The organism is Acinetobacter larvae (assembly GCF_001704115.1).
Taxonomy (GTDB): Bacteria; Pseudomonadota; Gammaproteobacteria; order Pseudomonadales; family Moraxellaceae; genus Acinetobacter; species Acinetobacter larvae.
In genome coordinates this window covers 2,595,220-2,825,905 of record NZ_CP016895.1, presented here as the reverse complement: position 1 = coordinate 2,825,905, position 230,686 = coordinate 2,595,220, and the positions used below count along the sequence as shown (strand labels likewise).

At 41.6% G+C, this 230,686-nt stretch carries 186 protein-coding genes, 6 tRNA genes and 2 pseudogenes (2 of these 194 running past the window's edge); 105 read left to right on the top strand and 89 right to left on the bottom strand.

Translation table 11 applies throughout. The features are described 5' to 3' along the window. A protein-coding gene (locus BFG52_RS12610) for a ribonucleoside-diphosphate reductase subunit alpha (protein ID WP_067556833.1) crosses the window boundary here: on the bottom strand, positions 1-365 show its beginning. Its footprint begins 2,443 nt before the window's first position; 365 of the gene's 2,808 nt are visible here — the first part of the coding sequence; its start codon is at positions 363-365; its stop codon lies beyond the left edge, outside the window. Between the two features lie 564 nt (positions 366-929). Here BFG52_RS12610 and bfmR point away from each other — a divergent pair. Further along, positions 930-1,646 (top strand): response regulator transcription factor BfmR, encoded by a 717-nt coding sequence (bfmR, locus tag BFG52_RS12605; RefSeq protein WP_067556830.1) that lies wholly within the window; start codon positions 930-932, stop codon positions 1,644-1,646. 62 nt (positions 1,647-1,708) lie between these two features. After that, entirely contained in the window at positions 1,709-3,352 is a 1,644-nt protein-coding gene (gene bfmS / locus BFG52_RS12600; RefSeq protein ID WP_067556827.1) for a sensor histidine kinase BfmS, read from the top strand. A 116-nt stretch (positions 3,353-3,468) separates the two neighbouring features. Here bfmS and dut read toward each other — a convergent pair whose 3' ends face one another. The 3 genes from dut to trxB form a co-directional block, all read right to left on the bottom strand. Next, positions 3,469-3,921: a dUTP diphosphatase gene (dut, locus tag BFG52_RS12595; protein ID WP_067556824.1), complete on the bottom strand. Its 453-nt coding sequence runs from the start codon at positions 3,919-3,921 to the stop codon at positions 3,469-3,471. Positions 3,922-3,968: 47 nt separating this feature from the next. Beyond that, on the bottom strand, positions 3,969-6,008 hold the full coding sequence (locus BFG52_RS12590) for a UvrD-helicase domain-containing protein (RefSeq protein ID WP_067556821.1): 2,040 nt from the start codon (positions 6,006-6,008) through the stop codon (positions 3,969-3,971). Positions 6,009-6,474: 466 nt separating this feature from the next. Continuing rightward, complete coding sequence (gene trxB / locus BFG52_RS12585) at positions 6,475-7,437, bottom strand: thioredoxin-disulfide reductase (RefSeq protein WP_067556818.1); 963 nt, start codon at positions 7,435-7,437, stop codon at positions 6,475-6,477. Positions 7,438-7,714: 277 nt separating this feature from the next. On the opposite strand from trxB, the gene BFG52_RS12580 reads away from it, so the two are divergent. After that, positions 7,715-10,777, top strand: a complete 3,063-nt coding sequence (locus BFG52_RS12580) for a DNA translocase FtsK (protein ID WP_067559540.1) — start codon at positions 7,715-7,717, stop codon at positions 10,775-10,777. Between the two features lie 650 nt (positions 10,778-11,427). Beyond that, positions 11,428-11,811 (top strand): VOC family protein, encoded by a 384-nt coding sequence (locus BFG52_RS12575; protein WP_067556815.1) that lies wholly within the window; start codon positions 11,428-11,430, stop codon positions 11,809-11,811. A 70-nt stretch (positions 11,812-11,881) separates the two neighbouring features. Here the strand turns inward: BFG52_RS12575 and BFG52_RS12570 are convergent, their stop codons facing one another. The 6 genes from BFG52_RS12570 to BFG52_RS12545 all read right to left on the bottom strand — a co-directional run bounded on the left by BFG52_RS12570 (position 11,882) and on the right by BFG52_RS12545 (position 16,352). Continuing rightward, the gene (locus tag BFG52_RS12570; RefSeq protein WP_067556813.1) at positions 11,882-12,169 is read right to left on the bottom strand and encodes a PA4642 family protein; all 288 of its coding nucleotides are present in this window, start codon (positions 12,167-12,169) and stop codon (positions 11,882-11,884) included. 108 nt (positions 12,170-12,277) lie between these two features. Continuing rightward, entirely contained in the window at positions 12,278-12,550 is a 273-nt protein-coding gene (gene minE, locus BFG52_RS12565) for a cell division topological specificity factor MinE (RefSeq protein ID WP_067556809.1), read from the bottom strand. Positions 12,551-12,552: 2 nt separating this feature from the next. Continuing rightward, positions 12,553-13,365, bottom strand: a complete 813-nt coding sequence (gene minD, locus BFG52_RS12560) for a septum site-determining protein MinD (RefSeq protein ID WP_067556806.1) — start codon at positions 13,363-13,365, stop codon at positions 12,553-12,555. Positions 13,366-13,429: 64 nt separating this feature from the next. Beyond that, complete coding sequence (minC, locus tag BFG52_RS12555) at positions 13,430-14,128, bottom strand: septum site-determining protein MinC (RefSeq protein ID WP_407639253.1); 699 nt, start codon at positions 14,126-14,128, stop codon at positions 13,430-13,432. Positions 14,129-14,278: 150 nt separating this feature from the next. Continuing rightward, positions 14,279-15,319 carry a hypothetical protein gene (locus BFG52_RS12550; protein WP_067556800.1) on the bottom strand — a complete coding sequence of 347 codons (1,041 nt, stop codon included), beginning with the start codon at positions 15,317-15,319 and terminating at the stop codon, positions 14,279-14,281. A 103-nt stretch (positions 15,320-15,422) separates the two neighbouring features. After that, positions 15,423-16,352: an acyltransferase gene (locus BFG52_RS12545; protein WP_067556797.1), complete on the bottom strand. Its 930-nt coding sequence runs from the start codon at positions 16,350-16,352 to the stop codon at positions 15,423-15,425. 244 nt (positions 16,353-16,596) lie between these two features. On the opposite strand from BFG52_RS12545, the gene BFG52_RS12540 reads away from it, so the two are divergent. The 3 genes from BFG52_RS12540 (at position 16,597) to BFG52_RS12530 (ending at position 19,017) form a co-directional block, all read left to right on the top strand. Next, positions 16,597-17,250, top strand: coding sequence for an OmpA family protein (locus BFG52_RS12540; protein ID WP_067556794.1), 654 nt, complete (start codon positions 16,597-16,599; stop codon positions 17,248-17,250). Between the two features lie 201 nt (positions 17,251-17,451). Then, positions 17,452-18,180 carry a leucyl/phenylalanyl-tRNA--protein transferase gene (gene aat / locus BFG52_RS12535; protein WP_067556791.1) on the top strand — a complete coding sequence of 243 codons (729 nt, stop codon included), beginning with the start codon at positions 17,452-17,454 and terminating at the stop codon, positions 18,178-18,180. A 21-nt stretch (positions 18,181-18,201) separates the two neighbouring features. Next, complete coding sequence (locus BFG52_RS12530) at positions 18,202-19,017, top strand: arginyltransferase (protein ID WP_067556788.1); 816 nt, start codon at positions 18,202-18,204, stop codon at positions 19,015-19,017. Between the two features lie 106 nt (positions 19,018-19,123). Here BFG52_RS12530 and rimI read toward each other — a convergent pair whose 3' ends face one another. Further along, the gene (gene rimI / locus BFG52_RS12525) at positions 19,124-19,585 is read right to left on the bottom strand and encodes a ribosomal protein S18-alanine N-acetyltransferase (RefSeq protein ID WP_067556785.1); all 462 of its coding nucleotides are present in this window, start codon (positions 19,583-19,585) and stop codon (positions 19,124-19,126) included. 155 nt (positions 19,586-19,740) lie between these two features. Further along, positions 19,741-20,364: a riboflavin synthase gene (locus tag BFG52_RS12520; RefSeq protein WP_067556782.1), complete on the bottom strand. Its 624-nt coding sequence runs from the start codon at positions 20,362-20,364 to the stop codon at positions 19,741-19,743. Positions 20,365-20,794: 430 nt separating this feature from the next. Between BFG52_RS12520 and BFG52_RS12515 the strand changes: the two genes are divergently transcribed. The 6 genes from BFG52_RS12515 to BFG52_RS12490 all read left to right on the top strand — a co-directional run bounded on the left by BFG52_RS12515 (position 20,795) and on the right by BFG52_RS12490 (position 26,658). Further along, positions 20,795-22,231, top strand: coding sequence for a phosphomannomutase/phosphoglucomutase (locus BFG52_RS12515; RefSeq protein ID WP_067556779.1), 1,437 nt, complete (start codon positions 20,795-20,797; stop codon positions 22,229-22,231). Positions 22,232-22,240: 9 nt separating this feature from the next. Then, positions 22,241-23,146: an acetylglutamate kinase gene (gene argB, locus BFG52_RS12510; protein ID WP_067556777.1), complete on the top strand. Its 906-nt coding sequence runs from the start codon at positions 22,241-22,243 to the stop codon at positions 23,144-23,146. Between the two features lie 222 nt (positions 23,147-23,368). Beyond that, on the top strand, positions 23,369-24,145 hold the full coding sequence (locus BFG52_RS12505; RefSeq protein WP_067556775.1) for a GNAT family N-acetyltransferase: 777 nt from the start codon (positions 23,369-23,371) through the stop codon (positions 24,143-24,145). 97 nt (positions 24,146-24,242) lie between these two features. Further along, positions 24,243-25,091, top strand: a complete 849-nt coding sequence (locus BFG52_RS12500) for a class II glutamine amidotransferase (protein WP_067556773.1) — start codon at positions 24,243-24,245, stop codon at positions 25,089-25,091. A 152-nt stretch (positions 25,092-25,243) separates the two neighbouring features. Next, positions 25,244-26,317, top strand: a complete 1,074-nt coding sequence (locus BFG52_RS12495; RefSeq protein ID WP_067556770.1) for a hypothetical protein — start codon at positions 25,244-25,246, stop codon at positions 26,315-26,317. Further along, positions 26,314-26,658: an RnfH family protein gene (locus BFG52_RS12490; RefSeq protein ID WP_067556767.1), complete on the top strand. Its 345-nt coding sequence runs from the start codon at positions 26,314-26,316 to the stop codon at positions 26,656-26,658. Before BFG52_RS12495 ends, BFG52_RS12490 begins: the two co-directional genes overlap by 4 nt. 46 nt (positions 26,659-26,704) lie before the next feature. Here the strand turns inward: BFG52_RS12490 and BFG52_RS12485 are convergent, their stop codons facing one another. Next, the gene (locus tag BFG52_RS12485; protein WP_067556765.1) at positions 26,705-27,103 is read right to left on the bottom strand and encodes an outer membrane protein assembly factor BamE; all 399 of its coding nucleotides are present in this window, start codon (positions 27,101-27,103) and stop codon (positions 26,705-26,707) included. Between the two features lie 112 nt (positions 27,104-27,215). Here BFG52_RS12485 and fur point away from each other — a divergent pair, with 112 nt between their 5' ends. Continuing rightward, positions 27,216-27,653, top strand: coding sequence for a ferric iron uptake transcriptional regulator (gene fur, locus BFG52_RS12480; protein ID WP_067556763.1), 438 nt, complete (start codon positions 27,216-27,218; stop codon positions 27,651-27,653). A gap of 105 nt (positions 27,654-27,758) precedes the next feature. Here fur and BFG52_RS12475 read toward each other — a convergent pair whose 3' ends face one another. Beyond that, positions 27,759-28,760, bottom strand: a complete 1,002-nt coding sequence (locus BFG52_RS12475) for a type IV pilus twitching motility protein PilT (protein ID WP_067556760.1) — start codon at positions 28,758-28,760, stop codon at positions 27,759-27,761. Positions 28,761-28,875: 115 nt separating this feature from the next. Between BFG52_RS12475 and BFG52_RS12470 the strand changes: the two genes are divergently transcribed. Beyond that, entirely contained in the window at positions 28,876-29,562 is a 687-nt protein-coding gene (locus tag BFG52_RS12470; protein WP_067556757.1) for a YggS family pyridoxal phosphate-dependent enzyme, read from the top strand. Positions 29,563-29,730: 168 nt separating this feature from the next. Here the strand turns inward: BFG52_RS12470 and BFG52_RS12465 are convergent, their stop codons facing one another. The 3 genes from BFG52_RS12465 to BFG52_RS12455 all read right to left on the bottom strand — a co-directional run bounded on the left by BFG52_RS12465 (position 29,731) and on the right by BFG52_RS12455 (position 37,000). Then, positions 29,731-31,869, bottom strand: coding sequence for a TonB-dependent siderophore receptor (locus BFG52_RS12465; protein ID WP_067556754.1), 2,139 nt, complete (start codon positions 31,867-31,869; stop codon positions 29,731-29,733). Positions 31,870-32,137: 268 nt separating this feature from the next. Then, positions 32,138-35,728, bottom strand: a complete 3,591-nt coding sequence (locus BFG52_RS12460) for an AAA family ATPase (protein ID WP_067556752.1) — start codon at positions 35,726-35,728, stop codon at positions 32,138-32,140. 27 nt (positions 35,729-35,755) lie between these two features. After that, positions 35,756-37,000 carry an exonuclease SbcCD subunit D gene (locus BFG52_RS12455; protein WP_067556749.1) on the bottom strand — a complete coding sequence of 415 codons (1,245 nt, stop codon included), beginning with the start codon at positions 36,998-37,000 and terminating at the stop codon, positions 35,756-35,758. A 450-nt stretch (positions 37,001-37,450) separates the two neighbouring features. Here BFG52_RS12455 and BFG52_RS12450 point away from each other — a divergent pair, with 450 nt between their 5' ends. Beyond that, the gene (locus tag BFG52_RS12450; RefSeq protein WP_067556746.1) at positions 37,451-37,900 is read left to right on the top strand and encodes an ABZJ_00895 family protein; all 450 of its coding nucleotides are present in this window, start codon (positions 37,451-37,453) and stop codon (positions 37,898-37,900) included. Positions 37,901-38,009: 109 nt separating this feature from the next. Here BFG52_RS12450 and BFG52_RS12445 read toward each other — a convergent pair whose 3' ends face one another. Then, the gene (locus BFG52_RS12445) at positions 38,010-39,044 is read right to left on the bottom strand and encodes a hypothetical protein (protein WP_067556745.1); all 1,035 of its coding nucleotides are present in this window, start codon (positions 39,042-39,044) and stop codon (positions 38,010-38,012) included. A 42-nt stretch (positions 39,045-39,086) separates the two neighbouring features. Next, a complete protein-coding gene (locus BFG52_RS12440; protein WP_099092638.1) occupies positions 39,087-40,094 on the bottom strand; it encodes an alpha/beta fold hydrolase in 1,008 nt (335 codons plus the stop codon). A gap of 309 nt (positions 40,095-40,403) precedes the next feature. On the opposite strand from BFG52_RS12440, the gene BFG52_RS12435 reads away from it, so the two are divergent. Next, positions 40,404-41,018, top strand: coding sequence for a carbonic anhydrase (locus tag BFG52_RS12435; protein WP_067556740.1), 615 nt, complete (start codon positions 40,404-40,406; stop codon positions 41,016-41,018). Between the two features lie 126 nt (positions 41,019-41,144). On the opposite strand, the gene BFG52_RS12430 is transcribed toward BFG52_RS12435, so the two are convergent. Next, positions 41,145-41,951 (bottom strand): rhomboid family intramembrane serine protease, encoded by an 807-nt coding sequence (locus BFG52_RS12430; protein WP_067556738.1) that lies wholly within the window; start codon positions 41,949-41,951, stop codon positions 41,145-41,147. A gap of 84 nt (positions 41,952-42,035) precedes the next feature. On the opposite strand from BFG52_RS12430, the gene mtgA reads away from it, so the two are divergent. Next, on the top strand, positions 42,036-42,710 hold the full coding sequence (gene mtgA / locus BFG52_RS12425; RefSeq protein ID WP_067556736.1) for a monofunctional biosynthetic peptidoglycan transglycosylase: 675 nt from the start codon (positions 42,036-42,038) through the stop codon (positions 42,708-42,710). Between the two features lie 106 nt (positions 42,711-42,816). After that, complete coding sequence (ppk1, locus tag BFG52_RS12420) at positions 42,817-44,892, top strand: polyphosphate kinase 1 (RefSeq protein ID WP_067556734.1); 2,076 nt, start codon at positions 42,817-42,819, stop codon at positions 44,890-44,892. Between the two features lie 121 nt (positions 44,893-45,013). On the opposite strand, the gene BFG52_RS12415 is transcribed toward ppk1, so the two are convergent. The 4 genes from BFG52_RS12415 to BFG52_RS12400 form a co-directional block, all read right to left on the bottom strand. Then, positions 45,014-45,865 carry an SPFH domain-containing protein gene (locus tag BFG52_RS12415; protein ID WP_067556732.1) on the bottom strand — a complete coding sequence of 284 codons (852 nt, stop codon included), beginning with the start codon at positions 45,863-45,865 and terminating at the stop codon, positions 45,014-45,016. Between the two features lie 86 nt (positions 45,866-45,951). Further along, complete coding sequence (locus BFG52_RS12410) at positions 45,952-46,422, bottom strand: NfeD family protein (protein ID WP_067559537.1); 471 nt, start codon at positions 46,420-46,422, stop codon at positions 45,952-45,954. Positions 46,423-46,658: 236 nt separating this feature from the next. Then, positions 46,659-47,582: a patatin-like phospholipase family protein gene (locus tag BFG52_RS12405; protein ID WP_067556730.1), complete on the bottom strand. Its 924-nt coding sequence runs from the start codon at positions 47,580-47,582 to the stop codon at positions 46,659-46,661. Positions 47,583-47,645: 63 nt separating this feature from the next. Then, entirely contained in the window at positions 47,646-48,329 is a 684-nt protein-coding gene (locus tag BFG52_RS12400) for a lysophospholipid acyltransferase family protein (RefSeq protein WP_081408706.1), read from the bottom strand. 109 nt (positions 48,330-48,438) lie between these two features. Here BFG52_RS12400 and BFG52_RS12395 point away from each other — a divergent pair, with 109 nt between their 5' ends. From BFG52_RS12395 to BFG52_RS12380, 4 genes are all read left to right on the top strand, one after another. Next, the gene (locus BFG52_RS12395) at positions 48,439-49,764 is read left to right on the top strand and encodes an MFS transporter (RefSeq protein ID WP_228703749.1); all 1,326 of its coding nucleotides are present in this window, start codon (positions 48,439-48,441) and stop codon (positions 49,762-49,764) included. 249 nt (positions 49,765-50,013) lie between these two features. Next, positions 50,014-51,684, top strand: a complete 1,671-nt coding sequence (locus BFG52_RS12390; RefSeq protein ID WP_067556727.1) for a phosphoethanolamine transferase — start codon at positions 50,014-50,016, stop codon at positions 51,682-51,684. Positions 51,685-51,691: 7 nt separating this feature from the next. Then, a complete protein-coding gene (locus BFG52_RS12385) occupies positions 51,692-52,372 on the top strand; it encodes a response regulator transcription factor (RefSeq protein WP_067556724.1) in 681 nt (226 codons plus the stop codon). A gap of 14 nt (positions 52,373-52,386) precedes the next feature. Then, positions 52,387-53,751 (top strand): ATP-binding protein, encoded by a 1,365-nt coding sequence (locus tag BFG52_RS12380; protein WP_067556721.1) that lies wholly within the window; start codon positions 52,387-52,389, stop codon positions 53,749-53,751. 101 nt (positions 53,752-53,852) lie between these two features. On the opposite strand, the gene BFG52_RS12375 is transcribed toward BFG52_RS12380, so the two are convergent. From BFG52_RS12375 to hemB, 5 genes are all read right to left on the bottom strand, one after another. Further along, positions 53,853-54,665 (bottom strand): BUD32 family EKC/KEOPS complex subunit, encoded by an 813-nt coding sequence (locus tag BFG52_RS12375; protein ID WP_067556718.1) that lies wholly within the window; start codon positions 54,663-54,665, stop codon positions 53,853-53,855. Positions 54,666-54,860: 195 nt separating this feature from the next. Next, on the bottom strand, positions 54,861-55,613 hold the full coding sequence (locus BFG52_RS12370; protein WP_067556715.1) for a phosphatase PAP2 family protein: 753 nt from the start codon (positions 55,611-55,613) through the stop codon (positions 54,861-54,863). A gap of 262 nt (positions 55,614-55,875) precedes the next feature. Continuing rightward, positions 55,876-56,628, bottom strand: a complete 753-nt coding sequence (locus tag BFG52_RS12365; RefSeq protein WP_067556712.1) for an SDR family NAD(P)-dependent oxidoreductase — start codon at positions 56,626-56,628, stop codon at positions 55,876-55,878. An 81-nt stretch (positions 56,629-56,709) separates the two neighbouring features. Next, a complete protein-coding gene (locus BFG52_RS12360) occupies positions 56,710-57,834 on the bottom strand; it encodes an NAD(P)/FAD-dependent oxidoreductase (RefSeq protein ID WP_067556709.1) in 1,125 nt (374 codons plus the stop codon). Between the two features lie 166 nt (positions 57,835-58,000). Beyond that, on the bottom strand, positions 58,001-59,011 hold the full coding sequence (hemB, locus tag BFG52_RS12355) for a porphobilinogen synthase (protein ID WP_067556705.1): 1,011 nt from the start codon (positions 59,009-59,011) through the stop codon (positions 58,001-58,003). A 108-nt stretch (positions 59,012-59,119) separates the two neighbouring features. Between hemB and BFG52_RS12350 the strand changes: the two genes are divergently transcribed. From BFG52_RS12350 to BFG52_RS12340, 3 genes are all read left to right on the top strand, one after another. Beyond that, positions 59,120-59,617: a thioesterase family protein gene (locus BFG52_RS12350; protein ID WP_067556702.1), complete on the top strand. Its 498-nt coding sequence runs from the start codon at positions 59,120-59,122 to the stop codon at positions 59,615-59,617. Between the two features lie 467 nt (positions 59,618-60,084). Then, on the top strand, positions 60,085-61,290 hold the full coding sequence (locus BFG52_RS12345; RefSeq protein WP_067556700.1) for an HlyD family efflux transporter periplasmic adaptor subunit: 1,206 nt from the start codon (positions 60,085-60,087) through the stop codon (positions 61,288-61,290). Positions 61,291-61,296: 6 nt separating this feature from the next. Then, a complete protein-coding gene (locus tag BFG52_RS12340) occupies positions 61,297-62,832 on the top strand; it encodes a DHA2 family efflux MFS transporter permease subunit (protein WP_067556697.1) in 1,536 nt (511 codons plus the stop codon). A 165-nt stretch (positions 62,833-62,997) separates the two neighbouring features. Here the strand turns inward: BFG52_RS12340 and glpK are convergent, their stop codons facing one another. Next, positions 62,998-64,503, bottom strand: a complete 1,506-nt coding sequence (gene glpK, locus BFG52_RS12335; protein ID WP_067556695.1) for a glycerol kinase GlpK — start codon at positions 64,501-64,503, stop codon at positions 62,998-63,000. A 694-nt stretch (positions 64,504-65,197) separates the two neighbouring features. Here glpK and BFG52_RS12330 point away from each other — a divergent pair. After that, the gene (locus BFG52_RS12330; RefSeq protein WP_067556692.1) at positions 65,198-66,355 is read left to right on the top strand and encodes a porin; all 1,158 of its coding nucleotides are present in this window, start codon (positions 65,198-65,200) and stop codon (positions 66,353-66,355) included. A 171-nt stretch (positions 66,356-66,526) separates the two neighbouring features. On the opposite strand, the gene BFG52_RS12325 is transcribed toward BFG52_RS12330, so the two are convergent. After that, entirely contained in the window at positions 66,527-67,096 is a 570-nt protein-coding gene (locus BFG52_RS12325; RefSeq protein ID WP_067556690.1) for a helix-turn-helix domain-containing protein, read from the bottom strand. A gap of 265 nt (positions 67,097-67,361) precedes the next feature. On the opposite strand from BFG52_RS12325, the gene BFG52_RS12320 reads away from it, so the two are divergent. Continuing rightward, positions 67,362-67,841, top strand: a complete 480-nt coding sequence (locus BFG52_RS12320) for a YbaK/EbsC family protein (protein WP_067556687.1) — start codon at positions 67,362-67,364, stop codon at positions 67,839-67,841. A gap of 103 nt (positions 67,842-67,944) precedes the next feature. Here the strand turns inward: BFG52_RS12320 and BFG52_RS12315 are convergent, their stop codons facing one another. Together BFG52_RS12315 and BFG52_RS12310 are read right to left on the bottom strand one after the other, a co-directional pair. Continuing rightward, positions 67,945-69,201 (bottom strand): sensor histidine kinase, encoded by a 1,257-nt coding sequence (locus BFG52_RS12315; RefSeq protein WP_067556684.1) that lies wholly within the window; start codon positions 69,199-69,201, stop codon positions 67,945-67,947. A gap of 6 nt (positions 69,202-69,207) precedes the next feature. After that, a complete protein-coding gene (locus BFG52_RS12310; RefSeq protein ID WP_067556681.1) occupies positions 69,208-69,879 on the bottom strand; it encodes a response regulator transcription factor in 672 nt (223 codons plus the stop codon). A gap of 246 nt (positions 69,880-70,125) precedes the next feature. Here BFG52_RS12310 and BFG52_RS12305 point away from each other — a divergent pair, with 246 nt between their 5' ends. The 3 genes from BFG52_RS12305 to BFG52_RS12295 are packed head-to-tail and all read left to right on the top strand — an operon-like array spanning position 70,126 to position 73,559. Continuing rightward, positions 70,126-72,348: a TonB-dependent receptor gene (locus BFG52_RS12305; protein WP_067556678.1), complete on the top strand. Its 2,223-nt coding sequence runs from the start codon at positions 70,126-70,128 to the stop codon at positions 72,346-72,348. A 58-nt stretch (positions 72,349-72,406) separates the two neighbouring features. After that, positions 72,407-73,090: a Fe2+-dependent dioxygenase gene (locus BFG52_RS12300; protein ID WP_067556676.1), complete on the top strand. Its 684-nt coding sequence runs from the start codon at positions 72,407-72,409 to the stop codon at positions 73,088-73,090. A gap of 43 nt (positions 73,091-73,133) precedes the next feature. Continuing rightward, entirely contained in the window at positions 73,134-73,559 is a 426-nt protein-coding gene (locus BFG52_RS12295; RefSeq protein WP_067556673.1) for a Fur family transcriptional regulator, read from the top strand. Between the two features lie 24 nt (positions 73,560-73,583). Here BFG52_RS12295 and pdxR read toward each other — a convergent pair whose 3' ends face one another. Next, positions 73,584-75,062, bottom strand: a complete 1,479-nt coding sequence (gene pdxR, locus BFG52_RS12290; protein ID WP_067556669.1) for a MocR-like pyridoxine biosynthesis transcription factor PdxR — start codon at positions 75,060-75,062, stop codon at positions 73,584-73,586. A gap of 135 nt (positions 75,063-75,197) precedes the next feature. Here pdxR and BFG52_RS12285 point away from each other — a divergent pair, with 135 nt between their 5' ends. Continuing rightward, a complete protein-coding gene (locus tag BFG52_RS12285; protein ID WP_067556666.1) occupies positions 75,198-75,653 on the top strand; it encodes a GNAT family N-acetyltransferase in 456 nt (151 codons plus the stop codon). Between the two features lie 208 nt (positions 75,654-75,861). On the opposite strand, the gene argG is transcribed toward BFG52_RS12285, so the two are convergent. Further along, entirely contained in the window at positions 75,862-77,220 is a 1,359-nt protein-coding gene (gene argG / locus BFG52_RS12280; RefSeq protein WP_171257347.1) for an argininosuccinate synthase, read from the bottom strand. A gap of 269 nt (positions 77,221-77,489) precedes the next feature. Between argG and BFG52_RS12275 the strand changes: the two genes are divergently transcribed. Together BFG52_RS12275 and epmA are read left to right on the top strand one after the other, a co-directional pair. Then, a complete protein-coding gene (locus tag BFG52_RS12275) occupies positions 77,490-78,563 on the top strand; it encodes a 4-phosphoerythronate dehydrogenase (RefSeq protein ID WP_067559529.1) in 1,074 nt (357 codons plus the stop codon). 5 nt (positions 78,564-78,568) lie between these two features. Continuing rightward, positions 78,569-79,543: an EF-P lysine aminoacylase EpmA gene (gene epmA, locus BFG52_RS12270; RefSeq protein ID WP_067556660.1), complete on the top strand. Its 975-nt coding sequence runs from the start codon at positions 78,569-78,571 to the stop codon at positions 79,541-79,543. Positions 79,544-79,907: 364 nt separating this feature from the next. Here epmA and BFG52_RS12265 read toward each other — a convergent pair whose 3' ends face one another. The 6 genes from BFG52_RS12265 to ahcY form a co-directional block, all read right to left on the bottom strand. After that, on the bottom strand, positions 79,908-81,149 hold the full coding sequence (locus BFG52_RS12265) for a multifunctional CCA addition/repair protein (RefSeq protein ID WP_067556657.1): 1,242 nt from the start codon (positions 81,147-81,149) through the stop codon (positions 79,908-79,910). Positions 81,150-81,234: 85 nt separating this feature from the next. After that, on the bottom strand, positions 81,235-83,505 hold the full coding sequence (locus tag BFG52_RS12260; RefSeq protein ID WP_067556654.1) for an NADP-dependent malic enzyme: 2,271 nt from the start codon (positions 83,503-83,505) through the stop codon (positions 81,235-81,237). A gap of 240 nt (positions 83,506-83,745) precedes the next feature. Next, positions 83,746-86,634, bottom strand: a complete 2,889-nt coding sequence (locus tag BFG52_RS12255; RefSeq protein WP_067556651.1) for a putative bifunctional diguanylate cyclase/phosphodiesterase — start codon at positions 86,632-86,634, stop codon at positions 83,746-83,748. 115 nt (positions 86,635-86,749) lie between these two features. Further along, positions 86,750-87,472: a 16S rRNA (uracil(1498)-N(3))-methyltransferase gene (locus BFG52_RS12250; RefSeq protein WP_067556649.1), complete on the bottom strand. Its 723-nt coding sequence runs from the start codon at positions 87,470-87,472 to the stop codon at positions 86,750-86,752. Between the two features lie 508 nt (positions 87,473-87,980). Next, positions 87,981-88,826 carry a methylenetetrahydrofolate reductase [NAD(P)H] gene (metF, locus tag BFG52_RS12245; protein WP_067556646.1) on the bottom strand — a complete coding sequence of 282 codons (846 nt, stop codon included), beginning with the start codon at positions 88,824-88,826 and terminating at the stop codon, positions 87,981-87,983. A 101-nt stretch (positions 88,827-88,927) separates the two neighbouring features. Further along, on the bottom strand, positions 88,928-90,310 hold the full coding sequence (gene ahcY / locus BFG52_RS12240; RefSeq protein WP_067556643.1) for an adenosylhomocysteinase: 1,383 nt from the start codon (positions 90,308-90,310) through the stop codon (positions 88,928-88,930). A gap of 361 nt (positions 90,311-90,671) precedes the next feature. Here ahcY and BFG52_RS12230 point away from each other — a divergent pair, with 361 nt between their 5' ends. Both BFG52_RS12230 and BFG52_RS12225 read left to right on the top strand, forming a co-directional pair. Continuing rightward, on the top strand, positions 90,672-91,133 hold the full coding sequence (locus BFG52_RS12230; protein WP_067556637.1) for an acyl-CoA thioesterase: 462 nt from the start codon (positions 90,672-90,674) through the stop codon (positions 91,131-91,133). 587 nt (positions 91,134-91,720) lie between these two features. Next, positions 91,721-94,696, top strand: coding sequence for an FAD-binding and (Fe-S)-binding domain-containing protein (locus BFG52_RS12225; protein WP_067556634.1), 2,976 nt, complete (start codon positions 91,721-91,723; stop codon positions 94,694-94,696). 178 nt (positions 94,697-94,874) lie between these two features. On the opposite strand, the gene BFG52_RS12220 is transcribed toward BFG52_RS12225, so the two are convergent. From BFG52_RS12220 to BFG52_RS12205, 4 genes are all read right to left on the bottom strand, one after another. Further along, complete coding sequence (locus BFG52_RS12220; protein WP_067556631.1) at positions 94,875-95,783, bottom strand: LysR substrate-binding domain-containing protein; 909 nt, start codon at positions 95,781-95,783, stop codon at positions 94,875-94,877. A 407-nt stretch (positions 95,784-96,190) separates the two neighbouring features. Continuing rightward, a complete protein-coding gene (locus BFG52_RS12215; protein ID WP_218921009.1) occupies positions 96,191-97,492 on the bottom strand; it encodes a dicarboxylate/amino acid:cation symporter in 1,302 nt (433 codons plus the stop codon). 398 nt (positions 97,493-97,890) lie between these two features. Then, positions 97,891-99,285, bottom strand: a complete 1,395-nt coding sequence (gene hglS / locus BFG52_RS12210) for a 2-oxoadipate dioxygenase/decarboxylase HglS (protein ID WP_067556625.1) — start codon at positions 99,283-99,285, stop codon at positions 97,891-97,893. 75 nt (positions 99,286-99,360) lie between these two features. Next, complete coding sequence (locus BFG52_RS12205; protein WP_067556622.1) at positions 99,361-100,623, bottom strand: 2-aminoadipate transaminase; 1,263 nt, start codon at positions 100,621-100,623, stop codon at positions 99,361-99,363. Between the two features lie 299 nt (positions 100,624-100,922). On the opposite strand from BFG52_RS12205, the gene lepA reads away from it, so the two are divergent. The 8 genes from lepA to miaE all read left to right on the top strand — a co-directional run bounded on the left by lepA (position 100,923) and on the right by miaE (position 108,193). Further along, positions 100,923-102,743: a translation elongation factor 4 gene (gene lepA, locus BFG52_RS12200; RefSeq protein WP_067556620.1), complete on the top strand. Its 1,821-nt coding sequence runs from the start codon at positions 100,923-100,925 to the stop codon at positions 102,741-102,743. Between the two features lie 18 nt (positions 102,744-102,761). After that, positions 102,762-103,619, top strand: a complete 858-nt coding sequence (gene lepB, locus BFG52_RS12195; protein ID WP_067556617.1) for a signal peptidase I — start codon at positions 102,762-102,764, stop codon at positions 103,617-103,619. Positions 103,620-103,898: 279 nt separating this feature from the next. Next, positions 103,899-104,588 carry a ribonuclease III gene (gene rnc / locus BFG52_RS12190; protein WP_067556614.1) on the top strand — a complete coding sequence of 230 codons (690 nt, stop codon included), beginning with the start codon at positions 103,899-103,901 and terminating at the stop codon, positions 104,586-104,588. A 5-nt stretch (positions 104,589-104,593) separates the two neighbouring features. Continuing rightward, positions 104,594-105,622 (top strand): GTPase Era, encoded by a 1,029-nt coding sequence (gene era / locus BFG52_RS12185; protein WP_067556611.1) that lies wholly within the window; start codon positions 104,594-104,596, stop codon positions 105,620-105,622. A gap of 122 nt (positions 105,623-105,744) precedes the next feature. Continuing rightward, complete coding sequence (locus tag BFG52_RS12180; RefSeq protein WP_067559526.1) at positions 105,745-105,945, top strand: NF038104 family lipoprotein; 201 nt, start codon at positions 105,745-105,747, stop codon at positions 105,943-105,945. A gap of 93 nt (positions 105,946-106,038) precedes the next feature. Then, positions 106,039-106,752 carry a DNA repair protein RecO gene (recO, locus tag BFG52_RS12175; RefSeq protein ID WP_067556609.1) on the top strand — a complete coding sequence of 238 codons (714 nt, stop codon included), beginning with the start codon at positions 106,039-106,041 and terminating at the stop codon, positions 106,750-106,752. Between the two features lie 9 nt (positions 106,753-106,761). Further along, on the top strand, positions 106,762-107,502 hold the full coding sequence (gene pdxJ / locus BFG52_RS12170) for a pyridoxine 5'-phosphate synthase (protein WP_067556606.1): 741 nt from the start codon (positions 106,762-106,764) through the stop codon (positions 107,500-107,502). A gap of 7 nt (positions 107,503-107,509) precedes the next feature. Further along, positions 107,510-108,193 carry a tRNA-(ms[2]io[6]A)-hydroxylase gene (gene miaE, locus BFG52_RS12165; protein ID WP_067556603.1) on the top strand — a complete coding sequence of 228 codons (684 nt, stop codon included), beginning with the start codon at positions 107,510-107,512 and terminating at the stop codon, positions 108,191-108,193. Between the two features lie 224 nt (positions 108,194-108,417). On the opposite strand, the gene BFG52_RS12160 is transcribed toward miaE, so the two are convergent. From BFG52_RS12160 to BFG52_RS12140, 5 genes are all read right to left on the bottom strand, one after another. After that, positions 108,418-108,493 (bottom strand) — tRNA-Asn (locus tag BFG52_RS12160). Positions 108,494-108,835: 342 nt separating this feature from the next. Then, a tRNA-Asn gene (locus BFG52_RS12155) sits at positions 108,836-108,911 on the bottom strand. Positions 108,912-109,170: 259 nt separating this feature from the next. Continuing rightward, positions 109,171-109,246 (bottom strand) — tRNA-Asn (locus BFG52_RS12150). Positions 109,247-109,436: 190 nt separating this feature from the next. Further along, positions 109,437-110,063 (bottom strand): superoxide dismutase, encoded by a 627-nt coding sequence (locus BFG52_RS12145; protein ID WP_067556600.1) that lies wholly within the window; start codon positions 110,061-110,063, stop codon positions 109,437-109,439. Positions 110,064-110,203: 140 nt separating this feature from the next. Further along, positions 110,204-110,965 carry a Nif3-like dinuclear metal center hexameric protein gene (locus BFG52_RS12140; RefSeq protein ID WP_067556597.1) on the bottom strand — a complete coding sequence of 254 codons (762 nt, stop codon included), beginning with the start codon at positions 110,963-110,965 and terminating at the stop codon, positions 110,204-110,206. Between the two features lie 304 nt (positions 110,966-111,269). On the opposite strand from BFG52_RS12140, the gene BFG52_RS12135 reads away from it, so the two are divergent. Further along, complete coding sequence (locus tag BFG52_RS12135) at positions 111,270-112,451, top strand: trypsin-like peptidase domain-containing protein (RefSeq protein ID WP_067559523.1); 1,182 nt, start codon at positions 111,270-111,272, stop codon at positions 112,449-112,451. A gap of 381 nt (positions 112,452-112,832) precedes the next feature. Here BFG52_RS12135 and BFG52_RS12130 read toward each other — a convergent pair whose 3' ends face one another. Both BFG52_RS12130 and radA read right to left on the bottom strand, forming a co-directional pair. Next, positions 112,833-113,852 carry a Tim44 domain-containing protein gene (locus BFG52_RS12130; RefSeq protein ID WP_067556594.1) on the bottom strand — a complete coding sequence of 340 codons (1,020 nt, stop codon included), beginning with the start codon at positions 113,850-113,852 and terminating at the stop codon, positions 112,833-112,835. A 171-nt stretch (positions 113,853-114,023) separates the two neighbouring features. Further along, the gene (gene radA / locus BFG52_RS12125; RefSeq protein ID WP_067556591.1) at positions 114,024-115,412 is read right to left on the bottom strand and encodes a DNA repair protein RadA; all 1,389 of its coding nucleotides are present in this window, start codon (positions 115,410-115,412) and stop codon (positions 114,024-114,026) included. A gap of 329 nt (positions 115,413-115,741) precedes the next feature. Between radA and BFG52_RS12120 the strand changes: the two genes are divergently transcribed. From BFG52_RS12120 to xerA, 5 genes are all read left to right on the top strand, one after another. After that, positions 115,742-117,160: an amino acid permease gene (locus BFG52_RS12120; protein WP_067556588.1), complete on the top strand. Its 1,419-nt coding sequence runs from the start codon at positions 115,742-115,744 to the stop codon at positions 117,158-117,160. A gap of 176 nt (positions 117,161-117,336) precedes the next feature. Continuing rightward, complete coding sequence (gene lptM, locus BFG52_RS12115) at positions 117,337-117,564, top strand: LPS translocon maturation chaperone LptM (protein WP_067556585.1); 228 nt, start codon at positions 117,337-117,339, stop codon at positions 117,562-117,564. A 48-nt stretch (positions 117,565-117,612) separates the two neighbouring features. Further along, the gene (gene lysA, locus BFG52_RS12110; RefSeq protein WP_067556582.1) at positions 117,613-118,866 is read left to right on the top strand and encodes a diaminopimelate decarboxylase; all 1,254 of its coding nucleotides are present in this window, start codon (positions 117,613-117,615) and stop codon (positions 118,864-118,866) included. Between the two features lie 6 nt (positions 118,867-118,872). Beyond that, complete coding sequence (gene dapF, locus BFG52_RS12105) at positions 118,873-119,721, top strand: diaminopimelate epimerase (protein WP_067556579.1); 849 nt, start codon at positions 118,873-118,875, stop codon at positions 119,719-119,721. 402 nt (positions 119,722-120,123) lie between these two features. Further along, positions 120,124-121,044 carry a site-specific tyrosine recombinase/integron integrase gene (xerA, locus tag BFG52_RS12100; RefSeq protein WP_067556576.1) on the top strand — a complete coding sequence of 307 codons (921 nt, stop codon included), beginning with the start codon at positions 120,124-120,126 and terminating at the stop codon, positions 121,042-121,044. Between the two features lie 46 nt (positions 121,045-121,090). Here xerA and BFG52_RS12095 read toward each other — a convergent pair whose 3' ends face one another. Continuing rightward, complete coding sequence (locus tag BFG52_RS12095) at positions 121,091-121,651, bottom strand: GNAT family N-acetyltransferase (protein WP_067556573.1); 561 nt, start codon at positions 121,649-121,651, stop codon at positions 121,091-121,093. Between the two features lie 476 nt (positions 121,652-122,127). On the opposite strand from BFG52_RS12095, the gene BFG52_RS12085 reads away from it, so the two are divergent. The 3 genes from BFG52_RS12085 to gyrA all read left to right on the top strand — a co-directional run bounded on the left by BFG52_RS12085 (position 122,128) and on the right by gyrA (position 127,319). Beyond that, on the top strand, positions 122,128-122,877 hold the full coding sequence (locus tag BFG52_RS12085; protein ID WP_067556568.1) for an electron transfer flavoprotein subunit beta/FixA family protein: 750 nt from the start codon (positions 122,128-122,130) through the stop codon (positions 122,875-122,877). 17 nt (positions 122,878-122,894) lie between these two features. Then, positions 122,895-123,827: an electron transfer flavoprotein subunit alpha/FixB family protein gene (locus BFG52_RS12080; RefSeq protein ID WP_067556565.1), complete on the top strand. Its 933-nt coding sequence runs from the start codon at positions 122,895-122,897 to the stop codon at positions 123,825-123,827. A gap of 519 nt (positions 123,828-124,346) precedes the next feature. Then, positions 124,347-127,319 carry a DNA gyrase subunit A gene (gene gyrA, locus BFG52_RS12075; protein WP_067556562.1) on the top strand — a complete coding sequence of 991 codons (2,973 nt, stop codon included), beginning with the start codon at positions 124,347-124,349 and terminating at the stop codon, positions 127,317-127,319. 143 nt (positions 127,320-127,462) lie between these two features. Here the strand turns inward: gyrA and BFG52_RS12070 are convergent, their stop codons facing one another. The 4 genes from BFG52_RS12070 to BFG52_RS12055 all read right to left on the bottom strand — a co-directional run bounded on the left by BFG52_RS12070 (position 127,463) and on the right by BFG52_RS12055 (position 132,480). Then, positions 127,463-128,584 carry an ABC transporter permease gene (locus BFG52_RS12070; RefSeq protein WP_067556559.1) on the bottom strand — a complete coding sequence of 374 codons (1,122 nt, stop codon included), beginning with the start codon at positions 128,582-128,584 and terminating at the stop codon, positions 127,463-127,465. Continuing rightward, positions 128,581-129,711: an ABC transporter permease gene (locus BFG52_RS12065; RefSeq protein ID WP_067556556.1), complete on the bottom strand. Its 1,131-nt coding sequence runs from the start codon at positions 129,709-129,711 to the stop codon at positions 128,581-128,583. Before BFG52_RS12065 ends, BFG52_RS12070 begins: the two co-directional genes overlap by 4 nt. Continuing rightward, complete coding sequence (locus tag BFG52_RS12060) at positions 129,712-130,821, bottom strand: HlyD family secretion protein (protein ID WP_407639252.1); 1,110 nt, start codon at positions 130,819-130,821, stop codon at positions 129,712-129,714. A 150-nt stretch (positions 130,822-130,971) separates the two neighbouring features. Next, complete coding sequence (locus BFG52_RS12055) at positions 130,972-132,480, bottom strand: TolC family protein (RefSeq protein WP_067559520.1); 1,509 nt, start codon at positions 132,478-132,480, stop codon at positions 130,972-130,974. Between the two features lie 384 nt (positions 132,481-132,864). Between BFG52_RS12055 and serC the strand changes: the two genes are divergently transcribed. The 3 genes from serC to BFG52_RS12040 all read left to right on the top strand — a co-directional run bounded on the left by serC (position 132,865) and on the right by BFG52_RS12040 (position 137,781). Beyond that, complete coding sequence (gene serC / locus BFG52_RS12050) at positions 132,865-133,953, top strand: 3-phosphoserine/phosphohydroxythreonine transaminase (RefSeq protein WP_067556549.1); 1,089 nt, start codon at positions 132,865-132,867, stop codon at positions 133,951-133,953. Between the two features lie 1,271 nt (positions 133,954-135,224). Beyond that, a complete protein-coding gene (locus BFG52_RS12045; RefSeq protein ID WP_067556546.1) occupies positions 135,225-136,391 on the top strand; it encodes an ATP phosphoribosyltransferase regulatory subunit in 1,167 nt (388 codons plus the stop codon). Between the two features lie 70 nt (positions 136,392-136,461). Further along, the gene (locus tag BFG52_RS12040; protein ID WP_067556543.1) at positions 136,462-137,781 is read left to right on the top strand and encodes an adenylosuccinate synthase; all 1,320 of its coding nucleotides are present in this window, start codon (positions 136,462-136,464) and stop codon (positions 137,779-137,781) included. A 222-nt stretch (positions 137,782-138,003) separates the two neighbouring features. Here BFG52_RS12040 and BFG52_RS12035 read toward each other — a convergent pair whose 3' ends face one another. Then, positions 138,004-139,464 (bottom strand): CYTH domain-containing protein, encoded by a 1,461-nt coding sequence (locus BFG52_RS12035; RefSeq protein WP_067556540.1) that lies wholly within the window; start codon positions 139,462-139,464, stop codon positions 138,004-138,006. Between the two features lie 294 nt (positions 139,465-139,758). Between BFG52_RS12035 and thiE the strand changes: the two genes are divergently transcribed. Beyond that, positions 139,759-140,379 carry a thiamine phosphate synthase gene (gene thiE, locus BFG52_RS12030; protein ID WP_067556537.1) on the top strand — a complete coding sequence of 207 codons (621 nt, stop codon included), beginning with the start codon at positions 139,759-139,761 and terminating at the stop codon, positions 140,377-140,379. A 25-nt stretch (positions 140,380-140,404) separates the two neighbouring features. After that, positions 140,405-141,703: a glutamate-1-semialdehyde 2,1-aminomutase gene (gene hemL, locus BFG52_RS12025; protein ID WP_067556534.1), complete on the top strand. Its 1,299-nt coding sequence runs from the start codon at positions 140,405-140,407 to the stop codon at positions 141,701-141,703. A gap of 144 nt (positions 141,704-141,847) precedes the next feature. Here the strand turns inward: hemL and lptA are convergent, their stop codons facing one another. Both lptA and BFG52_RS12015 read right to left on the bottom strand, forming a co-directional pair. Next, the gene (lptA, locus tag BFG52_RS12020) at positions 141,848-142,393 is read right to left on the bottom strand and encodes a lipopolysaccharide transport periplasmic protein LptA (protein ID WP_157758112.1); all 546 of its coding nucleotides are present in this window, start codon (positions 142,391-142,393) and stop codon (positions 141,848-141,850) included. A gap of 450 nt (positions 142,394-142,843) precedes the next feature. Further along, complete coding sequence (locus BFG52_RS12015; RefSeq protein ID WP_067556531.1) at positions 142,844-143,551, bottom strand: YidX family protein; 708 nt, start codon at positions 143,549-143,551, stop codon at positions 142,844-142,846. A 396-nt stretch (positions 143,552-143,947) separates the two neighbouring features. Between BFG52_RS12015 and BFG52_RS12010 the strand changes: the two genes are divergently transcribed. Both BFG52_RS12010 and rapA read left to right on the top strand, forming a co-directional pair. After that, positions 143,948-144,544, top strand: a complete 597-nt coding sequence (locus BFG52_RS12010; protein WP_081408704.1) for an RluA family pseudouridine synthase — start codon at positions 143,948-143,950, stop codon at positions 144,542-144,544. A 138-nt stretch (positions 144,545-144,682) separates the two neighbouring features. Further along, complete coding sequence (gene rapA / locus BFG52_RS12005) at positions 144,683-147,520, top strand: RNA polymerase-associated protein RapA (RefSeq protein WP_067556521.1); 2,838 nt, start codon at positions 144,683-144,685, stop codon at positions 147,518-147,520. A gap of 33 nt (positions 147,521-147,553) precedes the next feature. Here rapA and BFG52_RS12000 read toward each other — a convergent pair whose 3' ends face one another. After that, positions 147,554-148,741: an MFS transporter gene (locus BFG52_RS12000; protein ID WP_067556519.1), complete on the bottom strand. Its 1,188-nt coding sequence runs from the start codon at positions 148,739-148,741 to the stop codon at positions 147,554-147,556. A 371-nt stretch (positions 148,742-149,112) separates the two neighbouring features. Here BFG52_RS12000 and BFG52_RS11995 point away from each other — a divergent pair, with 371 nt between their 5' ends. Further along, on the top strand, positions 149,113-149,586 hold the full coding sequence (locus BFG52_RS11995) for an HIT family protein (RefSeq protein WP_067556516.1): 474 nt from the start codon (positions 149,113-149,115) through the stop codon (positions 149,584-149,586). 120 nt (positions 149,587-149,706) lie between these two features. Here BFG52_RS11995 and BFG52_RS11990 read toward each other — a convergent pair whose 3' ends face one another. From BFG52_RS11990 to fabR, 4 genes are all read right to left on the bottom strand, one after another. Continuing rightward, the gene (locus tag BFG52_RS11990) at positions 149,707-150,723 is read right to left on the bottom strand and encodes an AI-2E family transporter (RefSeq protein WP_067556513.1); all 1,017 of its coding nucleotides are present in this window, start codon (positions 150,721-150,723) and stop codon (positions 149,707-149,709) included. Between the two features lie 271 nt (positions 150,724-150,994). Next, on the bottom strand, positions 150,995-151,507 hold the full coding sequence (locus BFG52_RS11985; protein ID WP_067552569.1) for a transposase family protein: 513 nt from the start codon (positions 151,505-151,507) through the stop codon (positions 150,995-150,997). After that, positions 151,440-151,844 carry a transposase family protein gene (locus BFG52_RS11980; RefSeq protein WP_067552566.1) on the bottom strand — a complete coding sequence of 135 codons (405 nt, stop codon included), beginning with the start codon at positions 151,842-151,844 and terminating at the stop codon, positions 151,440-151,442. Before BFG52_RS11980 ends, BFG52_RS11985 begins: the two co-directional genes overlap by 68 nt. Positions 151,845-152,028: 184 nt before the next feature. Beyond that, positions 152,029-152,697: an HTH-type transcriptional repressor FabR gene (fabR, locus tag BFG52_RS11975; RefSeq protein ID WP_067556510.1), complete on the bottom strand. Its 669-nt coding sequence runs from the start codon at positions 152,695-152,697 to the stop codon at positions 152,029-152,031. A 157-nt stretch (positions 152,698-152,854) separates the two neighbouring features. On the opposite strand from fabR, the gene BFG52_RS11970 reads away from it, so the two are divergent. Together BFG52_RS11970 and BFG52_RS11965 are read left to right on the top strand one after the other, a co-directional pair. Beyond that, a complete protein-coding gene (locus BFG52_RS11970; protein ID WP_067556507.1) occupies positions 152,855-153,919 on the top strand; it encodes a ferredoxin reductase in 1,065 nt (354 codons plus the stop codon). Positions 153,920-153,931: 12 nt separating this feature from the next. After that, the gene (locus BFG52_RS11965; RefSeq protein ID WP_067556504.1) at positions 153,932-155,026 is read left to right on the top strand and encodes a fatty acid desaturase family protein; all 1,095 of its coding nucleotides are present in this window, start codon (positions 153,932-153,934) and stop codon (positions 155,024-155,026) included. A 115-nt stretch (positions 155,027-155,141) separates the two neighbouring features. On the opposite strand, the gene BFG52_RS11960 is transcribed toward BFG52_RS11965, so the two are convergent. Beyond that, positions 155,142-155,867, bottom strand: coding sequence for an SIMPL domain-containing protein (locus BFG52_RS11960; protein ID WP_067556501.1), 726 nt, complete (start codon positions 155,865-155,867; stop codon positions 155,142-155,144). A 519-nt stretch (positions 155,868-156,386) separates the two neighbouring features. Between BFG52_RS11960 and BFG52_RS11955 the strand changes: the two genes are divergently transcribed. The 12 genes from BFG52_RS11955 (at position 156,387) to BFG52_RS11900 (ending at position 172,394) form a co-directional block, all read left to right on the top strand. Next, positions 156,387-157,760: a diaminobutyrate--2-oxoglutarate transaminase gene (locus tag BFG52_RS11955; protein WP_067556499.1), complete on the top strand. Its 1,374-nt coding sequence runs from the start codon at positions 156,387-156,389 to the stop codon at positions 157,758-157,760. Beyond that, the gene (locus BFG52_RS11950) at positions 157,761-159,293 is read left to right on the top strand and encodes a pyridoxal phosphate-dependent decarboxylase family protein (protein WP_067556496.1); all 1,533 of its coding nucleotides are present in this window, start codon (positions 157,761-157,763) and stop codon (positions 159,291-159,293) included. A gap of 261 nt (positions 159,294-159,554) precedes the next feature. Then, a complete protein-coding gene (locus BFG52_RS11945) occupies positions 159,555-160,580 on the top strand; it encodes a substrate-binding domain-containing protein (RefSeq protein ID WP_067556493.1) in 1,026 nt (341 codons plus the stop codon). Between the two features lie 98 nt (positions 160,581-160,678). Then, the gene (pstC, locus tag BFG52_RS11940) at positions 160,679-162,058 is read left to right on the top strand and encodes a phosphate ABC transporter permease subunit PstC (protein WP_067556490.1); all 1,380 of its coding nucleotides are present in this window, start codon (positions 160,679-160,681) and stop codon (positions 162,056-162,058) included. After that, positions 162,055-163,449 carry a phosphate ABC transporter permease PstA gene (gene pstA / locus BFG52_RS11935; RefSeq protein ID WP_067556487.1) on the top strand — a complete coding sequence of 465 codons (1,395 nt, stop codon included), beginning with the start codon at positions 162,055-162,057 and terminating at the stop codon, positions 163,447-163,449. Before pstC ends, pstA begins: the two co-directional genes overlap by 4 nt. Positions 163,450-163,463: 14 nt before the next feature. Then, the gene (pstB, locus tag BFG52_RS11930; protein WP_067556484.1) at positions 163,464-164,381 is read left to right on the top strand and encodes a phosphate ABC transporter ATP-binding protein PstB; all 918 of its coding nucleotides are present in this window, start codon (positions 163,464-163,466) and stop codon (positions 164,379-164,381) included. Positions 164,382-164,624: 243 nt separating this feature from the next. Next, positions 164,625-165,587, top strand: a complete 963-nt coding sequence (gene sohB / locus BFG52_RS11925) for a protease SohB (protein ID WP_067556481.1) — start codon at positions 164,625-164,627, stop codon at positions 165,585-165,587. 1,099 nt (positions 165,588-166,686) lie between these two features. Beyond that, complete coding sequence (gene fimA / locus BFG52_RS11920) at positions 166,687-167,232, top strand: type 1 fimbrial major subunit FimA (protein ID WP_067556478.1); 546 nt, start codon at positions 166,687-166,689, stop codon at positions 167,230-167,232. Positions 167,233-167,302: 70 nt separating this feature from the next. Continuing rightward, complete coding sequence (locus BFG52_RS11915) at positions 167,303-167,992, top strand: fimbria/pilus periplasmic chaperone (RefSeq protein WP_067556475.1); 690 nt, start codon at positions 167,303-167,305, stop codon at positions 167,990-167,992. A 35-nt stretch (positions 167,993-168,027) separates the two neighbouring features. Beyond that, positions 168,028-170,610: a fimbria/pilus outer membrane usher protein gene (locus BFG52_RS11910; RefSeq protein WP_081408702.1), complete on the top strand. Its 2,583-nt coding sequence runs from the start codon at positions 168,028-168,030 to the stop codon at positions 170,608-170,610. Positions 170,611-170,663: 53 nt separating this feature from the next. Next, complete coding sequence (locus tag BFG52_RS11905; RefSeq protein WP_081408701.1) at positions 170,664-171,179, top strand: fimbrial protein; 516 nt, start codon at positions 170,664-170,666, stop codon at positions 171,177-171,179. A 195-nt stretch (positions 171,180-171,374) separates the two neighbouring features. Next, positions 171,375-172,394 (top strand): fimbrial protein, encoded by a 1,020-nt coding sequence (locus BFG52_RS11900; protein ID WP_067556472.1) that lies wholly within the window; start codon positions 171,375-171,377, stop codon positions 172,392-172,394. A gap of 20 nt (positions 172,395-172,414) precedes the next feature. On the opposite strand, the gene BFG52_RS11895 is transcribed toward BFG52_RS11900, so the two are convergent. The 7 genes from BFG52_RS11895 to BFG52_RS11865 all read right to left on the bottom strand — a co-directional run bounded on the left by BFG52_RS11895 (position 172,415) and on the right by BFG52_RS11865 (position 179,064). Then, complete coding sequence (locus BFG52_RS11895) at positions 172,415-173,062, bottom strand: DUF2238 domain-containing protein (protein WP_067556469.1); 648 nt, start codon at positions 173,060-173,062, stop codon at positions 172,415-172,417. Positions 173,063-173,282: 220 nt separating this feature from the next. Next, positions 173,283-174,671 (bottom strand): adenylosuccinate lyase, encoded by a 1,389-nt coding sequence (gene purB, locus BFG52_RS11890; RefSeq protein ID WP_067556467.1) that lies wholly within the window; start codon positions 174,669-174,671, stop codon positions 173,283-173,285. 47 nt (positions 174,672-174,718) lie between these two features. Beyond that, a complete protein-coding gene (gene hflD / locus BFG52_RS11885) occupies positions 174,719-175,465 on the bottom strand; it encodes a high frequency lysogenization protein HflD (RefSeq protein ID WP_067556464.1) in 747 nt (248 codons plus the stop codon). 12 nt (positions 175,466-175,477) lie between these two features. Beyond that, the gene (gene mnmA / locus BFG52_RS11880) at positions 175,478-176,605 is read right to left on the bottom strand and encodes a tRNA 2-thiouridine(34) synthase MnmA (protein ID WP_067556460.1); all 1,128 of its coding nucleotides are present in this window, start codon (positions 176,603-176,605) and stop codon (positions 175,478-175,480) included. 4 nt (positions 176,606-176,609) lie between these two features. Beyond that, positions 176,610-177,095: an NUDIX hydrolase gene (locus BFG52_RS11875; RefSeq protein ID WP_067556458.1), complete on the bottom strand. Its 486-nt coding sequence runs from the start codon at positions 177,093-177,095 to the stop codon at positions 176,610-176,612. Positions 177,096-177,188: 93 nt separating this feature from the next. Beyond that, on the bottom strand, positions 177,189-178,337 hold the full coding sequence (dacC, locus tag BFG52_RS11870; protein ID WP_067556455.1) for a D-alanyl-D-alanine carboxypeptidase PBP5/6: 1,149 nt from the start codon (positions 178,335-178,337) through the stop codon (positions 177,189-177,191). Positions 178,338-178,662: 325 nt separating this feature from the next. Further along, on the bottom strand, positions 178,663-179,064 hold the full coding sequence (locus tag BFG52_RS11865; RefSeq protein WP_067556452.1) for an MCR_0457 family protein: 402 nt from the start codon (positions 179,062-179,064) through the stop codon (positions 178,663-178,665). A 615-nt stretch (positions 179,065-179,679) separates the two neighbouring features. Here BFG52_RS11865 and BFG52_RS11860 point away from each other — a divergent pair. Then, complete coding sequence (locus BFG52_RS11860; RefSeq protein WP_067556449.1) at positions 179,680-180,516, top strand: peptidoglycan DD-metalloendopeptidase family protein; 837 nt, start codon at positions 179,680-179,682, stop codon at positions 180,514-180,516. Between the two features lie 96 nt (positions 180,517-180,612). After that, positions 180,613-181,545, top strand: a complete 933-nt coding sequence (locus BFG52_RS11855; RefSeq protein WP_067556447.1) for a LysR family transcriptional regulator — start codon at positions 180,613-180,615, stop codon at positions 181,543-181,545. 90 nt (positions 181,546-181,635) lie between these two features. Here the strand turns inward: BFG52_RS11855 and BFG52_RS11850 are convergent, their stop codons facing one another. Next, a complete protein-coding gene (locus BFG52_RS11850) occupies positions 181,636-182,859 on the bottom strand; it encodes an aspartate aminotransferase family protein (RefSeq protein ID WP_067556444.1) in 1,224 nt (407 codons plus the stop codon). Between the two features lie 277 nt (positions 182,860-183,136). Here BFG52_RS11850 and grxD point away from each other — a divergent pair, with 277 nt between their 5' ends. Both grxD and BFG52_RS11840 read left to right on the top strand, forming a co-directional pair. Continuing rightward, positions 183,137-183,478: a Grx4 family monothiol glutaredoxin gene (grxD, locus tag BFG52_RS11845; RefSeq protein WP_067556441.1), complete on the top strand. Its 342-nt coding sequence runs from the start codon at positions 183,137-183,139 to the stop codon at positions 183,476-183,478. Between the two features lie 168 nt (positions 183,479-183,646). After that, positions 183,647-184,897, top strand: a complete 1,251-nt coding sequence (locus BFG52_RS11840) for a threonine ammonia-lyase (RefSeq protein WP_067556438.1) — start codon at positions 183,647-183,649, stop codon at positions 184,895-184,897. 92 nt (positions 184,898-184,989) lie between these two features. On the opposite strand, the gene BFG52_RS11835 is transcribed toward BFG52_RS11840, so the two are convergent. After that, on the bottom strand, positions 184,990-187,635 hold the full coding sequence (locus BFG52_RS11835; RefSeq protein ID WP_067556426.1) for a Lon protease family protein: 2,646 nt from the start codon (positions 187,633-187,635) through the stop codon (positions 184,990-184,992). A gap of 180 nt (positions 187,636-187,815) precedes the next feature. Between BFG52_RS11835 and BFG52_RS11830 the strand changes: the two genes are divergently transcribed. Further along, positions 187,816-190,047, top strand: a complete 2,232-nt coding sequence (locus tag BFG52_RS11830; protein WP_067556423.1) for an AmpG family muropeptide MFS transporter — start codon at positions 187,816-187,818, stop codon at positions 190,045-190,047. Between the two features lie 57 nt (positions 190,048-190,104). Here BFG52_RS11830 and BFG52_RS17210 read toward each other — a convergent pair whose 3' ends face one another. Continuing rightward, a complete protein-coding gene (locus tag BFG52_RS17210) occupies positions 190,105-190,332 on the bottom strand; it encodes a hypothetical protein (RefSeq protein ID WP_157758111.1) in 228 nt (75 codons plus the stop codon). Positions 190,333-190,555: 223 nt separating this feature from the next. Between BFG52_RS17210 and aqpZ the strand changes: the two genes are divergently transcribed. Then, entirely contained in the window at positions 190,556-191,245 is a 690-nt protein-coding gene (gene aqpZ / locus BFG52_RS11825) for an aquaporin Z (RefSeq protein WP_067556420.1), read from the top strand. A gap of 144 nt (positions 191,246-191,389) precedes the next feature. On the opposite strand, the pseudogene BFG52_RS17325 reads toward aqpZ, so the two are convergent. After that, positions 191,390-191,623, bottom strand: a pseudogene (locus BFG52_RS17325) (YadA-like family protein); the annotation flags it as partial. 160 nt (positions 191,624-191,783) lie between these two features. On the opposite strand from BFG52_RS17325, the gene BFG52_RS17320 reads away from it, so the two are divergent. The 4 genes and pseudogenes from BFG52_RS17320 (at position 191,784) to BFG52_RS11800 (ending at position 198,329) form a co-directional block, all read left to right on the top strand. Further along, positions 191,784-194,897, top strand: coding sequence for a hypothetical protein (locus tag BFG52_RS17320; protein WP_157758110.1), 3,114 nt, complete (start codon positions 191,784-191,786; stop codon positions 194,895-194,897). Positions 194,898-195,645: 748 nt separating this feature from the next. After that, the gene (locus BFG52_RS11810; protein ID WP_169817571.1) at positions 195,646-196,641 is read left to right on the top strand and encodes a bile acid:sodium symporter family protein; all 996 of its coding nucleotides are present in this window, start codon (positions 195,646-195,648) and stop codon (positions 196,639-196,641) included. A 248-nt stretch (positions 196,642-196,889) separates the two neighbouring features. Continuing rightward, complete coding sequence (gene rpmE / locus BFG52_RS11805) at positions 196,890-197,117, top strand: 50S ribosomal protein L31 (RefSeq protein WP_067556409.1); 228 nt, start codon at positions 196,890-196,892, stop codon at positions 197,115-197,117. Between the two features lie 348 nt (positions 197,118-197,465). Beyond that, positions 197,466-198,329: pseudogene (locus BFG52_RS11800) on the top strand (IS982 family transposase). An 89-nt stretch (positions 198,330-198,418) separates the two neighbouring features. On the opposite strand, the gene BFG52_RS11795 reads toward BFG52_RS11800, so the two are convergent. The 4 genes from BFG52_RS11795 to epmB form a co-directional block, all read right to left on the bottom strand. Continuing rightward, entirely contained in the window at positions 198,419-198,601 is a 183-nt protein-coding gene (locus BFG52_RS11795) for a hypothetical protein (RefSeq protein ID WP_067556406.1), read from the bottom strand. 50 nt (positions 198,602-198,651) lie between these two features. Next, a complete protein-coding gene (locus BFG52_RS11790; RefSeq protein WP_067556401.1) occupies positions 198,652-198,846 on the bottom strand; it encodes a hypothetical protein in 195 nt (64 codons plus the stop codon). A gap of 229 nt (positions 198,847-199,075) precedes the next feature. After that, entirely contained in the window at positions 199,076-200,773 is a 1,698-nt protein-coding gene (locus BFG52_RS11785) for a hypothetical protein (protein WP_081408699.1), read from the bottom strand. A gap of 28 nt (positions 200,774-200,801) precedes the next feature. After that, entirely contained in the window at positions 200,802-201,815 is a 1,014-nt protein-coding gene (gene epmB, locus BFG52_RS11780; RefSeq protein WP_067556398.1) for an EF-P beta-lysylation protein EpmB, read from the bottom strand. A gap of 366 nt (positions 201,816-202,181) precedes the next feature. On the opposite strand from epmB, the gene efp reads away from it, so the two are divergent. The 5 genes from efp (at position 202,182) to BFG52_RS11755 (ending at position 207,025) form a co-directional block, all read left to right on the top strand. Next, positions 202,182-202,751, top strand: a complete 570-nt coding sequence (efp, locus tag BFG52_RS11775; protein WP_067556395.1) for an elongation factor P — start codon at positions 202,182-202,184, stop codon at positions 202,749-202,751. Between the two features lie 170 nt (positions 202,752-202,921). Beyond that, positions 202,922-205,027, top strand: a complete 2,106-nt coding sequence (locus tag BFG52_RS11770) for a carbon starvation CstA family protein (RefSeq protein ID WP_067556391.1) — start codon at positions 202,922-202,924, stop codon at positions 205,025-205,027. Positions 205,028-205,038: 11 nt separating this feature from the next. Continuing rightward, on the top strand, positions 205,039-205,341 hold the full coding sequence (locus tag BFG52_RS11765; protein WP_067556388.1) for a YbdD/YjiX family protein: 303 nt from the start codon (positions 205,039-205,041) through the stop codon (positions 205,339-205,341). Between the two features lie 269 nt (positions 205,342-205,610). After that, positions 205,611-206,219 carry a hypothetical protein gene (locus BFG52_RS11760; RefSeq protein WP_157758109.1) on the top strand — a complete coding sequence of 203 codons (609 nt, stop codon included), beginning with the start codon at positions 205,611-205,613 and terminating at the stop codon, positions 206,217-206,219. 176 nt (positions 206,220-206,395) lie between these two features. Beyond that, the gene (locus tag BFG52_RS11755; RefSeq protein ID WP_067556383.1) at positions 206,396-207,025 is read left to right on the top strand and encodes a hypothetical protein; all 630 of its coding nucleotides are present in this window, start codon (positions 206,396-206,398) and stop codon (positions 207,023-207,025) included. A gap of 110 nt (positions 207,026-207,135) precedes the next feature. Here BFG52_RS11755 and BFG52_RS11750 read toward each other — a convergent pair whose 3' ends face one another. Both BFG52_RS11750 and BFG52_RS11745 read right to left on the bottom strand, forming a co-directional pair. Then, positions 207,136-208,443 carry a Y-family DNA polymerase gene (locus BFG52_RS11750; protein WP_067556380.1) on the bottom strand — a complete coding sequence of 436 codons (1,308 nt, stop codon included), beginning with the start codon at positions 208,441-208,443 and terminating at the stop codon, positions 207,136-207,138. Further along, positions 208,440-209,009 carry a LexA family protein gene (locus tag BFG52_RS11745; protein ID WP_067556377.1) on the bottom strand — a complete coding sequence of 190 codons (570 nt, stop codon included), beginning with the start codon at positions 209,007-209,009 and terminating at the stop codon, positions 208,440-208,442. Before BFG52_RS11745 ends, BFG52_RS11750 begins: the two co-directional genes overlap by 4 nt. Before the next feature lie 280 nt (positions 209,010-209,289). Here BFG52_RS11745 and BFG52_RS11740 point away from each other — a divergent pair, with 280 nt between their 5' ends. Beyond that, positions 209,290-210,687, top strand: coding sequence for an L-cystine transporter (locus BFG52_RS11740; protein WP_067556373.1), 1,398 nt, complete (start codon positions 209,290-209,292; stop codon positions 210,685-210,687). 148 nt (positions 210,688-210,835) lie between these two features. On the opposite strand, the gene BFG52_RS11735 is transcribed toward BFG52_RS11740, so the two are convergent. Continuing rightward, a complete protein-coding gene (locus BFG52_RS11735) occupies positions 210,836-211,597 on the bottom strand; it encodes an AraC family transcriptional regulator (protein WP_067556370.1) in 762 nt (253 codons plus the stop codon). A 107-nt stretch (positions 211,598-211,704) separates the two neighbouring features. On the opposite strand from BFG52_RS11735, the gene BFG52_RS11730 reads away from it, so the two are divergent. The 3 genes from BFG52_RS11730 (at position 211,705) to BFG52_RS11720 (ending at position 216,657) form a co-directional block, all read left to right on the top strand. Beyond that, positions 211,705-212,589 carry a sulfite exporter TauE/SafE family protein gene (locus BFG52_RS11730; RefSeq protein WP_067556368.1) on the top strand — a complete coding sequence of 295 codons (885 nt, stop codon included), beginning with the start codon at positions 211,705-211,707 and terminating at the stop codon, positions 212,587-212,589. A 149-nt stretch (positions 212,590-212,738) separates the two neighbouring features. Then, a complete protein-coding gene (locus BFG52_RS11725) occupies positions 212,739-213,590 on the top strand; it encodes a PhzF family phenazine biosynthesis protein (RefSeq protein ID WP_067556365.1) in 852 nt (283 codons plus the stop codon). A 286-nt stretch (positions 213,591-213,876) separates the two neighbouring features. Next, positions 213,877-216,657 carry a M16 family metallopeptidase gene (locus tag BFG52_RS11720; protein ID WP_067556362.1) on the top strand — a complete coding sequence of 927 codons (2,781 nt, stop codon included), beginning with the start codon at positions 213,877-213,879 and terminating at the stop codon, positions 216,655-216,657. 147 nt (positions 216,658-216,804) lie between these two features. Here BFG52_RS11720 and BFG52_RS11715 read toward each other — a convergent pair whose 3' ends face one another. Beyond that, positions 216,805-217,212, bottom strand: coding sequence for a DUF3144 domain-containing protein (locus BFG52_RS11715; RefSeq protein ID WP_067556359.1), 408 nt, complete (start codon positions 217,210-217,212; stop codon positions 216,805-216,807). Between the two features lie 107 nt (positions 217,213-217,319). Between BFG52_RS11715 and BFG52_RS11710 the strand changes: the two genes are divergently transcribed. From BFG52_RS11710 to BFG52_RS11700, 3 genes are all read left to right on the top strand, one after another. Beyond that, positions 217,320-217,952 (top strand): hypothetical protein, encoded by a 633-nt coding sequence (locus BFG52_RS11710; protein WP_067556358.1) that lies wholly within the window; start codon positions 217,320-217,322, stop codon positions 217,950-217,952. Between the two features lie 106 nt (positions 217,953-218,058). Continuing rightward, on the top strand, positions 218,059-218,376 hold the full coding sequence (locus tag BFG52_RS11705; RefSeq protein ID WP_067559508.1) for a hypothetical protein: 318 nt from the start codon (positions 218,059-218,061) through the stop codon (positions 218,374-218,376). A gap of 97 nt (positions 218,377-218,473) precedes the next feature. After that, positions 218,474-219,265 carry a M48 family metallopeptidase gene (locus BFG52_RS11700; RefSeq protein ID WP_067556356.1) on the top strand — a complete coding sequence of 264 codons (792 nt, stop codon included), beginning with the start codon at positions 218,474-218,476 and terminating at the stop codon, positions 219,263-219,265. A gap of 77 nt (positions 219,266-219,342) precedes the next feature. Here BFG52_RS11700 and BFG52_RS11695 read toward each other — a convergent pair whose 3' ends face one another. After that, on the bottom strand, positions 219,343-220,227 hold the full coding sequence (locus BFG52_RS11695) for an ATP-binding protein (RefSeq protein WP_067559505.1): 885 nt from the start codon (positions 220,225-220,227) through the stop codon (positions 219,343-219,345). Between the two features lie 280 nt (positions 220,228-220,507). Here BFG52_RS11695 and BFG52_RS11690 point away from each other — a divergent pair, with 280 nt between their 5' ends. From BFG52_RS11690 to BFG52_RS11670, 5 genes are all read left to right on the top strand, one after another. Continuing rightward, on the top strand, positions 220,508-222,016 hold the full coding sequence (locus BFG52_RS11690) for a DUF3336 domain-containing protein (protein ID WP_067556354.1): 1,509 nt from the start codon (positions 220,508-220,510) through the stop codon (positions 222,014-222,016). Positions 222,017-222,018: 2 nt separating this feature from the next. Further along, positions 222,019-222,876: a protein kinase domain-containing protein gene (locus BFG52_RS11685; RefSeq protein WP_067556351.1), complete on the top strand. Its 858-nt coding sequence runs from the start codon at positions 222,019-222,021 to the stop codon at positions 222,874-222,876. A 104-nt stretch (positions 222,877-222,980) separates the two neighbouring features. After that, positions 222,981-223,065: transfer RNA gene (locus tag BFG52_RS11680), tRNA-Leu, on the top strand. A 40-nt stretch (positions 223,066-223,105) separates the two neighbouring features. Continuing rightward, positions 223,106-223,179 (top strand) — tRNA-Trp (locus BFG52_RS11675). A gap of 50 nt (positions 223,180-223,229) precedes the next feature. Next, positions 223,230-223,314: transfer RNA gene (locus BFG52_RS11670), tRNA-Leu, on the top strand. A gap of 335 nt (positions 223,315-223,649) precedes the next feature. On the opposite strand, the gene BFG52_RS11665 is transcribed toward BFG52_RS11670, so the two are convergent. Next, positions 223,650-223,853 (bottom strand): hypothetical protein, encoded by a 204-nt coding sequence (locus tag BFG52_RS11665; RefSeq protein ID WP_067556348.1) that lies wholly within the window; start codon positions 223,851-223,853, stop codon positions 223,650-223,652. Positions 223,854-224,010: 157 nt separating this feature from the next. Further along, the gene (gloB, locus tag BFG52_RS11660; RefSeq protein WP_067556345.1) at positions 224,011-224,742 is read right to left on the bottom strand and encodes a hydroxyacylglutathione hydrolase; all 732 of its coding nucleotides are present in this window, start codon (positions 224,740-224,742) and stop codon (positions 224,011-224,013) included. A 779-nt stretch (positions 224,743-225,521) separates the two neighbouring features. Between gloB and BFG52_RS11655 the strand changes: the two genes are divergently transcribed. Further along, positions 225,522-226,790 carry a Glu/Leu/Phe/Val family dehydrogenase gene (locus BFG52_RS11655; protein ID WP_067556342.1) on the top strand — a complete coding sequence of 423 codons (1,269 nt, stop codon included), beginning with the start codon at positions 225,522-225,524 and terminating at the stop codon, positions 226,788-226,790. A 424-nt stretch (positions 226,791-227,214) separates the two neighbouring features. Continuing rightward, positions 227,215-229,665 carry a membrane-bound PQQ-dependent dehydrogenase, glucose/quinate/shikimate family gene (locus BFG52_RS11650; protein WP_067556339.1) on the top strand — a complete coding sequence of 817 codons (2,451 nt, stop codon included), beginning with the start codon at positions 227,215-227,217 and terminating at the stop codon, positions 229,663-229,665. 139 nt (positions 229,666-229,804) lie between these two features. Here the strand turns inward: BFG52_RS11650 and BFG52_RS11645 are convergent, their stop codons facing one another. After that, positions 229,805-230,434: a TetR/AcrR family transcriptional regulator gene (locus tag BFG52_RS11645; protein WP_067556336.1), complete on the bottom strand. Its 630-nt coding sequence runs from the start codon at positions 230,432-230,434 to the stop codon at positions 229,805-229,807. A gap of 115 nt (positions 230,435-230,549) precedes the next feature. On the opposite strand from BFG52_RS11645, the gene BFG52_RS11640 reads away from it, so the two are divergent. Next, positions 230,550-230,686: the 5' portion of a coniferyl aldehyde dehydrogenase gene (locus BFG52_RS11640; protein ID WP_067556333.1), read on the top strand. Its footprint extends 1,291 nt past the window's final position; 137 of the gene's 1,428 nt are visible here — the first part of the coding sequence; it begins with the start codon at positions 230,550-230,552; its stop codon lies off the right edge, out of view.

Here is a 230,686-nt window from a genome sequence, read left to right as displayed (position 1 = left end):
TGCAAGGTTGGGTGATGATTGGCATTGGCTTGTTGGCGCGCAGCAGCACGTTGTTCACGATAGATCACATAAGCACGAGCCACTTTTTGTTCACCGGTACGCATAAGAGCCAATTCAACTTGGTCTTGGATTTCTTCAATGTGAATCGTACCGCCTGAAGGAAGGCGACGATTGAAGGTGTTTAAAACCATTTCAGTGAGTTGTGAGATGCGGTCATGAATACGGCTTGAATCAGCGCTATTTTGACCCTCCACCGCAAGAAATGCTTTACCAATTGCTACAGATATTTTGTCTGCATCAAAAGTAGCCACATCACCCGTGCGTTTAATCACTTGTAATTGGCCCGGGGTATTGATTGCGCTCATTGTCAGCTTCGCTCCATTGGCATATTTGTTCTGTTATTTGACCGTAAATCGAACTTTAGGATGAGTTGCGATATTTTAGGACAAAACACAATACTTAGTGGTTTATATAGTTTCTGAACACAAGATACGGGAATTTTACTTGGATATCAATATTGACATTTTATAAAAGTTTTTTTCCTATTATTTGGCTATTTTAACAATTAAATACGATGAGCTTGGCTATATTTTTGGGGGGAGCCGAGGCAGCGCATAGCATAGCAAAGTCTTGCGTAGATGCTTATAGATAACTCTGTGGATAACTTCGCTTGCTGAACAAAAAAACAAAGTGACGAATTGATAAACATATTTTAAATAATTTGCTAGTATGTCGGTTAATCTAGCGCGATTTATAAGATAAAAATGATCTAAATCATCAGGTAATAATTTTTAACAAATTAATACGAGCATGTATCAGTTTGGTGAATAAGGTCTTGTTTACATTGTAAACGTGTGTATATTGCAGAATAACAAAGCTTTTAATCTGCGCAATTTAGCAGAAACAAAGTTGTGATCAGGGGTGGGTAGATGAGCAAAGAAGAAAAGTTACCAAAAATTTTAATTGTGGAAGATGATGAGCGTTTAGCGCGTCTGACACAAGAATATTTGATTCGAAACGGCTTAGAGGTTGGGGTGGAACCCGATGGTAATCGTGCAATTCGCCGCATTATTAGCGAACAGCCTGATTTAGTGGTTCTAGATGTGATGTTACCTGGTGCTGATGGTTTAACCGTATGTCGCGAAGTACGCCCACATTATCACCAACCTATTTTAATGCTAACTGCACGTACCGAAGATATGGACCAAGTCCTTGGTTTAGAAATGGGTGCGGATGACTATGTTGCTAAACCGGTTCAACCACGTGTGTTATTAGCACGTATCCGTGCGTTATTGCGACGTACAGATAAAACACCTGAAGATGAAGTTGCTCAACGCATTGAATTTGATGATTTAGTTATTGATAATGGCGGTCGTTCGGTGACATTGAATGGCGAGTTAGTCGACTTTACCAGTGCTGAATATGATCTATTATGGCTATTGGCATCCAATGCAGGACGAATTTTATCTCGTGAAGATATTTTCGAGCGTTTACGTGGCATTGAATACGATGGTCAAGACCGTTCAATTGATGTTCGTATCTCTAGAATTCGACCAAAAATTGGTGATGATCCAGAAAACCCTAAACGTATTAAGACTGTACGTAGTAAAGGGTACTTGTTCGTAAAAGAAACCAACGGGTTGTAATACGAATTCAAAAATAGATTGGCGCGTTCAGGAGCTACCTCCTTTATTTAAAGGTTTGATCAGTGTTTAAGCACAGTATCTTTTTACGTATTTATGCAGGGCTGGTCATTCTGGTGGTCCTTGTGGCGATATTTGGTTATTTGTTAGTACAAATTATCAACTATCAACGCGCCCAAGAATATCGCGAATCCCTTACGGATGGCATTAGTTATGTGATCAGTGAGGGGGTTGCGCGACAAAAAACGCGACAACAAAAAATAGATTGGATTTCTGACGCTGCAGATTTATTGGAAATGCCAATGTATTATTTGGATTCTAGTAAAATCGATTTATCACGCGCAGAACAAAAACGTATTGAAAATCAAAAAGCAGCTGTACGTTTTGATGCCAAGAAGGGTGTTGCTTACCTGATTATGGGGATCGAAGGTGATCCGCAACATTATCTCTATGTCAAAATTGACTCTTTAACCGAACGGCAAATGAAAGTCTTGCCGGTATTTATTTGGGATTATTTAGCCTATTATCCTGGACAAGAAGAAGAATATCTTAAGAAAATTCAAAAGCATTTTTATTATAATCTCAGCATTGAAAAAATTTCCAATTTAGCACTTGATTCAGAGCAATTCGGTCGTATTCAATCCGATCAAAATTTAGTGATCTATCGAGATAGTGCCAGCGTACGTGGGACAACAATCTCAATTCTTGCACCGTTAGCCAACGCGAAAGACCGTGTTTTGGTGATGGGACCGATGCCGATGTTTAATTGGATGCCCTTTAAACTGGCGGCAGGCATTACCTTATTGAGTTTATTCTTGTTGAGCCTTGGGGTGTATGGTCTGATCGTACCGATGCAACGCAAAATTAAGCAAGTTAATGAAGCACTTAATATTATGAAAACAGGGGACATGACTTTACGTGTTCCTGTGGAAGGGCATGATGAAATGGCTAGCTTGGCATCAAGCTATAACAGCATGTCCGATCATATTCAGCGCTTGATTGAGGCACAACGTGAGTTAATGCGTGCGGTATCACATGAATTACGTACCCCTGTTGCGCGTATTCGTTTTGCCATGGAAATGTTGGCAGATGAAAGTGACCATGATCTGCGTATTCAACAAACTGAGATGATTGATAAAGACATTGAGGCACTCAATACCCTAATCGATGAAATCATGACCTATGCGAAATTAGAGCAAGGTACACCATCGCTTGAGTTTGAAGAAATCGTATTATTTGATGTGTTGGATCAGGTGCGTACAGAAACAGAAGCACTGAAAACCCAGAAGCAGATTGTATTAAAAGACTTGCCACGTGATGTCATTGTGGAAGCCGAGTATCGCTATTTACATCGTGTAGTACAAAACTTAACCGGCAATGCAATACGGTATTGCGACCATATTGTACAGGTGAGTGGGGGAATAGAGTCACATACTGGATTGGCTTTTGTCTGTGTTGAAGACGATGGACCGGGTATTTCCAAAGAAGACCGTAAGCGTATTTTTGAGGCTTTTGCCCGTTTAGATGATAGCCGTACCCGAGCGTCGGGGGGCTATGGTTTGGGCTTATCGATTGTTAGTCGCATTGCATTTTGGTTTGGTGGACGAATAGATGTTGATCAAAGTCCTAGTCTTGGAGGGGCACGATTTATTATGTATTGGCCTGCCCAACGTTTTAATAAGAAAAAGCTTAAATCAGACCATGCTTAAAAGTGCTTCGATCAGCCAGCATAGTTGCCGGCTGATCTTTAATTCAATAAAAAGCTTTAACATATAAATTTAATCATCAGCATGACGTATGTCAAAGCGCAATTAAAACTGTGCTCTTAGGCTTTGCCGGTATGACCAAAACCACCAGCGCCACGATCTGTGGCTTCAAAGTCATCAACCATTTCAAACTCAGCGTGTTGTACCGGGACCAATACATATTGGGCAAGGCGTTCACCTGGTTCGAGCGTAAAGCTATTTTGACCACGGTTCCATACAGAAACCATTAATTCACCTTGATAGTCAGAGTCAATTAAACCGACCAAGTTGCCCAGCACAATGCCATGCTTATGCCCAAGACCAGAACGTGGCAGGACCAATCCTGCATAATGCGGATCAGCAATATAAATGGCCAAACCAGTTTTCACTAAGACCGTTTGACCCGGTGCAATAACAATGGCTTCATCAATACAAGCACGTAAGTCTAGCCCTGCAGAGCCAACAGTAGCATAAGTCGGCATAGGCCATTCTTGACCTAAGCGCGCATCAAGTCGTTTCACTTGGACTTTCATAGATTCATCTCTAAAACAAAATGGTGATGGAAATAACTAGTGAGACACTAGCGTTTTAATAAGGCTTTTAAATTTTGCAAATACTGCTGCGCTTGTTGTTTCGGATCGACATTTTCAGCCAATTTCTTTTTGCGACCTAACCAGTCAATTTCATCTTGCGGTAACTCATCAAGAAAACGGCTCGCAGTCATTTGTTTCATTTGACCACCATTTTTACGTTGCTCAGCCAAAGTCAATGTGAGCCCTTGTTGTGCGCGGGTAATGCCCACATACATCAAGCGACGTTCTTCTTCAATGGTTTCTGCGGCGATAGAGTTCTTATGTGGTAGTAACTCTTCTTCCAAGCCCATAATATAGACAAATGGAAACTCTAGACCTTTTGAGGCATGCAAAGTTAACAGATTGACCTTATCGGTATCTTCTTCTTCCTGTTGTTGCTCGAGCATGTCCAATAACACCATCTTACGAATAACACTTTCGATATTACGTTCATCGACATCATCCGCACGGTTAATCAGACTTTGAATACTGCTATATAAGACTTCTACGTTATCAAGTTTGGTTTTTTCTTGTGCAGGTGTCGCAGCAGTTTCACGTAAATAGTCGATATAGCCTGCTTCATTCATCATTTGGCGAATAACAGGGACGGGTTCATCGTTGTCGAGCAATTCACGGGTAAAATTTGCAATGAAATCAGCAAATTCAGCTAACTGACTGGTGGCTTTTTTCGGTAGCACCATACTGAGGCGCTGGTCTGAAGCGGCCATGAGCAGTGAAAGATGGTTTTCTTGTGCAAATAACCCTAGTTTTTCCAAGGTTACCGGACCTATGGCACGTTTAGGCGTATTGATGATCCGGAGTAAGGCACTGTCATCTTCTGGGTTAATGATGAGACGTAAATAACTCATCATGTCTTTGATTTCTGCACGGGCAAAGAAAGATTGTCCGCCAGACAGCTTATATGGAATTTGCATCTGCCGTAATTGGGTTTCCAGTACGCGTGCTTGGAAGTTACCACGATAGAGCACTGCGTAGTCTTTCCAGCTTTTGCCATTCATGAGCTTATGGGTGAGTAAGTCTTTTACCACACGTTCCGCTTCATCATCATCATTACGGCAAGTAATGATGCGAATCACTTCACCATGCCCTTTATCACTCCACAGCTTTTTATCAAAGATATGAGGGTTATTTTCAATGACATGGTTGGCAGCCTTTAGGATGCGGCTGGTAGAACGATAATTTTGCTCAAGTTTAATGACTTTAAGGTTAGGAAAATCCTCTTTGAGTAATGCCATGTTTTCTGGTTTTGCACCACGCCATGCATAAATAGATTGGTCATCATCACCTACGGCAGTGAATTGTCCCATTACGCCAACCAAGAGTTTGACCAAAATATATTGTGCAGTATTGGTGTCTTGATATTCATCCACCAATAAGTAGCGCACACGGTTCTGCCATTTATCTCGTACTTCGTGATTTTCTTGCAATAGACGCGTTGGCATCACAATGAGGTCATCAAAATCAACGGCATTATAAGCGCGCAAATTGCGTTCATAGAGTTGATAGAGGTGGGCAAACTGTACATCTTCTTCTGTTTCACAGGTACTGTGTGATTGCTCAGGTAAAATAAGGTCATTTTTCCAATCGGAAATTTTTTTCATGGCTTTCGCCACTAAGTCTTTGCTTTCTGCGCCGGATAAATTATCGCGATGCATCAAATCCATTAAAATTCGTTTGCAGTCATCGGCATCTAGAATGGAGAAATTATTCTTTAAACGGGTATTTTTAAGTTCTAAGCGCAATAAGTTTAGACCAAAAGTATGGAAGGTCGATACCGATAATCCTTTGGCTTCTTCTTTGGACAATAATTTGGTGACACGTTCTTTCATTTCACGTGCGGCTTTATTGGTAAAGGTCATCGCTGTTATACGATGTGCGGGAATACCACAATTTTTTACCAAATGCGCGACCTTGCGGGTAATCACGGAGGTTTTGCCTGAACCGGCACCAGCAAGCACCAACAAGGGACCTTGAGTATATTTCATGGCTTCGAGTTGCTTGTCATTGAGTCGACTGGCAGATGACATAATACTTCCTCTTTTTTTACCGAGCTAGATTATAGTCATGTTGTGACAACTTGCCTAACGCTTCAGCTGAATTATTCGAGATTATTCAAGAAAAATACAATTGAGAAAATACCCAAATAAGAGATACAAACAAAATTCAAGATACCAAAACAAAATAGAGGTTGTGCAGTATTGTGGAAAAGGGCAGCAATCATCTGCGGCATTGTGATTTAAGGTATTGTGTTTAAAATACTTTTAGGCATATATTGACTGCGAGGTCATTAAAATGTCGCGTTAATTAATTGCGTTGAAGCGTCAGAAATTTGAAGACCAAGCCCAAATATCAAACAAGTTCAAATAGCAAATCGGCAAAGTACTTGTCGCCATAAGATCTCTGACGACAAGCCCCGTGCCGGTTGCTTAATTTTACTTCATTTAAACTTAAGCTTAGCTTTTAGCTCGATTGAGTTTTCAGCTTGATCGGGTGTTAAGCTTGATTGAGTTTTAAGCTATCTAAATAACGATCGGCATCTAAGGCGGCCATACAGCCTGAACCTGCTGAGGTAATGGCTTGGCGATAGACATCATCAGCAACATCACCCGCAGCAAAAACGCCTGGCACAGAGGTTGCTGTGGCATTACCATGTTCACCACTGACTTGAATATAGCCATTGCGTAGCGTTAATTGACCAGCAAACATGTCAGTATTGGGTTTATGACCAATTGCTACAAATAAACCTTGAACATCAATATCTTGAGTTGAGCCATCCACGGTAGATTGGATGCGTACTGCAGTCACGCCATCGTTTGGATTACCCAGCACTTCTTCAACTTGATGATTCCAAATAATGGTGATTTTGCCTTCTTCTGCTTTTTGCAATAATTGCTTTTGCAGGATTTTTTCTGCGCGTAATGTATCGCGGCGATGCACCAGTGTTACGTGTGACGCGATATTAGACAGATACAAAGCTTCTTCAACAGCCGTATTACCACCGCCGACTACCATAACTTTTTGGTTTTTATAGAAGAAACCATCACAGGTTGCACAGGCACTCACCCCTTGTCCCATATAGGCTTGCTCAGATGCTAAGCCAAGGTATTGTGCAGAAGCACCTGTGGCAAGAATCAGTGCGTCACAGCTATATTCGGCTAAGTCACCCTTAAGAATAAATGGGCGTACACTGAGATCAACATCATTAATATGGTCATAGACAATTTCAGTGCCAAAACGCTCAGCATGGGCTTGCATACGTTCCATTAATGCTGGACCGGTTAAGCCTTCAGGATCACCAGGCCAGTTCTCAACATCAGTCGTGGTCGTGAGTTGCCCACCCAATTGCATACCCGCAATGAGGGTAGGGGAGAGATTGGCGCGTGCTGCATATACTGCTGCGCTATAACCTGCAGGACCTGATCCTAAAATTATTAATCGAGAATGACGTATGCTCATCGGAGAACCATCCTGTATGATAAAACTATTAAAAATATTGAATATGCTAGAATTATACGAGAAACTGCATTGAAGTTGTGTTGCTTCGATGTGGATAATATAGATCAAATAAATCGAATTGAACTATTGTCGTGGCGGTGTTCAGCTTTAACACACCGATAAACAATCATGCATCTTTTTTCTTTGAACAAGTGCATAATATAAAGTTTAGTTTTTAAATGATAGTGCTTTGCGTGGGCAAAAGGCTATTTCTAAATCAATACCTATGGGACAGTATATGACTGCGGTGTCAAGTGTTTATGCACAGCGCTTTTTAGTGACCATCTTTCTTGTTTCTTTTGGGATGTATCTGTTTTTAGCAACAGTCACCTATACACCTTTTGATCCAGGATGGATGCATATTTCAAGTGATACGCAACAGGTATCCAATGCAAGTGGTGTCGCTGGTGCTTGGATTGCAGATTTATTATTTGGTTTTCTAGGATGGGGCAGTTTATTACTTCCTATATTTTTATTTATTGAAGCAGTACAAGTCTGGTGGCCGAGAAGTGCATTGACCCGACCATTCCGTTATGCCGCGCAGTTTTTTATTTTATTGACCAGCGCAGCATTGTTGTATCTTTTATGGCAAGTCCCAGCAGATACACTGGATAATGCATCTGGCGGCATTATTGGTTATGAATTGGGCAGTAGCTTGGCGCAATTATTAACGGTTTATGGCGCAGTCATCTTTTTAGCTATTTTGTGGTTTGTGTTATTGACTTTAGCCTTTGGTATTCAGTGGAATCGCAGTTGGGCAACACTCAAAGCAACGCCTGCTTATTTGCAAGAATTGTTTTATCGAAATATCCCAGAAAGTGAATCCGCTTATGACTTAACCGAAGCTAAATCTACGGCTAAAACCACCCGCTCCAATCCGCAACAAACTGTACCCGCAGAGACTGTTCCTGCCGCGCAAGCTTTAGTCGAGCCGAGTACAGTTGATGAGCAGACTGTTGCCCAAGACGTGCCGAATGCTGCGCAGCAACATTTACACGCCGCACAAGCCCAGCAACTTTTCGCTGATATGCAGGCACAAGAAGATGCTGGTAACGCGGCTGAGCACATCGCAGCAGAACCAGGGGCTGTGAGCGATGATGCGTTTGAGCAAACCATTGCCAAAGCACATCGTTTGACCCAAGAAACTCAGCAAAATATTGCCAGTGGCGAAGTGTGGAAAGCCTTGCAACAACAAAATGATCACAAGCAAGAGATCGATGCCTTATTGCGGGCCGCACAAGAAGAACCTCTTGGTACATCCAATACGCAAACAAATACGACGCATGGTTATACTGCACAGTCTAGCGCAGCCCAACAGGTGATCGTGCAACCTAACAATCAGACAGCAGATCACTTGGATTGGAATGATGACAAGGTTTTTGATGAGCTTTTGGCTGCAGTACCACCAGCCGCGGGCGATCTGCCGCGTCATCATGATACACAGCCCCTCAATGCTGCACAGCAAACCAGCAGTGTTGATATGACTGTCCAGTTGGCAACAGAACTCGATAATCTGGCTAAATTGGCTGATCAAGCCGCCGTATCGCAAGATACTATGAAACAGACCTCATCTTATGCACAATCAACCCCTTTGGTTCGTGCTGCTATGCAAACCACATTGAATGCGGGTATTTCAGAAGAAGAAAAACGCTTGATTGCCAGCGATAAAGATGCTTTTCGGGAAGCTTGGCAAGAAACGGCAGGTGTTGCATCGGTCGAAGAAGGCGATGATATAGACTTTGATTTTGATGCCCCCTTGACTGATGCTTTAGGGCGACCGATGTCACGTGCGATGCAAGTTGCAGAAAAACGCCGTACATTGCCAACTTTACCGGGCTTGGATATTTTAGATAAAGTTGATCCCAATAAAAAAGTCAATTTTAGTGCTGAGCAATTGGCGCGTTTATCCGAATTACTGGAAATTAAACTGCAAGAATTTAATGTCAAAGCCAAAGTCATTGAAGCACACCCAGGTCCTGTGGTGACACGTTTTGAGCTCGATTTAGCACCCGGTGTAAAGGCATCTAAAGTAACCAATATTTCCCGTGATTTAGCGCGTTCAATGTCGATGGCTTCTGTGCGTGTGGTTGAGGTTATTCCAGGTAAACCGTACATCGGTATTGAAGTACCTAATAGCGCACGTGAGATGGTACGCTTAATTGAACTGTTGGAAACGCCATTTTATCGTGACCCTAGCGCTTTGATCTCTATGGCAATGGGTAAAGATATTTCGGGTAATCCTGTGCTAACCGATCTTGCTAAGGCGCCACATATGTTGGTTGCAGGGACAACCGGGTCGGGTAAATCTGTTGCAGTGAATGCTATGATTTTATCGATGTTACTCAAATATCGACCAGATCAATTACGTCTGATTCTTATCGACCCTAAACAGCTTGAGCTCGCCAACTACAATGATATTCCGCATTTACTCACGCCAGTTGTGACGGATATGAAAGATGCCGTCAATGCCTTGAATTGGTGTGTTAATGAAATGGAACGTCGTTATAAGTTGATGTCATTCCTTAAAATTCGGAAGATTAGCGACTATAACCGTAAGGTAGAAGAAGCCATTGCCAATGGCGAAGATCTGATTGATCCAACATGGAAACCGAGTGATTCAGCAACACAAGATCGTGCGCCGCGTTTAGGTCAATTACCGATGATTGTGATTGTGGCAGATGAGTTTGCCGACATGATTATGCAGGTGGGTAAAAAAGCTGAAGAAATGATTACGCGTTTGGCGCAAAAATCACGTGCAGCAGGGATTCATTTGCTTTTGGCAACACAGCGACCATCGGTTGATGTAATCACTGGATTAATTAAAGCCAATATTCCGACCCGAGTTGCTTTACGGGTAAACAGTAAGATCGATTCTCGCACCATCTTAGATGCAGGGGGGGCTGAAGATTTATTGGGGCATGGTGATATGTTGTTTTTAGGACCGGGGAAAATTGAGCCTGAACGTGTACATGGGGCTTTTATTTCGGATGATGAAGTGAACCGTATCTGTGATGCATGGCGCGAGCGTGGTGATCCAGATTATATTGATGAAATCCTTACACCTTATGATGAAGAAAGCAGTAGTCGTAGCGTAGATGATGGCGATGGTAGCCCAGATCGCGACGCACTCTATGATCAGTGTGTGGCTTTTGTCTTGGAAACGCGTAAGGCTTCTACCTCATCTTTGCAACGTAAATTTAGTCTAGGTTATAACCGTGCAGCACGAATTATTGACCAGATGGAAGAACATGGCATCGTGAGTAGTATGGGGGCGAATGGCAAGCGTGAGATCTTGGTTTGATCGAAGCATCGATCGCTTATTGTGAAACTATTAGTCATATTATGGATCTTAAAAATAGCTGTTCTTGGTAACAGCTATTTTATGTTAGGTCCATATCACTTTGATCATGGCAATATGATGTTGAATGCTACAGGAAATAGCTGTGAAAGCCATAAAATTGCAAACTAGATCACAAAAATGAATTAATTTAAAGGTTTGAATACAGGGTGAATTGCTATTGATTTGTAGTTGTCCTGTGATTTTATATTGAGCTGTTTTTTAGGTTTTAAAATTGGATTAATTTTTAATAATTTGAATTTTAAAGATTATTTTTTTGATTACTTTAAAAATAGACTTTTAGATGTATCGAATGGTTAAAAAACTATTCTTGTATTAGAGCAGAATATATAACAACATTGCGTTACCAAAGATTTGATCATATAAAGTTTAAGAGACAATGCTTTATATCGATAGAGTCGGTTGCTGGTAAAACAAGAGATTTTTACATTGATGATCAGTGTAAACAAAAATAACGCTTTAAATTAAAAACAAATTTTAAATCATTTCACGGTAGCTGGGCATGGATACCGTGTTAAGCAGTGCGATCGCTTTGCATAGACTTAAAAATGTTTTTAATTTTTTTCTAAATAACGGCTAGAGAGATTATAACAATGAAGTTTGCATATAATATTCTGTACGTTGAAGACGTCAGTAAAACGGTGCAATTTTATCGGAGTGCTTTTCACTTCGATTTAAAATTTCAATATGAACAAGGTGATTATGCTGAGTTAGAAAGTGGTTATACCACATTGGCTTTTAGTTCTTTTGAACTGATTCGTTCTTTAGGTAAAACACCACATCGTGCGAATGCGCAAAACCCAACTTTTGAACTTATTTTTGTGACAGATAGTTTAGAGGAAGATTTACAACGTGCCAAACAAGCTGGCGCTAAAGAAATACAAGGCATTGAAAAAATGCCATGGGGGCAATCTATTGCTTATGTCGAAGACATCAATGGTTTCTTAATTGAACTTTGTACACCCATGATGGCTTAAGCAAATCCTACAACGACTAGTGCTTATTAGATGTTGTAGGAGTGTTTCAATACATATTATTCAAAGCTGATTATGCAAACTCGGCTAGAATTTTTAAAAATTCTTCACTATGTTTGCTATTGGCGGCGATGACTTCATGAATGCGTTGTCCTTGCGGATTACGTGCTTGAAGGTTTCTACCATCGGCAATAAAGCGTTGTAATAAGCGTTTAAAATCAAATGGACGCATATGCTTAAAAGCATGATGTAATACATGAAAATCAGCATCAACCCCTTCCGGTGGAAGTTGATCTAAATAGGCAAAAACACGCTCATCTGACCATTCTTCATTGAACGTTGCTGGCTGTGATAATGCCATAACAGCATCTCCTTGATTCTCTTTATCGGGTATATCATCAACACAGGGCAAAATAACACCGTGGTTATTTTGCCCTGAAATGTTTCTAGAGAACAATCAATTAAAAAATTAATGCTCTTCAGGTAAATTGATATTCATCTCAAGCATTTCAATATTTGCTTCAGAGCGAACTTGCATTTGGATATGCTGTTCATCGACACCACGGACATAGCGATTGACCACCTGCATGATCTCTTTTTTCATTTGATCAATTTTATCTTGACTTAAACGTTTTCCTAAACCTTGTTCAGAAGCAACGATAACTTTGAGTCGGTCTTTAGCGGTTTGTGCGCTTGAAGGTTTCTCATCGCTACTAAATAGTCTACTCCAGAATCCAGCCATGTTTACGCTCCAAATAATCGTGCTAACCACCCTTTCGGTTTAATAGCAATGTGACGGTAAGGGCGCTCTTCACCTAAGAAACGTGCAACAAGGTCGTCATAAGCCTGACCCGCGCTAGCATTTTCATAAAGGATAACTGGTTTACCCTCATTAGACGCTTGTAAGACGCTTGGGCATTCAGGGATTACACCTAAAGTAGGAACACGTAAAATATCTTTAGAAATATCGTCTACGGTTAACATTTCTTGTTTATCTGCGCGTTCTGGATTAAAGCGAGTGATACATAAATGTTTACGTACGCGCCCTTCGTTTTGTTCAACTTTTTTAGTTTTACTGTCTAGCATTCCAATGATGCGGTCGGAATCTCGTACTGAAGAAATCTCAGGATTGGTTACAATGATTGCTTCATCTGCATGATACATCGCTAAAATTGCACCGCGCTCAATCCCTGCCGGAGAGTCACAGATGATGTAATCAAATTCTTGAGAAAGTTCATCCATCACACGGGCTACACCTTCATCTGTTAAGGCATCTTTATCACGTGTTTGTGAGGCTGGTAGGATATAGAGGTTTTCAATGTCTTTATCGCGGATAAGTGCTTGCTGTAAACGTGCTTCGTTGTTCAATACATTGACAAAGTCATATACTACGCGACGCTCGCATCCCATGATTAAATCTAAGTTACGTAAACCTACGTCAAAGTCTATCACAACAGTTTTATGACCACGAAGGGCTAAACCTGTTGCAAAAGATGCACTTGTAGTAGTTTTACCTACACCACCTTTGCCTGATGTAACGACAACAATTTTGGCCACCGAATCCACTCCTGTTATGGTCATATCCCGTCAAACGGGTTTGTTTTGGTGTTTAATTTATACTTTAAAATTGCAGAACTTCAAATTCAAGTTCTTGTTGTTCATTCAAAAAAATGTATACAGCTTTTTTGATAACGTGTTGCGGTATGTCATCAGCGACACAATAAGTTCCTGCAATCGATACCAGCTCAGCTTCTAATGAATGACAAAATATTTTAGCTGCTGTATTGCCACCAACGCCCGCGATAATGCGTCCACGAACACTACCGTAAACATGAATATTACCCGAAGCGATAACTTCTGAGCCACTATTCATACTTGCATTGACAATAATATCGCCATGCTCTTGTACCAGACATTGCCCAGTACGTAAAATTTCATTATGGTAAGACGTGACATGTTGCGAAACGGTAGGTTGATCTACAACATTTGTATTTTCACGATCTTGATTTTTCTCGTGATCGTTATTGGTATATTGTACCTGTTCTTTCGTCGCACGAATACGTTGTAATGAACGATCGGCTGGAATGACTGGAAATTGAATAGCGCGCGCTTGTTCTGCCAGTATTCCATCAATTACGGCCATGGGCTGTAAGTCAAGATCAATCAACAGCTGAATGAGTGCGATAAGCTCTTGTTCAACAGTACTATCGAGTACTACCAATGCACCTTGAGATGCCGATTGCTGTAAAGTTTTAGTCAATTGTGCACGGATGGCATCATGGTCATTTGTATCTAAGGTTAATCGGCTAAAATTAACCATTCTGCCAGTGATCCGCAGGTCAGCCATAGTTGTTCCTTTGCAGTATCATGTGTAATGTGATACTGAATTGAAAAAAGATAAATTAACGCAAATGCTAGAGCAAATTGATTGAATTCTCTAGCCAAGATACAATTATTTTCAATAGATTGTCTATTCTTTGACTGCTGAATCTGTTGTCAATTTTACTTTCCACTGTTTTATCTGCACCTGTTGCTTAATGGCTTCTAAACTTTCACTTACCGCAGATGCAACCAAGCGCTCCAAAGATTGGTTTTTGATATCCAGATGACTGATTGTTTCGGCAATATACTGGTAGCTAAGATTGGGGGATTCTGGTGTGCCGGTGATGAAGGGTTGCATTAAGCCATGGCTAATATTTTCGCCCAGTCGTTGTCCGATTTGCTGAAGTTGTGATTCTAAACGTCCACCTAGAAAAGGCATCAAACGTAGTAACTGATGTAACTCCGGCGTATCCACAATTGCTTGATTAACAACTTGCCCAACATGTTGGGCTACGTGTTGTTGCTGCTGTTCGAGCGCAACGGCTAAATTTTCTTGTAATAATTCAGCTAAGGTCTGTGACAGCATGTGTTGATGATGCGCCACCAACTGATGGATGATCTCTCGATGACTATTGGAGCCCGCCAATTGTTGTTGAATACCATTGATGACAGTAACGACCACACGGTCGGACAGTTCTTCCATCACTAACTCATAATAAAACACCAGTTTTTTTAAAATGCTGGTTGGTATGACTTGGTAGCCAATCTGATGTAAACGATAGGCAATGATTCCGGCACGTAATAGACGTAAAAAACGTAGTACAGGAATAATAGCCAAGACTTCATACCAATGAATGAATGGAAAAAAGAACCAGCGTTCATGATGGCGACCGGCAATAGCAATTCCCCAGCGCACAGCAAATTCAATCAATAAGAAACTGATAAACCAGCCTTCGGTTTTGAGTACCCATGGATTGAGGCTTTCTCTATAGAACTCGACCCATGCTATAAGATGTAATTTATCAAAAAACCAACTGGCAAAATGACTCATCATAAATGCATTGCCAAAGAGGCAACATAGATTGATGACAATGATGCCTAACATAAAAATATCGTAAGCTAAGTTCAGGCGCCAAAATAAGCTGCCAGGCTCGGTCTGAAATAATTTATGAGTTATTGTTTTTGACATAAGTTGTTCAACACGCTGTTTATGGAAGGACCCAGTTTAGAATCATATTCATGACAATGAGCAAAAGGGTAGCAGCGGCAATAGTCCGCTGCAAACACATGTTTTATAAGGCTTGTTCTTGTACATAACGCTGAGTAATCGTATCAATAATTTGATCTTTTTCTTGCCAGATTTGATCAACCCAATGCTGAAAGCGTTCACGGTAGTCAGCATCATCTTGATAGTCGCCCTCAAGCACCCAATTCGGTAGCTCAATTTTTCTTAAATGCACCGCAATGCGTGGTACTTCACCAAGCCAAAACTCACCATAACCGGGTGCACCATCTGGATAGACGATGGTCATATCAACCAGCGCATCAATTTTTTTACCCAGTATATTGAGTGCTAAAGCTAAACCACCCGCTTTGGGCTTGAGTAAGTGGTGATAGGGTGACTTTTGTTGGTGATGTTTTTGCGCGGTAAAGCGCGTTCCTTCTAAATAGTTTAATAGAGTGAAGGGCTGGCTTAGCAGTTGCTCACAAGCACGGCGCGCTTCTTCTAAATCACGATATTTTAACGCGGGATTTTTTGCAAGCTGCTGTTTATTATGGCGTTTCATCATGGGAAAGCCTAAAATTTTAAAAGCTTGGCCAACAAATGGAATAAAAATAAGCTCCCATTTGGTAAAGAAACGGGTAAGTGGCATGCGTGTTAAGCCAAAGTATTGATTAACCGTGGTATCTACCCAGCTTTGATGATTGCAAGTCATTAAATAACGACCTTGCAGGTTTAAGTCCAAAGCAGGATCGACCTCGATATTCCATTGGGTTTCTGGTAACACATGGTCAATCAGCCAATTATTGACACTCAACCAACTGTTGGTAATCTGAATATTGGTTTCATCAACTTTGCTGGACTTTTTAAATAGTTTGGTAAGCCCTAATGCTAATACCGGTGGACCATGCAAAAATGTGCTGCCAGTAATAACCGAGCTGACGGTCAGACCTTTACTAATCTTTTTTAAAAAGGGCTTTTTTTGCTGCGATAAGGGCATATTGTTATTCCAAATACAAATTTAATAGCTGCAAGATGAATCTATGATAATCGGACTTGCTCACAGATGAAATGCTGAAATACGATATATGCTACAATTGTGTAGATTCAAGGTGTTACTTTTGACTACGATTATTACAAAATGTAATTGCCTCGAGCATTTGTAACAAAAAATACATGGCAGTGCGGCGTTTTTTTTCGCATTCTGCTATCTTATTAAACATAACTCAATTTGGAGGCATGTCATGCGTGCATTGATCATTACAACAGCTATTGGGGCACTAGCGCTTTCAGGATGTCAGTCTATGGACAACGGTTCTGGTGGTGTACGTGAATATGATAAAACAGCGATTGGTGCCGGTATTGGTGCTTTAGCGGGATATGGTTTATCTCGTGCGAATGCGAACAAAGCATCTCAAAATAACCGTGCAGCAGCAATTGGGGCAATTTTAGGTGCTGGTGCGGGTCTATATTTAGATAACAAAGAGAAAAAATTGCGTGATCAAATGCAGGGTACTGGTGTAGATGTTAGCCGTAATCCAGATGGTTCTGTAAACTTGGTTATGCCGGGTAGTATTACATTTGATACTAACAAATCTAATATCAAACCAAACTTCTATAATACTTTGAATAAAGTAGCACAAACTCTCGCTGAAGATAATAAGAGCGTGATTCTTGTGACGGGTTATACCGATAGTAGCGGTAATGACACCATCAATATTCCATTGTCTCAAGCACGTGCGCAATCTGTAGCCAGTTATTTGTCTGCTCAAGGTGTGCCAAGTAACCGTATTAATGCGCAAGGTCATGGTGCAGCCAACCCAATCGCAGATAACACAACAGCACAAGGCAAAGAGCTAAACCGCCGTGTGGAAATCAGTATCTACGAAAAACAATAATTCAGCTCAATAAATTGTTTTTCTGGGTTGTGTTTAATTAAGATTCCATATCATAAATAAGCGCTCTGCTCTGTCAGGGCGCTTATTTATTATTTTAAAATATAGGCAAGAGATAATAGGCTGAATATATTTTCAGCAAAGCACTGCCGACACGATAAAAATGCGCTATGATCATGTTCAGTCCTGTTGTGCTGAAGATTTATGCTATTCGCCTCACAATATCAATTTCCTGATCCCATTCAAGCAGACCCTGAACAACAAGGGTTAATTTGCATTGGTGCAGATCTTGCGCCAGCAACTTTATATGACGCGTATAGTCATGGGCTTTTTCCATGGTTTTCTGAAGGAGAACCCATTTGTTGGTGGTGTCCTGAACCGCGTTGCATTATTTATCCTGAACAATTCCGACCAAGCAAAACTTTGATCCGTAGCATGAAAAAGCACGATTATCGTTTAACGATTAATCATGCTTTTGATCAGGTCATTACTGCATGTGCTGCACCGCGTCAGTATAGTGAGGAGACCTGGATCTCTGATGAAATTATTCGTGGCTATTGTGGTTTATTTGATGCAGGTCATGCCTATAGTATTGAAGTTTGGGATAAAAATGATGCTCTCATCGGTGGTTTATACGGTGTAAATATTGGTGCCGGTTGTTTTGGCGAGTCGATGTTTAGTCGTGCAACCGATGTCTCTAAGATGGCTTTTTATGCTTTAATGCTCCTCGGGCAAGAAAATCAGTTACCCTGGATTGACTGTCAATTGGTAAATGATCATTTAATCCGCTTGGGTGCTTGTACAATTTCTCGCCAATCATATTTAAAATCGTTACAAGGTGTAATTAAACGCCCTGCTATTGATTGGAAAAAATATCAAGAACGTGTATTTTCAACATATGAACTTGCCACTGCGCGGCAATTATTAAAATGATGAACTTAAGGGGCTGTTATTATGAACTCTTATTACCCCAAGTCTCTGTTAAATGATTTACAGTATTATATTACGCCACCCCATGATTGTAGTTATTTAAACAATAAATCATCGCGGATGGTATTTTTAGATCCAGCACACCGTATTAATGTTCTGACTTTGTCTGAACTGTCGAGACTCGGTTTTCGCCGTAGTGGTGATTTTGTCTATCGCCCAGAATGCCATTTATGTCGCCAATGCTTATCTTGTCGAGTACCTGTCAACGATTTTCAAATGAATAGTCGACAAAAGAAAGCTTGGAAGCGTAATCGTGATTTGACCATACGCCATGTCAGTACGCAGGCGGCGACTCAACAACATTATCAGTTATATCACCGTTATATTTGTGAACGCCATGCTGACGGAGATATGTACCCACCGAGTTATGATCAGTTTGAAAAATTTCTGATTCATAGTTGTACAGACAGTTTCTTCTTAGAGTTTTGGTTAGAAGATCGTTTATTGGCTGTGTCAACCTGTGATGTGTTAGATGACGGTGTTTCTGCGGTATATACCTTCTTTGATCCAGATGAAAACCATCGTTCTCTTGGGGTTTATGCGGTATTACAGCAAATTGAATATGTAAAACAGCAGAATCTCGATTATGTGTATCTTGGTTATTGGGTACCTCATTCTAAAAAAATGAATTATAAGACCGATTATCATCCGATTGAATTACTCTTGGATGGTCAGTGGCGGAGAATCAACCGTAACCTCAGTGCAGAGGAAGTCAAAAATTTGGGCAGTATGCTGATGACAACGCTGCCAGCAGAGTGGAATAACAGCATTATTAAATAATTTGATTCAATCGTGATTACACTAAAGGGCAACTACAGTGATGTACTTGCCCTTTAGCGCTTGAAATTGACTTGCTGTTTCTTGTTAATTTTTGCTCAAATTGATCTCATGGTTTAAACAATTGATGAAAATCATCACAGCAGCTTTTGACCATAATAATGGCATGCTCACGCCCTCCCTGTGCCAAGGGATAATAATTTTTACGCAAATCGATTTGATGAAAATCTAGTTTTTGATAAAAATGGATGGCTGCTTGGTTGCTTTCACGAACTTCTAAAAATACTTGTATCGGGTGATTGGGAAGGGCATCCAAGGCTTGCGTGAGTAATTGTTGTCCATAACCTTGCCCCTGAAAAGCAGGATCAATCGCCATGAGCAGTAAATTGGCTTCATCCAATACGGTTTGTAAAATACAAAAACCGATCACACGTTGTTGTTGCAAGAGTACCGTACATTGATCACTTTCAAGCGATTGTTGAAACTGTTTTAGGCTCCATGGATGGGTTTGTACCTGCTGTTCAATCTGATGAACAGCGTTTAAGTCTTCGGCAAGCATGGCTCGAAACATGGTAATTCTGCTATTTGTCATGACAATAATGTCGCCGATTATAATAGCGTTATGCGCTTTTGGTATAGGGGGCTATTGGCTGGCGTATTATAAAATTTCATGCTTGTTTTATTGTCATGACAATATGAAAATATTTACAAAAATTAAGATGATGCCTATTTGTTTTGACGTTGATGAATCGCCTCTAAGGTGTCAACCAAGACGCGAGTATGTTGATCAATCTCATAATTGAGTTTAGCGCCAAGCTGTAGCGTTTTAAAATTGGTGAGTCTTAAGGTTTCAGGGATTAAATCTACGGCAATGCTGGATCGTGTTGGATCAATCTGATTAATCGTGAGACTACAGCCATGTAGTCCAATAAATCCTTTATGAAATAAATATTTCATTTTTTCAGTAGGAACCGCGAGTTCTAGATGCAGCGTTTCGCCCAGATAGGATAAGGCGATAACCTGTACCGTACCTTCAATATGACCATATAAATTATGCCCACCATTTTCCATACCCATTTTAAACGAGCGCTCAATATTGACCTGATCGCCAATGTTTAAGTCTTTTAAGCTGGTGAGTGATAAGGTTTGATCGGAAATATCAAAAGCAATTTGCGATGGGCTAGGCTGAATTTGTGTCACTGTTAAACAGGTCCCATCAACCGCAACACTGGCACCGATAAAAACATCATCCATAAAGCCATGTTGATTGCTGAGCCAGATAGTACGGTAACCTTGTTGTTCCGTCATTGAGCAGACTTGTTCGGTACCCAAGACAATACCTGTATACATGTTGCAACCCATTGCTGTATTTCAAAGTCAACACAGTATAACGATTTTAGTGTGTTGGCAATCTTAGCGTCAGCATGGTAGTGCGAAAATTGCGATAAAGTGACCAAACGATCTGCTATTGGTCTTGTTGCTACTGAGAAGAGGGGGCGTTTAATTTAAGATGATCAGGGTCATTGGCAAGATAAGCGCATTCTATCAGCTATATAGCTTATATAGTTTTGATATTTAAGAGTTTTATGTTGTTGGCTTGCATCATCATGACCCTGCATTGCTAAAATACATTTTCAGAATTGTCATAAACATAATATAGTTCAGTTGTTTTGAACTTATTTTTAACCATATTGTCACGTCTATTTGCTGTGATGCGGGCGCTTTCAGCTGTAGAGACTTGGCTATTTGCTAAGGGCAAAAGATAAATTGAAGTATGCCTATGAATATACAACTAAAAAAATTCCCACACGCTATTTTTCGTGCCTATGATATACGCGGAAAAGTGGAAAATTTAAACCATACGGTGATTCGTAGTATTGCTTGTGCTTTTGCAAATCTCTTCCGTAGCCATCAACAAGACCATGTTGTACTTGGCTATGATGCTCGTCTGAGCAGTCCATACCTTGCTTATGTGATTGAAAAAACATTAAAAGAGCACCAGATAGCGGTGATGAATATTGGTTGTTGTTCGACGCCACAGCTGTATTTTATGACACAACAACAGCAGGGCAATGGCATTATGATTACCGCCAGTCATAATCCTAAAAGTGATAATGGTTTCAAATGGTTATTGCAGGGGGAGTCTCCTAGCCCAGAGATGATCCAACAGTTGGGGCGCTGTGCGGAAGGTTATGCCACAGAAGATTGCACCACACATGATTTCTTGATGCAATCATATCCGATGCAACATCCTCTAGCTGCGCAGTGTCTGCATCGTTATCAAGATTTTATTCTGCAAGATATTCATTTAAAGAAATCTTTTAAAGTAGTTTTAGATGGTTTGCATGGCTCAGCAGGCATGAGCGCCCAAAGTTTATTGCAACAATTGGGCTGCGAAGTGATTGCACTACGTTGTTTACCCAATGGGCATTTTCCTGATCATGCACCAGATCCATCCCAAGCATCACATCTTCGGCACTTACAACAAAAAATTCTGCTACATCGGGCTGATGTCGGCATAGCTCTGGATGGAGATGGTGACCGAGTGGTGATGTTGGATGAACAAGGGCGGATCTTATCTGCAGATCGGTTATTGGCTTTGATGTCGTGTATATGTTTAGAGCAGCATCCACAGCATGAAGTGGTCTTTGATGTGAAATGTTCCAACATGATCGGTCAAGTTGTTCAGAAATATGCTGCAACCGCAACCATGATTCGGACGGGTAGTACTTTCCTGAGAAAATATATTGCGCATTCAAAAGGAAAAGCCGTATTTGGTGGTGAATACGCCGGGCACTATGTATTTAATGACGGTCGCGGGCTGGGCTATGATGATGGTATATATGCGGCTTTAAGGGTTTTGGAATATTGGAGTCAATTTTCTTGTAATTTCTCTACCTTAATGGCTGCTTATCCTGAGCGTTATGCGACCGAAGATACCTATATTGCAACGCAAGGTATTGCGCCACAGTTGGTTTTGCAAGATTTTTTACGTGAAGCACAACGCTTTGATGCCAAATTAAGTACAATAGACGGCGTTCGATTAGACTTTGCTCATGGTTTTGGCATTATTCGCGCATCGAATACGGGAGATTTCTTTACCGTCCGTTTTGATGCCGATAGCCCTGCTCAGCTCGCAGAGATTCGAACCTGCTTTAGCGACTTAGTCAAAACAAATTACCCTAAACTTGCCGCAGAGATATTAAACGCCCATTAGGAGGATGCAATGGCACACACCCATACTGGCACTGATAAAGCCCAAGTCTTGACGGAAGCCTTACCCTATATCCAAAGATTTTCAGGTAAAACGCTGGTTGTGAAATATGGTGGCAATGCCATGACGGATCCTGCCTTAGAAAGCTCTTTTGCGCGCGATATCGTATTGCTTAAAACAGTTGGTTTAAACCCAATCGTTGTCCATGGTGGAGGGCCGCAAGTTGACTCTTTACTCAAGCAGTTAGGGCGTGAATCGGATCGTATCGATGGAATGCGCGTTACCGATGCGGCAACCATGGAGGTGGTGGAAATGGTGCTCGGTGGGAGCGTGAACAAATCCATCGTCAATTTGATTAACCAACATGGTGGTCGTGCCATTGGTCTGACTGGCAAAGATGGTAATTTACTCCGTGCACGTAAACTTCTGATGCAAAAAACTGCCGAGGATGGTTCTGTTCAAGCGATTGATCTTGGTTTGGTTGGTGAAGTTATTGGCGTTAAAACAGATGTTTTACAAATGTTTAGTAATAGTGACTTTATTCCTGTGATTGCACCTTTGGGGGTGGATGACCAAGGGAATACCTATAATATCAATGCCGATTTGGTCGCGGGGAAAGTTGCTGAGGCATTGGCTGCGGAAAAACTGATTTTATTGACCAATATCAGCGGTGTGTTAGATGAAAATAAACAACTGTTGACTGGACTCAGTACGCAAGAAGTTGATCGACTCATTGAAAGCGGTGTGATTTATGGTGGGATGATTCCTAAAGTGGGCTGTGCATTAGATGCTGTAAAAGGTGGAGTGGTCAGTGCGCATATTGTCGATGGGCGTGTACCCCATGCAACCTTGCTGGAAGTCTTTACCGATCATGGTGTGGGGACCTTGATCAGCAACCGTTTAAAATCAATCGATTGATTTTAAATCTCAGACCGTACTCGACGCGATGATGGGAAATCAATCGATTTCTCATCAGTCTTAAAATGAGCTACAGCTTATTCAAAACAAGCGCTTAAAATCACTGCCAAAAATAACGCGCTCAATAATCACATTATCAAAATTGCAGCAGTTTGTTGTGTGTCATGCTGCTGTCATGTGGATTGCATAGTTTAGATAAATAAGCCTATGGAGTCCTCAAACATGCTGGCTAAGCTCAATCATTATCGTCAAAATCTAAGCTTTCCATTTATCGGGCAAAAAAAATCAGCAATGCAATACCGTTTTGAATGGGCGGATAATTTAAAGCAATTACAAGAAATTCAAAGATTTAGAGCAAAACTTTTTGCAGAACAATTTGGTATCAATTTTGAGCAAGATTTAGATCAAGACCTCTATGATCTGAATTGTGAACACGCCGTCTTAAGAGATAAACACAGTGGTGAGATCGTTGCCTATACCCGACTCAAGCTGTTTCAGGAGCATAATCTACAGCAGAGTTATAGCGCTCAGGAATTTGATCTTTCTGCATTAAGCCATTTAGAGCGTGTGGTTGAAATCGGTCGTACTTGCGTGCACCCGCGTTATCGTAATGGTCGTGCTTTGTCTGTGTTATGGCTTAATCTTGTACCCACGGTACTTTGGCAAATGCGTGCCAAACATTTGATTGGTTGTGTGAGTGTGCGTTTAGAAGATAATTTGGCGCGTGCCTATTATACCGATTTATATTTAAAGAACATGTCGCCTGAGCGTGTGATTGATGTCCCTTCACGTGCTTATTTCGAGCCACAACATCCAGAATTTAGCTTCCCGCAAGATGAGCGCATTCCGAAGCTTTTTCAAGTGTATTTAGCCATGAATGCGAAGCTATCTCGCGAGGCCTATCATGATGTTTCTTTTAATTGTTTAGATTATTTTGTGCTACTCGATATGCATCAGGTTGCAGAAAAATTTGTGCGACAAAAGTTACTCCAACGCTAATGCATTTTAGCGTGCAAGTAGCGCAGCTATTTATATTTGCAAGCTGCACAGGACTCATGCACAATAACTTTTTTATTTGTATTTGTAAGAAATCGTCATGTGTCAGCTTCTTGGAATGAATTGTGCAACCCCAACGGATATAACTTTTTCATTCCGTGGTTTTTCACAGCGCGCAGGAATTACATCAGATCATTCAGATGGTTTTGGAATCGCTTTTTTTGAGGACAAAGCTTGTCGTTTATTTGTCGATAATCAATCGGCTGTTGAATCACCAATTGCTGAGTTTATTCGTAATTATCCGATTAAATCACGTAATGTGATTGCGCATATCCGCAAGGCAACACAAGGTAAAATTACCCTTGAAAACTCACATCCTTTTGTGCGTGAGTTATGGGGTAGACAATGGATTTTTGCCCATAATGGTGATTTACACCATTTTCATCCCCGTCTTTCTGCCCGTTTCACGCCGGTAGGGAATACCGACAGTGAATGGGCTTTTTGCTATGTATTGGATCAATTGGTCCAGCGTTTTGGCTATGTTGAACCGACCTTAGAGCAAATTAGTGAGGCACTCACGCAAATTGCCCCCAGTATTGCCGAATATGGCACCTTTAATTTTTGTTTATCCAATGGACAAGCTTTGTTTAGCTATGCGACCAGTAAATTGCATTGGTTGGTGCGTGCTTATCCATTTAAGCCAGCCCGTCTCATTGATTTAGACGTAGAGGTGGACTTTAGTACGGTGACTACTGTTGAGGATCGTGTGGCGATTATTACCACTGAGCCACTTACCCAAAATGAAGCATGGACAGCATATGTGCCAGGAGAATTGATTGTTTTTAAAAATGGTCAACCAGTGCAACGTAGTGTTACGCATGTACAACGCTTAAAGCGCGAACAAGAAAACCCAGCATTGATTCGTAAAACCAAAGCAGATCAATACTAAGTCCTGCATGTTATAGGGTAGTCTGCTGAGTTAGATGGCTTGTGTCTCTACCCGCGATTTGGCTTTTTTGCAAGCAAACTTTGATTTTCAATGAGGACAAGGGCAAAATAGCGCTAGAATTTCTATTGCACATCGTTAAGCAGGATCCCCTTATGTCACGATGGTTATCGCCACTGCTGGCTTTTTGTCTATCATTTATTGTAATTTCAGCGCTTGCACCAAGTTTAGGTTTGCAAGTCGATCGCCAAATTGATTTTTGGTTACTGTGGTTGGCGGCAATGTTATTGCTGGCTTTACCTTTGACCTATTTAGAAGTTGCCTTGGCTAAACGGAGTAAGACAACTGCATTAAATGCTTTGATGTCACTGACACGTGATGCCGATGCAGCACAACATTGGCGTGTGGTTGGTTGGCTTGCCATTGTATTTATTCCCTTTTTAGCAGCAGGCATATTGTCTAGTGCTACTGCGTTATTGGCGCAACATGTACCGTTGAATTGGCCTCATAGCTATATGATGCTGGGTGCTATAGTGCTGGCTGTATTATGTTCTTATATACCACGACAGCTACTGGTTGTGTTGTCGACTGTTGCTGCGCTTGCGGCATTGCTGTTGTCCAATACCATGAGCGGACCTGCATTAACACCATGGCATGTTAGCGCGCTTGAGTTTGGAGAATGGGGTAATGCGACGATTTTAGCATTGGTTGCCAGTGGTTTAGGTTTGGGTGTCTATGCACAAAGTAATTTAACCACACTCCAGCAGCAGCCACGTGCCACGCAAACAGCTGTACCTGTTTGGATTGCGCAACTTTTAGCCGTGATTGCTTTTGGCTATTTTTCTTTACAGGTCGAGTATGCTGGTTTTAGTCTCGCAATAGCCGCATTATTGGCTGCAGCACTTTTAATCCAACTGGCTCAACAACAACTGGCTGAACGTGGTATTGCACTCTGGTTACAGGGGATCGTCATTTTGCTTGCCATGCTCATTTGGGCAATTCCACACGCGCCTACTGTGCTGACATCTATATTGATGCTTTGGGGCTTAGTGATTTGTTTGATTTATGCGATTTTTGCTGGTTGGATCATGAAGATTAGTCATTTGCGTAAAGCAATGAATTTTAAGAGTGAGATTAGCTATAACTTATGGCGTATCGCCGTTCGTATTGTCGCGCCAATGGCTATTCTTATGGCTATTGTATCCTTTGTAATGCGGGTATTGGCATGAAGCCTCAACAGGTAGCATCATCAGCCAAACAGCGGGTTTGGCTTGCCTATGCAGATGAAAATATACAGCATTTGATTGAGTTGCCTTATCGTGCGGGGATGACCGTACAAGATGTGATTGATGAAAGTGCTATTTTACAGCACGTAGTTTTGCCTGAGTCGGTACAATATGGTATTTGGCAGGAGAAAATTAGCAATATGTTGCATGTGGTGCAACCTGGTGATCGTGTTGAGATTTATCGCGCTTTACGCTTGAATCCTAAAGACATTCGTCGGAAACGTGCTTCTGCCAATCCACTCAAACCACAAAAACAAGGCAATCGATTTAAACAATTCAAATAATATGAAAAACCCCTCATGTGAGGGGTTTAATTTTTGTGGAAAGTGGTTATAGTGGTGGGGCTGTTAGAATCGCTTCTTTAGATGCTGGTAAACCTGGTTGTGTATCAGGGATTGTTTCTAAGCCTTCGACTTTGTTGACATTTCCAGATTGATCAAAATAAATCTTTAGATGTTGACCATGTGCTGCAGGAATTTTTGCCTTTTTAGCATATGTACCTGGGATATAGTTGTAGATATAATCCCAGCGAGCTGGATTGATGGGATCGGTGACTGTTGGACTACCGAGCAAAAAGCGAACCTGCTGATATGACATGCCAGGTTGTATTTGTGCGGCTTGCGCTTTGGTGAGTGGAGTGCCTTGAGGAATGTCTACCTTGTAGACGCCAAAAATTGAACAACCGCCGAGCATGGCTGCGACGAATAAGGTCAGCATGAGTTTTTGCATTTTGCTACACTATCCCAAATTAATTATGATGCAATTGATCTAAGCTTAAATCATACTGCATCTGTACTCTGTTGCATATTCCAACTTAAAATTTGTTAAGAGACCCTTTTTTATGGCTATTTCAAATCAAGACTTACGTAAAGCTGGACTTAAAGTAACCCTCCCTCGAATTAAAATTTTGGAATTATTAGAGAATTCAAAACAACATCACTTGAGTGCGGAAGATATTTATAAGACTTTACTCGAACAAGGCGAAGATGTGGGTTTAGCGACCGTATACCGAGTGTTAACACAATTTGAGGCTGCTGGGATTATTCAACGTCATCATTTCGAGAATAATCATTCTGTTTTCGAGATCATGCAAGAAGATCATCATGATCATTTGGTCTGTCAGCATTGCAATAAAGTTGTTGAATTTACCAATGATATTATCGAGTCAGAACAACATAAAGTTGCAGAACACTTTAATTTTAGCTTAACAGGTCACTCACTTAACCTATATGGTTACTGCGACGCAGCAGAGTGCCAAGAAGCATTACGTAAAAAATAAAGTGTTACGGTACTGCTCAATGACAATTGGGCAATGTACTGCAAAGAATAGCTTGGCTTGTAAATTTAGCTTGCGGCTTTTGAATCTTCAATCTGCCGCATTTTGCTATAAGGCACTGCTGATAATGCCTTGCTGGCGTAACTGAGCATGACTTTGTGCCAGACTGCGCATACCATATTGCGCACCAGTTTGGATGCAGGAATTAATCTGGCTAATTTTATCATCACGGATAAGATGACGAATTGCAGGGATGGCGAGCATGATTTCATGGACCGCGATGCGACCAGCAGTTGTTTTCTTGAGCAAGGTCTGTGCAATTACAGCTTGTAAGGATTCCGCTAAGAGGTGGCGTACCGTTTGTTTCTCTGTGGCGGGGAATACATCGATTAAGCGATGAATGCTTTGTGCCGCTGAGGCGGTATGCAAACTGGCAAATACCAAATGACCAGTCTCCGCAGCAGTCAATGCCAAACGAATGGTTTCTAAGTCACGTAGTTCTCCAATCAAGATAATGTCTGGATCTTCGCGTAGCGCTGCGCGTAATGCATGATTGAAGCTCTGACTATGTGTGTGGATTTCTCTTTGCTGGATTAAACAATTCTGACTATGATGAATAAACTCGATGGGATCTTCTAGCGTGATAATATGTGCAGCTTGTGTTTGGTTAATATAGTCCAGCATTGCCGCCAATGTGGTTGATTTCCCTGTACCTGTGGCGCCTGTAACCAATACTAGTCCTTGTTTTATCTGACAGATCTCCTGAAATATTTCATCTAAGCCCAGGGCCGATAAACTTTTAATCTGCGTTGCAATATAGCGACACGCCAAGGCGGCACCCCGTTGTTGCTGGAACACATTGATGCGAAAACGACCTAATTCGGGCAGTTCAATAGCGCAATCAATTTCTTGTTTTTGTTGGAATTGTTGCAATTGATGGGCAGATAAAATCTGTGCCAGATAGTCCGTGATGTGGCTTGTTGTTAAGTAGGTCGAGCTGCTACGTTGCAGACGACCATCGATTCTAAGCATGGCGGGATGTCCTGCGCTTAAATGCAGGTCGGATGCACCTTGCTCAGTTCCTAGTTTCAATAAATCATAGAGTTGCATAAAGTGCTTATCCTTCTAGGACGGCTTGTTATAATGTAAATGCCGCGTATATGCTTGAATAGCGATGCTGTGATTATGCTATTGGGTCATGCGCATAAATCTTGGAATACTTTTTATGAACGACTTACACGCTGCACGCCAGCAAGTTTTACAACGTATTGCATCCTCTTGTGTTGCTGCACAACGTGATGTACAGAGTGTGCAGTTATTGGCTGTATCAAAAACACATCCCAGTGAGATGATTCGTCAAATGTATGTCGATGGGCAACGTGCCTTCGGTGAAAACTATGTACAAGAAGCTTTAGATAAAATCCAACAGCTGGCAGGCTTAGATATTGAATGGCATTTTATTGGTCATGTCCAACGAAATAAGACCAAACACCTAGCAGAGCACTTTGATTGGGTGCATGGGGTCGACCGCTTGGTGATTGCACAACGGTTGTCACAACAGCGCCAACATGAGCGACCACTGAATATTTGTCTGCAAGTGAATATTGATCAACAAGACAGTAAAGATGGTTGTCAGCCAGCTGAGGTGGCTGAATTAGTGCATGCCATCAGTCAGCTTCCCAATCTCTGTTTGCGTGGCTTGATGATCATTCCAGCGGCTGGGCATCATCAAGCATTTGTCGAGGCGCAGCAGTTATTTGAACAGGTTAAAGCGATGCATCAGCATCCGGAACATTGGGATACGTTGAGTATGGGCATGTCAGGTGATTTAGATGCTGCAATTGCTGCGGGTGCCACCATGGTACGAGTAGGTACGGCGCTATTTGGTCAGCGTGATTACCATAGATCTTAAGCGATTGACGGCATCTGTTTATCCACACTGGCTAGCAGCTTTGCAAATTAAAAACAGCAAACGGCAAACATAGCTATGTTCGCCGTTTGCTTATGATTACCAGAATAGCTTGCGATCAGGATGATGGTCCTTAGAACTATAGAACTATAGAACTTAGGACTATAGTCCTTAGAACTGATAGGTGAGTGAGCCTGTAATTTGACGACCTGTTCCCCAAGTATTGCTGGTATTTTGCTTATACGTTTTGTCAAATACATTGTTGAGGTTTAAGCCCACACTGAGATCAGGTCTGATCGCGTATCGTCCCATTAAGTTAACCAAGGTATAGGCGGGTTGGCGATTATATTCAGCCACAATTCCTTTGGCACTGGCATCATAGATTTTACTTTGCCATTGGATGCCACCACCGAGGGTCCATTGCTGCCACTGATAACTGGTAAATAATTTTATATTGTGCTCAGGAATATCTGTTCTGAGTGGTTCACCATTTTGGTTTTCAGCATCGACATAGCTATAACCTGCTTGCATATTCCAATTGGGTAATAATTCTCCCGCTAAAATAAGATCTACCCCTTTGATTTTCGCACCATTGATAGCGATATAAGCTTGCTTACCATTACTGTTGATCACAGTGCCGTCTTTGATGGCAAAATTATCTTGTTTCATTTGGAAGTAAGCAGCGCTGGCATTGAGGCGACCATCAAAATAGCTACCTTTTAGCCCGATCTCAAAGCTATTACCTTCTTCTGGGTCTAAATAATTCCCCGCGCTATCTTCATTGCTGGATGGGTTGAAGATAGACGTATAGCTGGCATAGGCTGTATGTTGCGCATTGATGTCGTAAACCAAGCCGATATACGGTGTAAAAATACCGTTTTGTTTTTGCTGATTGGCTGTGACTTTACGTTCCCATTGGCTTACGCGGCTACCGACTAATAATTTTAGAGGGTCCAGCAATTGTAGATCTAAGGCGAAAAAAGCACCATACTGTTGCTCATCAACCAGATTACGACCAACTTCAGGCATATCTGGACGTTTGACTTGACCATTCCAGCCCTCAATCTGCACTGGCGTATAGTAACGGTTGTATTTGGGATCATCTGATTGAATGCGATAGCCATTGAAACCGACACTTAACTGGTGTTGACGACCTAAGGCATTGAAATGACCGGTACTATAAAGATCAAGTGAATGCACATCTGGTGAATTGCGCATACGCCCACTGGTCACAACCATTTGTCCTGGATGAAGAGTCGTATCTTTATTGACAACATAATCACTGTCATAGACGATACCACCAGAACCCGCTACCCCGTAAACGCGGTCGTTATCGGCATGGGTAAAGCTATAATTGGCAACACCTTTCCAGCCATTTTGAAATTGATGTTCTAAGCCGACAAATAGATTTATTTTATCGGTATCACTATAGGTCCATTCTGCAGCTGCATTGTCTTTACGACCAAAGTGTACAGGTTGGCGTATACGATCATGTGACACAAAAGGTAAGCCATGAGCTGTTGCTTGGTCTAAACGAATTTGTTGGGCGCTGAGTGCGGTACTCAAGATTGTATTTGGACTCAGATCAAAATCTAATGCGCCATAAAATAGAGCATTACGGCTATCGAAACGATCTTGTTGGCTACCACCTTGTGCATAGGCTGCAATGGCGCGACCACGAATCGATGCATCATCATTTAGTGCGCCGCCGACATCGATTTGGCTACGATAGTTATCCCATGAACCTGCTTGTACTTTGACTGAACCTGTTCGTTCAGCGCTAGGGCGTTTACGGACATAGTTAATACTGGCACTAGGTTGTCCTGAGCCATTGGTTAAACCATTGGAACCTTTAATCACTTCAACGCGTTCATAGATTGCAGAGTCTTCGATCCCCAACATATCTGAACCACCAAATGAAGCTGCAGTACTTGGAATGCCATCACGTTGAATATTCTGAATTGCAAAACCACGACTATAATAAGTGGTATAGCCCGCACCTAATTGTCCATACCGTACTACATTGACGCCAGGAACTTGTGCCAAGATGTCATTACTTGAATTGAGGTTTTGTTCATCAATTTGCTGGCTGGTTAGGGCATAGACACTTTGTGGCGTATGTTTGAGATCTAAGTCTAGCTTGTTGGTGGCAGTGGTTTTTTTGATGGTATAACCGATGTTATCACTTTGATTGGCATGCAATTCAATGGTCGGTAGAGCGGTATCTGTTTCCGCATAGAGTGTACTATTTATACTGCATAGGGTAATGCTCGCGAGCATCTGTGCGAGTGGAGAAATTTTAAAATTCATGACAAAAGTTCTAGCGTTAAGAAAATAAAAAGCAAATATAACAAATAATAACGCTTATCATTATTGTTATTTTTATTGGATTTATTTTTTAATTGAATAGCCGATTTGACTTTGATTGATATATCGAATTTAGCCAAGGTGTGGGGGATGACCATGTCTCGTGTTATGATTATCGAATTTGTTTTTATTCAATCTCTTAGCTTTTTAATTGTTGCTTGTGGCGTAACGCGGGGCATATGAGTAGAAAAAAAACCATGCCCCATGGCCATTAGCCCACAATATCGATTTTACTAGCACCGGCACCAATCGGATTGACTTGAATCTGTACGGGAATACGCTCATGCATCTCAGCAATATGGGAAATTAAGATCACTTTACGACCTTGGCTTTGTAAATGGTCTAGGGCATTCATCACCATATGTAAGGATGCATGATCTAAAGTCCCAAAACCTTCATCAATAAAGAGCGATTCAATTTTTAAGCTACCAGATGCCATATTGGCAATCGCCAAAGATAAGGCCAAGGCTGTTAAAAATGATTCACCGCCAGATAAAGAGGCGACAGCACGGACTTCGCCATCCATTTCATGGTCGATAATTGCCAGACTGAGGGAGTGATCAAGGCGTTTAAGCGTATAACGTTGTGATAGCTGTTGTAACTGCTGATTGGCATAAATGAGTAGCATATCGAGATGATACTGTTGGGCATAGTCACGAAATTTTTTTCCATTTTTATCGCCCATAAGATTAGAAATTTTTGACCAGCGATATTCTTGCTGCTGAATTTCTGTGATCTGTGATTGATATTGTTGTTGTTTTTCCTGATTACGGCGCTCTAAGTCGAGCTGTAGTTTCAGTTGTTCTTTATGTTGTTGTTGCTGCTGTAGGGCAGTTGCTGTGTGTTCAAGTCGCTCTAGCACGTGTGTCAGTGTATGGGGCGGCTGCGTTTGTTGGTGTAATTGTAGTTGTTCTTGCAAGCTCGCATGGACGGCTTGTATTTCATTATATTGCCCTTCAACGTGTTGTATATGTTCACGTATCTGCTGTTCTTGGTGACTATCAATGGTCAATAGCGCAGGAAATTGTGCCAGTGTGAAGTCTTGTTGGCTTTCACACCAGTGCTGTAGCTGCTGTTCTAGCTGTTCCAGACTTTGCTGTAGCTGTTGGAGTTGATGTTGTTCTTGATCACGCTGTTGTTTTTGCGTCAAATACTCTTGTTGAAGCTGTTCATAGCGTGGTTTGAGTGCGGCATAGTCTTGTTGTAACTGTTGTTGTTGCTGCTCATGTTGTTGCATCCACTCGCTGGCTTTGACCGCGGTGATTGCTGTAATTTGAGCGAGTTCTTGGTCTGCGTATTCAGCTTTTTGCCGCCCTTGTGTGGTAATGTCCTGACGTTGTTGCTCAAGTTGTTGGATGTTTTCTGTGCTATGTTGGCAACGTTGCTGACTGTGCTGTAGTTCGCGCTGTAGGCTTTGCAGTTGTTGTTCGCATTGACTGTACTGCTGTAGCTGTTGCTGACGTTGTTGCAGTTGTTGGCATAATTTCTTGATGTGTGGGATTGAAAAGTCTAGCGCTTGTTTTTCTGTTGTGTTGTCTAAGCTACTCAAGCTGAGTTCAATCTGTGCTTGTAAATGTTGCGCTCGCTCGATTTGCTGCTGTTGTTGTGCGGATTGACTGTGTAGTGTTTGCAGTTGTTGTTTGGCTGTATGAAATTGCTGACGTTGTTGTTCTGAGCTGTGCAACAGTGTTTGCTGCGTTGCGATAACTGCCTTGAGGTGTTCGGCCATGCTGAGTGTCGTTGGGCAAGCTGGTAGTTGAGCAATCTGCATATGTTGTGCAATGTCATGTTGTAACTGTTCAGCTTGCTGTGATAAAGCATGTATTTGTTGTTGTAACTGCTGCAATAAACTGTCTAAACGTGCTGCTTGTTGTTGGGCTTGTTGCCAGTGCTGTAGATGTTGTTGTTCTTGCTGTTCAGCCTGTTGTAACTGTTGTTGTTCTAGTGCGAGCAACATTTTGTTGGGTTGCTGCTGTGGGTCTAAATAGGGATGTTCCGTACTGCCGCAAACGATACAAGGCTGTTCGGGCAGCAATTGAGCACGCAATTTTTCGACACTTTCGGTAAAGAGTAAGCGTTGCTTGTGTAAAAAATGCTGTAGTTGTAGTCGCTCAGCCTTACTGGCTTGATAGTCTTGTTCAGCCTGTTGTTGTTGGGCTTGCTGTTGCGTCAGGGCTTGTTGCTGCTGTTGTTGCTCTAACTGTAAGGCATCACAGCGTTGCTGCACAGCATGTTGTTGGCTGTATTGTTGTTGCAAATGTTGTAGCGTGGTGATTTTAAGCTGTAAGTTTTCTCTTTGTTGTTGCAGTTGCTCTAACTGTTGATCGATCGCGTCTACATCACCATGTTGTTGCTGGTATTGGCTGATCTGCTCTAAGCATTGCCCAAGCTGTTGTTGGGCTTGTTGCATTGAGCCGATTTGCGCTGCGATTGGGCGATATTGCTTGATATAATGCTGAAACTGCTGAATGTGGACGCTAATACCACTATCCAGTGCTGCGAAGTGTTGAGATGAGTCGAGTGTTTGTTGCAGTTGAGCGAGGTTCTGCTGCAAGGCTTGCTGCTGTTGTTGCAACTGCTGGTTGTGCTCTACAAGAGGGCTGTGCTGTTGTTGGGCTTGCTCAATTTTGTAATGCAGTTCTTTATATTGTTTCTTTAGAAACTCTCTTTCTTGTAATGCCTGACGAATCAGAAGTAATTGCGGTTGATATTGTTGTTCAAACTGCTGCTGTTGTTGCTGTTGCTGTTCTAGCTGCTGGAATTGTTGCTGTATCTGAGTAAATTGCTGTTCTATTTGTAGAAACTTGGGCTGCTGTTGTTGTAACTGCTGCTCTAAGTGTTGTTGCTGTGCGAGGTCTTGTTGGTGACGATAAGCCAAAGGACGAATCTGTGAAAACAGCTGTAAGCGCTGAAGTTGTAAACGTTCGGCAGCCAAAGCTTGGGATTGCTGTTGTGCCTGTTGTAAGTCGTGTTGTTTCTGCGTGATATTCTGCTGTAATTGGCTTTGCCGTTGATACCATTGTTGAGCAATAATATCTTGTTGTTTTTGTTGCTCTAATTGCTGTTGTTCTGCAAGGCACTCTCGATATTGCTGTTCTAAGCTGTCGATCTGTTCAGGGCTAAGTCGCTCGATATGCCCTAAAATTTGTTCCAGTTGTTTCCGTTGTAGCTGGATGTCTCGACTTTTTTCAAAAGCCAGCTGACCAATTTTGGCATAAATATTGGAGTTGGTGAGATATTCAAGCAGTTCACCGCGTTCCTGATCACGTGCTTTTAAAAATGCGGTCACTTCCGACTGTGCCAATAGCACTGCACGGGTAAATTGCTCAAAACTCAGTTGAGTAATTTGTTGAATTTGCTCATCTACTGCTTTGATTTTATCGGCAATGAGTATTCCATCGCTAAGACAGCGCAGGCTGCGTTGAATATTTTGTAATTTTCCTTGAGGATTTTCACGCGCACGTTTAATTTCCCAACGTGCCAGATAATGCTTTTGATCGGGTGCAACAAAACATAACTCAGCAAAACCATGTGCACTGCCACGCCGTAAGACTGTTAATGGGGAATTGCTGGGAAGCTCTGAGCCATCGACATCGATCAGTTTGCCTTCACCATCCTTTAAGCGTGGAATGCGGTTAAATAAACTTAAGCACATGGCATCTAAGATGGTGGATTTACCCGCGCCGGTTTTGCCAGTAATGGCAATGAGTCCAGCACTTGCCAAGGGCTCACAACTGAAATCGATAAACTGCTCGCCTGCCAAAGAGGCTAAATTTTTAATTCGTATTGAAGTAATTTTCATGTCTAAGGTCTAACTCTGTGGGGCGCTTTACGATAGTGCTTGCTGTGCTTCAATGACCAAACTGGCAAAGTCTTGCTCAACGTCGGGATCGGCTTGGTAGCCTTGTTGTTGCCAGAGTTGTTGAAAGAGTTTATCTGGCGTAGGCGCTTCTAGCAGTAATTGTTGTTCGAATGACTCGGTATTGGACTGTTGCTGTGGGTATTTGCGAACAATACGCAGTAGACGATAACGATCCTCGGGTAATAAGTCTTCAAACTGTTGTCTTAAATTGAGTTGAGGTGGTCTAAGGCTATGGTATTCGATATCCAAATAACAACGTTGTTCTAATGGCAGCGGCTCACCTTGGGGGAGTTGTTGTAATTGTTGCAAAACTTCTTGTAGCTCACCTTGGATACGCTGTAGCGGCACACTGCGAGGGATGGCTAAGCGCGTTAGTTTTAAGCGTTGCTCGGGATCTTTTTCTGTTGGGTCAATGCTGACATCAAGCACTTGATGTTGGTATTTGACTTCACTAAAGGACAGAGGAATAGGCGAGCCACTATAGCGGATATGGCGCTGTTGCACGATCTGTGGCTTATGCAGATGACCCAGTGCGACATAATCGATTAGGTCATCAAACAGTGAGATTGATAAAGCTTCTTCATGCCCAATAATAATCGGGCGCTCGGAGTCAGAACTTTCCCCCCCTTGCATATGCGCATGTGACATTAAAATCAAGGCTTGTCCAGCTTGTTGCCGTTGTCGTGCTGCAGCGATCAGTTGTTGATGTAAATAAGCGATGGCATCTTGACTATGACGACATTGTTCATGCGCACTGGTAATTTCTGCTGGACGCAAATAAGGCAATGCCAAGCACCATGCCACAATGTGTTGTTCGCGATTATAAATAGGCTGCAATAAACTATCGAGATCAAGTGCTTGCTCTGCGTTACGCTGGATAACGCCAATTGCTTTGGCGCGATATTTGTCTAATAGCGGTTGTACTTGTTCGATGCGGTAGCCCGAATCATGGTTACCCGCGATCATGAGTGTTTGTAGGTGTGGCGCAACCCGATGAGCATCTGCTAGAAATTGATACAGTTGTTTTTGGGCTTGTGCGGCAGGATTGATGACATCAAAGATATCGCCGGCGATGAGCAGTGCATCTGGCTGTTGTGCCTCAATTTGTACAATAAGCCAGTCCAGAAATTGCTGATGCTCATAATAACGCGAGTGATTGTAGAAGTATTGCCCTAAATGCCAATCCGAAGTATGAAAGAAACGTACACTCATCGATAGAACCACACTACACAGCAAAACACAGGAGTAGCAGTATAACGCGAATTGTAATGGGGCGGCATGCTAGAACGCAGGACAACTGCATAGCATGACAATGGGCATGCTCTTTGTGCGATGATTGGTGACTTAGTCATCTGGGGATCTGTGTAAAAAGTTAGATCAATACAAAAGTGAGATAAATAAAAGCCGACGATTCGAGTGATGGTAAATCGCCGGCTTAATACTTCTTGAATCAGAGATAATCAATTCTTGAAGCAAGTGTTGCTTTTAATCGCTATGAAGGAAGGTCTCCGAATATATTTGTCGATGCCAGTACAAATAGAAAACGGTTGCTGCAGACCTTATACTTCTAATAACGTTGTCCATATTGCTTTGGTTGACATAGATTTTAAAAAAAACTGAATTTTTTCTATACTGGAAGAAATATGCCAAAAGGGGAAGCTTGTGCGTGGTTTAAGTATTTATTTTTTATGGTTTTTTGTTTTTTGTCTATTGTTTAGCCTATTGGGTGGCATGGTTATTAGTCTGTTAAACCCAGATTTGGCGATGGGCTTATTGGCAGTACCCTATTTATTGGCGATGATTGCGACCTTATACGTTTTTTTGAAAAAACAGCGCCAAGCACCGACGACACAACAACGTTTATTACTTTCTTTTGGCTATATCGTGATATTTTGGCTGTATAGTGCCGCGGGTATCGTGAGTACGATTTACTATTTTTCTCGTCAGGACGCACAAATTTGGCAAGAGTTCTTAGCCAATATCCAAAATCTACAGTTTTTGTTTTTTATCTTGGTGGTGGCCTTGGCTGTGAGTTTGCCGCTATTTTTTGTGACATCTTGGTTTTATGGACCGCAAGCACAACGCATGGCGGCACAGATGTTTAAACAATAACTAAACTATTTTAGACGTCGCTGTTTTTTAGTAAATATTTTATAAATAACAGTTTTTGATGTCAGGGCTTAAACCTAATGCACCTCAACCCGATTGTTGCGATGGGGGATCAGCTTGAATGTTGTTGATCCCTTGCCGTGAGGTCAAGCTGACTTAACAGGTCTAATGTGCTTTCTGCATAATAAAATTGACTTAAATAATGCCGTGCCCGTTGTTGTAGATAGGACTGTTGTAACATTTGAGCAAATATCGGTTGCAATAACGGAGACAATTGTTCAGCCACTAAGTTGTCATCAATATTTAAATCATTGAGGATAGATGCCATGGGTTTTTCCTGATTACGGACATACCAGGTATAAGCACCATCATGTAATTGTTGCGCCAGATATTCACTTTGTCGTAAATAATCCCAAATTTCATGCCCAAGTGCTACGGTATGCGGCAAATCTTCTAGGCAAATATAATCTTGTAGTGTACTAAGTGGTAAACCTTTGATTTTGTGCCATAAGCTAGCTTGTAGATGATAAAGCCGTTCATCATCTAAGTGTTGGTTAATAATTTTTTCACTGAGTTCACTGATGCGCAGCAGATTTTTTTGTAGATAATTGCGTACAGTATCGTCAATATTACTGTCAGTAACGCTTTCAAAGACGGATTTACCCATTTTCATAAAACGCCCAACGCCAGGTACTTTTTTATTGACGATGGTATTGTCGATATACTCTTGAATGGACTGATGAATGACCTGACTGAGCATGGTGGTAAAGGCGGGTTGTTGCACGATACGCTGGATTAATTTTTGACGATGTTGGCTTTTATCTGCGACATAGCGCGCGATTTTGTCGATGGTCAAGACCGGTAAAATATCCTGCACCGTGGTGTCATGATTTAGAGGATGACACAGCGCAAAATGAATATGTGTGCTGATTTGTTGGATCAGGCTGTCGCTGGCAGGACGTTGTAAAATTTGTGCTTTTAACAGCGCGAAGATATCTGGAAATTGCCATATATCTTGTAGTGCTTGCTGTTTAAACCATTGATAAAAGGCTAGGAACTCGTCATGTACCGTATTATCTTGAGCGAAACAATCTGTTAGGAATGCTAAATGCGCGTCGATGAGTTGTTCAATTTGAGGATGTGACATGACAAGTTCCTATGGTGCCTCACAAGGCTCAGTCGCGAGCATTTAAGGCGTGGTATTTTTTTGCAAGAAGACTAAGTATTGTTCGATGACCCGTTCTGGTGCTTCAACAATGGGCACATGACCAACGCGCTCTAGCAGAACAGGGGGCTCAGGTTTGTGTAGCATCTGTTGCAATTCCTGCGCGGCTTCAACCGTAATGATTTGATCTTGTTTTCCCCAAATAATCAAGGTTGGCGCATTAATTTCTCTGACCATTTTGGCGAAAGAGCTATTGGTATATAACTTATTGAGTTCGATAAGCTGCTGAATGACCTTATTATTCATGTCAGATTGACTGATTAACATTTTTTCTTTTTGTTGAAATAAAACAGTCGGCATAAACGGTGGATCATACATGACTTTTTTAATCATATAGCGCATATCACCAGGTTTTGAAACCACGAGCTCTTTGATCGCCATAGGGTTTTTGATATAAGGGCTATGATTATTCTGATAAATACCACCACTGCTGACCAGCATCAAACTTTGAATGTCATCTGGATATTGTGCCGCGTAAAACATCGCAATTACACCACCCAGCGAATGCCCTGCAATATTCAGGTTGTCTTGAATATGAGCAGCCTCAATAAAACGGCGTAAATGCTCTGTTACATTGGGCACCGAGAAATCAAAATGAGCTGGGGTTTGTGTTTCTGCACTGGTCGGTAAATCAGGGATAATGACATGGTAGTAAGGGGTAAGCGCATGTGCGACTTCATTCCAAGTATCACGACTACTGGCAAGACCATGGATCAGCAACAAGGTCGGCTTGGCCGGATCTCCGCCTTCGCTATAGGTCCAAACAACATCACCAACGTGCAAGGTTTTGTTTTCTAATCCCGCCCAACGCCGTTGTTCGTTGAGAATGTTGTGATAACGCTCAACCGCAACAGATGGTGTTTGGGCATGGCTCGTCTGAATAAACAGTTGATTGCCACTAAGCAGTACAGCAAGCGTCAATAAACTGTTGTTCAGTAATGGCAATATATGCTTGGAGAGCATTGTCGTCATATATGGCTTCCCTTAAACAAAGGGGCTCATTATATAAAAGCAAAAGGCAGATGGTGCAGCTTATGTGCGTTGTTGCTTAAATAGTGCAAGTCTTGGTGATTATTAATCCGTTGGTTGATCTACATAATTTTATTAAAACTGTCGATTTATCCTTTGAATTTAAGCCTTTTTAACCAACAAAATAGCAATCTTGGGCGTTTAAGCCACGATTAATTCCGGCGGATAAATTGTAACAGAGTATATTTTTTATCAGTGACATTTAAATAATTGATCTTTAAGATAGCAACATCATGGCTAAATGGAACAAACATGCTAACTGCTCAAGAAGCATTACTCAGATTGAAACAAGGGAATTTGCGCTTTACCAGTGGTGAAACCAATTATCGCCAAGTCTTGTCTCATCAAGAACGCGCTGATTTGGCAGAAGATCAACACCCATTTGCAATTATATTGGGGTGTTCTGATTCGCGTGTACCCGCAGAGATTGTATTTGACCAAGGGCTTGGTGATTTATTTGTGATTCGTGTGGCTGGAAATGTGGTAGCACCGTCACAGGTGGGAAGCGTTGAATTTGCGGCTGAACAATATTCTTGCCCCTTAGTGGTGGTACTCGGACACAGTCATTGTGGTGCGATACAAGCCACGATTAATGCCCTAACCAATCCCAACACGCCGCCTTCTGCCAACTTAATGTCTATTGTCAATCGGGTACGTCCATCTGTAGAAATTTTGATGCAGACCGAACTCAAAGATGACTTAAGTAAGCTGTCTAAACACGCGGTACGCTCCAATGTGTTTGCTTCGGTCAATCAATTACGCCATGGCTCAGCTGTGCTCGAAAGTTTGATTGCCAAAGGGCAGTTAAAAGTGATTGGTGCAGAATATTCTTTGGAAAGTGGTGAAGTAGAATTTTTTGATTTTTAACATCTGTGCCTATATCTTCTGTGTTTATCGCTATAGGCACTGGTGATGTAACATACTGCTCGAGAGGAGTATGTTGCAATGATCGTCGCATCACCTTGATACGACGATGATCTATAGGAGCTGTGTTTAATGGTTCGGGATATACTGTAAAATTTCTTGCCAATAGGGTTTGATCTCAGCCAGTTGGCTGAGATTGTATTGATAAAAACCATAACAGAGCGCAGCACTCAGCAATAACACCAAGTATAGGTAAATGCGTGGTAGGGCATAATATTGTATGCCATACCAAAGCAATGTGAGTAGAGCACCCATCAGCATTCCACCCACATGGGCAGCATTGTTAATACCAGGCATCAATATTCCAAAAGCCAAGTTAATCAGCATAATGCTAAAAAAAGACTTGCGATTGAGTGCCAAAGGCTGTCTCGGTAAGATCGGTAGAAATGCCAAACAGGTTAAAGCGCCACCTAGACCCATAACAGCACCAGATGCACCTGCTGCGACACGGGGTATTAAGTCTGGATTGATTTCGTTGAGTTGTAATAATTGCTGACTGTGTGAGATATCGATATAACCGCTTAATAAACTTCCTGCAATACCACAGAGCATATAAAGCCCAATATAGTACACACGGCCAAAGAGCTGCTCAGCCAAATTGCCAAAGATAAACAGTGCCCACATATTGAGCAGAATATGCATAAAGCCAAAATGAAAGAACATACTGCTGACTAAACGAAAAGGCTGTTGTAAATAGGTCAAAGGTGCATAGTCGGCACCCCACCGTATTGCATCCACAGTACTCGGATCTTGAATATTGACCCCACTGAAAACTTGCCACACAAATAAAGCAACATTTATTGCGATCAATAGCAGCGTGATTTTTGCATAGTGGGTTGGGCTTTGTGTAAAATGCGGGGGCATTGCTGCTGACATAGGCGAATCATAATGATTGGTTAAATATTGGCTACAGCTTAGCATGAAATTTTCTAAAATCGATTTGAGGCAACGTACGATTACATGAAAGCTTTTTTGGTTCGAGCACTGGCAGTCATGATCGTGTGTGTGCATGCTATGCAACTATGGATTTTGGGAAGCTTAATCTGGTGGCGTAGCCATGCTGTTGACAGCACCATGTTGATGCGTTTGACCTATTATCAAGACTTTAAACCGTTGAAACATCAATGGGTCGATTATTCAGAAATCAGTGTTCATATGAAGCGTGCCGTTTTGGCTGGAGAGGATGGTCGTTTTATTTGGCATCACGGTTTTGATTGGAAAAGTATTGAATTAGCCCTGCAGCGTAATTTTGCTCAAGAACATATTCAAGCGGGTGGCTCGACGGTTAGTCAGCAATTAGCCAAGAATTTATTTTTATTTAATGGACGTTCGTATTTACGTAAAGGGCAAGAAGCAATTATTACCGTGATGATGGAAAAATTATGGTCGAAACAGCGTATTTTAGAGGTTTATCTCAATAGTGTAGAGTTCGGTGAGCATCTTTTTGGTGTTGAAGCCGCAGCGCAATATTATTTTAATTGCTCAGCGCAACAACTTTCGCGTGATCAAGCTGCATTTTTGGCAGCATTATTGCCCAATCCTAGCTATTATCAACAGCACAGAAATGATAAAAAATTCAAGGCAAGACAAAGATTTATCTTAAAACATATGGCCGGCACACCGATTCCGAACTGAGCAGTTCAATTTCCTGCTAACAGATTATTTTTTATACAAAAAGTTATGAAATCGTCACAAATTTGAAGCATACTTAAGTTGTATCACTTTATCTCAGGGCAGTGGCATGAACAACGCAGTTAATAATATCGCGACAGAATATTCTTATAATGAGCGGTATATCAATCGGGAGTTATCGATCTTAGATTTTCATTTGCGCGTCCTAGAACAAGCAGTCGATCCTTTGCATCCTTTGCTAGAACGTTTGAACTTTCTACAAATTTTTACACGTAATATGGATGAGTTTTTTGAAATCCGTGTTGCTGGGGTGATGGAACAATTGTCTTTGGGCAATGAAAGTCGTAGTCCTGATGGTCTTACACCGAAACAGGTATTAGAAACGATTTCTAAAACTGCGCATGCTGCGATTGAGCGTCAATATCGCATTTTAAATGAAGAAATTTTACCAGCGCTCCGTCAGGAAGATATTTGTTTTCTACGTCGAGGTGAGCTGTCTCCGGCACAGTCGGTTTGGGTGAAAAAATATTTCCAAGAACAAGTTGCCCCAGTACTGACTCCGATTAGCTTAGACCCTGCACACCCATTTCCACGATTGGTCAATAAAAGCCTGAACTTTATTGTGACTTTGGAAGGGAAGGATGCTTTTGGACGTCATATCGATTTAGCGGTTGTGCCTGCGCCACGTTCTTTGCCACGGGTGGTACGTTTGCCTGATGATTTAACCGAAGGCAAAGAACATTTTGTGATGTTGTCGGCGATTATCCATGAGCATGTGTCTGATTTATTTCCCGGTATGACTGCGACGGGCTGTTATCAATTCCGTGTGACGCGTAATGCTGATCTTGCATTAAATGAAGATGTGGATGACTTAGCCAAAGCGTTGAAAGGTGAGCTAAACTCGCGACGTTTTGGTCGTGCAGTCCGTTTAGAAGTCACTGAAAATTGTCCAACGCATATTTATGAGTATTTATTACATCGTTTTGATTTGGACTTAGAGCAACTGTATAAGGTCAATGGACCTGTAAACTTGGCGCGTTTGGTGTCTAATTTTAAACGTCCACATTTGCGTTATGATTCGCATACCCCGATTTTACCGAAGGTTTTAAAGAAGACGGAAAATATTTTTGCTGCCATGAAAAAGCAAGATATTTTACTGCACCATCCCTTTGAATCTTTTGCACCGGTGATTAATTTACTGCGTGAAGCCGCACGTGATCCACAAGTATTGGCGATTAAACAAACACTTTATCGTAGTGGGGTTGACTCTGAGATTGTACAGGTGTTGGCAGAAGCCGCGCGTAATGGTAAGGAAGTGACGGCTGTTATTGAGCTGCGTGCACGTTTTGATGAAGAGTCCAATATTGCCGTTGCCAATGTATTACAAGAAGCGGGTGCAGTGGTGGTATATGGCATCGTGGGTTATAAAACCCATGCCAAAATGATTTTAGTGGTACGCCGTGAGCAGAATAAACTCGAACGTTATGTGCATTTGGGGACTGGAAACTATCATGCCGGCAATGCGCGTATTTATACTGACTATGGTTTATTAACCACAGACAAAGAATTATGTGAAGATGTACATCGTATGTTCCAAGAATTGACTGGAATGGGGAAAATGCCGAAACTGAAAAAGTTATTGCATGCACCTTTTACGCTACATACGCAGTTATTACATTTTATTGACGATGAAATTGCCAATGCCAAAGCAGGTAAGCCTGCGCATATTATTGTCAAGGTCAATGCACTGACTGAAGTACAGTTAATTAATAAACTCTATGAAGCCTCTCAAGCTGGTGTACAGATCGATTTAATTATCCGTTCGATTTGTTGTTTACGTCCAGGTTTACCAAACTTATCGGAGAATATTCGCGTGCGTTCAATCGTGGGACGTTTCCTCGAACACACACGGGTTTATTATTTTAGTAATAATGGTCAGGCTCGTATTTACTGTTCTAGTGCAGACTGGATGGACCGTAATTTATTTAACCGTGTTGAAGCCTGTTTCCCTGTAGATGATCCTGTTTTAAAGAAACGTATTTATGAACAAGGTTTATTGAACTATTTACAAGATAATCGCCGTGCGTGGACTTTAAATGGCGATGGAACTTGGCAGCGTGTTGAAAAAGCTGAAAATCAAGAATCACACAATGCCCAGCAAATTTTAATCGATACGATTGTTTAAGATTTAAGATTTAAGATTTAAGTTAAGCTTTAAGCGCATAAAAAATCCCCATTGCATTGCAGTGGGGATTTTTTATGCAGCGTTTAGTTTAATAATCGTGATGTCGCGATGTGTTGTGCGATTAATTGCGTCCCATAACACCACGAATGGTATTCATAATATCGGCAGGTAAGACCACGGTTTTACTGTTATTGGATTTCGCCATATCTTGCATGGCTTTGACATATTGTTCACCCAGTAAGTACGCCACAGGAATTTCTTTATCGCCTACCGCAGTGGTGACCATGCTAATCGCTTTTTGAGATGCTTCAGCCAACACCACTTGCGCTTCTGCATCACGACGTGAAGCTTCCAGACGACCATCGGCTTCTAAAATCGCAGCTTGTTTTTCACCATCGGCTTTGGTTACGGTAGCACGACGTTGACGTTCTGCTGCAGCTTGTGCTTCCATCGCTGCTTGCATGGTGGAAGACGGCTGAATGTCTTGAATTTCAACAGTTTTGAGAGTAATGCCCCAGTCTGAAATATCATCGGAAATCGCAGCTTTTAATTTGGCTTTGATATGATCGCGAGAAGAGAGCGCATCATCAAGATCCATTTCACCGACGATGGAACGAAGCGAAGTTTGCACCATATTTTGAATGGCCCAAGAATAGTTTTCGATGCCATACACTGCTTTTTCTGGTGTGGTCAAATTAATATATGCCACAGCATTCATTAATAACACTGCGTTATCACGGGTAATGACTTCTTGTGATGGAATATCCAAGACAATATCTTTGGTGGTGACTTTATAAGAGACTTCATCAATATAGGGAATGACGAAGTTTAGCCCGGGTTTAAGGGTGGAATGGTATTTACCGAGACGTTGTACAATCCATTTATAGCCTTGCGGTACAATCCGAACGCCTTTATAAATGGTAATGGCCACAAAAAGTACCAGTACTAACGCACTGATTGATCCTGGTCCCATAATGAATCCTCACAATTAAAAGTTATTGTTGAAAAGTCTCTTCATGAAAATTTTCTAAATTCGCATCATAAAAAATAAATGCCAGCTTAGTGGGGGGCTTGGCTGCTATAGGGTTTCACCACCAAGTCATTGCCTAAAATATCGGTGACGATGACGCGATCACCAATGGCAACTGTGGCTAAACACCGACACATCCATTCATCACTCCCCAATAATGGCATTGGAAAACGGACTAGAATTTGCTCATGGTCTAAATGGGTTTGGATGACCATCCCAATTTGACCGAGCGTGGCTTCTCGTGCGAGACCCGCTTTGGTTTTATCTTTAGACAGCGGTTTAATATACTTAAACCAGATCAACGTGCAGCTAATGGCAATAATAATCCACAGCATACACTGCATAACAAAACTCATGCTTGGAAATAAGGCAAATAATAAAGCGACGATAATCGCTGCAATACCAAACCATAATGCGGCAAATGCGGGTAAAATCAATTCTGATAAAATCAAAATGATCCCCAAAACAAACCAATGCCAAGGTTGCATGATAAATTCCATACCAAATACCATGATCATCATTTTTATATACTCTAATGGGTAGACGCGAATGTTTTATCATTGACTGTAGCAGATGGGGTATACATTACAGTGTTTGATGGTGATTTGAGGCGAATTGGCATAACGCGTATAAACAAGTATAAAAACTATAAAATATAAACATCAGTGCTAAGCTTAAAGCAAGCTGAGATATTCATCTACAGCTTGCTTTAAAAATACAACAAATGAATATAAGCCTAGAACTTAGCACGTGGTGCGGGTTGTAATGCTGCAGGGGAGTTTTTAAAGTTTTGGATGGCACTTTGAATGGCAGTAATTTTAGCTTGTGCGGCTTTTTCACCTTCTAAAATCGCTTGATTGCTGGCTTTTAAATCAAGTGTTCCTAAATGCCCCACTTTGGGTTGAATCACCACCGTGGCTTTTGATAATTCTTGGTTAATACTTTGCTGACCCATAATATTAATGGTCTGATCCAGTAAGCCCCACATATTCATGCTTTGATTGGCTGCAGGACGGGCAGAAATATCGACGGCAATCACAATATCTGCCCCCATATCTCGCGCAGTCTGTACTGGAATAGGGCTTACCAATCCGCCATCGACATATTCTTGCGTACCAATTTTAGTCGGAACAAAGACATTGGGAATACTACATGAGGCACGTACCGCTTGACCGGTATTGCCTTTGATAAACTCAGCTTTTTTTCCGCTGTCTAAACGGGTTGCTACGGCAGCAAAGCGTATTGGAAATTGTTCAATGGCCTTATTGCCCACCTGACGGTTGATATAATCTTGTAATTTTTGTCCTTGGACGATGCCACGGCTGTTAAGGGTTAGATCGCGTAAGTCTGACTCTTTGAGTTGTAGGGCAAGTTGCTGCATCTGATAAGGGCTTTTACCACTCGCATAAATACTGCCAACAAAACTCCCTGCGCTGGTCCCAGTGACAATTTTGGGTTTAATACCGTGAGATTCAAGCACTTTAATCACCCCAATATGGGCAAAACCCTTGGCTCCACCGCCACCGAGGGCGAGTGCAATGACGGGTTGACGTGGGGCAATGTGTGTGGTGTTTGCAGATTTTTGGCTGAATTTGTCACAGCCAGCGAGACTCAAGCTCAGTAGTGCGACAGCACCACAAGTTTTGATAGGATTTAGCATAATCTCATTTTGACGCGTTAAAATGTTTGACACATATCAACAGATAATGCCTGCTATTTCTAGCTATTTTTCCAACGTTTTTGTAAAAGGTTTTGAGAGCCAATGCGAATTTTTTGCGGAAAAATTGCCCCGATAATAGTCAAGAATCTTTGCTAGATCAGCCTCATAGTCTCCAGTGGGGTGGAAGACCGCTAAGACACGAATGCTTTTATTGGCATAATCCAAAGCAAATATCACAATGGGTAAATTGGCCGCTTGCGCAATATGATAAAAACCGCTTTTAATTTTGGTTGCGGCTTTACGTGTTCCTTCTGGCGCTATACCAATCCAAATTTTGTCATGTTGCTGGATTTGCTCAACGATTTGCTGAGTCATGCCTTGAGGGCTTTCGCGGAAAATTGGAATAACCCCCATCCAGCGATAGAAATTTTTTAGGGGTCCTTTGAGCAGACTATGTTTGCCAAATATAGTCAGCCGTATACCTAAGCCCAGCATCGCCAAGAAGCCATACCAAGCATCATAATTGGAGGTATGCGGCGCAACGATTGCAACTGCTTTGGCAAGATTGGGAATCTCACCCTGTAGTTGCCAACCTTGCGCTAAAAAAAGATTTTTAAATAAGGCACGGCTGAAACGATTGCCACGTTGCGGGGGTTGATCTAATAGTGTTGGGAACTTGGTAGACTGCGTTGCTGCTGATACTGCTTTTGTAGCGCTGTTTTTTGTAGCACTTTTTTTTATAGACATTGTATAACACACATCCATTGTGATCGGTAAAGCGCTACAGCATAATTCAGTCCTTTCGATCTAGCAATTGCAGATCATGATGAAGCGTAAATCAAGATAGGGGAAAGCTGTGCAACCCAGCTCAACGCAATTGCAACATGCATCACTGTATGTCTTACTGTTTAGTTTGTATTGGGCACAAGGGTTGCCCGTGGGCTTTATGACCCACGCATTGCCTGTGATTTTACGCTATGAAGGGGTTTCTTTGGCTCATATTGGTGGTTTTGGTGTATTAATGTTGCCTTGGGCAATTAAAGCATTATGGGCGCCGTGGGTCGATCGTTATGGCTCAAATCGTTATGGGCATTATCGAAGTTGGATTTTAGTCACGCAGTTGAGTAGTGTGCTGCTCTTGACGGCTTTGGCCTTTTTCCCCATCGCTCAGTTGTATCAGACGCATTTGCTTTTGGTATTTTTTATTGCGCTGCTCTGCCTCAATAGTTTGGGTGCAACCCAAGATATTGCAACCGATGCATTGGCTGTACATAGCTTGTGCTCCGACAATATGCACTGGGGCAATATGCTGCAAGTGATCGGTTCACGTTTGGGCTTTATCGTTGGGGGCGGAGTTATTTTATGGATGCTGGACTGGTTAAACTGGCAATGGAGTTTTTTATTATTGGCAGCCTTGGTGCTGTTCAACAGTATCCCGATTCTAAGGTATAAAGAAAAAGAACATCAAAACAAAACGCAGCTGAGGCAAAAGCCTAATTCGCCCATTGCGAACACAACCCTATTCTATGCCATAAAAGCTTATTGGGCATATTTTCGGCATCACCCGATCTTATGGGCTTGGTTTTGGGTTCTACTCAGTATGAAAGTGACAGATGGTTTGTCGGGACCAATTTTAAAACCATTATTGGTTGATTTAGGTTTAAGCCTGAGTCAGATAGGGATTTATATCACTATGTTTGGTGCTGCGGCAGCATTAGTCGGTGCATTATTGGGAAGTCTAGGAGTACAGTATTTAGGGCGACGTTGGGCTTTATTGTTGTTCTCTGTTTTAAAGTTAGCCAGCTTGGCTGCTTTTGTTTACTTAGCGGCGTGTTATGAACAGAAACAGCATATCGCACCACTGTGGATTTATATTCTCAATGCATTGGAGGATTTATTTTCAGCCATGTTGTTGGTGGTGGTACTGACTTTGGTGATGCGTTATAGCCGTAAACAGTATGCTGCTACCGATTTTAGCTTACAAGTTTCTATCATGGCATTGGTCAGTGGTGCTTTATATAGTCTAAGCGGCATGCTGGGCGATTTACTGGGCTATCAAGATTATTTAACGCTGATTAGCTTGCTCGGAATCGTATTGTTGTGGCCCATTTATAACTGGTTTGCTCAAACAGGAAAAACAGGTCGGAAACACGGGCAGGAAAAAACAGATTGGAAAAAATAACATGCGTATTTAAAGGTTGTAAATTATGCATTTAAATACTGGAAACAGTTTTAAATCTCTATATAAAAGATAAGTTATTCAATATATTAAGTGCGCTCAAATAAAGTTGGTCTAAGGATTCAAAGTAAAAAACCAGAATAAATAGACCAACATCAACATTTAACAATACAACAAGTGAATACGGCAATCTTAAGTCTTTTTTAAGTTTGATTGTCTATATTTATTCTGTTTAAAGAATTGATCTCAATTATGCAAAAAAACCTACAAAAAAGGCAAAATAAGCGCATTACACTGTCGTTGGGAAGCCTGAATTTGATTTTAGCCATCTGGATTGCTGGTGTATTGAATTTAACTTTTTTTCAGCATGTTTATGCTTTAACACCTTATCAAGGCATCAAAGCTTATCTATTTATTGCGGCAACAGTAGTCATTCTTGTTGCTTTCTATAATTTTATTTTTCAGTTCCTACAATGGCGTCGCAGTTTTAAATGGCTTGCGGTGATTTTATTGCTGCTTGCTGGGTTGAGTGCTTATTTTGTGAGCTCACTGGGTATCGTTATTAGCGCAGATCAAATTCAGAATATTATGCAAACCGACCATACCGAAGCACGAGATCTTTTGTCGTGGCGCTTAATTGGTTGGTTTCTCTTGATGGTGTTATTGCCGATTTTATTACTTCTGTTCATGGTGAGTATTAAAGAACAGACTTATCTACAAATCGTGCGGCATAAGCTTGTCAATGCTTTGCTATCATTGGCATGTATTTTGGCGCTGTTATTTATTTTTTATGTCGATTATGCCGCGATCTTTCGTGAGCATCGCAGTTTAAAAGGATTAATTTCACCGCAAAATACTATTGCAGCCAGTTATTCTTATATAAAACATAAAATACCACAAAAAAACCAGCCTCTATTGCGCTATGGGCTAGATGCTCATCTATTGCAAAAAGTAGTTGCTGGGCAAAAAGCCAAATTACTGGTCATCGTGGTGGGTGAAACAGCACGGGCAGAAAGTTTTTCTCTAAATGGTTATGCTCAAGACACCAATCCATTATTGGCAGCACAAACGGATTTAATCAATTTCAGCCAAGCCAGTTCTTGTGGTACTGCAACAGCAGTATCGGTGCCCTGTATGTTTTCAGGAATGCCACGGGTAGAATATGATGAACAATTAGCCAGTCATCGAGAAGGCTTATTAGATATTGCGCAACGTGCTGGTTATAAAGTGACTTGGATCGACAATAACTCGGGGTGTAAAGGAACCTGTGATCGCGTAGAACGCTATGTGATTCCTGCTGCCATTACACAGAAATGGTGTCAGGGCAAAGAGTGTTTGGATGGTATTTTAATCGATAGTCTGACAGATTATTTAAAACAGATCGCTATAGATGATACGCAACCGCGGTTGCTGGTTTTACATCAGCTGGGGAGTCATGGACCCGCTTATTATAAACGTATACCACCAGCGTTTAGAAAATTTAAGCCGACCTGTGATACTAATGCAATTCAGGGCTGTAGTCGTCAACAGTTGCTGAACAGTTATGATAATACCATTTACTATACCGATTATATTTTGAATCAGTTGATTGAGGTCTTAAAACAGCAGTCGAGTCATCAGACCGCATTATGGTATTTATCAGATCATGGAGAATCGACAGGAGAAAAAGGCATGTACTTACATGGTGCGCCGTATCGTTTCTCACCCAGTCAACAAACCCATATTCCAATGTTGATATGGTTTTCATCGAATTGGCAGCAGAGCAATCCAGGGCAGTATGGTTGTTTGCAGAAACTCAAAGACCATGCAGTCAGTCAGGATAATTTATTTCCAACGACATTAAGCTTATTAAATATTGAGTCTAAAGTGATTGATCGTCATTTCGACTTAATGCAGCAGTGCTCCACAACTGAATCAGGGTAAATTGCACATGACCAGAATATTAATGATAGAAGATGACTTTATGATTGCTGAGTCGACAATGACTTTATTGCGATTACAGCAATTTGAAGTCGTCTGGGTAAATAATGGTCTGGATGGTTTAAAGCATGTTGCACAGCAAGAGTTTGATTTGGTGTTGCTGGATTTAGGTTTGCCTTTAATGGATGGCATGCAGGTATTAAAGCAAATTCGGCAAAAAGCACATCACTTGCCCGTGCTGATTATTTCAGCACGGGATCAGGTGCATAATCGGGTGGCTGGTTTAAACCAAGGTGCCGATGATTATCTGGTTAAGCCTTATGCATTTGATGAACTGTTTGCGCGTATTATGGCATTGTTGCGTCGTAGTGATGCCTATCGCACCACACAACCAGAGAAACTGAAGCGTGGTGATTTAGAATTAGATGTTGAACAACACCTTGCTTTGTGGCGAGGTGAGCCGTTGGAATTATCAAATCGTGAATGGGCAATTCTGATTCCATTGATGACACATCCCAATAAAATATTTTCTAAGACAGATTTAGAAGATAAGCTGTATGCGTTTGATAGTGAAATCAACAGCAATACCATAGAAGTTTATGTGCATCATTTACGTGTCAAACTCGGTAAAAACTTTATACGAACCATTCGTGGCTTAGGTTATAGACTGGGTCTGAGCACCCAAGCATAGGATGGTTTCATGTCATGCCCAGACAACATTATTCCTTAAAGCGTCGTTTAATTTTATATACTTCTTTGTTTAGTTTAATTTTGGGTGCGATTTCATTGTTTACGTCTTATCGGATTGCACTCAATGAAATTAATGAAATATTAGATGCGCAAATGGTGTATTTAGCACAGCGTGTCTCGCTCAATTTAAGACCCATGCGTAGTCATTATGATGAGAATAAACACTATCGGGAACAAGATTTATTGGTAGATGTTTGGGCCTATGGTGACCGTGATTTACATCATACCACTGATGGACAGAATTTACTTTTAGCAGCACAGCGTCAGGCTGGTTTTTACTGGCATGAGAGTGCCAATGAGCAATGGATTAGCTATATTATTCCAACAGCAGAATATCAGATTCAGATCAGTCAACAAGTCGAGACGCGACAAAATTTAGCATGGCGTTTGGCAGGCAGTATGTTGTTACCATATCTGATGATTTTCCCTTTGGCGCTGTTGGGAATGGTCTGGATTGTACGGCGTAATTTTAGACCATTAGATGATTTTAAAATGGATTTAGCACAACGTAGTTCCAATGATCTAGAACCGATTCAAGATCAGCATTATCCACAAGAACTGCTGCCCACCATTCAGGAAATGAACTATTTATTTGCACGGATTTCTAGTGCCCAACAAGAACAACGTCAGTTTATTGCCGATGCTGCACATGAATTACGTACCCCGATTACCGCATTAAATTTGCAGATCCAAATTTTATTAAATGAAAACGCAGACCATCATAATCTCGATAAACTCAGTCAGGGCTTAGCGCGTATTCAACATTTGGTGAGTCAATTATTGTTATTGGCAAAACAAGATGCTGCTTTTGATCTATTAGCGCAATGCAGCGATTTTAAGGTCAATGGCGTGGTATTACAGTGCATGGAACAATTAATCCATTTAGCCATGCAAAAAGATATCGATATGGGGTGGACACAAAATCAAGATGTCATGCTGCATAGTGTGGAATATTCGGTGCATTCTATTGTCTATAATCTATTAGACAATGCCATTAAATATACCCCACAAGCGGGTATTATCAATATTGCCGTAGGACCCGGACCAGAATCTGTAGCCCGTATTGTGATTGAAGACAGTGGACCTGGCTTGCCTGAGGCATTATATGAAAAAGTATTAAAACGTTTTTATCGTGTCCATCATCATGTGGCGGTTGGCAGTGGATTGGGTTTGGCCATTGTAGATGCTGCCATTCAGCAACTGGGCGGGCGTTTAGAACTGGGGCGTAGTGGTGAATTAGGCGGTTTAAGGGTACAAGTGGATCTGCCTATGTTAGATCAGAGCGTGCCCAACAGCAGCTCATCCAATCCCACGGCATAATGTCTCAGTCTATAGCAACATCAACATTGCTCTTCGGCAGAGATTGAGCTGAGATGTTTGCGCTGCTTGAGCTCAGTCTGCTGGAGAGAACAGCTGTTATTTTAAGCCGTGGGCAATTGTGATGGACGATATTTCTCAAGGATTTGAAAGAATAGTAAACATTGTTGAATACGCTGCCCATCATGACCAATACGCTTAAAGTTAAAACGATTGGCCCAACGCAGTTTATTGCCGACATCCCGTATATGCTGATAGACCGCAGGATGGTTTTGTACGCAGGTGCAAATCATTTCACTAACCTGTTGTAGTTCTTGTTCATCAAAAGCGCGGACTGTCGAAAATAAAAAGCATAACCAGTCTCGAGCCTGACAGGTTGCAATATCCAGTACACGACCTGGATCTGTCTCAAAGTCAATGAAAATAAAATGAAACTGCTCATCAACCAAAATATTACGCGCAAAAGCTTCACTTAAGTAACTATTTTGATTGTGGATGTGCTGGATCGCGTCTAAAGCATAACGAAAATATTGAAATTTTTTAACGGGGTCTGGGCATTGTGCCAGCGTTTGATCGAGTTGATACATGGGTAAGCCATATTGCTGCCCCGCGTCTAGGGTGAGCAAGCCTTCTGGCTGCGTTGCCAAGATTTGCGGGACCGAAACCCCCAGAGCTTTGAGAGCTTCAATACGTTGAATTTCACATTGAATCGCTTGCGTACCGCCGAGATTGGGAATTGGGGTCAGGGCATTGAGTTTAAATAAACGTGCGAGCCAGCGTAGCGGCGTATAAATCCAAGTTGAGTGTCGTGCAGTCGCTTTCTTTAACCAGACTTTCTGTGTAGCAACGGTATAAGACTGAATATTATCTTGCTGTTTGGCGAGTGATTCCTGAAGAAATACACTGAAATTATTCATGCGGTAGCAACTCATGTATAGCAAACAGCACGATTGAATGTGCTGCTTCAAAGCAAATTGAATCAAGGTATGTTGTAGACTAGAATATCCAAAACGAACCGTATGGTATCAGACATAATCATATGAGGACTGTTGTCTAAAGCGCATTTTATCATACAGGACATCGATCAGTTTTTTGATTTTTCTTTTATTATTTCAATGATTTTTTTTGTTTAATATGCTTTTTTGCCCTATTGACGCCAGTCTGCCGATACGCGAAAAATAACGCCAGCACATGTCGCTCATTTGCAAACCACTGTGTAAAGCGTAAATGATCCATGCGCTCCATAAATTATGACTGAGAAAGTGCGCACCACGCATCATCTGCCCCCAACCGAGCATAAAACCAAGGGCTAAACCGAGCCAAAGAAAGAATTGGGCACGTTTGGGCTGTTGTAGTCGATAGACAAAATAGCCAGTCATCATGGCAAATCCCGTACTGGCATGCCCACCCGGGAAGCATTGCCCTTTGATGCCCTGTAAATGCCACACCCAGCCTTGGGGGCTACTTTGCAGCATATTCCATGGGCAGTCATGTACAGAAAAAGCTTTGAGCAAACCGATCACGGCGGTAGAGAGGGCAGCGCCAAAAAACATATAGGCATAGTGCCAGCGTTGTGCGGCGAAACGTGGTGAGCGAAATGAGATGAGCCACAAGATCAGAAATACGCTATAACAGCCAATCAGGATTTTCTTAAATAAGTCATGTTGAATATCACGTAGATACCAATTTTGTTGGTAAGGGAAAAACCCTTGCGGTGCAATCCATGGCGTAATGAATAGGCGGTCTAACCAGCCGCCAATCGGATCAAAATAATATAAAGCCAAGGCGCTGATGCTGAGTAGTACAACATCGTGGTATAGATATTTTTGTTGTAGTCGTTGCTGATTATGATGTTTTAGATCCATTTTTATAGAGATCCCGAATAGCGTCAGGCGCAAGATGACGTGATTAAGCACAATAAAACTGAAGCGAAGCTTAAGGCATCTCTATTTTTACGGTTATTCTTATAATATGTTTTTAAAAACAAAATCTTACTGCAATATATCTAAGTATAAATAAAAAACCTCGTGTATAAAACGAGGCTTAAATAAAACCGCCGTTCCAGTACAAAGCCTGCTGGGGGATATTATAGATGCGCATAGACGGCAGTGCTGTGTTGCTTTGTGCTTAGACATTACGATCTTGCATGGCAGGCATTAAAATTTCTTTGACACAGCTATATGAGCTGGTGGCTAAGATAAAGTTCACGGCATGAATGACATCTTGTAGTGGAATAAGTGCTTGTTGATGATGGTCATCCTGATCAGGTGCAATGTCATGCTCTGCGGAGGCTGCATGGTCGGTCATGGGCTGATCTGTGCTGGCAAGGTAGCCTAAGTTGAGCACTGTGACCGCAATAGCATCTCTTCGGAGGATTTCGCGTAGTGACTGTGCAATACCACGTAGTGCATATTTACAGGCAGAGAATACCAATTCGTGACCATTGTGATTGTCGACCCCCCAGGTTGAACCAATCAAAATAATTTTGGCATTGCTGGAGTGACGTAGGTTTTCCAATAGCGCTTGTATATGCAAAATACAGGCATTGATATTGGTCTGTAACATCATTTGGATTTCATCGGCTTGTAAGTGTTCGAAGTCATAATCTGACGAAAATGCATTGTGTTCCCAAATACCGACATTATAGATCAGCACATCAATCGTCTGATTTTGTATCTGTTGTTTGACTTGTAAAACACTGGTTTGAGCGTGCGCCAAATCTGCCGCAATCCATTGTATAGGACGCTTTAAACGTGGCGCGGTTCGGGCAATGCCATAGACCTGATCATGTGGTCTGGGAATAGACTCAACAAGGGCTTTACCCAGACCACGGCTCACGCCATAAATGACAAAATTTCGTGCGGCAAGTTGTTCTGACATACCTATTTCTACGCGCTATAAGATCACCAAATCCATAGCCTACAAGCTCAAGTTAAGTTGAGGTCAAGTGTTTCAACTACTTTAGCTGGCAATATGTTGTTGATCGATATGAAGTCGTGTGGTGCTATAGGCACTGGGATCGATAAAGGGCTGTTGTGCCAAGAGCAATTGTCGCAGTAAACGTGCTGCAGCGGGTCCCATACATAAGCCATTACGATAATGTCCAAAGTTAGCCCATAGGTTGTCAATTTCAGGCATTGCACCGATATATGGAATACCGTCTGGTGAACCCGGTCTTAGACCCGCCCATTGTTTGATGATTGGGAAATGCGCCAATTCTGGCACCATGGCAATGCTTGCTGCATAAATTTTTGCCGAGATATGGGTATCTGGACGGGTGTCAAAACCGCAATGTCGTACACTGGAGCCGCAAACAATATGCCCATCGCGTCGTGGAATCAGATACATCACGTCATTCATACACATGGTCGGTAACCAGTGTGCAGGCGTTTTAAATAACAGCATCTGACCTTGTACTGGCGCAACAGGAATATGACAGCGTAGTTGTTGTTCCCATTCGGCAGACCATGCACCAGTTGCTAAAACAAAGTGATCGGCATAGATCTGTTCATTGTGCTGCGTGATTGCAGCGTCTATGCGCTGCCCCCGCATTTTAAATTGCTGGATGGTGTGTTGGGGATAGACCTGTGCGCGGGGATGTTGCTGTACATATGCTTGCAGCGATTGTAAAACGCGCGGGTTGCGGATATTGGACAATGCTGGGAAATAAAGCGCTTGTTGCCATGTTGCTGCAAGACGAGGGTTGATGCGTTGTAACTGCTCGCTTTGGACATGTTGACAGCGTTGCATTGGGTCTTGGTATTTTTCAGCATAGGCTTGCCCAATGGCAAAGTCATCTGCATCAAAAATGAGCATACCGCTATGTTCAATCTCAAAATCGATAGCCGTCTGTGGCAAGAGTTGCGCATTATAGTGTTGATATAACGCTTTGCCATGACGTGCCAGTTGATTGACTGCATCTGGATAACGCCAAGGATACATAGGCGATAAAATTCCGCCACCCGCCCAAGAAGCTGCGCGACCGAAATGTTGTTGATCATAGAGGCTGACATGACAGCCTTGTTCTAGAAACTCGAATGCACAGAGAAGACCAGAGATCCCTGCACCAATGATGGCGATATGCATCTTGCACTCATATTTGGGTTAACGATAAAAACTATAGACCACGTTCTGGCATAAGGGGGATGGATCAATGCCAAGATTGCGATTGACCCATCAGACCATCACAAGCTGTTTCGACCTTGCGCTTAAAATGCGCCTGTTCGACAGTATATGATCTTGTTGGTTGGTTTTACATTGCTTTGAGTTGGCGTGCTGCATGTTCTGCATAATAGGTCCAGATCCCATCGGCACCAGCACGGCGGAAACACAATAAAGATTCCATAATGACGCTTTCAGATAACCAGCCATTGGCGATGGCTGCGGCTAACATGGCATATTCACCACTGACTTGATAGACAAAGGTTGGAATCGCAAATTGGTTTTTGACTTCACGGACTACATCTAAGTATGGCATGCCGGGTTTTACAATCACCATATCGGCACCTTCTTGGATGTCCAACGCGATTTCATGCAAGGCTTCAAGGCGATTGCCGACATCCATCTGGTAGGTGTTTTTATTGCCACCTTTGAGGTTTGATGCAGAACCTACCGCATCACGGAATGGACCATAAAAACTTGATGCATATTTGGCAGAGTAGGCCATGATATTGGTATCGATAAAACCCTGTTGTTCGAGTGCTTGACGAATTGCTCCAATGCGACCATCCATCATATCGCTGGGCGCAATGACATCGGCACCCGCTGCTGCATGGCTGAGCGCTTGTTTGACCAGACAGTCTGTGGTGATGTCATTGAGTACATAGCCGCTGTCATCGATAATGCCATCTTGACCATGTGTGGTATAGGGATCAAGTGCGCCATCGGTAATCAGGACCATCTCGGGTAATTCTTTTTTGAGTAGGCGTAAGGTCTGTTGTACCAAGCCATCATCATGCCAAGCGGCTTCAGCATTGAGGCTTTTGTCTTGTTGTGGGGTAACTGGAAAAAGTGCCAGTTTAGAAACGCCTAAGTTGAGGAGTTGTTCTGCTTTTTTGACTAAGCGGTCTGCCGATAAGCGTTGTACATTCGGCATGCTTGGAACATCTTGTGTCTGATTTTGTCCAGGTAATACAAAAACTGGGTAAATTAAATGGTCAGCATTGAGTTGAGTTTCGCTGACCATGGCACGCAATTGGTCGTTCTTTCGAATACGGCGCATACGAGTGGCAGGAAATGCAGGACGATTGAACGTATATGTCATAACAATCTCGATGTTCGGTATTAAACTATTTCTCATTGTAGCCCTTGAAACAGGAAATTTGTGCAAAAGCGCCCTGTTTTTTTTAGCAAATCAATAATTGGATAGATTATGAACACTTCACAAGACAAATGGACAGGTCATATCAAATTTGACCCGCAATTCGATTTGCAAGTCGTGCTGGCACAATTGGTACAGGCATTTAATGCCTCACCTTTTTTATTGCACAACATGATGCAGATGCGCTTGGTCGATGGTGAAATACAAGCCTATATCGAGATGCAGCCCAGTTTAATTGGCAATGCCGCCTTTCAGATTTTACATGGTGGAGTTGCAGCAACGGTCTTAGACAGTATTGGTGGCATTGTGGCGATGGGAGAATTATACAAACAGGCAAGCGCAGACACCCTGCCTGAAACCACCCAAAAAGTGGCTCGTCTGGCAACGGTTGATATGCGTGTCGATTATTTGGCACCAGGTCGTGGGCAATACTTTACGGCGACGGCAGAAGTTTTACGGCTGGGTCGAAAAAGTTGCACCATGCGTATGCTTTTAATCAATGATCAAGGTCAATCCATAGCAGCGGGGATTGCCTCATATGCCTATTAGCTCGATATGATTGACCTGAGCAGGCATCAATAGTGTGGGCTGGAATGTGTGTTTCGGGAGCATATGTATTGTTTCAGATGACAGCCGTTGTTTGCATGAAGGGTCAATAAAAAGCACATTGAAACATGGCATGCTAGGCTCAGTTGATGACAATATTGTGCAACAGCGCTGTTGAGAATTTTAAATGCTGTAGCTTTTTAAGCTTTTTTTAAGTTTGACTTGGCACATTGCATTTTCTGCAGTTTAGATATCGTCGTTGTTTAAAATACATGCTGTGTTGTGATATGCCGTTTGCACTGTCAATATTACTTGCTCCGTTATCAGGATGTGCTGATCAATCACTGGCTATCTTTTAGCGCTGCGCTAGAATAGAACGATTGATCAGCTAAAGATCACCATAAAATCATAATAAAATGCTGTCGTTAAATAAAACGATGTCTAGGATTGCTTTTTAAAAAGGATAAATCATGACTGTTGAGCATAATCAAACTGAGACCTTGCCAGCTGAGACCGCATCGCCCCATCCCCTCAAGTCTAAAACACAACGTAAAAAATGGTTATTACTGCTCCTCGCAGTGTTGTTGCTCATTGCCTTCATTTATGTATTGTGGCGGCTGATGTTTGCCCAGCAAGTCAGTACAGATAATGCTTATGTGGCAGCTGAAAATGCAGAGATTACGTCTATGGTCACGGGACAGGTCGCTGAAATCAAAGTGAGTAATACTGCTGCGGTGCGTAAAGGCGATTTATTGGCACGTATTGATCCACGGGATGCACATATAGCTTTGGCGCAAGCAGAGGCAGAACTGGCAAAGACGCAGCGTCTGTACCAGCAAACCGCCGCCAATAGCCGGGCCTTAGATTCTCAAGTCTTGGCCAGTCAGGATGATATTCAAGCCGCCAAAGCGCAAGTTTTACAAGCAGAGGCGAGTGTTAAACAAGCCATGGATGAGTTTCGTCGCCGTCAACAGCTGGCGATCAGCGGCGCAATTTCCCAAGAGGAGTTGAGTAAAGCCAGTACTGCTTTGACCACAGCACAAGCCAATCTCAATGTTGCACAAGCGACTTTGATGCAAGCGCAATCGAAACGTAAAGCAGCTCAAAGTAACTTAGAAGCAAATCAGGCATTGATTATGGGGGCTGAACAAAATGATAGCCCAGATGTATTGGCAGCCAAAGCACGTGTTGCACAAGCGCGTTTGGAGTTACAGCGTACAGAAATATATGCCCCTATCGATGGCATTGTTGCGAATCGGAGTATTCAGGTTGGGCAGCGTGTGGCGCCGGGGAGTAAGTTGATGTTAGTGGTGCCCATTCAGCAGCTTTATGTCGATGCCAACTTTAAAGAAAGCCAATTACAAAAAGTAAAGGTCGGGCAAAAAGCAACATTAACTGCCGACTTATATGGCGATAAAGTGATTTACGATGGTATTGTTCAAGGCTTTTCGGGTGGAACGGGTGCTGCCTTCGCCTTGATTCCAGCACAGAATGCAACAGGTAACTGGATTAAAGTAGTACAGCGTTTACCCGTGCGTATTCAGCTAGATCCGCAGCAATTGGCGCAGCACCCTTTGCGTGTGGGATTGTCCATGAATGTGACGGTCGATTTGGCATCCGCAAGCAAGGATGCTGCTGCAACGCCGCAGATCCCGACAAGCACAACAGCGAAGTAATTCGCTATGAATAGTCAAACTTTTAATTATAAGGACCTCTCGGGTACTCAATTATTGCTGGCGGCATTTTTATTGGCATTGTCCAATTTTATGGTGGTATTAGATATGACCATCGCCAATGTCTCCTTACCCCATATGACCGGCAGTCTTGCGGTGTCAAGCGCACAAGGTACATGGGTGATTACCTCATATGCCGTGGCTGAAGCAATTTGCGTACCGCTGACTGGCTGGTTGGCTGGGCGTTTTGGTGCCGTCAAGGTCTACGGTATTTGCCTGATCGGTTTTACGGTATTTTCCATTCTTTGTGGTTTATCGACGAGCTTGAGTATGCTGGTGATTTGTCGTATTGGGCAGGGGCTGTTTGGTGGTCCTATTATGCCCTTGAGCCAAACCTTATTAATGCGTATTTTCCCGCCAGAAAAACATGCGCAGGCATTGGGACTTTGGGCAATGACTACTGTCTTGGGACCGATTTTAGGGCCGATCTTAGGGGGCTATATTAGTGATAACTGGTCTTGGCATTGGATCTTTTTTATTAATGTACCGGTGGGGATCGCTTGTGCATTGGGCGGTTTACGTTTATTGGCGGTGGCAGAGACGACCAAAGCACGTTTAAACATTGACGCGATAGGGCTTGGGCTGTTGGTATTGTGGATCGCTGCATTGCAGTTGATGCTCGATTTGGGGCATGATCGGGACTGGTTTAATAACACGATAATCTGTGCTTTGGCAGTCATTGCACTGATTGGTTTTATTGTTTTTATCATTTGGGAGAGTACCGAACAGCATCCGATTGTAAATATTAAAATTTTTCGTTATAGGGGCTTTAGTATTGCGACCATGTCATTGGCTTTTGCCTTTGGCGTATTTTTTGGCAGTATTGTATTAATTCCGCAGTGGTTACAAATCAATTTGGGATATACCGCGACATGGGCAGGTTATCTGACTGCGACGATGGGCATTGGGAGCTTAACCATGTCTCCCTTGGTTGCTAAGCTTTCTACTCAATATGACGCGCGTGCTTTGGCCTTTATTGGTCTTATGTTGCTTGCTGTTGCAACTTTTATGCGCTCTTTTTGGACCAGTGATGCTGATTTTATGACCTTAGCCTGGCCGCAAATTTTGCAGGGCTTTGCTGTACCATTTTTCTTTATTCCCTTAAATAATATTGCTTTGGCGGCGGTACGCCCAGATGAAGTCGCCTCTGCCGCGGGGCTGATGAACTTTGTTCGTACCATGGCTGGTGCAATTGGGGCTTCAATCGCCATTACCCTGTGGGATAGTCAGGCATCGGTTGCGCGTAGTGATATGGTGGCACGTCTGCAAAGTGACACAACTTTGCAGCAATTACAGGCGAATGGGCTGGAACCCTTATCAAGCCTCGCGATCATTTCACAAATTGTCGACAAAGAAGCTTTAACGTTGTCGGTCAATCATGTCTTCCTGATCTTTTCATTGGTCTTTGTTTTTGCCGCCGGCTTGATCTGGCTCTGCCCGAAGCCAAAGAGTGGTGGGGCGGTAGGTGCGATGCCGCATGAGTGATGGAGCATCGTGTGAGCATTGTGTCTGAGACGAGGAAGAACCCACTGGCTCATGCCTTTGATGAGGTGGCAAAGGCTCATGTTTGTATTGTTTTTATTTTATTATTTTAACTATCAATAGTTTATTGCGAAGCAGTGGTTGCTTCGCATCTGAATAATCTAGTGCTTAAGTGTGCAAATGATTACGAGGTACATCTGATCGGCATCGCGCCAAGGCCTGTTGCCATTGTTGAAGATGGGCTTGGCGTTGATCTGCACTCATTTGGGGCTCAAAAGCACGTTGTAATTGCCATGATTGCTGAATATCAGACAAACTGGAAAACATCCCGATACTGAGTCCTGCCATTGCTGCGGCTCCCCAAGCGGTGGACTCTAATAATTGCGGGCGTAATACTGGTACATTTAAAATGTCGGCCTGAAATTGCATGAGCATGTCATTTTGACTGGCACCGCCGTCTACACGTAACTCTTTGAGTGGATGACCAATGTCGGATTGCATTGCAGTAAGTACATCAGACACTTGAAAGGCGATTGCTTCCAATGCTGCACGGGCAATATGCGCCTTGTTGGTACCACGTGACATGCCACAGAGTAAAGCACGGGCATCGCTATCCCAATGAGGGGCACCCAGCCCCGTAAATGCGGGGACCAAAACCACACCATCACTGCTTTCAACCTGACACGCCAGTTGTTCGACTTCGGCACTACTTTGAATCATTGCCAAATTATCACGTAACCATTGCACAATAGCGCCTGCCATAAAAACGCTGCCTTCGAGTGCATAGTGCTGTTGCTGTCTGCATTGCCAAGCAATGGTACTGAGTAATTGATTTTGACTACTTTGCCGTTGTTCACCAGTATTAAAGAGCATAAAACAGCCTGTGCCATAGGTGTTTTTGGCCATCCCGATTTCCATGCAGGATTGTCCAAATAATGCGGCTTGCTGATCCCCCAACACACCAGTGATGGGAATGTTGGCACCTAATAGTCCGGTTGCTGTATCGGCAATGTGTTGATCGGATTGAATGATTTTAGGCAGTATATTTGCAGGGATATCAAATAGGTCGAGTAGTTCTTCATCCCATTGTTGCTGATCCAAGTTCATCAGCATGGTGCGTGACGCATTACTACACTCAATAACATGCTGCGCGCCTTGGGTGAGGTTCCAGATCAACCAACTGTCAATGGTGCCAAAAGCTACACGATTTTGTTTGGCTAGCTCACGTAGCCCGGTAGTATGTTCTAATAACCAGACTAATTTCCCCGCACTAAAATAGGGATCGATCCTTAAGCCGGTTTTTTGCTGAATCTTCTGTTGTAAACCCTGCCCAATCAATTGATTGCACCATGTGCTGGCACGACGATCTTGCCAAACAATTGCTGGCGCTAAGGGGCGACCGGTTTTTTTATCCCAGACCACGGTTGTTTCACGTTGATTGGTCAGTCCCATGGCACGAATATCGGTTGCTAATAGGCGGGCACTGGCGATGGCTTGTTGTACAACAGCAATTTGGGTTGTCCAAATTTCTTGCGCATCTTGTTCAACCCAGCCCGATTGTGGCGTTTTAATATGGATTTCCCGTTGCGCTGTTGCTTGTACACGACCTTGTTCATCAAAAATAATTGCTCGACTGGATGTGGTTCCTTGATCAAGCGCCAGTAAATAACCCATAAAAGTACACTACAGCCGATGTAAAGGATTAATTTTAACTGATTTATAGCGGTTGGGGGGAATGCTCATTTTAAATCTTTAGAGTATAGAAATGAAAGATATGATCGCTAGCATGAAACATCATATTTTAACGGATAGAACGAGTCCCCTGTATGCTCGTAATGATTAAGGTTTTGCCGATTGAATTTACATATCTTTTAAGGAAGTGATTCACTTCAATTTAGTGGGTGAGTTCGTTGTTCTTAACCAGAGCACTACTGAAGGACTATATTGTAGTCCTTCTTTTTATTTCTTACCCGTAGAGTATTTAATAAATATTTTTATTTATTAGTCAGGTTGTGCACATTATAAAAAATAAAACCAAATAGACCGTTTTATTAAAATAAAAGACACGGTAAAAGACATTTTTAATTTTGTTTTTAAATTAAATAAAAATAAATGGAATATGGTTTAAAGACCTGTTTATAATTATTTTAAGATTTTTTAATCTTAAGCTTATATTTAATGTTTGTTTTGAAGAATGTGTGGGTTAATGCATTTTTTTATTTAAATTGAAGTAGTGTAGGTAAAGATTTAAATAATAAAGACCATTACTCATAAAGCAACTAAAAGTTGCTTTATTATGGTTTTTAACAAATCGCTAATGGAGTTTTTTGAATAGTGCTATTCAAAAACAATGATTATGGATGAGACAATGAAAAAAATAATCAAGCAAAATATATTATTTTGGATGACGACGCTAATATTGACTGCAAGTGCTTCGGCAAAAATAAATTTAGTTGAGAAAGATCATGTTTTTAAAAATGATGATGCTTTTAATCTCAGTATGAGAGGGAGTCTTAGATTACAAGCATTAAATTTTGATCATTATAATCATGACAATGAAAGCCAGAAGTTTCGTCGCAATGGTTATTCAAACAATAGCAAACTATATTTTGATGCGGACTATAGGTTAAATGAAGACATTAGCCTACAAGCGAGTTCTTTTAATTATATTAACTTGCCCAAAATGGTTGAGTGGACTGGACATTATAGTGAAAAAGAACCGAGTACACGAACAGAATACTTCTATGCTGCAGTGAACAGTAAGCAATATGGTACTTTAAAATTTGGTAAGTTATATAGCCTGTCTTATGATGTGGTTGGGGTAAAAACAGATTTATGGGACTATAGTGCAGGTGGTCAGCCCTTATCCTGGAGTCCTTTTAATCATCATGATGGTACTTTTGCGTCACGTAAAACATTTCGCTATGAGAAAAAAAATAAGAATATTGATTTCTATGCCGCCTATTTATTGCCTGATGAGGCCAGATATAAAAATATTCTGTATAAACGTAAACATGGTGAGGAGTTGGCTGTTGATGTACGTTTAAATCAGCATTTAAGCTGGGCGAGTGCCTGGCGGCACAGTAAGGTTGAATTAGAACGCCAAGATTATGTACACGAATTATCCCAACATGCTGTGTCCACCGCGATCCTTTATTTTGATGGGCAATGGATGTTTGGCTTGGGTGGCGGTTGGTATAAAAATGTTTTGCCTAATGACAAAGCACTTCAAGCTAATGCAGCAGATACTGTAAGAAACTTTATGAAGACTCAATCCCATGGTATAGAGTCTTATTTGGGATATCAGTTTAAAATAAATCAGAGCGGTATCGATTTTATTCAACCGTATATTATGGGGACGCAAATAAAATACACCAAAGGTGGAGATCTAGATCGTCGTGATTATGGTGCAGGTGTGGCATTTAAATTGACTAATGGTATAGGTTTTGATTATGAACGCATCTTTACCAAGGACAAAGAAGATACACCCAATATGCATTTTTTAAGATTATATTATGACTTCTAATGGGTTAGTCAAAATAATAAAGCCAATTTTTGCACAGTTGCAGATATAACTATCGCGCAAAGATAGTTATATCCGTAACACAAGTTAAGTTTTGAAGGAAATGTTTGTCTTAATAATTTATTGAGACCATTTGTTCTAAGACTGTTTTTTAAAGACGATTTGTTTTAAGAGCTAAGTTTCTCTATTTTGAGATAATTGAACGATTGGTGGATAATAAATAATATTTTGGAACCTTACGCGATCTGTTTGAGCTTTATAAATATGCTTTTGATCCGCAGAAAATCTTGTACCTTGACCTGCTTTTAAAATGTGCCATTGGTCGTCATAAAAAAGCTCTAAAACACCTTCGAGTACCAATACATATTCTATGATACCCACCGCATGTGCTACAGAATGTTGTTCATGAAAACCTGTTAAGCTGAGTTCAAAAACTTCGATTCCACTATCAGAAGAATAGGGAAATAAAATGCTGAGCTCAATATTGGGATCTTGCTGAAAACGATCCTGCGAGCTTTTTAAAATAAGACTACTGGAAAAAAAAGAAGAAAAGGATACATTTAAACCTTTGGCAATTTGCCACAACTTGCTAATACTTGGACTAGATTCTTGTCGTTCAATTTGCCCTAACATCGCTTTAGATACGCCAGTTAGTTTTGCTGTTTCATCTAAGCTGAGTTGCCTTTGCAGACGGATTGCTTTTAAGCGTTGCGAGATAGCGGATTTAAAGGCTTGATCAGTCATGGCGTATGAAAGTTAAATTTATTGGCTAAAGCATACTATATGCATCAGTTGTGGCTTTTTCAAATGGCAATACTATTTTCAAATAGCAATCACCGCTGCTCTAAAGCTGTATTGTATATGATGTAGAATAAAATGCTTCTTGCCAACACATCTTGATTGAACCTTGTATAAGGCTGGCTATTATTTTCTTGTGCGCTAAAGCGCACAGTGTTAAAGTGGCACTTGTGCGTTAAAGCGCATAAAATTTAAAGCGCAGGGGTAAATGATGACTGAAAAATTAAAATCTAGTGCACAACGAGTACAGGACTGTCTAACACAAGCGGGCTATGACTTTAGAGTAAAACAATTACTTGCCTCAACGCGTACGGCAGAGGATGCGGCACATGCGATTGGTTGTGAGGTGGCTCAAATTGCAAAATCTTTGATTTTTAAAGATAAAAATACTGGTGATGCTGTTTTGATTGTTGCGGCAGGGCATCATCAGGTCGACTTGAAAAAAATTAAAGCAACGACGCCATTTCATTTAAGCAAAGCAGATGCTGATTTTGTGCGAGACAAAACCGGTTTTGCCATTGGCGGTGTCTCACCTATTGCCCATCGTCACCCTTTACATATTTTACTCGATGAGGATTTAAAAAATTATGCTTCGATATGGGCGGCTGCGGGAACGCCAAATGCTGTATTTGAATTGAATGCAGAGATTTTAGCTCAATTAACCCAAGGGCAATGGCTCAGTATCCATTGATATGACCTTGCCCAATCACGTTGTAATACGATGGATTTTGCTTTTATTTAAGCGCTCAATCTAAGCATGGGCTTCTTTAAATTTGAGTTTAAAAATATTGATCTTATTTGAGTTTTAAAATTGCTTTGGTACCTTGATGTTTGATGGATTCAAATAGCAAGGTCCAACCATAATGCTCACAGATTTTAAGTGTTAACGCTAAACCAATTCCACCTCGATGGTTTTCACCCTGCCGTGCGCGTTCAGTATAAAGTGCGCTAATTTCTTCGGCCGTCATCCCATGACCAGGATCTTCAATCATAAGATGATGAGCATCAACAAAAATACGAATTTTACCTTTATCACTATTTTCTATGGCATTACGCAGTAGGTTGGAAATGGTAACGCGCAGTAACTGTAAAGGTGCTGTGATGAGAAATGGCTGATGAAGCTGATTTTCAATTTTAAGTTGCTTGCTTTGACATAGATAGTCATGACGTTCAATGATAAGCGGTATTTCTGTATATAGATCAATTGGCTCTATATAGTTCGCTAAGCGTTGTTGATCACGACTTAAAAATAGCAGCATAGAGACGAGTTCTTCCATCTCATTGGTGATTCGTGCTGCACGTTTTAAATGGGTGACAATTTCAGGATTGGTCTCGGGATGTTGCAATACCACTTCAATAGCACCAGAGAGTGCTGAAATCGGTGTGCGCAACTCATGGCTTGCGGTTTCAAAAAATACCTTTTCATTTTTGATATAGTGAGCTGATTTCTCTAAATAGTCGTTCAGTGCATTGGATAATAATGCAGACTCATAAAACTCTCCTTGCAATGAATGGAGTGGTAAATTATTCCGTTCAGGAGAGCTATGAAGAAGTTGATCTGCTAATTTTAGTAAAGGATCAATGAACTTATCTAACTGTTTATAGGTGATGAGCATAATAATGAGTATGGCGATCAAGGTTAATAATAATGTTGACATCACCATTTTAAATTCATGTTTTTCAATTTCAGTAATGTCTAATGCTATTATTTTCTTATGATTTTCATCTTGAGTAACTTTGAGTACATAAATCTTGTTATTGAGTTCAATTTCATCATGTATTCCAATATCAAGCTGATTAAATTCTGCTGGTATTCGGTCACCTTCTGCTTCATTGAAAAATAGTATGTTTTCAGAGTTATTAGCGCTATTAGATTTTTTCTCTGCTTCAATCATTTTTTCAAAGTCTAAGTTTAAAACTGTTTTCCAAACCAATTCCTCAATATTTTCATTGACCAAAAAACCATTAATACCAACGGCTAAGGTTAGAAGTACGGTATAGATTGTTAAAGTGAGTACAATTCGTTTTCTAAGATTCGGTAACTTGGTCATAATAAATTAATTTTCATCCGCAGTCATTTTATAACCTTGTTTATAGCAAGTCTTAATGAGTTTAATGTGGAAGTCAGAATCTATTTTCTTTCTTAATTCATAGATATGGGTTCTTAACAGATCTTTATCTGGCGGATTATCTTGCCAGAGTGCAAACTCTAACTGTTCTTTACTCACAATATGTGGGCTTTCGCGCATTAGCAATGCAAGTATTTTTTTCTCGCCGGCACGAAGTTGAATGATTTTTTGTTGACGCTTGACTTCATTATTTGATAAATCAAATTGTAGGTCAGCGATATTCAAAACAATATTTTTACCTATTACTCTATTATGTAGTGCATTTATTCGAGCTTCTAATTCCTCTAATGAAAATGGTTTGGTTAGATAATCATCTGCACCTGAAGAAAAACCTTTTAGTTTATCTTCTAGTGTAGCTTTTGCTGTTAAGATAATAACGGGAGTGTTTATACCTAAAGCTCTTAATTGTTCTAAAAAAGTAATACCTGTTATTTTAGGCAGCATCCAATCTAGAATAATCATGTCGTAATGATTATTTTTACAAAGTTGTAATGCGATTATTGCATCTTGTGCTGCATCTAAAACATATTGTTTTTTTTCAAAAAAAGCAAAAATATTAGTAATTAAATCGAGATGATCATCAATTATTAATATTCGCATTAGATTTAACCCGTTATTGAGAATGTTGATCTGGAAAAATGGTCATCAGTAAAGCAAAAAAAAACTGCTGAATCAAGCAAAAAAATAATTCAAATTTTATAAAAATTATTGAATTTTCAATATTTTTTTTGAGTTTAAAGCATTTATTGGTTGCACAATATAACTGACAAAAATCTGACATTCCCTATGTAACAATACGTAATGAATAATGATTTTCATTACATTTTACGGGTTCTGGATGGGAAGATGAAAAAATATATTTCTAGCAAAAAGAAGGGACTACCTTCAAACGTCGTGGCAACAGCATTGTCTGCCGCAACGACAACATTACTGAGTACCGTGGCCTTGGCCAATCAGGATAGCGTCGCAGAGCTTGAAACGATTCATTTGAAAGCTGAAGAAAGCTCATATTATATTAAAAATTCCAGCAATGCGAAAATCACCAAGCCATTATTGGATACAACCAGAACCATTGATGTGATTTCTAAAGCACAAATTGATGACCGTGGTGCAGCCTCTTTACAGGATGTGCTTCGTACCACGCCGGGTATTACATTAGGGTCTGGTGAAGGTGGAACACCGATGGGTGATCGTCCATTTATTCGGGGCTATGAAGCCAGTACCGATATTTTAATTGATGGGATGCGTGATTATGCCCGTGGCTCGCATGAAATGTTTAATCTGGAAGCCGTAGAAGTCACCAAAGGTCCGGGGTCGGTATATTCAGGGCGTGGCTCAACGGGAGGGACGATTAATCTTATTACGAAGAAGCCCAAGCAGGTGACAGAATCTGAAGTTAGTTCTGAGTTACAGACAGACGGCAAAGGTCAGTCTAAATATCGTTTTACTACGGATAATAATGTGCTTGTGCATGATCATGTGGCGATTCGCCTGAATGCGATGTTGGATCGCGGTGATGTGGCGCGGCGTGATGGTGTTGAAGTTGAACGTTGGGGTATTGCACCATCGATTACTTTTGGCTTAAATACACCGACCAGATTAACTGCTGCTTATAGTTATTTGGAATTTAATGATACGCCAGATATGGGAACGCCATTTAAAAATATCGCCAATCCTGATCGAAAAAAACCAATCGAAAGCCAAGCCTTTGAAACCAACTTCGGACGTCCAGAAATAGATTTTCGTGATTATAAATCAGAAAGCTTTGATTTAAACTTCGAACATGATTTTAATGAAAATCTTAAATTAAGGGCAGTGGCACGGGATTTAAAAACTACACAGGATTATTTTTTCTCACGTCCTAGTTTCGATAACTGTAATGCCAGCAGTACAGGGAGCTGCCAAACTGAAGATGAAAATCTTCAATATACCAGTGCAACGCGAACATCCTATCGCACCAGCCATGTCAATAGTGGGCAACTTAACTTGCAAGCCAAGTTTAAGACTGGTCCTATTGCGCATGATTTAATCACGGGTGTGGATTATAGCAAGGAACGTATTGGCACCAAGGATATGAAAGTTTCTGGTGTGGGGAATGAAATCAATGATTTTTATCATCCGACCCGAAAATATTATCCAGATTTTTCGATTGCCTATGGACCTGAAACGAAAGCAGGTGAAATTACCAATACTGGCGTTTATGTATTTGATACTGTGAGTTTGCATCCCTTATTTGATGTGAATTTAGGCTTACGTTTTGACGATTATAAATCTAGCAACTTTAAAGATACTGTGACAGAGAAATTATGGAATTATCAAGTTGGCGCTATTTATAAGATCGCACCACAAGGTCGTTTTTATGCCAATTTTGCCACGTCAAGTAATCCAAGTGGCGATAATCTAGGTCAAGCTGGTGGTGCAGATGGGGTCGCCAGTGGTAACCGTCTCGGGGATAATATTAAAGCAGAAAAAACCAGAAGTATTGAGCTTGGTAGCAAGTGGGAAGTGCTGAATGATCGTTTAGCCTTAAATGCTGCATTATTTGAAACGCGAAAAACCGATGCACGTAGTACCGACGCTGAAGGAATAGTTTCTGTCGATGGTGAAAACCGTGTGCGTGGTATAGAACTCAGTGCAACAGGACAAATCACACCGCTATGGGATATTTCAGCAGGCTATAGTTATTTAGACAGTAACTTGCTTGATGGTGGTTTTGTTAAACAAGGCACAAATTATATTGCCAATCCCAATAATGGCAATCAATTAAAATTCATCGCAAAAAATAGTGCCAATCTATGGAGTACTTATCAAGTCATGGATCAGTTACGTGTGGGGGGCGGTGCAACCTATGTGGGCAAACGTTTTGCCGATGATAATAATGAATATTATTTGCCTGCACATATTCGTTTAGATGCATTTGCTGCCTATCAGGTCTTACCTGAGTTTGGTTTACAGCTGAACATCAATAATATCACCAATGAGCGAATTTATGATGCCTCGCATTTAGGTATTTTCTCAACAGTTGCCCCGGGTCGTTCCTTTGCATTAAAAGGTACGTATCGTTTCTAAAGCCTTTACATCATCAGGGTAGAGTAGCCTAGTGTTATTCTACCTCAGAGGTTAATCCATGATTCATCATATTCCCAATGTATTAAGTACTGAGCAAGTGGCTTGGTTTAATGCACAGTTTGCTCAAGCCAATTGGATAAATGGAAAAGTTACAGCCGGGACTTTATCGGCTCAAGTCAAACAAAATCAGCAGTTATCTGAAGATGACCCACTGACGTCGCAGCTGAGTAAAATTATTTTAGATGCTCTGGCACAAAACGCTTTATTTATTGCTGCGGCATTGCCACTGGATATTATCCCGCCCTTGTTTAATCGTTATGAGGGCAATGAAAGTTTTGGTTTTCATGTTGATAATGCCATTCGTCGTGTGCGCGGCAGTAATGCACGCTTACGTACAGATTTATCCTGTACGTTATTTTTTAGCGAGCCCGATGCTTATGTCGGTGGTGAGTTAGTTATTGAAGATACTTATGGTTATCACGACGTAAAATTACCTGCAGGCGATATGATTTTATACCCATCGACCAGTTTGCATGAAGTGACACCGGTGACTGCCGGTACGCGTACCGCTTCATTTTTCTGGGTACAAAGTATGGTCCGTTCTAATGAAGAAAGAGATATGTTATTTCAACTGGATCAGAGTATTCAAAATTTAAGAGCGCAACTTGGTGATCGTCATGCCGAGGTGATTAAACTGACCAGTTTATATCATAATTTTATGCGTAAATGGGCTACATTGTGATGCATACAACATACGTCAATTTGATAAAAAAGGTCGTGAACTTATGGATCATTTAGCCGAAATTGAGGACATGTTAGCGCAAGCCAAACTACGCGTAACGCTGAGTCGGTTGTTGGTTTTGGATATATTAAATCAAGCACCGGGAGAATTAGCTGCATGGGAAATTGAGCAACAACTGTTAAATAAACAAAAGAAAATGAATATCTCGGCTATATATTCTATTTTAAAAACACTTGAATATAAGGGGCTGGTACAGCGTTTTAAGGTTGCAGGACATCATGCTTATTTTTCTCTGAATAAATCGATTGGTTTGGTCAAATGTCGTTGCAATGTCTGCGCCCAAATGCAGCATATGGATGAAGCATTATTACAACAGTGTATTGTGCAATATTGTGAGGCTGCTGGGCTCAAACTCAAAAGTTATTCTACTTTAATTGATGTGATTTGCCAGAAGTGCAGTCAAAAATAATGTCTTATAAAAAATCGTCTGAGTTCATGATCCTTTTTCTACTAAACGTGCCAAACACTGAATACTTGCAATAATCTGTTCAGGTGAATGTGCGGCAAAGCCGAGTAATATGGCAGACCGTGGTGTTTTAAGTTGACAATAACGGGACAACGGCTGAATACCCAGTCCGGCTTGTTGGCATCGGAGTAATAAAGCAGCTAAATCGATGCGATCAGGTAACCAACACAATAAGTGTATGCCAGCATCAGCTGGCTCAACAATAAAATCATCTGGTAAATACTGTGTAATGGCTTGGATCATGGTTTGTTGGCGTTGATAACAAGCTTGACGGACGCGGCGCACATGACGCGCATAATGTCCCTCTGCGATAAAATATGCCATCGTGGCTTGTTCTAAATATGCGCTACTGGTATTGGTATAATATTTGGTCACAAGGAATGTTTCTATTAAGGCTGTGGGGATAATTAAAAAACCTAAGCGAAAGCCAGGAAACATCATTTTGGAAAAACTACCTGCATAAATCACCCGTTGCTGTTGATCTAAACCTTGTAGTGCTTGTATCGGGCGTGCTTTATAGCGAAATTCGCTATTGTAATCATCTTCAAAAATCCATGCCTGTTGTTGTGCCGCCCAGTCCAGTAGGCGCATACGTTTATTGAGGCTGAGTGTTCCTCCCAAAGGAAATTGGTGAGATGGTGCGGTGAAGATTAAACGGGCTTCGGGATGATTTTTGATGGCATAAGCAATATCTACACCATCACTTTGACAGGGGATAGGGTGAACGGTTGCTCCTACTGCTTGAAAAGCAGCTAAGGCACCGTCATAACCAGGTTCATCTAAACAGACAGCATCGCCACTTTGTAAAAGCGCTTGTGCAGCAATGTTCATGGCTTGTTGCGTCCCATTGACGATCATGATTTGTGCTGCACTACAATGTACCCCACGTGTGGTTTGTACATAGTCTGCCAAGGCTTGGCGTAGTTGGAGTAAGCCCATAGGGTCTTGTGCTTGTTTACTATTTTGTGAAAACTGGCGCCAACTGCGTCCTAATAAACGTCCCCATAATTTATGTGGAAAAATATCGGTACATCCCACACCGATACTCAATAATTGCCCTTGCGAGTTTAAAGGAACGTTTTTATGCCATAGTGCTAAGAGCTGTGCGGTATTGGGATTAAGCTGAGTGCTATGAGCTATTGTGCTGGTGCGGGAAATACTGTTCTGCTGACTGTGAATGAGGTCATCGGGAATATGCGCACTGACATAGGTGCCTGAACTTGCGCGTGTAAGCAAATAGCCCTCATCCATTAAGCGTTCTAACGCAGCCAATACAGAGTTACGTGAAATAGCCATCATCTCCGCCAAGGCACGACTGGAAGGCAGCTGCGTATTGGGGGCGAGTTGACCAGTTAGGATCATGTCCTTAAGTGCTTGATAGAGTTGCTGTTTGATTTTGCCATCTTGCAATAAGATATTGGCAAAGAGTGCTTTATTGGCTTTCATCTTCACCTCAATCTAAAGATAAAACTGGTACCCTAAAAAATACAGGAAGTGTATCTTATATACAACCACCTCAATGATTATGCTGCATTGTAAGACCGATATGGATCTTCAACCCATCTAACGAAGGAGTATGCAATGCCGCATTCAACCCAATTGCGGGTCACCCCTGTGACCGCCGAAGACTTTTCTGCTTGGTTGCCTTATTGGCAACTGTATCAACAATTTTATAAAGTTAATTTATCGCAACAGATCACGGCACAGACTTGGCAGCGCTTTTTTGATGAACATAGCCCGGTATATTGTGCAGTTGCACGTCAAGGTGAGCAGGTGTTGGGCTTTGTCCATTATGTCTTTCATGCTTCCACCTGGGCTGTCGAAGATTTTTGCTATTTGGAAGATTTATTTGTTGCGCCCGAAGCACGTGGTCAGCAGGTGGGTAAACACTTAATCGAGTATGTGCAACAACAGGCAAGAGAGCAACATTGTGCGCGATTATATTGGCATACTCAGGAAAGCAATAAGACAGCGCAACGATTATATGATTGGGTAGCAGAAAAGCCGGGTGTGATTGAATACCGTATGCCGCTTTAAGTCTGGTGGTATAAGTCGTATAAATGAAAGCTAAAATCGCTATAGCTGCAAACAAATCGACTTAAAAAATAGGTTGATTTAAAAAAACAGACTGATTTTAAAAACAGACGAATGTAAAGCAATTAAAAAAGCTGTTTGGCAGTGCTCAAACAGCTTTTTTGTTTTGCCTGAATAGACTGCTCAGGCAATCTATTCTGTGGGCAAAATCTTATTTTTTCTTTTGCTCTAACTGAGGTACAGCCGAACCTTGACCTACAGATAATAAACCGGTTTGAGTATATAGACCGAGTTTGCTACGTGTATCGGTAATATCGAGGTTACGCATGGTTAATTGACCAATACGATCCAGTGGGCTAAAGGTTGAATCACCTTTTTCCATGGTTAAGCGTTCAGCTTCATAGGTGAGGTTCGGTGACTCGGTATTCATGATGGTATAGTCATTGCCACGACGTAGTTCTAGAGTCACATCACCAGTAATGGCTTTGGCAACCCAACGTTGAGCAGTTTCACGCAACATGAGCGCTTGTGAATCAAACCAACGACCTTGGTACAATAAACGACCTAGACGTAAACCATTGATACGATATTGTTCAATGGTGTCTTCATTATGAATACCCGTTACTAAGCGCTCATAGGCGATATGCAATAACGCCATTCCCGGCGCTTCATAAATACCACGAGATTTGGCTTCGATAATACGGTTTTCAATTTGGTCTGACATGCCTAAACCATGACGACCACCGATGCGGTTGGCTTCTAGAATCAGTTCCACTGGATCTTCTATACGACGACCATTGAGGGCAACAGGCATACCTTCTTCAAAGCTGACTACAACTTGTTCTGGTTTGATGTCAACATCTTCTTTCCAGAAAGCGACGCCCATAATGGGGTCAACGATTTTGATGCCAGCATCGAGATATTCAAGATCTTTGGCTTCATGCGTTGCGCCCAACATATTGGAGTCAGTTGAGTAGGCTTTTTCTTTAGACATTTTATAGTCAAAGCCATTGTCGATGAGGAATTGAGACATTTCCGCACGACCACCTAACTCATCAATAAAGTGTTGGTCTAACCAAGGCTTATAGATTTTGAGTTGTGGGTTAGTGAGTAATCCGTAACGATAGAAACGTTCGATGTCGTTGCCTTTATAGGTAGAACCATCACCCCAGATATTGACATCATCTTCTTTCATTGCAGTGACCAACATGGTGCCTGTGACCGCGCGACCAAGTGGTGTGGTATTGAAATAGGGAATACCACCAGTGCTGATATGGAACGCGCCACATTGAATGGCGGCAATTCCTTCTAAAGCCAATTGTAAACGGCAGTCAACTAAGCGTGCTTTGATTGCACCATATTGTTCAGCTTTTCGGGGAATGGCGTCATAATCTTCCTCATCAGGCTGACCTAAATTGGCAGTATATGCATAAGGCAAAGCGCCTTTTTGTTTCATCCACAGTAAAGCCGCTGAGGTGTCTAAACCACCAGAGAAGGCAATCCCTACTTTTTTACCCGCTGGTAAATGCTGCAAAATGGTTGCATTATCAGTCATTACGATTCCTAACAAGATGTTATTGGCATCAATCGTTTTGTGCCTAGAAGTGTTTTATGCGCAGCATTGTAGCACTTTTCTATGCTTTGTTAGCGCTTATCACCTGTAGAAAGAAAAAAATCTACCGCGGTGAAAAAAATGGGCTATTAATGAGTTGTTAATGGATTATTAATGAGTTGTTAATGGATTATTTAAGTCAAAAATAACGCTAAAGCTAACTTAGAAACATGGTCAGGCGTAGCTGGGCAGCGTATGATGATGCCTTTAGCATGACGGGGCTGAGTATGAACATTATTGCCGATGAAAATTTAGCATTAACCGATTATTTTTTTGCTGATTTGGGGACAGTACAGCAACATGCAGGACGTCAGCTTCAGGCGGCTCAGCTCAAGGATGCCGAACTACTTTTAGTTCGTTCTGTCACAGCAGTAAATCAGGCTTTATTGCAAGGTAGCGCAATTAAGTTTGTGGGGAGCGCGACCATTGGTACAGATCATTTAGATATCGATTACTTAGAACAGCAACAGATTACTTGGGCAAATGCCGCGGGCTGTAATGCTCAGGCGGTTGCAGAGTATGTGATTGCTGCAATTTTAGCGGTGCAACCGCAGCAATTATACCGTGGTCAACAGTTTTGTTTGGGCATTGTTGGATTGGGCAATGTGGGAACCCGTTTAGCGCGTGTGGCAGAACGGTTGGGATGGCGAGTTATTGCCTATGATCCCTTTTGTCAAAGTACGCAAACTCAACAGGTCTCTTGGCAAGATGTATTGGCACAAAGCGATGCCATTTCGATTCATGTGCCGTTAACCCATGATGGCGAACATCCGACTTATCATTTATTTGACCAAAAGGCGTTGGCACAGATGCCAGCCCATAGCATGCTGATTAATTCTGCACGTGGCGCAGTGGTCGAAGAACAAGCTTTGATTGAGAATATCATGGCAACAGGGCGTGCAGTGGTGCTTGACGTCTTTGAACATGAACCTAAAATTTCACAGCAATTATTGTCCTTACTCAGTTTGGCGACGCCACATATTGCCGGTTATAGCTTAGAAGGCAAGGCGCGTGGTACACAAATGATTTATGAGGCATATTGTCGTAGTGTTGCTTTACCTACAGATAAAACATTTCGCAGTCAACTCACTACTGCCGAGAGCTTATACCAAAACGAAAGCTTACAAGATTTTCTAGCGCAGCACTTAACGCAGATTTATGCAATACGTGAAGATGATCAAAAGCTTAGGGCATGTTTGCGTCACGGGCAGATTGAGCCAGCTGCATTTGATGATTTACGAAAACATTACCCATTGCGCCGTGAATGGTCTGCACATGGTCTACCATGTTTTGCGGAGTAAGAGAGATGACTCAATTGAATTATCAACCAACCTGTTCCTTACAAGCCTTACAACAACGTGCTCAGTTGTATGGTCAAATTCGTCATTTTTTTGCGCAACGTCAAGTGCTGGAGGTTGAGACACCTGTTTTATCACAAGCAGCTGTCACTGATGTACATTTACAATCCATTGCTGCACAGCGTCAATTACACGGTAAGTGTCAGACGCATTATTTACAGACCTCACCAGAGTTTGCCATGAAACGTTTGCTGGCGAGTGGAAGTGGTGCGATTTACCAAATCTGTAAAGTATTTCGTAATGATGAACATGGTCGCAAACACAATAGCGAATTTACTATGTTGGAGTGGTACCGACCTCACTTTGATTTAAATGATCTCATGGCTGAAGTGACAGATTTATTAAACACGGTTCTGCCCACTACATTACAACACGCGCCGCAACAGCTCAGTTATAAACAAGCATTTCTACAGCGTTTAAAGATCAATCCTTTACAAGCAGATTTGGCGCAACTCAAAGCATTGGCTATCGATAATGCGCTGGATATAGATTTAGCTGACGATCGGCTGGCGTATATCGACTTGTTATTCTCGCACTGCATTGAACCTGATCTTGGGTGTACAGGACCAGTTTATTTAAGGGATTTTCCACCAGAAATGGCATCCCTTGCCAAAGTACGGCAGGATGAAGATGGTGAGTGGGTTGCTGCACGTTTTGAACTTTATATCAATGGCTTAGAGCTTGCTAATGCTTATGATGAACTGATTGATGCGACGGTTTTAGCCGAGCGTTTTGCAGAAGATAATGCACAGCGTGAAGCAAGGGGATTAGCGGCAATGCCGATAGATCATCACTTACTTGCAGCATTACCACATATGCCATCTTGTGCAGGGATTGCATTAGGGATAGACCGCTTATTAATGGTGATTGGTGCTTATACGCAACTGGACCAAGTCATTGCCTTTCCTGCTGAAATTTCCTAAAGCATTGAGAATGCTTCGCAGGAGCAAGACGATTTATTGGCGCGATGATTAAGTCTTTAATTTTACAGTTTCACGACGGTGTCTTATCGGTGTTCATCCCATGCTTGGAGCTCGTATTGTCACTTTTTAAAAAGTGACGCAAAACTTTTTCATTCACAAAACCTGTTTAATGGCATCAACCTACTCACTATTTCGCAGAAACAAGACAGTCTGCTGACGGGCAGGTTGTGAATGATTTTCCGCGTAGCAGATTGAATAGAATGATTAAGTTTTTAATTATTTATTTAAAAAAAACAATAAATTAGTTGTTGATGTTGGAGGTTGTACACCAAGTAATGACCGAATGTTACTTGGTGTGGTCGGGTTATTCTGCTGCAAGTGGTGATGGGTTTTGCTTTTTATATTGTCCAATGGCTTCAATGCGCCGTGTAATGAGCATCTCGCCGATGTCAGCAGGTTTTAAATCTTTGGGTAAGCTGTGGGCTTTAATGCTGCGAGCGACCTCTGCGACGGCTAAGATAAACTGGGCTTGCGGGTAGTCGCGATTTTCAAAGTGCAAACGCCCTTTGGCATCACATTCACAGGCCTGACTAAAAGCGACGACACGTTCGGGACGACGTAATACATCAAGCCGTTGTAATAAACGCCAAATGGTACCTGCTTTTAATTGATAGATTTGATGACATTTTAAATGTTCTTTACAGACCACCAATGCCAGTTGTTTGAGTTGTGTTGGCACTTTTAAACGCTCACAGAGAGCGGTAACAGGCTCGATACCACGTTGTTCATGTAAAATATGACGAGGCAATTGCTCCGCTGGGGTGAGCGCCTTACCAAGATCATGCACCAGTACGGCAAAACGCACCTCTAAACTGTAGTTGGCTTGGCAGGCTTGTTGTAAGGACATTAAGGTGTGAATGCCACAGTCAATTTCTGGATGATATTCTGCACGTTGTGGCACGCCAAATAATGCATCAATCTCTGGAAATAAAACTTTAAGCGCACCGCATTGTCTGAGAACTTCAAAATAAACCTCAGCACGGGCTTCCATGAGTGCACGTGAGGTTTCTTTCCAAACCCGTTCTGCACTTAAATGATTGAGCTCACCCGATTGAGCAAGCTGTTGCATGAGTGCTAATGTTTCTGTGGCAACACGAAAGCCATAAGCTGCATAACGTGCAGCAAAACGTGCGACCCGCAATACCCGTAAAGGATCTTCTGCAAAAGCTGGGGAGACATGACGGAGTATTTTATTTTCAATGTCTTGTTGTCCCTGATAGGGATCATAAATATGACCAGCATCATCCATGGCAATGGCATTGATAGTCAGATCACGGCGTTGTAAATCATCTTCTAGGCTGACATCGGCTGCGGTATAAAATTCAAAGCCATGATAACCTTGTCCTGACTTGCGTTCAGTACGGGCGAGCGCATATTCTTCGTGGGTTTCTGGATGTAAAAATACAGGAAAGTCTTTACCTACAGCTTGGAAGCCTAAGGCGAGTAATTGTTCTGGGCTGGAGCCGACAACCACATAATCCTTTTCGTGATAGGGGTGACCAAGTAATTGGTCGCGTACTGCACCACCGACTAAATAAATTTGCATGAAAAAACCTCTAATCTACATGCAATCATGCAACAGAATAGAGGTTTTCTCAAGTCAGATACAGCGGTGCGGTGCACCGAATGTATTAATTTTTACTTTGTTGAATCTCAGCCACGGTTAAAGCAGTCATATTCACCAAACGACGTGTTGTTGCAGTCGGTGTCAAGATATGCACAGGCTTGGCCGCACCGAGTAAAATCGGTCCAATGGTAACGTTATTACCTGAGGTTGATTTTAATAGGTTAAATGAGATATTGGCTGCATCAAGGTTTGGCATGATCAAGAGATTGGCTGAACCTTTGAAACGACCATTCGGGAAGGCAAATTGACGAATATTTTCATCCAATGCTGCATCACCATGCATCTCACCTTCAACTTCTAGCTCAGGCGCAATTTCATGCAGGATTTCATAGACACGACGCATTTTTTGTGCACTTGGATCGTATTGGTCAGAACCAAAACTCGAGTGTGACAATAGCGCAATACGCGGTGTCATGCCAAAGCGACGTACTTCTTCAGCAGCTAGAATAGTCATTTCAGCCAATTGTTCTGCAGTCGGGTCTACATTGACATAGGTATCCGCAATGAATAGATTGCGATCTTGTAGCATCAACGCATTGAGGGTAAAGAAGTTGTTACGACCTTCTTTAAGACCAATGATGTTTTTGACAAAGTCGAGATGGATGTCATAGCTAGAATACGTACCACATAACATACCATCGGCATGCCCGTGTTTGACCAACATCGCTGCGATCAAGGTAGAACGACGACGTGCTTCACGCTGTGCATATTCAGTTGTTACACCTTTACGCTGCATGATTTGGTAGTAGTCTTCCCAAAATTCTTGATAGAACGCGTTGTTTTCTTGGTCAACAATTTGAATGTTTTCACCATGTTGTAAGCGTAAGCCCAATTTTTTGATATTGGCTTCGATGACTGCTGTACGACCGACTAAAATCGGTTGTGCCAAACCTTCATCAACGGCAATTTGTGCTGCACGTAATACACGGTTGTCTTCACCTTCCGCATAAGCAATACGTTTGGGAGCCGATTTCGCTTGCGCGAAAATTGGCTTCATGATGAAGGCAGAGTTATAGACAAACTCTGATAGACGTTGACGATATGCAGCAAAATCTTCGATTGGACGTGATGCCACACCGGAATCCATTGCCGCTTTGGCAACCGCTGGTGCGATTTCTAAAATCAAGCGTTGATCGAGTGGGCGTGGAATGAGGTAATCACGACCAAAAGAAGCTGATTTTTCACCATATGTTGCCGCATCTGCTTCAATATGTGCCATACGCGCAATGGCATGTACACAGGCAATCTTCATGTCTTCATTGATGGTGGTTGCACCGACATCTAAAGCACCACGGAAGATATAAGGGAAGCATAATGCGTTATTGACTTGGTTGGGGTAGTCAGAACGACCTGTTGCCATAATCACATCCGGACGTACCTCATGTGCATGTTCTGGCAAAATCTCTGGATCTGGGTTAGCCAGTGCAAAGATAATCGGGTCATTTGCCATTTGTTTAACCATCTCTTTGGTTAAAATACCCGCTGCAGATAAACCTAAGAACATGTCTGCACCAGCAATCACATCTTGTAATTGGGTTGCAGTAATATCTTGCACATAACGTAATTTAGATTGGTCTAAACCTTCACGCGCAGTGGTAATCAGACCGCGCGAGTCCGCCACAATGATATTTTCTTTTTTGACACCGAGTGCACAGAGTAAATCTAGGCAAGACAGTGCAGCTGCACCAGCACCTGAGGCAACAATTTTGATTTCATCAATCTTTTTGCCGTTAAGTTTGAGCGCATTGAGTAATGCTGAACCGACAATAATCGAAGTACCATGCTGGTCATCATGGAATACCGGAATATTCATACGTTCACGCAATTTGCGTTCGATATAGAAACATTCTGGTGCTTTGATATCTTCGAGGTTAATCCCGCCAAAAGTAGGTTCTAATGCGGCAACAAGATCAACAATTTTGTCTGGATCATTTTCTGCGATTTCTAAGTCAAAAACGTCTATACCCGCAAACTTTTTGAATAGAACGCCTTTACCTTCCATCACCGGTTTTGAGGCAAGTGGGCCAATATTACCAAGCCCTAATACTGCAGTACCGTTACTAATTACCGCAACAAGATTACCACGGGCGGTGTAAAGTGCTGCTTTAGCTGGGTCTTTTTCAATTTCTAAACATGGTGCGGCAACACCAGGTGAATAGGCTAAAGCCAAGTCATGTTGGTTAACCAGTTGTTTACTGGGAATAACACTAATTTTTCCTGGGGTGGGAAATTCATGATAATACAAGGCTTGCTTTTTTAAAGATTGTTCGTCCATTTAAATCCCGTCGATCACAGCAACCAGCTTGGCTGGTTACTTTAGCTAAATTACTAGAAAATATCATTTGAATATATCACTTGTTTTGGTGTACGGACAGTGTAAAAAGTACTTTTAAAATAGTATTTGCTTTATTGTTGTTTTAATGATTTCTAAAAATTCAGCAGAACTTGAGCTAGAAAAATGATTTATTATAATTTAGCTTATTTATACGCAATTTAGTTTAATGAAAAAACACAATTAGCCATTGGTCTTATTCTGATTGTCTAGTTTAAATTGCTTTAAATATGCACTACTTTCAGCTGCGCTGAGGGGTTTTGCAAAGTAAAAGCCTTGCAAAATATAACAACCACGTGATTTGAGATATTCAACTTGAGCCGCAGTTTCCACGCCTTCAGCAACCATAATCATGTCTAAGGCATCACCCATGGCGATAATCGCATCAACAATGGCTTCGTCCTTGGCATGACCAATTTTAGCAATAAAGGCTTTATCAATTTTGAGGATGTCGATAGGGTACTGCGCTAAATAAGATAATGAAGAATAGCCACGACCAAAATCATCTAAAGAAAAATTAATACCACGTTGTTTAAGATTGTTAAGTAATTCTAAAACTGCATCGGATTGATCTAATAATGACGACTCGGTCAATTCTAATTCAAGTTGTTCCCCAGCAATACCATATTCAGCCAAAGCGCTATCGATATCCTTTAATAACTCACCACGTAAAATTTGTTGTGCAACAATATTGACCGAAATATGAATCTGGTTATAACCCATCAAGCGCCATTGTTTCAGCTGTTTACAACTTTCAGAAATAACAAATTTACCAATATCTGAAATAAGGCTGCTTTCTTCTGCCATTGGAATAAACAGTGCGGGAGGAATTAAACCACGTATTGGGTGCTGCCAACGGACCAGTGCTTCAAAGCCATAAAGGCTTTGCGTTAAGCTACAGATTTTAGGCTGATAATAAACCACCAACTGATTACGGATCAGGACTTGTTGTAAGTCGTATTTTAAGCTGCGTTGATCATTGGAAATAAAATGATCATGGTTATGATAGTAGCGAATAGCATTGCCGCCAATACGTTGTGCTTCATATAAAGCATATTGGGCATTGTTGTTGAGTTCATCGACATGTTGCCCATGCTCTGGGTATAAAGCAACGCCAATAGAGAAGTTTAAAATATGCTCGCTATCATATAAATGATAGGGGATTTTGAGTTCAGCAAATAGTTTATCCAAAAACTGTTGTATATAAACTGGCGCATTGTCTAGCTCATAGATAATGGCAAAATCGTCATTATTGAGATAGGCGAGTAACTGTACATTTTGGCATAGATGGTTTAAACGTTGTGCGACCAGCTGAATTAGACCATCACCGAGTAGCTGATTATTCAGTTCATTATAAACGCCAAAACGGTCTATTCGAATTCGAATGAGCGCAAAACGCTGAATGGCAGATGTGCTACTAATATAATGATTGAGTTTGAGATTAAAATAAAAACGATTGGGTAAATTGGTGAGTAGATCGTAATTTTCTAAATAGCGGACACGTTGTTCTTGCTGCTTTTGCTGTGTGAGGTCACTGATAATACCGACATAATGGCTAATCTGTTGTTGTTCATCACGAATGGCATTGATGCGTAAACGTAAAACCAATTCTTTTCCAGACGCTAATTTTTCTGTAATTTCACCTGCATATTCGCCGTCTTGTCGAAGTTTTTCAATAATAAGCTGATGGTGCTGTTGGGCAATATATTCATTTTTGGAACATAAGTGAAATAGATACTGTCCCACGACATGTTCTTTGTCGAGACCCAGTAGTTTTTCATAGCAGCTATTGATTTGTAGATAACGTAAATGCTGATCTAGAATAAAAACACTTTCTTTTAGCTTATGAAAAATAATACTGCCTAGTTTTAATTGCGCTTGATCATTTTGTTCTTGTTGAAAATCTCGAAACAGACCAATCATTTTAATGGGATTATTTTGTTGATCGCGTTGGGTTACTTGACCAATATCTTGAATCCAATGCCAGTCTTCACCAGAGCGTAGGCGATAAATCATTTCAAAACGAGGTGTCTTGCCTAGCAAGTGTTGCTTCATGGCATGACGATAATCCGCGCGGTCATCGGGATGAATCAATTGTTGGAATTTTTCATTATCTGGGCTGAGTAAAGCCAAACCGGGTTTGGAGTTAATTTCAAAATGACTTTTTTGAATATTCCAAACCCAAGCATTCATACTGGCGATTTGATGGGCAAAGCGTAAGTGATTGCTGGTATAGGGGTCTACAGGTTGGGTTGGCGTACAGTAGATGCAGGTGGTGCAACTTAATACGGTGGTGGCACAGCCATGTGTTGGATCGGATATGCTGTTATCTTGATCGGATTGTTTATTATTTGATTTTTTCATATTTTCTATTGTGGCGTGTGCTGTTGTATTGTTGCGTATTACGCTATTGGGGGCTGATGATAAATCGCATGGTATACGAGTAGGCTGCCTATGACTATGATTTCTCTTAAGAAAAAATAAGCTTAATATGCATCCCAGCAATAACATACTGAGCCAAAGCAATAAAATGATATCGAAGGAATCAAATACCAAGCGCTGCTGTTGACTGATGAGGTATAGAATAGCGATTGCAGTAAAAATTAAATATAAAAATAGCGCGGGTAATTTATCTTTGAGTAAAATTAAAACCAGAATATAGAGTAAGTTTTCGGGCAAACGCCATAAAAATAAAAACAGAGCATGCACGTGTGTTATCGCATCGGCATAGTAACTATACATCGCAAGGTAATAAAAACCTTGTACTAAGGCAATGACAATAATAATGCCTTGATCATAGATTGAATCGCGAGGGCAGGGGGGAATCTCTGCATTTTTAGGCGTTTTTTTTGCCAAATAAGCAAAACTTAAGCCAAGGACAACCGTGCTGCATAGACTGTAAATAATACTAAAGCTGGTAAAATAGTCTGTTCCCAACAATGACAAGATCAGGTTATAGCCAATACTGAGCACAAGCCATATGATAAAAAGCTGCAACAGATATAAGGTGCGGTGAGACAATAACACCGCAATCTGATGCGAAAAGTTGGACTTTTCATGAGCTTTCAGCATGTGACGACCTACCTAATACAGTAGTGTTGATATCGAAGTAAAAGTTATCATTAAAACTAAATTACTTAATTATAACGATAAAGGCAATAAGTTATTGTGATGTAATTCATGCTATCTATAATTTTTGCTCTGAATAATGGAGTAATATCGATAAAGCGACAACTGGTGCAGTTTCTGTTCTTAAAATGCGTTCGCCTATTGACCATGCTTGGAAACCCTGAGCTTGAGCGGCTGCTATTTCAGCAGTACTGAGCCCACCTTCTGGACCGATTAACAGTGCAACATCCTGAGATAATTGCGAAAGTTGAGGGTTATTGTGTTGCTGCGGCGCCATCACCAAACGATCTTTAGGCAATGATGATGCCAGCCAATCCGCTAAAGCCAGTGGTGGTAAAATCTCGGGGACGATATTCATGCCACACTGTTCACAAGCCGCAATCGCAATCGCTTGCCAATGCTCTATTTTCTTTTGATCTCGATCGTATTTTAAGCGCATTTCACAACGCTCGGATGTGAGCAATTGGATTTGATGCACGCCCAACTCAGTGGCTTTTTGTATGGCATAATCCATACGATCGCCTTTACTCATTACTTGCCCTAAGCATACACGGTGATAGGGCGTACGATTGTCGGGAGTAAATTGTTCAAGGCGAACCGAAGCTTGTTTTTTATTGATATCAACTAAGGTGGCTAAATACTCCCCCCCTTGTCCATTAAATAAGGTGGCCTGATCACCACATTCGGCACGTAATACTTTGACCCAATGCTTAAACACGGTTTCGGTCAGGACTATCGTTTGATCACAACTTAAATCGCTGGCAATAAAAAAGCGTGGCATAAAATATCTCAATTTACAAAAATTTAAGCGTGACGTGTCTTGGAATGTCAATGACCGTAACGGCTAAAGCCTTAAAGCAAAGCGTGTCATGTTAAAATCTCTAGCAAATGTATTGCGACTTTTGCTACAAATCGGTATTGACGTCACCGAAAGCATATGGTTGCATTGCTAAAATTATTTTCGAAATACTAGCAAAAAAAATCAGTTTTGGCTGCCTTATCTTGCAAATATTATCAGGATATTCGATGAATGTCGGGACTGCCTCGGGCTATCAGAATATAGAACAGGATACCGATCAATAAACAGGATACCGGACAATATAAGTTGCTGGTCATCGTTGTTAAATCACATCCTTTGCTATGCATGACGCAAAAAGTAAGTGTCGAGGATGCAAAAAGCGATTGACCCGCATGATGCTTAGCATGCGATATTGAATACGCGTTCTATTTAACTGCTATGGTATTGGCGCTTTAGGGAGCAATACCATAGCTTGAGCTTGAGCTTGAAGTTAGTTAGGTGTGCTTAAACCAAGATCCATCACCAGCTGGCGCGTTGGTTGGCTTTGGTTCATGGTATAAAAATGTAGTGCAGGTGCGCCGCCCGCCAATAAACGCTCACATAATTTGAGCACAACCTCGTGACCAAAAGCACGAATACTCTGGCTATCATCGCCATAGCCTTGTAATTGCTTGCGAATCCAACGTGGAATTTCTGCACCAGTCCCATCTGCGAAGCGAATAAGATTGCTGGCATTGGTGATTGGCATTATCCCTGGCGCGATAGGGATGTCTATGCCGGCTTGTTGCACACGTTCGACAAAGTAAAAATAAGCGTCTGGATTAAAAAAGAATTGGGTAATTGCAGCATTGGCTCCAGCTTGTACTTTGGCAACAAAGTTTTGGATATCGGCATCAAAGCTCTGTGCTTGCGGGTGCATCTCTGGGTAGGCAGCGACTTCAATGTGAAAATGATCGCCGCTATGTTGACGAATAAACCGTACCAAATGCTCGGCATAGGGCAGTTCGCCCAAACCGACTTGTCCTGAAGGTAAATCCCCACGTAGTGCAACCACACGATCAATGCCTTGAGCCTTATAAAGATCTAATAATTCAGCAATACGGATTTTATGATCACCAATACAAGATAAGTGCGGGGCAACGGCACTGCCTTTTTGATTGAAATCTTGTATGGCAGCTAAGGTGCGCTCACGGGTAGATCCACCTGCACCGTAGGTCACGGAGAAAAATTCTGGTTGTAAGCTTTGTAGTTGTTGATGAACGATACGTAATTTTTCAGCCCCAACATCAGTTTTAGTCGGGAAAAATTCAAAAGAAATGGGTACAGTGCGGCTCATATGTTTTTCCTGAGCTATCCATCATGCGTTGGCACGATGGATAGACATTCACATGTGCTTATTTTATAAGAATTAATTTTATAAGGTTTAAGCAGCAGATCTTAATATTTATAGCTATCAGATTTAAATGGACCTTCGACGGCAACACCTAAATAATCAGCTTGTTCGGTTGTTAATTGGGTTAATACACCGCCAAAACCACTGACCATTGCAGCAGCAACTTCTTCATCGAGTTTTTTCGGTAATACTTCTACACGAATATGACTGGCTTTTTCAGCAGCAGGCAGTGCAGCAAATTTTTCAGCAAATAAATGCATTTGCGCCAGTACCTGGTTGGCAAAAGAACCATCCATGACACGAGAAGGATGGCCGGTAGCATTGCCCAAGTTTACCAAACGACCTTCAGAGAGTAAGATCAGATAATCGTGTTCTTGTGCACTGCGATAGACTTGATGGACTTGTGGCTTCACTTCAACCCATTGATAACCACGTAAATAGTTGGTATCAATTTCAGTGTCAAAGTGACCAATATTACAAACCACAGCACCAGCTTTGAGTGAATCTAGCATGGCAGCATCGCAGACATGGTAGTTCCCCGTTGTGGTCACGATCAGGTCGGTATTTTGTAGAAGATGCTGGTTGATATCTTCGACTTTGCCAGTTTGTACGCCATTTTGATATGGAGACACCACTTCAAAACCATCCATACAAGCTTGCATGGCACAGATTGGATCAACTTCAGTTACACGAACGATCATGCCTTCTTGACGTAAAGATTGAGCAGACCCTTTACCTACATCACCATAACCAATCACTAATGCACGGCGACCAGATAACAGCATATCGGTTGCACGTTTGATGGCATCGTTGAGTGAATGGCGGCAACCATATTTATTGTCATTTTTCGATTTGGTGATCGAGTCATTGACGTTGATTGCAGGTACCTTCAGTGTTCCTGCTTTCCACATTTCATGTAGACGTTGCACGCCTGTGGTGGTTTCTTCAGTAACACCGTGAATATGATCAAGTAGTTCTGGGTATTTTTGATGCACCAAAGCGGTTAAATCACCACCATCGTCCAAAATCATGTTGGCATCCCAAGGTTGACCATTGGCATGAATTTGTTGCTCTAGACACCATTCATATTCTGCTTCTGTTTCGCCTTTCCATGCAAAAACAGGAATACCGCGGGCAGCAATGGCGGCAGCGGCATGATCTTGGGTCGAGAAAATATTACAAGAGGTCCAACGTACTTCTGCGCCTAATTCAACTAAAGTTTCAATTAAGACAGCAGTTTGGATGGTCATGTGAATACAACCAAGAATTTTGGCACCCGCGAGTGGCTTGCTTGCCGCATAGCGACGACGTAAGCCAATCAGCGCTGGCATTTCTGCTTCAGCGAGTTTAATTTCCTTACGACCGTAATCGGCAAGGTTGATATCGGCAACTTTATAATCTGTAAAGGCAGCATTGACCGCGTTCATCAGGATCTCCTAGGCATAATAATAGATTGAACCATTCTGTTCGCGGATGCCGTTGTTCATCACTGGGGTGATTGCTGTCGAGCCTGGCAGTGTGTTGGAAAAATTGTTGGGGGATATTTTTCCAATCGCAAAGTTGCAGCATCCCTCGACCAGCGAACATTGTACTGATTATTGCTGGCGCATCCAATGCTATTTAAATAACATTTTTTCACAATCATCAAAATATTTGCTGCAAATACCAAGATGAGGACGGGGAATTTGAAGCGTTGGTAATATATAAAAATATCTCGTAAAAACAACAGTAATATGCTGGGGTCGTTTACAATCACGAGGCTAGAAAAAATGAAAGGGATGAAACACAATGAGTCAGGTCTTTGATTTAGAGATCAACGTCGAGGCGAAACATATTGATGCATTAGGGCATGTCAATAATGTGGTCTACGTGCAATGGATGCAGGATGTGGCAACAGCACATTCAGAACAATTGGGCTTAGGGGTTGAGCAATATGTACAACTTAAACATGCCATGGTGGCGGTAGAGCATCATGTACAGTACCGCAAAGCGGCTTTACAAGGTGATCGCCTTATTTTGCGGACCTGGTTAAGTGATCTAAATGCATTGTATTCGACCCGACAATATCTGTTTTATCGACCACAGGATCGTAGCGTTGTGTTTACAGCGCAGACCAAATGGGCTTGTGTCGAGTTGGCAACGGGGCGCCCCAAACGGATGTCTCCAAGCTTTAGTCAGGCATATCAAGTTTGTGATGATCTTAGTCACATTCAAAATTTTCAGGCTTATGATGAACCCGATAAGCTGTAGCATGAAGTAGCCATTGCTGTAAAAACACTGTAGCGATGGGCGTAGCGTGATCTTATTTTTAGGCAGCAAGTTTAAATCAGGAAAAAAAGGAATGATGCAAGTCATAGATTTCTTTTGGAATAGTCGTGTATCTCTTATTTAATAAGTCTTCCCTTGCAGCAACTTCTCCGTAGGCACCGACAGCAGATCAACGCAGTAACATGATCTTGGCAATAGGATTTTGCTAGCACGATTTTGACTATAGATTTTGCTAACACAATCTTAGCAATACGATCTTAGCAATAGCTCTTGGCAATAGATCTTAGCAAAATAATGCAGCAGCCAAGCATATCAGTACAGTGTTGAGACTGGCTAAGGGTGGCGGATGAGGCCGGTTATGCAAAGGGCACAACATGGATGTTGATGCGTGGATGGGGGGAAAGCACCGTATGATGCCTACACATGGCATGGTGATGGACCCGTTCCCTGTACGATGCGATGAGCGATCACGGCGTGCAATGGGATCATTCTACATTGGCATCTTTTGATACAACACTCTAGCTCAAAGGTTGATTGAGTTCGACTTGCCCGATAAATGTTGATTCCACATGACTGCACTTGATCCAAAACTGACCGAAAAATTTTTACAGCAGCTGCGTCCTTTGTTGCATGGTGATATTGATGCTTCTGATGCATGCCAAACGGTTTATGCAACAGATAACTCTATTTATCAATGGCGCCCCCAGGCGGTCATTTATCCACGGCATATTGAAGACCTACAATGCATTATGCAACTGGCTCATCATGCCGACTATCATAATCTGGTGATTAGTCCACGTGGCGGTGGTACCGGAACCAATGGTCAGTCGCTCACCTCAGGCATTGTGGTCGACTTATCACGCCATATGAATAAAATTCTACACATCGATCCTGTGGCACAGACGGCATGGGTCGAAGCTGGCGTGGTCAAAGATCAGCTGAATGCAGCGCTTAAACCTTATGGTTTATTTTTCGCACCCGAATTATCGACCTCAAACCGTGCCACCATCGGCGGCATGATCAATACCGATGCTAGTGGGCAGGGCAGTTGCCGCTATGGCAAAACCCATCATCATGTTTTGTGCTTAAACACGGTACTCAATGATGGCGAATTAATACAGTCTGAAGCCGTTGCCTTGGCAGATTTAGAGCATTTTCTGGCAGATAAAAGCCCAAGGCAACAACAGCTTTATCGGCAAGTACAGCGTTTATTGACAGAGCATCAAGCTCTGATTAAACGCAGCTTTCCAGATTTAAACCGTTCTCTGACGGGTTATGATTTGCCAGCCACTTATGCAGATGGCAAGTTGAATTTAAACAATTTACTCTGCGGCAGTGAGGGAACACTGGGACTGATTGCCAGTGCTAAATTAAATCTGTTAAAGATTCCAAAGCATCGGGCGTTGATTAATATTGGCTATGCACATTTTCAAGAGGCTTTGCAAGATGCTAAAGCCTTAATGCACTTACAGCCTTTGTCGATTGAAACCGTCGATTCCAAAGTTTTAAAATTGGCGCAGCAAGATATGGTGTGGCGTAATGTCGCAGTTTATTTTCCAGAAAGTCCAGACTATGCAATACAAGGCATTAACTTGGTGGAAATTGATGCCGAAAGCGCTGAGCAATTGGCGCATTTAGAACAGGCATTCTTGGCACATTTACAACAAGATCAAAGCGTACAACGTTTGACACAGACTGTGGCACGCGGCGCTGAAGCCATTCAACATGTTTATGCGATGCGTAAGCGCGCAGTGGGTTTATTGGGGAATGTCGCAGGAGAAAAACGCCCACAGCCTTTTGTGGAAGATACTGCAGTACCACCAGAACATTTGGCTGATTATATTCAAGAATTTCGTGCCTTGTTAGATGCGCATCAGCTTGATTATGGCATGTTCGGGCATGTAGATGCTGGTGTGCTGCATGTGCGTCCCTTACTCGATATGAAACAACCCGAATCCGCCCAGTTGGTAGAGACCATTAGTGAGCAGGTCGTTGCCTTGACGCATCGCTATGGTGGGGTGATTTGGGGGGAGCATGGCAAGGGCTTACGTTCAGCCTATGCACCGGTTTTCTTTGCTGAAGCCTATCCACTATTACAACAAATCAAAGCTTGGTTTGATCCCTATCACCAGCTAAATCCCGGAAAAATTGCTACGCCAGCCCATCAACCCAAACAACGTTTGTTAGGCGTGCTGGAAGTGCCGCTTCGGGGACAGTTTGATCGACAGATTCAGCCTCAGGATTGGCAGAGTTTTGGCAGCACTATGCATTGTAATGGTAATGGCGCATGTTTTAACTACGATCTAGATGACCCGATGTGCCCATCCTATAAAGTGACACGTCATCGGATTCATTCACCCAAAGGGCGCGCCACCTTGGTTAAAGAATGGCTGCGCCGTGAAGCGCAAGCCGAACAACAGGCAGATTTTGATCTCGAAGTGTATGATGCCTTACATGGGTGTTTGTCTTGTAAATCCTGTGCAGGGCAATGCCCTGTCAAGGTGGATATTCCAGATGCCAAGGCGAGGTTTTTAAATCGGTTTTATCAGCGACATCGACGACCTTTGCGGGATTATTTGGTCAGTCACCTTGAGCAGTTTATTCCCAAGTTGCTTCCCATTGCGCCGCTGTATAATCTATTGCAGCAATTGCCTGTGTTTAAATATTTGCAGCGAAAAATATTTGCGATGGTGGATGCGCCATTATTTCATCCTCAAGCCAAAGCTGACTTGGCTGCATATGGTGCCATTGTGCTGGATCAAAGCCTGTCCGCTTTAACGCAACCGATCGACCCTCACCAAGCCGCACTGATTTTGGTACAAGATGCATTTACCCGTTATTTTGATACCGCGGTATTGCTCGATAGCTTAAGCGTACTCAAAGCATTAGGCGTACAGGTTTATATTTTACCGTATTTCCCCAATGCCAAGCCCTTACATGTCCATGGTTTTTTGGAAGCTTTTGAACAGAAACGCGCCCAAAGCATTGCTTTGCTGAATCGCGCGGCACAGTCTGGTTTGCCGCTAGTGGGCTTGGACCCTGCGATGACTTTGGTGTATCGCCAAGAATATCGAAGCCACTATCATACGGCGGTACCCGTATTTGAAGGACAGGTGCAGTTATTACAAGAATGGCTCAGTGCTTGGTTAGTGACACAACCTGCACTTTTACCGACACCTCTAGATGGCGCTGTACAGCCCTCACCTAGGGTGAAATATTATCTTGCTGGGCATTGTACCGAGCGCACCCAAGCCACGGCATCCAGCAGTCAATGGCAACAGATTTTTGCGCACTTTGGTTTACAGTTAGAAACTTTAGCTCTGGGCTGTTGTGGCATGTCAGGGACTTATGGACATGAGGCAGAACATCAAGCCTTGTCTGCCAAAATTTATCAGCAATCTTGGCAAGACAAGCAACAGCAATATGCCGAGCAGCTACTGGTCACGGGCTACTCTTGCCGAAGTCAGATTAAGCGGATGGCGCAGCAAACAGCCCAGCATCCGATGCAGATTTTGGCAGCACGCCTATGCGCTGAGCAGCAGTAGACCAAGTTTGCTCTAGCGCTTTCTGGTGAGCGTCTTGCATTTTATTGGGTGTATTGGGCACATTTAAACTGTTGTAGCAATAGATCGCATTTTTGCAGATGTTTTAAAATGAGTCTGTTTCGCGATGAGCATGTTTGTAGGGGGCGGCAAGGGCTTTGAGTGGGGAATGCCGCTGCTGCTATAGCGCTGTAGCGGCTTCGAGCTGTTGATTCATCCATTGCACCATGGCAATAATTTTTGCGGTATTGGCCATCGAGGTGGGGTAGGTCATGTAATAGCAACGATTGGTCTGCATATGATAAGGCCAGGCCAAAATTAATTCACCATTTTGCAATTCTTTTTTGACAAAGAATTTCGGAACGATGGCAATGCCAGCATGGATCAGTGCAGCGTTAACACAAGCGGCAAACGTATCGACCCGTGGTCCAATATAACTTTTCTCATGTTGAAAATCCTGTGCTTGAAAATACTCTTCCCAAGCACGTGGTCGCGCACGTGATTGTATGAGGACACATGCTTTAAAATCATCTAAATGGCGTAAAGGTGCTTGCTTAAAATCAGGCGCACAGACCGCAACACATTCTTCCTCAAATAATTTAATACTGGTCATATCACGCCAAACCCCATCACCATATAAAAATGCTAGATCGGTTTGACTAATATCAATATCGGCTGAGCTAAATTGTTCCTGAATATCTAAACGAATATGCGGATAATGTTCATCAAAGCCTTTGAGCATGGGAATTAACCAACGGGTGCATAAGGTTGGATGGGAAACAATACTCAAGGTGTCGGCTTGATTACGCTGAGCAAGAATTTTTAAAACCGATGTTTCAATCTGATTTAATATGGTCTGGGTTTCGACTAAAAATAATTTGCCCATTGGCGTAAGCTGTAAGCGCTGTAATGAGCGTTCAAATAATTGCACATTGAGACTGTCTTCTAAATGGGCAACTTGTTTACTAATGGCACTTTGGGTCATGTGTAATACCCGTGCTGCTTGGGTAAAACTCAAGTAACGTGCAGAGGCTTCAAAACAACGTAAAGACATTATTGATGGATATTCTTTTGATTTTAAAGTTTGCATAAATCAAGCCTACTCACTTTGGATTAAATTCAGCACTTTAAATAAAGCACCGACATCCGATATTACGCCAACCATGCAGATAATCTTGTCAGGACATAAGCAAGAATACGCTTCATTTTACCGAACAGTACTTCGTTGCAGGTCTCATGCTAGCTCAAGGATTATAAACGATGAGCAGTCAGTAAACATGCTTGTAGACCATAAAGCGTTCTGCCCAAGAGGGTGCCATACCGCGACATCAACCGATACACGACATCAACGGATAATAGTTATATCAATAAAAATATATCAATAAAATAATATCAATAAAAACTGCCCAAGGTGATTGGGCAGTTGCTGTTGAGCAATTGATATTGACCGATAGGATCTATATACCGATAGGACTTATATCATGATGCAATAGCGGATTACGATGAGCGGGGCAAATGATTTGGGCTGGCTTCATTGTCTATATGTGCTATGGCGTCATCATCAATATCAATAGCACCCGCGCGGCGTTCTGATTGGTCAACAATTTTGGCGCCGACCAAATCACCCACCACATTACCACAGGTAAAGATCATATCTAAAATGACATTGACCCCAGCCGTGAGTGCCACAATTTCAATGGGAAGATTTGCTTGTGAAAACACAATCGACATACCAATCAAACCTGCTCCTGGTACACCAGCTGTTCCCACGGCAGCTAAGGTACTTATAATGACTATCGTTGCGAGCTCTGGAACAGATAGGCTAATCCCCACAATTTCAGAGGCAAAAATAACCGCAACCCCAAAGCGTAAAGCTGTACCATTTAAGTTAAAAGCCAAACCTAAGGGCAGGGTAAGTCGTGATACTTTGTCACTGATGCCATTTTTTTCAGCGCATCTTAATGACACTGGTAAAGTCCCGATACTGCTACTGGTGACAAATGCCGTCAGCATGGCTTCCTTAATGTCTTTATAAAACTGAATGACTTTTACCCCAAATAGTTTTAAGAAAATAGGGAAAATCAGGAAGATCAATAATATTACGCCCAAATAAGACGTGCCAATGAACTTACTCAGTACAATCACCATGTCAATCCCTTGGGTACCAAAGGTATTGGCTGTAATCCCAAATACACCGATCGGTGCATATAATAATACGCCCGCCAATATTTTGGTCACGACGTCATTACAGGCTTGCAAAACGTTAAACAATAAGTCGCCAGATTGGCGTTGTTTTGGGTCTTGGCTATGACGTAAAAATAAAATCGATAATCCACCAACAATAGTTATAAAGACGATCGCCAATAAATCGCCAGCACTGAGTGCTTGGAAAATATTGGTCGGTACCATATTGAGCAGTGTATTAATAAAAGATGGGCTGTCGGGCGCAGTAATATTGGCGCTATTGGGTAAGGTTAAACCAACACCAGGGTGGGTCCATTTGGCTAAAATAATCCCCAAGACCACAGCGACGGCAGTGGAAATAAAATAAAAGGGGAAAATTTTAATACCGATTCGCCCCAGCTCTTTGGGGTTAGAATGATTGACTGCAACAATGAGTGGGAGAATCACCAAGGGAATGACAATCATCTGTAGCAGGTTTAAAAATAGCTTACCAAGCGGGTAAAAAACCGAACTCTTAGGGCCCAGTAATACGCCAACCACAATCCCTAGAACAAAGCCCGTGGTCATCTTGGCCATAAACGACGTGTTTACATAAAACTTCCAAAGTTTCTTCACAAAATATTCCTTTTCTTTTGCGTATTTGTGAATTTAGTTTAGTTTTTTGTCACTCTCAAACGAATAATCCGACAACTATCATTCCGTTTCGGAATAAAGTTTAATATTTCACATGATTTTATCGGTAAATTTTGGTGCAAATCACAGCAGTTGAACAGCGGTTTGGTCGAGCGAATGAAGTACTTTAAGCTTGTATTTATTGGTTTTTTTATTTTAGGGCTGAGCAGAAGTAGTGATCGATCTAAGCATCGGCTGATGGCTGTTGTCTTGGATGCTATGGTCAACCACCGAGGGATGGTGATTGACCATATTGTGTACAACTGTAGTATTGCTGAGTTTGATCAAGCCCGTATTACAACGTGTATTACTACTTGCTTAGGGTACTCAAAATAAGCAGCTTAGGCGTCGCTAAGGCTTAATTGTGCCAGACAGTGTTGTAAAGATTTATCTTGTAGCTGTTGATACAACTGCATTTCATCTAAAACCTGTGCGCCTAGGCTCTGTTCAAATAGCGTTTGATTGGAGGCAGAGGCATAATCAGTTTGGCTCGCTTCACCGAGATTGGACTGGAAAATCCCTGCCGCAGATACTGGTAAAAAGTCTTCATAGACAATGGGTTCAATGGCGAGCACGCCAGCATTCAATAAGGCATTGACCGCATCTGTATCCTGTGAGATCTCTAGATGGTCTGCATGGGGTTGCGCTTGCATGAAATAGTAAAAATAGGCGAGTTGCTGCTGGTGTAATTCTGCATAACTATCTGGGAAGCTTTGAAATTCTTCTGCAAGAATTGCAACATACTGTGCTGCATTGGCATCATTGGGAGCAGCCCCTAAGCGCTGGCGTGCTTGTTGTAATAACCGATCATATAAAGCACGACCTTTTGGGGTCAGTGCGATACCGCGCTGTTCAATTTCACCAAAACGGGCGGTATGACTGCCTTGCTCAACCTGCTGACCATCATTGAAATTTACCTTTTCTTCTAATGCCTTGAAGCTGGTTTGGCGCAATAAGATAGGACATTGACGACGTGGTGGACCTTCCACCACAGCTTTGGCTGGAATACCTTGACGGATCATATGACTTTGCACCGCATCGATATCCAAAGTTCTAGGGGTCAGGTGATTGATATGTGGGCCTTTAAATGCAACCACATCGGCAATTAAACGATGTTGATCATGTAAATCTTGATATAACGCTTTACTTACAGGAGCATCGGTATGCCAGCGGAAGGTTTCTAGAACTTCCAATACAAAAGTTTGTGCATCTTGTTGGTTTAAACCACCTTGCTGTTCAAACTGTTGGGTCAATGCCAAAGCGCGATCACTAAAGATTTGACGTTTGCTCAAAGCCTGCTGTGCTGCCTCACGCAGTGCCGGATCTGCAATCAGTTCCAAACGGAGCAATGAGGTAAAGACACGAAATGGGCAAGCATTTAGATCATCGCTGTCGATGGCACGAAAAGCGGTAGAGTGTACCGGTACACCTGATGGAACCAAGTCATAATAGCCCACTGGGTACATGCCCATGACTGCAAAAACACGTCGCATATTACTGAGTTCTGCTGCGCTACCTAGACGAATGGCGCCGTGACGTTCCTGAGAAAGGCGTGCCAGTTCACCTGTTTGTTGAAGTTGTTGTTTTAATGCTGGCTGTTGCCTAAGTGTTTGTTGGTTAATGTCTTTGACCAGATCGATGAGGTCACCATAAAGTGGGACTTCTTTTTGATACATATCTGACATAAGTGCGGAAAATCGGCTGCGAATTTCGTTTGAACTGATCCAATGTGTCATGGCTATTTCCTATTTTTTTCCTATTTTTTCGAGTCTGCTGGGTTCTCGTCTATCTGCTTCGCGTCTGTCTGGTGCTTAGTGCATATCGGCCGTGGCGGCGAGAACATTTTCTAAAATATCGAGACCTTCAGCTAAGGTTTCTGGATGAATGGTTAAAGGGGTCAGGAGACGAATAATATTTTTTGCTTGACCGCTCGGCATGAGCAACAACCCTTGCGCTCTGGCTTGGCTGAGCACCTGTGCGAGTACTGCGCCGCCTGTACCATACTGCGGATGCTGTAATTCAATGCCACGCATAGCACCGACCCCAGTCAGACGACCGAGCCAAGGGCTAAGCTGCTGTTGTTGCCAGTGTTGATAACGTTGTTCTAAGGTATCTATATAATGTTGCACTGTATGTTGAAATTCGGCAGATTGTAAAATATCCAGTGTTGCCAAGCCTGCAGCACATGCCAATGGATTACCTGAATAAGTACCGCCTAAAGCACCGGTTGCGAGTGCATTCATATGTCGACTTAAACCGATCACCGCACCCAAGGGCAGACCACCAGCAATACTTTTGCCCAACAATAATAAGTCGGGTGTAATACCTAAATGGCTAAAGGCAAAGTGCTGACCAGTACGGGCAAAGCCTGATTGAATTTCATCAATGATGATTAGAATGCCGTGTTCATCGCAGAATTCACGTAAATACTGTGCAAAAGATCGGTCCATCATGTGGAAACCGCCTTCACCCAGTACGGGTTCAAAAATAATGGCTGCAATATTGGCAATATCGACTTCGACTTGTATTAAGCGCGTGAGGGCTTGTTTGGCCTGTTCAGCACTGATGCCGTTGTCGGCACTTGGATAAGGAATATGGTAAACCGGACCGGGTAGGGGGCCTAAACCGGTTTTATAGGGTGTTGCTTTGCCATTGAGATTGACTGCTGCTAAGGTTCGACCATGAAAGCCCCCATCAAAGGCAATTACACCGGTACGCCCTGTCACAGTACGTGCAACTTTTAGGGCATTTTCTGTGGCTTCTGCACCACTATTGGTAAACATGCCTGCCAGTTCTTCTTCAATCGGGATGAGCTCGACTAGCTTTGCCATTAGACTCAAATATGGACGATGCTGTGCAGCATTAAACGCATAATGGGTCAGTTGCGTTGCTTGTTGTTGAATGGCGCCAACAATATCTGGATGACAGTGTCCAAAGTTGAGTACACCAATTCCACCGACAAAATCGATGTAGCGTTTGCCATTTTCATCCCAAACTTCTGCATTCAATCCTTTTTCAATGGTAATCGGATGGATTAAACCGAGTGCTGTAGAAATCCCTTTACGCTGATTCATCATAACTGTTCAATTGCTTTAAGATGACTTATTTAAAGCTGAGAACAAGCGATCCCGCAAACGAATAAATTGAAGAGTATCATGAGTTTTTTTCTTGAAGTTTAAGCCAATGATTGACATGAATTGCACAGGGTATGGTCAATGCAATCTGTTGATCTTTTCAATAATAGAAACACTCTCTATATTTTTAGCACTTTACTGCTTATACTGTGCAAAGTTTTAGGAAACATTCTTTTTACACGTCATTGGTACTTCTGCAAAATAAGTACATGATTGTGTACATATTTTTAAGGTTGCACATGGCATTAGCTAAAAAGTCTGTAAATATCAATAATATACGCAATTTCTCAATTATTGCGCATATCGACCATGGTAAATCTACTTTGGCGGACCGTTTTATCCAGATGTGTGGTGGTCTACAAGCACGTGAGATGCAGGCCCAAGTCTTGGATTCAATGGAATTAGAACGTGAACGTGGTATTACCATTAAGGCAACATCGGTCACGTTGTACTATACCCATCCCAATGGTCAAGAATATCAACTCAATTTTATTGACACTCCAGGGCACGTTGACTTTTCTTATGAAGTGTCACGTTCTTTAGCAGCCTGTGAAGGTGCGCTATTGGTTGTTGATGCCGCACAAGGTGTAGAGGCACAATCGGTGGCAAACTGTTATACCGCCATCGAGCAAGGTCTAGAAGTTTTACCTATACTCAACAAAATTGATTTACCACAGGCTGAGCCTGAACGGGTCATACATGAGATCGAAGAGATTATTGGTATTGAAGCCGTCGATGCACCGACCTGTTCTGCCAAGACAGGCTTGGGTGTTGAAGGGGTATTAGAACGACTGGTCGATGTGATTCCTGCACCGGAAGGGGATCGTGAAGCACCTTTACAAGCCCTGATTGTAGACTCGTGGTTTGATAACTATCTGGGTGTGGTTTCCTTGGTGCGTATCAAGCAAGGTCGTGTACAAAAGGGTGACAAGATGTTGGTTAAATCCACTGGTCAAACCCATGTCATTACTTCTGTTGGTATTTTTAATCCAAAGCATACTGAAACTGGCATGTTAGAGGCGGGTGAAGTGGGCTTTGTGATTGCCGGCATCAAAGATATTTTTGGTGCGCCAGTCGGGGATACCATTACCTTGTCAGGCACCCCTGAAGTCACCAGTTTACCGGGTTTCCAAAAGGTCAAACCACAGGTCTATGCGGGTTTATTCCCCATTGATGCCAGTGATTTTGAGCCTTTCCGCGAAGCATTGCATAAATTGCAAATTAATGACTCTGCATTGTTTTTTGAACCAGAAAGTTCCGATGCACTGGGTTTTGGTTTCCGCTGTGGCTTCTTGGGCATGCTGCACATGGAAATCGTACAAGAGCGTTTAGAGCGTGAGTACGACCTAGATTTGATTACATCGGCACCAACGGTTATTTATGAAGCTTTGACCAAAGCCGGTGATACGATTTACATCGATAGCCCATCTAAAATGCCCGACGGTTCTACCGTAGAAGATTTACGTGAGCCCATTGCAGAATGTCATATTTTGGTGCCACAAGAGTATTTGGGTAATGTCATGACCTTGTGTATCGAGCGTCGTGGTGTGCAAAAAGATATGAAGTTCTTGGGCAACCAAGTGTCTTTGTCTTTTGAGATCCCGATGGCTGAAGTGGTGATGGACTTTTTTGACCGTTTGAAATCGTGTTCACGTGGTTTTGCATCCTTAGATTATAACTTTGTGCGTTTTGAAAGTTCTAATTTGGTAAAAGTTGATGTGCTCATCAATGGCGACAAAGTGGATGCACTGGCCATGATTTGTCATCGAAATGATGCACGACATCGTGGTATTGCATTGGTCGAGAAAATGAAAGATTTAATTCCTCGACAAATGTTTGATGTGGCAATTCAAGCCGCAATTGGTGCACAAGTCATTGCCCGCTCTACCGTAAAAGCTATGCGTAAAAACGTTTTAGCCAAATGTTATGGCGGTGATGTATCGCGTAAGAAGAAATTACTTTCTAAGCAAAAAGAAGGTAAAAAACGTATGAAACAAGTCGGTAGTGTTGAAATTCCACAAGAAGCATTCCTTGCCGTATTACAAGTTGATAAAAAATAACAGAGAGAGCCAACACCTATGGACTTTGATTTTAATTTAATATTGGTTCCACTTACCTTGGTGTTTTTCGTGATTTGGTTACTGGATAAACTGGTATTCAAACAACGTAAAACCCGAGGCAAAGGGCATGAAAATGCAATTATTACTTGGTCTTATGACTTTTGGCCGGTGATGGTCGTGGTTCTGGTGTTGCGTTCATTCTTTTATGAACCGTTTAATATCCCCTCCGAGTCGATGGTACCGACCTTAGAGACTGGTGATTTTATTTTGGTGAATAAATATCAGTACGGCGTACGTTTACCAATCTTAAATGATAAAATCATCAATATTAGTGAGCCGAAACGCGGTGAAGTCTTTGTTTTTCGCTATCCAGAAGATCCAAAATTAAACTATATCAAACGTGTTATCGGTATACCGGGTGATCATATCGTTTATAAAAATGGTGTTTTATCTGTGAACGGTCAGCCGGTTGTGCAAGAGCCAGTAGCTTTTGAACGTAGCAAAGACTCTATTATGGAGCCTATCGCTTATTTCAAAGAATCATTGGGTGAGCACCAGCATTTAATCCGCCGTAATGAACAGTTCAATCCGCTATTTGCCAGTTATGCAGATAATCTGACCTCTAAAATGAAACAACCATACGTGTCTAAGACCAACAGACCGTTATTCCTCAATAGCCAAGGCAATGAGTGGGAAGCAGTGGTGAAAGACCATGAGTATTTCGCTATGGGTGATAACCGTGAGTATAGTGCTGACAGCCGTTATTGGGGCATGGTGCCTGCAGAGAATCTAGTCGGTAAAGCAGTCTATATCTGGACACATAAAGAGCCAGGTTGGAATTTACCGAGTTTTAGTCGCAATAGTGCCATTAAATAATGACGCTTTTATTGTTAAAGTGCTGCGATTGCGTGCGTTTAAACATACCCCATGAATCATGTTAAATGAATTCTTTATAGCTTGTGCAGACTGTTGGTTAAAACAACATCTACACAAGCTATTGCCTTAGATGGATTTAATAGCATTTATCTACCCGTCAAGATTACAGTCTTTCGCTGTTCGCGTTATAATACGTTGTTTCAGGTCTATATCGATTTGAAAAGCGCTCTTTTTAATTGTTATTCATTTTTTTATTCATGTTAAAGTTCGAGAAAAGTTTTGAAAACTCACACCAAACTAAGTGATCCGCGCTTAGAGAGTCGTATCGGTTATCAGTTTAAGCAGATTGATTTATTACTGCTGGCACTGACGCACCGTTCAGTTAGTCATAAGCATAATTATGAACGTCTCGAGTTTTTGGGTGATTCATTATTGGGGATGATTATCGCCAATTATCTTTATCATACTTATCCCAACGAAAATGAAGGTCGTTTGACGCGTATGCGGGCGACATTGGTACGCCAAGAAGCACTCGGTAAAATCGCCAATGATTTGAAGCTCAGTACCTGCTTAATCTTAAGTTCGGGTGAGTTGAAATCAGGTGGTCATCATCGTGAGTCAATATTAGCCGATACCGTAGAAGCCATTATTGGGGCAATTTATTTAGATTGTAATGATTTAAAAATCTTAGAAGCCATTGTTTTGAAATGGTATACCCCTTATTTAGAACACATAGAGCCTAGCGATCAGCTCAAAGACCCTAAATCGCGTTTACAAGAGTATTTACAAGCACGTAAGCAACCGTTGCCCGTTTATGATGTAATTGATATTCAAGGTGATGCGCCGAATCAGCATTTTAAAGTTGCTTGTCATGTGCAAGGTTTAACAACGCTGTTAGGGGAAGGATCGAGTCGTCGTTTTGCAGAGCAAGCTGTGGCTGCTGAAATATTAAAGTTATTGGAGCAATAAGTCTCATGTCGAGCGAAAATGATCAACTCCCAAATGATCATCAACCGAAAGCCGCTGAAAGCAATCTAATTGATCAGTTTTTTAGTGCAGAAAACCGTAGCATTCCAAGCGATTACCGTAGTGGTTTTGTCGCGATTGTGGGTCGTCCCAACGTGGGGAAATCTACGCTGATGAACCATCTGTTGGGGCAAAAGTTATCGATTACCTCACGTAAACCGCAAACAACCCGGCATAAAATTGTCGGGATCGACAGCCGTGAAAAATCTCAGGCTGTTTTTGTCGATACACCGGGGATGCACAAAAAAGAAGTACGTGCCATCAATAAAATGATGAATCGTGCTGCGCATTCAGCATTGCGTGATGTTGATTTGGTTTTATTTGTGGTCGATGCGCATAAGTGGACTCAAAACGATGAATTGGTTTTGGAGAAACTGCAAAATGCCAGTATGCCCGTGCTTTTAGTGATCAATAAAATTGATACGCTGGAAGACAAAAAGACCTTACTGCCATTGATCCAAGAACGGACCAAACTGATGAACTTTGCAGAGATTATTCCAGTGTCTGCATTGCGTGGCGCAAATTTAGAGCATTTACGTGAATCGATTGAGCGTTACTTACCTTTTCAAGCACCGTTATATGCTTTGGATCAGGTCACCGATCGTTCGGAACGCTTTTTAGCAAGTGAAATTATTCGTGAAAAAATCATGCGCCAATTGGGCGAAGAATTGCCTTATGATTTAACCGTGCAAATCGAGTCATTTAAGGTTGAAGAACCTGTTTTAAATGAAAAAACAGGTAAAATGAAAGCCGCATGTACTTATATTGATGCCACCATTTTTGTGGAGCGCTCTGGTCAAAAAGCCATTGTAATTGGTGATAAAGGCGCCAAACTAAAACGTATCGGTATGGAAGCACGAGCTGATATGGAACATATGTTTGCACAAAAAATCATGTTGACCTTGTGGGTGAAAGTTAAAGGTGGTTGGTCAGATGATGAGCGCGCATTAAAAAGTTTAGGTTATAGCGATATTTAAGGCGTTATAACGAACAAAATGGGCGATCAACAGATTGCCCATTTTGTTATGCTCCATTTTTATAAATCTATTGGACATCTGTTGGATTGAAGCATTGGGTAAAATGAGAATAGAACAAGATGATGAATGTTAAGATATTATTGTTTGTGAGTTGCTTGAGTTTATTCTGCTCAGGCTGTATTACCAAAGTGGTCACGGTACCGGTTAAAGTTGCTTATAAGACCACCAAAGGTGTGGTGAAGGGAACTGGTAAAGTAGTTGGTGCGATGATTCCTGACGGTGAGGATGACGACGATAAGCATAAAGACGATAAGCATAAATAAGCATGACGACAGCGATGATATGTTTTTATCTAAAGAGCATATCATGTGCTATTTAGGATTGTGATGATGATTGTGTGATGTAGGAATCAGTCGATGCGTAATCAGGTTTTGCATGGTTATATGATTCATTATCGTAAATATCGTGAACGCAGTTATATTGTGCATTTATATAGCGAGGAGTTTGGTCGTATAGATGGTATCTTACGTCATACGCCGCCACCACAATATCAGCCACTGCGTGTACAAGCCTCGGGTAAGTCTGCCTTAAAAAATTTTAGTCATCTTGAGATTCTTCATCAGCCAATCTTTTTTTATGCCGATGCTTTTTTTGCTGGTTTTTATTTAAATGAAATTCTGCTGCGTTTATGCCCAATCGAGGAGGCGATGCCAGAGAGTTTTGTGCAGTATCACAATACCTTAGAACAATTACAGCAATTGGCACAGCATCCGCAGCCATCCGTATTTTTAAAACAAATATTAAGGCAGTTTGAATATGTACTGCTAGAAGAATTAGGCTATGGTTTGGATTTTAGCCATGATGCTCAGCAACAGCTGATTCAAGCACAACAGTATTATCAGTTTCAACTCAATGACGGTTTTATCCTGAGTTCTGAACGGCATTCCGCGGCATTATCTGGCACGGCAATCTTATCCATGCAAAATTACAAAAAGGGTGGGGATTTTAACGCTGAACAGCTACAATTATTGGGCAAGCTATATCGACAGATGATAGCAGCTTTGCTGGGTGACCGTCCGTTAAAGAGTCGCCAGTTGTGGATTCAAAATGCTCAATCAAAAACCAATTAGGAAAATGTGATGGCTGTATTACTTGGGGTCAATATTGACCATGTTGCTACACTCAGACAAGCACGTGGTACGCTTTATCCAGATCCAATCAAAGCGGCACTGCTGTGCGAACAAGCTGGTGCTGAAGGCATTACCCTGCATTTACGTGAAGATCGTCGTCATATTCAGGATGATGATGTCCGTCGCATGAAGCAAGCGATCCAAACGCGTATGAATTTAGAATTGGCAATTACCCCAGAAATGGTGGCTTTTGCTCAAGAGATTCAACCTGAACATGTCTGCTTTGTACCAGAGAAACGTGAAGAACTCACCACCGAAGGTGGCTTAGATGTGGTTGGGCAGTTTGAACAGGTTTTTGCGGCGACTGCTGCACTAAAGGCTGTGGGCAGCGATGTCTCTTTGTTTATTGACCCAGATCGTGCACAGATCGATGCAGCAGTTGCGTGTCAGGCGCCGACCATTGAGCTGCATACGGGTGCCTATGCTGATGCGGCTACAGCTGAGCAACAACAACATGAATTGCAACGCATTGTGGATGCAGTTGCCTATGCAGCGCAGCAAGGTTTGGTGGTCAATGCAGGGCATGGGCTTAATCTTGACAATGTTGCTGCCATTGCCGCTATTCCGCAGATTCATGAACTCAATATCGGTCATGCTATTATTGCAGACAGCGTATTTGTCGGTTTAACTCAGGCAGTCAAAGCGATGAAAGCAGCCATTGTTGCTGCCCAGCCTGCAAATGTGAAATAGGTGTTTGATGTCTAAAGTTGATTATGCGCAGTTAATGCAACCAGTAAAAGATTTTCTGGGCTGTGAGACACCACAAGCTTGGTTGATGCATGCGGTAGAGCATATCGATATCCTAATGCAAGACCATGCCAATTGTGAGAAGAAAGCGGCTGGCACAGCGATGAATCTGATGTTTCGTTATAGCTTCTTCACTGATTTACAAGTCAAACTGGCACAATTGGTGCGTGAGGAAATGCTGCACTATGAGCAAGTACTAGAATTGATGGAAAAACGTGGTCAGGCTTGGCAAGCTTTAAGTGCTGGGCGTTATGCAGCAGGCTTGCGCAAAGAGATTCGTACCTATGAGCCCGAAGCATTGGTTGATGTACTGATTATCGGGGCATTTGTGGAAGCACGTTCTTGTGAACGTTTTTATGCCTTGTCTGATTTGGTTGATGATGAGCTGGCAAAATATTATCGTTATTTGCTTAAATCTGAGTCACGGCATTTTGAGGATTATTTGGCTTTGGCTGCCGATGTTGCGCGTAGTAGCAAAATGAAAGACCCGACGGAAGATATACAGCAACGTATTGCCCATATTCGTCAGGTTGAAGCTGAGTTGATTGAAAGCCCAGATCCATTGTTCCGCTTTCATAGTGGTGTGCCGAGTGCGCCAGCATTGGCATCATCGAATGAAAAATCAATTGCTTAAACATCGAAGCTCCCGACCTTTGTCTTAACGCTTATGCAAACTTCGGGAGTTTTGTATGCTGATGTTGTTGTTCTTAATGGCTTAGTTCTTCATCTGAATTCTTAATAATGCTTCATGCGCTATAAAGTAGTGTCTAGTCCTACAATAAGTTGGCACTTATTGCAAACATAAAAAACAGCCATAAAAAAAGCCACTTTATCATTTGAAGTGGCTTTTTAGAATCTTGGCTCTCCCACCTGGGCTCGAACCAGGGACCTGCGGATTAACAGTCCGTCGCTCTACCGACTGAGCTATGGGAGAATCTGATGCGCATTTTAGGCAGCAATTGCAGTGCGGTCAAGTGTCTATATCGATATTCTGCTGAAATCTATGTTGACTGTGTTTTTTATAGTCATGTCGTTGAAATATCAAGCATTTATAGTTGGTAATCAATTTGTATAGCCATTGGGTTGAAGTGCTGCTGGTACATCGTTCAAAGACAACTCAGCTTGTACTGCGTTTATTTAGGACCTCAAAGGGCGGTTGTGCAATCATATTGCCACAATGTCTAGTCCTGAAAGAAGTTGGCACTTATGGCAAACATAAAAAACAGCCATAAAAAAAGCCACTTTATCATTTAAATAAAGTGGCTTTTTAGAATCTTGGCTCTCCCACCTGGGCTCGAACCAGGGACCTGCGGATTAACAGTCCGTCGCTCTACCGACTGAGCTATGGGAGAATCTGTTGCGCATTTTATGCAGCAAAAGCATTGCGGTCAAGTGTAAATGTGAATTAATTCGTGATAGTGCAATCAATCGCAGCATTTATAAGCATTATATTGAGATCATCTGCAAATGCTGAGCAAGAGGCGTGGGGGAAGCAAGTTAATCTCAACCTAAAACGGCTAGAGCTCAAAAGGGCGAGCTACTCAAAAGCAGTCATCAAAAAATAGCCATAAAAAAAGCCACTTTATCATTTAAAGTGGCTTTTTAGAATCTTGGCTCTCCCACCTGGGCTCGAACCAGGGACCTGCGGATTAACAGTCCGTCGCTCTACCGACTGAGCTATGGGAGAATCTGAAGCGAATTCTAGGGGCTAAATGTCTGATCGTCAAGCGCTGTATAGCAATATCAGGATTGTTTGTTTGATAATTATGCAATTACGGCGTTATAGCAATTCAAGTATTCAAGTCAAGGCTTAGATAAGCGTTTAGATAAAAAAAAAGCTACCCATTGGGGTAGCTCCTTTTTTGAAAAATATATGCTTATTTTTCTACGCCAGCAGCTTCGCCAGCATATTTTGCATTGGCATAGTCCCAGTTTACAAGATGCTCTAAGAAAGTAGAGATGTATTTAGGACGCGCATTACGGAAGTCGATGTAATAAGCATGTTCCCAAACATCGATAGTTAATACCGCAACTTGGTTATGTGCCAATGGTGTGTCGGCATTTGAGGTTTTAACGATAGAAAGTTTACCGTTGACTTTGTCTGCCACAAGCCAAGCCCAACCAGAACCAAACTGTGTTGTAGCCGCTTTACTGAATTCTTCAGCGAAGTTTTCAAAACTACCAAAGTCTTCCTCAATTTTAGCAGCAAGCGCACCAGTTGCTTTACCGCCACCATTAGGTTTCATGCTATTCCAGTAGAAAGTATGGTTCCAAACTTGTGCTGCATTGTTGAAAATACCCGCTTTAGACGCATCACCAGCAGTCGCGACAATGATTTCTTCTAAACTTTTAGATTCAAGATCAGTATCTTTGATCAAATTGTTAAGGTTCACAACATAGGTGTTGTGGTGCTTATCATGATGGAATTCTAAAGTCTCTTTGCTGATATGTGGGGCGAGGTCGTCATAGCCATATGGCAGTGCAGGTAAAGTAATATTGCTCATGTTTCTATTCCTTGCATATGCTGGGTTAGATAATTAAGTCGATATATTGTAATTGATTTTAGCGGCCATAGGCAGCTTAAACAACTATAGCGAATAAAACTCTTGCGTTAATCTTTATCCGAATGGGAAAAAGTGTTGAGCTAGATCGGATTGTTCAATTCTATATATTGGTGTTCGATTGAAAACTGTTCAGCAATGGCTGCCCCTAAGCGTTGTACGCCAAAACGTTCTGTTGCATGATGCCCGCAAGCGAAATAGTGAATATTCATTTCTTGCGCTTCATAATAAGTTCGTTCACTTACTTCGCCAGAGAGGTAGGCATCACAGCCTTGTTGTGCCGCTTGGTGAATAAAATCTTGTGCCGCACCCGTACAAAATCCTATTTTTTGAATCATTTGACGATCAGCCGCCAGATGTTGGATCTGCTCGCTCTGAAAGCGACTTTGTAGTAATTGATGAAATGCTGTTACGCTCATCGGTTCGGCCAAGTAAGCAATATTCCCGATCGGATAGCGTTCATTGCGGTCGAGTGCTTCAATATGCTGCAATTGGAGTAAATCTGCGATACTGCGGTTATTGCCAAGTTCGGGGTGGGCATCTAGGGGGAGGTGGTAGGCGACTAGAGAGATATCATTTTGAATCAAGCTTTTGATGCGTTGACCACGCATACCTGTAATCGGTGCTGCTTCACCTTTCCAAAAGTAACCATGATGTACCAGCAATAACTGTGCCTCGAGTTCAATGGCAGCAGCGATTGCATGTTGTGATGCCGTTACGGCAGAGGCAATACGCGTGACTTCGCGCGCACCTTCTATTTGTAAGCCATTCGGTGCATAGTCTTTAAATGCATTAGACTGTAATGTCTGATCACACCACTGAATAATATCGGATAATTGTGCCATATGCTGTTGGTCTCGTTACGCTATGCAATTGTTTGTCGATCATTATAGGCTAAATAGGCTAACCATGGGTCGAGCAAGATTCAAGCACCGTCCAATAGATAAATTATTTGTATTTTCAGTAGCTTGCTGTGTATGCTTAGAGAATATTCATGATGTCTTCATTTTGTGTTATAAATATATTTTTAAGTAACTAAAGCAAAACAATTTTTTCGAGTTATTTTTATCTATATTTATATATTTTGATTACAATAGTTGGCTATCTTACTTACTGTTCTAAGAATTAAATAATTTAGGGGAAATGAACGTGCGTCGCTCCTTTTCATGGTTACCTTGGGTTTTATTGATTGTTGTCATTCTATGTTTTATTGGCTGGCAAAAATATCAACGCCCTAAACCACCAATTGCTGCTGATGGTGTCAAAATGCCTGCTGAAAAAGTTGAGCCTTTGGTGAATACCACACGTACGGGCGGGGTGGTCTCTTATAGTTCTGCAGTCAAGGTTGCTGCGCCTGCTGTCGTGAATATTATGACGACGCAAAAAGTTCGCCAAAATCATCCGCTATTTAATGATCCTGCTTTCCGTGAGTTCTTTGGTGATCAGTTCCCCGACACAGGCAAAGAACAAAATGAAAATAGTTTAGGTTCTGGTGTAATTGTACGGGCGGATGGCTACATCTTGACCAATAATCATGTGATTGCACAAGCTGAGCAAATTGTGGTGGTATTACAAGATGGTCGTCGTGCTGAAGCAAAAGTGATTGGTACAGATCCCGATACCGATTTAGCCGTTATCAAGATTAATCTAGACAACTTACCCGTGTTGCCGTTTAAACTCAGTGGCAATGAAGTGGGGGATGTGGTGTTGGCGATTGGTAACCCATTTGGTGTAGGGCAGACAGTAACACAAGGTATTATTTCTGCTACTGGTCGTTCAGACTTGGGCATTAATACCTATGAAGACTTCATTCAAACCGACGCCGCCATTAACCCGGGTAACTCGGGAGGAGCTTTGATCGATGTGGCTGGTAACTTGATTGGGGTGAATACGGCCATCTTCTCACGTACGGGCGGATCTTTGGGCATTGGTTTTGCCATTCCGGCAAAAGTTTGTCAGCAAGTGTTAGACTCTATTTTAAAAGATGGTCGCGTGATCCGTGGTTGGCTGGGTATCAGTTTGATGGCACCGAAGTATGATAATGCTTTGGCTGCACCACAGCCCGGTGTTATTGTGGCAGGTCTATTAAAAAATGGTCCTGCGATTCAAGCTGGTTTAAAAGTTGGTGATCGCATTATGAAAGTGAATGATGAACAAATCACTTCAGTATCACAACTGATTAACTATGTGGCAATGCAAGCACCGAATAGCACGATTAAAGTAACGGTTATGCGTGAAAGTGGGACCGCTCCTGTAGTCTTAGATGTTCAAGTGGGTGAGCGTAGCGCGCAAAGTAGCAATTCACAGTTTATTCCTTTACCGAAACAGTAATCAGCGATTTGCTGAGTATGGTTTTAAATGGCGCTGCGGCGCCATTTTTTCTGAGCTGTATTTTTGATGCAAGCGCCGATATGACCCTATGCTTTGCATCAGGATTTGCGCATAGCGCTTGTTGTAACCCAGAGTAGGGTTACTCTCTCTGTAGACACAGACACAGACACAGACACAGACACAGACACAGACACAGACACAGACACAGACACAGACACAGACACAGACACAGACACAGACACAGACACAGACACAGACACAGACACAGACACAGAGCCTATGATTTAAGCCAGCCAAAGCAAGGTGGGGGTGTGAATGCAAAAAAACCGCCCTATATCAATAGAGCGGTTGTAGCAAACAGCGGATGTTTAAGTCAGAGTATTAGTCTTGTTGAATTCCAGCAACCAACCAGTCTTGTTGTGAGGCTGCAGGTTTCACAAAGTGCCAAATTTCTGAAAATGCTTCAGGCGTGCTGTTTAGATCTTCACTAACGGTACCGGTAAAACGAACACTGACAACATATTGATTGTTTTCAGTAGCACTGTCTGTGACCACCGCTGTTAAGTTGGAAAACTCGGCAACATTTTGGTCTTGGTTCGCCATGATGTCTTGATACATGGATTGATAAAGTTCTGGTGTTAAATAACGGCGAATTTCTTCAATATTACTCGCGCTGTTCATGGCTTGAATATGATTGAAGCGTTGACGTGCAACCCGTAAGAACGCAGCCGGCTCTGTACCATCCGGTAATTGTTGGCTACTTTGCGTATGTGCAGCAAAAGGACCATTATTGGCAGCCGCACCACCAGCAACATTTTGACCAAAGATATTGGTGTTGTCTGCATTGCCTTTGAGTGAGATGGGGCTTTGTGCGAATGGCGAGCCAGTATTGGCTGCGCCATTGTTTGGAGCGTAGGGATTAGCGCTGGCTAATTTTTTTTTTGCTCCGAATTTACGGAACAAGATGAAAGCGGCACCAGCAATGATCACTAACCAGATCCAGCCGGGAACGCCACTTTTTTCTTCTTGCTGCTGCGCTTGTTGTGCAGCGGCTTGTGTAGTTGCTGGATCTTGTTGATCAACAGCTGTTGGGTTTTGGTTGTTGTTGTGGTTATCTGCTAAAGCATTTGCAGCAACTGCACCGACTGCAGCACCAGCTACACCAGCAGCAACCATACCACCGACACCCGGACCAGAACGCGCTGGCGCAGCTTGTTGAGTATTCGTTGGCTGTTGAGCAGGCGTAGCTTGACGAGACGGCTGATAACTTTGGCTTGAGCTATTTGAACGCGCCATACCATGACTCTTACCACCACCAGCACGTTTTGCTTCGGCTAAAGGGGAAAGAAGCAAGGTTGCCATGAGAGCACCTGCGATCAAACCACGCTGTCGAACTTGCATACGATTAAATCCTATTTCAAATAAAAAAAATTCCAGTGTTAGTTATGCAGTCTTTTGTGCTGAATTTCAATATCAAAAATGAAATTTTTGCCATAAAGTTGGGTCGTTAAATCTTGTACAGCATGCAATGATGCTGTGACTTTCATTTTTGCTGGCAAAGTTGCGAAAGAACTAGCACTGATCACTGAGTTCACTGGCTTGTGCCAAGGCTTCATGCAAACGTGCAACGGCAATAATTTGCACCCCGGCAATGCTGTGTTGTGGTGCATTGGCGCGCGGCAAAATAATATACTTAAAGCCATGCTTAATAGCCTCTTTTAGGCGTTCTTGACCATTTGGTACTGGGCGAATTTCACCGGATAACCCGACTTCACCAAAGACGGCCAATTGTTGTGGTAGTGCTCTGGAACGCAGGCTAGACATACATGCCAGTAAAACCGCCAGATCACTGCCCGTTTCGGTAATTTTTAAACCGCCGACAACATTGACATAGACGTCTTGCCCCGCGCTTTGAATGCCACCATGACGATGCATAACTGCCAATAACATATTGAGGCGGTTTTGTTCGAGTCCTAAGGCGACGCGGCGCGGTTGTCCATGGGCATCATCGACCAAGGCCTGGACTTCAACCAGTAAGGGGCGGGTACCTTCGCGACTAATCATCACCACAGATCCCGGGATGGCTTCATCATAACGACTCAGGAAGATCGCGGAAGGATTGGCGACTTCTTTGAGACCTTTGTCGGTCATCCCAAAAACGCCTAATTCATTGACTGCACCAAAACGGTTTTTGACTGCGCGGATCATACGATAGCGCGAGTCTGTTTGCCCTTCAAAATACAGCACACAGTCCACCATATGTTCCAATACTCGCGGACCCGCCAATGCACCTTCTTTGGTCACATGACCGACCAAAAATAATGCTGTGCCACTTTGTTTGGCAAAACGGGTGAGTAGAGCAGCAGATTCACGAATTTGGGATACGCCACCTGGAGCAGATTGTAAGGTTTCGGTATACAGGGTTTGAATGGAGTCTAAAATTGCCACCGCAGGGCGCTCATGCGCCAGCACTTCACAGATGCGTTCGACACAAGTTTCCGCCATGACTTTTAAGTGCTGGGTCGGTAGATCAAGGCGTTGTGCTCTTAGGGCAACTTGAGATAACGATTCTTCACCTGTGACGTATAGTGCCGCACGTTCAGCGTGTGCCATATGGGTTGCAGTCTGTAATAAGATGGTTGATTTACCGATACCAGGATCACCACCAATTAAAACCACTGAACCGGTCACTAGACCGCCACCTAAGACCCGATCAAATTCGTGGATACCGGTGGGCATACGTGATTCACGGCTAATCGAGACTTGATCGAGGGTGGTAATTGTACTGGCATTGCCCGCATAACCACCCGAAAAATTGGGTTTGGCACGGTGTGGCGTGGTGTTTTCTTGGCGAACCTCAACCAGACTGTTCCACTCGCCACACTCTGAACATTGACCAGCCCACTTTGAATGATCTGCTGCACATTGTTCGCAGCGATATACTGTTTTAACTTTAGCCATGGTTACACTTGAAACTCAGCTTGTTGGGCAGACTGGATTGAAAACGTACACATTGAGCTAAGCTGTGTATGGTCTTGTATAGGGTCTGCTGGGTTTATCTAAATAAAAATTTAAGGCAGTGTAAGATAAATGTATTTTTGATGATAGTGCAGCAGATAAGTCAAAAATTGTTTTATTTGGCATATATATTGCTGTTACAATTTGTGAACGAAAATCAAAAAATTAAAGAACAGGCTTCGCTGATCAAATCGAGTATTTGAAAAAAGTCTTTTCTTTTTAATGTATTTGGTTTAATTAATATTGACTCTTACAGAAGATGTGCGAAATAAATGGCAAATAACAATATGCATTCACCATCTGAAAATGGTGAATTAAAAAGGAGTTTATCCAATCGTCATTTGCAATTAATTGCGATTGGGGGCTGTATTGGTACAGGGCTTTTCATGGGGTCCGGAAAAACGATTAGCTTAGCAGGACCATCGATCCTATTTATCTATATGATTATTGGATTAATGATCTTCTTTGTGATGCGCGCTTTGGGCGAATTGCTATTATCGAACTTGCAGTATCGTTCTTTTATCGATTTTTCAACGGACTTGATTGGACCTTGGGCAGGATATTTTGTAGGTTGGACTTACTGGTTGTGTTGGATCACGATTGGTATCGCAGATTTATCAGCGATTATTTATTACCTACAGTTTTTTAACGGAGGGAACCCCTTTACACCTATAGAAGGTGCCTTAATTAGTGTGGCGGCCATTTTCTTTATCATGGGTTTAAACCTATTGACGGTTAAATTATTTGGTGAGTTAGAGTTTTGGTTTGCACTGATTAAAATTATTGCCATTCTGGTCTTGATTGGCGTTGGTTTATGGATGGTCTTTACCGGCTTTAGTTATCAAGAGCGGGGCGAAAGTTTTGTTGCTGCATTCTCCAATATCTGGGGCAATGGCGGTATGTTCCCGACAGGGATGGACGGTTTCTTAGCCGGTTTCCAGATTGCCATTTTTGCCTTTGTCGGGGTGGAATTGGTTGGAACCACCGCTGCTGAAACAGAAAACCCAGAACGTAATTTGCCAAAAGCTGTAAACTCGATTCCAATCCGAATTATTTTCTTCTATGTATTGGCACTGTTCATTGTGATGTCAGTCACCCCATGGAATAAAATTGACCCGAATATTAGCCCATTTGTGAACTTGTTTAGTCATGCTGGTATTGCAGCTGCGGCGATTATCATGAACTTGGTGGTCTTGTCTTCTGTATTATCCTCTATGAATAGTGGGGTATTCTCAACCAGCCGTATGCTATTTGGTCTATCACGCGAATCGCATGGTCCGAAGCCATTTGGAGTGTTGAACCGCCGTGCCGTGCCTGCCAATGCCTTATATTTCTCTACTTTATGTTTATTATTAGGTGCGGGTTTACAGTATTTTGTACCAGATACGGTCAAAGCATTTACGCTCGCAACCACTTTATCGACCATTCTATTTATTTGTGTTTGGTTGATTATTATGTGGAGTTATATTAACTATTATCGTCTGCGTCCTGAGTTACATCAGAAATCGACCTTCAAATTGCCTGGTGGTTTATTTACCTGCTGGGTGGTGATTATCTTCTTTATCGGTATGATTTATGTATTGTCATTAGAAGAAGACACCTTACAAGCGCTTAAAATCAGCCCAATTTGGTTGGTAATCTTGGCGATCGGTTATTTCTTCTTTAATAAACGACGTAAACAAGATAAATAAGTTTTACTTGAATGCTGCAGTTTTTGTGGCATCTTAATACTGAAGTAAAATGCAAAGCATCAAAACACCAGCATCTGCTGGTGTTTTCTTTGCTGAAGAAGAGGTTTGCTGTGACTTGGGCAAGTGCTGCCTGCACGGTATACTGAGCGTATTTTTCAATAAGTGGGTGGTGTGTTATGCGGATTTTAGGTTATGTTGTGATCTCGGCGATGCTGCTGCAATTGGCTGCATGTGGACAAACTGGCGCTTTGGTCTTACCGAATGATCAAAATCAAGATAAACGTTCACATTATTTACTTTATCCCAATACAGCGCCAGCAACAAAAGCACCGCAAACGCAAAAAACATCCGCTGATGTTGATTCACAAAAAACGAGCGCGACAGTGGATCACAATACACTTTAAAGCCGCATACTTATTTTTACTTTTATAGAATTTTCGTAGGACGTCACAATGGGGTTTACTCGCATTCATGGAGTGCTGCATGCTGAACAGTGCGCACTTGATCAATTGGCACAGCAATTTTCCACCCCACTTTATGTGTATTCAAAAGCACAGTTAGAGCAAAATTACACAGACCTATCTAAAGCTTTTGATTTTATTGCACATCAAATTTGCTTTGCGGTCAAATCAAACTCTAATTTGGCAGTTTTGAGTGTACTGGCTAAGCTGGGTGCCGGTTTTGATATTGTGACTGGCGGTGAACTGGCGCGCGTGTTGGCGGCAGGTGGTGATGCCAGTAAAATTGTTTTTTCTGGACTGGGTAAAACTGAAGCTGATATTCGCCAAGCCCTACAAGTGGGTATTGCATGTTTTAATGTTGAATCTGCAGCTGAGCTTGATCGTATTGAAAAAGTTGCGGCTGAGCTGAACTGTCAAGCGCCGATCTCATTGCGTGTCAATCCTGATGTCGATGCCAAAACCCATCCATATATCTCCACAGGCTTAAAAGAAAATAAATTTGGTATTCCCAGTGATGTGGTATTTGAAACCTATGCCTATGCCGCGAGCTTGCCACACCTGAAGGTGATTGGTATTGACTGTCATATTGGTTCTCAACTGACTGAAGTACAGCCTTTTGTCGATGCACTAGATCGTGTGGTGTTGATGATTGAACAGCTCAACACAATGGGTATTCAGTTGCAACATATCGATATCGGTGGTGGTCTTGGGGTGCGTTATCAAGATGAAACACCGCCAACATTTGCCGAATATGCACAAGCCTTGCAACCGACGCTAAGCCGTTTGGGTCTGAAAGTTTATCTAGAACCGGGGCGTAGTATCAGTGCCAATGCGGGGGTATTACTGACACAGGTCGATCTGCTTAAGCCAACCTCATATCGTAATTTTGCCATTGTTGATGCGGCAATGAATGATCTGATACGCCCATCTTTATATGCGGCATGGATGGATGTGCAAACAGTCAAAACACCTGCTGCTGATTTAGCCGTATTGCAATGGGATATCGTCGGAGCAATTTGTGAAACAGGTGATTTTTTGGCAAAACAGCGTGATCTAGCACTACAAGCAGGTGATTATCTTGCTGTAATGGGGGCTGGTGCCTATGGTTTTGTGATGAGCTCCAATTATAATAGTCGTGGTCGTGCCGCAGAAGTGATGGTGGATGGGGCAAATGCTCATCTTATACGTGCGCGAGAAAGCATTGCATCATTGTGGCAAAACGAATATTTATTGCCTAAGGAGTAATTCAAGGTGTTATTAGAATTTACCAAAATGCATGGTCTAGGCAATGACTTCATGGTGATTGATTTAGTCAGTCAGCGTGCATTTTTAGATGAAACCATCATTCGCCGTTTGGCTGATCGCCATTTTGGTATTGGTTTTGACCAACTCTTGATTGTAGAACCACCTGATCTACCCAATGTTGATTTTAAATATCGTATTTTCAATGCAGATGGTAGTGAAGTTGAGCAATGTGGTAATGGCGTGCGCTGTTTTGCGCGTTTTGTTTATGATCGGCAGTTGACCAAAAAAACTAAATTAAAAGTTCAGACCATGGCTGGTATTGTAGAGCCTGAATTGGGTGCCAATGGTTGGGTTCGTGTCAACATGGGGATGCCTAAGTTTGAACCCGCAGAAATTCCTTTTGTTGCAGAGGATGATGCAGAAGGCTTGTATGATTTGGTATTGGCAGATGACGAAAAACTCAGCATCCAAGTGGTCAATATGGGCAATCCGCATGCTGTGACCATTGTGCCGGATATTCTGCAAGCGCCTGTTGCAAAATATGGTGCGCAAATTGAATCACATGAGCGTTTTCCGCAACGCGTTAATGCTGGTTTTATGCAGATTATAGATGAAACACATGCCAGACTGCGTGTGTTTGAGCGCGGTGTTGGGGAAACACTGGCATGTGGTACTGGTGCATGTGCGGCGGCTGTGGCAGGCATGCGTTTGGGGTTATTGTCCAGTCGTGTAGAAGTTGAATTGGCCGGTGGGAAGTTGTTTATAGAATGGCGTGAAGGTGAGCCTGTTTGGATGACCGGTCCAACGGCAACAATTTATGAAGGGCGTTTGGATTTACGTTATTTTCAAGCTTAAGACATTTTAAAGGCAAAGCGCTACTGCAAGAGAATGTGCTTGGCGTGGCGAACATTGATTTTTAAGAGACCGTTACGACGGTCTTTTTTGATGGTATATCATGGTGCGCTGAATTCTCAGTAAATAGTGAAAATAAAAAGGTCTATGCTATGGAATTTACCCAAATATTTAAGCTGCATCGCTTGCCTGGGATTCATCATAACCATGGCTTGGACAGTGATGATGAGCAGGCGCCAAGTGCTTTGGGTCTGAGCTAGAAAACAAGATCGTCTTGATGATGTGCATGTTAAAAATATCGAAAGCCGTTATGATGTAGGTAAATGTAGTCTCATCAAGTTCGTGCGAGTGATAGCGAGATCTGTGATAGCAGGATGAGGGGTAGCAAGATAAAGGTATAAAATCATGCAATACGGTGCCATGCAATTGTTGTCGATGTTTATGACACAACGTGAAACTCAAAACCATTCAGCACATACCTTAGATGCTTATTTTCGCGATATTACGAGCTTTATCGACTTTTGTTATGCGCGGCAATTGGCGTTGATGCAGGTTGAAGGTGCAGACTTGCGTGAGTACATCGCTTTTAAAATCGAGCATGATCAATTGAGTAGCCATAGTATCCAACGTCATCTCAGTTCTATACGTCAGTTTATGCAATGGGCGAAGCAAGGACAGTATCTACAGCACAATCCCAGTGATGATTTACAGCTAAAACGTCAACCACGTGCTTTGCCGGGGATGATTGATGTCGATACCGTGTTACAGATTTTGGAACAACCTGCGCCTGAGAAAGCCAAAGACCAAGCATTATGGTTGCGTGACAAAGCCATGTTAGAACTGTTGTATTCAAGTGGTTTACGTCTATCTGAGTTACAAGGTCTAAATCTACAAGATGTCGATTTTCAACGTCGCTTAATTCGGGTAACAGGGAAGGGCAATAAAACCCGTATTATTCCTTTTGGAGAACCTGCCAAAAAAAGCTTATTGGCGTGGTTACAGATTTATCCGAGTTGGCATGTCAGTTTATTGCCTAACTCTGCACTCTTTATTAGTCAGAAAGCCTCACGGATTACCCCGCGGCAAATTGAAAATCGGGTAAAGTTGCAGGCAAAACGCGCTGGCGTACATGTCGATTTACATCCGCATTTATTGCGTCATTGCTTTGCCAGTCATCTGTTGGCGAATAGCCGAGATTTACGTGCTATTCAAGAAATGTTAGGGCACAGTAATTTATCGACCACTCAGATTTATACCCATATCGATTTTGAACATCTTGCCCAAGTATATGACCAAGCACATCCGCGTGCCTATAAAACAGATTGATCTGCAACAGCAAGCATCAGGCTAAAAGCTATTTTTTATGTTGTATCTATTTCGGGTATTTAGGATGCATCTGATAAAAGCTTTCACGTGTTATTGCATATAGCACATGCGGCGCTAAGGGATGATCTGCTGCCAAGTCTGGATGGATAAAATCTTGCCTATATTGCATGCCGAGTTTTTGCATCACCTGTTGCGAAGGGGTATTGCATTGCGCGGTAAAAGCAACGACTTCAGAGAGCTTTAATTGTTCGAAAGCGAATTTTAAAGCGTGTTGTGCTGCTTCCGTTGCATAGCCACAGCGCCAATGAGCAGCATCGATGCGCCAACCGATTTCTACACATGGTGAAAAAGAAAACTTATCAGGTTGCGCATGTAAACCGACCATACCAATAAACTGATGATTGTGTTTCAGTTCAACCGCCCAAAAGCCCCAGCCTTGTGTGGCAATGAAGGATTGTGCAAGCGCAGCAAGTGCATCACTTTCTGAGCGGCTTAGGGGCTTTGGAAAATATTGCATGACCTTGGGATCGTTATTCATTGCTGCAAAAATAGGCAGGTCATCGCGCTGCCATGCGCGTAATATAAGCCTTGGGCTGCTGATATGCATCAATATCTCCAATATTCTATGTAAACTAGACCCATAAAGGCTGCTGTAAAATTAGTCATCTGTCTGGGTTTAATGATCTTGTTACAATTTATCATTTAGACAATTGCTGGTTAATTTGCCTTATTTACCCAAAATCCCCCCTTTAACTGCGATTAATACTAACCTTTTTACTCATAAATGTTGTAAAGTTGAGCTGGGTGCTACTCATGATGTATGGATACTTAATTTGAAAAATGCATTATAAATCAAATGTAAAAGAGGGCACTGTACAGAATTTTAGCGGTGAAAAAACACCACCTCATAAAACTGTGACCTAAACGTTCATTGATTTTCATGCTTTTTTGCGGAAGTTTTGTGTCATGCGACTTGACCGAAATGCCATACGCATTGCAAGATAAGGCACCTATAAAATTTAAATGAAGAGTTATTATAGCTTTTCTCAACATTTACTTTTGCTTATAACAGCCGAGGATTACATGAAGGCTCTTGTTGCTGTAAAACGTGTGGTAGATGCCAACGTTAAAGTTCGCGTAAAACCGGACAATAGTGCGGTTGATCTGACCAACGTCAAAATGTCAATTAACCCATTCTGTGAAATCGCAGTGGAAGAAGCAGTTCGCTTAAAAGAAAAAGGAACAGTATCAGAAATTGTTGTTGTTTCCATCGGTCCTAAAGAAGCGCAAGAACAAATCCGTTCTGCGATGGCTTTGGGTGCAGACCGCGGTATTTTGGTTGAATCATCTGAAGATCTTGGCGCTCTTGAAGTGGCAAAAATTTTAAAAGGTGTGGTAGAACAAGAACAGCCACAACTTATCTTGTTGGGTAAACAAGCCATCGATGACGATTCTAACCAAGTCGGTCAAATGCTTGCTGCATTGTTGAACGCGGGTCAAGCAACTTTTGCTTCTGAAGTGAAGGTTGATGGTGATAAAGTCCAAGTGACACGTGAAATCGACGGTGGTTTACAAACTGTTGAGTTGGCATTGCCAGCCATCATTACCACTGACTTGCGTTTAAATGAACCACGTTATGCGGCGCTTCCGAACATCATGAAAGCACGTAAAAAACCGCTTGATGTGAAAGCACCTGCTGACTTTGGTGTCAATGCCACCACTAAGCTTAAAACGATTAAAGTTGAGCCACCTGCAGAGCGTAAAGCAGGGGTACAAGTGAAATCAGTGGATGAGCTGGTTGAAAAGTTAAAAAATGAAGCGAAAGTGATCTAATACAGAAGGATAAAATCATGAGTATTTTAGTTATCGCTGAGCACGACAATAAGACACTAAATGGTGCAACTTTAAATGTTGTGGCTGCAGCTCAAGAAATCGGTGGTGATGTCACTGTATTGGTTGCGGGTTCTGGCGCACAAGCTGTTGCCGATGCCGCTGCAAAAGTAAGTGGCGTGTCTAAAGTTTTATTGGCTGACAGCCCTGCTTATGCCAATCAATTGGCTGAGAACGTTGCGGCATTGGTTGCCGATCTTGCCAAAGATTATAAATACGTTTTAGCACCTTCTACAACAACTGGTAAAAACATTTTACCGCGCGTTGCAGCATTGCTTGATGTCAGCATGATTACTGACATTATTGCAGTAGAATCTGCCAATACCTTCAAACGCCCAATCTATGCGGGTAACGCAATTGCGACTGTTCAATCTGATGAAAACATCATTGTCGGAACTGTTCGTGGTACAGCATTTGACGCGGTTGCTGCAGATGGCGGTTCAGCCAGTGTGGAAGCTGTTGCAGAAGCAAAAGATGCGAACTTGTCTAAGTTTGTTTCTGAAGAAATCGTTAAGTCTGAACGTCCAGAATTAACTGCTGCACGCATTGTGGTATCTGGTGGTCGTGGTGTGGGTTCAGGTGATAACTATCACACTGTACTCGATCCATTGGCGGACAAATTGGGTGCTGCACAAGGTGCATCACGTGCTGCGGTTGACGCAGGCTTTGTACCAAACGATATGCAAGTGGGTCAAACTGGTAAAATTGTTGCACCTGATCTGTATATCGCTGTCGGTATTTCTGGTGCGATCCAGCACTTGGCGGGTATGAAAGATTCTAAAGTCATTGTTGCAATCAACAAAGACGAAGAAGCGCCAATCAATGCTGTTGCAGATTACTGGTTAGTGGGCGACTTAAATACAGTTGTTCCTGAGCTGGTATCTAAGCTTTAAGAGCTGCATCATCCGCCGATGGGCGGATGTGTGTTCTTTGAAAAGCGCTCTTAACATAGTTTAAGAGCGCTTTTTTAATGTGTATACATCTCAGTTCTGGGAGCGAATAGCGGCTTATACAGTGTTTTATCCGGTATTTTTCCAGATGTTTTATTGAATGTGCCATTGCGTGTTCTATTGGAGCTTTTGTCAGGTGCTTCACTTGCCATAATCTTTGTGGCTAACTGTGCATTGTTCTGCCAATGCATGGCATATTGGTCCGTGTGTAGATGCCAAGCGTATGCTGAGAAGATATTGTATAAATTTTAGATTCTATAGGCTTTTTAGTGTTTAGCTGCCCTTCAAAAAAAGCCGTCGAATGGTCTTGCGTTCTGGGACAAATTGAACTATTTGTGCTATAATTTTTGGCTGTGTTTTTAGATCTTAACCCTTTACTTTGTTCTACAAAATGCGGTTAATTTTTACAAGATTTACGATTGATACGAGCGGTATTTCCCGTTTGTATAACAAGGAGTATGCATGAGCGTATCGGAAATTAGACCGATTGCTATTGAGGATGAACTCAAGCACTCGTACCTAGATTATGCCATGAGCGTGATTGTGTCACGGGCATTGCCAGATGTGCGAGATGGGCTAAAACCAGTTCATCGCCGTGTACTTTATGCCATGCACGAATTGGGCAATGATTACAACAAAGCCTATAAAAAATCTGCACGTGTTGTCGGGGATGTGATCGGTAAATACCATCCACATGGTGATAGTGCCGTGTATGAAACGATTGTTCGTATGGCACAAGACTTTAGCTTACGCTATCAATTGGTAGACGGTCAGGGTAACTTTGGTTCTGTCGATGGCGATAGCGCAGCGGCAATGCGTTATACCGAAGTGCGGATGCGCAAACTCACCCATGAAATTTTGGCAGACTTAGAAAAAGATACTGTCGATTGGGAAGACAACTACGACGGCTCTGAGCGTATTCCGCAAGTGATGCCGACGCGTATTCCCAACTTGCTGATTAACGGTGCCGCGGGGATTGCGGTGGGGATGGCGACCAATATGGCGCCACACAATATGACCGAAGTGATTCATGCGTGTTTGGCTTATGTCGAAGATCCACATATCTCGATTGAAGGGCTGATGCAGCATATCAGTGGTCCAGATTTCCCGACAGGCGGTATTATTTACGGTAAATCAGGGATTATAGATGCCTATCGTACCGGTAAAGGACGCTTGCATATTCGAGGTAAATACCATTTAGAAGAAGATGCAAAATCTGGTCGAACCACTATTGTTTTCACTGAAATTCCTTATCAAGTCAATAAAGCAAAAACCATAGAGCGTATTGCTGAGTTGGTGAAAGAAAAGAAATTAGAAGGGATTTCAGAGTTACGTGATGAGTCCGACAAAGAAGGGATGCGTATTGCGATTGACCTAAAACGTGGTGAAAACGCTGAAGTCATCGTCAACAATCTATTCTTAAATACGCAACTAGAAAACTCTTTTAGTATCAATATGGTCTGCCTAGACAACGGTCAGCCTAAATTGATGAATCTTAGAGAAATCATTGCAGCATTTATTCGCCACCGTCAAGAAGTGGTCACACGTCGTACTATGTACGAACTACGCAAAGCGCAAGAACGGGGTCATATCTTAGAAGGCTTGACCGTTGCATTGGCCAATATCGATGCAATTATTGAAACCATCAAAGCATCGGCTAACCCAGCGGAAGCGCGTGAGCGTTTGCAAGTGGGTGAATGGGCCGCTGGCGGTGTGGTTGCACTCTTAGAAAAAGCCGGTTCTGTGTCGGTACGTCCTGCTGTGATTGAGGGTGAAGATTTAGCACGTCCTTATGGGATTGATGGTGATATTTATCGTTTATCCCCTGCACAAGTCAACGCCATTCTGGAATTACGCCTACACCGTTTAACGGGTTTAGAGCAAGACAAGCTACATGCTGAATATGGCGAAATTCTAGGTCTGATTGCAGAATATACGGCAATCTTAAATGACTTTAATTTGCTGATGGAGGTGATTCGCACCGAGTTAAGCGAAGTCCTACAGCAATATGGTGATGCACGCCGTACCGAAATCGTAGAATCGCGCATTGATTTCTGTCGTGAAGATCTGATTCCTGAAGAGCAAGTGGTATTGACTGTTTCGCAATCAGGTTATGCCAAAACACAGCCTTTGTCAGATTATGCTGCACAGCGTCGTGGTGGTCGTGGTAAGTCAGCGACTTCCATGAAAGAAGATGACTTCATCCAGCATTTGATTGTGACCTCAAACCACGCAACCGTGCTGTTCTTTACCAATGTCGGTAAAGTCTATCGCCTAAAAGTCTTTGAAGTACCGCAAGCATCACGTGGTGCCAAAGGGCGTCCAATGGTGAATTTATTGCCTTTAGATGCCAATGAAACCATTACCGCGATTTTACCGGTCAAAGATGCACCGAAGAAATTCAAAGAACGCTTGGCCGATTTTAATACCTTCTTACAAGCACAGCGCAGTGGTTTATTGGCAGATCCAAGTATTACTGAGCACCTCGATGTACTCAGCAATAGTTTGCTGAATCATGATGCCAGCAGCATTGATGATTTAGACGAAGACACTGTGCAGCGGATTAAGCATGTGCATGCGTCTTTATCTGCACTTGAACAAACTGAAGATCAAGTCAATGCCTTTATTCAACATGCCGAAGGTCTATTAAAGAGTCAGTATGTCTTTATGGCAACGGCTTCCGGTACGGTCAAACGTGTGGCACTGGAACAGTTTAGTAATGTGCGTGCCAATGGTTTGCGTGCCATTGAGTTTAATGAAGAAGATACCTTGATTGGTGTCGCGATTACCGATGGCGAGCAGCAAATCATGCTGTTCTCCAATGAGGGTAAGGCGATTCGTTTTGCTGAAACGGATGCCCGTGCGATGGGTCGTAATGCCAAGGGTGTCCGCGGTATGCGGGTTGCCTTTGCTGGTGCGGCAGAAGAACTCGATGAGGCTGATTCAGACAGTGAAGATGATGAGAGCTTAGAGAGCAATATCTTAAGCCGAGTGGTGTCTTTGGTGGTGGTGCCTGAAACGGGTGAAGTGCTTTGTGCTTGTGCCAATGGCTATGGTAAGCGTACACCTGTCGATGACTTCCCAACCAAAAAACGCGGTGGTAAAGGTGTGATTGCCATTAAAACCTCGGAACGTAATGGTGAGTTAGTCGGCGCAGTTGCCATTGATGAAAGCAATGAGTTAATGCTGATCTCCGATGGCGGTACCTTAGTGCGTACTCGTGCGTCAGAAGTTGCAACAACTGGACGTAATGCGCAAGGGGTCCGTCTGATTCGTTTGAGTGATGCGGAAAAACTGGTGGCGGTCGTGTCGATTGCTGCGGTAGATGATATCGATGAAGACTGTTTGGCTGAAGAAGCATTACTCGATGAAATCGATGTGACAGAAGCAGCAGTTGATCCAGTTGCAGCAAATGCCGCAGGTCTAGAAGACTAAGCCATGGGTCGAAGACACTTGTTCAATCATCCAGACAAACTCTAAGCAAAAGAGATTGCGATCAAGAGCAAAAATAAAGGAGATTAAGGTCTCCTTTATTTTGGTCTATTGAAAAGGGTTAAATTATCTTATCTTGATTTTGCTTATAGCTGCTTGTGCTGTGTCGCGGGTATTTTTCGTGGTTGACTCAGACGCCAATAGGACCACGCCAGTAATATAACAGCTAAGCCAGCTAAATATAAGATTTTATCGAATACCAGTGCAGTAGGTACACCCATTTGGTTGAGCTGTATAAATAATTGCACACCTTGGGTGGAGGGCAGTGGGGCTGCCAGTGCTTGTAACCACTCAGGCATGGCCAAATGTGGCCAAGCAACTCCTGTTAATAAAAATAGTGGAATCGAAGTAAATACAATTAAATGCCCAGCACGTTCAGAAATATCCAAAAAGGATGCAATCAATAAACCGAGTCCAATGACACAGCTGATAAATACCGGAACAGCCAAGAGCATGCCCCAAAAGTTACCACCACGTGGGTAGTCATATAACCAGAAAGTGAAGCCAAATAAATAGCAACAGCCCAAGCAACCGATACTCAGCAAGGCTGCAAAAACACCGAAAAATTTGGCGGGTGTTGCTTGCCAGTTTTGCTCGCGATAGCCTGCGATTAGCATGGCAAGTCCAAGGACAATAGTTTGATGGATAATGAGCGGTGCAACAGCAGGGAAAATATAAGAGCCATATCCCGATAACACATTAAATAACGGCACTTGGTGTACTGGAATATGCGCTGCAAACTGCGTGCGATGGCTAAATTTTTCTAATTGTTGTTGGATGGCATTTTCAATTGAGCTGGCAATCCCGACACCAATTTGTTTGGTTCTAAGAAAATATGCAGCACTTAAATATAATCCGACCCCACCCACTTCACCACGTGCCACACTTTGCGATAGATTATGCGGCAATAACAAAATACCATCGGCTTGTTGTTGCTGGACCAAATGCTGTGCATCTAAAAAATTATGAGTGATTTGTTTGACCTCAATATTGGGGCTTTTCAGTACTTCAGTAATGATCCTTTGGCTTAAGTCACTTTGTTCTTCATCGACAATCACAATCGGTAAAAACTCGGCATGCTCCGCTTGGTAGGCGGTGGGATAGAAAAAACTATAAAAGAATACCGATAAAATCAACGTGGTTAAAATGGATTGATTGGCGACAATGTTTTTAAAGGTTTGGCTATAGTTTTGAAAAAAAGCTTTCATAGCGACATTCCTTTTTTATATTTTTTTAGCAGTATGGCACAGCATAAACTGAAGAAAACGCAAAAAAATATTAAGACCCATAGGGCGGGCAGCGAGGTGCTGATTGGACTTCCCACGACCCATTGCTCAGTTTGTAAACGGGCATAGGGCGTGTAGGGAATCAGCAATGCCCAGGTTTGAGTAAACAGTGGAGCATTATTGAGTGGTAGTGTGACCCCAGCAAAGCTCAATGAAGAACCGCCATAAACTGCCAATATACCAAAAGTTTTGGCTAAGTTTTTGCTGGCAATCACTACGGTTGCACTGAGTAGTGCATAAGACAAATAAAATAAAAATTGCGCCAACATCAATAAGGATAAGCTACCTGCAATAAACCAGCCGCGTATTTCAACGAGCCAGAATAGCCATAACCAAGTCCAAAGACAGAAAATAATCACATATACTAAAATCTTGGCAAAGAGTGCACGCATCACATGTGGTGTATTGAGCCAAGTTGCAGTGGTAGCGTATTTAAATTCTTGTCCTACCGCAAAAGCTACACAACAACAGAGTAGTAGGTGGAGCACTGCCGGAATAATAAACGGTCCTAAATAAAACTCATAGTTTAGACTGGGGTTAAACAAGGGCGATATTTTGACATGGGGGCTGGGTAAATCTAAATCAGGTAAGAGATTGAGTAAATAGTGATTGCCAGCAAAATCACCAATGGCTTTTAGACTACTCACCAGCATGGCTGAAGAAATGGTATTGCCCAAACTAAAATAACTTTGGTTATAGACGATAGCAATTTCAGCATCTTTACCTTGTACCAAACGCTGTTCAGCACCCGCTGGAATCTGTACATAACCCCAGATTTTATTTTGATTGAGTTGCTGCTCAGCTTCTTGTTGGCTCGAAGTCCGAAGTACAACGGCCAGGCTATGGTTTAGGCTGAGATATTTGTCAATTTGATGGCTTAGTTCACCTTGATCTTGGTCAATTAAGCCGATGGGGACATGCTCAGGTTTACCGTGCATAAACATAGCGCTAAACAGCACGATCACCAACAGAGGGGCAAGTACGGTTAAGCAAAAGTCCCATTTATGACGTATAAGGTACTTGAGCTCACGTTGTATGCCAGCCCACATTTATTGATTGCCCTTGATGTTAAAAATCACACTCATACCAGCTTTGAGTCCAGGAATGGGTTGTTTCGGAATTAAATGAAATTTAAAACTACGAATATCATATCCACCCGTTTGGCGTGTGGTTTTTATGGTGGCAAACTCACCTTCGGCATCTATATTGCTAATTTTAAAATTGGCGTGGCGATTTAGCGCTGGAATAAAGCCTTGTAAAGTTTGTGCTTGATAGATATTGACATATTGGTCTTCACGAACATTGAGGCTGACCCATAATTCTTCATCTTCTAAGACACTGACGACAGGCACACCGATGGCAACCAGTTCTGAGACTTTGCCATAAGTTTTCGAGACAGTTCCATTAACCGGAGAGAGCAGTAGCACTTCCGCTTCTAGTGCATTCACTTCATGCAAAGCAGCTTTGGCAATTTCCACTTGAGCATCTGCTGTGGTTTTTTGCTCAGAGGTGCTACCGCGTTTGGCACGTAAATACTGTTGGTATGCCGCTTCTGTCATTTCACGTGAAGAAATTGCTGATGCTTGCATTTGATCTAAACGTTGTCGTGCGATCACGCCTTCTTTATATAGTGCGATACCACGGGTATAGGTGGTTTGTGCAAGTTTTTCTTGTGCTTTTAAACCTTGCCAATTGGCATAGAGTGAATCGATATTTTCGGCTTCAGAACCCCGGTCGGTTTTGGATTGTAGTGCCAAAGCAGTGGCAAGGCTGGCCTGAGCCTGCTGTTTACGTGCTTCAATTTCTGGGCTGTGTAAGCGTACTAAGGGTTGGTTGCGCTTAATTTTTTGACCTTCAGTCACAAAAATTTCTTCAATACGACTGGGCACTTTGGTACTGACATAGACGGTTTCAGATTCAACACGACCTTGCAGTTCTATGCTTTTAGGTTGATAACTCTTCCATAAACCAAAGCCAATCAGTGCCAAGAACAGCAATAAGACGATCACCACAATGACTTTCTTTTTGGCAGCGTTACTTTCTGCATTATGCTTCTGCGGATTGTTATTGGGTGAGGGAGAGTGGGTATCTTGTGCTGTCGTATTTTGATGGTCCATGCTGGGGTGCTGATCTGCAGAATGCCCAGTATGATTGCCCATACTATTGCGATGGTCTTGTTGCTCAACAGCGGATGTCGTTGTTGACGCTGCAGCTTGTTGAGCAGTTGTCTCTGCTGCGGTTGCATTGTGATCTTGATCAGTGGATTCAGGTTTCGCTGTCTCTTGTACCATGATAATTGTCCCAGCTAATTAACGGATATAAGCCGTATTCGGCTGTTGAATATAAGTTTGAAATTGATCGATGCTGCCGTGACTTTGCAATAATGTTGCCAAGGACATGACATATTTATAGGCATTCAATGCTTTTTCACTATTGAGTGCCATTAATAGGTTTTGCGCATCGATGACTTCCGTAGCGGTCCCCATACCTTCTTTAAAAGCGAGTTCTTGAATACGCAGATTTTCTTCAGCAGCTTTTAAGTTGTTTTCTAATAATAAGTGACTATTTTGTGATGACTGCAATTCACTAAATGATTTATAAATTATATTCTCGATTTGTTGTTTGGTGCGTTCAGTCAGCATCTGTGCTGCATAATGCTGAAACTCTGCGGCTTGGATATTTTTATTTTTATCGATGCCTGAAAATAAGTTATAGCGTGCCATAATACCGACGATCCAGTTTTGCTTATCATCTAAGCTATATTCACCAAAAGCATAGATACTTGGCTTTTTAGCAGCCGACTGCGCCTTAATATTAACATTGGCCAATTCAGTATCGGTTTGAAGTTTTTGGATTAAACTCGATTGTTCTGGATAACTTTTTAATAAAGCTTGCACCGATTGGGGAATATGCGCATTAACAAAAAGCGGCGTGGTTAGGGTTGAGGCTTGCTGGTTTTGCAGTAAATTATGCAATTGAAATAATGCTGCATTGAGATCAGCTTGTGCATTTTGATCACTACGTTGTGCATTATTACGATAAACCTCAAACTGCATACGTTGCCCTTTATTGATAAAGCCTTGCTGTTCAAGTTTTAGGGCATTTTGATAATGACGTTGCGCCGCATCTAGATTAAAACGCGCGGTTTTGCTGAGTTGCTGTTTGAGCTGAGTACTAAAATAAGCATCAATAATTTCAAAGCGTTGTAAGTCAAGCTGCTGCTGTGTGTTGAGCTGACTACGCTGCGCTTTTAAATTGGCGAGTTGTTTACTGCTGGTGATTAAACCACCGGTATAAATCGGCATTGATACCGATACAGTGGGGCGAATCACTTCATCTTCTAAGACCACATTGGCGGTATCTGGAATTAAACCGACCCCACTATGAATATTTTGCTGTAAGCCTTGTTGTAGGCTATTGGCTAATTCTGGTGAGATGGTATGGTCATTTTGCAGTTGATTGAGCTGCCCTGTAACCCCCTGATTTAAAGTTTGTTCGAGATTGCTTTTCGCCTGATCTAAGGGAACTTCAACTTTATTATGGAAGGCATAGGCACGAACATTGAGATCAACACGTGGCAAGCCCATATATTTTACAGCTTCGGCTTGTAGGCGGTCAGCTTGTTGCAAAGCTTGATTGGCTTGCGTGCTATAGCCACTTTGTAAAAAGGAGTGCTCTGCTTGAGCATAGCTTAAATCTTGTGCATGTGCAGAGATGCTACACAATAAACAAAGAGAGAGTAGCAAGCGAGTACAACGAGATGGAATCGACGTTGACGTATCCGGCTGTTGCTTTGGGTCATTCGCAGTAATACGCATGCGCTGCATGATCCTCATATTATCTAGAAATTAGGTTAAATATAAAGTGAAATTCATCACAATTATAACGATAGCGACCGTATAAGTCTTTTGAATTGTTATGAATAAACAGTTAGTCACTGTGGGTATATTGGCGATTAAACCTTATATTTGGCAAATTAATAACATTAGAATTGTTAAAAATTGGCTTTATTATAAGTAATTTATAGATGAAATTTCATAAAAATAATCGGCAATAACGCTGACACTAAGCTTTGATGATTGAAAGATTCGTAAAGATGCTGGCTCTAAATCGGATTATCAATGCGAGATTTTACTGCAACACCCTATAATTTATGATTAAATGCAATTTTCATTTTCACCGATTGCAATAAGGGAAAGATCATGCGTGCGTATAATTTCTGTGCTGGGCCTGCTGCATTACCAACCGCTGTACTTGAGAAAGCACAACAAGAATTGTTGGATTGGCATGGTAAAGGCTTATCAATCATGGAAATGAGCCATCGCAGTCAAGACTATGTGGCTGTGGCAGAAAAAGCAGAAGCCGATTTACGCCAGTTAATGAATATACCTGAGAACTATAAGGTATTATTTTTACAAGGTGGTGCATCGCTACAATTCTCTGCGATTCCTTTGAATCTACTCGGTAAAAACCCTAAAGCAGATTATCTACATACTGGCATTTGGTCTGAAAAGGCGCAAAAAGAAGCACAACGTTATGGCGATATTAATGTTGTTGAAGTGGGTTATCAGCAAGATGGCTTATGGGCTATTCGTGATCAAGCTGAATGGGCATTATCAGATGATGCCGCCTATGTCCATTATGCCGATAATGAAACCATTGGTGGTTTGCAATTCAAATATATTCCAGTAACAGATAAACCCTTGGTATCCGATTTTTCTTCTAGTATTTTATCTGCACCTTTAGATGTATCTAAATTTGGTTTAATTTATGCGGGCGCACAAAAGAATATCGGACCTGCTGGCTTAACGCTGGTGATTGTACGTGAAGATTTATTGGATCAAGCCAAACCCGAAATCCCATCTTTATTACGTTATGCAGCACAAGGTAAAAATGGTTCGATGGTCAATACCCCAGCAACCTATGCTTGGTATTTGGCAGGCTTGGTCTTTGAATGGTTGATAGAGCAGGGTGGGGTGGATGCTATTCATGCCATTAACCAGCAAAAAGCCAAAATGCTATATGACTTTATCGATGCCAGTGATTTTTATCAAAACCCGATTGCACCAGCATATCGTTCATTAATGAATGTTCCTTTTACTTTGGCCAATAGCGATTTAGAAAAACAGTTTCTAAAAGAAGCGGAAGCCAATCATCTATTGAATCTTGCTGGGCATCGCTCAGTCGGTGGTATGCGTGCCAGTATTTATAATGCTGTACCGTTGGAAGCCATTCAGGCATTGACTGATTTTATGGGTGACTTTGCCAGCCGTCATGGCAACCAAATTTAAAGCATGATTTCATGGTTTAATGGCTGACTTTTTGGGCGATCACTGCGGGTATTCTGGGGTGATCGCCATAGCGTGCAGTTAAGTTGGGCATAATAGCGATGATAGACTGCGTCGTGACTAAATCAAAAAGTAATAAGTAAAAAGCAATACGTAAAAATTAACATGTAAAAAAGAGCGAGAAAACGCCCCTGTGAGTGATAAGAAGTGCAATGATCTGAGTCATTAACCGTTTAATGCGTTGGAAAAAGACCTAAATAATGAAATAGCATAGCGGCTAAAAACATTCCTAAGAGAAAAAAACAGCATCCTATTTTGTCTAAACGTGAGAATAGACTGTCTTCCTGTGGCATTAAACTCGTCGATTGTTCCGGTATAATTTTCATTACTAAGCCTAGAATATGAAATTATTGTTAAATGTCATAAATATTTTATATTTTTAACATAATTAATTGTCCAAATAAAGCACAATCTATTTAATATAAAACTCTTTACAAATTTTATCATTTAAAATAATAAAAGCCCATCTTTTTGGGTAAATTAGCGACCGATAAGGTTGAAAACTTGTTGCTATCACAGCTATGTCGAATTGTTAAGGTATTGATCTATAAATAGACAGTAGAACAAGTATGCAGCGAAATGTTATTTGATTGATTGCATGATCAATTTAAATATTGCTGCATAATCTCCGTTGTTTAAAAACATTTAAATGCCCGCTTTAAAATATTGCCACGACCGTGCTGGGCTAAAATCCTTGTATTTGCCCTAAGCAGTGGGATAGATAAACCTTAAATTCAGCGCTGTTTATGTTTTAGTTCTGCTATAGAATGGCTTTATTTATAGACTTTGGATTGTATCGTGTTGTTTATTGTTGATTGGACTCGCTAGTTTGTTGTTGATATTGACTTGGGTATTTTGATCAAAAAATGATATTGCTGCAATTTTATTTTAAACGATGCACAGATCCCGAACATTTAAATGGCTTTTTTGACAACAGATTATAATAAAAATAAAATTTTAGCCGCAGGGGGATTGAGATGAGACTGAAGGCGTGATCAAGATGATTTTAAATTATAGCTTATTGATATCGGATTGATTTTATAGAATGGCTTATGCCATTGCGCTGATCGGCAATATTTTGAGATTAATTGCTTTGAATCGATAATTCAGTGATGCATGCTCAGCATGAACATGCTAGTATATTTGAAATCGGGTGTGTTCCCGATTTTTTTATGTGGATAGCATCCACTTGAGCAAGGATTTAGGTTTACAACATGCCCATTTCAGAGACATGGTTACTGCCTGATGGTGTCACAGATGTATTACCAGAACAGGCGACAGTGATCGAAGCGTTACGTGTGAAAGCGCTGGATTTCCTTAACCTTCGTGGCTACCAACTGGTTTACACACCATTCATCGAATATATAGAATCACTGTCATCACTCTGTGAGTCTAATCAAGATTTAGATTTAGCAACCTTTAAAGTGATTGATCAATTGTCTGGTCGATTATTAGGGGTGCGTGCCGATATGACGCCACAAGTTGCCCGTATTGATGCACACGTTCATCCTGTTGCAGGGGTGGCGCGTTATTGCTATACCGGTACGGTGTTGCATACCCGTCCGCAAGGATTTAATCGCAGTCGTTCACCTTTACAGTTGGGTGCTGAATTATTTGGCGCACAAAGTATTGACGCTGACGTCGAAATGATCGACCTCATGCTGAGTCTACTGCAACATATTGGTATGGCAGAAAATTTCCATCTAGATTTGGGACATGTCGGGCTTTTCCGTAGCTTGGTCAAGTTTGCTCAGCTCGATAAACATACTGAACAAAAATTATCTGATTTATATCAACGTAAAGCTTTGCCAGAGTTGGCTGAGTTTACGCAAGACTTAAACTGTGGCACAGATTTTTATTATCTGGGTCGTTATGCCAGTGATTTAGATGCTTTGCAAAATAAACTCAGTACCGCAGTACTGGACAATGCTGCATTTAAACAAGCTTTAAGCGCACTCATTTCTACACGTGACGCGATTGCAACACGTTGGCCTGAACTACATATCGGGATCGATGTGGTGGAATTGCGTTCTTATCATTATCACACTGGTTTGATGTATGCTGTTTATGCGCCAAATCGCGCCGCGGCATTGGCACAAGGCGGTCGCTATGATGGTATTGGTGAACATTTTGGTCGTGCGCGTCCAGCAACTGGTTTTAGTTGTGACCTCTATACCTTGGCAGAAAATAAGTTCCAAGAGCTTTCTGTCATTGTGGCACCGAAAGGGCGTGATCAAGCATTGCTCAATGCAATCGATGCTTTACGCGCGCAAGGTCATGCAGTGGTACAGCTGTTAGGTGATGACCAAATTCAATCCGTTGCTTATGCAACACAGCAACTGCGTTTATGCGATGGGCAATGGGTCGTTGTGGCACTTTAAGCCCACACTGCTTGTAGATTTAACAAGATTTTCATTTTCAATTTTAACAGCATGATGTAATGAGGCTATTATGGGCAAGAATGTTGTAGTGCTCGGTACCCAATGGGGCGACGAAGGTAAAGGTAAAATCGTCGACCTGCTCACGGATCAAGCGTCTGCAGTGGTTCGATACCAAGGTGGACACAATGCCGGTCATACGCTCGTTGTCGGCGGCAAGAAAACAGTACTACACCTCATTCCATCTGGAATATTGCGTGATAACGTACTGTGTTTAATTGGTAATGGCGTGGTACTTTCACCCGCGGCACTGATTGATGAAATGGCAATTTTGGAAAAAGAAGGTGTTCCTGTCAAAGAACGTCTACGTATTTCTCCAAACTGTCCATTGATTTTGCCAAACCATATTGCTTTAGACCAAGCACGTGAGAAAAAACGTGGTTCTTCTAAAATTGGTACTACAGGTCGTGGTATCGGTCCTGCATATGAAGATAAAGTTGCACGTCGTGCCATTCGTGTCGCAGATTTAGTGCGTGGTGGTGAGCATCTTAAAAACCTACTCAGCGATTTATTGGAATACCACAATTTCCAATTGACCCAATACTATGGTGTTGAAGCTGTTGAATTGGCATATGTTTTAGCACTTTGTGAACAATGGCGCGCAGTGATTGAGCCATTGGTGATTGATGTGATTACTGAACTCCACCAATACCGTAAAAACGGTCAAAATATTATGTTTGAAGGTGCGCAAGGTTCATTGCTCGATGTCGATCACGGGACTTATCCTTATGTCACTTCCTCTAATACCACAGCTGGTGGCGTGAGCTCAGGTTCTGGTCTAGGACCTTTGCATTTAGATTATGTATTGGGGATTACCAAAGCATATACCACACGTGTTGGTGCAGGTCCGTTCCCGACAGAGTTGATCTATGATGCTGCCAATGATCAAGGCGATGCGATCGGTAAACACCTTGGTACAGTCGGTAACGAATTTGGTGCTTCGACTGGTCGTCAACGTCGTTGCGGTTGGTTTGATGCCGAAATTCTCCGTCGTTCAGTAGATGTAAACTCTCTTTCAGGTATTTGCTTGACTAAACTAGATGTTTTAGATGGTTTAGCAGAAGTCAAAATCTGTGTCGGTTATGAGTCTGCAGATTCTGGTTGTGTCGGGTCATCAGATGCTTTGGCATTTGAAACATTAAAACCAATTTATGAAACACTACCAGGTTGGAGTGAGTCAACCGTTGGTTTGACCAGTATTGAACAATTACCTGCCAATGCTTTGGCTTATGTAAAACGTCTTGAGCAATTGATCGAGTGCCCAATTGATATTATTTCAACAGGTCCAGATCGTGCAGAAACAATTGTTTTACGCCATCCTTTTGATGCCTAAGTTCAGTGGGATTGGATTTTAAATCCACTTAGCTTGACCATCATAATAGCCCGCTGAAGTCAGACTTCAGCGGGCTATTTTATTTTGTTATCGCGGGTATTAAAGGCTTTAAAAGGCGAATTCAAACATTCATTACGAAAGCATTCATGACTAAAACATTAGTTGCGAAAGCATGAATGACGAAAACATGAATGGCTAAAGCATTCAGTGCTCAATCATATATTAGGCTTTGATAAACTTACGACTCACCAAGAACTGCTCTGTCGCGTCTAGTAATTGCTGTGCATAGTTTTCTTGTTTGGCGGTGAGCCAGCCCAAAGCAAACCAATCACTGGCTTCCAATTCAGTTTGCTGTAAGTACTGTGCTGACGTACTCAAAATATGAAATTGTTCGGCAGCCTGATGCGCATCATTCAATGCTTTGCCATATTTCTGTAAATTTTTGACATCATAGATCGTGGTTAAGCGAGGGAAACTGTATTGTAGATGTTGTAAGGCTTCAGCCAACACATGTAAGCTTTCCAAATGCTCCAAGTCGACTTGTTGTAAAGCATCTTGCAGCGCTTTGTATTGACGTTGCAGTGTGGTGGCAGCACAGTTTTTTAAATCTTGCGTATGGCTCAGTGCGGGTGCCAAACTAAAATTATAAAGTTCTAGATAATGCTGTACATTTTGTGTTGATTTAACCAGTTGCACCAATTTTTGTTTGGCATATAAGACATCTTGGTCCAAGTTGGCTGCGGTTTTGGGATTTTGTAATAGTGCGCCCAAGGTCTGCTGCATATGCTCAACATGAGCAAGGTTTTCAAAATGTTGTTTAAAGGCTGCCAATTGATAGGACCATTTATCTGAGACAGCACTGCTCCAATCGGCAAAAATCGATAGGCTCAAATGCAATTGATCGAGTGCTTGATAAGCTTGGTGAATATGATCGGGTGTGGCGAGATCTGCAGCGATCGCTGCAATATTGGGTAATAAGTGCTGTAATTGTGCAGCAACCAGTGCACGTAAGTTGTGGTCTGGAGAAGATTTTTTATTAAATATAAAGTCTTGTGCTGTGGTTGCCGGGCTGACTACGGATTGTGTTGCCAATAAATTGCCTATTTCTGCTTTAGAACGCACATCCAGCCAGAGTTGATATTTTTTAACCCATTCAAAACAAAAGTTGAGTAATGCTGCCGTGCTGCCTTGCTTTAGCTCAAACTCGACTTCATAAACTGCCTGTGTGGCCTGCTGACTACGGATTTCCCCACGGTCTAAACTGATTTCAATCAGGGCATCTTCAAACTCGACCACACGCTGTAGTCGTTCTATATCTGTTTCAAACTGTAGTTGTAGCTGCTCAGTTTGATCGGCCAAAGCATGTTGTAATCGAAGGGCAATCTCGGGATGTTGGGTATAAACCGTCAAGTCCAATGCGGGAGCATGTTCTGATGCACCGAGTGCCATATTGTGTTCAATACGTTCTAAGTGATTGGCACCTTGGGCTTTGAGTGTTTGTATCCACACGTGGTCTTCACGACGTTGGCGAAGCGCAATGGCATGTTGGGCTAAACGTCGATCTGGGGTATCAAAATATTTCGCTTGTAATTGAATCAGATTGGCTTTTTTAGGATCTAATGCTTTGACCAAAGCATTACGACGGGATTCAGCAATCTGAAACTTTAATTCAACTTCAAGCATGACATGTCCTGCATTTCAATATCGACTATTCAATATCGACTATCTCTAAGAAAATTGCCGTTGGGCGTTGCTATTGGCGTACTTTAGGGCGCGGATAGTGTACCCGATTTTTACTGAAAAAGGATCTCTGATCAGCAGCAGGGATAAAATAGCCTAAGCTGGATTGCGTCATGTCGATGCAATGATTGATTTGCTGACTGATCCGAAGGCTTGATGCTTCATAGCCGCGTTAAAGCTTGCGTTTTTGTGCTTAAAAATGCCTATAATCATTGTATTTGTGTTTGGAAATTGGGCATGCGTGGTTTATATCTTATTACCAATGATGATCCTTTTGCGTTATTGCAAGCAAAATTAACAGCAGCCTTGGCAACAGGGCAGGTTGCTTTATTGCAATATCGTCGTAAGAAAGTTGCTTATGCAGCGCAATTATTAGAAATTGCCGCGATAAAAGCTTTATGTCAGCAGTTTAATACGCCATTTTTAATCAATGATCATTTGGATTTGGCTGAAAAGTTTGCTTTGGGGGTACATTTGGGGCAATCCGATGGCGAGGTGGTTGCTGCGCGTGATGTTTTGCCTGCACAAGCGATTATTGGGCGAACCTGTTTAAATGATTTGGCTCTGGCTGAACAAGCAATTGCCGATGGCGTAGACTATGTGGCTTTTGGTGCAGTTTATGCCACCGCAACAAAACCTGAAGCCGGACACGTTGGTTTAGAGGTGATTCGCCAAGCTGCACAGCGTTTTGAGCTTCCTATTTGTGCCATCGGCGGATTAACCGTAGAGAATGCTGCGGACGTGATTGCTGCTGGTGCTGATCTTTGTGCGGTAATTAGTGATATATTAGCGCTCGATGTGGAACACATTCCAGCACGGGTTCAAGCATGGGCTGCTTTATTTGCAGCACCCCTTTAACGACTAGATTAAAATGAGTAAATCCATGAGTTTATCGCCTAAGCAACAACAATTGTTTCAACAAGCCAGTCAACATATTCCAGGCGGTGTGAACTCACCTGTTCGTGCCTTTAACGGGGTGGGAGGAACGCCTGTCTTCATCGAAAAAGCACAAGGTGCTTATCTCTATGATGTCGATGGACAGCGTTATGTCGATTATGTCGGTTCTTGGGGGCCGATGATTTTAGGGCATGCCCATCCAGATATTATCGCGGCAGTACAAGCGGCTGCAGCCGATGGTCTTAGCTTCGGTGCCCCGACGGTTTATGAAACAACTTTAGCCGATATTATTTGTGAGGTCATGCCATCAATCGAATTGGTGCGTATGACCAACTCTGGTACAGAAGCCACCATGAGTGCGATTCGTTTGGCACGTGGCTATACTGGGCGGGATAAGATCGTTAAATTTGAAGGCTGTTATCATGGACATTCTGATTCGCTGTTGGTGAAAGCGGGTTCAGGGATGTTGACCTTAGGTGAACCGACGTCAAAGGGTGTTCCAGCAGATTTTGCTAAGCATACCATTACCTTGCCATATAATGACATTGAGGCTGTAAAAGCGTGCTTTGCTAAGTTTGGTGATGAAATTGCCGGAGTCATCGTTGAACCGGTTGCCGGAAATATGAACTTGGTTAAGCCCATCGCAGGCTTCCTCGAAACCATTCGTGAGCAATGTGATGAATACGGTGCAGTATTTATTATTGATGAAGTCATGACGGGGTTTCGTGTCGCACTCGGTGGGGCACAAGCGCATTATCAGGTTAAACCCGATTTAACAACCTTAGGTAAAATTATCGGTGCGGGTTTGCCTGTTGGCGCATTTGGTGGTAAACGTGAAATTATGCAGTGTATCGCACCTTTAGGTGGGGTATACCAAGCGGGTACTTTGTCTGGTAATCCCTTGGCGATGCGAGCAGGCATTAAAATGTTTGAGCATTTACGTCAACCTAACTTCTATACAGATCTCAGCGCACAGTTGTGTAAATTACTCAGTGGTTTACAACAGGCTGCGGATGATGCTGGTATCGCCTTCAAAACCGAACAAGCCGGCGCAGGCATGTTCGGTTTATATTTTACCGATCAAACCGAGATCAGTTCTTTTGACCATATTTTAAAATGCGATGTAGACGCTTTCCGTGCTTTCTTCCATGGTTTGCTCAAACGTGGTGTAAACCTTGCACCATCAGCATTTGAAGCTGGCTTTATTTCTAGTGCGCATTCGGATGAAGATATTGCCTTCACCCTTGAAGCTGCTCAGCAAACTTTTGCTGATATGAAAAAATAGCATCATCTTTATCGTGTTCGTCTTTACCGTTTGATAGTTTTTTTAAATTTTAAATCTGTAACCGCAAGCCATTGAGATGGGTTGCGGTTTTCTTTTTACAGGTTTGCTCAGCTCATCTGGTTATGCTGGCATGTCAATAACGCGTTAAGGTCGGAGAGGGATGCTATGTTGTTGTTTGCTGGGCGGAATGATGATTTGCACTGTTTTGGCTTCAATTTCACCACTGGTCAGTGCATATACGATTTGATGGGCGCGCATGTCACGACCTTGATCACTAGAGAGATGAGCCTGACCAGTAAGGGTAAGGACTAAGGTTTTCGCATTATAATCAATATGCTGAGCCGAACCATTGAGATGTTCGCCGTTTTGATAATTGGTCTTTTTAAACTTGACGGGGTGACCTGTCGCAATAAGATGATCTAGGCTTTTATCGGGCTGTTGTCGAAGGTCCACTTGTTCTGCCATGATTTGCATTGAGCCTTGGGTGGCAATAAATTGCCCACTTATTTTACCGCCTCCTTGATCAAGATTAACATTGGCATATTCGGCTTGAATGTGAATTGCTTGCTGGAAGTCTGGATCAACTTTCGCTGCATAACTGTGACTGCATAACATAGCCATCATATAGATGCAGACTAGGCCAAGCGGGCGAAACAAATAGTGAGTTGTACTGTGGCGTTGCTTTAACATGAACGTTTCATTGTATAGAGGACGCTGCAACTGTTGAGTGGTGCTGTCATCATGCGATCGCATATGTGTGTGAGTCGGTCGGCATTGGCAGTGATCATACAGCTCAAGAGCGTCTGTGAAAGGAATGCTCAATCATAAGTTGTTTTAAATGAGAATAAAAGTCATTTGTAATACTATCGGTGGCGAAGCCCTTCTAAATACATTCAAGATGAAAGACATTGAAGCATCAGCGCGAGTATATTGGTCGTGATAGCCATGGCGAAGTCTATGTTGCATGTTGCAATTGCTGGCTATGTTTTGAGGATGTAGCCGTGTAGTTTGCAAATAAGTCAGCGCGGTGGCGATCAACACTCAAACTGAATACAGCAGTGCTGAATACACAGCACTGCTGTCGACATACAGGAGACATCAATGAGATTTGCACAAGGCAGCGAAGTACAAAAATTGCAATTAGTCAAAAATTTTCTGTATGGCTTGGAATGGTAGCGTGACGACATCAAAAGCGACGGCGAAAGGGAATAGCACTAATTTACGTGCGCCTTGTTTTAATTCTTGGTTGCTTTGGATCGTGACATTTTGTCGGGTATAAATACTGACTTGATAAGGTTTGCTCAATGGTTTGAGTTGAGCAAGGTTATTGACGACCGGATAAACCACACCGTTTAAATCGATATTAAAGCAAAAACGTTGCGCATCCATATCGCGATCGCGTGAGCTACTACATTCTTCAGCATTATGTTGTAAGAATAAGTCTAAATCTTGTTTACGTAGATCTTGTTTTAAGCGGACATAACTCAGTTTGAGTGAACCTGAAAACTGCCCATCATTCTGTGGTGCAAAAAAACGTAATTCGCGTTTTAAGCTGACGTATTTGGGATCTAAAATACTGAGCAAGGAAAGCAATTCTTGACCACCTTTGGTCAGGATATAACTTTGTTTCTGTCCAGCAATGACAACACTTTGTGCTGGTAAGCCGGTTAACTGTTGTGCTGGTTTACCAAAGGCAACGACTTGATCCTGAATCAGTTCGATATCCATCATGCGGGTTGTTGGGGCACCAGAATCAGACTTGATTAAAGTTGAGGTCGCACAACCCGTTAAGGTAACGCCAGCGATTGTAAAAGCAGCAGCAAACAGTTTATTTTTTAGGTGCAGCATAAAGAAAAATCCATTGCCATTTTATTTAGATTGCATCACTTATAGCATCGTTATTTCGGCATTACAAAACAAATTACTCCAATATAATGCTGTTATATAACGCTATAATCCTCGAAACCATATATTTTCATGGCTATTGCTATAGAACTCTTGTTTGCTATACAACGTTTGTTTTTATCGTGCGCTTGTTATAGAAAACTTGTTATAGAAAAAAGCAACTGTCCTGATAGACCTTATCCAAACAGGTTCTCGAAAAAAGCATAGGATTATTGTACGAACACATTGTAATTTGATTCTAAGCTTTTTATTATTGCCGCCTTTATTGTATAAGATCCGCGAGACGCTATTTTGAGTCAATTTTTGTCTGAACATCTTATCCATCGTGATTCAGGATTTATGGTTATTCATAAGCCTGCTGGTTTATTGACAGTTCCGGGTAAAGGGGCAGATTTACAAGACTGTTTGATCAATCGTTTATTGCTTGAAGAGCCCAATACGCTATTGATTCATCGTTTAGACCGAGATACTTCTGGTTTATTGGTTTTTGCACTGAATAAAGCCGCACAAAAACATATTTCGAGACAGTTCCAACTACGCCAAACACAAAAAGTGTATCAGGCACTGGTTGCTGGGCCGTTGACAGGGCAAGGTCTCATCGATATTCCTGTGGTCTATGATGCTGAACATCCGCCTTTACATTGTGTAGACACTGCTGCAGACAAAGCTGCATTAACCGAATGGCGCGCTCTGGAACAACTACAGATTCAAGCACAAACGGTGACACGGGTAGAGCTAAAACCCATTACTGGGCGTTCACATCAACTTCGTGTACATATGCAGTATTTACAGCATGCGATTATTGGCGATACTTTATACGCAAGCCAAAGCCAGCAACAACTGGCATCACGCTTATGTTTACACGCACAACAATTAAGTTTTTATCACCCAGATCATGAGACGATGTTACATTTTGATTGTAAATGCCCATTTTAAATGAAAACTTGCGTTTACTTGACGAATACACTCACTTTTTACTGAACTTTATGTCAAAATACACGGCTGGATGACCTAAAAATTTTGAGTGAAAAACAAACTTTTGGGTGGCTCTCACTGGGGCGAAATTAAATAAAGGTGGAAAAATTGCAGCAATTTGCTATAGGCCAACGTTGGTTATCAGACACAGAAACAGAACTTGGGTTGGGGGTGCTGATTGATGTAGACGAACGTTCAATTAGTATTCTATTCCCTAAAAGTGACGAAACGCGGGTATATGCAAGACATAATGCGCCTTTATCTCGAATCGTGTTTAACCCTGAGGATGAGATCCAAGATCAAGAAGGTCAACGTTGGTTAGTCAGTTCCACAGAAGATCAACGTGGTGTGATGCGTTACCATGTACGCCGTAGTTTGCAAGATGGCAGCATAGAAGAAAAAACCTTAAATGAAACACGTATTGCCGCCCATATTCAGTTGTCTAAGCCACTAGAACGTTTATTAGCCAGCCAAGTTGATTATAAAGAATGGTATGACCTCAGAATAGAAGCTTTACAAATGCAAGCCAATATTCAAAACAGCCCATTACGAGGCTTGATTGGTTCGCGGGTGGGCTTAATTCCACATCAACTGTATATTGCGCACGAAGTCGGGCAACGTTTTGCGCCACGTGTGCTTTTGGCCGATGAAGTCGGTTTGGGTAAAACCATCGAAGCCGGTCTGATTGTGCATCAGCAGCTAAAAACTGGTCGTGCCGAACGTGTACTCATCTTAGTCCCAGATTCGCTGCAATATCAGTGGATGATTGAAATGCGTCGCCGTTTCAATTTACATTTCTCTTTATTTGATTTAACCCGTACCGCCTCTATTCGTGAGCATGATCCTGAACTCAATCCATTCTTGACCGAACAATGTATTATTGCTGGCATTGATTTACTGGTTGACCATGACGATTTACGTGATCAAGCTGTTGCGGCAGGTTTTGATTTATTGGTGGTCGATGAAGCACATCACTTGATGTGGAGTGAAGAACAGGGCGGCAATGATCGCTATGATGTAGTGGAAGAATTAGCCGAACATACGGCAGGTGTGTTGCTCTTGACGGCAACACCAGAGCAGCTTGGGGTAGAAAGTCATTTTGCGCGTTTACGTTTGCTTGACCCACAACGTTTTACGTCACTGGATGCCTTCTTAGATGAAGAAGCACAGTATCAAAGTACTGCCGCGATTGCCGAGGTTTTGATGTCTGATCAAGCCCTGACTGAACAGCATCAGCAACAACTCGAACAATTACTCGGTCATCACATCAACGATGATGCAGAGCAAAGATACCGTGCTATTCATGAGTTATTAGACCGTCATGGTACTGGACGGATTTTATTCCGTAATACCCGTGAAGCGATTCAAGGCTTCCCTGGGCGTGACTGTTTAGCTGCACCATTGCCGGCACCTGAGGGTTGGAGCAAAGATGGCAAGCTGCGTGAACAAATGTGGCCAGAAGAATCGCAGCTAGATGGCGAGTGGATGCAAAGCGATCCACGTTTACCGTGGTTAATGGAAATTTTACGTGGTTCACTCAAACATAAAAAAGTTCTGTTGATTGCACGGAGTGGTCCAGTGGTTGAAGCGCTGGAAAATGCCTTACGCTTACATGCTGGTATTCGTACGGCCATGTTCCATGAAAGTATGAGTTTACTAGAGCGTGACCAAGCCGCGGCGTATTTTGCTGAAGAATCTTATGGTGCACAGATTTTACTGTGTTCAGAAATTGGTTCTGAAGGGCGTAATTTCCAATTCGCATCAGACCTTATTTTATTTGATTTACCCTCTAACCCAGATGTTTTAGAACAACGCATCGGGCGTTTGGACCGTATTGGTCAGCAAAATCGTATCCAAATTCATGTGCCTTATTTGATAGGAACGGCACAAGAGCGTATGTTCCGCTGGTATAACGAAGCGCTCAATATTTTTACCAATATTTCTCCTACCGCACAAATTTTACAAGAAAACTTTGTGGTTGAACTGAAAGAAAATTTATTAACAGATCTGGGCGCTGACTTTGAAGCGTTTCTTGAAAAAGTCAGTACCCAGCGCGAAGCGTTGGAAATCGAGTTACAACAAGGGCGTGACCGGTTGCTCGAATATAACTCTTGTCGACCAGTAGTGGCACAAAAAATCGTTGCAGCATTAGAAGATTATGATGATAACAACCATCTTCCAATGTTTATGAAGCGTTTCATGGCTGCGACCAATATTGACTTTGATGAGCAAAGCAATGGCACCGTGATTATTCGTCCTACAGATCAAATGCAAGTCAGTGGTCTGGCTATTGATGAAGAAGGGATGACTGCGACTTTATATCGTGATCAAGCCTTGCTACGTGAAGATGCCCAATATCTCACTTTAGAGCATCCATTTACTGAAAGTATTATGGAAATTATCAATACCCAATCCTTTGGCAGTACCAACGTAGCACTACTCAAAACCAATGCCTTAAAACCGGGTTCCATGTTGGTTGAGGTGTGGTTTAAAGTGGCGGTGATTGCCCCCAAAGCTTTAAATTTAAATGCTAGTTTGCCGCAACAGTTGATTCGTGTTTTGCTCAGTGAAAATGGGCAAGATTTATCGGCTAAGATTGATCCGGAAATTATCCGCCCATATTTACATCATTTAGATGGCAATAGTTGTCGTCAAGTGGTGAAGGCGCGCCGTGATATTCTGGAACAGCGTTATAAACAGGCATTGGATTTGGCACAAACTGGCTTGCCAGCATTGCAAAATCAGGCGAAGGAAAATTATCAAAAGAAATGGCAGTATGAAATTGATCGATTAAATTACCTCAAACAATTTAATCCAAGTATTCGCCAAAGTGAGATTGATCGCTTATTGCAATTGCAAAAAGAAGGTTTACAGCTATTCAATGATATCACTGTAAACCCTGAAGCGATTCGTGTATTGGTCGTGGTTAAACCTTAGTCCTTGAAGCCGCGCTCATTTCGCCAAGCAAAGCTAGCGCTTAGAATTGCTTGGCAGTGTATGTGCTGGTTTTGCTTTGCTGTTGTAAATTAGCAATAGCAAGCCAAACGCAGCACATAGCGCTGTCCATAAAAAGCCTTGACGATACGTCGAGGCAGCAATAATCGTGCCGATGACCGGACCTGATAATACATAAGACATATCCATAAATGCCGAATATAAGCCCATGGCAGTGCCGCGTTCATGTGCTGCACAATGTTGACTGACCAATGTTCCCAGCGCTGGAAAAATTAATGAACAACTGGCACCGGTTAAACTCATTGCGGCCAAGGCAATATATTGATTGGGGGCAATAGCCAAACAAGCCAGCCCAATGGCTTCGAGCGCTATAGAAAAAATCGCCAAGCGATAGAGTTGTTGTCCTTGTAATAAATGACCTAAAATTAAACGCGTGATGACAAAGGACAGCCCAAATACAAGTAAAGCCCATGGCATCAATGACCAAGCAGATGCTTTAAAATAAAGTGACGCAAAAGATTCAATCGCGGCAAAGCCTACGGCATGAAAAAATAACACGCCACCGAAGATTAAAACTTTGGGAAAAACTAAACTGAGCGAGGCTTTTTGTTGATGTTTACTGCTTACATCTGCAACGCGCCAAATAATCGCAAGGCTTATAAAGGGCAGCAGTAATGTCATACAGCCCAGTGCTGTGAGGTCGTATTGTTGCAGCAGGTAGATGCCTACTGGCGCACCACAGGCGATGGCGGCATAAATAGAAATGCCTGTAATCGATAAAACTTGTGCGGTACCTGCATCGCTCTGTAATCGTTCAATACACCAAGTAATGGCTGCAGTAATTAAGATCCCTTCGGCAAAACCTAAAATAATGCGCCCAATGATTAAGCTTGTAATCGCTAGAGTAGGGTCTGCTATTTGACTGCTGAGCATTAAGACCAGTCCATAGAGCGCTAAAATCATTAAACCCGCGCTGACGGTTTTTTTAGGACCTAAGTGCCATAATAAATGACCCATCATAAAACGGCTACATAGCGCAGCAAGAAATTGCATGGCGATAACGATGCCGACCATCGTATTGCCAAAGCCCATATTTTGGTGAATCACCAAGGGCAGACCGCCTAAAGAAACGCCTATTAAAAAAAAGCAGCAGATAATAGTACTTTGAATGCGCGCGATGTTTAATCGTTGTTGCGACAACATAATGCCTCCAAATGAGGACAGGGTATGATTTGCAGACAAATATCAGCACCCTATCGTATCGACAGTGTGCGTTGCTTGACGTTAACGCTTACGATATGTTTTGTGATGAAAGAAACTGACTAAATTCATATTTTTACAGCGTAACGATAACAAATATTGCGTTACAGTGCTAGGGTATAACAATGCATCAGCTGAGCAGCTTATGTCGATCTTAAAACTGGAATGTTCAAGCTCTTGCGCGCCAGTCAGTTTTTCTCCCATAGGAGCGTTAAAATCAATCATTGACGGATTAACGCAATTGTCTTTTTAACCCAACTATTTTTTAATAACCCAAGTATCTTTCAAACTTTCAACGCATAAGGAATAAAAACGTGTCGAGTTGTATTTTTTGTGAAATTGCGGAAAAGATTCGCCCCAGTCATGTGATTGCAGAAAATGAAAAGTTCATTGCATTTTTATCTATTTTTCCCAATACCTTAGGAACGACTGTTGTGATTCCTAAGCGGCATTATCCAAGTTATATTTTTGATTTAGATGAAACGATCATGATTGAATTGATGCTGTTTAGCAAACAGGTTGCATTGAAATTGGATCATTATTTTGATGATGTGGGACGTACAGCCTTAGTGTTTGAAGGCTTTGGTGTGAATCATATTCATGCCAAGTTATTTCCAATGCATGGTACGGTAAAGCAACAGCAAGATTGGCAAGCGATCAATTCATCTATTCATCATTATTTTGAAAAATACCCCGGTTATATCTCTACACATGATGCAGATGAAGCCGATGCCGCAGAGTTGGCGCAATTGGCTGCAGATATTCGTCAGACTGTGTTTGAAGCCTAAACCGGCAGTTCTATACGATGAACACCACTTTAATCCATTAACCGAGTGATTGATTGATCTCACTCGGTGATGCATTTGTTTATACACTTGGTGGTATGGGCGGGTATAGAGCGCAAGATTTTAGATCATGTCTGCTTGTTTCAATTCTATTTTTAAATAAGCATAAAAAATAGGCGCAGCGATCAAACCCGGCAAACCAAATAAGGATTCAAATATAAGCATGGCCAACAGCACTTCCCATGATTGCGCATGAATTTTACTGCCAATAATTTTGGCATTAATAAAGTATTCAAGCTTATGGATAATAATCAAATAACTCAGTGCGACTATAGCAACCGTTAGCGAAATCGTTAAACCTGCTAGGGTAATCAATGTATTGGTGACCAAATTCCCCACAATTGGAATGAGACCAAAAATAAAAGTTAAAATCGTCAAAGTTTTAGCAAAGGGGAGATGTACATTAAATATCGGTAAAACCACAAAGACAAAGATTACAAATAAGAGCGTATTAATAAGCGAGATCTTGATTTGTGCAAATACCACACTACGAAAAGCATTGGACAGATTGATAATCCGCACTAACATTGCTTGCTTAAATACCGGGCGATATTGTTGGGGATTTAACTGATTCAGAGAAATCAAAATACCCAGCACAATACCAATAATAATGGTGACGATACTGTGTATTAACCCGGTCCCTGTATGTTTTAAGGTGGCAATATTGGCACGCAATAAACCCAGTACGTGCGTTTTTATTTCAGCCAAACTATAGGGGGTAAAATTGGGCATATACTGCACAATTTGCAATTGTAGACCTTGTAAGGCATGATCAACTTTTTGTTCAATGATCAGCCGTTTGGCACCTTGTAGATCGTGTAAGACAAAATTATAAAGACCGGTAATTGCCAGTGCCACCAAGGCAAGTACAATAATACTGACAACAATACTAATGGTTAAACGAGCACGTTGCCCATCGATATATTTTTCCAGTACACCACCTAAGCTATTAATAATTTCAAAGATCACAAAACCAGCAAAAAAGCATGCTAATAAATGCATTGGAATCAATAAAACTAGAAAAATAAGCATCAAAACATAACTCACCATTACGCATTGACGATCATTTAAAATTTTCATGTTAGATGTATACCTTTTATCGTAAACGGCTTGTGATGAAGGAACCGTTCGAAATTCATTATTGATTTTACATTAAACGAGACCCAACGAAATGCTGTGATTGATCAACAACAGCATAAAATCAATATAGATCACTTTTTTTAAATTGCTGGCACAGATTTAGAAAGGTGGCAGGCAGATTCAATTATGATACTCCTAGTCACTGCTACTGTCGTAGAAATCTTAACGATAAATCTCAAATTATTTATTCATCATCCATAGACTTCCTTCATTAATCATTTTTTAAACAGCCATCTTTTTGATCTCCCGCCCACTCAAGGTTATATATACCTGCTAATAAATTGAATCTTAAATTTATTCTTTTTCGCCGATTTCTGTACACACAGGATAAGATTTTAAAGATTTTCATTCTTCCAAAAACATGCTCAATACCAATTCGTCTACGGCTGATTTCTTTATTGAATTTTTTCAGCTGCTTATCTAGAGCACACCCTCTTTTAGCCTTAAAAGGAACCAAGCAACCAAATCCAAGTTTTTCTATACCTAAATAGCCCTTGTCAACTATAAAAAATGGTTTAAATTTAAGATATTTAATACTTTTATTAAATATCTTAAAATCATGAACTCTACCTTTATCGCAACAAACACTCAGTATTTTACCGGTCATATAGTGCATTGAAACTTGAAATTTAATCGTGTGACGTTTCTTTTTGCCGCTATACCATTTTTTCTGTTTTTTTTGGACGTTGCACGAAAATCTCTGTTGCGTCAACGACAACAACATCCCAATTAGCTTCTTCTCGATCAGGCATTTGTTTGGGTAGACTAAATTTCCCTGATTTAATCAGAATATCTTCAATCTTACGGGTGGTTCGGAGTGCACTGGTTTCTGAAACACCATAATTCATGCCGACATGGAATAGCGTTCTATATTCCCGCCAATACTCTAAACACAAGAGAAGACGGTCTTCTAAGGGCAATTTTGGAGGGCGACCCTTGCCAGTATTGACTGGTAATTGAACTCTTAATTCATCCATCATTAAATTAAATGTGGACCAACTAATGCCTGTAAGTCTGCGAAACTTATCATCAGGTAACTTTTTAACGTCTTTATATCTCATTGAGATATTATCGCTAAGAATTAGATTTTTAGCTGTATAGTTGGTAATCAAACAGCTGTGTATTTTTTAATTTATGAAGGAAGTCTCATGACTAATCATATGGATGATGAATAAATATGAATAAATATGAATAAATATGAATAAATAAAGTAGAGCAGTTGAGTTATATTCGGTAGATTCTGCGTTAATCGTTGCTGTCTTTTAAACCACGTGATCCCTCTAAAATCATTCGAATCATAATCATGGTTTGTTCGGCAACTTCTTTACGGGTCTCGGCTGGCATATCTATCATTTTAGCGCCCATATTAAAGACCAATTGGGTAATTGCTTTGGCAACCAGTTCAGGGTGGCTTAATTGACTACGCTGTAGACGTTCTAAGCGGATTAAATCGTCTTTTAATTCTTGTTCAAAATAATTTAATTGATTTTCTACAGCTTGTTTATAAGAGCGCGAGCCTGTATAGCCCTCACGCAATAATAAACTTAAATTACCATCATCCGTGTCTAACTGTTCAATAAACACTTCAACGGAACTGCGGATAATGCTCTGTTGTTTCGACGCTTGTGAACGTGCAGATTGTAAAATATGACGTAATACAATCCCTGCACGTTCAATGAGCTCAATTGCCAGCTGGTCAATATCACGAAAATGCCGATAAAAGCTATTGGGAGCAATGCCTGCTTCACGTGCAACTTCGCGTAAACTGAGCGCAGCAATACTTTTTTCAGGGCCAATAAGGTTTAACGCAGCTTGAAAAAGTTCATCTTTGCTAATCGTTGCTTTGCGCCCTGCACTGCGCACGGGTGCTTGATTTTTCTCGATTTCTTCTTTTTGATCAATCACTTGTTGCATGGGCTTTGCATTCATAATGTCATGGAAAAATAGCGTCTTAGAGGCATTATAACCACTCGGGTTACAGTTGTGAAATAAATTGAAAAGACATTCGTATATACATCTATATATACATATGTATAATAATTGAAAATTACTTCTAAATGGTTGGGTCATTATGCAACAAGCAACCGCATTGCAGCCTTATAAGCCAGGATGGTTAAGCAATATACTTGATGTCGATACCGCGGACTTTTGGTTACAAAAGCTCAATCCCATCTGGTCATTACAACAAGCCATGGGCAAGATTGTCGAAAAAAACTGGGTTTCCAAAGACAGTATGTGTCTTCTCATCAAGACCAATCGTCATTTTAGAATGGGGCAGGCTGGTCAGCATCATCCGATTAAAATAAATATTCAGGAACGTTATTACCAACGTAGTTATAGTTTAAGCCAGCTCGATGCTCAACATGTACAACTGACGGTCAAACGGGTAAAAGATGGATTAGTCAGTAACTGGTTGTGTGATCGTGCGCAAAAAGGCGATATTGTACTATTGGGCGAACCCTTTGGTGATATGACCATTTCTGCATCGCCAGCACAGTATGTGTTATTGGCGGCGGGTAGTGGGATTACCCCGATGTATAGCATGGTACAAGCGCTGGAAAAAAAACAACAATTATCCCAATATCAGATTGATTTACTGTACTGGGTTAAACGTCCAGAAGATGCCAGTTATCTAGCTTACTTTGAAAAACTTGCACAGCGCTATGCACAGTTTAATTTTCAGGCATTTTATAGCCAAGCAGAACAAGCAGATGCACGTTTAAATGCACAGCATATCGCACAGTTTTCTCAGTCTCAGCCCGTTGTTTATGCCTGTGGTCCTTCGGGTTTTGTGCAAAGCGCACAACAGTTATTTGCCGATAACCCATTATTTAAAAGTGAAGCATTTTATTTTAGTCGTGTAGCCGGTGATGCACAGCAAAAAGTGGTGATTACTTTAACCAAGTCAAAACAACAACTCACCATTGCACGTGGCGAATCCATTTTATCTGCATTAGAACAGCAAAATATTCGTCCTGAACATGGCTGTCGTATGGGCATTTGTAATAAATGTGCTTGTCATAAAAGTCAGGGCGTCAGCAAAAATCTACTCAATGGCGCTGAACATCGTGAAGCCGATTCAGCCTTAAAACTATGTGTGAATAGCGCAGAATCCGATATCAGTCTTGATCTTTAAGAGAGTCCAGCCATGAATATGCCAGTCAAAAATCAGTTTTTTAAAAACCGTAAAAACCGAGAGCTAAGTCAAATTGAACTTGATGCTTTAGCAGACGAGCTAGATCAAATTAAACAGCAAGTACTTGATGATATGGGGGAAAAAGATGCCTGTTATATCAAACGAATCTATTCTATTGTGCGTTATAGTAGCTTTTTAGGTCGTGCGTGTTTATTTGCAGGCTGGTTCCCACCAGCTTGGTTATTGGGTACCGGCTTATTGGGTTTTTCCAAAATTATGGAAAATATGGAGCTTGGGCACAATGTGATGCATGGTCAGTATGATTGGATGGGCGATGAGCGTTTCTCGGGTCAGAAATATGAGTGGGATACCGTAGGTACCTCAGATAACTGGAGACATACCCATAATTTTAAGCATCATACATATACCAATATTCGCGGCATGGATGATGATATTGGTTATGGTCTGGTACGTCTTTTTCCAGAACAGCGTTGGAAATGGGGCTATGTATTGCAACCAGTTTACAGTATCCCATTTTGTTTATTATTTCAGTGGGGCGTTGCTATTCAGAACTTAGAGATTGGTAAAGTACTGTATGGGAAAAAAACCAAACAGCAATTTTATCAAGACTGGAAACCGGTCCAAAATAAAATAAGCAAGCAAGTACTGAAAGACTATGTGTTTTTCCCGTTAATTGCCGGTCCTGCTGCGCTCCCTGTATTGGCTGGAAATTTTGTTGCCAATGGTATTCGTAATATTTGGACTTTTAGTATTATCTTTTGTGGTCATTTTACCAAGGATGTTGAGGTCTTTCCAAAATCGGTTTTGCAAAATGAAAGCCGTGGTCATTGGTATATGCGCCAGATTCGGGGTTCATCTAATTTAACTGGTTCAGTGCCTTTTCATATTTTGACTGGGCACTTAAGCTATCAGATTGAGCATCATTTATTTCCCGAAATCCCATCTTTACGTTATCGTGAAGTTGCGCCCAAGGTTCAAGCCGTATGTAAAAAATATGGTCTCCATTATAATAGTGCCAGCTTATTTAAACAGTATGGTCAAGTCTTGGGTCGTATTATGAAATATGCATTGCCATTTAAGAAATAACGCGCTTTAAAATAAGAATTAACACGCTTAAAAAATAAAAAACCTCGGTCGCAAAGGGCCGAGGTTTTTTGTGGTAACTATTTTAGGGTAACTATATTGTTATTGTTTCTAAGATCTATTTGAGTTGGATGCTACCGCTAGCATTTACGGTAATTTTACTTTCACCGGCAGAAACATCTTGTGCAGCACCAGCATCGGCTGCTTCAAATTTTGCCATTGCTGCCATCATCCGTGGTTGTGGATAGTATGCATTGTTGGTATTGACGTTAAGTGTCACAAGGCTATAACCCGCTTTATTCCATGCTTGAGCCAGCATTTGCGCACGTTGTTGGAAGCTTTTAGATGCCTCAATCATCAGTTCATTTTCAATTTTGCTGCGCTGCGCATCCGATACACTAAAGTTAATAGACTGGGTTTGGAAGTTTTGTTGTAGCTCATTGATGAGCTGGCTGGCTGCTTTAAAGTCGGTGCTTTCAATCTTGACTTCAGCACGACCACGCCATTCACGTAACTTACGATTATCATTGTCATATATCGGATAGGTATTTTGTGAACCTGTTTTGACTTTGACTTGCGGATATTTTTTGGCAAGTGTCATCGCTTGATTCATGAGCTGATTTATTTGATTGGACAGCTCTGCTGGTTGTTTGTGATTTTTCTCAATATATAAGGTGGCATGCATTTCATCATTAGAAACTTGGCGTGCAGCTTCAGCCTGAATATTGACCACATTGTATTGTAAGGGTTCAACATTTTGTGCGATGGCTTGGTTGCAAAGCGTCATCCCCAGTAAAACGCTACTACAACCCAATATTGCTGCGGAAAATGTTTTTAAATTCATTATTTCATCCTTAAAGGTCATGATGATGTACATTGATGGCATGCTTTGATGCAATGTTCAACATCTTAGGTGGCTGGAACTGAGTAAACATGCACTGATTGTGGTAACTTTGTAGATTTTTTTACTGGAAATTGCAATTAAAATTCATAATAAAATCAAACAATTTCAGGCGTTTAATTTTGTTTAAGCAAAAATCGCCTTAAAATTGGGCAATTGAAAATATAATATAACAAAATCAAAGGTTTTCTTTATAGCGTCACATAGTATCATGATAATTCTAAATTGGCGTGTGATGAATGTTTTTTCCAATCGGGGAATGGCAAAAATTATTGCAATTTGGGCTTCATTTTTTGGGAAAAAAAGGTATGATCGCGCTCCTAGTTTAGGATATCTGAATGATTGGATAATTATTTATCAAAACCTCATTCGTCCTACTAGGTTCCTATAAAGCACCGAGTCAAAGGACCACAAGTCAACCGACTTATTTCTTTCAACCCATATCAGAGATGGTAATTCGATATGAGCGTTTCTTCTGTAAATTCTGCCACCCTTTCTTCTAACGAATATTATTTGACTCGCCAAAGTCAAATGGAATCAAATGTTCGTAGTTATCCACGTAAATTACCGTTAGCGATAGCGACAGCAAAGGGTTGCTGGGTTACCGATGTTGAAGGTACACAGTACCTCGATTGTTTGGCTGGCGCCGGTACATTAGCCTTGGGACATAATCACCCTGCGGTGATTCAAAGTATCCAAGATACCTTAACCAGTGGTGTTCCTTTACATACGCTTGATTTGACTACACCGTTAAAAGATGCGTTTACCGAGGCTTTACTCGCGTATCTTCCAGGTGGTCAACAGCAGTATTGTTTACAGTTCTGTGGTCCATCTGGTGCAGATGCCACAGAAGCCGCAATTAAATTAGCCAAGACCTATACAGGTCGTTCTTCTGTTATTAGTTTCTCAGGTGGCTATCATGGCATGACCCATGGTTCACTCGCGATGACAGGGAATTTAAGTGCCAAAAATGCGGTGAATAATTTAATGCCTGGTGTACAGTTTATGCCTTACCCACATCCTTATCGTTGCCCATTGGGTCTCGGTGGCGAAGCGGGTGTTGACGCATTAACGTATTATTTTGAACAATTTATTGAAGATGTTGAAAGTGGTGTAACCAAACCAGCCGCGGTGATTCTTGAAGCGATTCAAGGTGAAGGCGGTGTTGTGGTCGCACCGGAAAAATGGTTGCGTAAAATTCGTGAAGTGACCGAAAAACACAATATTGTGTTGATCTTAGATGAAGTACAAGCTGGTTTTTCACGTTCAGGTAAAATGTTTGCTTTTGAATATGCAGGGATTGAACCGGATGTCGTGGTGATGTCTAAAGCCGTGGGCGGCAGCTTGCCATTGGCGGTCTTGGGGATCAAACGTAAGTTTGATGCTTGGCAGCCTGCAGGTCACACTGGAACTTTCCGTGGTAACCAATTGGCCATGGGCACTGGACTTGCCACTTTAAAGGTTATTAAAGAGCAAAAGCTGGCCGAGAATGCACAACAACGTGGTGATTATTTACAAGCTGAGTTAAGCAAACTTGCTGAACAATATCCTTGTATTGGTCATGTGCGTGGTCGTGGTTTGATGATCGGGATTGAGATTGTGGATGAGCGTCAAGCGCCCAATCATATCGGGGCTTATCCAGCCGATGCACAGTTGGCTGCTGCGATTCAAAGTGCTTGTTTTGACAATAAGTTATTGTTAGAAAAAGGTGGCCGTAACGGTACTGTGATTCGTTTACTGTGCCCACTGATTATTACCCAAGAAGAATGTGTTGAAGTGATTGCACGTTTTAAAACTGCAATTGCTGAAGCATTACAGGCAGTACGGGGCGTATAAATGGTAGATTTTGCAGAACATCGCAAAGCCTTACTCTGCAATGATCCTGCCGCAATCGCTGACTATCAGTCGGCGATGCAGCAGGCAACTCAAGCCGTTGCAGCTTGGCTTCAAGATGACAAAATGTATGCTGGCGGGAGCATTCGTGCATTGCGCGAAGCAATTGCTTTTCAACCAACCGCCCAAGGCATGGGCTTAGACGCTGCCTTGGCGCGCATGGTTGAGTTATTCCTCAATAAAAGTTTAAAAGTACATCATCCACATTCTTTAGCACATTTACATTGCCCAACCATGGTCAGCAGTCAAATTGCTGAAGTATTGATAAACGCCACCAACCAATCAATGGACTCATGGGATCAAAGCCCAGCAGGTTCCTTGATGGAAGTTCAGCTGATCGATTGGCTGCGTCAAAAAGTTGGTTATGGCGCTGGTCAGGCTGGCGTATTTACCTCAGGCGGTACACAATCCAACCTGATGGGAGTGTTGTTGGCACGTGATGCCTGCATCGCCCGCCATTGGCAAGACGAACATGGCGCACCTTGGTCCGTGCAACGCGAAGGCATACCGGCTGAAGCTTTGCGCCGTGTAAAAGTGATTTGCTCTGAAAATGCACATTTTTCGGTACAGAAAAATATGGCAATGATGGGCATGGGCTTTCAGTCTGTAGTCACTGTGCCTGTCAATGCACAAGCACAACTCGACACAGATGCTTTGGCAAAAACCATGGCACATTTACATGCTGAAGGTAAAATTGTGGCGTGTGTGGTGGCAACCGCTGGAACCACCGATGCCGGTGCAATAGATCCTTTAAAAGACGTGCGTCAGCTCTGTGATCAGTATGGCGCATGGATGCATGTCGACGCAGCGTGGGGCGGTGCTTTAATTCTGTCACAGAAACACCGTGATATGCTGGATGGTCTGGCTTTGTCTGACTCGGTAACTTTGGACTTCCATAAGCATTATTTCCAAACCATCTCTTGTGGTGCATTTTTATTGAAAGATGAGGCGAACTATCGCTTTATGCACTATGAAGCGGAGTATTTAAACTCAGCCTATGATGAAGAACATGGTGTTCCCAACTTGGTGTCGAAGTCTTTACAAACCACACGCCGTTTTGATGCCTTAAAATTATGGTTAACCATTGAAGCCTTAGGTGAAGAACTCTATGGGTCCATGATTGATCATGGTGTGGAATTGACGCAACAAGTTGCAGATTATATTCAAGCGACTGAAGGTCTAGAGTTGTTGTTGGCACCACAGTTTGCTTCGGTATTGTTCCGTGTTGTACCACAGGATTATCCTGCTGAATTGCTCGATAGCCTAAACCAAAACGTCGCAGATGAATTATTTGCACGTGGTGAAGCCAATATTGGTGTGACCAAAGTGGGGGCGGTACAGTCATTGAAAATGACCACACTGAGCCCAGTGGCAACATTGGACAATGTTAAAGCGTTATTGGACTTGGTTCTTGCTGAAGCAGAGCGGATTAAAACACCGATCTTAGCAGGCAGTTATACGCCACCCATTCAATAAATCTATAGCATAAATTTGTAAGAAAAAAGGTCTGGTTATAGACCTTTTTTTTGTTTAAAAAAATATATTTTACAAAAGCTTAGTCTCTTTGAACTTACTATCATATTCCGAGTGGAATCATGCTTGATTGAATATCATTAAAGCGTCACTAATCTGTCACGGAATTGTCATATATAAAAATCACAATGAGTTCATCCAAAGGGCTACACCTGAAGTGGCAGTAGTTCCAATAATAGATCATCATGATTAAGAGAGAAAATAATGCGCTTAAACCATATTGCCATGGCTTTATTTGTTTCTGGGGCAGCAGCAGCTACAGCAGCACAGGCAGCACGCGAAACCATACAAATCGCTGGTTCTTCAACCGTATTGCCTTATGCCAGTATTGTGGCTGAAGAGTTTGGCAATACTTTTCCTCAATTTAAAGCGCCTGTGGTGGGTTCAGGTGGTAGTTCGGCGGGCTTAAAACAATTTTGTACGGGTGTGGGTGACAATACCATTGATATCGCCAATGCTTCGCGCAAAATCAAAGATACTGAAATCGCGGCATGTAAAAAAGCAGGCGTGAATAATATTTTAGAAATTAAAATTGGTTATGACGGTATTGTTTTTGCTTCAAATGCCAATAAAGCAGCATATAAACTTAAACCGTATCATGTATTTGCAGCATTAGCCGCAGAATTACCTTCGGGTGGTAAAATGGTTGCCAACCCATATACACGTTGGAATCAAATCGATCCATCGCTACCGAATGAACCAATTACCTTGGTCATTCCGGCATCTAACCACGGAACACGTGAAGTCTTCCAAGAAAAAATGATTGATAGTGGCTGTGAAGCTTATGCATATATCAAAAAACTAGACAAAGATGCACAGAAAAAAGCCTGCACAACTTTCCGTAAAGATGGTCGTGTGATCGAAATTGCTGGTGACTATACAGAAACGTTGGCGCGTTTAAAAACCTCGCCGAGTGCGGTTGGTGTTTTTGGTTTAGGTTTCTATGATCAAAACCGCGATAAATTACGTGTTGCAACAGTCAATAATGTTGCACCATCTGAACAAACCATTCTCAATGGTTCTTATCCTGTGTCTCGCCCATTATTCTTCTATGTAAAAGGTGAGCATTTAAAATCAATCAAAGGTTTAAATGAATTTACTGAATTCTTCCTCAATAAAAAGATTTCTGGTAAAGGCTCTAAACTTGAAAAAGCTGGTTTAATTTCTATGTCTGATGCGGAACGTGCTAAAGTTTTGGCTGCGTTTAAAGCAGGTCAAGGTGTAAAATAACGGTATTAAATCAAGACTGATGATAGTGACCTATCATCAGTCTTTTGTGCTAAGCGGGTTTTTTCAATGCGGTATCGAAAAAACGCGATGGAGAATACATGAATCTGCTACTTATTGGTGTGTTGCTGGCATTGATCGCAATCGCATATCAAATTGGGCTTCGTAAAAGTCGAAGTATCGCGGGGAAAGGGAAGAACTCAGCAATTTTACATTCGCGCCCGGGTTATTATGGTGCCTTGGTTGCCTTATGGTGCGGTATCCCAGCATTACTCATTCTGATCGTTTGGAATTTGGTTGAACCGAATATCTTAAAACAAATGGTCCTCAACAATTTTCCAGCATCTGTGGTGAGCTCATTAGACCAAACTGGTTTACAGGTCGCGGTTGAGCGTGTAAAAGCAATCGCCTCTGGTTTTGGTGTCAGTGATCAAGCACAAGCCTATGAAGTGGCTGCGGCAGCGGAGTTGAAGAAATATCAAACCATTGGTTTGTTTGCCAAAGTTGCTGTGGTGATCTGCGCTGCATTGGCTGGGCTGGTTTGGGCGAAAAATCGTATTAGTCAACAATATCGTGCGCGTAATCAAGTGGAGAAAGTCACCAATATTGCCTTGGCGCTGTGTTCTGGTGTCGCGATTTTGACCACAATCGGTATTGTCATGTCGATGTTCAGTGAAGCAATGCGCTTTTTCCAATTTGTAAGTCCATTGGATTTCTTCTTTGGTACCGAATGGAACCCTGGCTTTAGTACAACGGGAAGTGCTGAAGGCAGTTATGGGTTATTACCATTACTGTGGGGTACCTTGATGGTCAGTATCATCGCATTGGTGGTTGCTGTACCAGTAGGCTTAATGATTGCAATCTATTTAGCAGAATATGCTTCGCCACGGTTACGGGCTTGGGCAAAACCAACCATCGAAATTTTGGCAGGTATTCCAACCATTGTATACGGTGTGTTTGCACTCATGATTATGGGACCGGTATTTAAAGAGCTGGGGCAGTTGGTTGGTTTAAATATCAATGCCACCAGTGCTTTAACTGCTGGTTTTGTCATGGGGATTATGATTATTCCATTTGTTTCTTCTTTATCTGACGACATTATTACACAAGTTCCACGTTCATTACGTGATGGCTCTTTGGGTTTAGGTGCAACCAAATCTGAAACGATTCGCCGTGTGGTGATGCCAGCAGCTTTGCCCGGTATTATTGGTGCCTTTTTATTGGCTGCATCACGTGCTATTGGCGAGACGATGATTGTGGTACTGGCAGCAGGCAATAGCCCACTGCTACATGTCAATCCATTAGAAGCTGTATCAACAGTCACCATTACGATTGTTAACCAGTTAACAGGTGATACTGACTTTGCCAGCCCACAAGCACTGGTGGCCTTTGCCTTGGGCTTGACTTTATTTGTGATCACTTTAGGACTCAATATCGTGGCACTTTATATTGTCCGTAAATATCGAGAGCAATACGAATGAATACATCAAATACATCGCCAGTGGATCAAAATGTATTTGATCCCCAACGTGCAGAACAGTTAAGACAACAACGTTTAAGTCGTATTGAAAAATCTTTGGCTTCTCGTCATCGCAAAGAAAAACTATTTAAAACATTTGGTTTTAGTGCTGTGATGTTGGGCTTGGCATTTGTTGCAATTTTATTTAGCAGTATTTTGTACAAGGGGCTACCTGCCTTTTGGCAAGCCAGCTTGAGTGTACCGGTTTATTTTGATCCTAAAATCATTGATGCTGGTCCAGAGCCAGTGATTGCAAAAGGTGAAAGTCCTGCACAGTTCCAAGAGCGTTATATTGCTTGGCAAACGCAGATGGGCATGGTGGACTGGGATGCAGTCATTGTAAATTCAATGCTCAAAAAAGATCCATCACTGAGTGCAGACAAAGATTTATTAAATCAGCTTTATACCAGTTCAGAGACTTATCGTATTCGTGATATGTTGTTGAAGAATCCAAAATTATTGGGTAAGACTGAACAGGTGAAATTACTTGCCGATGCCAATATCGATGTTTGGTTAGCAGGTAATATTGATCGTGATTTACCCGATCAACAGCAGCAACTGAGCCCAGAGATTCGCCAATTAAGCGATAAGCTCTATGCCAAAGATATTATTCAAAACAGCTTTAACACGCAGTTATTTGTCAATCCAGACTCACGAAGTTCTCCAGCAACGGCTGGTTTGGCGGGTGCGTTTATGGGCTCGTTATTTATGATGCTAATCGTCATCTTTATTTCGATCCCAATCGGGGTGGCGAGTGCAGTGTACTTGGAAGAGTTTGCCAAGAAAAGCTGGATTACTGACGTGATTGAAGTCAATATTAATAACCTTGCTGCTGTACCATCTATTGTCTTTGGTCTGCTGGGTGCTGCGATCTTTATTGGTTGGATGCATATGCCAATTTCAGCACCATTAGTTGGTGGTTTAGTCTTGAGCTTAATGACTTTACCGACGGTAATTATTACCACACGAGCATCTTTAAAAGCAGTTCCACCATCTATTCGCCAAGCGGCATTGGGGTTGGGAGCATCTCGGGTCCAAACCATATTCCATCATGTTTTGCCTTTGGCATTGCCCGGTATTTTAACGGGTGCAATTATTGGGGTCGCACAAGCCCTCGGTGAAACGGCACCATTATTGTTGATTGGAATGAGTGCCTTTGTGGCCAACGTTCCGGCAACACCATTGGATCAATCTACTGCATTACCTGTACAAGTATTTTTATGGCAAGGTAATGAGTTACGTAATTTCTTTGAAGGTCGTACAGCAGCAGCCATTATTGTGCTTCTGGCCTTAATGATTGGCTTAAACAGTCTCGCGATTTGGCTGCGTAAGAAATTTGAAGTGCGTTGGTAAGAGGGCACATTATTATGAATGATACTGTTGATCTACAAAGTTCGAAAAAACAGGATAAATCCGTGAATCAAGAACAATCCCAATTTATAGGGTCTGCAACGACAGCACGCCCTACAACGTCTAGCTTTGCTTCACAATTTGAAAATACTTCACAACGTAAGCAAGAAAAAAATCAAACCGTAAAAATCAGTGCCGAAGATGTACATGTTTATTATGGTGAGTCTGAAGCGATCAAAGGGATTGATTTACAGATTTATGAAAATGAAGTCATTGCTTTTATCGGTCCATCCGGTTGCGGTAAGTCAACTTTTTTAAGAACCTTAAACCGTATGAATGACACCATCGATATTTGCCGGGTAACGGGCAAGGTGGTGTTGGATGATCAGGATATTTATGATCCGCGTCTAGATGTGGTTTTATTGCGTGCGCAAGTGGGAATGGTTTTCCAAAAACCGAATCCTTTTCCTAAATCAATTTTTGATAATGTTGCCTATGGTCCCAAATTACATGGGCTGGCCCGCGATAAATACGATTTAGAAGAAATTGTAGAAAGTAGTCTACGTAAAGCTGGTTTATGGGATGAAGTAAAAGATCGCTTGAACCAACCAGGTACTGGATTATCGGGTGGTCAGCAACAACGCTTGTGTATTGCGCGGACTATTGCCGTCAGCCCAGAAGTGATCCTAATGGATGAGCCATGTTCAGCACTGGACCCTATTGCAACTGCCAAAGTTGAGGAATTAATTTCTGAGCTTTCTACACAATATACCATTGCCATCGTGACGCATTCGATGCAACAAGCGGCACGTGTTTCTGATCGTACTGCTTATTTTCATTTGGGCGATCTGATAGAAGTTAACTCGACGGAAAAAGTATTTACTCAGCCTGAACATCAGTTGACAGAAGCGTATATTACTGGACGTTTTGGTTAAGAATTTGGGTTAAATATTTAGGTTAAGTATTTGGGTTAAGGATCTGGATGACAATTTGCTGGTTTTAGTGATTGGGTACTACATTGTTGTTATATGATCAATTCAAGCGCTAAAGAGCCGTTTTACGGCTCTTTTCTTATGGCTTTATTTAAAAAAGTAAAGATTTTGAAAATAAAGATTGAAATTTAGTGCAAATAACCTTATGAGTTAAACATAAGATCTTATCAAGAGTAGAATGACTTTATGCTATTTCATTTACCGAAATTACCAGCGGAAATTCGTATCAGCCACCTCAATGCTAGAGTGAATGAGCATAGAAAAAAAATTGCACAGGCAACGGCATCTAAATTTGAACTCTTACAACTTGCACAACAACTTTCAAGAGAAGCCCGTGCGCGTAAAAAAAATAATCAAAAAATTTATGTATTAGACTTTAAAGGTGATGTGCAAGCCTCGGCTGTTGAAAATCTACGCGAAGAAATAACATTAATCTTGGCAACGGCCAAAGCTGGGCGTGATCGTGTGGTATTGCGCCTAGAAAGTCCCGGTGGGATGGTTCACGGTTATGGCTTAGCAGCAGCACAACTGGTTCGTTTGCGTGATGCTGGTTTTCATTTGACGATTTGTGTCGATAAAGTAGCGACCAGTGGTGGTTATATGATGGCGTGTATAGGCACTGAATTAATTGCTGCGCCTTTTGCGGTATTGGGTTCCATTGGTGTGGTGGCACAGGTTCCCAATTTTAATCGTTTACTCAAAGAGCATCATGTAGATTATGACCTATATACCGCAGGAGAGTTTAAACGTACAGTAACCATGTTTGGTGAAAATACAGCAGAAGGCAAAGAAAAGTTTGAACAAGAATTGCAGCAGACACATCTGCTCTTTAAACATTTTGTAGAAAAGTATCGTCCGCAACTCAATGTAACTAAAGTTGCGACAGGAGAGCATTGGTATGGGCAAGATGCGCAGCAGCTTAATTTAGTCGATCAATTAAAAACTTCAGATGAATATTTATTGGGGCTTTTGCCACAGCATGATGTTTATGTCATTCAAACACGCCGTCGACCGACTTTGGGAGAAAAATTAGGTTTACAAGCTGCACAAGTGGTTGAACAGATTATCCCAACTGCGCTGAATTGTTTAAATGAGGCTTTGTTTAAAAATAATCAAGCAGTGGTGCAACTGCGTGATCCCAAACAATGATGCAATTTAAATCGTGATGTGTAATAGCATGATGCAATCAAGTCTTGGTCATTGGGCTATTTTATAAAGCACCGCGGTTCTTTGCTTGATGTGAGCTTATGTTTGAATAAATAACGCCACAAATGATATGCCAATAAAAGTCAGTTTTAACCACTGTACTGTATTTGCTGTATGTTATGGAGGATGAATAACAATACAGTTGAATAACAGCGCAGTGGTTTTTATGGTTTAGGGGGTATTTATTTTGAGTTCGATTTGACTTTGGCGTTGAGCAATGGGCTTTGTTGTTGTCAAAAAACTTAAACATCATGAGAGCACTTAAAATATTGTCAGTAATAAAGCCGTAATATTTTTACTTTTTGGATAAATAATGCGCATATTTGTCGCTATACACACGTCATTATCTGCTTCATATATTCTTGATTAAGGTTTTGGTTGTATTTTGAGCAATTTGCTTTATCTAGATATTTGTTCAAATAAACTTAATAAATAATGCGTCAATTAAAATTGCTGCTAAATTTTTAATCCATATGAAAAAATAAATAACGAAACATATATAATAATGGTTTGAAATATAATGATATTAATTTGAGTTATTACACTAAAAAATGTCTTTTAAGCGCTTTTCATCATGGTCGTATTGATGATGATGTTGGAGCAAGCTGTCCTATTATTAATAAAAACTAAATAAGTATTTTTGTGTAATTGGGTGTTTAGCCTATTGTTTAGGTATAAAGTAATTAAATTGTGATAAGTATATGAAAAATAGTTTAAAAAAATAACTTTGAGCGATAATCTTAAAAATACTGTTGTAATCTTTTGTGTCTCTTTGGAACCATTATGTATTTTTTGACAAAATAAATAGCGAAAGTCTAATCTAAGTAAAACATTTAAAATCAATACTATATCTTTAATAAAATGGCTTTTTCGCAATTTTTAAAAAACTACAATTTGACAATATAGCCATTTGACCACCGGTAAAAATTTTCATTTAATGCGGAAAGTGTGATCGGCGTCACTTTCTTTATAAATTTTAAGAAAGCCTTTCACATAAATTAGAAAACTTAAATTTAACGATAAATCTTTACAGGTGAGAGATATGAAAAAAGTACTTTTAGTTGCAGGCGCGGCTCTATTAACAAGTGGTTTGGCAAATGCTGCTACTATTGTAAACGGTGGTACTGTTCACTTTGCTGGTGAATTCGTAAACGCTGCTTGTGCTGTAAGCTCTGATACAGCGAACCAAACTGTACAGTTAGGTCAACACCGTACTGCAAATATCACTGCAGCAGGTCAATACACTCCAAACGTACCATTTTCAATCAAATTAGTAGATTGTGATACTGCTGTATCTAAAACTGCTCAATTTGCATTCACTGGTCCACAAGATGCAACTGATTCTACTTTGTTAAAAATCCATTCAGGTCCTTCTAATAATGCAGTATCTGCAACAGGTGTTGGTGTAGAAATTGCTGACTACAATGGCAAAATCTTAACTCCAGACGGTACTGTTTTCTCTGCTCCTAAAGCGTTGATCGATGGCAACAACACAATCGACTTCGTTGCTCGTTATAAATCAACTGCTGAGAAAGCTACTGCTGGTCAAGCATATGCTGATGCTAACTTCGTAATCAGCTACGAATAATTAATACAACGATACTTCTCGTCATGAGGAGTATCGTTTTTTATTTTTATAATTTTAGGGGAACCACACCATGCTACGTTTGATTATGCAATATGTAACTCGTATCGCTCTTACATCTATTGTTTTAACCAATATTTCTCATGCTTCGGGTGGTATTGCACTGGGTGCAACACGTCTAATTTATAATCAAGATCAAAAACAAGCTTCGATGCCTGTTGTTAATAGTACCTTAGATAAACGGTATCTTATTAATGCTTGGGTTGAAGATGCATCTGCACAAAAAACCAAAAGTGTCATCGTAACGCCGCCAATGTTTGTGAGTGAAGCGAAAGCAGAAAATACACTGCGTGTGGTCAATACTAACCAAAATCTTCCACAAGATCGCGAAACTTTATATTACCTCAATGTTCAAGCTATTCCATCTGTAAGTAAGGCTGAGCTTGAAGAAACGAACGTATTGCAATTGGCTATTTTGTCTCGTATCAAAATGATGAGTCGTCCAGCAAATTTGTCTATTCGTATTGAGGACGCTCCAAGTTTGTTAGCAGCTGGCGTAGTAAATAATACAGCAGTACTGAAAAACCCAACGCCATATTTTATGACACTGGTCAATATCAGTGTAGATGGTGTCAAACAAGATAACTTAATGTTAGAACCTTTTTCAGAAAAACCCCTTAAAAAAATGGGTTCTCAAGTCGCTTTTCAGACCATTAATGATTTTGGCGCCTTTACTGACGAAAAAGTATTACGCATCCAATAACAGCAAGCAATAATTTGTTTGCGTGAGAAATTAAAATGACAAAGACTAATTTGAAATATGTACAGATAGGTCATCGAGTTATTGTATGTACTTACATTCTATCTAGTAGCTTTGTATATGCAGACGACTATTTTAACCCTTCTTTATTGTTAAATACGGAAGGTTCGGTTGTTGCCGATTTATCGAGTTTCGAAAGTGGTTTCCAGATGCCTGGTAACTATAAGGTTAATGTATACGTTAATGATGATTTTGTTTTATCAAAAGACCTTAATTTTCAAAAAACAGATAAAAGTGACGCTGTCTCAGGTGGTTTAGCTCCATGTATTAATGTCGAATTTCTGACATTAGTTGGGGTGAAATATTATGAATTGCCCAATTATGAAGAATTAAAAAATGAGACTTGCATAGACGTAAAACAATATATACCAGAAGCTGAAATCGTTTATAACTTTGCATTGCAACGTCTAGATTTGAGTATTCCTCAAATCTGGATTAAGAGTGATGCGCGTGGTTATATTCCACCATCTGAATGGGATCGTGGGATTACGGCGGCAACATTAAACTATAATTTTAATGGTAGTCATTCTGACAACAGTAATAGCCAATTCCTATTATTAGATTTTGGTTTGAATGTTGCTGGATTCCGTATAAAGAATTTATCTTCTTATAATTACTATCACCACAAACCTTCAGATACCAGCACATCAAAATGGTCAAATATCCAGACCTATGCTGAGAGAACGATTGTTCCTTTGAAGAGTGAACTGATCTTGGGTGACAGTAATACCCACGATAATATCTTCGACAGCGTAGGTTTCCGTGGTGTCAGATTATATAGTTCTGAAGCCATGCTACCGATTAGTATGCAGGGTTATGCGCCTGTGGTACGTGGTATTGCCAGTTCGAAGAGTATTGTGACCATTAAACAAAATGGTTATACCGTTTATCAAACAAACGTTAATGCCGGACCATTTGTCATCGATGATTTATCGTCTATGTCAAATAGTGGTGACTTGCATGTTTCCGTCGAGAGTATGAGCGGTGAAGTGCAAAACTTCGTTGTACCTTATTCTGGCGTACCGGTTTTACTGCGTGAAGGTCGGAGTAAGTTCGATGTGACTGCGGGTGAATTCCGTAGTGGTAACCGTGAGCAAAATAAACCGGTATTTGTACAAGCGAGTATGAGCCGAGGCATGCCACAAGGTTTCACCTTATATGGTGGTACCCAACTCGCTTCAAAATACCAAGCTGGTTTATTAGGTTTTGGTAAGAATATGGGCAACTGGGGGGCATTGTCTTTTGATATGACACATGCCAACAGTACCTTAGCCGATGACAAGGATTATAAAGGGCAGTCGTATCGCCTACTTTATTCTAAATCATTGAACCAATTAGGTACGACATTCCAATTACTGGGTTATCGTTATTCGACTAAGGGATTCTATACCTTAAATGACGTTGCCTATAAGAATATGGAGCGTTTTGAACTAGACGAAAAATTTGATGAGATGGGGAATAGTTATTATGACCCGAGTTCTTATTATAATTTGAACTTTACTAAAAAAGGTCGTTTTCTTTTTAACGTTACTCAAGACTTGCGTGATTATGGATCATTATATGCATCTATAAACTATCAGACCTATTGGAATGCGCCGAAATCTACAAAAACTTATCAGGTTGGTTATGCTAAAGCATTTAAGAACTTTAGTTATAACTTAGCGTGGTCATTGCAAGATTCTTATAATCTTGTCAATGATAAAAATAATACAGTTTCAGCAAGTATTTCTATACCGTTAAATGCCTTCTTTGGATCTAAAGATCGTGTGAAAAACGATATCTATAGTAATACCAACTATGTACATGATTCGAATGGTGGTTCTTCAATACAAACCAGTATTAACGGTAATTTATTAGATGATCGTCAGTTGAGCTACAACGTGGTACATGGTCATCATGATGAAAATGGTGCATTCGGTACAGCGGCCGTGCGCTTAGATACACGCTATGGTAGCGGTGGTCTTGGTTTTAACTTTACCGATGACGGCAAAAATAAAAGCCTCAACTATGATTTATCTGGCGGCGTGATTTTGCATCGCGGTGGTATTACTTTAGGACAGTCTTTGGGTGATACCAATGTTCTCATCGATACCAATGGTGCGGCCAATGTCAAAATTGAAAACTCTAACAACGTTTATACCAACCGTAAAGGCTATGCGATTTTACCTTATGCAGAGAATTATCGCCTAAACCGTGTTGCCTTAGTGGCAGACAGTTTTAACGATAAAACGGAAATTGATGTAAACGTGAAAAACCTAGTTCCGATGCGTGGCGCAGTGGTTAAAGCAGTTTTTGATTCTCGTATCGGTCAACGTGCTTTGATTACGCTTAAACACAATGGCAGTTATGTTCCTTATGCTTCATCTGTTACTGAACAGAACAGTAATATCAATGGCATGGTGGGTACAGATGGACAAGCTTATTTAAGTGGCTTGGGTCAAAAAGGTACCTTGCAGGTGTCATGGGGAGCAGATGCAACTGACAGCTGTATTGCATCTTATGAGTTTGATCAAGAAGAGTACGAGTCTTCAATCGCAAATCTCGAGTTGAATTGTATTTAAGTAAGCATAAGGCGTTATTTAGCCATCGTATCAATATGAATTAAGGTATTAAGATGAAATTTTATAAATTAATGGTACTCGGCGTATTGCTTTATAGCAGTCACCTTCAGGCTGATCCTGTGGTTAAAATTAATTTACGCCTTAAAGCTCAAATTGTGGAAAGTCCATGTGTTGTTGCATCACAGAGTCAAAATATGCGCGTTAATTTAGGCACATGGGCGACTAAGAATATGAAAGAACTTGGCGATCGTACCCGTGCCATGCCATTTTCAATTCATTTACTTGACTGCAATACCAACAGCGTAAAAGTTTCTTTTGCAGGACCTAAAGATAGTACCAATAGCAATTATTTAGCACTGGATGCGAGTTCGGGAGCGAAAAATGTTGCGATTGAAATCTTAGATAAAAACCGGGATTTATTATCCATGGGTGATTATGCACCGGTTGAAAATCTGAAAAATATGAAAACAGCGAAGATAGATTTTTTTGCCAATTATATTGCAACCCGAGCCAATGTAACGGCTGGCAAAGCCAATTCTTCAGCCACTTTTGTACTGACTTTTGATTAAAAGTCACCGTACAGTGATCTGTGACATTAGGATGAATATAAATTCATTATTAAAACAAACCTTAAAGTAGCAGCGTTATGAATAGCATTTGGGCGAGACAGTATGTTTGTGCAGGTACATGTTCTCCAGCGTTATGGGTTTGGCAAAAATTATTAAATCAGGCTTCCTGATTAAAATATAGATGAGTAATAAAAAATGAATGGTAATTTAAAATGTTTTTTGTTATCGACGATCGGACTGGCATGTTATAGCATCGCTGATTCTAGCTATGCGGGATCATGTGCACCTGCGGCTGGCCCACATACTTATACTTATAGTGCCAATTTTAATGCAAATCAGAACCATGTTGGTTATACAACCAATTGGCAAGAATTTAATCGATCGGATGGCTATTCGTTACCTGCACCGTGTAATAGAGGGAACAACACCTTTATTACCTTAAAGCCGAGCTCTGGATTAACAGAGGGCAGTCGTGATGGTGATACTGTCTGGTATAACATCCCAGGCAATGACTATCTACAAGTCGCTATGAAAGTCTGGATTGGTGGGTTTCGCAGTAAGTGGGTCAGTATACCAGTCACGGCGATGTCTAACTTATGTAATAGTAATGATTGTACGCCGCAATATAGCTCTGGTAGTAAAGTACAAGTTCGCTTAAGAATTAAAAAGAAATTTGTTGGACAAAGTTTTGTTCTAGATCGCGAGGTCGGTCAAATTCTTATGGCGACAAGCGCTGGTGATGTACCAAACAAACCTGTTGCGATCATTCGTTTGGCAGCAACCATGACGGTACCACAATCTTGTACTTTTGATGTCGGTAATGTTATTGAATTTGATTTTGGTCGAATTCAAGCCGGTGCTTTTGAAAGTGCGGGTGCTGGTAATCGTCCAGAAGGCACGCCAATCATGACTAAAAATATTGGCGTCGAATGTAAAAATATTGAAGCGCAACAGCTGCTTTCTGCACGGGTTGAAGCAACCAATCCAAAAAATAATATTCTGGTGTCTAATAACCCTAATGTTGGTTTTCAGATGTTAGATAAAGACGATAAAGTATTAAAAATTAATACCATCAATAGTTATATTCCATTTAGATTGGACAATAATGCGCGTGGTCGCTTTACCATTAAAGCCGTTCCCGTCAGTGTGACAGGCGTTAAACCACAACCTGGTTTTGTCAATGCACAAGGTCATGTACGGATTGATTTCCAATAAGGCATCGTGTTGTTTTAGCGCTAGCGGGTATTGTTAGCGCTAAAATATATAATCAGTGACATGCAAATTGCACCCAGTGTTGCCATAAGCATGTCCTGATGTGCATCCCAGATGTCACCTTGTTGTCCGTTATATTGTTCTGCGGCTTCAGGTGACATGGTTAAAGCAATGCCCCATTCTATCCATTCATACATTAAACTGGTCACCATAACCCATTGGATGACCAATAAAATAATAAGTTTTGCTGGCAGTGGTCGAAATATTTTTTTGAAAATATCGATAAAAAAAGGGTAGAGCAATAAGCCATAACTAAAATGTACTAAACGATCGTACATATTGCGCTGCCAGCCCATGGTTTGTTGTAAATCAAAATGCAGATACTGGATTGCCCAATCATTATAAGGGACATAAGAATATAAATAATGTGCGCCTAAAATGTGAATTGCTAAAAATATTAAATACAATACAAAGCTTTGAAACTGTAAGGCAAAGTATTTCTGACAGCAGAGCAGCGCAATTAACATTAAGAGTGTACCAAGCTGATGCAAGGCATAGGATTGTAGATCTAATGGCTGAATACTGGCGATTAGCATGCAAAGGATAATAATACTGAGTGCAAGCCAATGTTTAAATGTCAATGTAGGATTGAAAGATGCATGTGCAGACATAAGAATTTATGAACTATGGATTATCTATGCATCATAGCGAATATTAAGCTTGAAAGGCGAATATTTATGCTGCTATTACCTTATGACAGAATGAAAAAATTATTGGTTTTATATGATTAATTAATAGTCTTTCTGCCATTAATGATGGCGGAGAGCAAATGAGCGCATATGGGAATATGCGCTCATTGCATTATTGTTTTACATTACAGATTGTTTTAGATTACAGCTCTGCGATACGCTTTTTGATATTTTTAGCTTGGGCTGCTGCATTACCGGTATAACTTGCTGGTGTTAATGCCGCTAAACGCGCACGATCTTCACTGGGGACTTGGCTTAATTCTTCACCTTGTACAAAGTTCACCATGATTTCACGGGTCATGCTTTGACCACGGGTCAAGGCTTTAAGTTTTTCGTAAGGTTTTTCAACGCTATAACGACGCATAACCGTTTGAATAGGTTCAGCCAGTACTTCTTGTGCATGGTCTAAATCCGCAGCCAGAATTTGTGGATTTAACTCTAATTTGCCAATACCTTTTAAACAGGCATCAAATGCAATGAGGCTTTGTGCAAAACCCACACCCATATTGCGCAGTACAGTTGAGTCCGTCAGGTCACGCTGCCAACGAGAAACTGGTAGTTTTTCACCTAAGTGTGCCAGTACGGCATTGGCAAGACCTAAGTTACCTTCTGAGTTTTCAAAATCAATCGGATTGACTTTGTGTGGCATGGTAGATGAACCGACTTCGCCTTCTTTCAGTTTTTGTTTGAAATAACCTAAAGAAATATAACCCCATACATCACGGTTAAAATCGATCAGAATGGTGTTGAAACGACGTAAGGCGTCGAATAACTCTGCCATATAGTCGTGTGGTTCAATTTGAGTGGTGTATGGGTTGAAGTTTAGCCCGAGTGAGCAGACAAAGGCTTCGGCATTGGCTTCCCAGTCGATGTGTGGATAAGCAGAAAGATGCGCATTGTAGTTACCGACAGCACCATTAATCTTGCCTAGTAATTCAACCTGTTTAAATTGTTTAAGCTGACGTGCTAAACGATAAGCAACGTTGGCCATTTCTTTCCCCAAGGTTGTTGGGCTAGCGGTTTGACCGTGGGTACGCGACAACATGGCTTGATCGGCATGTCTTTCTGCCAAAACAACGATACTGTCTACAATATTTTGCATACTTTCAAGCAAGACCTGACGACCATTTTTTAGCATCAAGGCATGTGATAGGTTATTGATATCTTCAGAGGTACAGGCAAAGTGAATAAATTCACTAGCCGTTGCAAGTTCTGAAAGATCTGCAATTTTTTCTTTTAGGAAATATTCAACCGCTTTGACATCATGGTTGGTGGTACGTTCAATTTCTTTAATACGTTCAGCATCGGCTTCGCTGAAATGGCTTACGATGTCATCCAGACGCTGTTGTGTTGCGGGGCTAAATGCTTTGAGCTCCACAATAGCAGGATGATTGGCAAGTGCTTGTAACCAACGAACTTCTACAGTTACGCGGGCGTGGATGAGACCAAACTCAGACAAAAAAGGTCGTAGCGCATCACATTTGCTCGCATAACGTCCATCTAATGGAGAAAGTGCTGTTAAAGCATTCATAAATAGTTCCTAATCTATTCAAAATGAACTTAAAAAAGACCCATCGACTAACTCAACTGGTATTGGAGGCGAGCTAGATCTTGGATATCTTGACGTAATTTACGTTTGTTTAAAAAGAGTTGCCATGAGCTGCCGCCCAATTGGCGCCATAAGTGTGCCATTTGTAGCCCTGTGAAGAGAGCTGCACGAATTCGGTTGGTGTGATTGGCATCTTTAAAGGCTTCGGCATGCCCGCGCACCATAATACGTGGATTAATTTGCCCAGCTGTATTGACATAGGTTTGTGCGAGATTGGCTAAAATACTGGGATGGGTAAAATTGTGATCAAAAAATGATAATTGCTTTAAGATTTTTTGTTGTGATTGTTCAATAATTTCAACGTATTTGTCTTGGCTATATACTTTTTTTTCTAGGGCTAATAAGGACATGGCATAGGACATGGGGAGTTTAATATTGACCAAATTATTCTGCGGTGGTTTGGGCAAAGGTCCCTTGGGTTGAGGGTTGTAAGGATGGCATATACAACTTTCAAATGTTTTTAGTCCCAAGGATATATCGGACAGTTGATTGAAAAAATCAAGTGTTGCGCTGGCATGTTTGGCGGCAGGGCGGATGTTTAAACTGGCTTTAATCAGCTGTTCAAAATAAAAATTTCCGCTTTCTCCGATACTCTGTTGCCCAGATAATGCGGTCATATGCGTAATCTGGGTGGCTTGGAAGACTGCCGCTAAGGCTAAAGCTCGATTTTGTCGCAGGCTCAGATCGGATGTTTGCGCAAAAGGGAGTTCAAGCATGCCAACTTTCCTCTATATAAAACTTGGTATGGCGGCGTTACTATGATGAATGACACCGCCACCTAAACAATTTTCACCCAAATAAAACACTACACTTTGCCCTGGGGTTACAGCGCGTTGTGCCTGATCAAATTCAACACGAACAGTGCCGTCTTGATCCTGATAAATTACACAGTCTTGGTCTGGCTGGCGATAACGGGTTTTGGCTGTACAGCGTAAACCTTGTGCAGGAATATCCGCCTCACCAGCAATCCAGTCTATCGATTCGCTCCACAAGACATCACTTAACATCAATGGATGCTCATGACCTTGTCCAATGACTAAACGGTTATTGGCAATGTCTTTGTGCAAGACAAACCAAGCACCTTCTTGTGCACCTTTCAGCCCACCTAGACCGATACCACCACGTTGACCCAAAGTATAATACATTAGACCGTGATGCTCACCGACAATTTTGCCATTATCTAGTACTATTTCACCTGGTTGAGCAGGGAGATACTGTTTTAGAAAGTCATTAAAACGTCTTTCACCAATAAAACAAATCCCGGTAGAATCTTTTTTCTTGGCCGTGGCGAGTCCGAGCTGTTCAGCAATTCGTCGGACTTCCGGTTTTTCAATTTCACCAACAGGGAATAACGTTTTATTAATTTCACGACCATGTACAGCATGTAAAAAATAGCTTTGGTCTTTGTTATCATCGCGACCACGTAATAGCTGTGCATAGGCTTCGCCTTTGCTATTGTGCATTGTGGCACTGCGACGCGTGTAGTGACCGGTGGCAATAAAATCAGCACCTAAATGAATGGCATGATCTAAGAATGCGCGGAATTTAATTTCTTTATTACAGAGAATATCGGGATTGGGGGTACGTCCAGCGGCATATTCAGCCAGAAAGTGTTCAAAAACACGATCCCAATATTCTGCTGCAAAATTTGCAGTGTGTAGCGGAATGCCTATTTTATCGCATACGGCTTGTGCATCGGCAAGGTCTGCCATTGCGGTGCAGTATTCCGTGCCATCATCTTCCTCCCAGTTCTTCATAAACAAGCCTTCGACTTGATAACCTTGTTGGCAGAGTAATGCGGCAGATACAGATGAATCTACACCACCAGACATTCCGACGATGACACGTTGTTGCATAAAATTAGGCATCCAAAGCTGAGGTAAATGGGGGAGTATTATGTTCGTAAATCAGGGACAAGGGATAACGCTGTCCGGCTAAAGCATCTGCAATGGCTTTGACGACGAGTGGGCTACGCGCACGACCGGTGAGTTGTAATTGTTCTAGGCTCATCCAGTGGGCTGCAACAATATCTTGATCTAATGCACGTTGTTCATGATGTGCAATACTATGCGCTAAAAAGCAAAAGCGATAATAGGTGCGATCTGGAAACATTGGTGGAGTATAGGTATAAATGCCGAGTAAAGCATCGATTGTAACTTGATGCGCAGTTTCTTCTAGGGTTTCGCGTATCGCTGCCTGTTGCAGGGTTTCTCCTGCTTCGACATGCCCAGCAGGTTGATTAAAAACAGTATGGCTTATCCCTTTGCTGTGTTCTTCAACCAATAAGAAACAGCCGTCTCGCTCGACTACGGTTGCGACAGTTACATGCGGTGTCCAAACGGTCATAAACAAGCACCAAGAGATAAAAAAAGTATTTTACGAAATTTATGCTCATGATGCTATGTTTGTGACGAAAACTATCTCTAAATTTATGAAATATTAAAATAAATTACTAAAGAATAGTTTGATGTGATCGATTAAACGAGAGAAAAATCCGGCCTCTTCAACCTCATTGAGCGCAACCAATGATTTTTCTGCAATGACTTTACCATCTAGTGTTGCCGTCAGCTTACCAATCACTTGTCCTTGTTTGAGTGGTGCATTGAGATTGGGTTGTACTGAAATTTGCGTTTTAATGGCGTTACCTTGTCCTTTGGGCATGGTGACATTAAAACTTTCTGCTAAACCAACCTTCACTTCATCGGTATCACCAAACCAAACTTTGGCATTGGCAAGAACCTGTTTTGCTGGGTGGACATTGATGGTTTCAAAGTTAGAGAACCCCCAAGCCAGTAATTCACGGGTTTGGGTCGCACGTTGTTGAATGGTTGGTGCACCAAATACCACCGAGATCAAACGAATAGGACCACGTTTTGCCGAGGTGGTTACACAGAACCCCGCTTCATTGGTATGACCGGTTTTTAAACCATCTACACTTGGGTCGGTATAAAGTAGGGCATTACGGTTGCCTTGTTTAATGTTGTTATAGGTATATTCTTTTTCGGAGTAAATTGGATAGTATTTAGAGCTGTCATGAATAATATGTTTTGCCAACAGGGCCATATCTTTGGCTGTTGAATAATGCCCTTCAGCTGGCATACCAGTTGAGTTAATAAAATTGGTATTGGTCATGCCAATGCGTTTTGCTTCTTGGTTCATCATATAAGCAAAAGCACCTTCATTCCCTGAAATATGCTCCGCCATTGCTTTAGATGCATCATTACCAGACTGAACAATAATCCCGCGCAACATTTCTAAGACGCTAGCGGTTTTATTGAGATCGACATACATACACGATTCAGCACTACTACCACGACACCATGCCGACTCATTCATACGGACTTTTTCTGTTTCCGTCAGTTCACCTTTAAGCAGTTTTTGCTCAATGATGTAACTGGTCATCATTTTGGTCATTGATGCTGGTGCCAGTTTTTCATTTTCATTTTTGGCAGCCAAAATCTGTCCGGTTTCATAGTCCATCAGAATATATGATTTATTATTCAGTTCCGGTGGATTGGAGAGTACGGTTGCTGCATTGGATAAGGTCGGTAATAGCAGTATCGCAGCAATGGCGCTTTTTCGGATCATTCTCAGTATTCCAATTTCTTAGAGGTTGGTAGTACAAAGTAAGCATTCTAGGACAAAGCACAGCCTAGCGCCATGGGGCAGCTAACTGATTTTCATGTGAATTGTAACTAGGGTCGTTAAAATGAACAATCTAAAGATCAAGACCACAACACGCTAGATTCTTTGTGTGATTTACCTCACAAAGATGCTGGGGAAATCATCATGTGAGGTGGGATTGCTTTACAAAGTCTTGATACCACGCGTTGTGATACTGCTAGTTTTGATACAGCAAGTTTTGCCGCAGTAAAGCAGTGAGTTTTGGCGCAGTGAATTTGGCCACAGTAAATTAGTAGGATTGATATTTTTCGATGTCTTGGCAAACGGCGCGGTTTTTATCATCTCCGGCTTTTTGGGCGTCTTGACGGGCTTCATCAAGGAACTTTTTAAACTGTGGATTTTGTGCGATTTGCTGCAATTGGCGTAATGGCTTAGCAGAGTCTGGCAGGTAGTCTGCTACCAAAGCAGCATAGCCTTGATCAAATTTTTTACCTTTGACAAATTTGGGGCAAATTTCTGATAACACATAAATTGCAGCCAGCTCTTCTGAAGTCACCTGAACTTGGGTAACTTCGATATTTTCATTATTTTCTGCAGCAAATAATGTCGCACTCAACAAGCAGCTAATGGAAAAGGTACCGAGCGTGATGGCTTTACTACAATTTTTAATCAGATCTTTCAGGTTAGTCATTGATAAAACTCATCAAATAAGCAAATGAATGCTGTAGATTAAACAATTTGGCAGATAAATGCACTTTTTAAATGTATTTATGTTGTAGACAATATGAAGATGATTGGTCTGATTTGATGCGCGGAGTAGTGTCTATTCACTGCCGTTTTTGGCGATGAGATTGCTTGAAAATTCAGCTAAAATATAGTGTTGCGCTGCTCTATTTCACACCAAGTAAAGTCTAAATGATGACTGCGTATAGCTGGGAAGATGGTTACTTTGACTCATGATTCTGCATTGAAATTTTTTCTTGCAAGCCTTGTATTGAGACGCTTGCATTGAAAGCTTTGCGTTGATTTTACTTTGCAAGATAGATCATAGATCAAAGTATAGCCCAAGCGGATATAGCATTACAGCACAGTTCTAACATAATAATGGCTATGGTTTAATGTAAAGATCACACATATTTTGTGGAAAAAAACAACGATACAGTGCCGAATATCTACATCATTATCCTGTCAATGCTATGCTATATGTTATAAGTTTGTGAAAACGAGCAGATTAAGTGAGATTTACTGCACTTTTTTGCTACCCTATTTTTTTTGATCTTTTAGTTTGTCTTAGAGAGGAAAACCGATGCAGTTGGCTCAAACGCAGTACGTTTTTGGTCTACCGAAGGTATGGATAAGTCGAATAATAACATCGGCAATGGTGGTAACGACATTGAGCATAGTGGGCTGCGCCTCGAAACCTCAAGTCAATAATACAACAACGCGTTATGCACAAGCACCCCAATACTATACTGTGCGTTCAGGAGATACTTTAAGTGGTATTTCAGCACGTTACGGGTTGAATTATTTAAATGTTGCACGAGAAAATGGCATTAATTCACCTTATACCATTTATGTTGGACAGTCCTTACGTTTAAGCGGAGCGAATACTGCGGCGAGCAATACGCAACGTAGTGGTGCGACGACTACGGCCATAAATACTACGCCACCTATTCAGCGTCAAACGATTAACTTGCCCAATACTAGCACTAGCAATAGTGCCAATCAGGCTAAAACCACAACGCCAGCCGTGGTTGCACCTGTAAATAGCAATAAATTACAGTGGGTAAGACCAACAACTGGCCCCGTCATTGAGAATTTTAATCTCGCAAATAACGTGAAAGGCACACGTTATGGCGGTCAAGCCGGTGATCCTGTCTATGCTGCTGCGCCAGGTCAAGTGGTTTATGCCTCTGATGGTTTAAAAGAATATGGCAATCTGGTTTTAATTAAGCATGTTGATGGTTATATCACCGCCTATGCGCATAATCGCACGATCTTAGTTAAGAGCGGTGAAAACGTGAGTGCAGGTAAGAAAATTGCTGAAGTTGGCTCTAGTGGTACAAACCGCACAATGCTCGAATTTCAGGTCAGATTAAACGGAAAACCTGTCGATCCTAGTACTATTTTGCCAACTAATTAAATATTTTTTATACAAATGTTTAATTTCTCCGTATAATACAAAGAGTTGCTTCTACCTTTTTTGTGTGAAGCATCTCATAGTATTAGAGGGTAATATATGTTAGATCAACTTCGAGCAATGGGTGTATTTGCTTGTGTTGTTGAAAAGAGTTCATTTAGTGGTGCCGCCCGTGAACTTGGTATCACCACAAGTGCTGTAAGTCAGCAAGTGCGATCTTTGGAGAACGAAATGGAGGTCACCCTCTTATATCGTTCTACGCGAAAGCTCAGCTTGACTGAAGTCGGACAAGCTTTTTTCCACAGCTGTCAAGAAATGCTAGCTGCCGCAGAACGCGGTAAAATCAGAATTAATGAATTACGTGACGATTTGGTAGGTGATTTAAGAATTTCTGCTACGCCCGAAATTGGTGCAGCCCATGTGATTCCAGCACTATCTCATTGGATGTCAGCGCATCGCGGCTTAAAACTGCAATTTGAAACTGAGTATATAACGAGTGATTTACTTGATGAAAAATTAGATATTGCTATTCAAATATCTTCTAGTTCAGATGATAATCCGCTTTTGCATGAGACATTACTTGCTAAAGTTGATCAGGTATTAGTTGCATCGCCAAGCTATTTAAATCAAACGATGCCAATTTCAAAACCAGAAGATCTATTAAATCATAATCTCATTCCTATAAACACAAGCAATCATTTTCAAGAATTAAGCTTTCAGCATGGCGCTAGCAAAGAAGTTATTTCTTTGGATATGAAACATCGAATTGAAACCAATAATGTATTTATAGCGAAATCTTTGTGTCAGAATGGACACGGCATTGCGCGATTATTATATTTAGATGTGCAAAAAGATTTAATGAATGGGACATTGGTAGAAGTGTTGCCAGAATGGAAATTGCCAGTATTTACGCTGTCAGCTTTAACTTTAAAACGAGAGCAACAGCATATGAAGATTCAACGTTGTCTTGACGCATTAAAACAATATTTTGGTCAATTGCCAGGTGGTCGTGTTTACCAAGAGGCTTCTTAATTCGATTGTGATTAAATTGATTCTTTTTTTGAAATAAAAAATTTTATAATCCATGCAATATACCCGTGATACTGCATGGACTGGCTTCTATTATTGCGCGTTTTCGGCTAGGTGATTTTGAATTAAAGCAACAAGGCGTTGAGTTAAATCATCACATTGTGCTTGAGTAATATTCAGGGCTGGCAGTAAGCGAATCACATTACCAGCCGTTACATTGATAATCAACTGATGCTGATCACGTGCAATATCTACCAGTGCCGCACAATCTTGTGGCAGCTCAATTCCAATCATAAGACCAAAACCACGCACTTGAATCGCATGTTGCGCCAATTGTTGTTGTAATTGCTTGACTAAATATTGTCCCATGTTTGCAGCATTTGCAATGATCTGTTCTTTTTCAATCAGATCAATCACGGTATATACAACCCGCGAGCCTAATGCCGTACCGCTATAAGTTGAACCATGATTGCCTGCGCCGAGCACACCGACAGCGCGACCTTGGGTCATGACGGCACCAATCGGAAAACCATTGCCTAAGCCTTTGGCTGTGGTGACTACATCGGGTAAGATGCCACTATGTTGATAGGCAAAATATTGACCTGTGCGACCATTACCCGTTTGTACTTCATCTAACATCAATAACCATTGTTGCTGATCACATATATCTCGCAGTTGATTTAAATAGTTAAATCCTTGAGGAGCTGTATTGATACCGCCTTCGCCTTGAATCGGTTCTACCAAGATGGCAACAATGTCAGGATGTTGTAAGGCTGCCTCTTGAATGGCTTCAATATCGCCAAATGGAACACGAATAAACCCTTCAACCAAAGGCTCAAAACCTTGTTGTACTTTTTTGTTGCCAGTTGCTGAGAGTGTTGCCAAGGTACGACCATGGAAAGATTTTTCAGCCACAATAATTTTAGGCAGCGCAATACCTTGCTGATGCCCATATTTACGCGCAATTTTAATGGCAGCTTCATTGGACTCAGCACCACTATTGGAGAAAAATACTTCCTCCATAGCTGAAACTGCCGCCAGTTTTTGTGCCGCAGCTGTTTGCCAAGGGACTTCGTAGAGGTTGCTGGTATGAAGAAGTGTATGTGCTTGTTCAGCAATGGCTTCGGCAATTACTGGGTGAGCATGCCCTAGACCACAGACCGCAATACCGGTTAGAGCATCAAAATACTCCGTGCCATCTGCTGTATATAAATAACAACCTTGACCTCGGACAAAGCTGATCGGTTGACGACCAAAAACGGGCATCAAATGTGAGGGTTGATCAACTTGTACGGGGGCTAGGTTTGGGTTGTTCATAATTAACTCATCAAATCGATTGAATAGGGAAAAAACTATATAAGCAAAAATTCTATGAAATGGAAAGACTCCAGAGAAAATAAAAGGTGTACAGCAGTATGAACGGAAAAGCTTGATCTAATACAAGTTATTAAGGCTTTAAATTTTAGAATAAAGCATGGTTTTTATGTGTACTGGTTGGCAAAAACAAACTGAAATAAAATTGTGGCAAATGACAAGTCTATTGTTTTGCTCAGTTTTAGGTATAATGCTGGCTAGATTAGTTGAGGATTGATCAATGACTGAACAAGCACGTGATACTGAAGCGTTAATACGTGATCAAATTGCTAAACATGCTGTATTACTGTATATGAAAGGTACGCCACAATTTCCACAATGCGGATTCTCTGCACGGGCAGTTGAAGCGCTAAGCCAAATTGGTCGCCCATTTGCTTATGTCAATATTCTCGAAAATCCAGATATTCGCGCTACACTTCCCCAAATTGCCAATTGGCCGACTTTCCCGCAACTTTGGGTGAATGGTGAGTTGATCGGTGGGAGCGACATCGTATTGGAAATGTTCCAAAACGGTGAGCTTAAGCCATTAATTGAACAATATAGCCCAGCACCAGATGCTTAAAAGCTGAGTAGCAGACGCTGAAAGCTAGGGGCGATTGCCTAAATATGCTGTAATTATAAAACGAGAATTGTAAAACGAGCACAGAAGTGCTCGTTTTTTTGTTTCAGAAAAAATAAACTATAAGCTCTCATCATGAACAATGCTTTTGCAAAGATAGGATTCGCAGAAATGTCTCAGCATGCCTCGCCCACAGTCGCTTATCCCACTGCCGCACCTACATTTGAACAGATTCAAGCAGCACAACACCGTTTGCAAGGGCTGATCGTCAATACACCGTGTGTATTATCAGAGACCTTGTCGAAAAAACTCGGTGCAACGATTTGGTTGAAATTTGAAAATCTGCAATTTACCGCATCCTTTAAAGAGCGTGGTGCATTGAATAAATTATTGTCATTGTCCCAACAAGAAAGCCAACGTGGCGTAATTGCAGCATCAGCTGGAAATCATGCACAAGGTGTGGCTTATCACGCTCAACGTACAGGCGTGGCTGCAACGATTGTCATGCCCACACAAACACCACAAGTGAAGATCCAACGTGTACGTGAATATGGCGCACGGGTCATTTTGCATGGGCAAGATTTTGCTGAAGCAGCCGCTAAAATGCAGCAATTGGCTGCGCAGGAACATTTAACCATCGTTCATCCTTTTGATGATGCGGCAGTTATCGCCGGGCAAGGTACGGTTGCCATTGAAATGTTAGCCAGTGTTGCCAATTTAGATATTTTATTGGTGCCGATTGGTGGGGGCGGATTAATCTCGGGTATTGCAATTGCAGCCAAGGCAATCAATCCCAACATTCAAGTCATTGGGGTGCAGTCGGCAGTCTATCCGAGTATGGCACAACAGGTATTTGACTATAAACTGCCTTCGCCACATGGCTCCACTGTTGCTGAGGGGATTGCTGTGAGTCAGCCGGGTCATTTAACGGCTGCTGTCGTTGCCGATTTGGTGGATGAGATTGTGGTGGTCAATGAAGACATGATAGAAGAAGCCATTGCACTGTTATTGAACATCGAAAAAACAGTTTGTGAAGGTGCGGGTGCTGCGGGTATTGCCGCCATTATGGCACGCCCAGAGTTGTTTTTAGGGCATCAGGTCGGCGTGGTATTGTCTGGGGGGAATATCGATACACGTGTTATGGTCTCTGTTTTACAACGACATTTGACGCGTAGTGGACGCTTAATCCGCTTAAGAGTGGATTTGAGTGATCATCCTGGGGCTTTGGCGCGTTTAACCGCGATTATTGCCGAGCAGGGGGGCAATATTTATGAGTTACGGCATGAACGCTTTGCTGCCAATAGCCGCGCTAAGGACAGTGCTGTGAGTGTAGATATCGAATTGAAGAGTGCGACTGATCTTGATGCGATGCTGCAAGCAATGCAATTAGAAGATTATATTGTGCGTAAAGAAGAGATTTAAATGCTACTTTACGCCCTTTTTCGCCCCCTATAACGCAGATGATGCGATGATAAGGGGCGAAAATGCTGGAACATTTTTGAGATCTTATAGCGCTATTTCAACTTTTTTAGTTTTTTCCGCTTTTTGAGTGGTTGATGATGCTGACACAGTTCAACACTATCTGCGGTCGCTTCAGTATTTTCTTTGTCTTCTTTTTTGCTCTTTTTACTTTTCTTTTTTAGCTTTTTGGCTGGCACTTCTTCAATTTCGGCACCATCTTCAATCGCTTGCCAATATTCAAGCTGTGACATGACTGCTGCATAAATTGAACCTTTGCTATAGCGACCTTTTTTATCCAACTGTCCCACGGGGCGTGCCATTAGGATTTCTAAAGCTTGGTCGATGGTTTCGATGGCGTGAATATGAAATTTTGTATTTTCAACGGCTTCTATGACATCTGGACGCAACATGAGATGTTGCATATTTTGTCTCGGAATAATCACGCCCTGTTGTCCTGTCAAACCTTGTAATTTACAGGCATCAAAGAAACCCTCGATTTTGGCATTTACCCCACCAATTGGCTGTACTTGTCCAAGCTGGTTCATCGAGCCTGTAATTGCCCAAGATTGATCAATCGGGAGTTGGCTAATGGCAGAAATCAGTGCGGATAGTTCTGCCACAGTGGCACTGTCACCATCGACTTGACCATAGCTTTGTTCAAAGGCCAATGCTGCGGAGAAATGTAAAATTTGTGCGCGACCAAAATGAGCTTTGAGGAAGCTTGCCATCAATAAAACACCTTTGGCATGCAAAGAGCCCCCGAGCTCAACACTGCGTTCGATATCGAGAATATCACCGCCCCCTTGATAAACCGACGCCGTGAGACGTGAGGGCAAACCAAATTCGACATCGGCATAGTGGATGACAGATAGCGCGTTAATTTGCCCCAAACGATGACCACGTGTTTCGATCAGTTGCGTGCCACGCGATAAATCCTGCCAGTACAATTCTCTTAAATAGCCTAAGCGATATTGACGATGTTTGAGCGCCGTGTTGACCTGCTCTGCAGTCACCATTTTCTTGCCTGTTTGCATGGCATGGTGATGAGATTCACGGATTAAATCGCCAAGGGTTAAGGCGTGTAAGGAAAGTGAACTTTGATCTTCTGCTTGACGACTGGAATCGGTTAATAATGCGCTCAATGCACTACGATCAAAGGGCAAGAGTTTATCTTGCTGAACATAGTCTGCAATCAGTTGCATATAAGCCAATTCATTGCTGCTATTTCGCGGCAGGGTATCGGTAAAATCAGCACGGATTTTAAAGACACTGCCGAGCTCTGGTTCAAGCTCTAAAATTTCATAATAAATTTCAGGTTCAGCCAAGAGCACGACCTTGAGCTGTAAGGGAATGGGCTCTGGTTCAATGGAAATACTGCCAGTTAAAGTCAGCATATGCTCTAATGAGGATAATTTTAATTGTCCTGACTTGAGGGCTCGTTTTAAACCTTGCCAGGCATAAGGCTGTTCTAATAGTTGTTCGGCTTCCAGCAATAAAAAACCGCCATTGGCACGGTGTAATGCACCTGGGCGAATTAGGGTAAAGTCTGTGCTAATGGTGCCATTGTGGGTAAATTGTTCGACATGCCCCAATAAGTTGTAGTGGGTTGGAAAATCATCAAACAACACGGGTGCACCACTATTGGGTTTGTGATTGACCACGACATTGGCTTGATAGCGAATGGGAATACGATTAAAACTCCCTGCAACCAAATCATCTTCTTCTTGTTCTAAAATCAGTTCAACCTGATCGATGATATCTTGCAGATAAGCCTTGAGATAAGCCTCTAAGCCTTTGACCTCTTTGTGTTTTTCAATCAATTGCTGAATACGCGGGGTGACCACTTGTTTGGCGATGTCACGGTTTAATAAACTGACCTGATCGCGTGCGTTGTCCTCAAGATTACCCAGCTCTAAGCCAAGACGCTGTAGTTTCTTGTCCATATAGCGAATATTAGACGCAATTTCAGCACGTTGTTGGCTATCGAGCGCATTGATTTGCTCTTGGTCTAACTCGATGATTTCACCTTCTACCCGTTGTATGGGAACAAAGCGATGTTCATCATTACGATTGACCAGTTTTAGATCGAGTAATTCACCCTCATGTGTGAGTTCAACCAGTGCATGTTGTTGTTCTAAACCGGTTTCTTGACGAATACGTTCAATGCGGTTGTGATAAGTCTCTGCGCTAAAACGGCGTTCCAGTTGCTTGATAATGCTGTGCCAGTTCTGATGGAGTTGATTTTGAAACTTCAGGGCTTGACCAGCAGGAAAGCGGAGTGCAATGGGAAGGCGTGGATTTTTAAAGTTATTGACGTATACCCATTCATCTGGAGTGGGCATTAATTTGGCGTGTTGTTGCAGTAAACGCTTAATCATGGTGCGTTTACCGAGCCCAGCGGTTCCGACGGCAAAAATGTTGTAGCCAGAATATGGCAATGCAATTCCTGCTTCGACAGAAGCCTTGGCGCGATCTTGACCGAGGAAGTTATTCAGTGGGTGAAGACGGCGAGTAGAAGACGGAATCTGTGTAATGTCAGGCGTATGCGTCAGCTCTTTGGCACTAAGTCGGGTGTGTTCTAAAGTTTCTTGTAAATGGCTTTGCTCAAATATGGTGGGATAACTATTATTATTGGCATCTAAAAGCGGTTTGCTGAGCGTGGAAAGCTTGGCATGCGGTTTTTCGTGTTGTTGTGTCACTAGTAAAGTCCAAAACAAAGGAGGGGGCTGAAAAGTTAAAGCTAAACAGGTTTGACAGAAAATACAAGCGAAATGCCGACAAATCTCGAAAATACAAAACTAAAAGGATAAAAATATTGAAACTCTATGCATTTAAAGGTTGAATAGTGACTATTTCTTTGGCTAGACAACAATAAGGTTATGACCACTCAGACAACTGGCATGGCGGCGGCGTTCAAAGCTTTTTTGGATCGACGCGCAATTATTATGCTTTTTTTGGGCTTTTCTTCTGGATTGCCCATATTTTTAATTTTTGGGACTTTGTCTTTTTGGTTAAAAGAAGCAGGGGTAGAGCTTAGTACGATTACCATGTTTTCATGGGCATCTTTGGCTTATGCCTTTAAATTTATCTGGGCGCCCTTGATTGATAAATTACCTATTCCCTATCTAACCGCAAAAATGGGACGGCGCCGTAGCTGGTTATTGCTCTCACAGTTATTGGTCATCTCTGCCATTTGTTTGATGTCGAGTATCGATCCAAGCCCAAATTTATTTAGCTTTGGTACTGTGCCGAATGTTGTTTTTATGGCTCTGTCTGCGGTCTTCTTAGGTTTTTCTTCTGCGACACAAGATATTATTGTCGATGCTTATCGTATTGAGTTAAGCCAAGATCCCAATTTACAGACTGTTCTCGCTTCAACTTATAATGCGGGTTATCGGATTGCAACGATTATAACCCAACTGGGTGGGTTGTTGCTGGCGGCATCATTGGGTACGGCTGCGGGTAATTATATTTATAGTGCTTGGCAAACAACCTATTTGGCTATTGCGGCATTAATGTGTATAGGAGTTGCAACGACTTTACTTATCTCTGAACCTAAAGTTGTACGTAAAGATGATCGTTATAGCAGTGGAGATTATTTACAGCTCTTTGCTTTATTTATCGGCTCTACTGTTGTTTTTATTGCAGCGTTTTATATGATCGGTATCTTAAATAGCTATTTAATGGTCACCGATCCAATTTTAAAGTTCGTCTTACAGGTACTCCGTTTTGTTGGTGCTATTGCAACCACTGCTGCTGCGGTCTGGGTATTCATTGAGACGGGTATTATTAATCAAAAAATAGTGTTTGATACATGGGTCAATCCATTATTAGATTTCTTTAAACGCTATGGGGTAAAAGTCGCACTGGCCATTTTATTATTAATTGGCTTTTATCGTATTTCTGATGTAGTTGCTGGGGTAATGGCAAATTTATTTTATCTAGATCTCAACTTCGATAAAGAAGAGATCGCGTGGTTTAATAAATTCGTCGCGGTTATTTTTGTGATCATCGGTGGTTTTATCGGTGGGATTCTGGCACAAAAATACAATATTATGAAAATGATGTTAGTGGGCGCCATTGTGGCGTGTACTACCAATTTAATTTTTGTAGGTTTGGTGAAATCTGGCGCACAGATGAACGCAGTAGAATTACAGCTGGGTTCACGAACATTTCAGGTGATGCCCAATGAAGTCGGCAGTTGGAATATTGACATCCCTCAATCTAGTTTTGCGGCAGCAGATGTTTTAAAAATTCGTTCTAGACCTGAAGGCTTTAGCCAAGCCCTGAGTCTGGATGTAAAAATGCCGCGCTATCAAGGTGAACAGAAGCCAGAGCTTTTGCTATATGCCATTGGTGGCGATGACAAACTCTATCAAAATCAATTGCTCAAAGATGTCAGCATTCGTGGTCGTGTGGTGAACTTACCCGCAGAAGCCGTATTAGACAAGGTCGAAATTCAGCTCCCGAAAAAAGCGCCTATTCTTGCTAAAACAGATCATGCAAATGTTGCGCAGCTGGAGAATAATGGCACTGCGGCGCAGTTGCCAGAGCGTAAACAGGCACTACAAAATATCAATTATAATATGGTTGTTCCAGGTCCAACCTTGGCAGAACTCGATCAGCTCGTGGTGGTTGCACATTATACCATTGCCGATCAAGCCTACCAATTAAAAACCCAGCATCCTGTCCATCAACTGAATGGTGATCAACCTAAGCAGCGTATTGCCTTATTGGGATTCCAAGCAATAGATACACAACAAGCAGATACCGTAAAACTAAGCGGTAAAGTCATTGTCCCTTATAGTAAAGTCTGGCTTGTGTTGGGTATTGTTTTTGACAATATGGCGTCTGGTTTGGCTGGGGCGGTATTTATTGCATTCCTATCAAGCTTAACCAGCATCTCTTTTACCGCGATGCAATATGCGATTTTTAGTTCACTGATGCTATTATTCCCCAAAGCAATTTCGGGTTATTCAGGCACAATCGTTAGTAATTTGGGCTATTCTGGCTTCTTTACGATGACTGCACTGATGGGGGTACCGATTATTTTCTTGGTACTCTGGGTAGCACGATTGTTAAAAGAACGTGGTGAAGGCACATCATCTTAAAACTTATTCTGAAGATCGCTATTTTTAAGCATCGTTATTTCTGACAATAGACTCAGATCATGCCAGAGGTGCCAAGCCAGTCATTATGGTGACTGGCTTGGTACGGCATATCAGCACTACAGATTTTTTTCTGCAAAGCATTCCCCGCAAAGCATTTCCCACATACACATAAGCACTCTCTAGGTAATGTTTTAAATGCGCGTAAACTGTCATATGAAGCGTGGTGACCGCTGCAAAAATTCCAAAACTAAGATAAACATAATGAAAAGAGAACTTTTCAGTCATTTTTAAATACCAATCTAAAACAGCGATTTATTTCACCTTAAAACTTAAAAAGTGTGATGAATTTTGCATTATTCTCAAAAGTGTTTATATTGCCTAAGTAAAGCAAACGGTAAAATTCTTCTGTTGATGTTATTTGCTTTTTTCAGAATTTATAAATGATTCACAATTTTTTTAGGCGGTCTTTCTTGTTTAAGAAACTGGCCAACAGTGAGAGATAAAACAAATGAAAAAGTTACTAGCAGAGTTCTTGGGAACTTTTTGGTTGGTGTTTGGTGGGTGTGGTAGTGCTATTTTTGCTGCGGCATATCCTGAATTGGGAATTGGTTTCGCCGGCGTTGCCTTAGCATTCGGTCTAACTGTTCTTACTGGCGCTTATGCATTTGGGCACATATCTGGTGGGCATTTTAACCCCGCTGTATCTATTGGATTATTTGTGGGTGGGCGGTTTAATCTAAAAGAATTAATTCCGTATATTGTTGTACAAGTATTGGGTGGTAGTTTGGCTGCTGCGCTTTTATTTATAATTGTACAGGGGCAAGATGGTTTTGCCGGCGTTGCGGGTTTTGCAAGTAATGGCTTTGGTGAATTGTCTCCAGGGCATTATTCATTATTCTCTGCATTACTGATTGAAATTATACTCACAGCATTTTTCTTAATTGTGATTATGGGGTCGACTGATCGCCGTGCACCTGCTGGATTTGCACCCATTGCAATTGGTTTAGCTTTAACATTAATTCACTTAATTAGTATTCCTGTGACCAATACATCTGTTAACCCTGCGCGAAGCACGGCGGTTGCATTATTTGCAGAGACAGCAGCCATGGGGCAACTGTGGTTATTCTGGGTTGCACCGATTATTGGTGCAATTATTGGCGCATTGATTTACCGTATTATTGCACCAAGTGAAAAATAAAATATCGTGATAAGACGAATAGGACGACAAGCGATCAAAAGATTGCTTGTCGTATTTTTAAATAGATTAAAGATCGAGCATTCTAACTTCATTCTATTTTTTGCTTAATTTCTGTTGACCTCATGAGGCATCGATTTTCCTCAACTAATCACCAATAATACCGCTGATTCCAATACGAACACTTGGCGATCCTTCTGTTGCTGCTGCAATCCCTCCTGTCAGTGACCAACGCCCATTTTCTGCCGTTTTCCGAATGGTTATACCGATAGCATTCTCACCAGCATGATGAGCACCTGCGACAGCATAGGTGTATTTACCTGCAACATAAGGTGCACTCTCTAATGCCATTGCTGCCGCAATACCTGCATTGGCTCTACGTTTGACTTGATTAATTTTTTGATCTTGTTGTTGTAAGGCTTGTTGAATTTGCTCATTAAATTGCTGCATGCGCCCATGTAGTTGATTCTGACTATTTTGCAAATTTTGAATGGGTTGATCAAAATTTACAGGTGGATTTGTTGTTGGTGTGGTGCTTGGATTGGTTGGCGATGTTGGGGTCGTGCCAACCGTCACGCTACCGCCAGTAATCGGTGGTGTGACAGGCAAAGTCGGCGTCGTACTTGGATTGGTCGGCGATGTTGGTGTGGTGCTTGGATTAGTCGGTGATGTTGGTGTCGTGCCAACCGTCACGCTACCACCCGTAATCGGTGGTGTAACTGGTAAAGTCGGTGTAGTACTTGGATTAGTCGGTGATGTTGGTGTCGTGCCAACCGTCACGCTACCACCCGTAATCGGTGGTGTAACTGGTAAAGTCGGTGTAGTACTTGGATTAGTCGGTGATGTTGGTGTCGTACCTACCGTTACGCTACCGCCAGTAATGGGTGGTGTGACAGGCAAAGTAGGCGTTGTACTTGGGTTGGTTGGTGATGTTGGTGTGGTGCCAACGGTCACGCTGCCACCCGTAATCGGTGGTGTGACTGGTAAAGTCGGTGTAGTACTTGGATTGGTTGGCGATGTTGGTGTCGTGCCAACCGTCACGCTACCGCCCGTAATCGGTGGTGTGACTGGTAAAGTCGGTGTAGTACTTGGATTGGTCGGTGATGTTGGCGTGGTGCCAACGGTCACACTGCCACCGCTAATTGGCGGTGTGACAGGCAAAGTCGGCGTCGTACTTGGATTGGTTGGTGATGTCGGTGTCGTGCCAACGGTGACGCTACCGCCAGTAATGGGTGGTGTGACAGGCAAAGTCGGTGTGGTGCTTGGATTAGTCGGCGATGTTGGCGTTGTACCAACCGTCACGCTGCCACCCGTAATCGGTGGTGTCACAGGCGATGTCGGTGTGGTGCTTGGATTGGTCGGTGATGTTGGTGTCGTGCCTACCGTTACGCTACCGCCAGTAATCGGTGGTGGGACTGGTAAAGTCGGTGTGGTGCTTGGATTAGTCGGTGATGTTGGTGTGGTGCCAACCGTCACGCTACCGCCAGTAATCGGTGGTGTGACTGGTAACGTCGGCGTAGTACTTGGGTTGGTTGGTGATGTTGGTGTGGTGCCAACCGTCACGCTACCGCCAGTAATCGGTGGTGTGACTGGTAACGTCGGCGTAGTACTTGGGTTGGTTGGTGATGTTGGTGTGGTGCCAACCGTCACGCTACCGCCAGTAATGGGTGGTGTGACAGGCAAAGTCGGTGATGTTGGCGTAGTACTTGGATTGGTCGGTGATGTTGGCGTGGTGCCAACGGTGGCGCTGCCACCCGTAATCGGTGGTGTGACTGGCAAAGTCGGTGTAGTACTTGGATTGGTCGGTGATGTTGGTGTCGTACCAACGGTGACGCTACCGCCCGTAATCGGTGGTGTGACTGGTAAAGTCGGTGTGGTGACCGGATTAGTCGGCGATGTTGGCGTCGTACCAACCGTTACGCTACCGCCCGTAATCGGTGGTGTGACTGGTAACGTCGGCGTTGTACTTGGATTGGTCGGCGATGTTGGTGTGGTACCCACCGTCACGCTGTCGCCAGTAATCGGTGGTGTGACAGGCAAAGTCGGTGTAGTGACAGGATTGGTTGGTGATGTTGGTGTCGTGCCTACCGTTACGCTACCGCCAGTAATCGATGGTGTGACTGGTAAAGTCGGTGTAGTACTTGGATTGGTCGGTGATGTTGGTGTCGTGCCCACCGTCACGCTACCGCCGCTAATCGGTGGTGTGACAGGTAAAGTCGGCGTTGTACTTGGATTGGTCGGTGATGTTGGCGTGGTGCCAACGGTGGCGCTGCCACCCGTAATCGGTGGTGTCACAGGCAAAGTTGGTGTAGTGACTGGATTAGTCGGTGATGTTGGCGTAGTACTTGGATTGGTTGGTGATGTTGGTGTCGTGCCAACGGTGACGCTGCCGCCGCTAATCGGTGGTGTGACTGGTAAAGTCGGTGTAGTGACTGGATTAGTTGGTGATGTTGGCGTGGTGCTTGGATTAGTCGGTGATGTTGGTGTGGTACCACCCGTTACGCTACCGCCAGTAATCGGTGGTGTGACTGGTAAAGTCGGTGTAGTGACTGGATTAGTTGGTGATGCTGGCGTAGTGCTTGGATTGGTCGGTGATGTTGGTGTAGTGACCGGATTGGTTGGTGATGTTGGTGTGGTGCCCACCGTCACGCTGCCACCCGTAATCGGTGGTGTCACAGGCAAAGTTGGTGTAGTGACTGGATTAGTCGGTGATGTTGGCGTGGTGCCAACGGTCACGCTGCCACTCGTAATCGGTGGTGTGACTGGTAAAGTCGGTGTAGTACTTGGATTGGTCGGTGATGTTGGTGTGGTGCCAACGGTGACGCTGCCACCCGTAATCGGTGGTGTGACTGGCAAAGTCGGTGTAGTGCTTGGATTAGTCGGCGATGTTGGCGTGGTGCTAACGGTGACGCTGCCACCCGTAATGGGTGGTGTGACTGGCAAAGTCGGTGTAGTGCTTGGATTAGTCGGCGATGTTGGCGTGGTGCCAACGGTGACGCTGCCACCCGTAATCGGTGGTGTGACTGGCAAAGTCGGCGTGGTGACCGGATTAGTTGGCGATGTTGGTGTGGTACCCACCGTCACGCTGCCGCCAGTAATCGGTGGTGTGACTGGTAAAGTCGGTGTAGTACTTGGATTGGTTGGCGATGTTGGTGTTGTACCAACGGTGACGCTACCGCCAGTAATGGGTGGTGTGACTAGTAACGTCGGCGTAGTACTTGGATTAGTCGGTGATGTTGGTGTCGTGCCACCCGTTACGCTGCCACCCGTAATCGGTGGTGTGACTGGTAGAGTCGGTGTAGTACTTGGATTGGTTGGTGATGTTGGTGTGGTACTTGGACTACGATTCGGTATTGTACTCGGTATAGACGGAGATGAAGAGCTTGGGGGGCTACTGGGGGCACCTAAATTTAAACCTAATACTGGAGTACTGACGATCGGTGTTTCAGGCGTTGGGGTTGGGTTTGCACCTAGACCCAGATTTAAACCAAGGGTTGATGCATTGTTGTTGGGGCTTTGTGTACTTGCAGATGCGATTGGTGTAGACAAGAGTTGTGCATATGCCGTCGGACCCACACACATGAAGCCTGTTGCAATGAGTGTTCGCAACAAGTTGTTTTTTTTTAATCGAATTGACGTTTTAGTTGTTGCATGAGAGATCGCGCTGTCGACTTTTGTTGAGCAGCGACCATAAATATTGTTGCTCATCTTTATACCTGTAAGAATGATATGGATTGCGATGTTGTTATTAGACTGGTCATCTATATGACCAATGCCATATGCACGAATGTGGGGAATGCAGGTTTGCAATAATCGTTATGTGCTGAGCTTTATCATCATCGTGATATAGAGTGTTGTTTTATAATATAAAATAGTTGTGAGACGCGATGACAGACGTGCATGTATTGGGTTGAACCTGCATTTAAAATTTATGTGATTATTCTATTATTGTAAAGTTTTTCTAAATAAAAAATGTTAAATGTTATTTCCAGTTTTCATTGTTTTTAGATGCTCACTCTGTTTGTTGCGAGTCGTTTAAATAATTTGGTAGACATTTAGTCTTGTTATATAAGGTGAGTGTGCTGGCTTAGAGCGATTTATATCTTGCTGTGGTAAGTAGTCGCTTCGCTGGGACTAGAAACAACTATTTATTTAAATTAAATAATTGGATTAAATTCTACTATTTAGATTATTTAGACAGAGGTTTAAGTTTTATCTTAAGCTCTCAGGGGGATTTGGGGGCAGGTGATTCAATTATGCTCCTGCATATTATTTGAGGTGTTTAGTGACAAAATAACGAACATTTTTTTAGAAAAATAGATTTATTTCTCAACATCGGTAAGATGCTATTTATCACATAATGAAAATTTAATAGATTTTCATCCATAAAACACAATGAGGATGTGGCTATGTTGAAATTATTAGCACTCGATCGTTTTACGATTTCGTTATTCGTGATGGTGCTACTCGCCTCGTTTTTACCAGTATCGGGGCATGCCGCCGAAGTCTTTGCGACGGTAACCAATATTGCCATTGCAATTTTATTTTTTTTACATGGGGCTAAATTATCTAGGCAAGCGATCGTTGAGGGTATATTACACTGGCGTTTACATGCAGTGGTTTTTGCTATGACTTTTTTAATTTTCCCAATTTTAGGGTTAATGGCAAAACCAGTTTTAGTGCCACTATTAGGAGAAACCATGTATTGGGGCTTCCTATTTATGTGCTTTTTACCATCAACAGTACAATCATCGATTGCATTTACCTCGGTTGCCAAAGGCAATGTCGCCGCAGCGGTCTGTAGTGCTTCTTTTTCGAATTTGATTGGGATGTTTATTACACCAGTTTTGGTCAGTATTTTTATTTTTGGTCAATCCAAACATGATTATGACCCGACACGCTCTATTCTCGAAATTGGCTTACTGTTGTTATTACCATTTATTGCAGGGCAAGTTCTACGTCCCGTGGTATTTCCTTGGATGCAAAAAATGCCCAGCATCGTAAAAAAATTCGATCAGGGTACAATTTTAATGGTGGTATATGGTGCGTTTAGTGGTGCTGTGGTGGCTGGATTATGGCATCAAGTGAGTTTATTGACCTTGCTTTATTTATGTATTGCTTGCTCTGTGTTATTGACCGTCATTATGCTGCTATCGCTTTATATTCCCAAATGGCTTGGTTTTAATAAAGCAGATCAAATTACGGTATTCTTTTGTGGTTCTAAAAAAACATTAGCCAGTGGCGTACCCATGGCACAAATTTTATTTGCTGGTCAGCCTTTGGGCATGATTGTTTTACCGATTATGATTTTTCATCAAATCCAATTGATGGTCTGCGGTATTATTGCCAATTATTGGTCGAAACAACACAGTGAAAACAACGATGTAAAAGCCAAGTGATTTATTCGCCTATCACAAGATTTTAGTATATAATGCCGCTCACTTGTTGTGCTTAGCTCTGACACTGGGTGTCTCGGTGGGCCAAAAGAAATGGTCTACTGTGGTGTTGATCTGTTGTTTTTCAACATTATATTTCCTTAGCCTCATTGAGATCTCGATTGATTTTATGTTCTATCGATATCAATGATAGCCAAGAGTGGTCAATAGCGACGGTAGCAAAACCTTTCTACGAATTAGGAGTCTTCGCAATGCGTGACGGTATTCACCCAAAATATGGCAAATTAGTTGCTACTTGTTCATGCGGTAATGTAATCGAAACACGTTCTGCACTGGGTAAAGATACGATTTACCTTGACGTATGTTCAGCTTGCCACCCATTCTATACGGGTAAACAAAAAAATGTTGATACCGGCGGTCGTATCGACAAATTTAAACAACGTTTTGCAGGTATGTCTCGTTCAGTTAAACGTGGCTAATCCGCAAAGTGTAAAAAAAACGGGCATTGACCCGTTTTTTTTATGTCTATTTAATGTTGGGTTTGGCATAAAAAGGGCGGGCTAAAACTTGAAGTGCGGCATAAACCTATTTAAATGGATTTATGTCGCTTGAAATTACAAATTATAATCAATCATTGAAATGGAATGAGCAACTTAAAAAATTGAACATTCACATCACCGATCAGTGAATAATTTCATGGTCAGTATTATGATTGCTGTTGTCACTTATTATTTAACCTGAGTTCGACATAAAAAAAGTAGAAAAAAAGCCTTAATGTTTATAACTTATTGGTTCTTAAGACAAAAGTTAAAACACAAGGCTTTTCTATGGATCATATTACCGAATTATTCTGTAAAGTGGATGATTTTTGCAAAATATTTAACGAATCTCTAGAGAAAGCTCTTATTCCTGAGCAAAATAAGCCAGTTCAAAAGTCAGCTTTAAGTTTATCTGAGATCATGACAATTGTTATCTTATTTCACCAATCAGGTTTTAGATTCTTTAAATATTTTTACTGCCACATGGTCATCCCTTTTTGGAAATCAGCATTTCCTAAGCTGCTGAGCTAGAATCGTTTTATTGAAATCATGCCACGTTGTTTACAAGCTTTGAGTAGCTTTTTTCATCAGGTTAAAGGAACTGATACAGGAATTAGTATTATTGATTCAACCAAACTTGTAGTTTGTCATAATCTTAGAATTAAAAGAAACCGCGTATTTAAAGGCTTAGCGAATCGTGGAAAAAGTAGTACTGGGTGGTTCTATGGTTTTAAATTACATGTGGTTATCAATAACTTAGGTGAAATTATTAATATTAAAGTAACATCAGGGAATATCCATGATATTGCTGTACTAGAGTCTTTAACCAAAGAATTAAAAGGCATTTTATTAGGAGATAAAGGCTATTTAAGCAAAGCTAAGACAGAGGCTTTAGCAGCAAGAGGATTAAAAATATTGACTCCATCACGTAAGAATATGAAAAACAAGCCACTCCGAACTGAAGAAGAAAAACAATTGCTTGGCAGAAGAGGATTAATAGAAACGGTGAATGATCAGTTAAAAAACTTACATCAACTTGACCATTCGCGTCATCGTTCTGTGAATAATTTCATGGTAAATATTATGGCTGCTGTAGTGGCTTATTGTTTAAATCCGAATAAGCCAACTTTCAAAAATATGCTGAAAGGTTGAACGTTTTTCATCGAACTCAGGTTATTTAAATCTGAATAATCAATGTTCATAAAGTATTTAAAAATAAAGAAACTTTCATCGAAATCAGGTTATTGACATTGATGTAATTGTTCTTTTGAAAAAGTTTGTTTTGCTTGTTCAAAATTTTCTATTGTAGGTTCATATTCAGGATCCTCCCAAATGCTTTCCATTTGGTCAGGATTTTGTTGATCTAATGTTATTGTAGTCGCTGATATTAATTTTTCATTTTTAAATATATAGCGATAGGTCACGGATGTTCTACTTGAATAATTAAATATTCGATCCAATTGGCAACCATAACCTAATTTGAAAAGTATATTTTACCACGAACAGAATCTTTATGAGTTTCACTCTTAAGAATATTATTCGTGTCTACTTCAGCTAAAATATTAGGACTAGAGCGTTGTTTTGTTTTTTCAGTATTTTGGATCGTTTGGCAGGCGACTAAAAATAAACTAAGAAGAATGACGAAGTGTTTACATTGTTTAACTTTCATTCGTTTTCTCCCATTTTGAATTATCTAATTGAAAGAGTGTTTTACTTCTGCCTTCATTTGGGTTTTGTCTTAAAAACATTTCATTCCAAGCATTGGATAATGCTTCGCAAAAATAATCGAACTTACAAGTATAAAAGTGAGAATGCAGGTCTAGGGTTTGAAAAAATCAATGAAGCCTATACCACCCAAACGTGTTTGTACTGTAGCGCACGGCTCAGTTTTAAACCGATTAGGTTTGTTGATCAAAAGGGTTGAGATAATTTTTGACCAATGCCTGTTGTGATGCTGCCGATAGGGTAATATCTAGTTGTACGATGCTGCTGGTAATGGTTAGATTAAAAACCTTATGAATGGTCAAACGTAATTCTGCTGCAATTAAATAATAATGCGTGGCTTGTTGTAGAACCGGCATATTCGCCAACAATAAAGTGATCTTAGAATAACTATATTGTTGATCTAATAAAATTAAACAAGGCAAGTAACAATGTTCAATTTCTTCTGTACTAATTTCTAAAATTGCTGGATAAACGCTTTCGGCAATAATTTGAATACCAAAGGTATAACTCTCTTGTAAGGATTGTTTAATCCAACGAATAATACCGACTTTCCAACGATGTTGAGTCTGTTGACGGGTAAGAACCATTTCACCACTGGCAAGGGTGCTTGGTCGAGGTTGAGCCCAGTGTAATCTATAGCCTTTTTCACTAAAATCAAGCGCTTGAGCGCTGTAAATTTGTTTGTCTTCGAGTGGCAGATTATGATAGGCGCGAGGCAATTTTGCCAAAACAGGATGTGTTTTTGGGTATTGCTGCATAATGTGTTGATAGGGCATTGCCAGAGTATCGCCAAATACCTGATTTTTAGATAAATGATAATGGGCACTATAGAGATTAAAGCAGATATCCAGCTGTATCGGATGATAGAAACGTTCATGTTGACGTTGAATTTGTGTACCTAGCACATGTTGTATATGTAGTTTTAGTGTCGAACTTAAATATTGTCTTTCGACTTCCGTCAGTTGTTGTGGTTTATCGTGGATGGTGTCATTAATATGTTCTAGCAATAGTTGGGTGCTTAGATATAGATCGGGTTTAAAATACTCATTGCTCTTGGCGAGAAATTGTACGGCTTGATCTGTGTGTAAATTAATCCCATAACGACTCAAGTTATTATGATGATGGCTGAGCTTCAAATAGTGTATCCACTCTTGACTACAATGATATAAAACGCGCATTTCATTAGGGCGAATATGCGATGTATTGATTATATTTAGTAACAATAGATGCAAATAACAATCTTGTACTGAGTTTAAGGATGATTTACTGCCTTGAATTTGATTGGTATTGATTAAATGCTCATTATTTTTTACAGCAACTTTATATAATTGGTGTGCCGCGAGCCATTGATGATGTAATGGACTCATATAAAGCATTTGTTGTTGAAGTTGTAAGGCGCTGAGCTGTTGTAAAGCATAATAACAAGATAACACCCTTGCTGTTTTATGATTTTTACGTTGCTGCCACTGGAAAAACATTTTGCCATGTTTTTGTAAATATTGTTCGCAACGATAGACGATATCAATATAAACATAACTGAGGTTAATTCGAATATGGCTCAGCAATTCGATAATCTGTTCGCGGCGCTCAGCTTGATAAATGCGTTGTTGAAATATTTCTTGTTCTAAAACTTTTAATATATTTTCAATGGCAGGATGCAGAACTTGAATTAAGTCGAAGCGTAGTGTTTCGCTACAACGTAATGCTGAAATTTCATAAATAGCCAGCACGATCATTTCTGCGCTATCACCCAATTGCATATAGGGTAAACGTGCAGTCCATTGACTAAGTGCATCAACATTACTTGCAGCAAAACTTAAATGGCTACGTTGCGGTTTGTTTGATCGATACAAACAATTGCGGTTGATCATCACTGCGACCTAATTCATTTTATAAAGCCTAAGGACTGGCACCATATAATGGTGTTTTATTGGGTTCACCAGCAATTTCTCTGACCAATTTTGGTACCAAGTAACCTGGTAATAAGCTGAGTAGCTCACTATAAATATTTTCTACATGCTGCGGATCGGTATCGAAGTGTTGTGCACCTTTTACTTTATCCAAGACATGTAAATAGTATGGGATCACATTGGCTGCCATTAAGCGTTGACTGAGTTCAGCGAGAATATTGGCATTGTCATTAATCCCTTTGAGTAATACCGCTTGATTGAATATCCAAATGCCTTGTGCAGTTAAACGTTGTAATTGCTGACAGGTATAATCATCAAGTTCTGCAGCATGATTGGAGTGTATCACTAGAATAATTTTTAGCCCACGATTTTTTAATAAGGCGCAAAAATGTTCATCTATACGGTTGGGAATAACCACCGGAACGCGTGAATGAATACGTAATACTTTAATTTGTTTTAAGCTGTCTAGGCGATCAATCCATAGACCGAGTTTACGGTCAGATAATGTTAAGGGGTCACCGCCACTTAAAATCACTTCATTAATCTCTGGGTGTGCCAAGAGATAATCGCGTATATCAGGCCAATCATCTTGTTTTGGGAGATTTTCTTGGTAGGGAAAATGTCGTCGAAAACAGTAACGACAGTGTACCGCACAGGCACCGGTTAGGGTCAGTAAAAAGCGTGAACGATATTTATGAAGTACACCTGGCAGTTGATTGGCGGCTTCTTCTCCCAAAGGATCACTGACGAAATCAGGGTGTTCCTGCATTTCTAAATGATGCGGTAAGACCTGTAATAACAAAGGATCCAAGGGGTTTGCTATTTGCATTTTTTCAACAAAAGCACGTGGTACACGCAATTTAAACTGCTGTGCCGCCAATAATGCTGTTGAGTTGAGTGAGGAAGGAGAGAGTTGCAGTAATTCAAGTAATTGATACGGGTCGGTGACCAATTGACTGAGTTGCGTTTGCCAGTTTTGCTCTTGAAATAAATAGTTTGTCATGCCGACGTCGGTTGATCGAGATAAAAATGAAAGAGCAATTGCAACCTGCCTAGGACGTCAAAAAACTGACCTAGTGCGTGCTTAAATGGGGAGGAGTCCCATGCTCAAGGATTTGCCGTTGGCAAAACTAGTCAAAGCATTGGCAAATGTCAAGTTGAACGCACAATTCGCTGGATTTGATTCGGTGCGAGTGTGATGCAGTAGCATAAAGGCGTTGCGTGATATGGTCTTGCTCATTTAGAATAGCCCAGACCGAGAATATAACACAATATATGCCAGTGAGGTTGTCAGTTGACTCCACTATGGGCTGTGGAAAATTCTTCTATATTCATAGATTTAAGTTAGTAATTTTGGAGTGAGCCTTTCATGGCCAATTATTCTACAAGTGATTTTAAGCAAGGCCTCAAGGTCATGCTCGATGGTAACCCTTGTTCAATCATGGAAAATGAATACGTAAAACCGGGTAAAGGACAAGCATTTAACCGTGTTAAATTACGTAACCTTAAAACAGGTAAAGTTTTAGAAAAAACCTTTAAATCTGGTGATTCACTGGAAGGTGCCGATATCGTTGAAGTAGAAATGAACTACTTATATAACGATGGCGAACTTTGGAACTTTATGGATCCAGAGAGCTTTGAGCAAATTGCAGCAGATAAAACAGCTATGGGTGATGCGGCAAAATGGTTAAAAGATGACTCGAATGAGTTGTGCACCATTATGTTGTTCAATGGTGTGCCATTAACTGTAAGCGCGCCAAACTTTGTGGTTTTAAAAATTGTTGAAACTGATCCAGGTGTACGTGGTGATACATCTGGCGGTGGCGGTAAACCAGCAAAATTAGAAACTGGTGCAGTTGTACGTGTACCTTTATTCGTTCAGCAAGAAGAATCTGTTCGTGTCGATACACGTACGGGTGAGTATTTAGAACGTGCATAATGCTTTTTAAATAAGCTATGATGCAAGGGGCGATGTAAATCGCCCCTTTTTTTATGCCAAAGTATTAGATCAAAATTTCACAATAACAGTTAAAGTCGGAGGATAAATTATATAGCGCTGTATTGTGTAAAACAAAAAGGAAGTATAACGGTTTGTGAAAGGTGAAATGAATGGAAAATATACAAAATAAATCTACAACGCTTTGGGCGAAAATAATTTGGGTGATCGTTGCGATCATCGGAGCAAGCTCATTTGCGATCTTGGCATTAAGTCGCGGAGAACATGTGAATGCGGTATGGCTTGTTTTAGCTGCTATTTGTGTATATAGCATTGCCTATCGATTTTATAGCTTATTTATTGCCAATAAAGTATTTGAATTAAATGCAAAACGCTTAACTCCAGCACATCGTCTAACCGACGGCTTAGATTATGTCCCCACCAATAAATATGTATTATTTGGTCATCACTTTGCAGCGATTGCGGGTGCTGGACCTTTGGTCGGTCCGATTTTAGCTGCGCAAATGGGTTATTTACCAGGCACGATTTGGTTATTAGTCGGTGTGGTATTGGCGGGTGCAGTACAGGATTTTCTAGTTTTGTTTATTTCGACCCGACGTGATGGACGATCATTGGGAGAAATGGCAAAACAGGAACTGGGGAGCTTTGCTGGTATTATTGTGATGCTAGGCGCTTTAGGCGTTATGGTTATTATTTTGGCGGTATTGGCATTAGTCGTAGTCAAAGCTTTAACCAATAGCCCATGGGGTGTATTTAGTATCGCGGCCACCATTCCTATTGCGATCTTAATGGGCATTTATATGCGTTATATTCGTCCAGGAAAAATTGCCGAGGTATCGTTGGTTGGTTTTGTGCTGATGATGTTGGCGATTATATATGGTGGTGATGTTGCACAACACCCGTATTGGGGACCATTTTTTACGCTGAGTGGCACTCAATTAACATGGTGTTTGGTGATTTATGGTTTTATTGCATCGGTTTTACCCGTTTGGTTGTTATTGGCACCACGCGATTATTTATCGACCTTCTTAAAAATTGGTGTGATTGCCGGTTTGGCGGTTGGTATTATGATTGCCTTGCCTGTGCTTAAAATGCCAGCTATTACGCCTTTTATTGATGGCAGCGGTCCAGTGTTCTCTGGTGCATTATTTCCATTTTTATTTATTACCATTGCTTGTGGTGCCATTTCTGGTTTCCATGCTTTGGTTTCTTCAGGAACCACCCCGAAACTGGTCGATAATGAAGTCAATATTCGTATGATTGGTTATGGTGGTATGCTGATGGAATCATTTGTCGCAATTATGGCAATGATTTGTGCCACAGTATTGGAGCCTGGGATTTATTTTGCCATTAATGCGCCTGCTGCGGTATTGGGTGGTACGGTTGAATCTGCTGCAGAAGCAGTACGGATGTTAGGCTTTGTCGTAACGCCTGAGAGTTTACAGATCTTAGCGCAAGAGGTTGGTGAAAATAGTATTTTATCGCGTACTGGTGGAGCACCTACCTTTGCCATAGGTATGGCACATATTATTGCAGAAATCTTTAATAACCGCTCCATGATGGCATTTTGGTATCACTTTGCGATTTTATTTGAAGCATTATTTATTTTAACAGCCGTAGATGCTGGCACGCGTGCGTGTCGTTTTATGGTACAAGATACGGTTGGTATTGTTTTACCTGCAGTGAAGTCGTCTAAATCGATATTCGGTAATTTATTGGGTACTTTTGTCGCTGTTGCTGCGTGGGGATATTTTGTCTATCAAGGGGTGATTGACCCATTGGGTGGCATTAATAGCTTATGGCCATTATTTGGTATTGGGAACCAGATTTTAGCAGCAATGGCGTTAATTTTAGGTACAGTCATTTTATTTAAGATGAAGAAAGAGAAATATGTCTGGGTTACGATTCTCCCGACAATTTTCTTATTTATCACCTCTATGACCGCAGGTTGGCAAAAGATTTTTCATGAAAATCCAAAAATTGGTTTCTTGGCACAAGCCAACCGTTTTTCAGATGCCATTGCAAGAAATGAGATATTAGCACCGGCTAAATCGATTGCTGAAATGCAGACTATTGTATTGTCTAATCAAATCAATGCAGTGCTGTGTGCCTTCTTTATGATTGTGGCTGTAGTCATGTTGATTGCATCCATTGCTGTGATACGTCGTGCTTTAGCCAGTAACACGGCTACTGTCAATGAATCGAGTGCAGTTTATGTGGATAATCCTGAAGATATCCGCGTGAAATCAAGTCAGTAGGAGATTGCTTCATGAGAATTAAATTTGCCAAGTCGGGTAAAAGCGTCATCTTAAACATTATAAAAATGACGCTACTCGCGCAAAAAGGGCAGCTGTTGCATGCTAAGAATTGGTCGCGTATTGCCACAGTTTGGCGAGGTTTACAACAAAGTTTTCGTTTGATGGTTGGGGTACCAGATTATCAAACCTATTTGCAACATATGCGTGAACATCATCCAGATTTAGATGCCATGGATGCCAGGACATTTTATCGTTATTGCGTGGATGCACGTTATCCTAATGCAGCAGGGGGCATGAAAAAATGCCCATGTTAATAGCGTAATGGCATATGGCGTCACTTGTAAATCACGCTGTTGGAAAGTCAGTGCATATTACAACAAAGCAATCTGCCTGATCTAAATATAAAGTGAATGTCGCTATCATTACTGCAACTTTATGACTGATTTTAAAAAACTAGTCTAAGGGCTAGTTTTTTAATGGCTGTTATTTGCATTTAAGATCGATAAAACTTAACCTATAGCCGCTATAATAACGTTACTATTTTTGAAACCATACAGCGATTTGCTCGATGACCATATTACTGGTGGAAGGTTTATATATGAAAAAAATATGTTCGGGTCTATTGCTTTTTTTTATCGCATTGCAATCTGCCGTTGCGGGCTCGACGGAAGCTTTAACTTGTCAGAAGAATATAAAAAAATTTGAAAAATATTTTGAACAAAGCCTTGCCGCTGCTAAAAGTGGCGACTTTGATCAATGGTTTAACTACGAAAAAAAATATAGTTATGACTATATTTTCCGTAAAGCACATCCCCACAAAATATTTTATGAAAAGCGTTGGATTGCGCGACCTGAATTTAAGCAGAAAATCATTGCAAACCTGAATATGTTTCAAGATTTAAGGGAATTGAATTATGTGGTCCATGTGGCCAAACCCACAGCGAATTTTATTTTAAACCAAAAAGAAATTTGTATTATCAATACAGTTTTTATTGGTTATTGGGGAGATGTGGATTATGGTCGTGAAAGTGTTCGGAGTGCTGACGTTTACATTTTTTCGCGACCATTAGGCACACATAAATGGCGCGGGTTCTACTATGATGAATCGATTCGTCAGGTTGACTTTGATGAATTTTTCCCGAATTTTCCTACGGATAAAATGGCGCTATTGAGTCTTAAAGATGAGGATTAACACTGAAAAGTGATCTTGGTAAAGCATGATTTTAAAGCGAGTATCAGTCATAAGGTCCATTGTCGCAAGACAATAACTGAAGCGGCAACTTATTATTCTTTATTTAAAATAGCATGCGATTGCCAGTATCGGGATGATAGTACGGGTTTATGATCAATGGATGCGAAGTATTAAATATGTTGTGGCAAAAGAAGATAAAAGATATTTCAAAAGATGGACGCATGATTATGGCTTTGCTGCTTGGAATGGGACCGTCGACCGCAGCATTGGCAAGTAATGATCATATGCCCGCCACAACAGCCTTGCGATGTGATCGGGATATACCTAAATTTGAGCAGCAGTTTGTAAAAGCACTGGACATTATTCGCCATGGTACGCTTGAACAAGTGAGAAACTTCGGTAAAAAAACTAGCTATGAGTATTTATTTCGGAAAACACATCCGAAGCAGCGTTATTACCAATATCGTTGGACCGCTGCTACGGAGGCGATGAAAAAAACTAAACACGAATTTAAAAAATTACAGTCTTATGATTATATTCATTACCATATGAATTTTGCTCAGCCTTCTGCAAATTTTATATTAGGTCATCAAGAAATTTGCCTGATTAAGGCGACGCGAATTCGTAGTATGGAAGAGATGGCTTCGCAGCGAGAAATAGATCGTAAAAGCATGGTGATAATTTTTTCACGTGATCTGGGTACTTTACGTTGGCGTAATATGATTTATCATCACAAGATGCGTGCTGCTGATTTTGCCGAGTTTTACCCAAATTTTCCTGAAGATAAAAAGGTATTATTAGATTAAAGTCTAAGGTTATTAAAGGTAGGACAGATATATTCAGAAGCATCATGAGGATGAGACGCAGCCAGCATACAATGAATAAGCGCATTGATTGAATAGTCTATTTCGTGCATTTATTTAACGCTGGGTAATTCAGCCCAAGAAAAATAATTGGGGCTGCGATAAGCACTTTGCATATGCCAAGGGCGCTGTGCGAGAGCTGTAGCGCCTAGCGCAATCTTGTGTTTGCCAAAACGTTGTTGAATATTTTCATAACTTTGCATTAAGCGTGCATCAATTTCGTGATGTTGGTCATCTCGCCATAAATCTTGTGGCATATAATGTTTTGGTACCAAATCACTGAGCATTACCCCACATTTTTTATAGGCAATGTCTGGGCGATAAATTTGCGTTAAGAGTTGTAAGGCGATTTTTTTTAACGCAAATAAAGAGTCGCTGGCTTGTGATAATGAATAGCTTAATGTGGCGCGATAGTTGTCTTTATTTGAGCGAAAACGACTGGATTCTAAGAAGACGATGAGGCATGTACAGCATAATTTTTGTTCTCTTAAGCGTTGTAGCGCATCTTGTAAATAAAGACCAAGTGCTTCTTTTAAATCGTCCAAAGCATAAATGCGTGTACCAAAAGAGCGACTAGCAACAATTTGTTGTTTAGCATGAGGTTGTTGTGCCAGCTCAAGGCAGGAAATCCCTTGTAATTCTAGTACAGTGCGTGCCAATACTACATTAAAATGTTTTTTGAGTAGACGGTGATCGCTGCTGGCTAAATCATACACACTGTGAATCGCAAGCGCTTTTAAGCGCTTGGCTTGGCGCTGTCCAACGCCCCACACGGTACTGACATCCAGGTGCGCATAAATATGCTCCAAGGCACATGGGTCGATGTGGCTGAGATTACAAATCCCATTGAAGGTTGTTAGTTTTTTCGCTAAATGATTGGCGATTTTGGCTTCAGTTTTACTACGACCAATACCAATCGAAACCGGTAAACTTAACCATTGTGCCATACGTTGACGAATACAAAGCGCCATTTGATCGATATCATGGTTTTTAGTATAGGCGGTCAATTTTAAAAAGCATTCATCAATAGAATAAAGCTCATGTTCATCTGCCGTGACAAATTCAGCTGCAAGCTGATGAAAACGATTTGACATTTCAGCATATAAAGCATAATTGCTAGAAAAAACCTGAACTTGGTGTTGTTGTACTAGGTCTTGAATTTGAAAGAAAGGCACCGCCATAGTGATACCTAAAGCCTTGGCTTCCTCAGAACGGGCCACGACGCAACCATCATTATTGGATAAAACAATGACAGCTTTTTGATTGAGTTGGGGTTGGAAAATCCGCTCACAACTGACGTAGCAGTTGTTGATGTCGATTAGTGCATATAGTTGTGGTGCTTGTTGTTGTATATGATTCATCGTAATTTTTTGATCACATTGGTGACGACACCCCAAATCAACAGTTCTTGCCCATCTTTTAGGTGGATATCTGAATAATCTGGATTTTCTGCTTTGAGCCAACGTTGTTGTGGCTCAATCATTAGGCGTTTTACCGTAAATTCATTGTCAATCAAGGCAATGACAATATCATGGTGACGTGCAGTGAGACTGCGATCAACAATGAGCTCGTCATCAATATCGATGCCTGCGTGTAACATCGACTGTGATGCTACACGAATAATAAATGTTGTTGTGGCATTATGAATCAGATGTTGATTGAGATCTAAATGATCACTGATATAGTCTTGGGCGGGTGATGGAAAACCGGCTGAAATTTTTTCTGCAGCGAGGGGAATATGTAGCGTTGTGCGCGCTTCAAATTGGCGAATATCCTTTAATTCTAAGGGTCTATTGGGTTGTACTTTTTGCTGTAAAAAGTTTTTAATTTCAAGTATGCGTGATGCAGGGACACGTAAAACTTTGGTTGGTTCTGCGTATTGTGCTTTGCGTCCTGCACCTTTTCGTGCACCGCCATGTTGTGTCATATTATGCTCTTCTTGAATATGTTACACATTCAACAAGCAGTGTAATCGTTGTCTAATTAAAATACAAGCTGTTGTGATCGCGGGTTTGTTTTCTTATCATTTTTTTTCAAAAGCTCAGATAAAATTATGCAATAAAGTATGGTCTTAAGTTAGCTTTATGATTTTTATGGAAAATCATGTTGGGCATAGCAAACAAAAGCCAATGCTGCTGCTGATAATGTTTAGAAAGTGACAATAGGGATGAATTATAATTTCATTTATCTAAACGATTGGAACTTGAATGAACAGCAGTTTGATTTTGAATATTGCAGTATTTTTAATATTGCTCATTCTATTGATGCAAACCCGTAAAACCAACTGGAGCTTATCGAAAAAGGTTCTGGCTGGTTTATTATTGGGGGTTGTATTCGGTTTTGCATTACAGCTTATTTATGGTGCCAATACGACGATTCTAACGGAATCGATTCAGTGGTTTAATATCGTGGGTACGGGATACGTCAAACTGTTGCAAATGGTTGTGATGCCCTTGGTTTTGGTGTCAATTCTCAGTGCTGTGATTAAACTACACAATGCATCATCTTTGGGGAAAATCAGCCTTTATAGTATAGGTACATTATTATTGACGACCGCCTGTGCTGCCTTTGTGGGGATTATGATCACCAATCTGTTTGGTTTAAGCGCGGCTGGCTTGCTACAAGGTGTGAAAGAAACGCAGCGTTTAGAGCAAATTAATAGCCATTATGTTGGTCAGATAACAGACCTGAGTGTACCTGATTTTTTCTTGTCTTTTATTCCCAGTAATCCTTTTGCAGAATTAGCCGGTGCGCATGCCACATCGATTATTAGTGTGGTGGTTTTTGCTGTGTTTTTAGGTATTGCTGGATTAAATCTGATTCAAGAATCCGAACAGAAAGGACGTGCGATTATTCATGCTGTTGATGTATTACAGGCATGGGTTATGAAGCTGGTACGTTTGGTGATGACCCTGACACCGTATGGGGTGTTTGCATTGATGACCAAAGTGGTGGCAAGCTCAGACTGGATGGAAATGAAAAATCTAGCGGGTTTCTTGGTCGCATCTTATGTGGCTTTGGCGATCATGTTTTTGCTGCATGCGCTGCTGGTTTTAATACTCGGTGTCAATCCGCTACGCTTCTTCCAGAAAATATTACCCGTTTTGACTTTTGCTTTTACCAGCCGTTCTAGTGCAGCATGTATTCCTTTGAGTATCGAGACGCAGACTCGCCGTTTAGGCATCCCCGAATCGATTGCAAGTTTCTCCGCTTCATTTGGTACCACCATTGGGCAAAATGGTTGTGCGGGATTATATCCAGCCATGTTGGCGGTAATGGTTGCTCCCACCATGGGGATTAACCCTCTAGACCCTGTTTGGATTATAACCTTGGTTTGTGTGGTGAGTCTAAGTTCCATAGGTGTTGCGGGTGTTGGAGGCGGTGCAACTTTTGCTGCTTTGATTGTTTTGCCAATAATGGGTTTACCTGTGACCTTGGTGGCTTTATTAATTTCCATTGAACCTTTGATTGACATGGGGCGGACCGCATTAAATGTGAGTGGCTCTATTACCGCAGGAATGGCCACTAGCCAACTCATGAAACAAACAGATCGACAGATTTTAATGTCAGATCAGGATGAGACTTTATCTAAACCTTCTCACTAAATTTAAACCCTATTATTCCGTTTTTATTTGGACATCTTCTATTTAAGTTAAGCTATTTCAGCCTGCGCTATCGATGCTGCAGGCTTTTTTATGGGTGTATATGACATATATAAACCTAGTGCGCTTGAAACCTAGTGCGTTTGTAAACCTAGTGTGTCGCATAATACTGAGATGGGCTAAGCCCTAAAACACGGTGAAACATATTGCTAAAAGCGGCAGGATTTTTAAAACCCAAATCATAGGCGATTTTTTGAATGGGTTGATGGTTCATAATTTTTTCTAAGCTGAGTAAAACACAGGCATGTTGGCGCCACTGAGAAAAAGAGTAGCCTACTTCTTTTTTAAAGAGCCGACTAAAATGTCGTTCACTGACATGTAATTGCGCCGCCATGTGTTGTGGCGAATAATGAATATTCGGTTGGGCTAAAAAGGTCTGACAGGCTGCCAATAAACCTGCATGTTGTGGTAACGGTAAATGTTGTTGAATAACCTGTGCCTGTTTAAGCTCCCAGTGAATCAGCTGAAAAATCAATTGCGCATACGGATTATGCCCAGTGGGCAAAAGTGGGGCGGTCAGTAATAACTGCCGAAATAATGGCGATATTGCCAAGACTTCACAATGCTGTTGCTGACGTGGGCAATGTTCAGGACGTATATACAGACTACAGGTGCGTACTTTGTACATGGTTAATTGGTGAGATACCTGTGGTGGAATCCAGACCGCACGTTCAGGCGGAATAATCCAGTTACCATCTGGTGTTTCAATCTGAATCACTCCTTGTGCACCATATAATAATTGCGCACGCTGGTGATGATGGGATGGCAATAATTGATGATCGGCATATTGATTTTCAATGGCGATGATCTGTTGCGGCAAATGTTCGACACTATGAATAGAGACTTGTTTCATAATCATGTCTGATTGGCGTAATTGAATGCTGAATATAACAAATTTATGCGCTATATCGCTGTTTAAACTATTTACTCTCTGGGTGATTGAATAGGTTGTGACACTTTATGGAGCTTTATGTCTTAATGTTTATTGCTGGCATTATCAGCGGTATTCTGACCTTATTATTTGGATTTGGTGGTGGTTTTGTCATTGTCCCTTTGGTCTATGCAAGTATTCGTTATGCCATGCCACCAGACAGTTTGGCTTATGATTTAGCCTTTAAAAGTGCTGTTGCTACCTCTTTATTATTGATGGTGGTAAATGCCAGTTTGGCGACATATAAACAATTACAACAAGCTAATGTATTATCCCAATATATTTTTCCTCTGGCATATTGGATTGCATTGGGTGCTGTCAGTGGTACGCTGCTGGCTTTATATATCGATGCCAATCTTCTGAAATGGTTTTTTGCGATATATTTACTCATAACCATCGCTGAATGTTTATATCGTAATAGACAGGAACAGAAAAGGCGGCAACAGAACAGACGAGAATGTAATAGCGTTGCGGATGATCGGCAGCAGACCACTCAAGTACCCTATACTACGGCAGCCCGAGCATTAACTGGGGTAGAAAAAACTATTTGCGGTTGGCTGATTGGTAATATCGCTGCTGCCCTTGGAGTGGGGGGAAGTGTAATGACCGTTCCATTATTTCGTCGTTGTCATTTGAGCATGCAGCATGCTGTTGCATTAGCGAATCCATTAAGTATTCCCGTTGCCGTTGCGGGTTGCGTGAGTTATATCGTGGCTTATGTGTGGCAGCCACAAGCATTGGGTTCATATTTTATCGGTTATTTTTATTTACCCGCAGTATTTTGCTTGATTGTAGCGGGCTTGATCGGCATACGTATTGCTAGTCCATTACTTGGACGTCTATCGAATCGCTGGCATGAATGGGGCTATATTGTGTTATTAAGCAGTGTATTGCTATTGGTGATTGCGGTTTAATTGGTTTATTTGGCGATGGGTTTATTTGCTGATGTATGCCATGTCTTTATTTCGCTTAAACTGTCTATGAGATTTAGCAGAATCTGTCACTATGATTGCGAGCAAAACCCTGCACAATAATCAGCTAAAAATCAAAAAAGGAAGTATTCATGAGAATGTATCAGGTGGATGCGTTTAGCCCGGTTTTATTTCAAGGGAATCCTGCGGCTGTGATTGTTTTGCAGCAATGGTTGAGTGATACAGTGATGCAGCAAATTGCAGCAGAAAATAATTTGGCAGAGACCGCATTTGTAAAAATTATAGATGCTGTAAATTATGAGATTCGCTGGTTTAGCCCCAAAGTTGAAGTGGCATTTTGCGGACATGCCACTTTGGCGAGTGCTTATGTATTATTTAAGGATTATAGCCAAGCGAGTCAATTACAGTTTCATGTCAAGGATTTGGGTGTTTTTACGGTACAACAAGCCGCGGACGGTCGTATTGATATGGATTTTCCAATACGTCAGGCAGAGGTTTTACTGGATTATCCAGCGCAGATTCATCAAGCGATTGATCGAGAAATACTCGGGGTATATATCAATGCACAAGCTTATATTTTACTGTGTGCCTCGGCGCAAGATGTTCGAGATGCGACACCAAATTTTGAGCTAATTGCGGCATTGGCGCAACAGCAACACTGCCATACAGCGATTACTGGCTCTACCACTTCAGAGCATTTAGATGTTGCCATTACTGCTGCTGTCTCAGATACCGATCATACCGCCTATGATTATGTCGCACGTTATTTTGCACCGCATATTGGTATTCATGAAGACCCTGTCACAGGTTCATTGCATACAGCTTTGGCACCTTTTTGGGCTGAACGTTTGGGAAAAACAGCATTATGTGCTTATCAGGCTTCAGCGCGTGGCGGCACGCTCTATTGTGAAATATTAAATGCACAACGTGTGCAAATCTCTGGTTATGCATGTCTATATATGCAGGCTGAACTGAATATTTAAAAATATTCGATTAATAAAAATATGTGATTAAAAAGTTATTTAAATAATGTGATCTTCTCAGTACATTGCGTTTTTAGCCGTCATCAGTACTGAGAGTCAAAATAAATCATAAGATAGGTTATGGCTAAATTGTTGCAGCTAAAATAGCAGGGTATAAAACTAAAAATGCTTTACTGCTGAAATAACATACTACAATTGTATGCTTTTTATTGTTTAACGCGCTAAAAATTCCTGCATTGCATTAAGATGCACGTTGAAATTTTTAATTAGATCACTTGGATAGAGCATGCAACTTAGAAAGTTAAGTCTGGTCATTTGTTTAATGACTTTTAGCGCGGCTTCATGGGCAGAGACGGTTTTAGTTAAATCGCAGCATCAAATAGAAGAATATAAGTTAGATAATGGTTTACGCGTTATTTTGGCTCCCAATGATAAAGAAAATAAAGTTTATTTAAATACAGTGTATTTAACCGGGTCTTTAAATGATCCAAAATCGAAAGGTGGGCTGGCGCATCTCTTAGAACACTTGGCTTTTAAAGGCACGGTAGATGTCAAAGGTGAAGAATTTCAACGACGTTTAGATCAATATACTTTATTTACCAATGCCAGCACAGATTATCATTCAACCAAGTATATTAATGTGGTGCGCCCAGACCAAAACGCTATTGATCAAGTGCTGTATCTTGAAGCACAACGTATGGATAAACTGGTTCTGCAAGAAAAATTTGTGCCATCAGAAATCGCGATTGTGATGCGTGAACGTGAAGTGCGTATGGATCAGCCATTTTCAGTACTGATGGATCAAGTATGGAAAAACCTATATGGCAATCAATCGCTCGGTCGTTTACCGATTGGTGATTTAGATGAATTGAAATCGATTAATATGGCAGAGCTGAATCAATTTTATCGCGATTATTATGCGCCGAATAATGCCATTATTGTGGTCTCTGGTAAATTTGATAAAGCCACCATGCTAAAAAAAATCGAAGAAAAATTTGGCATCATTGCGGCACGTAAAATTGCAGAGAGCGCCAAAGTTCCAGCCTTCGATATCAATAAAATGAAGCAACGTGATTTTACGGTGCAAAAGGGTAGTGATCAAATCAAGCTCAATATGTATGTGGGCAATAAAGACCCCAATATACAATCCATTTTGGCGATCAGCCCAGCATTAATGGGTTTAGTGCCAAGTGGGCATTTATATAAGGATCTGGTTGAAACGGGTATTGCCAATGATAGCCAAGTGATTACATGGCTTGATCAAGATTTTAATTTAGTTTTTGTTGCAGCTGTTTATTCACCACAGCAAGATGTTAAAAAAATCGATCAAAGCCTGATTAAAACAGTAGAGCAAGCGAAGCCTTTTACACAAAGTGAATTAGACCGTGTCAAAAATCTAGTCAAGAACCAAGGCGATGCAATTCAAAAAGATGCCAGTGCCTTGGGTGCTCGTTTGGCAGATTATGTTGTTTCAGCCGATGGGCAATGGGATCAGTTTTTTGTTGATTTAAAACGCATAGAGAAATTGTCGTTATCAGAGTTGAATCAGCAATTAACCCATTATTTTGTTCCAGAAAAACGCTTAAGCGCACATATTTTACCAACGCCTGAAGATCAAAAGAAAGCGCAACAACAGCAAGCCGAGACTTTAAAAGCTCTCGATGAACAGGCTGCACCAGAACCTTTAAAAGATGCAGTAGAATATCGTACTGAAGCAGCTGAATATCTGAAAAAATCTCAGCAATATTTACAGCAAAGTGAACAAAAAATCCAACGTGGTCAATTTGCCAATGGTTTGCAATATGCATTATTCCCAACCAAAACGATTGATGGGAAAAGTTATGCCAAGATCACGATTCAGTTTGGAACAGCCGAAGCATTATTTAATAAAGGTCCTTTATTGGATTTAACAGCTTATTTATTATTGCGTGCTTCAGAACGTTATAGCCTACAAGATATAGCCGATAAGAGTATTGCAGCAGGTGGTTCTGCAAGTGCTGAGGCAATAGATAATGGTATTGCAATTAATATTGTTGCCAATCATGAGCAATTCGCAGATTATTTCCAATATATTGTAGAAGTCTTAAAAAACCCTAGTTTTGAACAAAGCCAATTTGATTTAATTAAGCAACAAAGTCTTTTAAGTTTAGATCGTCCTTATACGGAGCCTGAAGTGGTTGCTGCTTTAACCATGTCTCGTCTCACTGAAACGTATCAACCAGGCGATTTACGCTATCATTTTGAACCGGATCTACAGAAAAAACAGTTAGATGCCGCAACACGTGAACAAGTTCAGCAATTGTATCGTCAGTTCTTTGCCATGAATCATGCGCAAATTGCCATGACTGGTGATTTTGATCCTAAAGCAATGCAAAAGGTGCTGAAAAAGCAATTGGCAACTTGGTCGAATAAAGAAAAGTATCAACCGCTTAGTTCCAGTTATACACGTTTCCAACCACAAAAACATCATGTTTTGGCAGAGCAACGTGAGTTTGGTAATTATCAAGCTTTATTAACCATGCCTGTTAGCCAAGAACATCCAGATGCGCCTGCATTAATGGTCCTCAGTTATATTTTGGGTGATTCACAACTTTCTTCGCGTTTAGGATTAGCTTTACGTGAGCATCGTGCTTTGGTTTATGGTTTTGCAAGCCATATTAGTTTAGATGACCAAGATGAGATTGGCGCGTTATTTATAGAAGCCAATTATTCTGCGGGTAAAGCCAATGAAGTCTCTCAAGTGGTACATAAAGCCCTCGCAGATTTAGTGAAATCTGGTGTGACAGAACAGGAATTAGCCGCAGCGAAGGCGAATATTTTGAAAAAACGTGTAACGCGTTTAGAGGATGACCGCGCGATTCACGCTATGTTAAATCACCAATTACGCTATAACAAAAAAATGGCAGATCGTGCAGTACGAGATCAAGCCTTTGCACGATTAACCACAGCAGATTTACATAATGTGATTCGCAAATATATTAAACCAGAGCAATTACTCGAAGTTATGGCGGATCAATATGGTCAGGATAATCAGGATATTCAACCTGCCGCCATTCAGTCTAAATAAGCACTTAAATCTTTCATCTATGGATGACTTATCGATAGCTCTGTGATTTAAAAAATCTATATCAATAAAATGCGACCCTGCCAAATCGGTGGGGTCGCATTTTATGGGCACTATTATTCAGATCCAGTACCGATGGAATGTGCTGACTCAGTGATTATGTGAGTGGTCATGGTCTTTATTACTATGAAATTCCTCATTGCGGCGGAATCTTAAATAATTTTCAAATTGCTCGCAGTATTCGTCGTAATTGTCTTCTAACATTAATTGGAATTGCTGCAAGATATAACTCATGACTTGTTCTTTGGCTGCCCGCATTTCATCACCATCTGTGAAATTATTGGCAGCAACCCAAGTATTGAAACGTGCGGTAGCAAATAACATGGCGGCACTGACTTGACCACGGATCTCATGAGGTTTGGCTGATGTTTGCGTTTGACCGGCAACTGGACGACAAAACTCATTGGCTTGTTGAATAAATTTGTCGGCGCGCTCAAAAAAAACCGCATTTAAAGCGTCTTCTTCGGTGACATCCGTAGCATTAATTTTTTGAGACATGACAATTTCCAAATATGAATTACAGCCACATTATAGGCAAAGCCTTGCTTAAACTAAACCTTTGTCTTATCGTTGAATAGCCTAAGCAAATATAAATGAGAGTCGCCATGCAAGATGCTATCGCCGTACAGGATCTCAAACAAGATATTGCCTTATTAAAACAAAATATTTGGCCTCCTACTGAATTGGCAGTGGTGCAGGGCTTACCGATTTATTATGCCCATCCTGCAGCTGCGGATGCTTATTTTCAGCAATGGCTGCCCTTGATTGAGCGTGCGCAAGATTTATATCAACCCTTTATGCAGGAAGAGTGCATTGATCAGGTACATTTGCCCAGTCATTTAAATTTGCCCATTTTCTTTTTTAATGTAGACCGGATTCGGATTAATCGTACCTTTGCTAAGGAATCAAAAAGTTTTCGTAGTGTCGCCAGCGCTGTGGAGCGTTGTGGTCAATTTGAAGCAGCAGAAATACAAGCCATGCAGCATTGGTTACAACAGGATGAACAGGCGGTCTTGGTGGCGCATAGAGAGTTTATTGACTTAAGAACCTATGTTTTTCAGCATGGGCAAAGCGAATATACCCGTACACGTTTTTATTTAAATGGCATCGTATTAAGTATTGCTGCTGATTTCGCCATTATTGATGCACGTGATAAACCCCGTAAACGACGCAGTGATTGTTATCAAGATGCTTTGGCGGATAATCAAACTTGGAAAATATTTGGTAAAATCCGCTAAAGATAGTCAAGGTCTATGGGCTTGAGGCTCGACTAAAGTTGACTAGGTCTCAAGATAGAAAGCAGTTACAACCTATATTTAAGACATGGATGATGCACTGTATAAAATGAATTTACTTCCGAATATTTCTAAAACAATTTTACACTCTTTTATTTTTGCTTTGGGGGGAACACCAACCTTGGCGATGTGGCTGAGTGAACGACAAACTCAGCAGCCTGAGCAATTCATGGCCTATTTTGTGAGTCTGACGGTTTTGATTGCTTGTATTATTTTTCCGGTTGTTTTTATTCAAAATAGTTTCTTATTATGGAAGCGATTAGACCCCAATATTGATAATAAAATAACAAAACTCAGTTATTTTTATTTAATTTTGAATATAATATGTATGATTTACTGGATAACAAAAGTCTGGCTCATGCGCTAAAGCTTAGCGTAGTGATACAGATATATATCGCGATACATGTTTGGATAATACCCATAAATCATTTAGAATTATGCGCGTAATATTTTGGAGTTTTTTTATGAATAATAAGCTGTTGATGGCTCTATCTGCAGCCGCGGTGATCACCGTTTCTGGTTGTACCACCATGGCGGAAATGGCTGGAGCAGATACTGCATCTTTAAATGTCATGGCCACTGAAGGATTTAATAAAACTGTACAAGAAGCCCGTGGCAATAAAACCTTAGACACAAGTTCTGCGACTTATCGCCGTATTAATACAGTATTTAATAATTTACGTCCTTATGCAGACCAGCTCAATCAAACGGGTGAGAAATTTGATTGGCAATTGGCTGTTTTGAAATCTGATACTGTCAATGCCTATGTTGCACCGGGTGGTAAAGTGGTGTTTTATACCGGAATTGTCAATAAGCTAAACCTTACTGATGCTGAGATTGCGGCAGTTATGGGGCATGAAATGACACATGCTCTGGAAGAGCATTCTAAGAGTAAAATCGGTGCACAGGCTTTGACCAATATGGCAATTGGCATTGGTAAAAGTTATGCTGGTGCCAGTATCGGGGATCTTGGTTCTGCCGCTCTCGATTTCGGTGCCCAAGTCGGTGTTGGCTTACCTTATTCACGTAACCTCGAAAGTCGTGCTGACCAAGGTGGTCTCATGATTATGGCGCGTGCGGGTTATAATCCCCAAGCAGCGATTAGCCTTTGGGAAAAAATGAATAAATTAGATGGCGGCGGAAGTGGTACATCTTTCTTATCAACCCACCCATCAAATACACAACGTATTGAAGCAATGCGTAAAAATTTAGCTGCAGCACAAACTGTTTATAATCAAAGTTCTGTAAAACGCTAAATTATAGTTTTAATGCTGTATACAATTAAACCTCATGGGATACATGAGGTTTTTTTGTGCAAGATCTTAGGCTAGGGTTAAGCTTTGTCTTGTAATTCGCGCAATTGTGTTGCACCAATCCAGTGTTTTGAAAATTGATAAGCTGCGCGTCCTGAGCGTTGCCCACGACTTTGACACCATTGTAAGCTAGCTAAACGTGTTTCTTCGTCAAAAGCAAGTCCAACTTTTGCCAAATAGTGTTCAACAATTTCTAAATACAGCCCTTGGTCCATTGGATAAAAAGAAAGCCATAAGCCAAAGCGATCAGAGAGTGAAATTTTTTCTTCAATGGCTTCTTGTGGATGTAACTCTTTGTATTGTGGTACATCTACTTTGGTTACAGGCGTATTCTCATGCATGAATTCCGGCAGTAGGTGTCTACGGTTACTGGTTGCATAAATAATAAAATTACTTGAACCAGACTGTAAAGAACCATCTAATACACTCTTTAAACTACGATAATTTTCATCTTCAGCATTAAAAGCGAGATCATCACAATACACAATGTATTTTTCTGGGCGATCGGCAATCAGTTGTTGGATCAGTGCCAGATCTGCTAAATCATCACGTTCAATTTCGATCAGGCGTAGCCCCTGATCATGATATGCGGTGAGCAAGGCACGTACCACAGAAGATTTTCCTGTACCACGGGAGCCAGTCAACAAAATATCATTCGCGGCAAAACCATATAAAAATTGCTCGGTATTTTGCAGAATTTTCTGCTTTTGTCGTTCGATCCCTTTGAGATCGTCTAAGTAGACTTTTTTAGGGTGGTAGATTGCTTTTAATTGCTGATCCTCCCAACGAAAAGCTGGCGCCGAGAAGTCCGGTGCTTGCTTGATGGCAGGAAGGCTTTGTTGCAATTGTTGTAATACGCTTGCCAATGCATCAAGCAAGGTATCGGGTAATTCAATTTTTGCCATAATTTTTTGCCATAATAATGAAGTGGTTGTTGCGGAATTAACCATGTTAGCACCACAATCAAATAAAATCATAACTTTGAAATTCAAGCATATTGAAAATAGCAATGAAATAATGCTTTATGCGCTATCGAGAAAATTATATGATCTTAACGCTTATTATAGGTTGGAATTGATATATAGATGTATTGGCGATATGGTCAGAACTGATTCAGACCTATGTTCTAGATCAGTGATAAGATAATGCAATGGAACGAATGCAACAACAATATTCGAGGTACATATGATCTTAGATGTTACTCGCGATCTCAATCCTCATCAGATGTACCGCGTTAAGAAATTAAAACGGCAGCTCGATAAAGCATCTTGTTATGCAGAATGGAAGAGTATTGCACTAAAACTAGATGAAGAAACAGGTGCGCAGACTTGGAAATATGACAATAGCTCACCTTATTTTGATGCCGATATTATTAGTCATCGCTTAAATTTATTACGCCGTTATCGGCAGCAACAACGTACAGTTGATTTGATCTATATTTTAAGAGAAGGCTTTAGTTATGATGTTGCCAATATCGGTCATCCCATGTTGTATAACTCAAGCTATATTGGCACTAAAAAAATTATTGAAGACTATATTGAGGCGGTGAGTTTAGCACTAGAGTTTATTGCATCAGAAAAATGTGAAAATCTAAGTGTAACGCAAAAAAAGCAGTTTTTTGAACACTGCCAAAAAGCCTATGGTCAACCGGCACTGATGTTTTCTGGTGGCGCAACATTGGGGCTATTTCATACTGGTGTGTGCAAGGCTTTAATGGAACAAGATTTAATGCCCAATGTCTTATCTGGCTCTAGTGCGGGTGCTATTATGACGGCCATGTTGGGCGTCTCTAAGCCTGAAGATGTGGCTGATATATTATCAGGCGAACATTTTTATAGTAAGGCTTTTCATTTTAGACCGATCAGAGATATTTTACAGCGCCGTGGTGGCTTGGCGGATGTGCAATATTTAAAGAAATTTTTAATAGAAAATCTTGGTGATTTAACCTTTGAAGAAGCTTATGCACGTTCTGGTTTAGATATTAACGTCACGGTTGCACCTTTTGATTTATCTCAAGAAGGCGCACGGATTATGAACCGCTATACTTCACCTGATTTGCTGGTGTGGAGTGCAGTATTGGCTTCCTGCGCAGTACCATTTTTATTTGCACCTGTACGCTTAGTGAGTAAACGTTATGATGGGGTGCATACACCTTATTTAGCCAATACGCGTTGGGTTGATGGCAGTGTACATAGTGATTTTCCACAAGAGCGTATGTCCCGTCTTTATAATTTAAACTACACCATTGCCAGTCAAGTGAATCCACATATTGTGCCCTTTATGCAAAGTGATGAAGAGCGCTTTCGGAAAAACCTTTTGAGTTGGCCAGAGCGTATATTACGTAAGCAAGTCAAAAGCATGAGTATGAGTGCAATGGATTTTACCCGGAGTCGGATGGGGCGTATTCCGGCAGTACGTCGTATGCTGGATCATGGTTATGGCGTGGTTGATCAACGTTATTATGGTGATGTAAATATTATTGGTAAATATAGCCTACAGCATTATACCTATATGCTGCAAAACCCTCGTCCAGAGTTATTTCATTTGTTACAAGGTGAAGGGGAACGTGCAACATGGCCAAAAATTTCGAGCATTGAAATTCATGCCCGTATTGGTAAAACCATACAGCATTGTTTACAAGCCATTTACACACAAAAAGATTGTCAGGATATGAGCACGCCAGCGACGGCTTGAACATGATGCTTTTCGATACAACACCCGATGGATATGCACCACGTAATGCGCCAGCCAGCCAAGCATTGGGGCGGCGCGTTTATCGTGTGTCTATACATGGACAATACTATTGGCTGAAACTACAGTTAAAAAACAGCAATGCCAAAGCAGAACATAGTTTTTTATATGAGTTAAGTCTTTATCAGCACTTTGCGGCACAACACTTAGAACCCTGTTATTTACCTTTTGAGATTGTTGCAGTCGCAGATTTAAATGATCCAAATTTGAATAAACTTGCTTTGCATGAACAGGGGCTTTTATTACCCGACAGCGCTGCACATTTTGCGACTAACCCTATTTTGCTGAGTGCTGATCAACGTATTCATCTTTGTTTACAGAGTTTAGATGCTGTCGCAAGATTACATCAACTGGGCTATGTCCATGGCGATTTAAAAATTCAACATTTACGGCATTATGCGGGGCATTGTCGTTTCATTGATTTTGAATATTGTTTTCAGGCGGGGCAATATCAGGTCGGACATCAAGTGGAACAAAATCAGGTTGGACAAAATAACCTAGCATGTCAACATGGGTCGCCACGCTATATGGCGCCAGAGCTATTTAATGGCGAGCGCTGTAGTGTGCGGAGTGATATTTACGCTTTGGGAATAATTTGGCTACAATGGCTGCAACAGCAATATTTATACGCACAGGATTACCAAGCTTGGCGGCATATGCATCAGCAGGGGATTTACATTGATTTGGCTGTTGCATTACAAGATTTTCATGCGTTGTTGGGTTTAATGCTCACCGTCGATCCAAATCGGAGATTGCAAGATATAGCGCAAGTAAAACAAGCATTAATCTCTATTCTGCTGTAATTTAAAATGACTCAGAACTTTGTTTCATATTTAGACAAACAAGCGGATTTTTCTTAAAAAAGGCTTGTCAGTTGAGGGTGATCTCTATAATATACACAGCCATCGGGGGCGTGGCGAAATTGGTAGACGCACTGGATTTAGGTTCCAGCGCCGCAAGGTGTAAGAGTTCGAGTCTCTTCGCCCCCACCATCTAAACAGTTTTACATTGTATATAACTGTATTAGATATTAGAGGATTGGTGTAATGGTAGCATGACGGTCTCCAAAACCGTTCGTCAAGGTTCGAGTCCTTGATCCTCTGCCAGATATTTTGATTGTAGTAAATTTCAATATTCTGTATTTAGGCAGTTTATTGGGGGCGTGGCGAAATTGGTAGACGCACTGGATTTAGGTTCCAGCGCCGCAAGGTGTAAGAGTTCGAGTCTCTTCGCCCCCACCATATTTAAGGCAGACCGAAGCGTCTGTCTTTTTTTATGCTTAATTTTTGTCTGCGTACATCTGTTGTTGCATGCTGTTATGGTCATAAGCCAAAAGCAATAAACCAAAAGAAGTAAGCCAAAACAGTAGGGATCAGAATAGAGTGCTGTCATTTAGAATAAATGATTTGTAGTCAATATGGGGCTAAATAAAAGAAAAGGCATTCCGTTTCAGAAATGCCTTTATACGATGTTTACCATAATGCGCATTGCTTCAGTCGAAACTGAAAATATTATTTTAAAACTTTGATACTAGACGACTGTAATACTAGAAGGTTTTGATAGTAGATTTTGGAGATTAAGCTTTTAAATGATCTTCAAACTCTTCACCCAACTGCATCGCCAAAGAATTTCCAGAAAGGTCGCAGGTGACTAAACCGTATTCTTTTTTAAAACTAAAGGTAAAACCTCGATCATCGGCTAAGTTTCTCACTGAATAACCAAGTTTTTCTAACCAAATTCTAAAGGCAATTAAATTTTTAGCTTTTACCACTTTTTTCACGGCAAAACTCCTTTTAAATAATCTCTAAAATACATAGGGATTCTATGCGCTATTTTAAAGGGCTAAATGCTTATCTAAACAGCATTTATGGCGAGCTTGATGTAACAAATCATGTCGCATGGTCGCGTTAAGGCGCTGCCTTGATTAGACCTTCTGGTTAAAATTGATCTTTGAGTTGGCGAATATGTGCGAGTTCTTCACTATTTTGCACTCTTAAAAATGGATTCGTCGCGCGTTCCAGTGCAATGCTACTCGGTAAGGTAATTTGTGCCTGTTGTTGTAATTGCTGTACTTGCGCAAAGCGTTGTTGTAGTGCGCTATTATCTGGATCAAGATGTATAGCAAACATGGCGTTGGATAGGGTGTATTCGTGGCTACAATATACCAAGGTATCTGCTGGCAGTGCTGCAAGCTGTTGTAAGGATTGATACATCTGTTGTGCAGTTCCTTCAAAAATCCGACCACAGCCCATGGCAAATAGTGTATCGCCACAAAATAAACTCTGTATGCCTTTAGCATAAAAGGCAATATGCCCCAGTGTATGTCCAGGGATGCTGAGAACATCAACTTTTAGATCATGAAAATAAATCTGAGCATCTTGTTGTACAGGGTGAGTGATAAAAGGAATTTTATGTTGTTCTAATGCTGGACCATATACTGCAATTGAGCGAGTTTTGAGTAATTCAGGTGCGCCACCAACATGGTCTTTATGCCAGTGTGTTAGCCAAATCTGTGAGATATGTAGATGGTGTTGTTGACAATAATCTTCAACGAGCGTGGCTTCAGTAGGATCAATCACCACAACATCCTGACTAGGACAATGCTCCACCAGCCATATGTAGTTTTTAAGTGCATTTTTGACATCAATCACGTGGACTTTATAAGACATCCCTTTACTCCTGATCATACTGTGGCAGATTGCTGCATGAGAACATGTACTGTGTCTAGCCAAAAAAAGTATTTCATTATATACCGCATCTGAGTAGCTATGTATTGGCTCAGCCACGATCTTGGTGTAGTACTTTTCTTTTAAGCTTTAATACGCAGTAAGTTTGTCTTTTTATGTACATTTTTAAAATTTATATACACTATAAAAATGATGTTTAATGACATCGTTAATTTTTCTAGATTATGTTGTAATCTTGCGTGTGAACATGGTGAAATGCTATTTAAGCTCATGCTTATTTTGGCGTATAAGCTATATATGTACAGCATTTGAGTTTTTTCTCAGCAAATGTTTTTTCTATTTGTTTAATATTTCATCGCTTGTGCAGGATCGCTTAAACTTTGTTGTCTAAGTTTAATCTCGCTATGTTACGATCTATATTAGTGCGATATGTCTTTAAAAGTGTTCTATATTGGTGCGTTTTTAAAGGTATATGGAATTAGTATTTTATATTTTGATGATAGTTTTTTGGCATTCAATCATGTGTCAAACAACAACGTCATCGACCAGCAACAGCCTGATGTCTGACATCAACAGACATCAGGCTGTTGCCATGCTGAGATCAAAATAAATTGCAGTGATGCAGCTCTATTGCGATGCGGCGTAATAAAAAATGGTAGGAATTCTTAAGCCTTGATCTAAGGATTGAGGAAAAAGGTAACAAAGTATCTGGCGTCTTTTGTTGACGCATGATCAAAAAATGAATGAGCAGGACTAATCAAATGACCCTTTCTTATAGTAACGAAACTAACGGTGCATGGCGTACCTATTTAGAGCAAATCGATCGTGTTGCGCCATATCTTAGCCATTTATCTAATTATATTGACACTTTGAAGCGTCCCAAGCGTGCCTTAATTGTGGATGTACCCATTGTGATGGATGATGGTACGATTCAGCACTTTGAAGGGTATCGTGTACAGCACAATTTATCACGTGGTCCAGGTAAGGGCGGGATTCGTTTCCACCCTGATGTGGAACTCAATGAAGTTATGGCTCTTTCGGCTTGGATGACCATTAAAACCGCTGTGGTTAATTTACCCTTTGGTGGTGCCAAAGGTGGTGTACGTGTTGATCCACGTAAACTTTCTACCCGTGAGTTAGAGCGTTTAACACGTCGTTATACCAGTGAAATTAGTTCTATTATTGGACCACAAAAAGATATTCCAGCACCAGATGTAGGCACCAATGCCAATATTATGGCGTGGATGATGGACACTTATTCCACCACTGAAGGACATACCATTACCGGTGTAGTTACCGGTAAGCCTGTTAATTTAGGGGGGTCTTTGGGACGTGTGAAAGCAACGGGGCGTGGTGTCTATATTACTGGACGTCATGTTGCACAAAAAATCGGTCTAGATATTCCTGGTGCGCGTGTTGCTGTACAAGGTTTTGGGAATGTGGGCAGTGAAGCTGCTTTATTATTTGTGGAAGCCAATGCCAAAGTCACGCATGTACAAGATCACTCTGGAAGCATTGCCAATGCTGAAGGCATAGATGTTGTGGCATTGATTGACTACTTAAAAACGCATGATGGTGTTGCAGGTTTTACTGGTGCAACCGCAATTGATAATGAGCAGTTCTGGGAAGCCGATATTGATATTTTAATTCCAGCGGCTTTAGAAGGGCAGATTACCGTTGAACGTGCTGAAAAATTAAAAGCGCGTTTGGTGCTTGAAGGTGCCAATGGTCCGACTTATCCAGATGCGGATGATATGTTAAATAAACGCGGCATTACCATTGTACCGGATGTTATTTGTAATGCTGGTGGTGTAACTGTGAGTTATTTCGAATGGGTACAAGATATGGCGAGTTATTTCTGGAGTGAAGAGGAAATTAATGAGCGTCTAGATAAACTTCTCACCAAGGCGATGGATGATGTTTGGCAATCTGCTGCACAGCATGATTGTACACTGCGTACAGCGGCATATATTTTAGCGTGTGAACGTATTTTAATTGCACGTTCTGAACGTGGGATTTTCCCAGGTTAAGCTGTTATTGAGATGTTTCTCTCTGGAAAACGCACGCTATTTGGCGTGCGTTTTGATATGGTTTGATCGCGTATTTGCGGATCTAAGAGGGTTCACTTCAGTTCGAACAATAACGAGTTTAGCATAGAGTTTGTATAAAAACTAAACATGGTAAATAGTTATCATTTGCAATACCATTAAGTAGACCTTTATAAACTGTGGGTGACTTGGGTTTAATATTTAATTTAACTTATTAATATGAAAATATTTTTTAATTTGCCTATACATAATTTAACAATACTTTTAAAATAAAATTACACTTCATCGCTAATACAATTGCCGTAGATAGTAAAGCAGCAAGTATATTTCTAAAGGTACTTGGTTTTTTACTGATTTATGGCGTGCGCAATGAAGACAATAAATATCTCATGAAATAGGCTTATATATGGATACCATCACTCATCAACAGCGTGAAGGGATCGGGTTAAAGCTATTTAGAATCGTCTTTATAGTCATTAGTTTGATCATCGCGTTATTCTTAATACCGAAAGGTTTCAAGCTGTATCAGCTTGGCGGGACATCATATTATCTTATCGCTGGTATTGCCTATTTGCTGATAGCATTACTCTATGCAATACGCCATAAAACAGCTTTGGTACTGAGTTGCCTGTGTTATTTAGGCACCATCATTTGGGCATTTTATGAAGTCCGTGCTTTTGATTATTGGCAGTTAGTAGCACGTTTGGTGGTACCCACTATTCTTTGGGTCTTGAGCTTATGGTTAAGCCGTAGTTTAAAATCACAGCAACGGTTTACCGGTATTGCCAATCTTGTGGGGGTGGCTGGATTCTTAGGTTTAGTGGCGACATTTGTGGCAGCATTTTTCCCGCATGGTGTTATTCGGAACCAATTGGATATTCAACAAAAACCAGAATTGGCCAAAGTGAATCCCGCCAATCCAGAAAACTGGGAATATTTTGGTCGCAATAGTAACAGTACACGCTTTGCACCGTTTACCGATATTACCCCAGAAAATGTTAAAGATTTGCAGGTTGCATGGACATATCGTACAGGTCGTCCAACTGAAATTGGGGTGGATGAAAATACCCCGATTCAAATTGGCGACGTGTTGTATTCATGTACTCCAACCAATATTATTACTGCGATTGATGCAGATAGCGGGAAAGCTTTATGGACTTTTGATCCTAAAGCACGTACCGAAGAGCATGTGACGTGTCGTGGCGTAGCTTATCATGATGCAGATCGTGCTGCTGGTGTCACCGCAAACCAAACCGCAAATCAAACCGTGAGCAATACAACAGAAACGTTGAGTCAATCCGCTGCGAAAGTTTGTCGTCAGCGTATTTTGACCTCGACCGTGGATGGGCGTTTAATCGCTTTGGATGCCAAAACCGGTAAATTATGTCCTGATTTCGGTCATGCTGGACAGGTTGATGTATTACGTGACATGGGACCTACAGAACAGTCTAAACGTTATCACCCAACTGCAACCCCTGTCATTGTTGGTCATGTTGCCTTAATTGGTGGTTGGGTACGCGATATTGTACATGGTGAACCTTCTGGTGTGGTACGTGCCTACGATGTGACCACTGGTCATTTGGCATGGGCATGGGATGTGGGGAATCCTGAAAATTCGGGTGTACCGACTGATGGTAAGACCTTTACATTGGAAACCCCCAATGTTTGGGCTGTGCCAAGTTTTGATACCGATTTAAACTTGGTTTATTTACCGACAGGCAATGGACCACCAGATTACTGGGGCGGAGATCGTAATGCGGCCAAAGAAAAATTTGGCTCAGCCATTGTGGCCGTCGATGCCGATACGGGTAAAACCCGTTGGGTATTCCAAACGGTACACCACGATGTGTGGGATTATGATGTCCCTTCACAGCCTATTTTACATGACATCACCAATGCCGAAGGCAAAACCGTTCCAGCATTGATTCAAACCACCAAAACAGGTCAAATCTTTGTGCTAGACCGTCGTACGGGTGAACCTGTGATGCCGGTTGAGGAGCGTGCAGTGCCGACTTCACCACATTCACAGGGTGAAAAACTTGCACCAACACAGCCGTTTTCTGTGGGTATGCCATCAATTGGTGTGGAAGACCTAAAAGAAACAGACATGTGGGGTATGAGCACCTTTGATCAATTGATGTGTCGTATTGACTTTAAAGACTCTGTTTATACTGGTATGTATACGCCACCGAGTGAGAAATCTTATATTGAATGGCCTGGCTTATTGGGCGGCATGAATTGGGGGGGGGCAGCGATTGATGAGTCGACCAATTTGATGTATGTCAATGATATGCGTATGCCAATTCGCATGCGTTTGGTGAAACAAGAAGAAGCTAAACAGTATAAAGTCTCTACAGATGAAGTCCCTGGCTTTATGGGAACGATTCGCCCCCAAATTGCGGGTATTTATGGCGGTGTGAAAATTGATATTTTACAATCACCTTTGGGTGTACCGTGTAATAAACCGCCTTTTGGTACCATGAGTGCTATCGATCTCAACAGTAAAAAAATGTTGTGGCAAGTGCCGATGGGTACAGTCAAAGATAGTGGTCCTTTGGGCATCAAAACACACTTACCTATTCCTGTGGGCATGCCGACCTTAGGTGGTCCTACTGCAACAGCATCAGGTTTGGTATTCTTTGCGGGTACACAAGATTATTACTTACGTGCGATGGATGCACGTACAGGTAAGGAATTGTGGAAAGCACGTTTACCAGTCGGTGTCGTGTCTGCACCTTTGGTGTATAAGTCACCCAAAACGGGTAAACAGTATGTGGTGGTTTCTGCGGGGGGTGTCAGTCACTCTAAAGACTTAGGAGATTATATTATTGCCTATGCTTTGCCTGATCATAAATAACGCATTGTCATCTGATTGAGTTTAATTTCAATCTAAAACTGCTCCCAAATGAGGAGCAGTTTTTTTTGGTCTAATGGGCATAATACATACGGTTTAAGTCATGCGGTGGATTAAAGATAGGTCGCACCTTCGTCGTAATTCAAGGTAGATTGGACGCTGAAACCGGGGTAATAAGTAGACCATGTAATAGGGTGTGGAGCGCATGTTCTATCGCATGCTCACCTACTTTTTCTGGCAGCAACAAGCGATTCATGTGTAATAAGGCAAGACCATGTAGCTGTGCCCAACAAGCAGTTGCTTGTCCTTGTACATCATGTTGGCGAATGATGCCGGATTGTTGACCGCGTTCTAAGAGTTTAAGCACAATCATTAACGGTGAAAGTGCGCGTTCATTTAAATGAACACGATTGGTATGCTCATCTATAGCACTAAACATTAAACGATATAAAGCAGGATTTTCTCGTGCAAATTGTAAATAATGCTGTGCCAATATTAAAATTTCTGTACTGAGTGTTGCCCCAGTTTTGATCTGTGCAGTACTCAGCTGCTGGTATAAACGATCAAAACCAAGCAGTGCGATTTCAGCCAGTAAAGCTGATTTATCTTGAAAATGCTTATAAGGCGCTGCATGGCTTACACCTGCACGACGGGCAACTTCTCTTAAGGTAAAGTCCCAGCTGTTTCCTTCATGCAACATCTCTAAGGTAGTGGTAATAATGGCATTTTTTAAATCACCATGATGATAAGCACGTTCCTGTTGATTGGCCATGGGTTACCTCATAAGACTTCAAATCAAATAAAATTTTAAACCAATGTTGACACTGTAAACTTTCTGTATAAAATGAAAGCAATAAATGATTACAGTGTCAACATTGGAGTTTAGCATGCAAGACAATACTTCAACCAGCCATCAGCCTGCCTTGCAGCAAATTTTACAGATGCAGCGCGATGCCTTTATTGCGGAAGGCGCGCCAACCTTGCTGCAGCGCCGTCGAGACTTAAGAAAATTACGCCAAGCGGT

Bases quoted from the DNA above. Each gene is read 5' to 3' on its own strand.
- BFG52_RS12000 (WP_067556519.1), bottom strand. From the start codon at position 148,741: ATGTTGTCGCAACAACGATTAAACATCGCGCGCATTCAAAGTACTATT.
- pstC (WP_067556490.1), top strand. From the start codon at position 160,679: ATGAATCTGCTACTTATTGGTGTGTTGCTGGCATTGATCGCAATCGCA.
- BFG52_RS11735 (WP_067556370.1), bottom strand. From the start codon at position 211,597: ATGAAACAAGTCTCTATTCATAGTGTCGAACATTTGCCGCAACAGATC.
- BFG52_RS12085 (WP_067556568.1), top strand. From the start codon at position 122,128: ATGAAGGCTCTTGTTGCTGTAAAACGTGTGGTAGATGCCAACGTTAAA.
- BFG52_RS12390 (WP_067556727.1), top strand. From the start codon at position 50,014: ATGCAAAAAAACCTACAAAAAAGGCAAAATAAGCGCATTACACTGTCG.
- BFG52_RS11840 (WP_067556438.1), top strand. From the start codon at position 183,647: ATGTCTCAGCATGCCTCGCCCACAGTCGCTTATCCCACTGCCGCACCT.
- BFG52_RS11725 (WP_067556365.1), top strand. From the start codon at position 212,739: ATGAGAATGTATCAGGTGGATGCGTTTAGCCCGGTTTTATTTCAAGGG.
- BFG52_RS12470 (WP_067556757.1), top strand. From the start codon at position 28,876: ATGAACGACTTACACGCTGCACGCCAGCAAGTTTTACAACGTATTGCA.
- BFG52_RS11950 (WP_067556496.1), top strand. From the start codon at position 157,761: ATGGTAGATTTTGCAGAACATCGCAAAGCCTTACTCTGCAATGATCCT.
- BFG52_RS11960 (WP_067556501.1), bottom strand. From the start codon at position 155,867: ATGAATTTAAAAACATTTTCCGCAGCAATATTGGGTTGTAGTAGCGTT.
- BFG52_RS11965 (WP_067556504.1), top strand. From the start codon at position 153,932: ATGAATATGCCAGTCAAAAATCAGTTTTTTAAAAACCGTAAAAACCGA.
- thiE (WP_067556537.1), top strand. From the start codon at position 139,759: ATGCGTGGTTTATATCTTATTACCAATGATGATCCTTTTGCGTTATTG.
- BFG52_RS12465 (WP_067556754.1), bottom strand. From the start codon at position 31,869: ATGAATTTTAAAATTTCTCCACTCGCACAGATGCTCGCGAGCATTACC.
- BFG52_RS12495 (WP_067556770.1), top strand. From the start codon at position 25,244: ATGTCACGATGGTTATCGCCACTGCTGGCTTTTTGTCTATCATTTATT.
- mnmA (WP_067556460.1), bottom strand. From the start codon at position 176,605: ATGCAACAACGTGTCATCGTCGGAATGTCTGGTGGTGTAGATTCATCT.
- BFG52_RS12230 (WP_067556637.1), top strand. From the start codon at position 90,672: ATGAGTCAGGTCTTTGATTTAGAGATCAACGTCGAGGCGAAACATATT.
- trxB (WP_067556818.1), bottom strand. From the start codon at position 7,437: ATGAGCATACGTCATTCTCGATTAATAATTTTAGGATCAGGTCCTGCA.
- BFG52_RS12300 (WP_067556676.1), top strand. From the start codon at position 72,407: ATGATTCATCATATTCCCAATGTATTAAGTACTGAGCAAGTGGCTTGG.
- epmA (WP_067556660.1), top strand. From the start codon at position 78,569: ATGACTCAATTGAATTATCAACCAACCTGTTCCTTACAAGCCTTACAA.
- BFG52_RS12055 (WP_067559520.1), bottom strand. From the start codon at position 132,480: ATGCGTATTACTGCGAATGACCCAAAGCAACAGCCGGATACGTCAACG.
- BFG52_RS12590 (WP_067556821.1), bottom strand. From the start codon at position 6,008: ATGTCATCTGCCAGTCGACTCAATGACAAGCAACTCGAAGCCATGAAA.
- lptM (WP_067556585.1), top strand. From the start codon at position 117,337: ATGCGGATTTTAGGTTATGTTGTGATCTCGGCGATGCTGCTGCAATTG.
- BFG52_RS12130 (WP_067556594.1), bottom strand. From the start codon at position 113,852: ATGCAAGTTCGACAGCGTGGTTTGATCGCAGGTGCTCTCATGGCAACC.
- BFG52_RS12325 (WP_067556690.1), bottom strand. From the start codon at position 67,096: ATGACTGATCAAGCCTTTAAATCCGCTATCTCGCAACGCTTAAAAGCA.
- BFG52_RS12485 (WP_067556765.1), bottom strand. From the start codon at position 27,103: ATGCAAAAACTCATGCTGACCTTATTCGTCGCAGCCATGCTCGGCGGT.
- BFG52_RS11900 (WP_067556472.1), top strand. From the start codon at position 171,375: ATGAATGGTAATTTAAAATGTTTTTTGTTATCGACGATCGGACTGGCA.
- BFG52_RS11850 (WP_067556444.1), bottom strand. From the start codon at position 182,859: ATGAACAACCCAAACCTAGCCCCCGTACAAGTTGATCAACCCTCACAT.
- BFG52_RS12045 (WP_067556546.1), top strand. From the start codon at position 135,225: ATGCCCATTTCAGAGACATGGTTACTGCCTGATGGTGTCACAGATGTA.
- lysA (WP_067556582.1), top strand. From the start codon at position 117,613: ATGGGGTTTACTCGCATTCATGGAGTGCTGCATGCTGAACAGTGCGCA.
- lepB (WP_067556617.1), top strand. From the start codon at position 102,762: ATGGACTTTGATTTTAATTTAATATTGGTTCCACTTACCTTGGTGTTT.
- radA (WP_067556591.1), bottom strand. From the start codon at position 115,412: ATGGCTAAAGTTAAAACAGTATATCGCTGCGAACAATGTGCAGCAGAT.
- BFG52_RS11730 (WP_067556368.1), top strand. From the start codon at position 211,705: ATGGAGCTTTATGTCTTAATGTTTATTGCTGGCATTATCAGCGGTATT.
- dut (WP_067556824.1), bottom strand. From the start codon at position 3,921: ATGAAAGTCCAAGTGAAACGACTTGATGCGCGCTTAGGTCAAGAATGG.
- BFG52_RS12065 (WP_067556556.1), bottom strand. From the start codon at position 129,711: ATGTGGGCTGGCATACAACGTGAGCTCAAGTACCTTATACGTCATAAA.
- BFG52_RS12490 (WP_067556767.1), top strand. From the start codon at position 26,314: ATGAAGCCTCAACAGGTAGCATCATCAGCCAAACAGCGGGTTTGGCTT.
- pstA (WP_067556487.1), top strand. From the start codon at position 162,055: ATGAATACATCAAATACATCGCCAGTGGATCAAAATGTATTTGATCCC.
- grxD (WP_067556441.1), top strand. From the start codon at position 183,137: ATGACTGAACAAGCACGTGATACTGAAGCGTTAATACGTGATCAAATT.
- glpK (WP_067556695.1), bottom strand. From the start codon at position 64,503: ATGGGTTATTTACTGGCGCTTGATCAAGGAACCACATCCAGTCGAGCA.
- BFG52_RS12415 (WP_067556732.1), bottom strand. From the start codon at position 45,865: ATGGGACCAGGATCAATCAGTGCGTTAGTACTGGTACTTTTTGTGGCC.
- BFG52_RS12365 (WP_067556712.1), bottom strand. From the start codon at position 56,628: ATGTCAGAACAACTTGCCGCACGAAATTTTGTCATTTATGGCGTGAGC.
- rpmE (WP_067556409.1), top strand. From the start codon at position 196,890: ATGCGTGACGGTATTCACCCAAAATATGGCAAATTAGTTGCTACTTGT.
- BFG52_RS12520 (WP_067556782.1), bottom strand. From the start codon at position 20,364: ATGTATACAGGTATTGTCTTGGGTACCGAACAAGTCTGCTCAATGACG.
- BFG52_RS12400 (WP_081408706.1), bottom strand. From the start codon at position 48,329: ATGTCTATAAAAAAAAGTGCTACAAAAAACAGCGCTACAAAAGCAGTA.
- hglS (WP_067556625.1), bottom strand. From the start codon at position 99,285: ATGACACATTGGATCAGTTCAAACGAAATTCGCAGCCGATTTTCCGCA.
- BFG52_RS12340 (WP_067556697.1), top strand. From the start codon at position 61,297: ATGAATAGTCAAACTTTTAATTATAAGGACCTCTCGGGTACTCAATTA.
- BFG52_RS12285 (WP_067556666.1), top strand. From the start codon at position 75,198: ATGCCGCATTCAACCCAATTGCGGGTCACCCCTGTGACCGCCGAAGAC.
- ahcY (WP_067556643.1), bottom strand. From the start codon at position 90,310: ATGAACGCGGTCAATGCTGCCTTTACAGATTATAAAGTTGCCGATATC.
- BFG52_RS12540 (WP_067556794.1), top strand. From the start codon at position 16,597: ATGCGTGCATTGATCATTACAACAGCTATTGGGGCACTAGCGCTTTCA.
- BFG52_RS12205 (WP_067556622.1), bottom strand. From the start codon at position 100,623: ATGAATCAGCGTAAAGGGATTTCTACAGCACTCGGTTTAATCCATCCG.
- dacC (WP_067556455.1), bottom strand. From the start codon at position 178,337: ATGATCCGAAAAAGCGCCATTGCTGCGATACTGCTATTACCGACCTTA.
- hemB (WP_067556705.1), bottom strand. From the start codon at position 59,011: ATGACATATACGTTCAATCGTCCTGCATTTCCTGCCACTCGTATGCGC.
- BFG52_RS11750 (WP_067556380.1), bottom strand. From the start codon at position 208,443: ATGAATCATATACAACAACAAGCACCACAACTATATGCACTAATCGAC.
- minC (WP_407639253.1), bottom strand. From the start codon at position 14,128: ATGGTTAATTTTAGCCGATTAACCTTAGATACAAATGACCATGATGCC.
- BFG52_RS11785 (WP_081408699.1), bottom strand. From the start codon at position 200,773: ATGATCAACCGCAATTGTTTGTATCGATCAAACAAACCGCAACGTAGC.
- minE (WP_067556809.1), bottom strand. From the start codon at position 12,550: ATGGCTGGATTCTGGAGTAGACTATTTAGTAGCGATGAGAAACCTTCA.
- BFG52_RS12095 (WP_067556573.1), bottom strand. From the start codon at position 121,651: ATGCATATCAGCAGCCCAAGGCTTATATTACGCGCATGGCAGCGCGAT.
- BFG52_RS12455 (WP_067556749.1), bottom strand. From the start codon at position 37,000: ATGAGTGTACGTTTCTTTCATACTTCGGATTGGCATTTAGGGCAATAC.
- BFG52_RS11700 (WP_067556356.1), top strand. From the start codon at position 218,474: ATGAATAATAAGCTGTTGATGGCTCTATCTGCAGCCGCGGTGATCACC.
- fur (WP_067556763.1), top strand. From the start codon at position 27,216: ATGGCTATTTCAAATCAAGACTTACGTAAAGCTGGACTTAAAGTAACC.
- BFG52_RS12575 (WP_067556815.1), top strand. From the start codon at position 11,428: ATGAAGTTTGCATATAATATTCTGTACGTTGAAGACGTCAGTAAAACG.
- BFG52_RS11690 (WP_067556354.1), top strand. From the start codon at position 220,508: ATGATCTTAGATGTTACTCGCGATCTCAATCCTCATCAGATGTACCGC.
- gloB (WP_067556345.1), bottom strand. From the start codon at position 224,742: ATGTCTTATAAAGTCCACGTGATTGATGTCAAAAATGCACTTAAAAAC.
- sohB (WP_067556481.1), top strand. From the start codon at position 164,625: ATGCTATTTCATTTACCGAAATTACCAGCGGAAATTCGTATCAGCCAC.
- BFG52_RS12320 (WP_067556687.1), top strand. From the start codon at position 67,362: ATGACTGAAAAATTAAAATCTAGTGCACAACGAGTACAGGACTGTCTA.
- aat (WP_067556791.1), top strand. From the start codon at position 17,452: ATGCTATTCGCCTCACAATATCAATTTCCTGATCCCATTCAAGCAGAC.
- BFG52_RS12145 (WP_067556600.1), bottom strand. From the start codon at position 110,063: ATGAGCAATATTACTTTACCTGCACTGCCATATGGCTATGACGACCTC.
- BFG52_RS11740 (WP_067556373.1), top strand. From the start codon at position 209,290: ATGAACAGCAGTTTGATTTTGAATATTGCAGTATTTTTAATATTGCTC.
- BFG52_RS11955 (WP_067556499.1), top strand. From the start codon at position 156,387: ATGAGCGTTTCTTCTGTAAATTCTGCCACCCTTTCTTCTAACGAATAT.
- BFG52_RS11645 (WP_067556336.1), bottom strand. From the start codon at position 230,434: ATGGCCAATCAACAGGAACGTGCTTATCATCATGGTGATTTAAAAAAT.
- BFG52_RS12545 (WP_067556797.1), bottom strand. From the start codon at position 16,352: ATGCCCTTATCGCAGCAAAAAAAGCCCTTTTTAAAAAAGATTAGTAAA.
- BFG52_RS12225 (WP_067556634.1), top strand. From the start codon at position 91,721: ATGACTGCACTTGATCCAAAACTGACCGAAAAATTTTTACAGCAGCTG.
- BFG52_RS12140 (WP_067556597.1), bottom strand. From the start codon at position 110,965: ATGGCACAATTATCCGATATTATTCAGTGGTGTGATCAGACATTACAG.
- xerA (WP_067556576.1), top strand. From the start codon at position 120,124: ATGCAATACGGTGCCATGCAATTGTTGTCGATGTTTATGACACAACGT.
- BFG52_RS11910 (WP_081408702.1), top strand. From the start codon at position 168,028: ATGACAAAGACTAATTTGAAATATGTACAGATAGGTCATCGAGTTATT.
- BFG52_RS12070 (WP_067556559.1), bottom strand. From the start codon at position 128,584: ATGAAAGCTTTTTTTCAAAACTATAGCCAAACCTTTAAAAACATTGTC.
- BFG52_RS12180 (WP_067559526.1), top strand. From the start codon at position 105,745: ATGAATGTTAAGATATTATTGTTTGTGAGTTGCTTGAGTTTATTCTGC.
- BFG52_RS12330 (WP_067556692.1), top strand. From the start codon at position 65,198: ATGAAAAAAATAATCAAGCAAAATATATTATTTTGGATGACGACGCTA.
- lepA (WP_067556620.1), top strand. From the start codon at position 100,923: ATGGCATTAGCTAAAAAGTCTGTAAATATCAATAATATACGCAATTTC.
- BFG52_RS11715 (WP_067556359.1), bottom strand. From the start codon at position 217,212: ATGTCTCAAAAAATTAATGCTACGGATGTCACCGAAGAAGACGCTTTA.
- argB (WP_067556777.1), top strand. From the start codon at position 22,241: ATGGCACACACCCATACTGGCACTGATAAAGCCCAAGTCTTGACGGAA.
- BFG52_RS11745 (WP_067556377.1), bottom strand. From the start codon at position 209,009: ATGACACAACATGGCGGTGCACGAAAAGGTGCAGGACGCAAAGCACAA.
- serC (WP_067556549.1), top strand. From the start codon at position 132,865: ATGCGTGCGTATAATTTCTGTGCTGGGCCTGCTGCATTACCAACCGCT.
- aqpZ (WP_067556420.1), top strand. From the start codon at position 190,556: ATGAAAAAGTTACTAGCAGAGTTCTTGGGAACTTTTTGGTTGGTGTTT.
- BFG52_RS12250 (WP_067556649.1), bottom strand. From the start codon at position 87,472: ATGCCACGCTTTTTTATTGCCAGCGATTTAAGTTGTGATCAAACGATA.
- BFG52_RS11875 (WP_067556458.1), bottom strand. From the start codon at position 177,095: ATGACCGTTTGGACACCGCATGTAACTGTCGCAACCGTAGTCGAGCGA.
- BFG52_RS12375 (WP_067556718.1), bottom strand. From the start codon at position 54,665: ATGAATAATTTCAGTGTATTTCTTCAGGAATCACTCGCCAAACAGCAA.
- BFG52_RS12370 (WP_067556715.1), bottom strand. From the start codon at position 55,613: ATGGATCTAAAACATCATAATCAGCAACGACTACAACAAAAATATCTA.
- BFG52_RS12435 (WP_067556740.1), top strand. From the start codon at position 40,404: ATGCTAACTGCTCAAGAAGCATTACTCAGATTGAAACAAGGGAATTTG.
- BFG52_RS12220 (WP_067556631.1), bottom strand. From the start codon at position 95,783: ATGCAAACTTTAAAATCAAAAGAATATCCATCAATAATGTCTTTACGT.
- fimA (WP_067556478.1), top strand. From the start codon at position 166,687: ATGAAAAAAGTACTTTTAGTTGCAGGCGCGGCTCTATTAACAAGTGGT.
- BFG52_RS12305 (WP_067556678.1), top strand. From the start codon at position 70,126: ATGAAAAAATATATTTCTAGCAAAAAGAAGGGACTACCTTCAAACGTC.
- BFG52_RS11790 (WP_067556401.1), bottom strand. From the start codon at position 198,846: ATGAAAGTTAAACAATGTAAACACTTCGTCATTCTTCTTAGTTTATTT.
- BFG52_RS12255 (WP_067556651.1), bottom strand. From the start codon at position 86,634: ATGCTGAAAGCTCATGAAAAGTCCAACTTTTCGCATCAGATTGCGGTG.
- BFG52_RS11915 (WP_067556475.1), top strand. From the start codon at position 167,303: ATGCTACGTTTGATTATGCAATATGTAACTCGTATCGCTCTTACATCT.
- BFG52_RS12405 (WP_067556730.1), bottom strand. From the start codon at position 47,582: ATGCTAAATCCTATCAAAACTTGTGGTGCTGTCGCACTACTGAGCTTG.
- BFG52_RS12515 (WP_067556779.1), top strand. From the start codon at position 20,795: ATGAATATACAACTAAAAAAATTCCCACACGCTATTTTTCGTGCCTAT.
- BFG52_RS12265 (WP_067556657.1), bottom strand. From the start codon at position 81,149: ATGCAAATTTATTTAGTCGGTGGTGCAGTACGCGACCAATTACTTGGT.
- BFG52_RS11970 (WP_067556507.1), top strand. From the start codon at position 152,855: ATGCAACAAGCAACCGCATTGCAGCCTTATAAGCCAGGATGGTTAAGC.
- BFG52_RS12500 (WP_067556773.1), top strand. From the start codon at position 24,243: ATGTGTCAGCTTCTTGGAATGAATTGTGCAACCCCAACGGATATAACT.
- epmB (WP_067556398.1), bottom strand. From the start codon at position 201,815: ATGACAAACTATTTATTTCAAGAGCAAAACTGGCAAACGCAACTCAGT.
- efp (WP_067556395.1), top strand. From the start codon at position 202,182: ATGGCCAATTATTCTACAAGTGATTTTAAGCAAGGCCTCAAGGTCATG.
- BFG52_RS11855 (WP_067556447.1), top strand. From the start codon at position 180,613: ATGTTAGATCAACTTCGAGCAATGGGTGTATTTGCTTGTGTTGTTGAA.
- BFG52_RS12040 (WP_067556543.1), top strand. From the start codon at position 136,462: ATGGGCAAGAATGTTGTAGTGCTCGGTACCCAATGGGGCGACGAAGGT.
- BFG52_RS12505 (WP_067556775.1), top strand. From the start codon at position 23,369: ATGCTGGCTAAGCTCAATCATTATCGTCAAAATCTAAGCTTTCCATTT.
- BFG52_RS12440 (WP_099092638.1), bottom strand. From the start codon at position 40,094: ATGACGACAATGCTCTCCAAGCATATATTGCCATTACTGAACAACAGT.
- BFG52_RS11985 (WP_067552569.1), bottom strand. From the start codon at position 151,507: ATGTTGTTGTCGTTGACGCAACAGAGATTTTCGTGCAACGTCCAAAAA.
- BFG52_RS11650 (WP_067556339.1), top strand. From the start codon at position 227,215: ATGGATACCATCACTCATCAACAGCGTGAAGGGATCGGGTTAAAGCTA.
- BFG52_RS12060 (WP_407639252.1), bottom strand. From the start codon at position 130,821: ATGGGCAATCATACTGGGCATTCTGCAGATCAGCACCCCAGCATGGAC.
- miaE (WP_067556603.1), top strand. From the start codon at position 107,510: ATGTCTAAAGTTGATTATGCGCAGTTAATGCAACCAGTAAAAGATTTT.
- metF (WP_067556646.1), bottom strand. From the start codon at position 88,826: ATGAGCCGCACTGTACCCATTTCTTTTGAATTTTTCCCGACTAAAACT.
- BFG52_RS11905 (WP_081408701.1), top strand. From the start codon at position 170,664: ATGAAATTTTATAAATTAATGGTACTCGGCGTATTGCTTTATAGCAGT.
- lptA (WP_157758112.1), bottom strand. From the start codon at position 142,393: ATGTTAAAGCAACGCCACAGTACAACTCACTATTTGTTTCGCCCGCTT.
- BFG52_RS12350 (WP_067556702.1), top strand. From the start codon at position 59,120: ATGAACACTTCACAAGACAAATGGACAGGTCATATCAAATTTGACCCG.
- BFG52_RS11685 (WP_067556351.1), top strand. From the start codon at position 222,019: ATGATGCTTTTCGATACAACACCCGATGGATATGCACCACGTAATGCG.
- BFG52_RS11695 (WP_067559505.1), bottom strand. From the start codon at position 220,227: ATGGCAAAAATTGAATTACCCGATACCTTGCTTGATGCATTGGCAAGC.
- BFG52_RS12315 (WP_067556684.1), bottom strand. From the start codon at position 69,201: ATGACCAAGTTACCGAATCTTAGAAAACGAATTGTACTCACTTTAACA.
- BFG52_RS12080 (WP_067556565.1), top strand. From the start codon at position 122,895: ATGAGTATTTTAGTTATCGCTGAGCACGACAATAAGACACTAAATGGT.
- BFG52_RS11865 (WP_067556452.1), bottom strand. From the start codon at position 179,064: ATGACTAACCTGAAAGATCTGATTAAAAATTGTAGTAAAGCCATCACG.
- BFG52_RS12385 (WP_067556724.1), top strand. From the start codon at position 51,692: ATGACCAGAATATTAATGATAGAAGATGACTTTATGATTGCTGAGTCG.
- mtgA (WP_067556736.1), top strand. From the start codon at position 42,036: ATGAAAGCTTTTTTGGTTCGAGCACTGGCAGTCATGATCGTGTGTGTG.
- BFG52_RS12275 (WP_067559529.1), top strand. From the start codon at position 77,490: ATGAACATTATTGCCGATGAAAATTTAGCATTAACCGATTATTTTTTT.
- BFG52_RS12295 (WP_067556673.1), top strand. From the start codon at position 73,134: ATGGATCATTTAGCCGAAATTGAGGACATGTTAGCGCAAGCCAAACTA.
- BFG52_RS11895 (WP_067556469.1), bottom strand. From the start codon at position 173,062: ATGTCTGCACATGCATCTTTCAATCCTACATTGACATTTAAACATTGG.
- purB (WP_067556467.1), bottom strand. From the start codon at position 174,671: ATGAATGCTTTAACAGCACTTTCTCCATTAGATGGACGTTATGCGAGC.
- BFG52_RS12015 (WP_067556531.1), bottom strand. From the start codon at position 143,551: ATGCTGCACCTAAAAAATAAACTGTTTGCTGCTGCTTTTACAATCGCT.
- BFG52_RS11655 (WP_067556342.1), top strand. From the start codon at position 225,522: ATGACCCTTTCTTATAGTAACGAAACTAACGGTGCATGGCGTACCTAT.
- BFG52_RS12460 (WP_067556752.1), bottom strand. From the start codon at position 35,728: ATGAAAATTACTTCAATACGAATTAAAAATTTAGCCTCTTTGGCAGGC.
- BFG52_RS11720 (WP_067556362.1), top strand. From the start codon at position 213,877: ATGCAACTTAGAAAGTTAAGTCTGGTCATTTGTTTAATGACTTTTAGC.
- BFG52_RS12380 (WP_067556721.1), top strand. From the start codon at position 52,387: ATGCCCAGACAACATTATTCCTTAAAGCGTCGTTTAATTTTATATACT.
- BFG52_RS12120 (WP_067556588.1), top strand. From the start codon at position 115,742: ATGGCAAATAACAATATGCATTCACCATCTGAAAATGGTGAATTAAAA.
- BFG52_RS12360 (WP_067556709.1), bottom strand. From the start codon at position 57,834: ATGCATATCGCCATCATTGGTGCAGGGATCTCTGGTCTTCTCTGTGCA.
- BFG52_RS12580 (WP_067559540.1), top strand. From the start codon at position 7,715: ATGACTGCGGTGTCAAGTGTTTATGCACAGCGCTTTTTAGTGACCATC.
- pstB (WP_067556484.1), top strand. From the start codon at position 163,464: ATGAATGATACTGTTGATCTACAAAGTTCGAAAAAACAGGATAAATCC.
- rimI (WP_067556785.1), bottom strand. From the start codon at position 19,585: ATGTTTCGAGCCATGCTTGCCGAAGACTTAAACGCTGTTCATCAGATT.
- BFG52_RS11945 (WP_067556493.1), top strand. From the start codon at position 159,555: ATGCGCTTAAACCATATTGCCATGGCTTTATTTGTTTCTGGGGCAGCA.
- pdxJ (WP_067556606.1), top strand. From the start codon at position 106,762: ATGGCTGTATTACTTGGGGTCAATATTGACCATGTTGCTACACTCAGA.
- hemL (WP_067556534.1), top strand. From the start codon at position 140,405: ATGAGTTTATCGCCTAAGCAACAACAATTGTTTCAACAAGCCAGTCAA.
- era (WP_067556611.1), top strand. From the start codon at position 104,594: ATGTCGAGCGAAAATGATCAACTCCCAAATGATCATCAACCGAAAGCC.
- bfmR (WP_067556830.1), top strand. From the start codon at position 930: ATGAGCAAAGAAGAAAAGTTACCAAAAATTTTAATTGTGGAAGATGAT.
- pdxR (WP_067556669.1), bottom strand. From the start codon at position 75,062: ATGAAAGCCAATAAAGCACTCTTTGCCAATATCTTATTGCAAGATGGC.
- BFG52_RS12550 (WP_067556800.1), bottom strand. From the start codon at position 15,319: ATGTCAAAAACAATAACTCATAAATTATTTCAGACCGAGCCTGGCAGC.
- BFG52_RS11755 (WP_067556383.1), top strand. From the start codon at position 206,396: ATGTTGTGGCAAAAGAAGATAAAAGATATTTCAAAAGATGGACGCATG.
- BFG52_RS11710 (WP_067556358.1), top strand. From the start codon at position 217,320: ATGCAAGATGCTATCGCCGTACAGGATCTCAAACAAGATATTGCCTTA.
- BFG52_RS12410 (WP_067559537.1), bottom strand. From the start codon at position 46,422: ATGGAATTTATCATGCAACCTTGGCATTGGTTTGTTTTGGGGATCATT.
- BFG52_RS12010 (WP_081408704.1), top strand. From the start codon at position 143,948: ATGGTTATTCATAAGCCTGCTGGTTTATTGACAGTTCCGGGTAAAGGG.
- BFG52_RS11860 (WP_067556449.1), top strand. From the start codon at position 179,680: ATGCAGTTGGCTCAAACGCAGTACGTTTTTGGTCTACCGAAGGTATGG.
- BFG52_RS12475 (WP_067556760.1), bottom strand. From the start codon at position 28,760: ATGCAACTCTATGATTTATTGAAACTAGGAACTGAGCAAGGTGCATCC.
- BFG52_RS12530 (WP_067556788.1), top strand. From the start codon at position 18,202: ATGAACTCTTATTACCCCAAGTCTCTGTTAAATGATTTACAGTATTAT.
- gyrA (WP_067556562.1), top strand. From the start codon at position 124,347: ATGAGCGTATCGGAAATTAGACCGATTGCTATTGAGGATGAACTCAAG.
- BFG52_RS12345 (WP_067556700.1), top strand. From the start codon at position 60,085: ATGACTGTTGAGCATAATCAAACTGAGACCTTGCCAGCTGAGACCGCA.
- recO (WP_067556609.1), top strand. From the start codon at position 106,039: ATGCGTAATCAGGTTTTGCATGGTTATATGATTCATTATCGTAAATAT.
- BFG52_RS12430 (WP_067556738.1), bottom strand. From the start codon at position 41,951: ATGTCAGCAGCAATGCCCCCGCATTTTACACAAAGCCCAACCCACTAT.
- BFG52_RS12260 (WP_067556654.1), bottom strand. From the start codon at position 83,505: ATGGACGAACAATCTTTAAAAAAGCAAGCCTTGTATTATCATGAATTT.
- BFG52_RS17210 (WP_157758111.1), bottom strand. From the start codon at position 190,332: ATGACTGAAAAGTTCTCTTTTCATTATGTTTATCTTAGTTTTGGAATT.
- BFG52_RS12035 (WP_067556540.1), bottom strand. From the start codon at position 139,464: ATGCTTGAAGTTGAATTAAAGTTTCAGATTGCTGAATCCCGTCGTAAT.
- BFG52_RS11705 (WP_067559508.1), top strand. From the start codon at position 218,059: ATGAATTTACTTCCGAATATTTCTAAAACAATTTTACACTCTTTTATT.
- BFG52_RS11990 (WP_067556513.1), bottom strand. From the start codon at position 150,723: ATGAAAATTTTAAATGATCGTCAATGCGTAATGGTGAGTTATGTTTTG.
- BFG52_RS12310 (WP_067556681.1), bottom strand. From the start codon at position 69,879: ATGCGAATATTAATAATTGATGATCATCTCGATTTAATTACTAATATT.
- BFG52_RS11765 (WP_067556388.1), top strand. From the start codon at position 205,039: ATGAGAATTAAATTTGCCAAGTCGGGTAAAAGCGTCATCTTAAACATT.
- ppk1 (WP_067556734.1), top strand. From the start codon at position 42,817: ATGAACAACGCAGTTAATAATATCGCGACAGAATATTCTTATAATGAG.
- fabR (WP_067556510.1), bottom strand. From the start codon at position 152,697: ATGCAACAAGTGATTGATCAAAAAGAAGAAATCGAGAAAAATCAAGCA.
- hflD (WP_067556464.1), bottom strand. From the start codon at position 175,465: ATGCTTGAACTCCCTTTTGCGCAAACATCCGATCTGAGCCTGCGACAA.
- BFG52_RS12445 (WP_067556745.1), bottom strand. From the start codon at position 39,044: ATGTCACATCCTCAAATTGAACAACTCATCGACGCGCATTTAGCATTC.
- BFG52_RS12570 (WP_067556813.1), bottom strand. From the start codon at position 12,169: ATGGCATTATCACAGCCAGCAACGTTCAATGAAGAATGGTCAGATGAG.
- BFG52_RS11980 (WP_067552566.1), bottom strand. From the start codon at position 151,844: ATGAGATATAAAGACGTTAAAAAGTTACCTGATGATAAGTTTCGCAGA.
- BFG52_RS11770 (WP_067556391.1), top strand. From the start codon at position 202,922: ATGGAAAATATACAAAATAAATCTACAACGCTTTGGGCGAAAATAATT.
- BFG52_RS11830 (WP_067556423.1), top strand. From the start codon at position 187,816: ATGACCACTCAGACAACTGGCATGGCGGCGGCGTTCAAAGCTTTTTTG.